This window comes from Gracilibacillus caseinilyticus, assembly GCF_022919115.1.
Taxonomy (GTDB): domain Bacteria; phylum Bacillota; class Bacilli; order Bacillales; family Amphibacillaceae; genus Gracilibacillus; species Gracilibacillus caseinilyticus.
Map to the genome: position 1 here is coordinate 4,092,820 of NZ_CP095072.1, position 230,686 is coordinate 4,323,505.

Sequence of the window (230,686 nt, forward strand, 5' to 3'; positions counted from 1 at the left end):
TACGCATGTATATTACGAGCATCCACTTGAAAATGCTCTCCTAATAAATATCGAAATCTCGCTGTATCCAAAATCGTTCCAGATCCGATGACACGTTCCTTCGGTAACCCTGATATTTCTCTGGTAATCTGAGTTAAAATATCAACAGGATTTGTGGCGATCACAAATATTCCTTTAAAGTTAGTATCCATAACGCTAGTAACGATGCCTTTAAATATTCGAGCATTCTTTTCAACTAGATCCAATCTCGTTTCCCCAGGTTTTTGATTTGCTCCAGCTGTAATCACCACTAGATCGGCGTTATGGCAATCCTGATAACTCCCAGCTTTTATACGCATAGGGTTTCCAAAAGGCATACCATGATTTAAATCACGTGCTTCCCCTTCTGCCTTCTTTTCATTAAGGTCAATCAAGACTAGTTCATTGACTACACCTTGGTTTAACAATGCATAGGCATAGCTGGTACCGACAAAGCCTGTTCCGATAATAACTACTTTTCTTAATTTTGTAGTTTGATACGTCATCACAACCATCCTTTCTCAAAGAACCTTCATGAACTACATACCCAATATGTAAATAGAAAAACAAGCGAGACAAAATGGGATATAGTTCTATTTATACTATACCCCATACGAAGCACTGATGATATGAATTTTTATAACAATTATGTGAATAATTGAGCAATTACACCTTCTACTCCTGAAACACCCGATATTGACAAGCCGTGAATGTAACTTCTTTGCACTGAAACTGCATCTGCACCAACATGCAAATATTGGTCTAACGCTTCCTTTGTGGTCACTTCTGTTTCGATAATAATACTAAGATTATCACCTACCACCGTTTTCACACGTTCTAATAAATCGATATTGTCATAACTGATATTAGTTAAGATAATACCTTCTACTTGCTGCTGTAACGCAATCCTTACATCATCAATGGACAAATCACCATAAATAAATACTGGCAGATTAGTAAATTGCTTAATATATGCTAAGTCATTCCAGGTAACATGGCGATTTTGATACTCATTCGCTACCTGTTCTGCTATCGATTGTTTATTACGATGATTTTTTTTCGCAAAAATAGGATCCACTACAAAATTGGTAGTACCTCTCGCCTCTGTATCAGCAGTCTGATGGATCACATCATTAGATAATGAAACAACAATAGCTTGATAGCCGGCTAACTCAGCACGTTGAATAAAGTGTTTTGTCAAGTCACGATCATGAAACAAATGTGCTTGAAACCATAATTCACATCCCGGCACTGCATCCGCGATATCTTCTATACTGTAGGAAGAGTGACTGCTGACAATAAAAGGAACACCTTGATTCTTCGCTGCTAGAGCTGTTGCCAGTTCTCCGTCCTCATGAAAGTAGGTTTGAGCACCTACAGATCCTAAAAGAAATGGCGATATATTGATATTTGCCTCTGTATGTCGATTTAGAATGAATGAAGTAGAATTAGCCTTCTGTGACGTAATTTCTTCTAAAAATAGTTTGGAAGATTGGGAAAGCTGTTGCTCCACCAATTTTTCCAATGCTGTAACTTTACTTTTTTTGATCGTTGCTTTTGTCATTTTTTATTCCTCCTAGTTGATTCAGGGAAACAAAAAGCCCCTCTTACATTAGAGGAGGGGCAGATGTATTATCTCCCTCTTATTATTCAAACAATGTGTTTGCAGGATTTAGCACCTTTTAAGTTGACAACTTAAGGTTGCTGGGTTTCATCGGGCCAGTCCCTCCACCTCTCTTCATAAGAGTATCTATATGATTTACTTTGTCACTTTAGTAGCTCTTTCTATTTCGAGCGCCTTTAATTTTCTTCTTAAAATTTTTCCACTAATTTTCGTTTTCGGTAATTCTTCCATTACCTCGATTTCTCTTGGTGCAGCATGAGCAGACAAATTGCGACGTACAAACAAGCGGATTTCTTCCAGTAATTCATCAGATGACTCGAATCCCGCTCTTAGAGAAATAAATGCTTTCACTAACTCTCCGCGCAATTCATCCGGTTTCCCGATGACACCTGCTTCTTCTACAGCAGGATGCTCAATTAATTTACTTTCTACTTCAAACGGACCAATCCGTTCTCCTGCTGAGTTGATCATATCATCGTTACGACCTTGGAAGAATACATAGCCTTCCTCATCCTGAATGGCTAAATCGCCTGATATATACCAGCCCTCATACTGAAAATACGACTGGAATTTATCCTGATTGCCCCAAATTTCCTTCATCAGACCTGGCCAAGGCGTACGTACTGCCAATTGACCTACTTCACCTTTCGGCAGTTCATTACCTTCTTCATCCAATATTCCAACTTCCACTCCTGGAAAAGGACGCCCCATTGATCCTGGTTTTATTTTTTCCGATGGAAGGTTTACAATTAAATGCCCTCCCGTTTCTGTCATCCACCAAGTATCATGGATTCTTACACGCAGGCTATTCCATGCCCACTGAATCACTTCAGGATTTAACGGTTCTCCTACACTTAACACATGTCTTATCGAAGATAGATCATATTGTTTATAGAGGTCTCCTTTGGACAGAAGCATACGAAATGCAGTTGGAGCACTGTACCAGATCGTTACCCCTAACTCTTCGATCAAAGTGTACCAATTTTCTGCACTAAATCGTCCCCCTTGAATCACAACCGTCGCACGATTTAACAATGGGGCAAAAAGACCGTACACACTGCCTGTTACCCAACCCGGGTGAGACGTACACCAATAAACGTCATCATCTTTAATATCCAATACCCACTTACCAGTTACAATTTGGTGCTGTACAGAACGATGTGCGTGCAGTACTCCTTTCGGTTTCCCCGTTGATCCACTCGTATAATGAATGATTAAACCGTCTTCCCAATCCACCCATTCTACATACTGATCACCTTGAACTTGCTCCAATGGCTCTATTTCAATATCTTCTACAAACAAAACCTTTTCTAATGATGGAATGTCTTCTCTTGGTACACGTTTGACTAATTCCTGATCAGTAATTAGCAGTGTCCCTTCACAATCATTAATACGATCTCGTACCGCCTCTTCCATAAAGGCTTCGAAAAGCGGACCAGCTATTGCACCAATTTTGATTGTTGCTAAAATAGCAAAATAACATGCTGGTGTCTTAGGAAGAAAAACAAAGACACGATCTCCTTTCGTCACACCATGTTCTAACAAAATTCTTGCATAATGATCAGTTTGATCCTTTACTTCCTGAAAGGTGAATGACTTCTTTACTGTATCATCCAAATAATGAATCGCTATCTTATCACCAAAACCTTCATCGACATGACGGTCAATTGCCTCATATGCTGCGTTAATTTTTCCTGTTTTTGCCGATGACAACAGATCTCTTGCATCCTGCCAATCGAAGTTACGGCGTATTTCTTGATAATCTGATAGGTTATAAGTCCCGTTTACTTTATCGATATGTGCTGTCGTTGTTTGAACCATGCGATAATCCCCCTGACAGATGGTTACTTTTTATTCAGATCTAAACATTGCAGAATTTCAGATTTAATATGTGCCATCTCTTCACTCCCACGATTTCTCGGGCGTGTCTGTTTTATTGAAATTTCTCTCTCTACCTCTCCTGGCTGCCCTCTCAAGATCACGACCCGATCACATAAATAAGTAGCTTCGTCGATATCATGTGTGACAAGCATAATAGTAGATTGATACTTCTCCCAGACATCTAGCAATAAGTCCTGCAACTGCATTTTTGTAAAAGCGTCTAATGCACTGAACGGTTCGTCTAATAACAGGACTTGTGGTGAGGTCACAAGAGCACGTGCAATCGCGACACGTTGCGCCATCCCACCAGAAAGTTCCCGAGGATACAGTTTTTCCTTTCCATCCAATCCGACACTTGTTAAATACTCTAACGCTCTCGCTTCTTTTTCATAAGGTTTGCCGGTAAGACCAAACGTTACATTATCCAGTACATTCAACCATGGTAAGAGACGCGGTTCTTGAAAAATAAATCCCGTCGTATCATGAATTTCTTTCGTCACGGTACCGTTAATTTCAATATCGCCTTCATAATCTGTATCAAGTCCAGAAATGGCTCTCAATAAGGTACTTTTCCCACATCCACTTGTTCCCAGCAATCCGACGATTTCTCCTGGCTGTACTTCGAGATTGACATTTTGTACGGCGGTCGTGCCATTGAAGGTACGACTAACATCATGTAAAGCTAAACTCATCGTGTCGGCCTCCTTTTATTTTTCCAGACGATCCTGCCAATGCAAGGAACGTATTTCTATTTGTTTCAGAGCCCAATCGGATAACTTTCCGATAATGGCAAAAAGAATGATGCTTGCTAGAATCGTTTCCGGCTGTGACATATTTTGGCCGAACACTAAAAGGAAACCGAGTCCTTGACTTGCTCCCATTAATTCTGCTGCAACTACAAACATCCAGCCAAGCCCAAGTCCGCTGCGCAATCCAACTAAGAAAGATGGTAACGAAGCAGGAAGTATGACTCGTTTAACCAGTTGAAATGTGTTTAATCCATACATTTTACCGACCTCGATCAATTTACGATCCACACCAGAAATTCCACTGACAATATTCAAATAGACAGGGAAAAATACCCCAACGGCTATCATCGTAATTTTAGAGGTTTCCCCTATACTTAGCCACAAGATAAATAGTGGTACCCATGCTAAAGATGGAATCGAACGAAACGCCTGAATCATCGGATCTAACAGCTGTTCTGCTGTTTTATAAAAACCAACTACAGACCCTAGAATGACAGCTGCAATGGTACCAACGATAAAACCGGCAAACACACGATAAGTAGTGATCCAAATATGTCCCCATAATGATCCATCTTCTGCCAGACTGATAATTTTGTCTACAATAGCTGTCGGTGCTGGCAACTGGTTAGAAGGGACAATACCAGCACGGCTCAACAGCTCCCAAACTACTATTAAAATGGCCGGGATAATGCTCCCTAACAGAATCGTTCTGAGTAGAGAATCATTTGATTTTTTAATTGCTTCACTTTTACTTCTTCCCTTTGGATGTACATATCCAGCCGTTGCTAATTGGTGTTGGTCTTTCGCCATGATTTTTGCCCCCTCCTATATCCCACCTGCCCTACTGCTCAATGACAGTTTCGGCATATTCCGGATTAATCAATTCATTTGTTAACGCTTCAACATCAGCGTCTTTATTAATAGCACCCGCCTGTTTCAGCACTTCACCTGCAGCTGTGATCGCATCAATATGCTGCTGTCCTGGGATCGGGTTAGAAAAATCCGTTCGCTCCACTAACTGCACTTTTGCCACATCCACACTAATATCTGCTTCTTCAGCAAGTAATTCAGCCGCTTCCTCTGGATTATCCAAAATCCATTGACGAGCTTTTTCATACAACTCAATTACTTGTTCCACATACTCCGGATGAGCTTCGGCAAATTCTTCTCGAACATTTAAGAATCCATAAGTATTTAAATTGATATCTCTAAAGAATAATTGCGCGCCAGATTCTAATTCGTGTTTTGCCATGTGGGGATCAAGGCCTGCCCAAGCATCCACATCACCGTTAACTAATGCATTTCCACCATCCGCATGCTGCAAGTTGACTAATTCAATATCATTAATGGACATGCCAACTGAATCTAAAGCTCTTACTAAGAATATATATGGATCAGTCCCAAGCGTTGCTGCTACTTTCTTGCCTTTCAAATCTTCAATCTTTTCAATTCCCGATCCTTCATTTGTCACTAATGCCGTCCATTCCGGCTGAGAGTACACATAGACATTTTCCAACGGTACACCATTTGATTCTGCTATAAGCGCTGCTGCTCCTGCTGTGGAACCAAAGTCAACGCTATCACTATTTAAAAATTCAATTGCTTTGTTACTCCCTTGACTTAGCGTCCAGGATACATCGATATCTTCCTCAGCAAATGCTTCTTCCGCCCAGCCAAATTTCTTTAACACCAAGCTGGTTGGTGAATAATAGGCATAATCCAATCTAATTTCAGATGGCTTTGTTTCAGCTTCACTGCTGGATGAACATCCAACAGCGAAGAGAACAATAATTCCAAAAACTGCAATGGCAAGAAAACTTCTCAAATCTATTAATGGTGCTTTACTCATGATACTGCCCCCTTATTTTCTTTTTAAATTTCACATGCGTATGTGGAAATGGTACCTCTTAATCGTTGTGCTTCTTTATACGTGCAGCGGTTATGGACGACTTGCAGACCACCTTCCAATGCTACTTGTTCTGCTTTCGGTGATACCACGCCTTCTTGCAGCCAGAATACTTTTGGATTCACTTCAATTGCTTCTTTGGCGATTTCGATTGCTGCATCAGGACTGCGGAACACTTGCACAATATCAATATCTACTGGAACACTCTTAAGATCAGGATAGGCTTGCTCACCTAGAATCTCTGTTTCTCTCGGGTTGACCGGTATGATCTTATAGCCAAGCCTTTGCATTTTTCTAGCGAGTCGATAGCTAGGTCGTGCTTCTTTTCCGCTTAATCCGACGATTGCTAATGTTTTTTGACGAGTCTGTTCTTCGCCATTTTCCTGATATCTTTCATATGGAGAGTTTAATGCCCATTTAATAACCCCTTCGTCATTAACAACAATTTGTTTTTCTCTTTCTGTTCCGATTCCTGTTGCTTTTACTAAGGCTTGATCTAAGTCATTTTGGATATCGCGTATCGACTCAATACCGACAGACAAACGCACTAATTCTTCCGATACACCTGTTTTATCTAGTTCCTCTTTCGTTAATTGCTGATGTGTAGTCGATGCTGGGTGAATAATTAAGGATTTTGCATCCCCAACGTTTGCTACATGTGACCAAAGTGCTACATTGTTGATCAGGCCACGGCCAGCGTCACGGCCACCTTTAATACCGAAGACGATAATCGAACCAAAGCCATTATTCAAAATACGTGTTGCCAGTTCATGGGATGGATGGTCTTCCAAGCCTGGATATCTCACCCATTCGACCGCCTCATGGTGGTGCAAGTATTCCGCTAACTCCTGGGCATTCCGGTTATGACGTTCCACTCTCAAGTGAAGTGTTTCAAGTCCTTGTAATAGCTGGAACGCATTGAATGGACTTAAAGCAGCACCAAAATCTCTTAGCAGTTGGACACGAACCTTAGTAATAAAGGCTAATGTACCAAAGTCAACCGCATAACGGATGCCATTGTAACTCGGATCTGGTTCTGTAAACGCTGGATATTTCTCTGAATTCCAGTTAAATCTTCCTCCATCGACAATCACACCACCGATAGATGTACCGTGCCCCCCAATCCATTTCGTCGCAGAGTGAACGACAATATCCGCTCCTAATGTAATCGGCTTACAACCAAATGGGGTTGCGAACGTGTTATCGATAATTAATGGGATGCCTGCGTCATGGGCAATTTCCGAAACTCTTTCTACATCCAACACCTGCAACCCTGGATTCCCAATAATTTCACCATAGACAGCTTTCGTATTCTCATTAATCGCTGCTTTAAAATTCTCAGGATCTGTTGGATCGACGAATTTTACGTTAATGCCGTACCGTGGCAATGTTATATTAAACAGATTATACGTACCACCATATAAGTTCACACCTGCTACAATCTCATCTCCTGCACTGGCAAGATTTAAAATCGACAGCGTGATGGCGGACATCCCTGATGAAGTGGCAACTGAGGCAACCCCATCTTCCAAGAGTGCCATTCTTTTTTCAAAAACGTCTACAGTTGGATTTCCGATTCGCGAATATATATTTCCCGGCTCATCTAGTGCAAATAACCGTTCCGCATGCTCCGTGTCATGGAATACGTAGGAAGTAGATTGATAGATTGGCACAGCACGTGAACCTGTTGTCGGATCTGGCGCCTGCCCACCGTGTAAATGAATTGTTTCTGGATCATACGTTGAATGTTTGTAATTTGTCATGTTTTATTTCCTCCCCAAGTTTTCAAAAAATTAGTGCTTTTCTAATAATTAAAAAGCCTTCTTCGTAAGAAGAAGGCTTTTACTCACATTGCAGTAGTCTTCCTCTTATCTGCCAGGATAGTTACCTGCAGGAATTAGCACCTTTTAAGCAGCTGCTTAATGGTTGCTGGGCATCTTCGGGCCAGTCCCTCCGCCTCTCTGGATAAGAGTTTACTATTTAGTTGTAACGATTTAAAAAGTCCCCCATACAAGATAGAGAGACTTAACTAATGGCTTCGCTCTCTTATCTCTCTAAGCTTGAACGCTTAGTGGAATAGGCACCTGTATCAGTCGATAATCACCTAATGGTTGCCGAGGCTTCAAAGGGCCATGTCCCTCCACCTCTCTGGATAAGAATCTATTCAATTCCGAGTTGTTTACTCATGTTTATCGTTTGTTAGATATACTTTAGCATGTTCTGAAAATAGTGTCAATAAATATTTTGAATGTTTTAAATTACCATAAAATGCCTTTATACCAAGGGATTGCACATCCTTGAGTCCGTTAAAATACGATGTAGCAGAAAAGGGTGAATACAATGGAGAACCATATAGATGTGCTCGCAGAAACACTGCCGCTTTTAGACATCATCACGATGCTGTTGATTGGAGACAATTTAATCACAGGATTGGTTTATGTATTACTGATCAAAAGTGTAACGGATGACGAATTACTAAAAGTGTCTTTTATATTATTGATTATTGTGTTTAATATAATGGAAGGCTAAGAGCTTTTGTCCCCAGGTAAGAAAGTATAAAAGTAAAGTCATAGAAGTAAACTTGCTAAACATGATTGATGGGTTCTTATAATATGGATTATGTCAAGTAGAATTGTCTGGACATTGTGTTAATTTTGATAGATTTCACCTGCTTAGCAAAGCTCCGGAAATATGCTCCGCGTCCTGTGGGGTCGGCCTCAACTTCCTCAGAAAGCAGAGACCGCTTTCCTGCGGGATTTTCGGACGCGACTGATCCCACGGGAGTCTCCGCATATTTCCTACGCTTAATGGAAGTTCTACAACGATTGGAACAGCTAAAAGCAACAGTTCTAAGCATAATGTATTTGAAAATAAAGCAGCTATTATAGATTGTCACATGAGGATATCAATCAATCTGTTTCCTCATGTCTCTGTTATAGATCTATACCCTAGCGCAGGCCAACCACGTAGACTCCTCATGCGTCAGCGCGAGCTGAAGATCCACTTTGTCTGTGCCTGTGTCTGCTAGTATCGCTTCGAAGTACGCTTCCTTGGCACAAGGCAGCAAAGAAGCATTTCAAGTAGTAGCCTAGCAGAAGCCGTGCTCCACAAGGACGCGAAGTGGTTGGTAGAAGGCATCATACCTCTAACTACATTTCAAAATGGATGCAACGCTACTTGACATAATCCATATTATAGGTAGTTGTATATTATTTATGTTAGTTAGGACCGGGTGGGCTTTCCCGGTTTTTCTTAGTTCATAATAGTTTATCTACGATCATTTGCTTCTGAATTAAAAAATCGTTCCTAAAGCGTGGAACGATTTTTACATGACTCATTATAGTTATAACTTAAAACTTATAGGTTAGTTACGTTGTATTAGATACTTCTTAAACAGATGTCTGGTAGAATTTAAATGAGGAATTAGCGCAAATGTCCCTGCAATCACCGCGATTGCTAACATCCAAGTAAAGGTGTTCGGCAATGGTAATACATTACATAACGACATGACCAGCACCGTTGCTAACGCTAATATTATCGACGTTAGGCGCAAAGTCTGACTAAGTAATTTTCTTTTTTTCCATGAACAATTCATTTGTAAACCTCCTGTTAATACAAAGTATATTTACCACTATTTTTGGATTGTTAAACATAAAATATATTTCTCAGGGTTAGTCTTGGATTCCAAAGCATTATATTGATATACTATTTTCGAGGTGATAGCAAATGAAGCTGAAATCAATTGCTAAAAAAGGCGCTAAAGCGTGGATGAATATGGACCCCGCAAAGAAAGATAAAATTAAACGCGAAGTTAGTAAAAAAGTTAAAAATAAATCTGCAAACAAGATGATTAAAAAGTTCTTTAAATAATTTGTAAACTTACAGGCAGACCCTCAAACACTAAGATCCAAATGTATCTTAGTGTTTTTATTTAAAATCCATAACTTAGTTACACCCTCTTTACTTGCTTACATTTCACTTTACCTTTCATAAATCATGCACATAAAGAAGAAGTAATCCAGCGCTGAATCTTACACAATATATAAAAAAATAAATACATAAGATGCCATAAAACAGGAAAAATTAAGCTGTACCTTAAGATACAAGTGACCTTGTATAATGGTTCCAAAACTAAACAGAGGAGTGAAAGATATGGAAAAGCTATCTGGAAAAATCGCCTTGATTACTGGTGGAGCTGGTGGTATCGGTAAAGTAACGGCAAAGAGATTCCTAAAAGAAGGAGCGAAGGTGATTTTAGTAGATTTATTCCAAGAAGCACTTGATGATGCTAAGGATGCATTAGATGCTCATGGAGAAGTAATGACAGTTCAAGCTGATGTTTCTAAAGAGGCAGATGTTGAAAACTATGTAAATAAAACGGTCGAGAAATTCGGGACAATAGACATATTCTTTAATAACGCAGGTATAGAAGGAAAAGTAGCACCAATTGTTGAACAAGATGTAGCTGATCTTGATAAAGTACTTAGTGTAAATGTGCGTGGTATCTTTTTGGGTTTAAAATACGTATTGCCTGTTTTGACGAAACAAGGTTATGGAAGTGTTATTAACACATCTTCAGTAGCAGGTTTAAGCGGAAGTCCCGGGGTAGCTCCTTATATCGCTTCTAAACATGCTGTCGTAGGGCTAACGAAAACAGCGGCGCTTGAGGCGGCAAGTGCCAATGTTCGAGTTAATTCTATTCACCCATCGCCAGTCAATACAAGAATGATGCGTTCTTTAGAAAAAGGAATGAATACAGATGAAGAATCTCTAGCACAAACTATTCCATTAGGACGTTACGGAGAATCTAGCGACATCTCCAATTTAGTTTTGTTTCTTGCTAGTGATGAAAGTGAATTTATTACTGGTGGACAATATCGTGTAGACGGTGGAATGGGTGCCTTATAATTTATAATTAAGTCAGGAACTAAAAGGTATCTTAACTACAATAATAGCCGAACTTAACACGATTTTTCATTTAACCTGCTTGTTAGTTCGGTTATTTATTTTATGCTACATCCAAAACTGCTGCGAAGTACCTCCTCGCACATTCTTGGAAATAGAAGCTGTCAGTTAGACATATCCCACTCCTTTTCAAGAAACGGATTAGGCTATAGAACATTTCAGTTGGACCACCCCACTTCTCTTCATACACTCAACAGTTAGAATGACAGGAAGTTTTTACTTCACTGTTTCCTTCAACTCCTAACTAGTTTAAAATTAATTATCGCTTGATCGTTCGTTTCTATACATACTTTTGCTATGTCTAATCCGTTAGTTCTGTCTTTCTATTCTTTGCCGCAAAGACATACTCCCTCAATTTCACTCGATTTATTACAAATGCTCGTTTATTCTCAGGATTTCAAATCACTTACTCCCGCATGCCGATCATATAATCATTAAGACAGGACTAATCGGTAATGCCTGGTTTGCTTTATACTACTATTTCCGAAAGATTTCGTATGGAAGATTGCAGTTATTTAATTAATCTCTTAAACCATTCTCATTGGTTACAAATGAGAGAAGACGTTCTATGATGATTCACATACATTCCAGATAGAATATTTCCAAGTGATAACTTTTTTTGATTATTTGAAGGATTTTGATTTCCTGTATAGAAATGATAGTTAGTGGATTATTTTTATTATAAAATGAAGCTAATTTGTTTGTTCACATCTAAATAAAAAGGATGGGAGTTTTATAAAAATGGACTTTATTATACCTGAAGAGAAAAAAACTAGAGTCATTATTAATACGGACGCCAAGAATGAAGTGGATGATCAGTTTGCAATTGTTCATGCAATTCTATCCTATTCATTTGAAATTCATGGAATCATTCCTGCACATTTCGGTAATCACAAATCAAATACAAGCTTACAAGACAGTTATGACGAAACAATGTTACTGCTAAACTTAATCGGATGTAACAATAAATTTCGTATCGAAACTGGCGCAGCACACGCAATGCCAGATGAAGAGACAGCTAAAGATTCACCTGGAGCGAGATTAATTATTGAAGAAGCACTAAAAAAGGATAATCGTCCTCTATATATAGCATTCTATGGACCACTTACGGATATGGCCTCTGCGTTACTAATAGAACCAAAGATTGCACAAAAGAATATAAAGGTGATCTGGATCGGTGGAGGAGATTGGCCATCTGGAGGTCGCGAATATAATGTATCAAACGATATTCATGCAGCAAATGTAGTACTCAAATCTAACCTTGAAGTATGGCAAATACCTAGAAATGTCTATCGCATGATGCCTGTTAGCTATGCAGAGCTGATGGACAAAGTATATCCAAATGGAGAAATTGGTAAGTATCTAGTAGAACAGGTTATAGATTTTAACAATGAAAGTGTATCAAGACCTTCAGAATACCGAATACTAGGTGATTCACCAGCTGTTGGTGTATTATTATTTGACGATTGCGGTAAATGGAAATGGGAGCCTGCTCCAGTTTTTGATCAAAATATGAATTATGTTCATTCCGGTAAATATCGTCCAATCAAAGTGTATGAAACGATTGATTCTCGATTTATCCTTGAAGATTTCTATGCAAAGTTAAAACTATTTTTCAAAAAAAGCACCGAGAATGATGAAAGCAAAACAAAAATAGAAAAAGCTTAATATAATGAATTAAGCTTTTTCCATTTACAGATAACGCGCCCGGAGGGATTCGAACCCCCGACACATGGTACCGGAAACCATTGCTCTATCCCCTGAGCTACGGGCGCATATTTATAATGTGCGCACCATTAAAAACGCGACAAGAATAATTATAACCAATTCTTCGTATAATTTCAATACATACCTCACAAGATAAATATTTATGGCGAAACGTTTAAAGCAGAAGGGTTAAGGGTAGGATGAAATTAGACAATCAAATCTTTTGACCTTTTTTGACCTTTCCGTTAAGATGAAATTAGTAAATGAAACTATGTGTATTGAAGGAGGAATTTTCAATGAATTTAATTCCAACAGTTATTGAACAAACAAACCGAGGCGAACGTGCATATGACATTTATTCTCGCCTATTAAAAGACAGAATTATTATGCTAGGAAGCGGCATTGATGACAATGTGTCTAACAGTATTGTAGCACAATTGTTATTCTTAACGGCAGAAGATCCTGATAAAGATATTTCTTTATACATTAACTCACCAGGTGGTTCCATTACAGCAGGTATGGCCATCTATGATACGATGCAATTCATCAAACCTAATGTTTCTACCATCTGTATCGGTATGGCGGCCTCTATGGGTGCTTTCCTACTTGCAGCAGGTGAGCCTGGTAAACGTTATGCACTGCCAAACAGTGAAGTAATGATTCACCAGCCACTAGGTGGTACACAAGGTCAAGCGTCTGATATTCAGATTCATGCAAATCGTATTATCGAGATGCGTAAAAAACTAAACCAAATCCTTGCGGAACGAACTGGTCAACCGCTAGAAGTAATCGAAAAAGATACAGATCGTGATAATTTCATGACGGCTGAACGTGCAAAAGAATATGGGTTAATCGATAAAGTAATGGAACACAAACCATCTGATTTAAATTAAGTTAGGTTAGAAAAAGTGGCGTAGTTTTTACTCGCCACTTTTTTTGTTTATACGTACGGAGCAGTATACAAAAACATGAATAATTTCATAATTACCACTAAAATGACCTCTAAGCCAGTTGACATAATTCGTATTACAGATAGTTGTATATATACTTACGTTAGTTAGGCCGGGCGGGTTTGCCCGGTCTTTTTCTTCTTAATTAATTCCTTCAGCAAATGTCGATAATTCCGCAAGTGCTTCTTCCTCATCACTTCCATCAGTAATAATTTTAATACTGCTGCCTTTTGATAACGCTAAACTCATTAAACCCATAATACTTTTTGCATTAATCTGCCTGTTTTCCTTCTCGATGAAAATTTCAGACGTGAAGCTGTTTGCTTTCTGAACAAATTGAGCTGCTGGTCTTGCTTGTAAACCCGGTTCTACACCAATAACAATTTCTTTCTCTAACATGATTTACCCCTCCCGAAAGTAAGCGTTATCATTTTATCTTATTATAAGATAACCCATATTATTCCTATTATGCAAGTATCAACATTTCCAAAAGGTAAACTTCTGCGCGATTTAAATCCCGCAGAAGTTAACTTCAACACAAATGCTACTGACTCGATACTTCCTCATTTCTTAACTGGTCAGCAAATTGATCGATTTTTTTCAAACGATGGTTAATACCCGACTTACTTATCTTCCCGCCAGACACCATTTCACCTAATTCTTTAAGTGACACATCCTGATGCTCCATCCGTAAACGGGCAATTTCTTGTAATTTGTCAGGCAATGCCTCTAACCCGACTGTCTTATCAATAAATCGGATATTCTCCATCTGTCGAAAAGCAGCACCAATTGTTTTATTCAAATTAGCCGTTTCACAATTGACCAGTCGATTTACAGAATTACGCATATCACGCACGATTCTCACATCTTCAAATTTAAACAAAGCTTGATGTGCACCCATGTAATTCAACAGCTCGGTAATTTTTTCGGCTTCTTTAATATACGTGATAAAACCTTTTTTCCGTTCTAAAATACGTGCATGTAAGTTATATTCATTCAATAAATCACATAATGATTGATTGTGCTCTTCATGAAAATTATATATTTCTAAATGATAGGAAGAAGTTTCTGGGTTATTCACAGAGCCGCCAGCTAAAAAGGCGCCACGTAAATACGATCGTCTGCAACATTGCTTCTCCGTATACTTCGAAGAAATAGTTCGAATAAATTGTAATGGCTCTACTAATATTTCGAGATCATGGAGCATCTCCTTGACTCCTTCATTCATTCGCACGATATAGACGTTGTTTTTCTTCAATTTCATTTTCTTACGCACAAGTAACTCTACTGGTATATCATAAATGGATTTAATCAGCGTGTAAATCCGGCGCGCAATGGCAGCATTCTCTGTTTGAACGTCTAATGAATAGGCATTTCTTGACAACGAAATGGCTCCGTTCATCCGTATCAGTGCTGCTAATTCCGCTTGTTGGCAGCAATCATCACTTTCTATCTTTGTTAATTCTTTTTTTATATCTGCTGCAAAAGACAACTTTCTCCCTCCCCTCTACCACACAGAAAACTCCACTTGCTTATGTTAAGGAACAAAGCACATTAGCTACTTTATCCGTGTCATGCCGCAAGGAATGATTTAATTCTTTGACAATATCCGCTTCGATAATCTCGAGCCCCATATCACGCAACCTGTCCAGGTCGTATTTAACCGGTTCTGCATTCTCTTCTGCATAAACCATTTGTACATCCTTCGCGATCGTCTGATTGTGCACAATAACCGCCTGAATACAGTCATCCCCTATATGTTCGGTAATTGCTTTAACATGGTCAGATGCCGTATAATGATTTGTTTCACCAGCCTGAGTCATCACATTACAGACGTACACCACTTTCGCCTTGGTCGCACGTAATGCTTCTCCAATCTGAGGTACGATTAAATTAGGCAGCGTACTAGTATATAAACTGCCAGGTGCTATCACGACTAAATCAGCGTCATGAATCGCGGTTACTGCTTCTGGTAAAGGCAACACAGGGTTTGGCTTTAAAAATACTCGTTTAATCCGTTTATTCGCTTTAGGAATATTCGATTCCCCTACTACTACTTCACCATCTTCATATTCCGCATGCAAGAACATATTCTGATTCGCAATCGGATAAATATTTCCTTTGACGTTTAATACTCTCGATATTTCTTTTATTCCGTTATAGAAATCGCCTGTCACAGAAGTCATAGCAGCTAATAGCAGATTACCCATCGAATGACCGGAAAGACCATTACCTTTCGTAAAACGATGCTGAAATAAATCCATTAACATTGGTTCAACATCAGATAGTGCTGCAATGACATTCCGGATATCTCCTGGGGCAGGCATTTCCATTTCTGTGCGTAGTCGCCCGGAACTGCCACCATCATCTGCAACAGTTACAATTGCCGACAACTCGATGGGTTGTTGTTTTAAACCACGTAAGATAACCGGCATTCCTGTACCGCCACCAATGACGACGATTTTTTTTGGAGTCTTTGATGTCATAATTAACCCTTTCGTTTCTCTATATCACGATGACTAACATGTGTGACATAATTTTTTTGGAAATACTTTGCTAAATGTTCCGCTATCGCTACCGACCGATGTTGACCACCAGTACAGCCAATCGCAATGACCAATTGTGTCTTACCCTCACGTTTATACTGAGGCAGCATAAATTCTAACAGGTCAATCATCTTTTCGATAAATTTCTGTGTATCCGACCATTTAAAAACATATGATGAAACTTCTGAACTTAGTCCTGTCAGCGGACGCATCTGTTCGACATAATGTGGATTAGGTAAGAAACGAACATCAAAGACAAGATCTGCGTCAATTGGCAAACCATATTTAAAACCGAAGGAAAGTGTGTGAACTGAGAAAATCTCCTGGTCTTTTTTACTATATCGCTGCACTATTTCTTCACGTAATTCCTTTGGTTTCAATTGAGAAGTATCGATAAAATGCTGTGCACGCCCTCTTAATTCATCCAGTATTTTTCTTTCCGCATGAATCCCTTCTAATGGTAATCCATCTTGTGCCAATGGATGTGAACGTCGCGTTTCTTTATATCGTGAAACTAAGACGTGATCACTGGCATCCAGGAAAAGGATATGTTCTTCCAGCCATTTTTCCTGACCCAGGGCATCCAGTGCTTCAAAAAGAGTATCAAAAAATTCTCTTCCTCGTAAATCCATGACAAGTGCTACCTTTTGAATCGTATTGGTGGCATCCTTCATTAATTCCAGAAATTTTGGCAAAAGGGCTGGCGGCAAGTTATCGACACAGTAATAGCCCAAATCTTCAAAGCTTTGAACAGCTACTGTCTTTCCTGCTCCTGACATACCTGTAATAATGACTAATTTAATTTCATCCGTTTGTCTCCCCATCAAACAACCCCCCTCGCTTTCGCTACTAGTATGTAACGACTCAACTATTATATTTACTATTATACACGGAGAAATTGCTGTCTACCACCAAAAAAAATTGGCATAGGTTGTGAAACCTATGCCGTCAAGTTCTATATTTATTAAAAAGGGGGTCAATTAGTTAATTACATTATATCTAATTAATGTTTCGTCCGTGTTACAACCGCGTTAATTTCTAATTACGTGTGTATTTCGAAAAGATTACAGGACTAGCTTGGTGCGTTGACCTTTTCCTCTAAGTTTTCAATATAAGACTGTGCGGCTTGCGCTGCAATGCTTCCGTCACCAGTAGCAGTTACGATTTGACGAAGTTCTTTCTCACGAATATCCCCAGCAGCAAATACACCTTGCACACTTGTTTCCATTTTTTCATTTGTTGGAATATATCCTTCTTCATTAGTAACGCCTAATGATTTGAATGGTTCACTTAATGGAACCATACCGATATAAATAAAGGTACCATCAATGTTATGGTCATACTCTTGGCCAGTTTCTTTATTGTATAATGTAACACTTCCAACTTTCCCGTCTTTTTCATTGATAGACTTGACGATCGTATCCCAGATGAAATCGATTTTGTCATTGTTAAAGGCACGATCCTGTAAAATCTTTTGGGCACGAAGCTCATTACGACGGTGTACAATGGTGACTTTGCTAGCAAATCTCGTTAGATAGACACCTTCTTCGACAGCAGAGTCACCGCCACCGACTACGACCAATTCTTTCTCTTTAAAGAAAGCACCGTCACAAACAGCGCAGTAAGAGACACCACGTCCACCGAGCTCTTCTTCGCCAGGTACGCCTAATTTTTTGTATTGTGCACCGGTAGTGATGATTAATGCTTTTGTTTTGTATTCTTTAGAGCCAGCATTAATTGTTTTATAATCGCCATGATCAATCACTTCTTTAATATCTCCATAAGCATATGCTGCTCCGAATTTTTTCGCGTGATCAAACATTTTATTTGATAAATCAGGTCCTAATATATGGTCATATCCTGGATAGTTTTCCACATCCTCGGTGTTGGCCATTTGTCCACCAGGAATACCTCTTTCCAGCATTAATGTATCTAAATTTGCACGTGATGTGTAGACAGCTGCCGTTAAACCAGCTGGCCCAGCACCTGCAATTATAACGTCATAAATCTTTTCTTCTGTCATGCCTGTCATCCTTTCTTCTCAATTGTTCTCTCTATTATGATATGGACGGTACAAAAGGTCTACTAATCTGCTCATTTATGCTATTTCCACGGAGGGGCCTGCTCGGCAAGAATCTGAAAATGTTTACAACCTTCGCGCCATAATTGTTCCGCTTCTTCTTTCATTCCTAAATAATACTGACAAGTACTATACCATCTATAGTAGGAAGGATGGCCTTTTAATTTCGATTTATGCAACATTTTAAATCGAGGAAGTGCTTTATCATATAATCCAATTTGAGTGAAGGTAACGGCAATTCGTAATTTTTGCTGTTCATGGATTGGATAAATATTCTCCAGCATATTCGTGTAATAGTTACTTTTTTCATTATTTTGTTCCAGTCCATAGAAAATGGCCAAGTTCATCAAACTAAACAATGCATCTGGATGATCTTGCAAATATTTCTCTTCCATTTCGATGGCTTCTTTCCGTTCTCCGATAAAAAACAGTGCATAATGATATTCATGTCTTGCTTGTGAAAACTCTGGAAACAAAGCGATCATTTCTTCTAAAACAGCAATCGCTTCTTCCCACTCTTCACGCTCGAGATGATAAAAGGCCGTTTCCTGGTACATGAGAAGATCGTCTTCTTCGTCCAATGTCCAATCATTATCGTCCTCTTCTTCATCATCGAAATCTAACATCTCCAATAATGTCGCAGCTTCTTCACGGAATTCACCGTCAGTTGCTTTTTCTAAATAAAGTTCTGCATATTTGATCGCATCTTGTAAAAGCCCTAAATGCGCGTAATTATTCGCAATTAAATAATAACAATCAATATATTCTTCACCTTGCTTGGCTAATACCCTTGTTAATAACTGGTTTGCCAGATGGTAGGAACCAATTTCCGTATAAACGATCGATGTCTGACATTGATATAACGGATTGTCCGGTTTTTCTTCCATTGCTTTTTGAAACCATTTTAAGGAGAGGTCAAATTTTTGCTTTTGGTATGCTTCAATACCTTTTGAGAAATAAAAATCCCCTTCTGGTATGAAAGGTATGATGTTCCCCTCTATTGAATGTGATTTTGACACGTGAAAGGTTCCCCTCCTAACTTTACCTGCAAAAAATTATAATGATACAGTAAATAAATGGGCTTCTGTTGTTTAAAGTGCAAACGTCCGTAATGTTACTTTCTCAAAAAGCTCGAGGTTTGCTATCGTATATTACGGACGATTAGCACTATGATAAAATTCGATGACTAATGCATTATAACATAATTTGCAAACAATGAAAGTACCTTTTTTTATGACAGATCTTTTGGTCAGGCTGCAATGGTGTAGTAAGATAAAAATAACGAGGAGGAGATAGTCATGAATATTGCCATAATCGGCGCTGGCGCATTGGGCAGTTATTTCGGTGTCCGCTGGCTACGGGCAGGTGCTAATGTCCAGTTTATCGTACGCGAAAAGAGAGCAAAGCAATTACACGAGCAGGGGCTTGCGTTACATAGTGTTAAAGGTGATGATCAGATCCAATCACCTTCTATTATTACCAATCCGAAAGATGCAGTCGAAGCCGATGTTATTGTGATTGCTGTTAAAGGATATCATCTCGATGCTGTGATCCACACATTGAAGGCCTTAGCAGGACCTAACACTTTCTTATTACCAATCATGAATGGTGTTGCACATTATCAGACATTAGCAGACCATTTCGGAGAAAATAAAGTACTAGGTGGTTTAGCTAACATCATAGCTACTCTGGACGAACATGGCCATGTGAAACATACAAGCGAGATTCACGAAGTCTGGTTCGGCGCCTTACATCATAGTCAACAACAGATCTGTGAACAACTGGCAGAACTTTCTCAGAAAGCAAATATGCGTGCAACATACAGCGAAAAAATTTCAACAGACATCTGGTATAAGTATATGTTTATTACTGCTTTTTCGGGAATTACCACCGTAAGCGAGTTGGAAATCGGACCAATTCTCAAGCATCAGGCAACGAGAGATGTACTGGACAAGCTGTTTCAAGAAATGCAACAAATTGCAAATGCTGAGAAGGTCGATTTAACAGAGCGAAGAATCGAGAAAGCCTGGTCAACCATTCAACAACTTCCTGAACATGCAACTTCGTCTATGCATCAGGATTATCGTAAAGGATTGCCGCTCGAGTTAGAACATTTACACGGTGCTGCGATCGCCATCGCGAAGAAACATCAACTGGAAGTACCTGTTATTCAAACTATTTATGGTATTATCAAAGCAAAAAGCTGATGATTTATTCATCAGCTTTTGCCATAAGAGGGTCATTTAATTCGCGCTCTTGCATTTGTTCTCTGTCATAAACTAAGCGCATTGGATTTCCTGCAACAAATGTGCCTGCTTCGACATCCTTATAGACAACCGTACCAGCAGCCACGACTGCCCCATCGCCAATTGTAACCCCTGGTAAGATCGTACAATTGGCACCAATCATGACCTCGTCACCTATCGTAACATCACCAATCCGGTATTCCTTAATTAGATACTCGTGCGCAAGAATCGTCGTATTATATCCGATTACCGAATTCGTACCAATTTTAATTTTTTCAGGAAAAAAGATATCCAGCATAACCATTAAGCCGAAAGCTGTCTGGTTGCCTACTTTCATATTTAGAAACGTACGGTATAAGCTGTTTTTCACTTGCAAGAGAGGTGTATACCTCGCAAGCTGTATGACAACAAAATTTCGAATCACCTTCCAAAATGGGACGGTCTGATAAACATGCCACAAACTATTTGGGCCATGAACACGATACCGTTCAGTCTTCCGCATGATTACTCCACTCCAACAATGTTCAGTAAATCGCTCATTTCTTCTAACATATAGTCTGGATCATGTGCTTCTAATATTTTTCTGCCTTTGATTGTCCAAGCTACTCCTGCCGTCTGTACTCCAGCATTGTGACCTGCTTCGATGTCATGATAATTATCGCCCACCATCATCGTTGTCATTGGATTTGCTTTCAGCTGGTCAATTGCCGTAAGGATTGGCTCTGGATGCGGCTTGGCATTCTCCACATCATCCAACCCAATTAATACTTCAAATAATTGATCCATTCCGGTCATCTTCAAGCCTAATTTCGCAGTGTCATTCAGCTTCGTAGTCACAATACCCAACTGAAACCCTGCTTCTTTCAGCTTTTGGATTGTTTCCACAACCGTCGGATAAGCTTCTACATATTTATCGTGGTTTGCTAAGTTATGCTCACGATAAGTCGCCATCAATTCTTCGACTTTGTCCGCATTTACTTTTTTCAAACTGTCCACCAACGGCGGACCGATAAAGTCAAGAATCTCTTCTCTTGTATACGGACGATCCCCGAATTTCTCAATCGTATGAGCGAAAGAAGCAATAATTAATTCATTCGTATTAATTAATGTTCCATCTAAATCAAATAAAATCGTTTCAATCTTCATTTTTTACCTCCAAGTGCTGTCAAAAAGAGCTGTGTAATTATTTCTTATGTTGTGTGATTTTTTTACCTTGATACGTTCGGTCTGCTAAACCTTTTTTACGACGATAGAACATAATAACCAGTGAACCAATTATTAATAGTACCGAAATAAATTGTGCAGTGCGCAATTCACCAACAATGTACAAGCTGTCTGTACGCATTCCTTCGATGAAATAACGGCCAATTGAATACCAGATCACGTAGGTTAAGAACATTTCTCCGCGACGTAACGGATATTTCCGTAAGATTAATAACAGGATAAATCCTGCAATGTTCCAGACGGATTCATATAAAAAAGTAGGATGATACATCGTACCTTCAATACACATCTGATTCATAATGAAATCTGGTAAGTATTGATGAAAATTCTGATATGTAGCCTCGGAAATTGGACCGCCATGTGCTTCCTGATTCATGAAATTTCCCCATCGGCCAATAGCCTGCCCAAGGATAATACTCGGTGCTGCAATATCTGCGATTTGCCAGAACGATAGGTTTTTAACTCGTGTAAAAATGATCGCAGTTAAGACGGAACCAATTAATGCACCGTGAATCGCAATTCCACCTTCCCAGACGGCAAAAACTTTCCACCATGCATCATTTACATAGCGATCCCATTCAAAAATAACATAATATGCCCGTGCACAAATAATGGCAATCGGGATTGCAAATACTACTAAATCAACAATATAGTCCTTTTTCACACCTAATCTATCTGCTTCCATCGTCGCAATCCACAAGCCTAGAAAGGCGCCGGATGCGATGATAACACCATACCAATAAATCGATAATGGCCCTAATTGTAAAAAGATAGGATCAAGCGCAGGAGCTTCACATGCCAAAATTAATCTCCTCCGTTCTTTGATTAATAATCCATATCAATATCTGTTTCAAATTCAGACTCTTCCTGTCCACCATTTTGGATCATTTTAGACAATCGTTGTGAGAATTCTTCTGCTGCATTAACACCCATTCGTTTCAAACGGAAATTCATCGCAGCCACTTCTATAATAACAGCAAGGTTACGACCAGGTCGAACAGGAAGTGTTGCTTTCGGAATTTTAACGTCGATGATTTTCATCGTCTCCTCTTCAAGCCCTAATCGATCATACTGTTTCTTTTGATCCCATGTTTCTAAATTAATGACTAATGAAATTTTCTTGTGAGAACGTACAGAACCCGCTCCAAACAGAGTCATCACGTTAATAATTCCTAATCCACGAATCTCGAGTAAATGTTCGATTAATGGAGGGGACGAACCAATTAAGCGGTCATAGTCCTCCTGACGAATTTCGACACTATCATCTGCTACCAGGCGGTGACCTCTTTTCACCAGTTCCAGTGCTGTTTCACTTTTACCGACACCTGATTGACCGGTGATTAATACACCTATCCCATAAATATCTACCAACACACCATGCACAGCAGTGAAAGGAGCAAATTTCGCTTCTAGGAAATTAGTAATTCTGCTAATAACACGTGTTGTTTTGTACGGTGAGCGCATTAATGGCACGCCGGAATCTTCACATGCCTCTACTAATTCCTCTGGCACTTCCATATCTCTCGTCACTACAATTCCTGGTGTAATGTCCGTACATAAACGGTAGGAACGATCTTTTTTCTCTTCCAAGGTTAATTCGGAAAAATATGATAGCTCTGTTTTACCCAAAAGCTGCAAACGATCTTTCGGATAGTATTTGAAATATCCAGTTAACTCTATACCCGGACGCGAGACTTCACTCATAAATATTTCTCTGTGAATTCCTTCTTTCCCTGCAATCAGCTCGATTTTAAAGCGGTCAAGCAAATCCTGCGTACGAACTTTAGCCATTTTTATAGCCCCCCTGTTTCTGAAAAAATCCCTTTTTTCCATTCTCCACTTTTGTATATCTTGCTGTAACTATTGTAGCACTTTTTGAAAAAGATAGTACAGATTAGAATGAAAAAATTAACCGGATTAGAAAAACGAAAAATCCTATTCTTACGGTTCTATCTAACTTAAATATGTGTACACAGGCACCTTAAAATACGGATTATATTTACTAAAGTAGAGGTTATTTTAAAATATTGTCAGTAGTATGATACCTTCTACGAACCACTTGTCTCTGCCTGCAAGTATTGTTTCAAAGCGTGCTTCCTCGGCACAAGCCAGACAGTTACACTTTACATAATTATTATAAGAGCTTCTTTTAATACGGATTATGTAAAGTAGCAGCTTAGTGTTTATCTTGAAATGATTCATGTGCTGGGATACCGCTCCGGCCAACCACTTCGCGCCCTGCGGGGCACGGCTGAAGCTAACTTTGTGAAGAAAGGCACTTCACAAAGTGGATCTTCAGCACCTGCACGTCCCGCGGGAGTCTACGTGGTTGGCCTACGCTAGGATGTTTGCTCTACACCAGACGTGACAGGAAGGATATAGAGCTATCCATTTTAATGACTTTTAATGCCTAGCACCAATGCTTTTAGCTATTTTCAAGCTTTGTAGCACTTCACCTAAGCGTAGGAAATATGCGGAGACTCCCGTGCCCACAGGACGCGGAGCATATTTCCGGAGCATTGCTACGCACATAAAATATATCAAAATGGACACATAATAATACAGCTCCACTTTACATAATCCGTATTATAGGAAGCTAATTTTATTTTTTTAAAGCTTGATTTACTTCTGTCATTCATCTTAATGACAATGATTATATATTTTCTATAAAAAAACCGCTATGGAATACACAGCGGTTTAATCTTTCACTATTTTGTTGATAAAGAAATTCATGATTGAAAATAAAATGGCTGCGATTAGGGCCATGGCGAAGCCATCAATCACGAAATTGTCACCTAGCAGTGCTTGAGTAAACCATAGCGTGATAGCGTTGATGACAAATAAGAACAATCCTAGTGTAACAATTGTTATTGGTAATGTTAATACGACGAGAATCGGTCTAACAATCGCATTTAAAACCGCCAGTATCACACTTGCCAATAAAGCTATGGCAAACCCGTCAATCGTAAAGCTATCAAAAAGATAATCAATTAACATCAGTGCCAGCGCGTTGAATACGAGTGATAATATCCAACGCATTATGGCTGCTCACTTTTTTTGGGAATAATCAGGGCAGCAGCTATATATAAAATCGTTAGCGGGATACCTGCTGTAAAGATTAATAATACGATATAAATTAAGCGTAATATCGTCGCATCTAAATTCGTTATTTCTGCAATACCACCGAGGACTCCGGCAAGCATACTATTTGATTCAGAACGATATAGTTTACGTGGTTCCATTTTCAGCCTCCTATCATGACTGTAATCTCCTAACTATATTTCCACAATCAAAGGAGATTAAACATCATGGCACTTGCTCAATATTTCCAAGTATAGAAAGATTCCATGCCTAACCATTGTTTGGCTGCAGCCATGATATCTTCTTCTTGATTTTTCACTGTTGCTAGCATACCATCTGCTTGTGATTTGTGTGCCTGAATCGTGTCAAATTTTTTCTCAAAAACATCCGATACATCATTCACCACATCAGGCTCCCCTAGCTCTATAGTATGCGTTCGGCTGATCGCTTGTGCCCATACGACAGGTCGTTCTTGTGCCGGGATCATTTCAACAGCTCGAATAGCGGCAGCACCAAACGCATCATGGTCTGGATGAACCGCGTGACCAGGATAATGGGTAATGACTAGCGATGGTTTAATTTCTTCTAAATATGTGTATAAATGTTGAGCTACTTCTTCTGTCGATTCAAACTCCAACGTTTTATCGCGATAGCCTAACATTTCAAGGTTTATATCTAACACTTTACAAGCTTTGATTAATTCTTCTTTACGGATTTCTGGTAATGTTTCCCGATTGGCAAAGGTAGGGTTTCCCATGTTTCGCCCCATTTCTCCTAGAGTGCCACAAAAGTACGTAACCGGAATTCCTTTTTGACGGAAGGTTGTAATCGTACCGGAAGCACCAAATGCCTCATCATCAGGATGTGGATATATGACAACTACGTGTTCTGACACAGTAATTCCTCCTTCTTAATAATGGAATGGTGTTTCACTGATCTGCAGTGACACCATCAATCTTCCTTCGCGATCATGACCCGCCATTAACAGCTGATTTTGGTCATTTATTTCGAATTGATTGACACCCTCTGCATAGATCCAGCCAATATCTAATTTCAGCCCAACACGATATGTAGCAACAGCTCCAACTACTTTCCCTCGCTGATACTTTACCTTCGCATTACGAATAAACGCTCCTACATTGTAGGCATCCTCGTTAAAGTGACTGGCATATGCACCATTTGTTGTTTCTAAATGGACATATACGTCTTTATTTGCACGATCATCAATATGTTTTTGCAACTGATTTATTTCAATTGGTTCCATAAGATATGGCAGCCTCCTCTTTCCTTGCATTCTTTACCCATTTTAGCATAGATAGATTATAAGTTCTTGTGAGAGGTACTGAGTGCTTCTTTATCATAGTTCATCTCAACAAGGTATTTTGTACCGCTTGGAATAAAAATGAGATGTTTAGTGGTTGTTCCTAACTAACGTAAGTACATACAACTTTCTTAAATGGATTATGTAAAGTAGTCATGTGCTCATTTTGAAAAATTTAGTGTGCTAGAATTTTCGGAGCTTTGCTAAGCATTTAAAACATATCAACGAGTGCCGAGCTTTTTTTATACCTCCTGTAGAGTAGAAAACAGGAATTGGATATTATCCTTTGTCCTCGGGTTTCAGGGTGTTCCACTTTGCTAAGCCTGATAAATTGCTCGCATTCTTGATTGAGTTACTTTGTCACGTGGCCTCAACCTTAGGATTCCTCCACCAGTTGCTCGGATTGGACTTTCACCAATTAGCAATTAACGGTTTGCTGGGCACGCAACAAAAGCTGCCCCTGAGGACAGCTTATTATTATTTTCCAATCATTGCTTCCATTCTTGCTTTATCTCTTTCAAGGACAGGTTTTAAATATCTTCCTGTATGAGATTCTTCGACTTCGGCGACTTCTTCCGGTGTGCCTGTAGCTACAATGGTACCGCCACCGTCACCACCCTCTGGACCGAGATCGATAATATAATCGGACGCTTTAATCACATCAAGATTATGTTCGATGATGATCACCGTATCACCATTATCGACAAGGCGCTCAATTACCGTCAACAAGCGAGAAATATCATCGATATGGAGACCGGTTGTTGGTTCATCCAGAATATAGAGTGATTTTCCGTTTGAACGGCGGTGTAATTCACTCGCCAATTTGACACGCTGTGCTTCCCCACCAGATAAGGTGGTCGCCGGCTGACCTAAACGCACATAGCCAAGCCCGACATCATAAATTGTTTCCAGCTTACGTTTTATTTTAGGAATGTTTTCGAAAAAGGACAGTGCCTCCTCAATCGTCATATCCAGGACATCCGCAATGTTTTTCCCTTTATATTTGACATCCAGTGTCTCACGATTATACCGTTTGCCTTCACAGACTTCACACGGTACATAGACGTCCGGCAGGAAATGCATTTCAATTTTAATAATACCATCGCCACGGCATGCCTCACAGCGTCCACCTTTTACATTGAAGCTGAAACGGCCTTTTTTATAGCCTCGGATTTTTGCCTCATTAGTTTGGGCAAATACATCTCGAATATCGTCAAAAGCTCCCGTATAAGTAGCCGGATTGGAACGTGGTGTTCTACCGATTGGTGACTGGTCAATGTCAATTACTTTTTCTAGATATTCGATTCCGTTAATTTTTTCATGCTTACCAGGTTTTTGCTTAGCACGATGTAAATGAACGGATAAGCTTTTGTGTAAAATTTCATTGATTAATGAACTCTTACCAGATCCGGATACGCCAGTGATTGCTGAGAAAATGCCAATAGGAATTTTTACATCAACGTTTTTTAAGTTATTCTCCTTGGCACCAATGATTTCCAAATAACGATTATCAGGCTTAGAGCGTTTAGCAGGTACAGGGATAAATTTCTCGCCAGATAAATACTGACCAGTTAAAGATCTCTTCTTTTTCATGACCTGTTTTGGTGTACCTTGAGCGACTACTTCCCCACCGTGTTCACCAGCTCCTGGGCCGATATCGATCAAATAGTCAGCGGCAAGCATTGTATCTTCATCATGCTCGACTACAATTAACGTATTTCCGAGATCACGCATTCGTTCTAACGTCTGTATCAAACGATCGTTATCGCGTTGGTGCAGACCGATCGATGGCTCATCCAATACATAAAGAACGCCTGTCAATGCCGAACCGATCTGAGTTGCCAGCCGAATTCGTTGCGCCTCGCCACCAGATAATGTCCCTGCCGCTCTTGATAACGTTAAGTAGTCCAACCCAACATTCTTAAGAAAAGTAAGGCGATCATCTAATTCATTGACAATCATTTTCGCAATCTGAATCTCTTTTTCGGACAAATCAAGTGAGGTGAAGAACTGAATGGCTTCGGTTACGGACAATTCCGTCACCTGACCAATATGTAAATCATTTACCTTGACCGCAAGTGCTTCTTCATTAAGACGATAGCCTTCACAGCTAGGACATGCTTTATTTGCCATATATTTTTCCATTTGTTCACGAATGAAATCAGAAGATGTCTCCCGATAGCGACGGGCAATATTGTTTAAAACACCTTCAAAATAAATTTCTGTCTCACGAGTCATGCCATAATCATTTTCATAGCGGAAGTAAATTTTTTCTTTTCCACTTCCATTTAAAATTTTATTCATATCGCGTTTTGCCAGCTTTTTCACCGGAACATCCATATCAATGCCATAATGAGCACAAACACTCTTGAGCATTTGCGGATAATATTGTGAGCTGGTTGGTTCCCAAGCAACAATTGCGCCTTGATTTAGTGTTAAATCCTTATTCGGGATTACCAGATCAACATCAACTTCCAGCTGTGAACCTAAACCATCACATGTTTTACAAGCGCCCCATGGACTGTTAAAGGAAAATAGGCGTGGTTCCAGTTCATCAATGGAAAATCCACAAATCGGACAAGCGTGGTTTTCACTAAAGAGCAACTCCTCTTCTCCAATGACATCGACAATCACCTTGCCATCGCCTAGCTTTAATGCTGTTTCGATTGAATCAGACAGTCGACCGGTGATACCTTCTTTCACCACTATCCTGTCAATGACTACTTCGATTGAATGATTTTTGTTCTTGTCGAGCTCAATGTCATCACTTATTTCTCGCATCTCACCGTCCACTCGCAGGCGAATGTACCCTTCTTTCTGGAGATCTTCCAAAACTTTAGCGTGGGTTCCTTTTCGTCCGGAAACAACTGGTGCGAGGATTTGTAATTTCGTCCGCTCCGGATAGGCGAGAATTCGATCCACCATTTGTTCTACGGTTTGTGACGTGATTTCCTCCCCATGAATCGGACAGATAGGATGCCCAATCCGAGCAAAAAGCAAACGCATATAATCGTAAATTTCCGTTACCGTTCCTACTGTAGAGCGCGGATTTCTGCTTGTCGTTTTCTGATCGATTGAAATGGCTGGTGATAACCCCTCAATAGAATCAACATCTGGTTTGTCCATTTGTCCTAAAAACTGACGAGCATAAGCGGAAAGTGACTCGACATATCGTCTTTGCCCTTCCGCATAGATCGTATCAAAAGCTAGCGATGACTTACCGGAACCAGATAAACCAGTTAACACTACCAGTCTATCTTTAGGTATATCAATCGAAATGTTTTTTAAATTATGAGCACGTGCTCCTTTTATTGAAATCGATTTTTTCGCCATTATATTCACCCTTCTGCTTTCAATTCTAATACTGCATCACGAAGCTCTGCCGCGCGCTCGAAGTCGAGATCACGTGCTGCCTGCTTCATTTCTTGTTCCATTTTTTCGATTAGTGATTGTCTTTCTTTCTTCGTCATTTTGCTGACTTCTTTTGCTTTTTCGTTATATTGCTCCTTGTCTTCAGCCGCAATCGTTGCGCGGATGACATCACGGACCCCTTTATTGATAGTTTGCGGCGTGATGCCGTGTTCTTCGTTATATGCTTGCTGCTTTTCACGACGTCGGTAGGTTTCTTCAATTGCGCGTTTCATGGAATCAGTTTCTTTATCTGCATACATGATTACTCTACCATTTTCATTACGCGCTGCCCTACCCATCGTTTGAATGAGAGAGCGTTCGGAGCGGAGGAAACCTTCTTTATCTGCATCTAAAATAGTCACAAGGGATACCTCTGGAATATCTAATCCTTCACGTAATAAGTTAATACCGACCAGCACATCATACTTACCGACACGCAAGTCACGAATCACTTCAATACGTTCCAGCGTTTTAATCTCAGAGTGTAAGTAAGCAACTTTTAATCCGACTTCTTTTAAATAATCGGTTAAATCTTCAGACATTTTTTTCGTCAAAGTCGTCACTAATACACGTTCATTTCTTTCAACACGTTTATTGATTTCTCCGATTAAATCATCTACCTGCCCATCGATTGGACGAATATCGACTTCCGGATCCAATAATCCAGTTGGACGAATAATTTGTTCTGTCATGACCGGTGTATGTTCGAGCTCATATGGACCTGGAGTGGCTGAGACATATATTAACTGATTGGCTTTTTGTTCAAATTCACCGAAGGTCAACGGACGGTTATCCATTGCAGATGGTAAACGAAAACCATGATCAACCAGCACTTTCTTCCGAGCCTGGTCTCCATTATACATACCACGAATTTGCGGTAACGTAACATGGGACTCATCGATGACGATTAACGAATCATCAGGAAAGTAGTCTATTAATGTATAAGGAGTAGAACCTGCTTCTCTTAAGGAAAGATGTCGTGAATAATTCTCAATGCCAGAACAAAAGCCCATCTCTTCCATCATCTCGAGGTCATAATTGGTGCGCTGTTCTAATCGCTGTGCTTCTAGCAATTTGTCCTCTTCACGAAATTTAGCAAGCTGCTCATTTAATTCCTGTTTAATATTTTCCATCGCGACTTTTAATTTTTCTTCTCGCGTGACGAAGTGAGAAGCTGGGAATATCGCTATATGTTCTCGATCGCCGAGTATTTCACCTGTCAAGGCATCGACTTCGCGAATTCGATCGATTTCATCACCAAAAAATTCAATGCGCACACAATGTTCTTCCCTTGATGCTGGGATTATTTCTACCGAATCTCCCCGAACACGAAAGGTACCGCGCTGAAAGTCAATATCATTACGAGCATACTGAATATCCACTAATGCTCTTAATAATTCATCCCGATCTTTTTCCATACCAACACGCAAGGATAAAACCTGACTGCTATATTCCTCTGGTGAACCCAAGCCGTAAATGCACGAAACACTGGCAACGACCAGGACATCATTTCGTTCAAACAAGGCAGAGGTTGCAGAGTGTCGAAGTTTATCAATTTCATCATTGACACTAGCGTCCTTTTCAATAAATGTATCTGTCGACGGCACATACGCTTCTGGCTGATAATAATCATAATAACTGACAAAATACTCTACTGCGTTCTTAGGAAAGAATTCTTTAAATTCACTGTACAACTGACCGGCAAGTGTTTTGTTATGGGCAATAACAAGCGTAGGCCGGTTAATTTCTTTCACGACATTACTAACCGTAAACGTCTTACCTGTACCTGTTGCACCAAGCAATGTCTGGTGACGTTTGTTCTTCTCGACACCTTCTACGAGTTCTTTAATGGCGCGGGGCTGATCCCCTTGCGGCTCATAAGGTGCCTGTAAATCAAATGTATGTTGATCCACCATATTACCTCCGTTCTCTTTATCTATCTATTAGTATACACGATCACTCACAAAAAAGCGAACAAATATTCGTTTGGGTTTTATTGGTTTCATTTTCATTATAACCAATGGTGTGGGGATGATAAAAAGATATGATATGAAATAACTAAAATAATCGAATTGTTCATTGCTTCGCGTAGTTGCAAAGCGAATTATCATTAGAACAGATATGAATCTCATGAAAACTGCTCTTCACTATCTAAATGAAGTATATAAGCTTCTGATAATACGGATTTAGTCAACTAGCATAGAGGTAATTTTGAAATATTTTTAGTGGTATGATACCGCTCCGGTCAACCACTTCGCGTCCTGCGGGAGTCTACGTGGTTGGCCTAGGCTAATGTATTCTACAACTGGTGCATGATATAGTATGTTGATTGGTATCCTCATGATCGTCCATACTGTCTAAAGGAATAATGCATAGCACTGCTGCTACTTCCTGTAACAATGTGTCTACAAGTATCGCTTCGAAGTGATCTTTCTCGGTCACAAGGCGGCAAAGAAGCAGACAAGTCGTAGCCTAGCTGAAGCCATTCCCCACAGGACGCGGAGCATTGCTTAGCATATACTAAATACAACATAAATATATCGCAAGTGTTTACCGTATTATGAAAAGCCTATTTTTCAAATATTTAAGTAAAAGCACCTGCATTATCCATGAAAAAGCCATAGCTATTGTTAGCTATGGCTTGTTTGGTCGTATTGGTTTACTTCAAATAAATCGATTAGTTCGATTTCCGGATGTTTGTCGACAAACCAGCGTAATGCGAAATCATTTTTGAATAAGACAAGAAAGTCCTCTTCGCGATCTTTCACCAACAAGTTCCGCTCATCAAATAATTTTGGATCGACTTGATCCTTCTTGAGCCAGCGCGGAATACGATCTCCAATTGATTCAAGCATGACTTCCACATTGTACTCGTTCTTCATACGATGCTGGAATACTTCATACTGGAGCTGACCTACGGCACCAATGATCATCGAATCGGTTGGATAGCCACGGAATAGCTGGATTGCACCTTCCTGCACAAGCTGTTCAATCCCTTTACGGAACTGCTTTGCTTTCATTACGTTTTTGGCAGTTACGCGCTGGAACATTTCTGGTGGGAACTGAGGTAACTCATCATATTGAAAAACATTTTTCCCTTCCAGTAAAGTATCCCCTATTCGATAGGAGCCTGGATCATAAACACCAATGATGTCACCAGCGTATGCTTCTTGTACTGTATCACGGGAAGAAGCGACGAATTGTTGCGTCTGCCCAAGTCGAATGCTCTTGCCAGTTCGAGCTAACGTCACGTTCATACCCCGCTCAAACTTACCGGAACATACTCGCAAAAATGCAATTCGGTCACGGTGCTGCGGATTCATGTTCGCCTGAATTTTGAAAATGAATCCGGAGAAATCGGGATAATCAGGGCTGATGACTTCCTCGGTCGTACGGCGTGGTCCTGGTGCAGGAGCTAACTCGATAAAAGTATCAAAAAAGGTCTGTACACCAAAGGGTGCCAAGGCACTACCAAAGAACACCGGCGTTTGTTCTCCTTCTAATACACGATCGATAGAGAACTGATCACCTGCTTCATCTAATAGTTCTAATTCATCGACAGTTTCCTGATAAGTAGGATGCTGGGCGATTTCGTCCTGATCCATTTCTGACATTGGAATATACGACTCTTCCTCATTACCATTAAATTTAATAAATTGGTCTTGGTAACGGTCCAGAATCCCTAAAAATCGTTTTCCCATACCAACCGGCCAGTTCATTGGATACGTTTCAATATTTAACACTTCTTCAATCTGGTCTAACAATTCCAGTGGTTCACGTCCCTCGCGGTCAAGCTTATTAATGAAAGTAAAAATCGGAATACCACGCATTTTACAAACTTTGAACAGCTTAATCGTTTGTGCTTCGATACCCTTTGTCGCATCAATAATCATGACAACACTGTCAACCGCTGTCAGCGTCCGGTACGTATCCTCACTGAAATCTTCGTGTCCAGGAGTATCAAGGATATTGACCTTGTGCCCTTTATATTCAAAATTCATCACACTGGATGTTACAGAAATCCCACGTTGCTTTTCAATTTCCATCCAGTCCGATGTTGCAAATTTTCCCGACTTTTTCCCTTTAACCGTACCTGCCGACCGAATCAAATTACCGAACAATAACAATTTTTCAGTCATCGTTGTTTTACCGGCATCCGGGTGTGAAATGATCGCAAATGTCTTTCTTTTTTTCACTTCTTCTTGTAATCCCATGTTTGTACCCTACTTTCTTATTTACCTAGCCTTAACTTCTCCTATTTTAACACTTCTCAAACAAGGTGAAAATAAAAATATCATCGGGATGGCATCCGTCTCAGAATCTGCTATAATATAATGATGGATTCTTTGTATAAGGATGGGATCAAGTTGCAGCAAATTCAAATGACGGAACAATCGATTCGTCAGCTAACTGGCGAACGCTTTTACAATAGAGGATATCAATACTACCAAAACGGCAAGGTATATGGCCTCTCCTATAATCCACAGACTAATTCTTGGCGTGGACTTGTTAAAGGGACCAAGATTTATACAATACGCATATATTTCACAGAAGATATGAAGATTGACACCACTTGTAATTGCCCAGCATTCGAAACGCATGATTCATGTAAACATGTGGCAGCTGTCTTGCTGGCCATTACGCAGGATGCTCAGTCGAACAAAAGACGCTATGCAGTTGATCGCCGTGCGCAAGAGGCACCTTCGCAGGATACCGATCTGTTTGCGAAGCAATTACTTCATACGTTCCGTAATAAACAGGATGACATAGAGACACCTTTACAGGTGAAAACAGAATTTGTTTTGTCACTGATAAAAACGAATAAAAATTCACAGTATGCATTGAGTATAGAAGTAAAAGTAGGAGATAAACGACCATATGTGGTTCGTGATATCCGCAATTTCTTAAAAGCAATGACTGGCGGGGAAACTTACCGAGTCAATCAAAGCTATACGTATTACCCCTATACTCATTACTTTAACTCCAAGGACCAAAAAATGACCGAAATGCTCTTAACCTGTTATGAGCAGGAGCGACTGTTTGGAAATAGTTATGTCATAAAACTGGAGAATCCTAGAAGTATCTATGTGCCACCCAGCCTGGTAGATTCACTGCTCGAATTGTTAGTGGATATCAATTACACATTCCGGTTAGATACAAATAAAGAATTTAGCGATATTAAAAAAGGAAATATTGAAGAACAACTAACGTTCCAATTAGATTACCAGGCAACAAACAGCTATACGCTGGAAATGAACGATTTGTCTGAGTTTTATTTTCTTAACAGTTATCGCTACTTAATTCGTGATAATTATTTTTACAAATTAACGTACAACCAAAAAGCAATATTGGAAAAGTTGTTCCGGATCATGCCTTTTCAGAACAAAAAAAAGCAGAACATCTCTGCTGACGAAATGAACGGTTTTGTCAAAAATGTTATGCCGCAATTCGAGCAGATTGGTTCATTACAAATGACAGAGCGGATGGAACAGCAAATCAATACGACACCTTTGCATCCCAAAGTTTATATTGATGAAATAGACGGTGCATTGAAAGCAGAGGTGGAATACCACTATGGCGAGGAACAGTTTACTCCTTTTTCTGAACAGTCTGTTGCTAAAACCATTGTAAAAAGGGAAACAGCAAAGGAACAGCAGATTATTCAGCAGCTGCGCGACGAAGCATTTATGGAGATGAACCATGCTTATTATTTATTTAATGACGATGCAATCTACTCGTTTCTGCATGAAGGTGTGCATGAATTAGAGCAAAGCGCCAATGTGTATCTCTCCTATGCTGTGAAACAAATGATCGATGGCGTAGATAAGATTACACTGCAATCACAGGTTGATTATCGACCGACTGAAGGGATGCTGGACATCGCTTTTGACATGGAGGGTATTTCAGATGAGCATGTCGCTAATATACTCCAGGCGTTAATCGAAAAAAAACGCTACTATCGTATACCGAATGGTGCCCTGATTCATTTGGAGCGTGACGATTTCAACTCGTTTCAACGATTACAACAATCCTTGCAATTGTCACAGAAACAAATGGAAAATGGCAGAGTATCGATTCCGGCAGCCCGCAGTTTTCAGGTAGAAGATGCCTTAAACAAGACAGATCATCGGTACAGTGCATCATTCCAGCAAATGTTGGAGCAACTGAAACATCCGGAAATGCTGGAATTCGAACTGCCTGCATCACTTCAAGCCGAAATGCGGGATTATCAGGTTACCGGTTTTCAATGGATGAAGGCACTCTCACACTATCACTTAGGTGGGATACTAGCTGATGACATGGGGCTTGGAAAGACATTGCAAACAATCAGTTATATGCTTTCTGAGGCAGAAAAACAACAAGGAAACTATCAAGCGTTAGTTATTGCACCTGCATCGCTTTTATATAACTGGAAAAAAGAAATTGAAAAATTTGCACCGACTTTATCAGCTGGTGTAATCATCGGCCCTAAACAAGAGCGTCGTCAGTTGCTGGAGCGTTTCCAGGATACCAATATTCTGATTACCTCATATCCTACGTTAAGAAAAGATCAGGACTTATATGAAGAGCATTTGTTTGACTGCATCGTATTGGATGAGTCACAGGCAATCAAAAATCATTTAACATTAACAGCTAAATCTGTCCGTTCTCTTCAGGCAAAACAATTTTTTGCCTTGAGCGGAACGCCAATTGAAAATGCTCTCGAAGAACTATGGTCGATTTTTTACACGATTTCCCCTGGTCTATTTGGTAGCAAAAAAGTGTTTAGTAATCTGGATACGAACTATATTTCGAAAATTACCAGACCGTTTATTTTGCGACGTGTGAAAAAGGATGTACTGGACGAATTACCGGATAAAATCGAATCGGTACAGTACTCAGAGCTGACGAAGGATCAAAAAGAAGTTTATCTTGGCTATTTACAGCGAATCCAAAACGAGTTGGATGAGACGATTGAAACGAAAGGATTTGACCGTGGTAAACTGCAAATTCTCGCAGGCTTAACACGCTTGCGCCAGATTTGTTGTCATCCGAGTTTGTTCTTGGAAAATTATCAAGGACAATCCGGTAAATTGGATCAGTTAATGGAACGAACTGCGGAGCTTGAAGCCAACGGAAAACGCACGTTGATCTTTTCGCAATTTTCCAGCATGCTGGAAATCATTCGCGATACACTACAAGCAAATGGCCACGACGTCTTTTATCTGGATGGGTCAACACCATCTGATCAGCGCATGAAGATGGTAGAAGCATTTAACGAAGGAGAAAAAAGCTTCTTCCTAATATCCCTAAAAGCTGGTGGAACAGGACTCAACTTAACCGGAGCCGATACCGTCATATTATATGATCTCTGGTGGAATCCTGCGGTCGAAGAACAAGCAGCAGGAAGAGCGCACCGTATCGGTCAGAAAAATGTTGTTCAAGTGATCCGTTTTATTACGGAAGGTACGATTGAAGAGAAAATTTATCACTTACAACAACAAAAACGCGAATTAGTCGATCAAATCATCCAGCCAGGTGAAACATTATTATCCAAATTATCGGAAGATGAAATTCGGGAACTATTACAATTCAACGAAAAACAAGAGAGCTGATGTGATGATCAGCTCTCTTGTTTTATAGTTTCTTGATACATATTCGTTTCCTTCACAAATAATATCCCTAGTTTGTGGTGCTCCCCTTCATATAAAGCCCGTTGCGCAAATCGAAGCTCCCCTTCTAAATCTTTAACACTAAGTTTGCAAAAGGCACGATTGTTGTTAACGGCCTGATAAAAATGGTCTTCATTACGAACCACTTGATCATTTACTTTCATAATTTCTTCCCCAGGCTGCAGCCCTAAATCAACTGCAGGACTGTCAGGTAATGTACCAAGTACAAATAGTCCTTTATCAGATGGCTGGAAATAAGGACGTTCTTGCTGTTCTTTCGCCCGATAAAGATACTGCACAATTTCTTTACCTATTAATGCTGCTGCTAAAGCAATCATCGTTAAAAACGGAACGAAATAGCTCCCTGCAGCCAGTAATAAAACCAGTGCTGCTAGTAATGTGATACGTGGAGCAATCCAATCTGTTGCTGTTCTTACCAAGCTGGTTTTGACGACATATTCAAAACCGAGCAGGTATGGTACCACAATCAGACCAAACGATTGCTGTCCTATCTCAAATACTGGCCACCAATCAACAAAAGATTCTAACGATCCGACTGGAAACAACGCAATAAACGGAATGATAGTCAGTTTCTTGATTCGGTGCTGTCCGATAAATTTACCTCTGCCACTTTTGCTTAATTCCGGGAACGTATCATCGGCGTTAATGCGCTTCACATACCAAGCTTCTGCAAAAAGTAAAATAGCAATGATAATCGGGATATAAAATAGATTAGTCGTATCTAATTGCTGTAACCATGCTTCCGGTACATAGTCCGAGCCATACCTGTTAAGAACGTACGTGATCATTGCTGTTATTGCCAGCCCGTGCGCCGCTGACAACACGCTAAAATGATTGGCTAATGATAACACTAGTAAAACTGCTCCTAACAGTAATACGAACGGCAGGGATACGATGAATCCCAGTGCAACTGATACGATGGATAACAGCAGTCCTATTATTACTGTGACCGACACACTCTGTCTCACTTCGTAAAAATAAGGATAAACCTTCGCACCATGATGCTGACGATCTTTTTTTATTCGCCAATAACCGCTGAGGAAGATTAATAGAAAAAAGAGATACATAAAAGGTTGCATAAACATACGAACAATAGCCAAGCCAAGTTCCATTATCCAATCCATCCCATCGGCCCCTTCCAAAATCCAAAACATTAATTATGTATAGTATCTCTATTATGCTCAAAAAAAGAAAATTTGGCTACCCATTTTTTTATTTTAAATATATTTTCCTATTTTTAGCGGGATTACTAGGAGAAAATTTGGTGCTAGAGGATTCTCTATCACTTACTTAACCCCAGCTATATTAGACGGTTAACAAGGCTTCTTATAATACGAATTATGCCAACTCCCAGCGGAGAGGTCATTTTGACATGTTGTTAGTAGTAGGATACCGCTCCGGTCAACCACTTCGCGTCCTGCGGGGCACGGCTGAAGCTAGGTACTTCACGAATTACTTCTTTGCTGCCTTGCACCGAGGAAGCTTACTTCTAAGCGATACTAGAAGAAACAGGTGCAGACTTTGTGGATCTTCAGCACCTGCCTGCCCCGCGGGAGTCTACGTGGTTGGCCTACGCTGATGTATAGCTCCACAATTTATGCGACAGCTAGGATATGGAATACTATCTGCGAGATTTACACCTTAATTTGATGAAATACAATGCCTAGCACGACTGCTTTTTGCTGTTACATACGTTGTAGACCTTCCCTTAAGCGTAGGAAATATGCGGAGAACCCCGTGGAATCAGCGCGAGCTTCAGCTAACTTTGGAAAGAAAAGTATTTTCTTTCCAAAGTTAGCTGAAGCCGTGCCCACAAGACGCAGAGCATATTTCCGGAGCTTTGCTAAGCAGATAAAACATATCAAAATGACCGCATTGTCATAACAGTTCCACTTTACATAATTTGTATTATAGGAAGGTTTTCTGTTACTTTATTTTTAGCTTAACCACTTTTCTGTGTTAGGAGTGATAAACTTGACTAATGCAAAAGCCCACATTTGTAGTAAATGTGGGCTTTTGCATTATTATTGGCTTACGATCTCTAGTGCTTTTTCGAGTTGTTTATCGTCTTGGCCATCGCGGATTTTTTCGACGATGGATGTTTGTAATACTTCTGCTGTTTTTTGATCGACTTCACCGGTAACATCTAAGTCCTGATCACTCTGGAATGCCTCGACTGCTGATTTGGTTGCTTCATTAAAGTAACCATCTGTTCTTTCCGGTTCATAGCCTAAGCCTTCCAACATAATTTGAACATTTTCAATTTGATCATCGCTCTGGTTGTAGCTTAGTGGCTCTTCCAGCTGCATCGGATTGGTGTAGTAATAATCAGGCATTTTTTGTTCTACCGTTGGTTCAATACCTTTTTCATGAATCCAATTACCATCAGGTGTTAACCATTTGAAACGGGTAATTTTAATCGTACTGCCATCCCCCATCGAAACGGTTTGCTGTACGGTCCCTTTACCAAATGACTTTTCACCAACTATATCATAGTCCATTGCTTCGTTTAGTGCACCAACCAGAATTTCAGATGCAGAAGCACTTCCACCATCAATTACTGAAACAATTGGATAGCCTTTAGCAGATTCCAATTCAGAGAAATACCTAGTCTTCTTACCAGACGGATCTTCGATTTGAAGATATGGTTTATCACTTGGGATAAAGTTTTTCAAAATCTCTTCAACTTCTGGCAATAAACCACCAGGGTTTCCGCGTAAATCAATAACTAGTCCATCCATGCCTTTATCTTCTAAATTCGTAAGTGCTTTTTTAAAATCAGTAGCCGTGTTCTCTGAAAAAGAAGTTAATTCAATTACACCGATCGTTTTTCCATTTACTTCTTTTGTTTCTGAATAAACAGTTTCCAATGGAATCGAATCTCTTGTAATTTCAATCTCTAATGGATCATCTACTCCAGGCCTGCTAACTTCAAGGACGACTTCCGATCCTTTTTCTCCTCTGATTTTGTTAACTGCTTCATAGAGATCAAGTCCTTCAACGCTCTCGCCATCAACAGATAGAATTTGATCATTTGGCTTCAACCCAGCTTTTTCTGCCGGAGAATCTTTAATCGGTGAAACAATCGTAACATTGCCGTCTACCATTGAAACCTCGGCACCAATTCCTTCAAAAGATGCTTCTATTTGTTCATTAAATTGTTCCATTGTTTCTTGATCCATGTACACACTGTATGGATCTTCCAGTGATTCCAGCATACCATTGATTGCACCTTCAACCAATTGCTGATCATCTACTTCTTCTACATAATTTTCTTGAATGATCGAAAAAGCATCCACTACTTTGGACATTTTACCCATGTTCTCTTCCAGACTTTGCTGCTGTTCAGAAAGCTGGGACAATAAATTTTGATCATCACTGCTTATCCCACTATCAGAGCTTGACCCACTTGCAAAAAACGCTAGTCCAGCATATGTACCAGCAGCGCCTAAAGCAATTGCTACAATTAAAATTAATACTAAAATTCTTTTGCTTATTTTCATATACCCACCCCATTGCCTTTCCAAGACTCTCTTTTTTCCACTACTACATACCTATGTCCCATTTTAATGTTCTACTACTATATTATGATGGTTTAAAAAAGACATCACAAGTATTTTGTGATGTCTTTTTTAATTTCGTTATTTAAGGTAAGTATGGCATCGGGTTTATCGCTCCGTGATAACTCCATCCACCTTTGTGTACTTCAAAGTGTAAATGGCTACCAAAGGAATGTCCGGTATCACCCATACCACCGATTGTTTGACCTTGCGTAACATTTTGTTCTAATGAAACGTTGGAACTGTTTAAGTGCGCATATACAGTCGTTAATTCCAGACTCGGATGATATATGTATACTACATTTCCGTAACTGGAGGAATAATTAGCCCGTGTTACCTTACCATCGGCAGCTGCTCTAATGGTCGTTCCTACACTGTTCGCGATATCTATACCGTAATGGAATCCACCACCATCAAAGTCACGGTAGCCATAATCTGAAGAGTGTCTTCCCTGTGCTGGCCAGACTAAACTGCCGTTTCCTCCTGCAGATAAAGAACCACCGCTACTGCTTCCGCCATTTGAAGGGGAATTATTTTCTTCTTCTTTCGATAATTGATCTAATTTTTCTTTAGCTTCTTTTTTCGCTTGTGCAATTACAGCTGCTTGATTATTAAGCGTTTCTTGCTGTTCAGCTAAACTCATTTTATGTTCATGCAGTTCTTGTTCTTCTGATTCCAAGTCCGCCATTAGCATCTCTTTATTATCTTTTTGATTGTTCAGTGTCGACTTAATTTCGTTTAATTCTTCTTGTTGTGCCACTAAATTCGATTTCGTATTTTCAAGTTGTGCTTTGCTGTCTTCTAACGCAACTTGTTTTTCTTCGACTTCTTTTTTGTTTTTCTCAACCGTTGCTTTATTTTCTTCTAATTTTTTCTTGTCCGCTTGTTGTTCTTCCATGATGTTTTTATCAGAATCCATGATTTTGTTAACAGCGGTAGCACGGTTAATGAAATCACCAAAGCTTTGTGCTCCTAAGATGACTTCCAAATAGCTGACGCTTCCTCCATTTTGCTGGATGGAGCGCAATCTGTTCTTTAATAATTTTTCTCTGGATGCAATCTTTTCTTCCAGTTCTTTAATCTCTTTTTTTAATGATTCAATCTCTTCTTTGAGAGAGGTAATTTCGTCTTCTGTTTTTTGAATTTCTGCTTCGGTTGTTTGTATTTCATTATTGGTCTGAGCAATTTCTTCTTGTTTTGCTGCCAATTTCGCCTGTGTATCCTCTAAGTCACTGTTCAGGCTGCTAATTTCACTTTGTGTTTCATGTTGTTGATCTTGATTTTCAGCGATTTTATCTTCCGTTTCGCTTACTTTGTTCTCCACCCCGTCAGACTTCTCTTCTAAATTACTTTCCTGGTCTTCTAAATCATTAATTTTTTCATCTAATTCATCAGCTGATTCGGCAAAGATAGTATTTGCCGGAATCAATGAAGCAATCAATAAGAAAATAAGTAGCAGATTAAATTTTTTCATCTTGTATCCCCTCTCTAGAACTTATCTCTTAGACTATTAAACTTTTAAGAATTTACGGACACTCATTAAGCTTCCCCATACCCCAATAGTTGCTCCGATACCAATAATGATTGCAGCAACTTGTAAAGCGAATGGGAAGAACGGTAATATTTTGACAAAATCAAATTGTTCAAATACAACGAGATTTTGAGTTAGGAAGTAGTATCCGACCATGATAACGGCAATTGGTACCAAGCTTCCAAATACACCAAGCATCAGCCCTTCGACAAAGAATGGCCAACGGATAAAATTGTTTGTCGCTCCTACAAGCTTCATGATTTCAATCTCGCGCCTGCGAGCCATTATCGTAATCTTAATCGTGTTAGAGATTAAGAAGATCGCAGTGAACACTAATGCCACAATTAAGCCTAGTCCTATGTTTCTAGCATACTTATTAAATGTAAATAAACTATCGACATAATCTTGTCCAAAATTCACTCGGTAAATATAGTCAAACTTTTCAATTTCATTGGCAATATGTTCTGTATCCTGAGGGTTGGTTGCTTTCACAATAAATGCGTCATTGAGCGGGTTATCTTGTTCATATAAGCTCCATGCTTGTCCTTGTTCCCCCATGCTGTCAATTAAATTCTGCAGTTCCTCTTCCTTTGTTACATATTCGACACTTGCGACACCACTAATATTGGATAGATCCTCATTCATGGCTTCAACTGTCGTTTCTTCCTCCGTTAATTCTACTAATGCTTTTATTTGTACGTCTTCTTCCAGTTCGCCTGCAATGTGATTCAAATTCAACATCAGTACAAGGAACACTCCGACCAGAATCAAAGTCGTTGTAACAGCACCGACGGAAGCAATTGTCATCCAGCCATTACGCCATGTATTCTTTGCACCTTCTTTGAAATGTCGATTCAACGTATTAAATTTCATAGCCATACTCTCCTCGATGCTCATCACGTACTATCGTACCATCTTCAACTGCGATAACACGTTTTTTGATGGTATTTACAATTTCTTTGCTATGTGTAGCCATTAAAATTGTTGTGCCACTTGCATTAATCTCTTCAAGTATTTGCATAATTTCCCAGGATGTTTCCGGATCCAAGTTCCCTGTTGGTTCGTCAGCTATTAAAATAGAAGGTCTGTTAACAATCGCACGTGCAATTGCCACCCGCTGCTGCTCTCCCCCGGACAACTCATCTGGTATAAAGCGTGCTTTATTTTTCAAACCTACCTGCTCCAGCACACTCATGACACGTTTGCGAATATTTTTTGGCGTTTCCTCGATTACTTCCATCGCGAACGCTATATTTTCGTAGACTGTTAATTTAGGCAGTAGACGGAAATCCTGATATACTACCCCGATATTCCGACGAAAATAGGGTACTTCTTTCCATTTTAGTTCGGTAATATTCTTATTATTAACTGTCACGGCACCATTCGTTGGTAGTTCTTCTCGTATTAATAATTTGGTAAATGTTGATTTACCTGCACCACTTGGCCCTACTATGTAAACAAACTCACCTTGACCGATCTTTACATCTATGCCATTAAGCGCGACAACACCATTCGGATAAGTCATATATACTTCTTGCATCTCTATCATAAAGTAATCACCTTTTTAATTTTTTGTAAGACAAATCTCCAGAAAAACAGAACCAAAATTCGACTCCGAATTTCATACATCTTACATTATAACATCAATTTCGATATTTTTTACCGATTTTTTTATTACAATTTCTTTTCAAAACATTAAATTATCATGAGGATTGAAATATTTTGTCATTATTTTTTGAATCCTTCGCCTAAAACCTCAGTAGCATTCATTACAATCACAAATGCATTGGGATCTATTGATTTCACTGCCTGTGTCGCTTTACTGAACTCATTTTGCTGGACTACACACATGATAACTTTGCGATCCTCATCCGTGAATCCTCCAGAACCATTAAAAATAGTAACACCTCGGTCAATATCATTCAACAAAATCCGACGAACTTCTTCAAATTGGTTCGTAATAATCATCACATTCTTTGAGGTATTTAGACCTACCTGCACGAAGTCAATTGTACGGCTCGTGATAAACAACCCGATAATTGCATAAAGCCCTTCTTCTAAGGAGAAGACAAACGAGGCTGTTAATACAATCATTCCATCGAAAAAGATCAGACATACCCCGAGGGGCATCGAGGTGTATGTATGTAGGAGCTGTGCAGCTAAATCCATACCACCAGTTGATGCTTTACCTCGAAATACGATCCCGATTCCAAGACCTACAATCATACCACCGAAGATTGCTCCTAAAAGGGGATCAGATGTCGCAGGTTCCATATCTTTTGTTAAATAGACATAGAAAGGTAAGATGATCGTCCCTACTAAAGATTTTGCTCCAAAATTTTTACCTAGTATCACAACACCCGCTATAAATAGCGGAATATTTAATGCCCATTGTACGATTGAGGGTTCCCAATCGAAGAGAGATTTCGTAATCGTGCTGACACCTGCAACTCCACCAGATGCGATATTGTTTGGTAATAAAAACAAATTAAATGCAATAGCGACAAGGAAAGCCCCTATTAACACATAAAGATAATCCAATGTTTGACGTAACCAAAACGGCATTGGTGTACGTTTATATTTTGCAATCATAGTTCTACTCCTTTTTCGTTGTTTTTCCGATTAGAAAAGCGTAAGCGCCCGTTTAGAAACGTAGCGACTGGACGGCATCAACTGAGATACAGGAATCACGGTGGGCAAGTGATGTCGATGATGACTTTCGCCCAAGGGCATAAGGTCGACTAGGCCCTCTGGTTATCACCAGCAAGTCTTCTTTATCGTAGGGCGATGCAGGAAGTCGCCTAGTTTTTGGGCGCCCGAGTGGACATGGCTGTTCATGTTAGAAAGCGGTACGAAACCTTAAAATTTTATACTTTCTTACCTGTAAATGAAAAACGAGCAAAAGGAGAGCATTTCCCCTTTTGCTCGTCGTTAATTCATTAAAGAACGCAAATAAGCATCAATGAAGTTATCTAATTCTCCATCCATCACTGCTTGGGTATTACCGGTTTCGTGGTCTGTTCGATGGTCTTTCACCATGGAATAAGGATGGAATACATATGACCGTATTTGACTGCCCCATCCTATTTCTTTTTGTTCTCCACGAATTTCTGCCATCTCCTGCTGCTGTTTCTCAATTTCTAATTGATATAGCTTTGCTTTCAACATTTTCATGGCTTGTTCTCTGTTTTTAATTTGGGATCGTTCAGATTGACAGGTAACGACTGTATTCGTTGGCTGGTGTGTAATCCGGACCGCTGAATCAGTCGTGTTGACATGCTGGCCACCAGCACCACTGGAACGATAGGTATCAATCTTCAAATCTTCCGTATTGATTTCAATATCAATATCGTCATCGACTTCTGGTGTCACATCACAGGATACGAAGGAAGTATGACGACGTCCTGATGAATCAAATGGTGAAATCCGGACAAGTCGATGGACTCCTTTTTCTGCCTTTAAGTATCCATAAGCATTATGCCCCTTAATTAACAGGGTAACACTTTTCACTCCCGCTTCATCACCCGGTAGGTAATCCAATGTGTCTACTTTGAAACCTTTTGAATCAGCCCATCGTGTGTACATTCGCAAGAGCATGCTAGCCCAGTCCTGTGATTCCGTACCACCAGCTCCTGGATGCAGTTCAAGAATCGCATTATTTTTATCATAAGGTTCACTAAGTAAAATAAATAACTCAAATTGATTTAACGATTCAGATAGAGCCTGCACTTCTGACTCCAGATCAGCACGAAGCTCTTCATCCTCTTCTTCTTTCACTAATTCATAGGACACTTCTGCATTCTCCAAGGCTTCCTGGTTTTTATCAAAGGCTTGAACGAGCTCCTTCTCACCATTGACCTCTGTTATTACTTTTTGCGCATTCTGCTGATCATCCCAGAATCCTGGCTCTGCCATGACCTCCTCTAATTCAGCAATTCGGGCTCTCTTTGTTTCTAAGTCAAAGAGACCCCCTGAAGTCCGCTAACCTGTTAGCCATTTTTTCTAATTCTTGCTTAATCTCTACTAATTCCATCCATTACACCTCATTTAAACTTAACTGCCATGACAATGTTTATATTTCTTGCCACTACCACATGGACAAGGGTCGTTACGTCCGACTGTCTCTGCTTTCACAAAAGGTCTTTTTACTTTTTTCTTCTCCTGATCATCGCCAGAGACCGCTTGTGTGTTCTTCACTACGGCTTCACGTTTAATATTCTCTTGCATTTGTGCTTTCATTACATATTTGGATACTTCTTCATTGATAGTCGAGATCATCTGTTCAAACATAGTGAAGCCTTCCATCTGGTATTCACGCAATGGATCGTTTTGACCGTAAGCACGCAAATGAATACCTTGACGAAGCTGATCCATCTGGTCAATATGATCCATCCATTTTGTATCCACCGTACGAAGAAGAATGACCTTTTCGAATTCACGCATTTTTTCCGGTGTGAATTCCTCTTCTTTTTGATCATATTTTTCTTTCACTTTTGTCATGATCAGTTCAATGACTTCTTCTTTTTCTTTGTCTTTCAGATCCTCTTCACTAATCCAATCAGATTCTAGTAATGTACCATGAATATATTCGGTTAATCCTGTCAGGTTCCAATTCTCTGGTACTTCGTCTGCCATATACGAATCGACTGCACCTTCAACCGTAGTCTGAATCATCTGTTCAATTATTTCACGAAGATTTTCAGAGTCGATGACATCGAAACGTTGTTTGTAAATAATTTCACGTTGCTGACGTAAAACATCATCATAAGACAGGATCGTTTTACGAGCATCAAAGTTATTACCTTCCACTCGTTTCTGTGCGGATTCTACTGCTCTTGAAACCATTTTACTTTCGATTGGCTGTGAGTCATCCATGCCAAGACGTTCCATCATATTTCTCATATTATCCGAACCAAAACGGCGCATCAGTTCATCTTCCATTGATAGATAAAACTGTGTCACACCTGGATCTCCCTGACGACCAGAACGACCACGTAACTGGTTATCAATACGACGGGATTCATGTCGTTCTGTACCGATAACAGCAAGGCCGCCTAATTCTTTAACACTGTCACCCAATTTAATATCGGTACCACGACCAGCCATGTTGGTCGCAATGGTAACGGCATGCTTTTGACCAGCATTTTCAATAATTTCGGCCTCACGGAAATGATTTTTCGCGTTGAGAACGTTATGCTTAACACCTGATTTTTTTAATAGTTTCGAAATCAGCTCTGATGTTTCTACCGCTACGGTCCCTACTAATACAGGCTGTCCCAGTTCATAGCGTTCTTTAATTTCTTCTACAACCGAACGGAATTTACCATCCATCGTTTTATAGATTAAATCTGCTTTATCGTCACGGACAATCGGTTTATTAGTTGGAATAGAGATAACATCCATCGCATAAATATTTCGGAATTCTTCTTCTTCCGTTTTAGCAGTACCAGTCATCCCCGCTAGTTTTTGATACATACGGAAGTAGTTTTGGAAAGTAATCGACGCAAGTGTCATACTTTCATTCTGGATTTGCAGGCCTTCTTTCGCTTCAATCGCCTGATGAAGTCCATCACTATAACGACGCCCCTTCATTAAACGACCTGTAAATTGGTCGACGATCACGACTTGATCCTCTTCCACTACATAGTCCGTATCTCGTTGCATTGCCACATGAGCTTTTAATGCCTGATTAATATGATGGGTTAACGTTACGTTATTTAAATCAAACAAGTTCTCTACTTTGAAGAAGCGCTCTGCTTTATTCATTCCTTCTTCTGTTAGTTGTACGCCTTTTGATTTTTCATCATACGTATAATCTGATTCATTTTGCAGTGTTCTAACAAAAGAGTTCGCTTGTTGGTATAAGCTTGCTGATTTCTGTGCAGTACCAGAAATAATTAACGGTGTACGCGCCTCATCAATTAAAATCGAGTCAACCTCATCAATGATGGCAAAGTGCAAGGGACGCTGTACCATTTGCTCTTTATACAGCACCATATTATCACGTAAATAATCAAAGCCGAATTCATTATTCGTACCATAAGTGATATCTGCGTCATATGCCTCACGTTTCTCTTCTTTTGGCATACCATTCTGATTCAATCCAACGGTTAAACCTAAAAACTGATACAATTCACCCATGTCACGTGCATCACGATCTGCCAAGTAATCGTTGACTGTAATAATATGGACGCCTTTACCTGTTAAAGCATTTAAGTAAGCTGGCATTGTCGAAGCCAGGGTTTTCCCTTCCCCTGTTTTCATTTCGGAAATGTTCCCCTTGTGCATGGCGATTGCTCCTAACAATTGCACATTAAAAGGACGCATGCCTAGTACACGTTTTGCTCCTTCACGAACAACAGCATACGCTTCTACTATTAAATCATCAAGGGTTTCACCATTTTGATATCTTTCTTTGAAGCTTTGCGTTTTATTTTTTAATTCATTATCAGATAATTGTTGTATCGATGGCTCCAACGCTTCTATTTCTTCCGCAATTTTTTCTAGTCCTTTTAGCTGACGCTGGTTACCATCACCAAATACTTTTTTAATTAATCCACGCATTATAGACGCTCCTCTTTATCCATACTCAAACCACTGTAACTAAAAAAAATATTTCCATTCCCTATCATAACACTTGCTTGCTAAAATTGACAACAATCCGCGTAACAAACGGATACAAGTATAAAAAGAGAGAGAAGCAGTTGATCGGGGGGAAAACTGCTTCTCAGATGAAAGGAAGAGAGAGTGACGGAATCACTCTTCAAAAAGGAGCTGCTTTAGTTATAGCACAGCTGTGGAATATAGGTAAAATAGGTCTTTAACGGTTTTCATATACTTCGAGGGTAATAAAAAACGATTTCTTCAAGTATAAAATCGATTTTTGTCAGACGTATACTTCATCAATTTATGAAATTAAACATTTTGTTGAAAATGAGTGTACGTAAGAAAAAACGGGAATCCTACCCAGTCCTAACTAACATAAATAATATACAACTACCTATAATATGGATTATGTCAACTAGCGTTGCCTCCATTTTGAAATGTAGTTAGAGGTATGATGTCGCTCCGGCCAACCACTTCGCGTCCTGTGGAGCATATTTCCGGAGCTTTGCTAAGCAAATACAAATTATCAAGATTACCTTATAGTAATACAGTTCCACTTGACATAATCCATACTATAAGAAACTCTTTTTCAGTATTGAACGTGATTCACTTCTTGGATTTAACTTAATAACAGTATTTATATCCTTTCATTTATCACAAAAAAGTGGTCCAATATTTTGGACCACTTTTGGTAAGTATAATTAACTTGGTTCGATCAGGCCATATCTGCCGTCACGACGTCTATAAACAACATTGGTAGTTCCTGTAATGGCGTTCTCGAATACGAAGAATGCATGTCCTAACATATCCATTTGGAGCACTGCTTCTTCGGAATCCATCGGTTTCAAATCAAAACGTTTTGTTCTGACAATTTCGATTTCATCGTCATCATAATGTTCTTCTTTTGCTTCAATCGCTTCTCTTTCCAATTCCGCGAATACGTGCTTTGGAGCACCTTGTTGACGGAATTTGCGATTGACTTTTGTTTTATGCTTACGTATTTGCCTTTCTAGTTTGTCAACTACAAGATCGATCGCAGCATATAAATCTAGATGATGCTCCTCTGCTCGCAATAACAGGTTCGTCATTGGAATGGTAACTTCAATTTGCTGCTCGTCATTATAGACACTTATATTTACATTCACATCAGAAGTGGGAGTAGTATCAAAATATCTTTCCAATTTGCCGATTTTTCGTTCGACATATTCCTTGATTGCACTCGTCACTTCTACATTTTCACCACGGATGTTGTATTTCATAAAAAGTGTCCTCCTTTCAAACTATAAAGCTCATATAAGCTATATATACATAATACCACACTATGTTAATTTTAAACGAATGATATGTGAACAAAATTCAAAATTTTTTTACAATAATTTAACTTTACACAAAAAAATAACCACAGTAATGGTGTGGTTATTTTACTCGAACGTGATTTAGGCATTCATACCTTGACCATGCTGACGAATGCGTTCCTGTTTAATGACTTCTTTCCACGTGTCACGAAAGTCTTCGATAATGGTATACGCCTGATCTAGTTGTTCCATGTCATTCTTTACATTTGCCTGTGTCAGGGCGTGATAAGCAAAGTCATATAAAGGTAACATCTGCTTCGAAATCAGTGACTCCTGATCTAAGGTTACCATGAGCTCCCGAATGATATTTTGTGCTTTTTTCACCATTTCATTTTTTGTTTCATACTGGTTCGCTTCCATTGCTTTTCTGGCCTGTTTCATAAATTTCAAACAGCCGTTATATAACATTAAGGTCAGTTCTCCTGGGGTCGCTGTATTTACCGAGTTGTTCTGATATGCCTGATATTGCTGATAAGCCATGTATAACGCTCCTCTATCCCTGTCACTAAATTTTTTCGTCGACGATAAATCCCATCAGTTCTGCCATTGATGCATAAACATCTAATAATTTCTTTGGCGGGATTTCTTTGACCACTTCTTTTGTTTCACGGTCTACAATCGTCACATAATACCGATCCAGCTTGTCATGTAACTCATATTTAATACTTGTATTGGATAGTTCCAAAAAAGAATTCAATCCATCCACCATGCTTTTCAGTTGTTCTGGATTCGGTTCAGTTGCTTCAGTAGTTGGTTGAATTGCTGCTTGTTCATGGTTATTGGATCGCGCTCTTGCGGATGTGGATGGCTCATGTATGCTATCTGTCTGCACAAGTGGAGATCCTGTCATCAAATTACCAATTTCCATGAATAGTTCATCTCCTTATTAAGTTGTTATGAATAATATCGGTTGTCTGAAAAAAAAGTTTAGAGGATTACTGATTTTACTTTTAAAACAGAAGATTTTTGCTCAGGGGTATTGCGATGGCCATTCATTTTTTGGCTAGAGTGAACATAATTTTTTTCATTAGATAAATATCTGGTAATCGATGGTGATTTATTCTGTTAAACTATTTATCTGATAAGCCTCGCGCAGCAAGTAAAAGGTTAATCCTCGTTAAGAAAGATAGTTTTTTTCTATTTATAATAAAAGGATCTGGCATTAATCCCAGATCCTTAAACATCAGCCTTTGATGTCGATGTTTTTTCCAAGATGCGGATGCATAGAGCTTTCAAGCATCTTGATCATACTATTCGATTGTGTTTCAGCTTGATCCATAGCCTTTCCCATCAAGGAAATACTAGCTTGTTGCTTAACATTCGCTTGGTTCATCGCAATTGACATTGCTGCTATATCCATATTAGAGCCCCCTTTCAACAGGTTGCCTATAAGCTGCCAGATTGTCAAAAAAAGCCATGAGATTTTAATTGATATTCAACTTACCAGCTTTTTGTTGCACAAAGTTATCCCTTTCTATTATTTAATATCGGGTAAGACAACGTATTCTTTAATGAACCTTTAGTATGAATTGACAACAAAAATGGGATGCACCTTCTGGTTACATCCCATTTTGCTGCATTTTTTCCCACAATTGCCACAACTGACGCTCATGCTGTTCATTTATTGAAAAGTTGCCATAGCGAATATCATCGTACCAGGATTCTAATACAGCAAGTGTTTGATGCTGCTCGTTTAACGCAATTACCTCATGCGCTGTCAGTGCAGCGTGCCACTTATCTTGTCTTCGAATATTGGCAGACGCTTTTTTATATAAGAAGCGGACCTTCTGTTCATTCGTCATGTTTTCAAATTTAGGCTTGCGATTCGTAATGTTTTGCCATGTCTCGTTTATTTTTTGCTGACTTTGCTTACGCCACTGCTGCCAATCAAACAGGCTTTCTTTTTCATCGTGAAAGTCTGTTGATGTTTCTTGGTACTGTCTTCTGCTGAACATTTGCTGCATCATCTTCCACAGTTGAACGACCGCTTTTATGAGCAATCTTCTTGTTTTGTTAAACAATAAGGCAATAAATAAAATGAGCAATACTGCCATCAGCGCATAGCTCACCAGGTGCATCATGCGATCCATCCATTCGGCAAATGCAGATGTTTCCTGCTGTTCTGCCCCTGGTAACGAAGGCGTCATATCTGCTGGTGGCTGTTCCTGTTTAATTTCTTCTTCATCATTGCCGAGTGAAACCAGCCAAATAATCGATTGAATCAGAGACCGAATCCCATTGAAAAGGGCGGACTGAATCATTCCAAAGTTCGTAATCAGAAATACAACGACGAGCGTGACGATTAAATAGCCTTTGTTCAGTCTGGAAATGTCTGCTGCTACTTTTTTCTTTTTACCTTTTTCCAAGGATTCTCTCTCAATGTGCTCCCGATTGGTTAAAAAGAGCATCAGTACAATCAACACTAATCCAAGGTAACTGATCATCCAATCGAAACCTGCTACCGAGTCGTTATACCGAAAATACAGATAAGCGACAAAATAAAGCGGTAGACAAATACTCCACAGCAGACGACTCGGAAATAGATCTTCCCAATCATTTTCCGCATGTTGAACACCTCGAAAGGAAACAAAGAAACCGAGTAATAGTCCCACTATCATCGCCCAAATTGTAAGGGCTATTACATACGTTATCCCCACTGTTAACAGAGTACTTAATCCAATCGCCAGCCAGCGGTTCGAAATGAAGCACCTGAATAAGTAGCCCAAACTAAACAGTAGTAATAAGCTTACGACCCAATAGTAGAGATAGGGACTGTCGAAAAGCCATACCCCGACCACAAGAAAAATCGGGAAAAAACCGATCCATTCGATCAGGCCGTGAAAGAGAACGGACGGAAATTGCTTTGTCTTAGCCGGCATAAGCGTCCCCCCTCTCTGCTGGTGCATTTCCCAATGTAACAACTTCTACAGCATTACCAAGGCTTTCTAGCTGGGCAATTTGGTTTTCCATTTTTTCTGTGACCACATAGGTGAAAATGATAATATCTGATTGCGTCACGCCTTGATCAATATCCTCCTGTAAAAAACCACGGAAATTGCGGCTTCTATCCATTTTCACCTTGGCAATTGCATCTAATATGTAGCCTGTTTGTTGCCCACTGCTAGAAGGGACAATCCGGACTGAAGGCTTGATCCGGTCGGTTGAATTGACGAAAGGTTCGACATAATAACCGTTACAGCCAAAGCCAGTCGAAATGCCTTGTTCGATCGCATAACTGGCTAATGAAGCCGCATATGCCAAACCTTTTTCAATGGTATCCGGCCGTTCAATGGGCATACGGATGTCTTCATGTATATCAAAATTGACATAGATTAATAAGTGGTGGTCTGCCGTAAAATCCTTTTTATTGATTTGGAGCTGCTGACTTCTCGCTGTTGCTTTCCAATTGATCGAATTCAGCGGGTCGCCCTGCTGATATTCACGAATTCCAGCTTGCAAAAAAGGATCCTCGACGATCCAGCGCTTGACGGTAATATCCCCTAACCAGCTATGGGATGGCAACGGAATATCATCAAGTGCTACGATTTGCGGATAGACCGTCACCGCCGTATGGGCATTAAAACTGTCAAATACCTCACCAAATCCGACCGCATCACCTGTCGTAACAGAGACCGTTTGCAATGGATAATAACCACGCTTCATCGCCGTTAACCGATGCTTTCTTGTAATCTTCTGGTACGGCAACAAACTAAATAGGGTACGGTGGAACATCTCCCCTTCCTGTTGTTTATTGTTTTGTTCAGATTGTGTGAGCAGATTGGGACTCATCTTTGACTCCAAGCGAATCCACGGTATCGGTAACAGCTTTTTGTTGGCAATTTCATCGACCATGTCAATCGTCTCCCCTTCGAAGACGGCATCCTGAATAAATTTGCGACGGTAGCTGATCCCCTTTAAGCCCCATCTGCGATATAACGTCCCCTGTAACAAAATAACTGCTAATAGTACGACGATCAGCCAGGCTATATTCATTTGGCAAATTCCTTCTCCGCCTCTGTCGGAACGGGAACTTGTTGTAAGATTTCTTCGAGCACGGCATCTGATTGCCCCTGTTTAACGCCGATTCGCTGCTTAAGCACAATACGATGACCGAGTACTGGTTTCGCCATTTTCTTAATATCGTCCGGTATCACGTAAGTTCGTCCTTGTAATAATGCATATACCTGGACTGCTTTTAACAAGGCCTGACTACCACGCGGGCTGACGCCAAGTGCAACGCCATCATGTTCCCGCGTTTTTTCAATGACATCGACTAGGTAATGTAACACATCCTTACTTATCTCAACTTCACTGAAAATATCCTGCATGGCTACTACTTCTTCCATCTCGATAATGGCTTGTAAATCTGCCAGCGGATTTTCTGACTTAAAGCGGGTAAGAATCTCCAGTCCTTCCTCACGCGACGGATACCCCATATGTATTTTTAACAAAAAGCGGTCCAATTGTGCCTCTGGAAGTGGAAATGTTCCCTGACTTTCAATCGGATTTTGTGTGGCAATAACTAAGAATGGACGCTCCAGCTGATGCGTTTCCCCGTCAATCGTCACTTGTCTTTCTTCCATACTTTCGAGCAAGCTTGACTGTGTACGCGGTGTCGCACGATTAATTTCATCCGCTAGTAGAATATTAGAAAAAATCGGTCCCGGACGGAATTCAAATTCACCTTTTTGCTGACTAAAAAAATGGATACCGGTAATATCAGTTGGCAATAAATCTGGTGTGAACTGAATCCGCTTGAATACGCCATTTAACGATTTCGCTAATGATTTTGCCATCAACGTCTTTCCCGTTCCAGGCACATCCTCCAATAAAATATGTCCAGAAGAAATCAATGCTACTAACAAAAGGTCAACGGTCTCGTCCTGGCCCACCACTACTTGTTTTACATTACTTTTTATTTTTTCGGTCATTCCTTGTATTTCTAACAATTCCACGCAAATCTCCTCCTCATTTGTTTCCGCTTACATACTTATATATACTTTATAACATTTCTTTATAGAATAGGCAAAAAATTACTTCTTAATTGTCTGAATAGTGGAACATTTGCTTTTTTTACAGATTTTTTCTCGTTTTTTCTAGTGTTATCGAATCAATTTTGGTAGTCTAAAGTTAGGTAAGATTGGGAAACTATCTACAATATATGATTTTATGATAGACAGGGGTTTTGAAAAGATGAAAAGGGTAGTCATCATCGGTGGAGGCTACGGAGGAATGAACGCCTTACACCAGTTAATGGATAATGGTATACCAAGTGATGTACACATTTCAGTGATTGACCGGAATCCGTATCATTCTTTAAAAACAGAATTTTACGCGATTGCAGCCGGTACTAAATCAGATAAGGAAGTTCGTATTGACTTTCCAGTCCATGAGCAAATCTCATACATATACGGTGAAATCGTGGAAATCGATACCGAAAATGAGCGGATTCGTCTGCAAAATAATGACAATATGGTCGAATACGATTATTTAGTGATCGGGTTAGGCTGTGAAGACAACTATCATGGGATTCAGGGAGCGATGGAATATACCGAAAGTGTACAAACCATTGAGAGAGCCCGAAAAGCAAGCATTAAAATCAATAATTTGCCAGCATACAGTCAAGTATCTGTTGTCGGCGCTGGTCTCAGTGGTATTGAAGTAGCTTCGGAAATTAGAGAAAGCAGACCTGATTTAAATATCCGTTTATTAGACCGTGGTGCCTCGGTTTTATCTGCTTTTGACGAAAAGGTACAATCGTATGTAGAAGACTGGTTTGTCAAAAATGATGTGCATATTCTGCACCACAGTAATGTGGAATTAGTAGCTGAAGGCCTCTTTTATAATAACGGAGAAGGTATTGAGAGTGATGTCATCATCTGGACAGCCGGTGTACGTCCTCATTACTTGGTTCGCAGTCTGCCGTTTGAAAAAGACCGGCACGAAAAAATTATAATTAATGAGTTTTATCAAGTACTTTCGAATCCGAATGTATATGTAGTCGGTGACTGTGCAGCATCTGAGTACTCGCCAAGTGCACAGCTTGCAGGGGTGCAAGGAGAACAAATCGGCGACATTTTAGCAGATGTATTGAATGGCAAGGCACCAAGCTCACCAAAAGACATTAAACTAAAAGGAAAACTTGGTTCGCTCGGTAAGTCGGATGGATTCGGTAGCATGTACAGCCAGCCTGTCACAGGCCTTCTGCCTCGCCTAGCAAAATCAGGAGTACTTTGGCTTAGCAAACGACATTAATCAAATGACATGCAGCCCTCTTTTCATAATGAAGAGGGCTTTTTGTATGTTTTTTCTAACAAATGCTATCAAAATGCTCTGAAACTTTTTGGAACAATTTGTGGAATGTTGTGGAAACCGCTTGTATGTTGTTGTAAAATGTTAGGTAAATTGAATTAGATCCATTACTCAGGTAACTACTACAGATCAAGTTATCGATGAGCGTAAGTCATATGTTTCTACCAAATTGGAATGTAACCGCCACTTATGCCCAACCAAGTTAGAAATGTATGAGTAAGTGTTTTTAATGACATCAGCAGTCATCTGCAACAAGCTATCTCTACTATGATTAAAAGGGGTGCCACATGTCCGTCACAAAATTACATGATCTCATTACAAATGAGAAATTTGAGCACTATTTTCAAGCACTATACGATCTTAAATCCTTGTCCCCGGTAGGATATGAAGCATTACTGCGTACACGTTTATTTAAAAATCCAGAAATTCTGTTCGAAAAAGCAAGTCAAACGCATCGCTTTTTTGAATTGGAGGTTCGTTCGATACGAAAAGCGCTGATTGCCTATGATTCGATTGTGACAGGGGCTTGGGATGAGAAAAGGTTGTTGATTAATGTTTACCCTGCCAATTTAGCCCAGCTAGATTTCCCAGAATTTCTAGATTGTGCAATACAGGATACCAAAATAAGGCCAAATCAGATTATTTTAGAGATTAACGAACCGGATATAATGCAGCAGATTGAAGATGTCCATGACAATGTGAAGGCACTAAAGAACAAGGGCTATTCCCTTGCAATTGATGATGTTGGTAAAGGAGTATCCTCTTTAAAAGCAATTGTCGAGCTAAAACCCGATTTTGTAAAAATGGATCGCTATTTCGCACAGCATTTAGCAAAGTCCAGCCGCAAGCAGGAAATGGTGCGCTCGATCGTAAACTATTGTTTACATACTGATACAAAGTTTGTGCTGGAAGGCATAGAAGTTCCGGAAGATTTGGCGATGGCAAAATCAATTGGCGTTTCCTACGTCCAGGGCTTCTTACTGGCACGGCCAGAGCCGTTAGAAGTGATTCAGCGCTATGAGGGTGTTTATCATGAGAATAGTGATATGGTAAACTGACAGCTATGAAAGAGGCTGGACATAAGATTAATGGTTAAACGAAAAGCCGAGCATAACACGACATCTTTCAAAGAAGATTCGTGTTATGCGCAGCTTTTTCTTATTTAGCACTCAGTATACTAACTGTCACATCAGTTGTATAGTAAACACCCTAGCACAGGCCAACCACATAGACTCAAGGCCACTGAAAAAGTCCATAAAAATTTGCAACAGGAAAATCGAATCCAAAAATTCATGCAAAATATCATATTAAAGTGGTGGATTGAAACCACTTTAAACATGTTTATAGCTATCTAAGTGGGAGAATTAATTTCCGTTATATGTTTTTCTGTGACCTCCGTAGACTCCCGTGGGATTGTGCGAAGTGGTTGGTCGAAGTGGCTATCATATCACTAGCAACATATCAAAATGATCTCAAAGTTTATTAATGTATATTCAGTTATTTCGCTTTCTAGTATACATGTTCCTGGTTATAACCCAATCTTTTGTTTATTATCAAACACCCCCTCCTCCCCACTCTTTTAGGCAAAAACATACCCTGCACACAAACAGATTCACACATATTTAACAAAAACCGCTTGCGTTCTTAATATAAATGTTGTATGTTCTTTATATAGAACATTTCATAAGAACGGAGTGAACGTTTTGCGTTTTGCCAAAGTTTGTCTGACTTTAGTAGTCCTTGCTCTTACATATATTATTTTCCACACGCCGGCTGTTCGTGCTGCTTCTACAAATGTATTAGTGGTGTACGCTGCAGAGAACGGTCAAATGGATCAATACCAGCAATTGTTAGAACTGCAACTGGCTCACTTCACTCGTGACACCGCGTTTATAGCCAGTTCAGAATTAACTTCTACTGATCTATCAAACAAAACCCACCTCGTATACTACGGTCACGTGTCAGAGAAAGTCGATCCTTCAACGATTAAGCTTATCGATGATTTTAGTGGACCTGTATTAGCAATTGGTCATAATGCGGAACAGCTTGCACCTTTTTCGTGGCTGGATAAAGAGTCATCCAGCCTCCTCTCTCTCCAGCAAGCTTCGATCACAAATAATAGAGATAAATCGATCGAGGATCAGGAAATTAGTCTTTTTCCTGTAACAACAAACACAGCCAGCGAAACTATCGTAGAAGTAACAGATCAGCAGCAATTCCCGCTTATTATTCAGCAGGATAAAACGATGTATGTTGCAACCAACCAGTTGTTCTCTCCTGTTTCTAATTTTTTTGCCGATGCCTTGCATGATTATTTTGATGTGGACCATCATGACGGAACACAGGTGATGCTGCGACTTGAAGATGTGAACCCTAAACTGGATGCCGATAAAGTCAGAGAAATTTTCACCTACTTAAACGAAAAGGATATCCCTTATCTCGTTTCGGTCACACCTGTCTATAAGAATCCTGAGAGCGAAGAAGAGATTCACCTATCGGAAAACGCTAAGTTAGTGGCTGTGCTTCAGGAGATGCAACAAAATGGTGCCAGTATTATCTTACACGGCTACACCGATCAATACGGGTTTGGAACAACAGGAGACGGTTTTGAATTTTGGGATAAGACAAATAATCATCCAGTCTATTTCCCTTCGGACAGCTATGAAACACTGCAATCCAAAGAGGATTTCACTACACCGGAAGCTTACCAGAACTATTTGACAGAAAGAAAAGCCTTTGAAGAAGCTTATATAAGAGAACATATTGAAAATGGTATTAACGAACTGGCAGCCAATAATCTATATCCTGTCGCCTTCGAGGCACCCCACTATGCGATGAGTCAAAATGGATACAACGTTGTCTCTGAATATTTCAATACTTATATCGGGCAAGTGCAATTATCTGATCAAGACTGGCGAATGATGACAGATGTACCTGCCGTCTCCGAACCTGATTTTTTATATGGCATGACATTACTACCGGAGACGATTCGTTATGTCCGTTATGATCAAACGGACTCGCTACAGGATATGGAAGCATTAATGAACGAGGTTTCAGTCGTTCGGGACGGTGTGATTAGTGGTTTTTACCATCCTTTTTTAGGAGTGAACGGTTTGAAAAAACTGGTCACAGCATTGGAGAGCAAATTTGGTCCAGACATAGGTTGGTTCGATTTGCGTGAGCATAATTTTTCTGTATCAATCGATGGTACAGCCATTATTTCCCGAGATCAGTACCATACTCTAATCGATAACGAAGAAACCAATCGCAAAAATTTTTTTAGTTTTACAAATGAATGGCGATGGCAGTCCACCTTATTACAAGCAGAATATTACTGGGCGATTGCTGGCCTGCTTATCATTACATTTCTCCTTTTTCTAGCATTCCGAAGAAGTAAGAGATACTTATAACCACTTGTTCTTTATTAAGAATAAATTACCTGAATCGAGGTGGCATTATGTGTTATAACAACATCATACGAATTGCTTTGTTATCAACCCTATTATTCATCCTGTTTTGTTCGGCTATTTACGCTGAAGAGTTGACCAATCACCACGTATTAGTAATCTATTCTTCAGATTCGGGAGAGATGGATGAACATATGCGTTTATTAGATTTAATGATTGGACATTTCACTGAAGATATCGTCTTTACATCCGTTACAGAAGTAGAAAAAGCAGATCTCACTGGCAAAACACATGTATTTTACTATGGACAAGTGCATGATCGATTACCAGCAAATATTGCACCACTTATCACAAGTTTCCAAGGTACAGTTGTTGCGCTAGGTCTGAATAGTGAGCAACTTGGCGAGCGATTTACCTTCTTTGAAGTAAATGGTACTGCCGAATATAACAAAATTGAATTAACCAGCAATGATGATCAATCGCTTTCGGTGTATCCTCGATCTGTGCTCGTTGCAAATCCAGCTAACGGTGTGGAGGTACTTGCAACCGTAACGAACAGTTCTACAGAGGAGTATCCCTTGTTTTTAAAAAATCAGGACAGTTATTATTTTCCCTCTACCGCCTTACACGATCCGCTTACCATTGCCTTTGGCGAGGTCCTACACGATGTTTTTCAAGAGGAACATGAAGCGGTGCATCCTGCCTATCTGCGTTTAGAGGATGTAAGCCCTGATTCTGATCCAGCGCAGCTTATGGCGATTGCAAAAGAATTAAAGGAGCGTGATATTCCTTATATGATCGCCTTAATTTCTGTTTTTACCGATCCGAAAAATAACAAAACATATCACCTGTACGATTTTCCTGAACTTGTGAAGGTACTGCAATACATGCAAACAAATGGTGCGAGTATTGTGATGCACGGTTATACGCACCAGTTTCAAGAAGAGGCAGTATCTGGTGAAGGCTTTGAGTTTTGGGATGTGAAAAATGATATGCCGGTATATCGTAAACCAGGTGAAGAGATTAAAAGGGAGAATGAGTTTCCATCTGCGGAAGCATATCAAGCTTACCTTACCAATTTTGAAAATAATTATATTCAGAATCGGATTAATCTCGGCGTACAGGAATTAGCAAACAACGGTCTCTACCCATTAGCATTCGAAGCACCTCACTACACGATATCGCAAAATGGCTACCGAAACGTTGCCGAGCATTTTTCGTATTATGCCGGGCAGGTGCAATTAAGTGATGAGGATTGGAAAATAATGAGTACCTCACCGTACGTGACTAATCCAAGCATTTTTTATGGGATGCAATTACTGACTGAGACACTTGGCTATGTTATACCAAATAGTGCCACTGCGATTGATAACATTATGATCGAAGCAGAGAAGCAGCAAATGGTACGTGACGGTGCAATCACTGCCTTTTATCACCCTTATTTAGGGGTTGAACAACTAAGGGTTTTACTGGATGAATTAACGAAAATTCCAAACTTGGAATGGATTGATTTAAAGCATTCAGATGCAAAGGTCGAAGCGAATAATGTCACAATTACAGCTGAGAACGGTGTGATTCAAAAAGAGATTGATTATGTAAAAATGTATCGCGAACATCCAGCATTGCTTACTGCCAAACTGAAAAACATGGTGCATGCTTCACTATGGGCGTTTGTCAGTATTGGTGTAAGTGCTATTCTGCTATTTTCGTTCTATATTTTCAGAGTAGTTCACCGGAGAAACAGTCTCAGAGGACGCCGGTACTTGCGTCGAGTTGCTTAATCTATTCGCCAGTAAGGAGGTTTTCCGATGACAAATGTTTTTATTTTAGTATTACTGTTAATCATTTGGAGTATGTTGTTTTACCATATTTTCTTAATGCAAGGCGGCTACTGGCTGTATTCCAGTTATCAGAAGAAAGCGGAAAAATGGCAGCGAAATATCCCCTACTATCCTACTGTCAGCGTGCTGATTCCAGCGCATAATGAAGAGGTGGTAATCGAAGAGACTTTGGAAGCAATGAGTAATTTAAGATACCCGATTGATAAGTTGCAAGTACTCGTTATTAATGATAATTCCAGTGACAGAACCGGAGAAATCTGTGAGGGCTATCATAAACGTTTTCCATACATTCAGGTCATCCATACGAAGCCACCCCTCGGAGGTAAAGGTAAATCGGCAGCACTTAATAATGGTTTGGAATATGCAACAGGTGAAATTATTTGCGTCTATGATGCCGATAATACTCCGGAACCAGACGCAATCTTTTGGCTCGTACTTGGCTTAATGAATGACCGGAAAGCTGGCGCTGTAGTTGGTAAATTCCGCGTATTAAACGCGTCCAAAAACTTATTAACTCGCTTGATCAATATTGAGACGTTAACCTTTCAATGGCTAGCTCAGGCTGGCAGATGGTTTTGGTTCAAGCTGGCAACCATACCTGGTACCAATTTTGCCATCCGCCGCTCGATCTTAGATGAACTCGGTGGTTGGGATGAAGGTGCACTATCAGAGGATACCGAGCTAAGCTTCCGCATTTACGATTTAGGCTATCATATTCGATTTTTTCCTAATGCGATCACGTGGGAGCAAGAACCGGAAACAATGAAAGTATGGTGGCGACAGCGGACTCGTTGGGCACGAGGGAATCTTTATGTGATTACGAAGTTTTTCTTGCACTTTTTTAAGATGAAGCATAAACGCATTGGGTTGGATTTACTGTACTTTATGTTTACCTATGTATTCTTCTTTGGTGTAACGATTATTTCACAGGGATTGTTTATTGCTAGCTTTTTTACCAACTTGGATATTAGCGTTGGCTTTGTATCACTGCCATTACTGATTGTTGGCTTCTTATTGTTCGTTATTGAGGAACTATTAGCCTTAAGCTTTGAAAAAGGACAACTCACAGCAAAAAATATCGCTACAGTATGTCTTATGTACTTCACCTACTCACAAATGTGGATCTTTCTCGTCATCTATGCAGCCTTCATCGAATTAAAACGCGTGATTCTGAAACAGGAAGTAACCTGGTATAAAACGAAACGATTTAATCAGAAAGACCAGCATGACCGACGTTCGGCCTAGTTATCGATGGGAGTAGATGGTTTTGCGGAAGTTAATAATCATAGCAGTAGTGATTGGAGTTGTGATCGGTATGATGATGTTTTTTCAAAAAAGTCCGATGCTGGCAACAGAAGCATTCATTCAACGATGGTTTACAAATGATAACGGAACACTTGCTACTTATATTTTGGATAACGAAGAAGCTGATGCAGATTATGTGCAAGGACGGGAAGCATTGTCCGAGAGCGTGGGGCTTTGTATGGTCTATGCGGTAGAAAAACAAGATGTTGAACTTTTTGAAGAAGCATACCAGATGTTTCAGGTTCATTTTTATCGGGAGGATGGATTCATTCCATGGAAGCTGACTGAAGCGGGTGTTGCGGAAGTGACAACAAATGCCCTTGTGGATGATTTGCGTATTCTTCATGCTTTATATCAGGCTGATGAGTTGTGGAATCGTGATGAATATAGGGAAACTGCTGATCAGATCGGTCGATTCTTGGCTGTACATAATATGTCCGGGAATTTGTTGACTGACTTTTATGATGTGAAATATCAGCAGGCTGCTGATGTGATCACCTTGTCATATATTGACCCACATGCATTGCGAGAAATGTTTGACAGAGGCATATTGAGTGAGCAAGCCTATTCAGCGATGATTCAGGTGTTATCTGAAGCTGAGATGCAAAATGGATTTTTAGCGAAGTATTATGATAACACGAATCAGGTTTACATTTATGAGAAGGAAGTACATATGGTGGATCAGGCACTGGCTGCTTATTATCGTGTGGTGAATGGTGATGATACTGGGAAGTTTTTGCGATTTGTTAGGGACGAGCTTATGAAGAATGGTGAGATTGCAGGTGTCTATGATTCGGCTACGCAAGAGGCTGTCGTTAAGTATGAATCGCCTGCTGTATATGGAATTTTGATTTGGTATTGTTTGGAGTTGGGTGAACAAGAATTAGCTGAAGAACTTTATGAGCGAATGGTGGAATTTCGGGATTTGGGAGTGTTTGGCAGGTATTTTGGTGGGTATTCGGTGGAGGATGGGAATACGCATTTATTTGATAATTTGGTGCCTTTAATTGGAGAGTTGCGCTTCAAACAGTAATATAATAGAAGAGGACTAAATAAAAAAGTGATACCTTCTCAATGTTGGTATCACTTTTGTTCATATTATTACCTATAAGAATAGACTTTCCATTACTTCTTCTTGTCTAAAAAAGTACCATCAAAATTGGCGATATTTTTATATGGATTTAAGTATTTCTGATTAGATGTCTTTTGTTTTTTTACTAGCTTCATATCCAATTTAACCTTATTAAACAACTCGTTCATACGCTTCTGAATTTGTTTATCTAAAAGCAACAATGATTGACCTAACTCTTTGTCTTCATTTGAAACAGGAGTATGTAACTTTTTCATTAGTACTTCCCGTTCATCCAACAATGATTGTACATTCGTTAAGACATCAGCTCTATTTGATTGGACAATCGATTGATTTAATAGTTGATCAATATCTTGCGTTATACGGTATAATTCTTTGACAATATTCATTAATATACACCTGTTTCGTTAGTAGCTACTATTCATTAACTAAATGCTTGCGTTAAGTAACTCGCTTGTGAATTCATTTGTGAAATCATTTTTTCCATTGCAGTAAATTGACTCCAGTATCGATCTTCAATATTTACGAGACGATCCTCAAAAGCTGAAATTCGATCTTCCATATCATCCATTTGGCGACCAAGTGTATAAGTTTCTAACGTAGCCCCTGTTTTACCTGCACGTTTTTCAATATTAGAAATCGTCGTTTCAATCGAATCTTCCAATCTGTTAATAATCCCTTTTCCTTCACCTTCCACATCATTCGAAAATAATTTATAGACTGATTCAGGGTCCTCTTGAAGAGCTTCCTTTAGCTTTTTTTCATTAATTTCTAATTTTCCATTTTTTGAGAAGTCAGAAGATGTATCAATCCCAATTGCTGTTAAATGATTATAGGATCCGTTTGTTTCGACGGTGCTATACATATCTCTTCTCATCGACCATAATCCATTTTCTAATAGAGAATCATTTTTCAATAAACCACTTTGAGATTTTTCTTGCCACAGTTCAATTTCGCTTTCAGACATTTCATCTTTTTGCTCATCTGTTAATGGATCATAATTACGGTAGCGATCTTCGTTTAGACGAGAATTCACTTTTTCAATAATTTCATTGTATTTGTCTACAAACCCTTTAATATTCTCATATGCTGCATCAACATCGTCCGTCACCGTTACTGTTACAGGATTCGTCGTAACATTGGTGAAATTAAACGTGACATCATTTAATTTATAAGAGTTTTGTTTCGATGTAAATTCTACACCATTGTATTTAAAGACTGCATCGGTTCCACCTGACTCTGTTCCAGTCATCTGCATTGTACTAGAAAAAAAGTCTCCGCTAATACCAATTTCATTTCCAGCAGTATTAAAATCACCTGTCTTCGTTCTTTCGATAACGATTTTATCACTTTGTGTATCATAAGTTGCTCGTAATTCATTTCCTGTTTCTGATCCTATCTTTTTTAACACACTATTTAACGAATCATCAGCGGTATAAGAAATAGTTTTGGTTACTTCTTCTCCAGCCTCGTTAAAATAGGAAACGTCAAAAGAACCATCTGCGGTTATATTATTACCAGCAAAGTCCTGTTCGCTTAATTTTCCATTTGGATCGATTTTTGTGCTGCCGGAAATCGAATTTGCACTCACGTTAATCGCTGAAGTTGCTAATTGATCTACTTGGATAGAGTACGAACTACTAGTCGCCCCGGCAGTCGCTGTTGCAGTAACTGCTGAAGAGTCTGTCGACGAAGTAGCTTTGGAACTGTACGTTTTTTGGAGCTTCATATTTAATAATTGATTATCTAATTCGGACAGCAGTGTATTCATTTCACGGTAGGCATCACGTTGCCATGTTTTCCATGTTAAATCCTGCGTCATATTATCTAATGGGATTCGTTCAGCTGCCATTAATTCTTTGACCATTGATTCGGTATCAATACCTGATGCAAAACCAGTTAGTCGATTAGAGGTATTTACACTATAAGCCATCAAGGTTCACTCCTTGTCATTTACCTGTTTCTTTTTATATCGGATGGTAATTGAAAATTATTAGATTTTCATATAATTTAGTCAATAGTTCATGACTAATCTAAACGTGCTTTCTAATTGAACAGTTTAAGCTGTATTCATTTCCATTTTATTGAAAACTTCTTTTATTTCCAACAAATAAATCAAATTTCCTTTGATAATTATCAGCAATTTCCGGCATTATATTTTTTCGTAGAAAGTCACTATAATTGTTTTGTATCGAAACTAGTAAATCCTCCATTAAATTAAAGTCAAAGAAGTTTTTTGATAGTTCTAGATTAAACAACTTATATAAACTCTCTATTTTATTTCTTGAGGCATTCTCAACAAATTGCCGATGAATCCATTTTCCATTATTCAGGTGAGTACTAACTATTTGTTGTTTTTCAAATTGTTTTTGATAATTTGAAGCATTTGTAAGAGTTTCAGTTAAAAGATTAGAAAATTGATTCAACAAAAGAATAATCTTAAGTTTTTTCTCTTTTGCTAGTTAGATTTATTCTATATATTTCCATTTTAACGGTGTACCTTTATAAATATTTTCACTTGCCTTTTTTCCTAAAACGTCCTTAAGATATTTAGGTTTTAAACCATAACCTGGTCGAATTGAACGAATGTTATTACTCGTAAAGTCTTCACCTTTTTTTATATCTTTGGTAACAAATAATGATCTGGAAAATTCCCTACTTTTCTTTTTGCTTTTAGTTAATTTATAATTAACATTTCCTAAAGACTTTTCTGCATCACGTACGTTACTGACCATCTTTCTAAATTGATTTTTATCTAAGGAAAAACTGGCATCCGGACCGCCAATTTCTTTACTTAAAATAAAGTGTTTCTCAATAACTCTAGCCCCTAATGCAACAGCAGTTATTGGTACAATATCATCAAGCGTGTGATCCGACAATCCTATCTCTACATTAAAAGTTTTTTTGAAATTCTTCATGGTTAATAAATTTGCTTCTTCAATTTTTGCAGGGTAAGAGGAAGTACATTTCAACAAAATAACATTATCATTTCCGGCTCTTTTACAGGCCGTAACTGCTTCATCTATTTCAGAAAAAGTAGCGATTCCTGTGGATATTATTACAGGTTTATTTTTGGAAGCTACATACTCAATTAATGGTATATCAATGATTTCAAACGATGCAATTTTATAAGCTGGTACATTTAAATCCTCAAGAAAATCTACAGCGGAAAGGTCAAATGGACTAGAGAAGCATATGAGACCTAGTTGTTTTGCATATTCCATTAATTCTTCATGCCATTCCCATGGTGTATATGCTTCCTTGTATAAATCATATAATGACCTGCCATCCCAAATAGTACCATTTTGTATTTGGAAGTATTCATTATCGCAATCAATGGTAATTGTGTCAGGTGTGTAGGTTTGTAACTTGATAGCATCTGCGCCTACTTCTTTTGCAGCTTTAATCGTATCTTTAGCAACCTGTATATCATGACCATGATTAGCTGATAACTCTGCTATGATAAAGACTTGTTTATCGATATCTATATCGCCTATTAACATATGATCATCACCTACCATTATAAATTTAGAATATATTTTAATACAGATTGTTCTTTATTCACAAAATTAAAACCAGCTCTTTCAAACACTTTTTTTGATGCCTCATTATCTTTCTTAATATATGCAACTATTTTTGTTACTGTCGGACATTCTTTTCTCATTTTTTTAATACTTTCAAATACAAAAGACAGACTTAAGCCTTTACCTCTGCAGTTATCAGTCAAACTTATACTAATCGTTGCAAAGTCTTTATCAATTTCAAATCGAATTTGTCCGAAAAACTCACTTTTATTATTTTCTATAATATAAAATAATAAATTCGTTTTAGTTAAAACTTTTTCATACCAATGAACATGCTCTTTCCAACTTATTTCTTGTTGATTTAATGAAAAGTATCTTACAATGGGATCGTTGGACAAATTATAAACATTAAAAATATCTAAATCTACGGCTTTTCGAATTTTGTATTGACTAATCATTTCATCATTTAATAGTAAATAATTAACTATATTTCTAACACTATTAAGATCTATTATATTAATTAACTTTTCATGTGAAATTTTTCTAACATCATACTTTAAATTTTCTTCAAAACTAATTAAAAGTTTATCTAACAGATTCTCTTCATCATGATTTAAATATTGGTTACATAATTTTAAATCTATTAAATTTTTAACAGAATTCTTTTGGTTTTCTGCGATTTGTACCGGTATAAAGGGGGTTCCTGTTGCAATTAATTCAAAAACAGTTTGCCCTGCTCCGGTAATAGCAAAATCAGCTGTTATCATTAAATTTTTCATCCTGTCCGCAGTAAGATTATTATAGATTTTTAAATTTGTGTATGGTTTATTTATCAAATGACTTTTTAAGTTCCCAACTACGTGAAATGTTATCGCTGAGTATCTATTACAAAGAAGATCAACAATATTTGATAGTAAACTTGAAAGATTAGAACCGCCTAATGTTATTAGTATGTTGGAAACATTTCTTCTTATTTCTTTTGGTTCATTATTGAGAAAACTTTCCCTTAAACAAATAACGTTAGGCCCAGAAATATAATGTGTATAACCTTTATCTTTAAATTCTTTTGATATTAATGAAGGTGTTATAACCATTCCTTCAGGGTAATTAATTCTATAATAGTCATCAATATACAGACATTTTTTTGCCAATTTTGAAATTACTATATACGTTTCTCTACTAGCTATATAGGAATCAATTATACAATAATCGTTAGGTTGTATAATATTGTTTAAATGCTCATGAGAATACCAATTGATTACGTTAAATTGAACATCTTTTAAAATTTCGTTATAATCGATGTCTCCTTCAATTATTAGCTGTACATCAATATTTCTTGCTGTTATTTCCCTATATAATGATAAGCATCTAATTATATGTCCTAAGCCGATCTTGCTACCAGCTTCTGTGAATATTAATACTCGCATAAAATAATAACCTCTTACTTTACTTTTTTTTGTTCAATATGCGCATTTATATTGAACAATTCTGGATTTCTATTAAATAATTGTACGATATCACCCATATAAAAATTATGCTCACCACTATACATTTCGTTGTATATTTTCTTTATTAATTGAAAATCTTCTTCAGTATCTAAAGTCCATCTATGCTGAGAAAGGTTTTCTTTGTTTGTATAGTAATAAATGTTGTTATTTTTTTCGTATATAAATGGTGTTACATGTTCTTTTTGATATGATAATTTTGCTTGATGAAATGCTTTTTTTAATACATCCATTGAAAAAATTTCTACGTCTAATCCTCTTGGAAAGGTTCTTTTCGACATTTCAGAACCTGCATTAGTTACTAACGAGTAATTATTCTTTATATAAAAATGAACCATCTTGTCAATAATTTCAGGATCTATTAAAGGGCAATCAGAAGTGATTCTAATAATAACATCCGCAGAATAAGCAACAGCCGTTTGATAGAATCTGTCTAGTACATTATCTTCAGATCCCCTGTAAACATTGAAGCCATGCTTATTAACCTCCGAAACAATTTGGTCATCAATTTTTTGTGTTGTTGTTGCCACAACGATACAGTCAATATTTTTTGATTGAGCAATTCGATTTAATACATGCGATAATATAGTTTTTTGCTTTATTTTTTTTAAAACCTTACCAGGTAGTCGTGACGAACCCATTCTAGCTTGAATTATTGCCACAATTTTCATTTATATCACCTTAACCTCTTATTGAAAATCGCAAAACTGTATCTTTAACTGTCTCTATTACATATTTTATATCAGCGTCTGTCATGCTCGGGAATAAAGGTAAACTAATTATTTCCTCATACAATGATTCAGCATTCGGACAAATACCTTTTTTATAATCCAACTCCTTATAATATGGTTGATAATATACAGGAATATAATGTACATTAACTCCAATACTTTTATTTCTTAGTTCCTCAAATATTGTTTTTCTATCAACTTTTAGTTTTTCTAATCGTAATCGAATGACATATAAATGCCAGCTGTTACTATTAAATTCTGGTCGGTAAGGTCGTTCAACTTCAGGTATGTTAGTGAAGCCTTGATTATATTTGTTGGCTATTTCTGTTCTCCTTTTTAAAAAGTAATCTGATTTATTTATTTGACTTATTCCTAACGCTGCTTGTAAGTCTGTCATTCGATAATTGTAACCTAAAAATTGCATTTCATAATACCACGGACCATGATCTTCGGATAATTTTGATCTGTCTCTTGTAATTCCATGTGATCTAAAAGCTAATAGTTTTTCATAATATTCTCTATTATTAGTAGTGATAATCCCACCTTCACCTGTTGTGATGTGTTTAACTGGATGAAAACTAAACATGGTCATATCACTTATACTTCCAATTTTTCTGTTTTTATATGTCGCCCCTAGTGCATGGGCGGCATCTTCAATAATGATTAAGTCATGATTTTTAGCAATTTTGACTATCTCATCTAAATCACATGGTTGTCCCGTAAAGTCTACTGGTATAATCGCTTTGGTATAATCCGAAATATTCTTCTTTATCTCTACAGGATCAATATTATTAGTACGTTTATCAATATCAGCAAAGATAGGCGTTGCTTTTTGGTATAATATACAATTACTGCTAGCCGCAAAAGTCATTGGAGAAGTAATTACTTCATCACCTTCGTTTATACCAGCAACGTAACATGCTCCATGTAATGCTGCTGTTCCGCTAGAGAATGCAACCGCATATTTTGCATCGACATATTTTGCAACAGAATCCTCAAATTTTTCAATAGATGGTCCAGTCGTAAGAAAATCACCTCTTAACACAGAAATTACTGCATTAATATCTTCTTTATCTATATATTGTCGACCATAAGGTATCATATCACTCATTTTGCACTAATTCTCCTTAATCTGCTATAAGAGTTCTTAAATCTTCAATACTTAACCAATGCTCATTTATATCACTACTATATCTAAATGTATCAGTCAATAAACTATAACTTTTATTGTTTGACTTATCCCACCAAGGAAATTCAGGCTGAATAATATAATAATTATCGCATTCAACAGTTCTTCTTGCATCATCCTCTGTGATCATTACTTCATGTAATTTTTCTCCTGGTCTTATACCAATATAATCTATTTCACAGGTTGGTCCAATAGCTTTTGCTAAGTCAGTAACTTTCATGCTAGGAATTTTAGGTACGAAGATTTCTCCTCCTTGTGATCTTCTAAAAGTATCGATAACAAACTGAACACCTTGGTCTAACGTAATCCAAAAACGAGTCATACGTTCATCAGTAATAGGTAATCGACCTGTCTTTTTCATTTTTTTAAAGAAAGGCACTACACTACCTCTACTTCCTACAACATTTCCATATCTAACAACAGAGAATTGAGTTTTTTTATCCCCAACATATGAATTACCGGCTACAAATAATTTATCTGATGCTAGCTTGGTTGCGCCATATAGATTTACAGGTGCAGCAGCTTTGTCTGTGCTTAGTGCTATTACTTTTTCTACACCTTTATCTATTGCCGCATCTATGATGTTCTGTGCGCCGTGAATATTTGTTTTAACTGCCTCAGAGGGATTATACTCACATGCTTCAACATGCTTCATTGCAGCTGCGTGCACTACATAATCAACACCTTCAAAAGCTCTGTACATTCTATCCTTATCTCGAACATCGCCAATAAAGAATCTTAACCGTTCATCACTAAATTCTTGTTTCATTTCGTACTGTTTTAATTCATCCCGACTAAAAACTATCACCTTTTTTACGTTCATTTCCAAGATTTTGTGTGTGAACTTTTTACCGAAAGAGCCTGTTCCACCGGTAATTAAAATTGTCTTATTATCAAAGTTGTCCATTTACTAACCCCTTTTCATTTCTATGTGATCAAATAATTCATCAATGTATGGTTCTATTTCTTTAAATACTTGATCTAATTCTTTTAAAAATAAGCCAAAAGCTGATAGAAAATTAGTTGTTTTTTTATTTATATTATTTTCAAATTTTATTGTTTTTGATTTAACCGCTAGCGTTTCAGATTGAACTCTTATCATTGGAGACAAAATTGTTAAATAGAATTTGTTATTTTTTATATTTTTAAATTTCTTATCAAATCTTGTGAAATTTTTTTCTGTGCTTTCTGTACTTCGTTGATTACCTTCTCTAATCTTTTGAACTACACTATTTATTTCCTTTAATAACTGTTCAAACTCTCTTTTTGATCTTTTTAAATGTTCTATATTTGAACATATTTTATCGATATTATAATTCGATTCAAATTTAAACCATTCTGCATTTACTTGTTTTTCTTTTACTAAATGATCTTTTATAACATTTTCTAATGGTAAAAAAGTAGTTCCTTCAATTTTAGCACCATTTATTGTTGTATTATAAACTTCAACATTTGGCGTATCTTTTATATATGATTCCAATTGTTGTCTCATTCGATTGTAACCATCATTTGTCAAAATATCATTATCATTCACGTCTTTTATCGTAAATAGCATTTCTTCACTTGTTATTTCTTTGTCATATTCTATTCCTTCTGCATATCTTACTCTATTTTGGAAAGATAAATTCTGACCTACAAGATATATAGTGTTAAACCCTAAAGCTGTTAACATTTGATAAGTTACTAAAGCGATAGAAGGAGCATCATAAATGAAATCTAAATGGCCATTTTCTTTGAAAAGCAAAGGTGCTAACGAATCTTGACTTGTAATCATATGAAGGAGTGGTCCTTCATAATTATCTAATGTTTCAAACCCCACCGTACTTCCAAAAATCATCGGGATTGTATTAATCTTTCTCTCTTTTACTTTTTCAATAACTTTGTAATTATGTGCTTGTGGATCATAAGTACAAATAGCATCAGGATAAATATTATTCTCTATTAATGTGTTAATGGCTGAACCGACTGAGAAAATATATGCTAATCCGTGTTTCTTGATATGCTTCAAATTCGCTAGTTCGTAATTTAAACTTGGGCCTGCAGCTACAATAATAGCAGACTTCCCATTAAAATGATTTTTATCTACATCTTTTAAGATATTAGGTGTGTCTATCATTTTAGGTGAATTTTTAATAGCATTGATCATCCACCTTTTTTGAAAGGAAACATTAGTGGCTAGACGACTTTTTTCACTTTTTAACGATTTGACCATTATCTCATAAAGGGCGTCTAGTTCTTCTTTATAATGCTTTTCATAAAAAGGTAATGTAAAAATTTGTATGTTATGATTATAGGTTGCTTGCAACTTATTTATTTTATTTTCAAGATTATCTTTGGTTATAAATGTGATTTTGGATCTACCAAATTTATCAACTAATGAAATGGTGTCTAGCATAGTAGAAAGTACATCCATTTCAGGTTCATAGATCGTAAATGATAGATTGGGATACATTTTAGTAAGTGCCTCAATATGGTATCCTAAGCCTAAACCAAATATAAGAATATGTTGTTTTTTTTCTTCCAATTCAAACCGTTCAACAATACGATTAGCTTCAGAGATCGGATCGTATTTGCTATGTATATAATTATAACGAGAACCTAATTTAATTTTTAAAGTAGGTAAACCTTTTTTTGTATTTTCAACTAGGACTTTGTCCGAATCGTTTATAGTGGCAATTACTTTATTCAACAATTGTCGTTGATTGATTCTTAAAAAGTTTTTGTTATCAATTAGCATTTGGACGACTTCCTTCTGAATCAATCGTATTTGTTATTAAATGTTTTAACCTCTCATACAAAGGTTTAATTTCAAAGTTAATAACATCTGCTATCAAAGTGTGATCTTGATTCTCTACACCTTCTGCCAGTTCATGCACTTGACCTTCAAGCTCATGGTAAACAGAAACATACACTTGCCAGTTAGTTGGTCTTTCCTTTAATGTATCGATATTTACTAGCATATCTGATAGCCATTGCAGGCCATCTGTGAATTGTTTGAAGTGATGCCAATCAGCTGCAGTCGGATTATTATAAAATTGATCAATCAGCTTTTCTAATTGAGGCAATGCATTACTAATATACTCTTCTGCTGTTATAAAAGTATCATTGATAAATTGTACTGTTGTTTTGGTAATGATTTGAATCGTGTCGATGCGATGAAAATATTTATCAATATAACTTTCCATATTATTGTAAACTTCTTGATTATCTATTATTAAATGACTCAAAATGTGTTCTTCACCTACATATTTATTTATATTCTCTATCACTTCTTCAGTGTTTTTTATGGCTTGACTATTGAACGAATTTTCATCATTATTTAATACAAATTTCATAAAAGTTCCTCCATCAATATAATTACTTATAAAAATTATATCGACATTTTCACAAAATTCTTAATCAACAAATTAAAAAAAGGTTCTGGAAATACCAGAACCTTTTAGGAAAATTAACCAAGTAATTGTAATACAGCTTGTGGTTGTTGATTTGCTTGTGCTAGCATTGATTGAGATGCTTGAGAAAGGATATTTGCCTTCGTCATCTCCATCATTTCTTTTGCCATATCTACGTCACGAATACGAGATTCAGCAGCAGATAGGTTTTCAGATGAGTTATCTAAGTTTGCAATCGTATGTTCTAAACGGTTTTGAACCGCACCAAGTGCAGAACGTTGTGAAGAAACAGATTCAATTGCAGTATTAATTGTAGTAATTGCATCATCGGCACCACTTTGTGTAGCAATAGAGATAGCTGTACCACCTGAACTAATTCCTAAACCAGAAGCAGTCATATCTGAGATTTCTAATTCAATACTTTGACCTGAGTTTGCACCAATATGGAAAGTTAGACCATTTCCAGAACCAGACAAACCGCCATCTATTAATTTTTTGGTATTAAATTCAGTATTATTAGCAATTCTATCTATTTCTTCTGTTAAAGCATCAATTTCATTTTGTAATTCTTCACGATCTTGAGTTGTATTTGTATCGTTGGAAGATTGAACCGCTAATTCACGCATACGTTGTAAAATGGAATGCGTTTCTTGTAATGCACCCTCAGCAGTTTGAATTAAAGAAACACCATCTTGAGCGTTACGACTAGCTTGATCTAATCCACGAATTTGACCACGCATTTTTTCAGAGATTGCTAGACCTGCTGCGTCATCTCCTGCACGGTTAATACGAAGACCTGAAGATAATTTCTCCATTGAAGATTGCATGTTGTTTTGGTTGATTCCTAATTGACGATGTGTATTCATCGCTGGAATATTGTGATTAATAATCATAAGTATGTTTCCTCCTTGAGTTATATATAATTCCCACATCCTTGTGGTTTTCGGCTAATGCAGTGAAAGCGGCCGCCAGTCACTGGAATTAGTTCCTACTTTATCTATCGGTATATGTTACTAGATGTTTAGTCTTTTTCATCATTTTTTTTAATTAAATCAAATAAATTTGTCGAAACATTAGCAGCCTTGTTGTTCTCTTGTTGAATCGCCTGAAAAATCTCTTTTCGATGTACTTCTACATCTCTTGGTGCATTGATACCAAGTTTAATTTGATCGCCTTCCACAGCAATAATCTTCACCTCTATATCATCACCAATTTGAATTGATTCGTTTATTTTCCGAGTTAGAATTAGCATATTACTCCTCCTCTACTTTCGAGGATAGAAAGATTTGCTCTCTTGTTGAGTATTTTGATTGTTTCGTAATATATTGCTTACCGAGCTTTTCTCGCTGATTTATAACAACAGGTGCATGTAAATTGGCAGTACTAGACGAAAGCGAATCTTTTACAGTCACAATCGTTATAACGAAAACGTCGTTCTGATCTTTTATTTCTAACTGTTCAAGCACTGTGTCATCTAACTTAAATTCATAATCTTTTATAAATAAAAATGGATTCACTACCACAAAAGCTGGATTCTCACCTTTGGACGATTGCAACACTTGAAATAATCCATTCTCTTCAAAACTTAATAACACAAATTCTTTTTCATCAACAAATCCAGGTAATCCATTTGGAAAATGAATGATTTCATTATCATTAATCTCTGTTTCACCAAAGTATTTCGTTGCGATTTTCATAATTTCCCCTTTCTATACTTCTAATTCGAAGTTATTGCCAATATAGTTTACATTGACAACATCGATATTAATAGAGTTTTCTTGTTCTAAGTAAATATCTATACCACCTTTTTGATAGAAAAATTGATTTTTAGTAGGTTCGACATTAATGATGGGCTTGTTCGTATTTGCTTCAATGTTTACTTCTGCAGGTTGATAGTCGAATTTCACTGCGTCACCTGAAGGTATCCAGCCCATAGTAAAATGTTTCCTCAGTCGTCCACCGTTTTCCTTGGCAACTTGAGCTAGTATATTTCCACCTTTCTCAATCTTCATTAGTCTGTCACCTTGACGTCGACGTTTCTTCGATCCTTCTATTGCCGTTTGCATTGCTTCGTTTGCTAACATTTTTATAGATTTTTTGGTAGGGATAATGCCAACATCAGCTAATGCTTTGGACTGATCAATTGTTAGTTTGCCTGGTTTAGTAGTAATGTTTAATTCGGCTTTTGGTTGGCTAATTTCTTGCTTGGCGGGTCCGGAATCAATTTGTAATTGTGCGTCCATTGTTTTTATCCCTATTATGGCTGATTGCTGCTGAATCCTGACTTGGGACAACCGCAATTTTATCACTCCCTCAAAAAAGGTATAAATACAACTTTTATCCTTGCTAATATGAATTAAGGTTAACGGAAGACATCTTACCGTAAGACCTATTAAAAAAGCCCCACCTCATAAAAGGCAAGGCTTCTCCTTAGCTTAAGAAATCAAGTAATGTTGGCTGGATCACGCGAGATCCAGCGCTTAATGCTGCACGATGAACAGCTTCCTGTGAAGTCAAATTCATAATAACCTGTTCCATATCCGCATCTTCATTCTCCGACATCATATCTTGTGCCGTCACCAATTGCGCAGAAACACGGTTTTCGATCAAATCAATTCGATTTTGACGAGCACCTAAATCGGCACGCGCATTTACATTATTATCGATATGACCATCAATTTCTGTGATAAACTGGCTAATGTCTTTCTCACTAGCATTTTCATCCTTTAACATGTCCGCAAAATCCGTTAAATCTTGGAACAAATCTTCCGTAAACACGCTATCAGGCTCTACATTCACTCTAATTTTAGTGCCACTAGACACTTCGATAGTTACATCATCATTGTTAATCGGATTAACAAAAGAACCATCTCCGTCTAATTGGTATGGTTCTTTACCACCATTACCTGTTGTTGCAGTACCACTGAAAATATATTTGTTGTTTACTTTTGTATTGGCAACTTCTAGCAAATGCTCTTTTAATTGCTCTACCTCTTCTGCGATATTTGCACGTTGACCTTCTTCATACGTACCATTAGAGGCTTGTACAGCTAATTCACGTAGTCGCTCCAATCCATTTTGAACTTCACTAAGTGCTGAATCAGAATTATCCATCCAGTTATGAACCTCACCGATATTACGCTCAAACTGCTCGATCTGGTTCACCTGCGTACGATAATCCATCCCCTTCATCGCGACAACGGGATCATCGGATGGGCGATTGATCTTTTTACCAGTAGATAATTGATCCATATATTTCCCTAAGCTTTGATAACTGCTGCTTAAGTTACGAAGCATATTGTTGGATAACATACTTTGAGTTACACGCATTTGTTACTTACCTCCCTACTAAGCCCATGTTGTTAATGATTTTGTCTAACATTTCATCGACTACTGTCATATTACGGGCTGCTGCATTATAGGCATGCTGGAATTGAATCATGTTGGTCATCTCTTCATCCAAGGATACTGAGCTGATCGATTGTCGTGATTCCTCTACTTGCTGACGCAGGATTTGGGAGTTGTTGTACATCCGGTTTGATTCTTCTGCAACAACACCCATTTCCCCGATGATTGATTCGAAATAGCTTTTTATTGTAGCTTTATCATCTAATTGATTAGCGTCACCTGCATCATACGATAGAAAGTTCTCTACTCGTTTCGTATAAACATCTGCTAATGCAGTTGCATTACCACCGTCACCCGACGCACCAGTTGAACTTGCTGCAATCAGATCGACATCATCCAAAATATCCTGTGAAACGGCAATCGTATCTGCTGTTGTTCCGGTGAAAAATTCGCCACCTTGCATCGCATTTCCATCTTGATCGGTTGCTAGTGTATAACCGGTTTGATGGACGGCATTAAACTCTGTTACGAAGTGCTCCACCATTTTATCTATGTCTGCTAACATCTCATTGATTTCTCCTGCTGCTGTGCCTGTATCAGTACCATCATAAGAAAATCCATCTAAGTAACCAGCTCCATCGATTAAGGCATTTAATTTACCTTGGACATCAAAATTGCCACCATAAATGAAGGCTTGATTGTCATAATCAGCTGCTAGTTGTGCGGTTTGTTCTTCTACGGTTAAATCAGAATTAGGGCTGTCAAAGAAGATTGCTTTTAAGTTGTTATCATCATCAAAATCAGAAAAGATATGATTAACGGACTGATCACTGCCTAAGTCCGCTCCTGCACTTCCATCCACTAATGTGATCGGTTCGCCGTCGTCATTTTCGACATCTTCATTGTCTGTCACTAATGTAATGGTCGCGATTCCTTGGGCAATAGGGCTTGGCTGACCAGAGCTTTTACGGTAATCAACTTTAATATCAACGTAGCTGGATAATTCATCAACTAAGCGATCGCGTTCGTCGTATAAATCATTCGGAACATAGCCATGGGGTTCCACATTACTAATTTGACCATTAAGTTCATTGATCTGGTCAATTAACGAGTTGATTTTGGAATTATTGACGCCAATTTCATTTTTTAAGTTAGCTCGCACATCCTCTAAGGAACTATCTACATAATTAAAAGCATCTGCTAAAGCATTTGCTCTTTCTTTCACTACTGAACGAGCACCTGAATCTTCCGGATTTACTGATAAATCTTGTAATGATTGCCAAAACTGATCATAAGCACTGGATAAGCCCTGGTCTGTCGGCTCATTTAAAATCGATTCTAATTTTGACATCGTGTCTGCTTTTGATTCATAGAATCCTACCTTGGAATTCTCCTGGCGATATTGCTTATCAATAAAACTGTCACGCACTCGTTCGATCGATCCTACTTCTACCCCACTACCGACTTGTCCAGGAATCTCTGGCCTGTTTCGGGATGCAGGTGGGAAAGGCGCTGTTTGTGACATATTCACTCGTTGACGCGTATAGCCTTCTGTATTAGCATTGGCAATATTATGACCAGTGGTATAAAGAGCGGACTGTTGTGTATTGAGCGCGCGCTTTGCTACTTCTAAGCCGCTAAAAGTTGATGACATGGGTTTACCTCCTGTTTAAGCTTTGGAATCAAATACAGAACGCTTCGATGTTTGCGCCTGAGCTTGCTTTGATTGACCATAATTAATATTCCGTATGGATGGCTGGATCATATCCAATGTTAATTGAACAAATTGCAGTGATTGTTTGGTCAACTGCTTGTTCAACTCTTCCTGGCGTCGCAATGCTACTAAACGCTCTGCCAACTGCAGTGTTACTTCTTGTAACTGCTCCTGATCCGCTCCGGTTGTATAATGTTCGATGATCGCTGTAACATGGACAGCTGCAGGCTCAAGCTGATGTGCTACTGCCCATTCGGCTACCGCATCGATGCGGCGTTTCTCGATCTGGTTAATCGCCTGGACATGCTTTTGTTCTGTCACTAGCAGCTTCTGCAACTCTTCCATTTTATTTGATTTTAACAGCTCTGTTTTATGCTCAGACAAATGCAAAAGGCTGTCATGTAATTCGATCAATTTATTTAAATGTTTGATGATGTGTTGAACGGACATCGATTGCCTGCTCCTTTATTGTGCAATTTATTAAGCTTTCCAGAAATTCAACAGTTTCTTCGCTGTTTCTTTTGGATTGGCCTGGTATTCGCCGTTATCTACTTGTTGTTTAATCTCATTAACATAGGATTGACGAGCATCTTTCTGTTGCATTTTCAACGCTTTATCCGAAATCTCCAGTTGATCGGGTTTGAAGGACGAAGCCTTATCCTCTGCCTTTTTTTGCAATTGCTGCTGTTTTTGGTATGGATTTACATTAGTATGATTCGGTCCGTTAATTTTCAAGACCTTCACCTCTTTCCTACTACGAACATGTTGATTTACTATTTATATCGGCATTATCTCTGAAAAGTTTAATATTCTTTTAGTATATCGGTTCCCTTGCCCAATGGAAATGGGACAAAAGTTACAGATGAATATACGATTTACTTTTTCTACTTTCTCGTGAAATAGGTTCTGGTTCGTTCTTCCCGAACACGTTTATTTACCTGTTCAATTTCCTGCTGGTGGCGTAATTCAGAAGTGATTTCATTACTGCAGTTCTCACAAATCTTCCCTTTCGTAATAGGATTCCCACAGCGTTCACATTTGTAAGTCAAATTAGGAAATTGTGATGAACGCAAGCGCTTATCTTTGACAAACTGCAAAATGACATCCTCTTCTACCCCTGTTGCCTCAACGATTTCCGGAATCGTCGCCTGTCTGTTCTCGCGTTTTTTTATAAAGTCATAGACGATTTGAAATTTTTTATCTTCTTCTTTTATACATTCTGCACAGATCGACCGTGAGGTTTTGACAAACACTTTATCACATCTGTCGCAGTTTGCTAAATCTGCCATGTTAGCCCTACTTTCTTATTTCGATTATCTCACCAATGTGAAACTGTATATAGCTTGACAGCCTGCTTGTTTCAACAAAGAAGCTGCATGATGAATGGTCATACCGGTTGTATATATATCATCGACAAGTAAGACCTCGGTCTGAAGCGATTGGCTTAAGAAAAATGGATTTTCCGTACTTAGTCGTTGCTGTCTCGATTTTTTCGATTGTTTTTCAATGTGCACTGGATGTCTTGCCAATGCTTCGACAATCGGCAGCTTCCAGTGGGATGCCACCTTTTCCGCAAGTTGCAAGGACTGATTGAAAGCACGTTCGTAGAGCCTTTGCTCTGATAAGGGAATGGGGATGATCGTTAACTTTTGCTTTGGGAAAAGGGGCTGTTTCAGATATGGGGTGAACAACTCGATTAATTGATAATCACCGCGGTATTTCCATTGAGTAATGATCTCTTGCATAAACGGTGTGTAACGAAAAAGCGCACGATTATATTGGAGCGTATCATGAAATTGCTTATTGTGCTCCCACTTCTGACAATCTGAACAAACAGCAGATTCCGGTAATTTTCGGCCACACTTCTTACAAATGGGACCTTGTATCCTTTCTAGCTTTTCTTGGCAAGCCGGACAAAGGGCACTGTTTTCTGGTGGCAGAAAAAGATTAGTCCACGTAATCGAATCAACGCTATCCTGCTGACAAATCAAACAGACATTCATAATATACTCCCCTTTTTATTCATCATTTTTATTTGATCAACCGCTGCTTCCATCGAATTTGTTTTGCCTTGATGAATGAACATCACCTCTCCTGTCGGGTCATCAGGGCTTCTGCCTGCCCTTCCTGCAATTTGGACCAATGCTGCTTCGTCAAAAACGTGATGTCCGGCATCGATAACCACTACATCAACAGATGGGAACGTAACCCCTCTTTCCAGAATCGTAGTTGTGACAAGAATATCGATTTCTTTCTTACGGAATTGTGCGATCTTTTCTTTTCGTTCGGGATCATCTGCATGAACGGATACTGCTTGAAAGAATGGGGCTACTGTTTTCATTCTTGCTATGGTAGGAACAAAAAGTAACAACTGCCTTCTGTCGGATCTGTTTTTGATGAATTTAGTGAGCGCGTGAGGTTGTTTTCCATTATCCAGTTTTTTTCGTAATTGCCATTCAATTTGTAATTGAGGAACTGGCAGGGGCTGACCGTGAAAGCGAATCGGAACAAACTGGACATCTAATTTTTTAGAAGAAATCGCCCGTTTTTGTTTTGATCTTGGTGTAGCAGTCAGGTATATTTTCGATGCTGCTTGTTTGCATGCTCTGTCTGCCAGGAAGGATAATGTCTGATCATGATGAAACGGAAAAGCATCGATTTCGTCAATAATCATAACATCGAATGCATCGTGGTAACGGATAAGCTGGTGTGTGGTGCTGATGATGAATTGCCCGACATCGGTTCTATCAGAACTGTCGGCGTATAGGGCTTCGATTTCTGTGTGAGGAAAAGCACTCTGCATTCGAGGGAAAAGTTCGCGGACGACATCTGCTCGAGGGGTGGCCAGGCAGATTCTTTTGTTAGTTTGGATCGCTTCTGTAATTGCTGGAAACAACATTTCTGTTTTTCCAGCACCACAGACCGCCCATACTAGCAGTTCTTTCTTAGCGTAGGCTATTGCCTCTTTAATGGCAGTAGCCGCTGTTTGCTGCTGTTCTGTTAATTCTCCTTGCCACCTGCACGGATCAGTTTGTAGGCGCCACCTGGGCTTGTCCCCATTCCAGCTTAATAATGGCTCACACGCTAGGACTCGAGCTGTCTGCAGACAACGGCGGCAATAAAGATGTTCCTGCTCACATCTTGCGCACGGAATCATTGCAAAAAGATGCTTGGATTTGTTGCCACAGCGACAGCATTGATAGTGAAAATATTTTTTTATAATCGATGGCTGTTTTTTTAAGTGATTCGTTCGCAGTAAGTATGAAATCGTTGGGGCGGAAAGAGGGATTTCCGAAGTTAAAGATAGTTTGCCAGCAAGAATATTAGCAAAATTCATAGCATACCTCCAATGAATAAAGAGGTGAGGATCTGTGCCTCACCTGTAGTTATGGTTTATACCAGCCAAGACCTAACGCACCTTCACCGAGATGGGTCCCGATAACCGGTCCGAAATAGCTCACGGAAATATCGACATTTGGATATTGTGCCACTAACTCATCTCGTAATTCTCGTGCTTCCTCCGGGCGGTTGGCATGTATCATCGTGGCACGAATCGGAACGCCGGTTGACGCATCTTCATCAAACAGTTGAAAAATTCGCTTTAACGCTTTTTTCTTTGTACGGATTCTTTCGAATGGAACAATTTTAGTATCTTCAAAATGAAGGATTGGCTTAACCTGCAACATACTGCCGATTAATGCCTGGGCACCATTCAATCGCCCGCCACGATGCAAGTGACTTAAATCATCGGCCATAAAGTAAGCGCGGAGGGAATCTTTCATTTCGTGAAGACGAGCTAAAATAGCTTTGGCATCTTGCCCAGCACTCGCCATTTCAGCAGCTTCCAATGCATAAAAGCCCTGGGCCATACAGCTTATTTCGGAGTCAAACGGATAGATCTCAATGCCATCCACCATATCCTGTGCTGTGATGACGGATTGATAGGTACCACTAATACCGCTGGATAAGGTAATAAAGATCGCCTGGTCATACTCTTTAGCAAGCTCTTCTAACTTTTCAGTTATGTAACCGATGGAAGGTTGAGAAGTCTTCGGCAATTGCTCTACTTCCTTTACTTTTTGGTAAAAGGACTCGGTTGAAATATCCATTTCCTCCTGATAGGATTCCTGACCGAAAATAACATTCAACGGCACCATATGTATATTTTTTTCAATTCTTTGCTGTTCAGGTATATATGTCGTACTGTCAGTTATGACCGCAACTTTCATAAAATATCGAACCTTTCTACTAAAATGGTTTACTCCCCTATATTCTACCTAATAATCTTGCAAATGCATAGTCAAAGTTTGAGAAGGTTACCAGAACTTTAAGCGAGCGTAATGGGCTGGTCATCATTACCTCCAACAATTGATTATGATTCTAATTCATCTGACAAACAAAAAATGGACTGCCTTAAAGCGTCAGTCCATTTCTTCTCTATAGAGTATTTATTTGTGTTAGGCATTCATTGTATCAATACGATGTTTTTACGTGGGTTTTCACTTGGAACTTCAACATTATACAGATGTAGCACCCTGTCCACCGTCTATCCGATAATAGGATCCTGAAATAAATGATGCTTTTTCTGATGATAAAAACACCATTAAATCAGCAATTTCTTCTGGAGTGGAATAACGATTCATCGGAACACTTGCTTCAAATTTTGTTCTGGCTTCTTCTTCGCTTCCAGGCATAGCATTCGATTCAATCGATCTCATCATTTGTGTATCCACTCCAGATGGGGCTATGGCATTAACGCGCACACCATATTCCGCCGCTTCTAGTGATGCTGTTTTATTTAATCCAATCAGAGCATGTTTAGATGCTACATATAACCCCATTCCTGGAGCACCTAATAATCCACCGTTTGAAGCAGTGTTGACTATAGCGCCATTTTTTTGCTTCTTCATCACTGGCAGTACATGTTTTAATCCAAGAAATGCACCTAATACATTAACGCCGATTACGGCCTGAAAGTTATCTACTGTTTGTTCATCTAAATTAGCGAATTTGCCATTGATTCCTGCATTATTAATAAATACATCAATAGCTCCCCATTTAGTTAGGGTGGTCTCTACATATGTTTTCACATCATCTTCTTTCGTTACATCCGCCGACAGTAATAAAATATCTTCTGCTTCTACATCTTTTGCTTTTTGTTGTATAGCATCTTTAGATAAATCGACAAGAGCTAGTTTTGCCCCTTCCTTGGCAAATGCTTTAGCAGCTGCAATACCTATTCCGCCTGCTGCTCCAGTTATTAAGACTACTTTTTCTTTTAAACTCAATGTATTTCACTCCTTAGTTCGTTAAATTAAATAATTAAATCGCAGTGAACCCTCCGATAGGAACAACTGCACCATTAATATAGGTTCTTCATCACCTAATAAAAATGCTGCATCTTCACCTGTATAAAGTTTTTCCTGCTAGTGAGATAATTATACCTTAGTAGTTATATGATTCTAGCAAAAATACATCCTTGATATGTCGTTAAGCCAAGTAAGCAAATTGAAAGGGCGGCATTTACCAACAATCTGTTAGTAATGCCGCCCTGACTTCTCAGTATTTATTGGCTATTCCTTAAAGGATTTCAACCCATCCTCGTTTGATGGCAATAACCACTGCTTGTGTACGATCTTTCACTTTCATTTTTTGCAAGATGCTGCTGACATGGTTTTTGACTGTCTTTTCGCTGATATACAGTGATTCAGAGATGCCTTTATTGCTTTTACCTTCTGCAAGTAGTTGCAAGACTTGGCACTCACGTCTGGTGAGTAAATGAAGTGGTTTGCGATGCTCTACTTCTTTTAGTTTCGATAACGTATTATCTGAATCGTAAAGCGCATCCTCTTCTGTCACTAAGCGACGATATTCTTTTACTAAATTATGTGTTACCTTCGGATGCAGGTATGAGCCGCCTTCTGATACAACAGAAATAGCGTCAATTAATGCATCTGAATCCATCTCTTTCAGTAAGTAACCTTGTGCACCAGATTTCAAGGCATGTGTTACATAGTTTTCATCATCATGAATCGATAAAATAATTACTTTCACACCAGGATATCGTTCTAATAAATCTGCCGTAGCTTCGACACCATTTACACCTGGCATGTTAATATCCATTAACACAACATCAGGCTTGTATTTTTTTACGAGCTCAACAGCCATTGCTCCGTCGTCACCCTCAGCTAGTACGTTAAAACCTGTTTCTAATTCTAATATTCGTTTGACACCTTCACGAAATAATTTGTGATCATCGATTAATACAATATTCGTTGTCATGAAAAATCCTCCTCTTGTTCCATATTCATTTTTTTATGTGATTATGACGTGTACGATGTTGATTCATTTTACGTATTGGTTGTGCAACTTAAACATTATACATGATTTGGCTCAAATTGCATGGGATATGCGTTATGCAATCGGAATTTCTATCCATACTTTCGTGCCGATCCCTTCTTTGCTAGTGATCTGAATATCACCATCCAGAATATCAACGCGTTCGTGCATTCCTATTATACCAAAAGATTTGTCCTTTTTATCGCCTTGCTCAAAACCCGATCCATTATCGGTGATCGTTGCCATTACTTTTTCGTCGGTTATCTCGACATACACATTGATGGAACTGGCATTGGCGTGTTTGATCGCATTTTGAATCGATTCCTGGATCAATCGGAACAAAGCGACTTCGTACTGATTGTCAAGTCTTTTATCTTGAGATTGGTAAGTAAATTTAATATTGGAATGCTGATCTTCCAAAGTAGTTATATATTTTTTGATAGTTGGAATTAAGCCTAAATCATCTAGCGCCATAGGTCGTAAGTCGTAAATAATTCTTCTTACTTCATAAAGAGACTCACGTATCATCATTCGGACGTTACGCATTTCCTTGACGGCACTGTCGATATCTCCTTTTTTATATGTACGATCAACAATTTCAGAACGCAGCATAATATTTGCAAGCATTTGTGCTGGTCCATCATGCATTTCCCTTGATAATCTTCGACGCTCTTCTTCCTGAGCTTCAATAATTTTTAACCCGAACTGCTGCTTCTCATGAGCATCATGAATTAAGTCTGATACTTGTTTGAAATCTTCATTTAAATAATTCAATACGATTGATATTTTTCCCACTAAACTTTCTGCACGCTCGACCATTTGTTCAATAGATTTCAAACGCAATTCAATTTCATCCCGCCGGTCGCGCAAGATTTTTTCTTTATCCCGTTTGACAAGTAATTCCGTTTGTAATCGATGTGCTGTTTCATATACTTCTCTAACTTTATCTTCGGCATACAATTGGAAATTTTCACTAACATCTGATAATTTTTTTCTTGCGACTCTTGCTTTGTACTCTAATTGATCACTTTCTGCAATAACGCTTGTGACTTGTTCCTTGAGCACCAACAGCTCTTTGTGCATGTTCTCGTATTCTTTGCGAGAATCCTCAGCAATTTCAAAAACTTCATCCTGACTGTTTTTTACTGTATCAATCATCTCTTCTATAATATAATCTAAGGTACGATCTTTGGCTTCCATATCAAAATCCTCACCATCTAGTATCAACTATACGATACGATTTAATTAGTACTTTTTTAGGGGGTTTTTTTTATATTCTTTATTCCCTATTACAATCATTTTACACCGGTTATGGATAATTACAAACGTTTTAGGAGGAATTATGTGATATGTTGAATCAATATTATACCGTTAAGCAAGAAGGAATGGATGAACAAGTCATCCAAAAATCGCGTTTCATTGGGTATGTAAAGCGTGTTAATTCAGAGGAAGAAGCCCAGCAATTCATTCAAGCGATGAAAAAAAAGCATGCCGATGCTACCCATAACTGCTCAGCCTATATGATTGGTGAGCACGATCAAATCCAAAAAGCTAACGATGACGGGGAACCGAGTGGTACAGCTGGCGTGCCCATCTTGGAAGTATTAAAAAAACGCGAATTAAAAGATACGGCCATTGTGATCACGAGATATTTTGGCGGCATCAAACTTGGTGCAGGAGGCTTAATTCGCGCATATGCAAGCACGACAACACTGGCAATCAACTCTACGGGAGTTGTCGAACGAAAAAGAATGAAGCAGTTTTTTGTCAAGGTTGACTACACCTTGCTTGGGAAACTGGAAAATGAATTACGTCAATCCGATTACCTGCTAGAAGAGATCCAATACTTGGATAACGTCACATTTCACGTTCGGGTATTAATCGGCGAGGAAGACTCATTTATAGCCTGGATAACTGATTTGACTAGTGGGAACGCTGAAGTAATCGAAGGCAATGACTCTTACATAGAAATCGACGTCGAAACTATGTGACTATTTCCCCGGAAATAAAATAGAGTGTGATTTTTACTCACACTCTAATTACTTTTTTTAAAAGGTAATAAATTGGCTTGTTTCATTTCTTTTGTTAATCGTTTTATAAAATCTTGTGAATTATTAATCTGTTGTGTTTCCGTCTGGTCTCTCATCTTTTCTAAAATCGAACGATAAATCTCCTGTTCAGTCAAACGATTCAACCCCTTTTCCCATCCTACCGTTAGTATATGATTGTTTGATTATTTTCGTAACTTGTTTCCTATTAAAATAGCTAAAATCCCTATTAATGCTCCTAGGCTATCAATCATAACATCCCCAGCGTAAGGTGTGCGTCCTGCTGTAAATACTTGATGCCACTCATCACTTATGGCATACAGAACTGTCAGCAAAAAAGATAGAACAGCTACTAACTTTTGCGATCGCAAAGGAAAACTCTTACGCATAGCTATATAAAAAGAACATGCTAGAGTTAAAAATACGAAAAAATGTGCTCCTTTACGCACGATAAATTCGACAACCCCTTCAACACCAAGTGCAGCGACACTCACTTCACTGTGATGAAAATCGAACACTACTGGCGACAAGACAGACTCCAAAAAAGATAAATCTACATATGTAGAAAGAAATGGCTTGATATCTTGTTGTGGATAAGGTTGATCAGATACTAAATAGATTACCCACATCAAAACGAAAGGAAACATCCAATATATTATTTTCTTCATTAAGCGCCAATACCTCTATATTTATTCGAAATGATTTCGAGTATTTATGTCCACTTCTTGTACTATTTTTACATTTTTTTGCTGTTCATGCAATACACTATTATCTATTATTACATATATATCCACTCTACGCTATTAGATTTATTCCATGGAACCAAATAAAAGTCAGTTACTTATTCCAAAGTGACTGACTTTTATTTGGTCCATTCATTTATTTAGTTTCCACTTATTAAAGTCGAGAAATTCTTTGAATTCTTGCTTTGATACACCAGATTTCATAGCTTCTTCTGCTAACTTTAACCACTCTTCATCAAGCTGTTGTTTTAGTTCCTGATCAGATTGTGACATTAATAATTCGTTGACGGTAACACCTAGAACTTTTCCTACCTTCTCCATAAATTGAATCGAAGGATTCGATTGAATGCCACGTTCAATGGAGCTTAAATATGACTTTGCTACACCAGCTTGCTCAGCTACCTCTGACAAAGACATACGTTTTTGTTTGCGCAGTTCTTTAATTTTTTCCCCAATCACAAATTGTCACCTACTTTCCCCTCTAGCGAAAATAATTTTATCATAAAAGAAAGTTTCGTTCTATATAAAGGTACGATTTTTTGTCGAAAATTACAAGAGTTTATGACTAATTTACAGGGGTTTTTTTGATATCTAGACAAAAGTCCTGTTATATACTTTCTTCTATTTGCCAAAATAGTTGAATGATACGGTGCTAAATCATTCTTTTATGTCGAAAAATATGACATTTTTTTACGAAGAATAACGTGCATTCTTTTCCTATTATTAGTATAATATGGGTAATACATATTCAAAAAGGTGGATCGTTATGAAGAAGCTTGCAATCCTTTTTATACTTGCCGGAATTGTCCTTCTCGGCGTCGGTGGCTACAAGTACTTTAAGATTCAGGCTGCTGAGAAACAAGCACTTACCGAAGCGAACGAGTTAATTGAACAATCATCTAAGTCAGAGAAAAAACAGGAACCCGAGACTTTTTTTCCTGAAATCGGTGACGCGGTTGGTATTTTGGAAATCCCATCTCTAGATGCTGAATTACCTATTGTAGAAGGAACGGACCCGGATGATTTGGAAAAAGGTGTCGGTCATTACCGTGGTTCGGCTTACCCAATGCAACAGGATCAGATCGTCTTGTCTGGACATCGCGATACAGTTTTTCGCAGCCTGGGCGAAGTGGATATCGGCGACACTTTTACGATCGTACTTCCTTATGGTGAATATGAGTACGAAATGGTCGACTCCAAAATCGTAGATGCGGATGATACAACGATTATCAAGTCGACCGCTCCTGAAGAAGAGTTAGTCATTACAACCTGCTATCCTTTTTCATATGTTGGCAACGCACCTGAGAGATACATTATTTATGCCAAACCAATTTACTAAGCGTATTGATTCTTACAATACGCTTTTTTACTTAATTAGGGGGAACATTACATGAGAAAATTAAGTATTTTGCTATTATTTATCGTGCTTGGACTTGTTGCTTGTTCCAATGAAGAACAAGTGAGACCAGAAGATCGTTTACAACAGTATGTTGATTATTGGAACGAGCAAGATTTCGAACAGATGTATGAGATGGTACAAGACGTGGAGAAGGATCAGTTTGTAGAACGATATCAAAAGCTGTATGGTGATATTGAACTGTCCAATCTGTCTGTGTCCTTTGAAGAACCAGAAGCAGCTGAAGATGAAGAAGAAGTGGATATAGACGAAATTGAATCAGCAACCTTTCCACTGAGTGTCAATATGGAAACGGTAGCAGGTCCAATCTCTTTTACCAAAGACATTGCAATGGTAAAGGTAACCGAAACAGTAGACGATAAAGAACAAATCGACTGGAAGGTTAATTGGAATCCTGGCTTTATCTTCCCGGAACTTGAGAATGGAAGTCAATTAGACATCAACACCACGCAACCGACCAGGGGGCAAATTTTTGACCGAAATAATAATGGATTAGCGGTAAATCAGGATGTATATGAATTTGCGGTTGTACCTGACCGCTTTGAAGATGAAGAAAGTGAAAAAAAAGCCATTGCGGAGGCATTAGATATTGAAATAGCTGCGATTGAAAAAGCATTAAGTGCGGACTGGGTACGCCAGGATGTACTGGTTCCGTTAAAAGTAGTTCCTAGTCTAGATAAAAATGGCTATCAGGAAGCCGTCGATTCGATCCCTGGACTAACATACAGCACCCAAACTGGTCGGACTTATCCATTAGGGGAAGCAGCCGCCCACCTTGTTGGTTATATCGCACCGATTACGGCAGAAAAACTAGAAGAAGCAGAACCTGGTGTTTATACAGAATCAAGTCTTGTCGGTAATCGTGGACTGGAAGAACTGTTTGAAGAAAGATTACGCGGGGAAGCTGGCGTTCAACTGACTGCTGTTAAGGAAGAACAGGAGCCGGTTATCATAGCCGAGAAAGCAGTCCAAAATGGTGAAGATATTACCTTAACCATTGATGGTACAGTTCAAACACAACTTTTTGATTCACTTGAAGGCGAAGCCGGTACTGCTGCCGCCGTCGATCCGACAACTGGTGAAACGCTGGCGTTAGTTAGCAGTCCATCATTCGATCCACATCCATTTTTATACGGACTTAGTAATGATCAATGGACGGAATGGAATGAAGACCCACAACAGCCACTGTTAAATCGTTTTGCTGCCACGTTCGCACCTGGATCGTCATTTAAACCAATTACAAGTGCTATTGGATTGGAAAATGGGTCCATTGATCCGAACGAAGGGCTATCCATTAATGGATTGACGTGGCAAAAAGAGGGCTGGGGAAACTACGAGGTCACGCGAGTCTCTGAATCTAGCGGTCCAGTTGATCTTAGAGATGCGTTGGTCCATTCCGATAATATTTACTTTGCGATGCAGGCCGTCAATATGGGAGAAGAAGCATTTCTAAATGGATTAAAGAATTTTGGCTTAGCAGACAAATTTCCGTTTACCTACCCGATTGAATCAGGCACTATCTCCTCTGATGGTACTTTAAGCGAAGAAGTATTGCTGGCAGATACAAGCTACGGGCAAGGACAGCTGGAACTCAGTGCTTTACAGTTAGCAACAAGTTACTCGGTTTTACTCAACCAGGGTAATTTGGTGCAGCCAATTCTTCTGAGTGATGAAGAAAAAGGGCAAAACTGGAAAGAAGGCATTCTGTCGGAGGATAATGCAGCAATTATTCGCGATGCCTTGCGAGCTGTTGTCACAGATGGCAGCGGGCAAACCGCAAACGTTGACAATGTGGCAGTCTCCGGAAAAACAGGAACAGCGGAACTAAAACAATCTCTCGATGAAGAGAACGGAGCTGAAAATGGATGGTTTGTCGGTTATCCGGAAGATGGCAGTGTGATCATATCGATGATGATCGAGAATATCGAGGGACGTGATCACGGAAGCGGTTATGTAGCCGAAAAAGTCGGAAAGGTCCTCTCCTCAATGAACTAATTGATACAAAGAGCCAGCTTGATATTGTCAGCTGGCTCTTTTTTGTAGTAGATTGATATAATGTAAAGCTGTTCCGCCATACAGCCTGGCCATATTATTCTAAGTACATAAAATACTATGTAAAGCGAAACTATTTGAACATGTGGTATGTTTTATATGCTTAGCAAAACTCCGGAATAATACTCCGCCGAAGGGAAGTTCTACAACGTATGGAAGAGCTACAAGCAGTAGTGCTAGGCATTATTTATCATCAAATTAAACAGATAGTCTTCCATATCCTACCTGTCACATTAATTGTGGAGCTATACAAGAGCGTAGGTCAACCACGTAGACTCCCACGGGATTGTGCAGGTGCTGAAGATCCACTTTGTGAAGCGTTCTTCTTCACAAAGTTAGCTTCAGCCGTGCCCCGCAGGATGCGAAGTGGTTGGCCGGAGCGGTGTCCCAGCACATGAATCATCTCAAAATAAACATTAAGCTGTAAGTTTACATAACCCATACTATAAGAACCTATACTTCCACCCCATAATCTGCTTTGCTGACAGTGATTCTATACTTTTTCAACGTAAAAAAGCACAGTCGAGATCTACTGTGCTATTGCTATTACTTCACCTGTTTTGCTGCTTTTATAAACAGCATCTAATACTTTCATTTGGTTTCGCATTTTATCAATACCATATTGTAACGGTTGTTCATGCAGAACAGCATTAGCGAAATCTTCGACCATTAATGAATACTGGTCACCTGACTCTGTATAAATCTCTACTTCATTGTCTGCTGTTTCCACCTGAACCTCTGCGATCATACCTTCATTTGTGTCTGGACGAAACGCAGAACTTACAGTGATCCGACCTGTTGCCCCGACGATTTCATAGCTCTGGGTAGAAATACAATCAAAGCTGGAATCAAACGACGTCACAATACCATTATCAAAATGGAGCACACCTGCCATTGTCGTATCAACTTCCAAATCCGGATGATAATTACCGCTGGCATAGACAGACAATGGTTCAATATTGAGAATATTACGTATCGCATGGATCGTATAACAACCTACATCAAACATGGCACCTCCACCTAACTCACTATTTAATCGAATGTTGGAGCGATCGTCTAAATAGAAAGAAAAGCTGGCACGCATCATTGCAATTTCGCCAATTACTCCTTTTTCCAGAAGCTGTTTCACTTTTTGGTGCTGTGGATGAAACTGATACATAAATGCTTCCATAAAAACAACACCATTTTCATCACAAGTCTGAATCATTTCTGCCAATTCTTCATTCGTAATGGCAACGGGTTTTTCACACAACACATGTTTTTTATATTGAGCTGCTTTGATTACCCATTCTTTGTGTAAACCGTTTGGTAGCGGGATATATACCGCATCTATTTCAGGATCTTGTAATAGTGCTTCATAACTGTCAAAAGTACGTGGTATATTTAGTTTATCTGCTACCTCTTTCGCTTTATCTTCATTTCGACTGGCAATCGCTACAACTTCTCCATTATTGGATCGTCTGATTGCTGGAATCACTTGCGTAACCCCTATGTTTGCGGTACTGAGAACTCCCCACCTTAATTTTGTCATGCTATCTCTCCTTGTTTATAAAGATTTCATTGCTCCGCCATCGACGACTAATGTTTGACCTGTGATATATGTATTTGCAGCGGAACCTAGAAACAATACTGCTTTAGCAAATTCAGCAGGTCGACCAATTCTACCAATCGGAATCATCTCACCTATCTTTTTCACCGAATCTTCTTCCTCTTGATCATATACCGCACGAATTCGGTCCGTATCCATCGTTCCTGGCCCGACAGAATTTATCAAAATATTGTCACCAGCCAACTCCTGTGACAAGCTTTTGGACAACCCAACTATTGCTGGACGAAACGTATTGGAAAGTAATAGGCCATCAAGTGCCTGTTTCATCGAGCTCGACGTGATGGTAACAATCCGTCCAAATTGCTGCTCTTTCATGTGCGGTGTTACAGCCCTTACTGTTCGGACGACGCTCATTAATAATGATTCAAAAGCCTGTTGCCAATCGGTGTCATCAAAATCAGCAAATTTTCCGGCTGGCGGACCGCCTGTATTATTAATTACGATATCAATGCATCCTATTTCCTGCACCATCTTTTCAATGTCTTTTCCGTTCGTGACATCACAGACGACTGTCTCAATATTGGGGTTATGTGTGACAGAAAAGATTTCCTTTGCGGTCTGCCGGAGTTGTTCAGCATTCCGACTGGCAATAAAAACGTGAGCACCCTCTTCAGCATAGGCAGTCGCACATGCTTTTCCTAAGCCTTTACTTGCTGCTAATACTAATACTTTCTTACCTCTCACTCTTAAATCCATCGGACACCTCCTATTCTCATTCTAAAAGCTGAAGCGGAAAATTAGCAAGCTTTTGCCTTTCTGTTTTTTGATAATTTAGAATAATTTCTTTTTTCGCTCTATAGAAAACCGGACTCAAACCGTCTGGTTCTAGCTAATTTAAGTATATTTAAAACTACCTATTTATACGATTATGTAAACTAGAACTGTATTACAATGTGATAAATTTGGTATATTTTAACTTTTAAGCAACTCTCCGGAAATACACTCCGCGTCCTGTGGGGCACGGCTTCAGCTAGGCTACTATTTGAACTGCTTCTTTGCTGCCTTGGCCGAGGAAGCCCGCTTTAAAGCAATACTTATAGACATAGGCACAGACTAAGTGGATCTTCATCCGTGCCCCGCAGGACGCGAGTGGTTGGCCGAAGCGGTTTCCCAGCACATGAATCCTTTCAAAATGACCACTAAGCTAGTTAACATAATCCGCATTATCAAAACCCTTACTTTAATTCGATCTTATGCAACAAAAAGCAGCTGCGAAGGCAACTGCTACATTTCATTTAATTTCGTTGTATACAGATCAAACTTTTCTTCATTTAGATCATCTAATGCATTGTCGATGAGTCGTAATAAATTACTGCGTTCCAGTTCCATAATCACATGATCAATATTATGTCCTTCTTCTTCCTGCTCCGATACAATCATGTATGGACTTAAAATAGTAGATAGATGCTGCTGAAAATCCTTTACCTTCATGAGGTCGGACAACGTCATCCGATTATATTTTTTTCCTTTTTGGAACACGAATACCGCCTCTTTATTTTCAATTTGTTGTGTGTCTCGATTGATTCGGATTTCTCGTGCTTCGAGTGGTACGAAATGATACACTTCATCATCCATTAATAATGAAAAATACTGATATGCCAACACCACCCGAATGTACTTGCCTTCTTCCTTCACATAATAAGGTTTCAATAATTTCACAGAAAGCAATGACAACACCTCCTCAAAATTCATTGGAACAAGATGAACAGTAAATTATATTTCTTATTTTACATCATATGCATTAAATAAGAAAGCGTTTACAACAAATTTTATATTTATATTTATTTAATTGCAAATATTCTGTTTTGAACAAGTCATGGAAAGTATACAAATTCTGATGTATACTATGCAATAGATTGTTTGAAGGAGCATCAGTTAGATGAAATTGTCAAAATTACGTTATCGATTATTCGGCAGACGAGTAATCAAAACAGCATTGGCTGTATTTTTAACCTCTCTGATCTGTGACTGGATGGGGTGGCCACCAGTATTTGCCGTTATCACGGCCATTGTGACGATCGAGCCAACTGTTGCAGACTCTATCAAAAAAGGAATTATTCGTTTTCCGGCATCAGCGATCGGCTCAGGATATGCTGTTCTTTTTATTTCTTTATTCGGCAATACTCCTATTACTTATACGTTAGCTGCACTATTTACTATCATTACCTGTTATCGTTTAGGTCTTCACGCCGGACTATTGGTCGCAACATTAACTTCCGTTGCGATGATCGAAGTTATCCATACCAATCTATTTGTGGCATTTGCAATCCGTCTCGGGACAACCACAATCGGTTTGTCTGTTTCAACCCTTGTCAACATGTTTATCTTGCCACCTAACTACACGAGAAAGATACTGACGAATATGCATGACCTTTTAAAACAGACCGGAGAAGAATTGGAAATCATTCTGAAACAATTACTCGGAAACGGCGAATTGACTAATCAGAAACAAGAAATTGATCAGCGATTCCAAACATTAAAAAATATGTTAGACCAAACCGAAAGATTATTGAATTTTCAATCAGCGGAATCAAGGTACCATCGACTGGATGACCGTACAAAGAGTGTGTTTGATTACGAACGAAAAAATTTAACCCGCTTACGTTTGATTCATTATCATATAGGAAACTTGATTAACACACCAATCCAGCATGTTTGTTGGAGCAAGCATGAGTGTGAGGACATTGTCCTGATGGTGGAAACATTAGCTGATTTCATGAAAAATCCCGATCATTACAAAGCAAGTGCCTACAAAAAGCAGGTTAAAACGCTAATGAATCAATTCTGGGAAAGTAAAAAGCCGAGCGAAGAAGATGATCCGACGTTATTTACACCTGAAGTCATTATTTTATATGAATTATTATCGATTTATAATATTGTAGAAAATATCATTCTTAGTGAGCGGGAAATTACAGAATCATAAAAAGAGCCTGAAGAAAAATTTTCGATACAATAACAGCCAAACAAAACACTAATTTTCATTAGTACATCATCGTGTTTTATTCGGCTGTTTCTCTTATTTCATGAAGTGATACGGCGAGTAACCTCTTGAAAAATCGTGAAAAGTGAAAGTATTATGATTAGGAAAAACACTAAATTTCGATTTGGTGTTTTTGATATTTTTAAAGTACTTAGATTATGCCCCCGGTCTTTTTCTATACGACTATGAAAGTTGAAACTGTTTCACTGCTTCATTCAGTTCTTCTGCCAATCGGGACAGATCTTTTGAATGAACCGAAACTGTTTCCATCGAACTGCTAGCTTGTTGGGCAGAAGCTGATGTTTGTTCGACACCTGCAGCAGATTCTTCTGATATTGATGCGATTTCTTCAATGGCTGCGTTAATTTGGTCACTTTTTTGCGTCATTTCAGTGAGATTCGCAGTAACCTCACGAATACTCTGAACCATTTCGTCGACTTTGCCATTGATCGCGTCAAAAGTATCCTCTGTTCTGTCAATTTGCTGTGTCCCCGTCTCTACTTCCTGGTAGCCAGATTCCAAAGAAGCTGTTACCGATGTTGATTCACTTTGGATGTCCGTTACAATTGTCGTTATATCAGTGACAGATTCTGCTACTTGCTCTGCTAATTTCCTTACTTCGTCAGCTACCACAGCAAAACCTTTACCGTGCTCTCCTGCTCGTGCTGATTCAATCGCTGCATTTAAAGCTAATAAATTGGTCTGTTCGGCTATGTCTCTAATCACTGCCACCAATTTGCTTATTTCCTTTGTTTGACTATCTAAACCTCTTACTTTGTTTACTGCATCCTTCACAATTGTATGGACACGCCCCATTTGTTCAACGGAATTCTTCATCATTGCTTGACCACTCCCCGTCAAATCAAGCACTTCTGCAGAGTGCGATTCAATGACACTTCCATTATGATTGGCAGCTGTTACTTTTTGTGTGAAATCATTCATACTAGCAGCCACTTTTCCCGCATGATCCGCTTGTGTCTCTACACCAGACGCTAATTCCTGCATCGTGGAGGCAATCTGCTCCGTACCTGATTTTACTTCAACAGCAGATTGCTGCAATGCTTTACTTTGTTGAGTTACCGTTTCCGAAACCTTATTTACTTTTACTAAGATAGAACGTAATCCTTTACTCATAGAAGCCATTGCATGTGACAGTTGACCTATTTCATCTTTGGATTGTGTCGATTCTAATATGACCCGTAAGTCACCTTCTGCAATTTGGTTACTTAGAGCTACTAATTTCCTTAAACGTTTTGTAACGTTTCGGTTGATAAGCATAATTAATACAATACTGACTACTAATGAAACGAGAGCCGATAGTATCAACGTAATCAATGCAGCCTCTTGGCTATTTTTTGCTATTGCTACATTAGCTTCTCTATCTTGATTGACTACTGCCGTTAATTCATCAAGAAGCTGAACGGCATTCCATTGAATTTCATTCGCCTCATCAGCAGCAAGTTGTGCTGTGTCTCCCTCACCTTGTCTCATATATCCGATTACTTCGTTAAATTTCCGATTTAATTTGTCATTTAAAGAAATGATTTCATTATACAGTGTCTCTTCCTTATCCGTTTTAAGCTGCTGCTTTACTTTCGTTTGTAATTGTTCAAACAGCTCCTGGCGTTCTAGATATTCATCTTCAATTTCCTGACTAGGATGATCCATGTATGAGAAAACTCGAATACTTTTCGCTCTAATTAGGGAACCCATTTCTGTAACCTCTAATGCCTTGTCTGTCCTGCTTTCCATGACATCTATTTCTTCACCAATCATAACTAACTTAAAACCTGATACAACTACTGCTCCGAGAAATAATAACAATACAATTCCTAAAATTAATCCATACTTTCCTCCAACACTGATGTTGTTCAATTTAAAACGTTTCCATCCTTTTTGACTTTTCCCCTTCTCTTTGGCCACTTCTATACCCCCCCATTTTATCTTTATGACTTTTTGTCAAGTTACTTGCATTTATATTAGCACTTTTATTTTAATTAATCTATATAAATTAGGTATTTATAATTATGTTTATGTAAAATTATTCATAAAAAAACATCCCTTTTATGTTAAAGGATGCTTTTTTATACTTATTTAAAGTTTAAACTGTTTCACGGCTTCATTTAATTCTTCTGCAAGTAATGATAGATCTTTCGAATTAATTGAAACTTCTTCCATTGCACTGCTGGCTTGCTGAGCAGCTGCTGATGTCTCCTCGACTCCAGCAGCTGATTCTTCCGAAATGGATGCTATTTCTTCTACTGCGATATTAATCTCTTCACTGCTTGAAGTCATTTCAGCAAGATTCGTTGTTACGGTACGAATGTTTTCGACCATTTCACTAACCGCTAAATTGATTTGTTCAAAGGTTGCTCCCGTTTGTTTAATCTGATCAGAACCTGTTGTTACCTCTCTATAGCCTTCTTCTAAAGCATTGGTAACACTGGACGATTCCGTTTGAATTGTGTTCACGATCGTCGTAATATCGGTAACCGAATGGGCAACCTGTTCGGCCAATTTCCGAACTTCATCTGCTACTACTGCAAAACCTTTTCCGTGCTCACCTGCTCTTGCAGATTCAATTGCTGCGTTTAGTGCTAATAAATTGGTTTGCTCTGCAATATCCTTGATTACAGCAACCAACTGAGAAATTTCTTTCGTTTGAACGTCGAGTCCTCTCACTTTTTCAACGGATGCTTGCACAATCGAATGGACTCGATCCATCTGTTGAACAGACAATTCCATCATATGCTGCCCGTCTGTCGTCATCGTGAGAACACCAGCAGAGGATGATTCGATATTCCTGCCATTTTCATTAGCACCCTGCACCTTTAAAGAAAAATCATTCATCTTGGCAGATACATTTCCCGCATGATTTGCCTGTGTTTCACTTCCTGAAGCCAATTCCTGCATCGTGGAAGCTATTTGTTCTGTCCCTGATTTGACTCCCCCAGCGGAATGAGATAAGACATCACTCTGTTGAGAAACGGTATCTGAAACGGTTACTACTTTCGAAACAATCTGTCGGAGGTTGTCTCCAAGCCTGTTCACACTTTGGGCAAGTTGACCAATTTCATCCTTGCCATCATAGGTAACTGTTGCTGCTCGTAAATCTCCCTCTGCAATTTGATTACTGAGGGAAATTACTTGTTGGATGCTTCGGGTGATATGACGATTCATAATGATAAACAAAACAACTCCAACAATAAATGCTACTGCAAATGATTTAATTAACGTAAACAACACTTCTTCTTTATCTTCGTTCACATTTTGAATAGCGGCTTCTTGCGTTTGATCGGCGATTTTCTTCAATTTAGCAATATTTTCTACTGTGATAGATTGATAATAGCCTGCCTGATCGGCATAAATACGAGCATTATTATCCGATCCTTCATTATGGTAGTCAACAATTTTATGGAAGTTTTCAGAGATCAGGTCATCCATTTCAGAAATGGTGTTGAAAAGTTCTAGTTCTTCAGCCGTGTCCATCGATGATATCAGTGATTCTCTTAACTCCAGTGTCTGTGCATCAACTTCTGCAAAAGCATCCACGATTGACTTGTCCGGCTGATACATATATTCGTAGATTTTTTCCCCTTTTTCCCTGATCAATGCATCTAATTCTGTCACAGTTGCGACACGGTCACCCTCATCTCTCATCACATCCATATTACTATTTAACGTTTGCAACAACATCGAGACATAGATAGTTGCTCCTAGAAAAAGTAGCAAGATGATCGTCTGAATCAGGCCATATTTCTTACCGATTTTCAGATTTTTCAATTGAAAACGGTGTGACTGTCTTTTTGTTTTAGTACTCACTTTCTTTTTCATCATTATCCCCCTAGATTACGATACGTCTTTATATATACAACTATATTATCACGTTCCCTTATGAATAGCATAGTAAAAAAGTCCTTTGTTTTTGATTATTTTCATGAAAGGATAAAATCGGATACAATAAGAGGTAGACAATTTTGTAAAGAAAGGATAATCACTATGTTATTCCAATCAATCTCAGAAAACGCAATGCTAGTACAGTTCCCATTTTATGCGGGTCTCGCAGAACGATTAAATATGTATAAACATCTATTGGAAGCTGAGCGTTCTTTAGCGGTAAACGAAGTTGTATTAGGGTATTCTACCATGACGATCTATTTCAATCCTTTCGTGACAGGTCACAATCAGATGAAAAAAAACGTTCAATCAGTGATAGAAAACGCCACCTCTTGTTCTCCAACAGAAGGAAAACACCATCATATACCAGTCTGTTATGACCGCTCATTGGCACCTGATTTGGATGACGTGTTAGCATACCATACCTTTTCATTGAAAGAATTAATTGCATTACATAGTGAACCTGAATATAAAGTAGCATTTTTAGGCTTTTCTCCTGGCTTTCCTTTCTTATCAGGGATGCAGGAGCAACTTGCAACACCTAGAAAAGAAAAGCCTAGGCTAAATGTCCCGGTAGGGTCAGTAGGAATTGCCGGTTTACAGACAGGAATATACCCAAGTTCATCACCTGGAGGGTGGCAAATTATCGGACGAACTCCGATAAACCTTTTGCCTTTACAAACGGAGAAACCAACGCTTTTTGAAGCAGGTGATCGGCTTTCGTTCTATCCCATCACTCCGACAGAGTTCGAACAAATCATGAAAAAGGAGCAGCGCCCATATGTCGATTGAAATCATTGAACAAGGTCTACATACAACGATTCAAGATCAAGGCAGGTTTGGATTCCAGTCTTATGGCATTCCTGTTAGTGGAGCAATGGACGATTTTGCAGCAAAAATGGCTAATCTTTTACTAAATAATGAAGCAAATTTAGCTGTTTTGGAAATGGGCTATGTCGGCCCAACACTGACATTTCACCAAAACGCAATTATTGCGGTAACAGGAGCTGACATGTCTGCAAACATAAATGATCAATCATTACCCATGTGCCAGCCCGTTTCCATTCAAGCTGGTGATACCCTTCAATTCCGAACGGTCAAAACAGGTGGATTCGCATATTTAGCAGTAAAAGAAGGATTTGATATTCCTGCAATATTAGGAAGCAGAAGCACCGTGGTACGAGCGAATATCGATGGTATATTGGGCAGAAAGCTTGCAGTAGGAGATGTGTTGCCTCTCTGCCAAGCACATCAATTACCATCGCCATTACATTGGGGACTTAGTTCAGCGTTGTTTGATTATATCAAACAACCTAATAAGGTGATCCGATATTTAGAAGGAGCACAATCCGACTGGTTCGAATCCGATCAGCTCGAAACAAGGGATTGGGCTTTGTCTACCCAGTCCAATCGAATGGGATATCGATTGGAAGGTACACCGCTTGAACAAATCCATGAGAAACAGTTGTTAACAGAGGCTACCGCATATGGTTCGATCCAAGTTCCACCGAATGGTTTACCTATTATTTTAATGGCAGATGGTCAGCCAACAGGAGGATATCCGAAAATTGGTCAGGTAGTAAAGGTGGATTTAGGAAAAGTCAGCCAGATCAGGCCTGGTCAACCTTTCACTTTTCAAAAAATCACATTAGATGATGCAATATCCCTTTTGGCTAAAAGAGAGGTTGATTTGAAACGTATCCAAACGTTTACAATGGAAAAATGGGGAGAGATTTATAGATGAAGAAACTGTTACTAAATTGTGATTTAGGGGAAAGCTTCGGTGCCTATCAATTAGGTAACGATAAGGCCATTATTCCACTTGTCGATGCTGTAAACATCGCTTGCGGCTTTCATGCCGGAGATCCTCATGTCATGGGAAAGACCGTCCGTTTAGCAAAAGAGCATCATGTTCAAATTGGCGCACATCCAGGTTTTCCAGATTTACAAGGGTTTGGTCGCAGAAAAATGCAAATCTCCCCGAAAAATGTATATGATCTGATTATTTATCAAGTCGGTGCGCTAAAAGGCTTTACAGAAGCTAATCATGTTCACCTGCAACATGTTAAGCCTCACGGAGCGCTCTATAATCAGGCATGTCAAGACAACGATTTAGCGATAGCCATTGCGCAAGCTGTATATGATTTGGACCCTTCCTTAACTCTAGTTGGTCTTTCCGGGAGCGCATTGATAAAAGCGGGGAGAGCGAAAGGATTAACCGTTGAAAATGAAGTATTCGCAGACCGCACCTATCAGGATGATGGCAGTTTAACACCTAGAACGTTACCAAATGCGGTGATAGATGACACTGACAAGATGTTAAAACAAATGGAGACGATCATCCATAATGGTACGATACGAACGATTTCCGGAATAGTGAGACATATAGAAGCTGATACGGTTTGTGTGCATGGAGACAGCGATGAAGCATTGCAATTAATTCAGGCGATCCGGAAACTAGTAGTCAAATGACACTTTACTTCAATTTTTAACACTTCCTATAAGATGGATTATGTAAAGTGGAACTGTGTCAAAGTGGTTATATTGATAGATTTCATCAGAGTAGCAAAGCTCCGGAATCCGGAATATACTCCGCGTCCTGTGGGGCACGGCTTCAGCTAAGCTACTACTTGAACTCCTTTCTTGCTGCCTTGTGCCGAGGAAGCCCGCTTCGAAGCGATACTTGTAGACACAGGCACAGACTAAGTGGATCATCAGCTCGCTCTGACGCATGCGGAGTCTCCTCATATTTCCTACGCTTAAGGGAAGTGCTACAACGTCTGAAACAGCTAATAGCAGTGGCACTAGGCATTATGTTAAAATTCAAATGCTGTTATTGATGTGCGCTCAATATACTAGCTCTTACAAAAGTTGTAGAATCCACATCATAGCGCAGGCCAACCACGTAGACTCCCGCGGGATTGTGCAGGACGCGAAGTGGTTGGCCAGAGCGGTATCCTAGCACATGAATCATTTTAAAATTACCATAATTCAGAAATTTACACAATACGTATTATAAGCACCATTTTTTTCAATCTCAGTCATCATTCTCTTCTAACCATTCTCTTCCGCAAATAAAAAAGCTTCTCGCGTTGAGAAGCTTTTAACGATAACGATATTTTAGTAAACATTGATCCAAGAAATCTTGTGGTAACTTCTTCACCGCTCGCTGCCATATGTTCATATGGATAAAGGCGAACAGACTGATTAATGCCACTAAAGCTACTGGAATATATAGGCTGACCGCTGCAAAAACCACCGCAATGGAACCAACCAAAAGAATATCAGGCAATATGGTAAAAGTTGCGATCCAAGCATGCTTCCACAATTTTAAACCTTTCAAGTGTGAAGTCACAACAAGTGGCATAATGGAAAGCAGTGTAAAGAGAAAAATACTTACCGCAAACAACCAGACTGCTTGCATGAAAAGTTGATGGGAACCTGTTAATGCAGGTAGTATGCTGGCATTCAGTGCAAGGATAAACGTTATTCCTCCTACATATAATCCCAAAAATAAAGTTCTTCGGAAATAATATTTAAACGAGTGAAAAAAAGTTTTCCAGATGCCAAGTTCGATCCCATTCTTAGACCATTCCAAGACCACCGCATACATGGCAATTGTTGCGGGAATAACTGTGATAATCCCTAAAGAGAAGAAAAACCAGAACAGTTGTAAGGTAATGAATGCCGCAATGACGTTTAGTACCCTAAAAAAGATTGGCTCTGATTGATTCATCTCATCACCTACTTTTTCATTATTATTTTAGAATTAGATGTTACCATTATTGCCTTTTTCTAAAATAATAAACCTGTCCATGCCATGAAAATTGTTACATTTCACTTGATCTTCGAATGATTAGTTCTGGATCCACATATACCGCTTTTTGCACAGTTCTTTCACTGATCAGATCATGCAAAATATTTGCAGCAAGCCGGCCGATTTTCACTTGATCCTGCTTGACTGTGGCCAGTGCTGGATCACTATACCGACATGCTTCAATATCATCACATCCAATTACTTTAATATCATTCGGAATGGAGAAACCTGCCTCCTTAATCGCTTTGATAACACCTAAAGCCATCATATCAGAGACCGCATAAACCGCATCAGGAATATGACCGGACTCGATGATTTCCTTCATCTTCTGGTAACCACTCTCTTCAAAATAATTACCATACTTAATCCACTCGTTACGGAGATCCATGCCATAATCCTTCATTGACTGTTCAAATGCTTCTTTACGTACGTTTGAAATCACAGAATCTTCTTGTCCGCCGATAAAGGCTACCTTACGAATACCATTCAAATAAAAATACTCTACTACTTGCCTGGATATCTTTTCATTATCTGCCATCACATAGCTTGATCTCTCTCCGGATAATTCCAAATCAACAGCAACAGTAGGAATATCACTCTGGTCTAATTGATAAATGGCTTCCTCGATATGTTCCCCTGCAATAATCAGACATCCATCCAACTGATAATGCTTCGCTCTAGCTACATAATCTTCTTTTCCAATGTTAAAAGACTGATTGGAAAAAACGAGAAGATCATAGCCAAGCTGCCCTACCGAATTTTTAAAGGCGTTAATGACCTGATTAAAAAAAGGATGGTTAAATTCTACATGTACTTCCCCTGCATAAATCAGACCAATCATATTCGATTTCTTTGTTGCTAGCGCTTTCGCTGAAAAGCTCGGTTGATAACCGGTATCTTCAATAACCCGCTTTACTTTTTGTATTGTATTTGGACTAATGCTACCTGTTTGATTGATAACTTTTGATACAGTCCCTGGTGAAACCCCTGCCATTTTTGCTATTTCTCTTATAGTTAATTTCATAGATACAATCCCTCTGTCATTTAATGTGCTAAATTTACCAATACTCTATTTTTAGCTTTTAACAGCTCCTTCTGTCAAGCTAGAAATAAATAATTTGTTTAGTAATAAGAAAATAATAATTAACGGTACTGTTGCCCAGAATGTTCCTGACATAATCATACCATTATCCCGTACGTAATTATCAATTAAACCTCTTAGAGCTACTTGAATGGTATATGAAGATTCTTCTCTCAACACGACTAACGGCCAGAGAAAATCATTCCAAATGTACATAAACCGGATGATCGCAAGTGTTGCAAATGCTGGAATGACAACAGGTACGGCAATATTCCAATACACTCGAAAATGAGAACAGCCATCAATCTTAGCGGCATCAACAAGCTCATCCGGTACATTACTGCTAATGTACTGACGCATCCAAAAAATGCCGAATGCATCAATTAATCCTGGAAAAATGATTGCTTTCATGTCATTTAGCCAATCTAATTTGGTGATGATAATATATTGCGGAATCAAACCTAGTTGCGGTGGTATCATCATCGTAACTAAAATGGCGAAGAATAAAAAGTTTCGGCCCTTGAATCGTAATTTTGCAAATGCGTAACCGGCAAGGGAACATAAAAACAAAACACCTATTGTCGTAATGGTAGATACAAGTAATGAATTCCACATCGCTCCAAAAAATTCAATCGTATTAATCACATTTTTAAAGTTAGTAACGAGCTCCGCACCAGGAATAAACGCGGGAGGTAAGCTGTTAATTGCGCTATTATGGTTGCTCGCCATTACAAACATCCAATAAAATGGAAAAATCGACAGAATCGCGGCAGCTGCTAAGATAAGATAAATAAACATTTTCGCAAATGAAAGTTTCAATTTTTTCTCCTCCTAACGCCCTATCCTGTTTGTAATGAAGACATTAATACTGGACAGCACTATGATAATGATAAATAGAATAATTGCCGTTGCCGATGCAGGACCAAAGGCAAGATTCGCAAAAGCCTCTCTGTATAAATACAACACCACCGTAATGCCTTCCTCACGGTAAGATCGTCCGATGTAAATTAATGGCTCCGTAAACAACTGCAAGGCACCTATCGTCGAAGTGAACACTGTCAGTATGATAATAGGTCGAAGCATTGGGATAGTAATGAATTGAATCTTCTGCCTGACCGATGCACCATCGATCACCGATGCTTCATACAATTCTTTCGGGATTCCTTGAAGACCTGCCAAATATATAATCGTGTTATAGCCAACCCAACGCCAAAATACCATAGTGGATATCGCTACTTTCACACCCCATTCTGAGGTTGACCAGCTCATCGGATCCATACCGAACCACCCTATGATGACGTTCATCAATCCAAATTCCTGACTGTTAAACATCACACCAAAAACAATAGCAACCGCTACAGTAGAGGTCACGTATGGCATAAAAATAGAAACTCGGAATAAGCCTTTCATCTTTATGATCGCGGAATTAAGTGCATATGCAAGCACGATCCCTACTATTATTTGTGGTAATGTTCCTAACACCCACATGATTAACGTATTACTAAGAGATTTCCAAAAAATCGGATCAGTCAAAATCCATTTAAAATTCTGTAAACCGACATACTCCATTTCACCGAGACCATTCCACTTATGAAAGCCTAGATAGAAACTGAAGAGAATCGGAAACAACCCAAATACAGCAAACAAAATAAAAAAAGGAGAAATATAAAGATAACCAGAGAATGCTTCTTTTCTTTCTTCATTCCAAAACTTTCGTCTTTTTTGCGTTTGTGACTTTATCTGCTCCAAGATTGTACGCTCCTCTCTCACTTAGAGATCTTATTCTTCATAAACAGAGCTGGATTCAAGTGGTTAGCTATCCTCCAGCTGCTGTTTTCATTCCTTATTGCCGCTCTAATTGTGATTCGATTCGTTCTATCGCCGCATCCCACTCTTTCTGCGGGTCAGCACCTTCAACTGCAACGTTCGTGAGAGCAGTAACAATCTCTGCATTGGCAATCGAGTAATTAACTCCCATGTATACAGGTTGCACAGATTCTGCCGCTTCTGCGAAAATTTTGGCTGTTTCTGCACCACTGAAATATTCATCAGTTGTCGCTAGAAATTCTTCATCTTCATATACTTCTGGAGCAGATGGGAATAGTCCATTGTTATGGAATGATTTCAGCTGAATCTCAGGTGAAACCAGCCATTCAATAAAATCGTATGCTTCCTGTGGATGCTCTGACTCAGCCGGAATAGTTAAGAATGAACCGCCCCAGTTACCCGCACCTTCCGGAATTGTTGTTAATGACCATTTCCCACTAGATTCCGGTGCATTCCCTTTGACGTTAGCAATCATCCAAGCTGGAGCACCGATTAAAGTCGCATAGCTTCCTTCTTCCATCGCACTGCCCCATTCAGGTGTCCAAAGAGCGTTTTGGCCAATGAGTCCTTCTTGTATCATTTTTGTGGTAAAGTCGTATGCTTCTTTTACTGTATCTTCCATAATTAATTCATCATCTTCGTTAAAGTATTGAGATTCCTGTTGATCACGAATGGCATTAAACATTAATTCAGGACTATCGCTAATTGGCTTGCCTGTTTTGTCTTTTATCGTTTTGGCTGCTTCATAATAGGCATCCCACGTATCGATCTCCGCTGCTAATTCTGCTGGATCTGTTGGTAATCCTGCTTCTTCCATTACATCTGTCCGGTAAAACATCGTTGTTGGTCCAATATCGGTAGGCAATCCTAATTGAAACGATCCATCGACACTTTCTGCTTGCTGCCATTTCCAATCTAAATATTTATCTTTGATTTCTTCAGCACCATATTCATATAAATTATAAAAACGATCACTTGCCTCCATGAACTTGGCTACATTACTGACCTCTACCATGGAAATATCGGGCGCACCACTACCTGCAGATATCGACGTGAACAAGTTATTGTGTACATCTTCCATTTCGCCTTCGTTAATATTGATTTTGATATTCGGATTTTCCTCCATGTATTCTTCTGCTAAAACATCGTAACCTGCACTTCCAAACACCCAAAAAGTCAATTCTACTTGATCTTCTCCACCACTGGCATCTTCTTCATTACTGGTATTCCCTTCATCAGAGGAAGTTTCTCCACTGGTGTCATCGTCACTACAAGCTACCAAAACCATAAATAATCCTAGTGTTAATAAAAGCATCCACCACTTTTTCATCCTACGAACCCCCATTTAAATTGTAATGTTCAGTTTTCACAACAATTCTGAAATGCTTTCTAAGATGAGTTAATACGTAGTAATACAAGGCTGGTTAAATTGATGAGTAGCACTATGAAGCAAAAGAGGAAACCGGTTTCTTATAAAATAAAGAATTACATCGCCTGCAGTTAGATGTAATCGCTTTCTAACATGATTATATGCTCACACTTACAAAAAATCAATACTTTTCGTCAATGATGATTAAATAAATTAACTTTACAAAGAAAACGATTTCTTTGTTTGCTCAATAAACTAAAATGTTTATCTCAAATGCGAAAGCCTTGAGGTAACTGGACATAAAATGATCGGCCGCAGCAGTATCCAATTACCTTATATCCTTTCCTTATGTTCAATCTTTCTCCTGCTTACAAAAAAAGAAACTGCATCACTGCAGCTTCTTTTTTTCCGTTCTATTTCAATTCGGGAATTACGCGTATTTCTTTCTTCATTTCTGACTGACAGATTGGACAAGATGGCTCTTCGTGAAAAGAATAATTTTCTCGCATCCATCCTTGGCAATCATCGCTGACACAAGACCAAACGTTTGTTTCAACATTTTTTACTGGTTCTTTTTCATTATTAAAGAAAGCCATGTGGCACTCCCTTTCGTGGGTTTACCTATATTATACGCTTTTCCAATCATAAATACAAAATTATCTTGAAATCGTTGTGAGAGTATACTTGTAACTGTACGTACGATTCGTAAATAAACGAAATTCCGGATGGACATGCTGCCCCCAGCTGTCATCTCCACCCACGCCTGTTTGCCAGCCGTTTACTCGAACAGATACTTTTTCCGATGACGGTAATTTGTAATGATGACTTGCTTCTTCCAATTCAAATGGTGTATACGGTATCGCATTCACCTCAATTACAGGATCACCACTAATCTTCAATCCTTTATTTTCCCCATTGACGATTTCACACCAGCGTACGCCACATATATTGCCGCTTTCCTGTGGTTTTAAATAAGGTTGCAGTTGATCAGCAATTTTCGATTCATGAATCGCCACTTTTCCACTATGCTGACGATCCCAATATGTTTCATGTGGTCCTTTTCCATACCATTTTATCGTGTCAAACGACTGATCCATTTCGAAGCGCAAACCAATCTCAGGAATATCAGATACCTGTTCCCCTGGCTGAAGCTGGTGATCGATTTCGACTTTACCAGACGGATCAATTCGGTATACAAGCTTAACATATGATACAGACGCAGTTGCTAAATAAAAGCTTGTTTCAACAACAACTCCTACACCATCTTCACTGATCGTCAAATCTGTCAACTGCCGCTCTAGACTCACCTGCTTCCATTCAGCACTTTTCTCATCAAATTTAGCTCCGCGATCATTATCTGTCATCGCACGCCAGTAATTTGGTGTGATCGGCTGCTTCAAATATTCTGTATTATCCACGTTATAGGAGTTGCATAAACCAGTCTCTTTATCAAAAGAAAGGGTAAATCCATCACCATTTATTACATAGTGACTAGCCGTTCCCTCTACCTCTAATGTACCTTCTTCACTCTCCACTGCTGACGTTACCGCAGGAACAAAAAATTGTCCGAAAGCTACTTCGTGATCCGGTTCAGCCCAGAATGGCAGTTCATGATACATAACTTGTAATGTAATGACTTGTTCTTTGTTTGTAGAAAAGTCATCAAATTGGTAAGGAATAGTAATCAATTGGGACTCACCCGCTGCAGCAGCCAAAGAAAGCATACCAGATTCTGTAACATCTCCGTTCTCTGCCACAGTCCAAACTAATTGATAAGCAGATAAAGATTGAAACAGATGCTTGTTAACCACTTTATATTGACCTTTTGCCAGATCTACTAATTCCAACCCAATGTTTTGATAACATGTTTTTGCTTCAATTAACTTTGGCGAAATCGTACCATCTGCAAAAATCAAACCATCTCCGGCAAAATTGCCATCATGTGGTGACTCTCCAAAGTCTCCTCCATACGCTAAAAATTCGGTACCATCATCTGTTGTCGTTCTGAGTGCCTGGTCCTTCCAATCCCAAATAAAACCGCCTTGTAAAGATGGATATTGATCAAACAACTCGGTATATTTATGAAGGTTCCCTGTCGAATTCCCCATTGAATGACTATACTCACAAAGAATATAAGGTTTCTTCTCACCTGGCTGTGTTGCATAGAATTCCAGCTCTTGCGGACTGCGATACATAGTCGATTCCATATCTGATGCTCGATCAGATGGACGATAATGGAATACACCTTCATAATGTACCAGTCGTGTCGGGTCTGTCTCTTTAAAATAATCGTACATTTTCAAGAAATTGTCACCACCAAACGACTCATTACCAAGTGACCAGATAATGATCGACGGATGATTTTTGTCCCTTTCATACATAGACTGACAACGATCCAGCACATTGGCTGTCCATTCTGCTTTACTGCCAGGTACCGTGTTTTCCAAAGCTTGTTGACCGTAAGACCATGTTCCGTGCGTTTCAAGGTTTGTTTCATCGATCACATATAGCCCGTATTGATCACACAGGTCATACCAGGTTGGATGATTCGGATAATGTGACGTACGAACAGCATTAATGTTGTATTGCTTCATTAAGACAATATCATCGATCATATCCTGCTTCGAGACAGCTCGGGCCCTGTCCGCAGTAAATTCATGTCTGTTGACACCTTTAAAGACAATCCGTTTACCGTTTATATGCATAATATTGTCGATCATTTCAAACTGACGAAAACCTACTTGTCTCGAAAATACCTCCAGCGTTTCTTGATTATCTCCGTAGATGGTAAATACTAACGTGTACAAATAAGGGTCTTCCGCACTCCACTGATGAGGGCTGTCAATTTGCGTTTTTGTCGTGATTGATGCTGTTTCCTTGTTCGTGATATCAAAATCAACCGTCTGCTTTGTGATCGTTTGCTGATCGGCATCCAACAGCTCCATCTCGATACGGCTCGAAGAAAAAAAAGACTCGAAATAATTGAGTAAAGACGCTTTTACTTCAAGCTCTGCATGGTGATAATGTTGATCGAATGTTGTACGAATACGGTGATCATACAGATGGATCGCAGGAAGAGCATACAAATACACATCACGGAAAATACCACTCACTCGCCAGAAATCTTGATCCTCTAACCAACTGGCATCTGCCCAACGGTACACTTCGACAGCTAAGGTATTCTCACCTGCTTGCAGATAAGGCGTAATATTAAATTCCGCAGGTGTAAACGTATCTTCACTATAACCTGCAAGCTCACCATTTACCCACACATAAAAAGCGGCCTCTACACCTGCAAAATGTAGAATTACCGGTTTTTCTGACCATTCCTCTGTAATCGAGAAGGTTCTGACATATTGTCCTACCGGATTGTAATTGGTAGGTGCAAAAGGTGCTTCAATATCATCATGTTCAATCCATGGATATCTTGTATTCACATATTGCGGATACTCATAACCTTGCAGTTGCCAGTGTCCTGGAACTTGTATCGAATCCCAATCAGACCGATCATAATCTTTATGATAAAAATCCTTAATTCGCAAATTAGGATTTTCAGAGAAATGGAACGACCATTCTCCATTCAAACTTTGGTAATCACCTGATTCTTCCACATTTCCGGCAAGAGCCGTTTCTTTCGAGGAAAATGGTATGGCTGACGCATGCTGAGGCATACGATTTAACTCAAAAATTTCAGGGTTGTTGTTCCATTCCGGATATCCATTTGCTGGTGGAGAATAAACGAATTTTGATTTGTTAAACATAGAATAAGCGCCTCCCGTTATTGAAATCGAATATATTTTTCACTAATATTGTTGTCATTTCTTATGTAGTATATTAAAATATTCAGTAAAACTAGTCAAGTTAAATTTTACTTGTTTTACTAAAAGGATGAATATAATGGCTACTATTAAAGATATTGCTAAAAAAGCAGGTGTGTCGATCGCTACTGTCTCAAGAGTATTAAACTATGATCCTACCTTGTCAGTAGGCGACGAAACAAAAAAACGAATATTCGAGATTGCTGAATCGATGTCCTATCAAAAAAGAGCAACCAGAAAAAAACTGACAAGAAGAATTGCATTTGTGCATTGGGTAACCGAATCAGAGGAATTAACAGATTTGTATTATATGGGGATCAGGTATGGTATCGAATCACAGGCAGATCAGGAGCATTTGAGCCTATTAAAATATACAACGCAAGAAATTGATGATATTCCCTCTACTATTGATGGTGTCATTGCAGTTGGACGTTTTAGCGAAAACGAAATTAATCGATTTAAAAAATTAACAACGAATGTCGTGTTAATCGATTCAGATACAGCTCACCAAGGCTGTGATGCTGTATTAATTGATTTTCAAAGTGTGATGAAACAGGCCATCGATCATTTGCTTGATCGCGGATGTGAACAAATTGGTTTTATTGGCGGGAATCCCCTCTACACAGGGATGAGCGATTTACGCGAGCATTTTTTCCGTACTTACTGTCTTGACATGGCCATTTTACATGAGGATCTCATTTTACTGGATAGCTTTAATGTGGAAAGTGGTTATCGCTTGATGAAGCAATTTTTAGAAGATAAAAACGTCAGTAATGTTGGCTTTGTAGCAGCAAATGATCCGTTAGCGATTGGAGCATTAAAGGCGTTGAATCAGGAGAATATTAAAATCCCTCAGCAGGTTCGTTTAGTAGGGATTAATGATATAAGTGTTTCGAAATATGTTTATCCTGCTCTAACTTCTGTCCGGATCGAAAAAGAGTTAATGGGAAAAACTGCCGTTCAGTTAATGTTGGAACGATTGCAGGAGGAACGGGAAATCTGCAAGAAGGTCTATCTAGATACATCGCTTGTACAACGAGAAACAACCTGATAATTGATCAGGTTGCTTTCTTATCGACAATATCTTTAAGGTTATGCAATGTCTGGGCATCCATCAAAAATTGCCTGTCGTCATCATCTTTGACAAATTCCATTAATACGTATCGGTTCATATTCGGATCCTGTTCGATTTTCTCTAAATAGAGCTCCCATTCATTCATTCCGCTTGCCAGCTGCATGCGATCGGTATAGGAGCGCCAATGGAAAATATGAACATTGCTTAGCCACTCTTTCAAATACTGAATGCTTGCCAACCGTTCTTCTACAGAAACATTGTTCGCTGGCTGCCAGTATAAGAATACATGCTGATGATTGATCGTTTCCATTAATTGTTTGGCACTTTCCTTCGTATCAGTTAACGTCCCCTCATGGTATTCAAGATGGATTGAAATATTTTCTTTTGCTGCGATATCAGCAATTCGTCTCGCATCTTCTGCCACTTTTTCCATATAGGCTTGGTCCGCATCGGCACTGCCTTGCATGCCCGCCCAAACGCGAATAGCAGGTGCTTCTAACCTTCTGGCTGTTTCTAGAATGGTTTCAAAATCAAACTCATTACCTGTATGATCTGCTAGTCGATAGTAGGAGCCATAAGAGCTTACTACTAAATCTCGTGACCTTGTGAGTTCTCCTACTTGTTTCGCCACTTCATATTCACCAGGTGGTACATGGACATCTCCACCCCATTCGATTGCATCCAGTTTCGCCTCCATCGCTAAATCAATAAGCTGTTCAGGATTCTTATCACGGAACGTTACAGAACATAATCCTAATTTCATTGTTCGTCTCCTTTCTCATATTATCTTCAAAAATCGCGTTCTTCGTTCATTCTCTATTAAGCAGAAACCCTTAGTGATCCATTATGGATTGGTAGTGTTCCCTGCTAAGTATTGCTAGTAAATGATTCTGCTACTACACCTATTTCCCCCAACTCCCATTTCACAAACCAACTATATACCAACCTTATCCTAACAAAATTAAAAAATGAACAGCTACCGATAATATGGATTATATCAAGTGTAACTGTATGACAATATAGTGATTTTGAGAGATTATATCTGCTTAGCAAAGCTCCGGAAATATGCTCCGCGTCCTGTGGGCACGGGAGTCTCCGCATATTTCCTACGCTTGAGTGAAGTACTACAACGAGTGGAACAGCTAAAAGCAGTGGTGCTAGGCATTATACGTCATCAGAATAAGGTATTAATCATGAAAATAGTGCTCCATATTCTACCTGCTGCAATAGTTATAGAACTATTCATGAGCGTAGGCCAACCATGTAGACTCCCGCGGGACCGTGCAGGTGCTGAAGATCCACTTTGTCTGCACCTGTAACGCTTCGAAATAGGCTTCCTCGGTGCAAGGCAACAGAGAAGTGATTCGAGTAGTAGCCTAGCTTCAGCCGTGCCCCGCAGGACGCGGAGTGATTGGCCGGAGCGGTCTGCCAGCACATGAACAATTTCAATATTATTACATAGTTAGTTGACAGAATCCATATTATTGAAACCTAAATTTTTATATTCTCACTCAATCTTAATTGCGATTTGTCATTTAGAAGATACCTATATGTATGCTTTCCTAACGTGCAAAAAAGAACCAACAAGCAGCTGGTGTGGGTACTTGTTGATTCTTTTCTTTAGGATTCTAGCAAGGTTTCGAGAATTTGTTTGGTGCGGTCTTTCTTTTCTGTGCTGGCAGGAATGATGAGGATGCGGTCCTGGAATGCCTCATTGTCATTAAATACGTCGAGTTGGTTCGTTCCGATTCCAAGTACTTCCCCTTTACCAAACTGATAAAATTCCACACCTTGTGCTTCTAATGCTTCCATATCGGCTACTTCTGCAAAGTTGACTAAGCCTTCCTGATCCGCCATTTCCTGGGCCATCGTTTCATCGGTTACCATGATATCCACCATGCCAGTTGCAATTCTCGCCATTAATTTCTGTACCTGCTCAGGTGACTGTTCTGATAACGAGCCGCCATTAGAGAGAATATTATCTGATACAATTTTAAAACTATCAAAATACTCCTCATTCAGATCCTGCGAGAATTGATCGGTTACATCGTAAGGAATCTGGCTAAGTACCATCAACTCATAAGTTTCTTCCTCTTCCTGAAAGATAGTAGTTAAAATCGACACAAGAAATGCTACACCAAGAACGATACCGAATATATGTAATTTATAGTACTCCCATATATAATCTACTGCTTCCTTAAAAGACATCGTTCGCAATGTTTCCCATAACTTTTTCATCGTGACGCCATCCCCCTGCTTTTGTTGCTTTCTCTATGTTGAGTATATCATACTTACACACAAATGAAATCGCAATCATTTCATTTTTACACTTTTTCCTTTATAGACTGATTCCGTCATCAGTCTAATTGATTTACTAGCCAATCATATGCCTTTCGACCACTAATTTCATGCGCGCCAGGAAAAATATCATAGGCGAAATTTTGCTGACGGTTATGATAACATTCCTCTATTTCAGTGATTGCTTCTTTGACAAATTGATTAGGAAAAATACGATCATGCTCACCAGACTCTATGAACAAACTCCTTGGTGAAATTAATGAAATCCATTCTGGTAGTTCTGCGTAATTCAAAATACCAGGAATATAATTATCAATACAATGATGCATTGCCATAATGCTTCCCTTAAACGTATTCGTAAAGCCCGTCAGCACAGTAGCTTTGATACGAGAATCCAGTGCAGCTGTGTAGGCTGATATTAAAGCACCACCAGAAAATCCCATGATTCCTTGTTTATCCCTATCTACGTCCTCTAACGTTTCGATATAATCCAGAATACGACGTGCTTCCCAAATCCGTAAACCAGCAATTGTTTTTCCTTCCATCAATAGATTCGTTGCCATCGCTTCACACGAATTCTGTTTACCTGCCTCAATATCTCTAGTCAGTCTGCGCTCACCAAAACCAATCACTTCAGGTGCGAAAACTTTAAAACCCCTTTTCACCAGTTCCACTGCGAATTGACTGTGGATCCCTGCCTTCTGCTGTGTTTCCCCATTTTCACTTACCCCGAGTGCCTCTTTCACTCCATTACCATGACCGTGAAGTGCTAATACTGCCGGATATGCTGCCTGCTTTTTCGAAGGGGTCAGCACATACACAGGAATGTCAATCATCTGAGTAATCGGCAGGGTAATCCTTTCCCGTATATAGCCATCAGTTTCCACTGTTTCTATTAACTCAGGTTGCATATCTACTTTCGTTTCATCCAAATAAGAAAAATCACCAAGCAATTCTAATAATCTACTTTTCAATGCCAGCTTTCTTTCCACTGGTCCTACTGCTTTCACTGAATCTTCTATCGCATTGGTGTAAAATTGATTAAACAATTGATCTAGTTGATTCATAAGTCCAACTCCCTCTATTTGTTTATTCATTTATGAAAACGTTTTAAATATACCCCTATTATATATGATTTATATTGCTAGCGAAAAGGAAAAATATCTACTTTTTACATAATTGCAATTACACCTTGAATTCTTTAGGAATTGGTGACTCAAATCGGAGTCTTTTTTTTGTAATTGGATGGATCAGCTGCAACACCTGCGCATGCAATCCCAACCTGCCAATCGTGTTTATATTTGCTCCGTATTTCTTATCTCCAACAATCGGATGACCGATATCGGACATATGAACCCGAATTTGATTTTTTCTGCCAGTTTGCAATTGAATGGAAACTAATGATTTTTCTTGTCCTGTTTTTAAGAGCTGATATGTGGTGATGGCCTCTTTTCCATCACCTGGTTTATGACTCGAATACATCTTAAACCCGCTCGATTCTTTTAACCACGACGTAATGGTGTCTTTTGGTGATTGGACTTTTCCCTCAACAAGTGCTACATAAGTACGTTCTACCACTAGTGATTTCCAATTATTTTGCAGTTGCTGTTTAACTTTTTCCGACTTGGCAAACACCATCACACCTGACGTATCACGGTCTAATCGATGGACAATAAATATGCGATTTTGCTTATCTTTGGTCTTTACATATTGTGTTAATTGTTTGTATGCGGTCATTTGCTTTTCTTTTTCTGTAGCAATCGATAACAAACCGGATGCCTTATCAATAACGATAAGTGATGCATCCTCATAAAGAAGCTTCATGTTGTCAAAGGACGTAGCTTTATGGACAGCATTCGATTGGATCGATACCGTCGCTCCTGGTTGTAGCAAGTAATTGTGCTGGGTAATACTTTGATCATTCACATATACCTGTCCTCTTTTTAATATCGATTTCACCGCATTTCTGCTTTTATTCTCCATATTCTCGATTAAAAACGGTAAAAGTTCTGTTTTTGATTCTATGTTAAATTGCTTCGTCATTGTTAATCCTCCATTCCCCTTTATTATATCCCTTTTCATACATAAATGGTAATACGGATCGAATAGTTTCTAACCAAATCATGCATGCTAAAGAAAAAGACTGTCATAAAGGAATGATTTCTTTGGAAGGTAGCTGGATCTCCCTTATTCCATTTTGTATCGTTATTATCACTGCTATTAAAACAAAACAGGTATTTCCAGGCTTGACGCTTGGTTTAATTGTTGGTTGTTACATTATCAATCCATCCATAGTTGGCGGGATGGAACAAGCTGCCCAATACATTGTCGAAAGTCTGACAGATATCAATAATTTGAAAATTATTATCTTTTTATATATGTTCTCCGGACTCGTCGGGATTATGAAAGCATCTGGTGGAATTAAAGGTTTTGTGAAAGCAGCCTCTACCAAAATTCATTCCAGAAAACAGGCACTGCTGTTAACATGGGCTTCTACACTTGGCACATTCAGTGCACCAAGCTTTCGTATCGTAACCGTTGCTCCGATTATGAAAGCATTATTACAAAAAATTAACATGACGCGCAAAGAACTAGCGTTTATGATTGAAACAAGTACACAACCCGTTATCGTGTTAATTCCCATCGCTACGGCATTTGTCGGATATATGGTATCAGTAATTGAGATGGGCTTACAAAATCAGGGGATTGAGGCTGACGCTTATTCATTATACATCCAGAGTATCCCTTTTAATTTCTTTGCAATTTCGATGATCATTATCGGTACACTGTTTGTCTGGTTCCGTCATCCGAAGAAGGTGGACAGTGAAGCCCGTAACCCGGAACAGATTAAGGAGTCTACTCAAGCAGATGAAGAAGAGGTGCCGAGTAAACCATGGAATTTGATTGTTCCGGTTGCCTTAGTTATTCTTCTGACACTAATACTAACTTGGTTGGACGGGGTAAAACAAGGTTATACATCCTTCCAGGCATTCATTGAAGCAGATGTCTTGCAGGCGATGGTTGTTGCCCTGTTCTTCACATTACTGATCACGATCTGCATGCTGATCGCGCAAAAGCAAAAGTTAAAAAAAATCATACATGAATTTATCGAGGCTGGGAATAACTTAATGTCGGTGATTTTATTATTGTCAGTCGTCTGGGCATTATCCTCTGTAACCGAGGAATTAGGATTTTCTACTTTTGTAACCAATAACGTGGACTGGGTACCGCAAATGCTGATTCCACCAGTAATGTTTCTAATCGGTTCGTTTGTTTCCTACTTTATCGGGTCTTCATGGGGAACATGGGGCATTCTGATGCCACTTGGCATATCACTTGCACAAGCAGCCGATGCTTCTTTACCATTAGTGATAGGGGCAGTTTTTGCCAGTGGATCGTTTGGCTCAATTGCTTCCCCATTGAGTGACAATAATAATACAATAGCTGGCTTGCTGAATATTAATGCAATGGATTATGCCCGCTATAAGCTACTTCCAGCACTGATTGCTCTTGGCATATCGACTATTTTATACAGTATTATGACATTTATCTTATAAGGAAAGTGGCGATTAGCATGTATTCGAATCATTTTATCGAAACCAATGACGGTATACAAATATTTTATCAGACATGGATTCCTGAACGAGTAAATGCAGTACTGATATTAGTCCATGGAGCTGGCGAGCATTCTGGTATGTATCAGGCGATCTTTGAACAATGTCTTGCTCAGGATATCGCTGTAGTTGCCCCTGACTTGCGAGGGTTTGGCCAATCAGAAGGAGCAAGAGGTCATATTAATACGTTTCATGACTATGTCGAAGACTTACATGCCGTTGTAGAGTTAATTGCCTCACAGTTTGAGGCACGTCCTATTTTTTTATTCGGTCACAGTCTTGGTGGGCTGATTGTCATTCGATACAGCCAGTTATATGGTTATCAAACCAATGGTGTCATCTTATCTTCTCCAGCCCTGGCATTACGTGTACCGATTCCATATATCGGCAGAAAAATATTGAAAATTTTCGCCAGCGTCACGCCATCATTAGCATTGAATCCGATGAAGTGGCAAAAAATCATTGAAAAAAATAAAAAACTGAAGCCCTATCTGCCGAAAGAAAAAAGTTTGCGAATTGATCCGCTGATGAATACCGAATACACACCGAGATGGCTATCCGAACTGGTACACAATGGCCTGCACGCGATCAGTGATGCTGGGTTGATCCGCTTTCCGGTATTATGTATTTATGATCAACATGATCCGATTGTCCATCCCAACGTTATTCAGCATTTTTTCAATTCCATTACGATTAAAGATAAGCAATTTGTTCGTTTTCACGAAGGCATCCATCACCCTTTCATTGTGCACACTCAGGAAGTTGCTGTAAGAAATGCGATGGAGTGGATTCATCATCGGTACTAACGTTGCTGTAAAAGTAGCAAAAAATGCATCGCAGATTCCGATATGAACCTTCCTATCCAGTGTTCGGACAGGAAAGTTCTTGAATTTAATGGCGACCCTTCAACCACGCCGTTACTGTTTGTTCCAATCAAAATCTATCGTATTAAGAAAAGCCTTCGCTAGCACGGTGTGGCCATTAGCATTTGGATGGACACGGTCCCATGCGAGAGTGGCTGGATATAAGTGCTCCAGGACTTGATTAAAAGCTGCTTGGGTATCGATAAACAATGTCTGGTGTTTTTCTGCAGTCTGTTTCACCACTTCTCCATAGCGATCCATAGTTGCCCGCATCTCATCTGCAGGATTTGGCTCGATATAGTAAGGTGTCATCAGTATGATCTGTTCTGCCGATTGTTTCGCTGTTGCTATAAGTTCATCTAACTTCTCTCGGTATTCTTCAATATAAACGTGCTGATGTTTAATAAATGGTGAGTCGAACTGACGCCACACGTCGTTAATACCAATCATAACCGATAACCAATCCGAATTTTGATCAAGTACATCCTCTTGCCAGCGTGCTTTTAAATCTCTTACCGTGTTACCTGACAATCCTTTATTCACAGTACGAATACCTAACTCCGGATACGTCGATTGTAAAAAGGAATCCACCAGTGACACATAGCCAGTACCTAATGCTTGAAAGAGTCCCTCACCGTGAGGCTTTGCCCGGTCACAATCTGTTACCGAATCTCCGATAAATAGCAATTTTTGATCTTTTTTCAGCTTCATCTTATCTTCCTCCATTTACAATAATACTTTTTTATTCGTCTTCGCACTTTCAATCGCGGCAAATACCATCCGCAAACTGTGGATATTATCATGGCAATCTGTTTCTGCTCTCCTATTCGATTCCAGTGCAGCAAACATTTCATCTAAGCAACCATGATGCTGTTCGTTACCGTGCCAGGCATTACTGACTTGTTGACGGTCCAGTTCTCGAAAAAAGGATGATGCGTTGGTATCCTGCACCGTTTCGATTTCAAGGTGTTCAAAACCATCCCATTTAGCTGTTCCTTTCGTACCAATCACTCGCCAATCACCGTTCCATGATGTACGTAGACCTTCGGCAGCCCAGGACCCTCTATAAGTAAATACAGCACCATTTTCCATTTCAAAAATACAGACAGCAGCAGCTTTACCTTCATACCATGATTCCCTTGGATTATAAGCATGACAATAAACGGATACAGCATTACTTTGCGAAAGGAACCTAGCCTGATCAAATGTATGTATCGCCATATCTACTAAAAGCGGGTGTTCCATTTGTTCTCGAAAACCACCGAAATGAGGCGCTAAATAAAAATCCACATTCAATGTATGGACATCCCCCAACTGCTGTTGATCAATCAGGCTTTGTAATGTTCGTATTTCATTTAAATAACGACGATTTTGCATGACACTGTACTGTTTTCCCGTCGCTCTGGTCAATTGTACGATCTCATCGGCATCTGTTATAGACTCTGCCATCGGTTTCTCACCGAATACATGACAACCTGACTGAAGCGCAGTCAATACCACTTGTTTATGAGCAGCCGGAATCGTAACATCAAAGACTAATGTCGCCTTGGTCTCTTGGATGGCTAACGCTAGATCCGTATAGACCGGCACCTCTAAGTTACGTTCTATTACTTTTTGTTCAGCTGCTTTTCGATCAAGATCAACGAGTGCTACAATTTCTGCATTTGTTCTTGCTTGTGCATCATCGAGCCATATGTTTGCCATGCCACCACAGCCTACTACTATAATTTTGTAATCAACAATAATAATCTCCTCCTTGGGATTTATGATAGCGGATTCACCATTGAATTTCCACCATTTAAAATGGGCAAAAATGGCTGCAACACAAAAGCTGCAGCCAGACAAACTATCCTTCTATCACTATTTTCGTTTCCCCAGGTTTTCCAGATACTTTTTTACTGCCAACTACCTCTACATGATAGGCTTGGTCAATCCCCGTTGTGATTATGTTTATTTCATTTCCACTACGAGTAGCAGATACAGAGCCAATTACTTCTCCCGTCGCATTCACTAACGTACGTTTTGCCGTTTGATTCTCTTCTAATTGATAAATCTTAAATGTAACCTTTTCCGTATAATCGTACACTGGTGTCGTATCACTTGTACCAACCGGAATAATCGTATTAGGTCGAACGAACAATGGCAGACTGAAGTAATCATATTTTTCTTTCAGCCATGTGCCTCCTTCGACAATTTCTCCTGTTAACAGATGTGTCCAGTTACCTTTTGGCAAATAGAAGGAGCCAATTCCATCTTCATTAAAAATAGGAGCGACTAAAATCGAATCACCGAGCATATATTGACGATCAAGTGTTTCGCATAAAGGATCTTGCGGATATTCTAACAGCATCGACCGCATAACCGGAATACCGGATTGGCTGTTTTCCACTGCCTGCCCATATAAATATGGCATAAGACTATTTTTTAACATGGTGAAATGACGAGCTACATCGACCGCTTCTTCATCAAATTGCCACGGAACACGATAGGACGAGCTTCCATGAAAACGGCTGTGACTGGAAAGGAGACCAAATGCTGTCCACCGCTTGAAAACATCCGGTGTGGCCGTATTTTCAAAACCGCCGATATCGTGACTCCAATAACCAAAGCCGGAAGTGGTTAACGATAAGCCTCCGCGAAGACTTTCCGCCATGGCATCATAAGTAGAATCACAATCACCACCCCAGTGAACTGGGAATTTCTGACCGCCAGCTGTTGCCGATCGGGCAAAAACAATTGCTTCCTCTTCTCCTTTTTCTTGCTTTAATAAATCGAAGACGACTTCGTTGTACAGATAGGCATAATAATTGTGCATTTTGTCAGGACTTGATCCGTCATGATAGACGACATCAGTTGGGATACGCTCTCCAAAATCTGTTTTGAACGAATCAACGCCCATATCCAACAGCGCTTTTAATTTATCCTGGAACCAGCGGCATGCATCTGGGTTCGTGAAATCCACTATTCCCATTCCTGCTTGCCATAGATCCCACTGCCATACGTCCCCATTAGGCTTTTTAAGCAGGTAGCCTTTTTCCATTCCTTCATCAAACAGGACAGATTTTTGTGCGATATACGGATTGATCCAAACACAAATCTTTAAACCTTTGTCCTTTAAACGACGAAGCATCCCTTCGGGGTCAGGGAAGTTTCGGCGATCCCAGATAAAGTTACTCCATTCGAATTCTTTCATCCAGAAGCAGTCGAAGTGGAAAACACTTAACGGAATACCTCGCTCTGCCATACCGTCTACAAAATGATTAACTGTTTCTTCATTATAATCGGTGGTAAACGATGTCGACAGCCACAATCCGAACGACCAAGCTGGTGGTAATGCGGGCTTTCCTGTCAGCTCTGTATAGCGGCTGACCACCTCTTTCGGTGATGGACCATTAATAAAGTAGTAGTCTAAGTATTCACCTTCCACACTGAATTGAGTACGGGAAACCATTTCAGAACCCAATTCATAACTCACTTCTTCCGGATGATTGACAAACACGCCGTAACCTTTACTGCTAAGGAAAAAAGGAATATTTTTATACGACTGTTCCGAGCTTGTTCCACCGTCCTTGTTCCAGATGTCAACCGATTGGCCATTTTTCACAAATGGTGTAAAACGTTCCCCGAGACCGTACAGGTGCTCACCAACGCCAAGGCGTAGCTGGCCACGCATATAGGTTGTTTGATCCGGTCCATCAATCCAAGCCAGACCTTTACCGTCGACATCCGTTAAGCGTCCATTACTATTTTCAAATGTCAGAGCAAAATTCTGCTTCGCGATCGTTAACGTTAATCCACCGCTTACAAATTGCACATAATCTTCGTGATCTGCCACATTTAATTTGTTTGCCTGATCTACCACATCGAAGTTGGGATATTGTGCTTTGCCACCTTTAAAATGCCATGTTTCCACACGAACGACATCTTCCATTGGTGCAGATATCTTAATGGTAAGTAATGGCCCATCCAATGTATCACCACGATGATTCAGATACTTACATGGCGCATATAAAGTCACAGAGCCGTATGCTTCTTTCACTTCATGAATTAATTTTGGAAAATGAATTTGATATCCTTCACGTACTAACCAATTACCATCTGTAAATTTCATTCGATTACCTCCTGTAAAACATCTCTATTTTTTTAAAAGCAGTGTATCTTTTGCATTTATTTCAGTGACTCCTTGATAGCTTTCGCCAGTCAGGATATCCGTCCATTCATCATCACCTGTATCAAATGTAGCCGTTTCATTATTATGGTTCATCACAAATATTAGCGGTTGTTCGTTTTTCTCACGAATTGCTACTTCTACTCCTGGCGCAGATGTCATGACACCTTTGATCCCTTTTTCAGCGGTGATGGTGTCGATAAAGTCTTGGACAAAGGATTGCTCTGGACTTGATGCAATGTAATAGGCATTTCCTGTACCATATTGATTCTTCGTTAAGACTGGCATGCCTTGATAAAAGTCAGAGCCATATGTAGCCAGCACCTCTGCCCCCTCAGCATGTATTAAATCAAACAGGATGTTACACTTGTATTCGCCAGATAAAGCACCAAACGAATCATTCATCACTATTTCATTAAAGTGTGACGGATCAAGCGCATCAATTTCCTCTGCCCAGATACCGACCAAGTCTCTAAGCTCACCAGGGTACCCTCCAAGTGTAACGAGATCGTTTTCATTTACAATACCACTAAAGAATGTTGTCACGAATGTGCCGCCATTTTTGGTAAATTGTTTAATCCGGTCAGCATGTCCTTCTTTAACCATATAGAGAACTGGTGCAATGATGATATCATATTTTTCTAAATCTTCATCTGCACCGATCATATCTACTGGAATATTACGCTGATAGAAGGCATCATAATATTTATGCACTTCCTTGACATAATCCAATGCAGCAGACGGACCACTGGAAAGGTCGATCGCCCAGCGATTCTCCCAGTCAAAGACAATTCCTACACGAGCTGGTACACGACTATCCAGCAATTGATCTTCTAGCTGGATCAATTCTTCACCTAATTGAGCTGATTCGCGGAAAACACGTGTATGTTCATGTCCAACATGTTCAATTACCGCCCCATGGAATTTTTCCGTAGCACCTCTTGAACGGCGAAGTTGGAAAAACATAATGGTATCAGCACCGTGTGCTACAGCCTGGTAGCTCCATTGTCGCATCACATTCGGACGCTTCAAGGCATTATACGGCTGCCAATTTTGCTGGCTTGGTGTTTGTTCCATTAGCATAAAAGGCTGTCCGCTTTTGAGACCACGCATTAAGTCGTGGGTCATAGCAGTCAAACTCATTGGTGTATCAAACGATGGATAGTTGTCCCACGAGACGACATCCAGCTCTTTTCCCCATTTAAAATAATCCAGCTCTGGGTATAGACCCATCAGGTTTGTTGTTATCGGCAGCGATGGTGTATGCTTTTTCAATGCATCTCGTTCCAATTTATATACATCTAGTAAACTATCAGACTGGAATCTGCGATAATCTAATGAAATGCCTTGGAAATTAGTATTTTGACCACCTTGCCATTCTTCACTTAGGCCGCTCGGCGCCACAATTTCATCCCACTCGTAGAAAGTATGTCCCCAAAAACGGGTATTCCAAGCTTCATTAACCGCTTCCAAATTTCCGTATCGCTCTTTTAGCCAGACACGAAATCCTTTTTGGCAATTATCGCAATAACAATACCCGCCATATTCATTCGAAACATGCCATATTAATACCGCTGGATGATCCTTATATCGTTCGGCTAATTTGTCAGCGATTCGCTCGGCATACTTTCTGTAGGTTGGACTGTTCGGACAGGAATTGTGTCTACCGCCAAACTGTCGCTTTCTGCCTTCAAAATCAACTCTGCGAACATCCGGATAACGCTTTGCCATCCATGCCGGATGAGCTCCGGTGCTCGTTGCCAAGCAAACATAAACACCATTGTCATATAAGCGATTAATTATTTTGTCTAATCCATCAAAATTATAGGTCGTCTCATCTGGTTGAATCAAAGCCCAAGAAAATACATTCACGGTTGCTACATCAATTCCAGCCAATTTAAACATTCTTATGTCTTCTTCGGCGGTGGCATCCTCCCATTGCTCTGGGTTATAATCTCCGCCATACCATATTTTCGGAAGTTTTTCATTAATCATTTTGTAGCCTCCTCCAACCATATTAAAATATTATAAAAGCAAGGATGAATAAGGATTGCGCATCTCGAATCCATCCAATACTTTATATACAAATACAATCCACTATTGCTTCACTGCTCCCGCAACACCTTCGATAAAGTATCGCTGCATTAATATAAACACTATCAACACTGGTAATAAAGAAATCGTTGCGCCTGCAGCCATCCCTGCCCAATCAGTTGAGTGCTGGCCGACGAAGTTCTGCATTCCAACTGCTAATGTTCTTAGTTCTGGCTTGGATATCGTTAACACGGTTGGTACTAAGAACGAACTCCAGGTCCAGATAAACTGCATGATGACAGTTGTTGCAATAATTGGTTTCGCTAATGGTAGCATAACACTAAAAAACGTTCTGACAAAGCCACAGCCATCCATAATTGCTGCTTCTTCCATTTCTTTCGGAAGCGTTGCGAAATAGGACGTAAATAAAAGCACAAATAATGTATGTGCCCCTGAGGACTCTGCTAAAATAATTCCAAATAATGAGTTTGTTAAGCCTAACTGATCGACTAATTCATATAAAGGAATGATTGTATAACCCTTCGGAATAAACATAATACCAACAACGATACCCAAAATAACTTTTTTACCTGGGAAGTCTACTCTTCCAAGTGCATATCCTGTTAACGCGCATAATAAAACGACAATCGCAACAGTGGCTACCGTCATAATGACTGTATTAACAAAATACCCACTAAAATTGGCATCCACCCATGCTCTCGTATAATTATCCCAATTAAACTCCTCTGGGATCGGATTACCCGAAACAATAAAGTCTGTATTTGATTTAAAGGAACCGAGAACCATCCAGATAAACGGAAAGATCCATATAAACCCAATTAATATTAAAATAAAATGGATGATGTATTTTACAATTTTACTAGTAATAATCATATTTTACTTCTCCTTTCCTTGTTAGTTTGCCTCTTTTTTCAATTTGCGTTGCGTATACATCGAGATTAGTCCGAATATTCCACTAATCAATAAGGTAAACATACCTAACATAACACCTGCAGCTGATGCATATCCCATTCTTGTCGTTGATCCAGTCAGACCACCGCCAAATGCATAGTTAAATACATAGAGATCTAATGTTTCTGTGGTATGGTATGGATTACCGTTGGTAAACGTTTTAACTAAATCAAAGGCATTCATACCGCTAACAACGGAGAGTAGTAAAATAACAACTAGTATTGGTTTCAATAATGGTAACGTTATATGAAACAATGTTTGCCAGAATCCCGCACCGTCTAATTGTGCCGATTCATACAGGTCAGTAGGAACTGATTGTAAACCGGACAACCAATAAATCATATTAATTCCTAGGTTTTTCCAGGTACCTACTAAAATCAGCATTAGCATCGCTAAGGTTGAGGAATTCAACCAAGATACTGGTTTATCAGCTATACCAATTGTTTGCAAAAATTGATTAACCGAACCATCTATCCCAAATATGTTTTTCATAATGACACCGATAATAGCAGTTGTAGCTACGACTGGAATAAAATAAATGGTTCGATAGAAAGCTTTACCTTTCATATTATTGGCATTCAAAATTATCGCCAGAATAAGTGAAGCACCTACACCTAAAGCTGTTGTCCCTACCATATAAATAATAGTGGTTACTAACGCCCCCCAGAACCTCGTTGTTTGAAACAATTCAACATAATTTTCAAACCCGATAAAGTTTGTTAAAGGGCTTGCGCCATCCCATGAATAAAATGAATACACATAACTCATAATAATCGGATATAAGGATAAGACGAGAAATACAATTGCCTGCGGTAATATGAAGATATATGCCCATATTTGTCTGTTTCGTTTCGTTTTAGATAAGTTGCCTGTTTTATCAGCCATTTTTATTCTCCCTTCTTAAAAAATAGGACGAGGTTTTCATTATGAAGCTCGTCCTATTAGGTTGTTAGAATGTCACAATCTATTCGGTTGTGTATGGCTCAAACGGCACCCAATCATCAAATACAAAATCAGATTGGTTTACATTTTCATATTTTTCGAGATTTTCATCAAATACATTTTGCGCTTCTTCCTGTGCTTTTTCCAGTTCCGCACTAGGATCGCTTACTTCTCCTTGCAGATAACCTGCCAGGATCGATCCTGTACTATAGGACAAACCACCTTGATAATCTTGAATAAACCCTATTGTATCGCTGTTTTTTTCATAAATGCTAGGTGTTGCAATACTATTTTCACCATTTATTTCGTTGATTTTGTTGTATTGTTCAAATGGAGGATCGCTTACTTCTAGATCCATTGGTGGTTCATGTGCACCAGATTCGACAATGACATCCTGATATCCATTTTCAATGAAATAGCTTAAGAAAGTCTGCACCTCTTCCCAATGCTCAGTATTATTCGATACCATTAAACCTTCTTTCGCAACCATGTCACTGTAATAGGCGCCACCATCTTTCGTCGGCATTGGTGCGACACCCCAATTCTCGAACCCTGGTCCTTCTTCGTCATTCATGATCACTGAACCTGCCCAGTTTCCATCAAAATAGAAGGCAGATTTACCTGCTGCAAAGTTAGCAATTGCTGTCGATTCGTTATACTCCACGCTTGATGGAGAAAGCACGTTCTCGTCCATTAACGTTTTTAAATATTCTATTGTTTCCACATTGCCATCATTCAAAAAATCAGGATTACCAGTTTTATAGTTTAGTTGACGAGCAACATCAATCGATGGATGAACATCCGGGGTTATATTGGTGGCCATCTGATTTATCGTCATATCGGATAACCAATTTGCTTCTGCCCCCATAATCAAGCCGTAAACGCCTCCGCCTGATTGATCATAGATGTCTTTACCTACTTCGAGCATCTCATCCCAAGTAGACGGAATTTGTTCTTCTGAAATACCATATTCTTTCAATACATCCTTGTTATAATACATCAAAATAGAACTTTTCCCAGAGTTAAGTGGAAGCTGGTAAATATCTTCACCAATCGTGGTAAAGTTCTCACTCCACACCCCTGGATAGAATTCCTCCTTCACTTCGGGTGTGACCACATCATTTAAATTGTGTAACAAGTCTTGGTCCACTAAGTTCTGTAGTGAAGTAACATTGGCTGTAACAAAAATATCCGGTAATTCATTATTTTTGATAGCTGTCTGATATTGTTGATTACCTGATGCACCTAACGTTTGCATATCAATTTGAATGTCAGGATGTTCTTCTTCAAATGTAGCGATAAAATCTTCAAACTGTGTCGTCAATTCGGGTAAACGATTCCAAAAAGTTAATGTCGTTTTGTCAGGATCATTGCTTTCTCCTGAACTGCATGCTGCAAGTAGACCTAATGTAACAAGTAGTAATACCATTATTTTAGATAAAGTTTTAAACATGGTTTTCATCCTCCCATTTTTAGTGAAAAATATATAACCAAATCAAAAAAACAGAATATTAGCTAGCAACTTCCAATATTCAAACAAGCAGTAAAAGGAAACCGGTTTCTTTTTACTCATTACTTTGTTCGTTCGTCGAACATACTGTTATACTATCATCTTATATCGTTAATTTCAAGCGTATACATATTATTCGCTCGAAAATATGTCGAAATTGAACAAAAGTTGTCAAAAGTCCTGGTATTCCACAAAAGTTTTGGCATTTTTTCACTAATGGAACGGAGGAATATATGTTATCCACGCCAGCATCTCTGCACCACCGGTAAAATCATTATAAATCCACACTGAAATCGCGAAACGTTTCCTTCTTTCGAATGGTGATTTCAGGAAACGTTTCTTATGATTTCAAGCATTTGTACAGCGCACCCAACATTCCTGCTTCATTATGATGTTTACAGGGAACTAATGCCGCTTCAATATCCGTCCAGGAAGGGATGGTCATCAACGTTTTCTCTAGTCGTTCATACAGATCTGGACGCTCACTGATCGCACCACCGATTAAGATTTTTTCCGGATTCAAAGTTGCAGCCAGGTTGAAAATCCCAAAGCTTACATATTGAAACCATTTTTGAAGCATGGCATTCACTTTAGGATCCTGTTTTGCTGATTGAAACACTTCATCGCCCTCTACATGCACATCATCTGATAATTGTTTGATCTGTTTGTATTGTTGAATAAATGAACTGGTCGAAGCAATTTCATGCATATTGTGATAACCATTCTCCATGCCATTAACAATCATCAAACCAAATTCGCCTGCCTTAAAGCCATATCCATTCACAAGCCCACCATTTACAAAGATACCACCACCAATACCTGTACCAATGGTAATACAGATAAAATGATCACTATTCACCGCATTACCTGCAATTTTTTCTGCCAATGTCGCACAGTTGGCATCATTTTCTATCACAATTGGGATATTCACGTTTTTCGATAGTAATTCCACAATATTTGTCCCATGTAACTGCTCAAATGCACCGGCATATTGGGCAAATCCAGTAGTTGGGTTAATAAACCCAGGAAAACTGATGCCAATTTTTGTAAGTTGATAACTTTGCGATAAAGTATGAACGGTGTTCGAGAAATCATCCACAAAAGCTGCCATATCCTGCCGATTCGTCGGATATTTATCTTGAAAAAGGAAGGTTCCTTCTCTGTCTAACACTCCATATTTGACATTCGTTCCACCTATGTCAAAACAAAGGTATAATTCATTCCTCACGTAATCACTTCCCACTGCCTTTATATCATAGAGGAAGCCTGAAACCACATTGTGGTACCAGGCTTCGATACACTGTTAGTTCGTACCCCAAAGCTCCATTGTATTTTTTGTTTTTTCCGTCATTGCTTCGTTTGCTTGCTCAATATTCATATCTTCTAATTCTTGAATCATCGCATCCCATGTTGCATCAAAGTCTGCCGGATCACCAAGAATTGCCTGTGTAATTCTTTGTTGTGTTAAATCGTCCGCTTTTTGCTGGATGATTTCTAGATCACTGCCTGATTCGATCGTAAAATTGTACGCGGCTCCGTGATTAGAAATTCCAAGTTCTTCTGTTGGCGGGAACCAATCCACCCAGTTTTCCATACCGTATTCTGCTAACACTTCGTTTTCGGTCTCTGTAAAATTATCGATAATTTGTTGCTCGGTATTCGGTGTAATTGATTGACCATTTGAATCAACCGCACCATTACCCCATTGAGGGAATGGATATACATAGAATCCTACACCAGTTTCTTTTCCGTAATCAGCATCGCTTTGCATACGTTCCAGATCATCTTCCTGCATGACACGTTTACCATCAACAATGTCATAATTTTCGCCTTCAACACCCCAGTTAACAAGAATTTGTGCTTCCTCAGAAGCCATCCAGTCTAAGAACTCGAATGCTTTTTCTTGATGTTCACTTGTAGATGAAATGGCTATACCCCATCCCCCAGAAAATCCATAATCTTTTAAGGCTTTTGAAGTCTGTTCTTCACTGATTGTTACTGGAAGTGGCGCATAGGTTCTCCATTCTTTACCATCTGCAATCAGCGCTTTATCTGCATCTGCAAAGTTCCAGTTTTGATCAGCGACAGATAATACACGACCAGAAGATATTTTCGAAATATACGTATCATACGTATGGGTAAATGATTCTGGATCTAAAAGTCCTTTATCATTCATACCATTCAACCATTTAAAATACTCTTTAAATTCAGGTAATAAGAACTTATAAGTAGTTTCACCTGTTTCATCATTTACAGCCCATTGACCATCGTCCTGAAGGCCTGCGGCAAATCCTGCTGGGTTCCCAACTGTGATCAACCAACGCCAGTCACTACCTAACAATGATAATGGAAGTGTTTTCTGACCATCAATTTCTGGATACTTTTCATAGTATTCTGTCAATGCCGCTTCTAACTCATCTAATGTAGTAATTTCAGGATAACCAAGTTCACGCAAAACATCCAGTTGAACCTGGAATGTACCACTTGTTTCCCAAAAAGCAGTTTCTACCCCATTAGTCCCTACAGTGTAGATACTAGGGTCATCCAAAGATCTGCGCAGTCGATCAATCTGATCACCATACATCGCTTTCAGATTGTCACCTTTTTCCTCAATTAGCTCATCTAATTTTATGACACCGCCAGCTTCAATCAGCTTTCCGATATCACCTTTCGCAAAAATTAAATCTGGATAGTCTCCACTGGCAATCATCAAAGGAATTGCTTCATCGTTTCCGCCAACCGGATAGTCCAACTCCAATTTCACACCCGTTTTCTCTGTAATCTTTTGGGCTACTGGATCATCAAAGGACTTCTCTACACCATCTGCACTGAAGAACGATAATGTTACCGGTTCTTCACTTCCACCATCACTTTCTTCGCCATTATCACTATCCGTGCTGCTTGTGTCCTGATCATCACTGCAAGCGGCCAAAAATAGTGCAGAAAGGATAAATACTACAGATAACCATAAGAAAGATAACTTTCTCGTCATGTCTTTCCCCTCCATTTTAATAAATATATATTAATTTTCATTAATACCTAGCTTTTTACAGCACCTATCGTTAAACCGGTTACAAAGTATTTCTGTAAGAATGGATATACGGCTAAAATAGGAACTGTGGCAATAATGGTAATTGCCATTTTAATTGATTGTGGACTTGTTTGACCCGCTATTACCTGGGCATTTTGATTATTGATATCACCACTCGATATATTGGCATTGTCAATGATCTTCATCAATTCAAATTGCAACGTAGTCAGCGCTTCATTACCTCTTGCATATAAATACGTATCAAACCAGCTGTTCCATTGCATAACTGCCAGGAACAGTGCGATAGTTGCAATAACCGGCAAGCACAACGGAATTATAATTCTCAGAAAAATAACAAAGTCATTCGCACCGTCCATTTTTGCAGATTCTTCTAATGCTGGAGGTAAATTATCCATAAAAGAGCGGATGATTATAACATTGAATGCTGACAATAACATTGGCCAAATATAAACACCAAATTCATTAATTAACCCTAATTTACGGATTAATAAATACTCAGGAATTAACCCACCACTGATGAACATTGTTAAGACCAACAAGAAACCAACTAAACCATTAAAGACAAAATCTCTTCTGCTTAACACATATGCTAGCATCGTACTCGCAATAATACCTGCTACTGTACCCACTACTGTTCTTAACACTGACATAGTAAATGCTTGCAGTAACCGGTCATTACTTCCGAAAATCTCTTGATAATTGGCTAACGTAAATTCTCTTGGCCAAATATGAATGCCACCTCTGGCAGTATCAACCGCATCATTAAATGAAATCGCTAAAATATTTAAAAACGGATACAATGTGACAACAACTACAATTAACATGAAGAAAGTTAAGATAATATCAAAAGGTGTCCATTTCTTTTTTTTCATCATTGGTTCTCTCCTCTCTTCTAGAACACTCTACCTTCACCAATTCGTTTTGCAATACCGTTACAAATCAGGATCAAAATCACACTGACAACGGACTTAAATATCCCGATCGCTGTACCAAATGAATAGCGGAACATCCCGATCCCGTAATCTAATGCGTATAAGTCAATGACTATCGATTTCTCATAAACGATATTATTACCGAGTAGCATCTGCTTCTCAAAACCAATATTAATTAAGTTACCAATGTTTAAAATGAGAAGTACAATAATGACAGATCGGATACTTGGCAACGTAATATGCCACATTTGACGAAGTCTGCTCGCGCCATCGACTTTTGCTGCTTCATATAGCTGTGGATCTACCCCGGCCATCGCGGCTAAATAAATAATTGCATTCCAACCGGTTTCCTTCCATACATCGGTAGCGGTTACAATTCCCCAGAACAACCCTGGTTCTGCCATGAAATTAATCGGATTATCAATAAGTCCAACTCCTTCTAAAAAGTTATTGATAAACCCATCTGTTGAAAGCATGGTAATCACGATGTTTGCTACAATTACCCAGGAAACAAAGTGGGGTAAATACGAGATCGTTTGTGTCCACTTCTTCAAAGCAACAAAACGCAATTCATTTAGAAACAAAGCAAAAGCAATTGCTGAAAGCGTTCCGAAGACGAGACCTAAAATTCCCATTCCTAACGTATTTTCCAACGCACGGTAGAACATCGGTTCATTAAATAAATCTTTAAAGTGTTTCAGCCCTACCCATTCCTGATCAAACAAGCCAAACTGTGGCTTATAATCTTGAAAAGCCATCATCCAGCCTGCCACTGGAATGTACTTAAAGATAATTAACCATGCAACAAAAGGTATCGACATACATAATAACGCCTTTTGCTTACTTAACCTTTTCCAAAATCCCCCATGAACAGGTGGCTTAGGTGCTTTCTTCTTATTTTTGGAGAAAAGCCCTGGTTTAACCTGCGTCTTTAAAGGCGAGTTTGATTCAGGTAGATTCTGTTGTGTATCTTGCACACTATCAACTTGGCCCATATTTCTCTCTCCTTACCTCTCAACCTTTGAAAGCGTTTTTTCTTTCTGTTTTTATTATATAAGAAAACGCTTTCCCTAAAAACATAAAAAAGGAGAGGTAAAATCATGTAAAAAGGAGAGGTCTTTGAATTTACCCATTTTACGAGCATACAAAAATTATTGTACCCTTTTATAGATGCCGCTTCAATACTAAAAAAATACCATACGTAACTCTGCCCAGTCCTTACTTAAGTATAAATTATAGCTACCTATAATACGGATTATGTAAACTAGCAGCTTAGTGGTCATTTTGATAGATTTCATGTGCTTAACTAAGCTCCGGAAATATGCTCCGCGTCCTGTGGGGCATATTTCCGGAGCTTAAGGAAGTGCTACAATGAATGAAACAGCTAAAAGCAGTGGTGCTAGGCATATTGTTATAAAGAATTCGAATACCATCATGGCAAATATAATTACTCTCAATGTGCTAGCTCTTGTATAAGTTGTAGCACCTTTACATTAGCGTAGGCCAACCACGTAGACTCCCGCGGGACGTGCAGGTGCTGAAGATCCACTTTGTGAAGCGCCTTTCTTCACAAAGTTAGCTTCAGCCGTTCCCCGCAGGACGCGGAGTGGTTGGCCGGAGCGATCTCCTAGCACATGAATCATTTCAAGATTACCACTAACTAAGTTTACATAATCCGTATTATAAGAACCCTTACTTCGTTTCTGCTATTGTATTTTTCCTATAAAAAAACAAAAGCCTGCTATCACAGCAGACTTCTGTCTCAAAACTATTTTATCGTGATAAGCAGTTTATTTATTTCTGTTCTCTTCCTTCTCCTGCAACTTCCGAAAAATCGTTGCGATAATCGGTCCTGAGATATTATGCCATACGCTAAAGATCGCACTTGGTACGGCTGACAATGGATTGAAATGTGCGGCAGCGAGTGAGGCTCCAAGCCCTGAGTTTTGCATACCTACTTCTATGGAGACTGCCTTTTGTTGTTTCGGTTCCATTCTCATTACTTTTCCAAGCCCATAACCCACTAAATAACCTAGTGTATTATGAAGAACAACTAGCAAGAAAATAAATAGTCCCGTTTCAGCAATTTGTTCTTGATTTACACTGACTACTGCTGCAACAATGGCTACTATCCCAATCACGGATACTAACGGAATAGCTTTTATCCCTGCTTCTACCTTTTCCTTTAATAATGCTTTTACAAGCAACCCTAGCAAGATCGGTACTAACACAATTTGTACGATCGATACAAATAAAGATCCTGCAGATACTTCTAACCACTGGCTGGCAAAAAGATAAATCAGTGCCGGTGTCAGAACAGGTGCCAGTATGGTAGATACCGCGGTAATCGAAACGGACAATGCTGTGTCGCCTTTTGATAAATAAGTCATGACATTCGAAGAAGTCCCGCCAGGACAACAACCAACTAAAATGACACCTACCGCTACTTCTGTTGAAACAGGAAATATCGATACAAGTGCGAATGCGAGTAGTGGCATTATTACAAATTGTCCAGCCACACCAATCGCTACCTCTTTCGGACGCTTAAACGCCTCTTTAAAATCATCCGCTGACAATGTTAACCCCATGCCAAACATAATGATACCTAACAATGGTGTGATAAATTCTGCCAGCCAGGTAAACCCTGAAGGTGCAAGAAAAGATAAAATGGCAAAAAGTACAACCCAAACAGCAAAAGTGTTTCCTGCAAAACTACTGATTTTTTGTAAAACTTTCATGGTACTCCCCCTCTAAGATGCGTATTCAAAGATTATATTATATTATCAGAATATTTTAAATGCTTTTAAGTGATTTTTTTCTCGAAGCTTAAACTTAAAATATAACGTAAAAATTCTTAATCAGCAAAATTTATCACAATTAAAGTCAAAAAAAAGATGGAAGGTAATTACAAAATCGCTTTCAGACTATTTAAACAATAATAAACATATTAAAGGTATAGAGGTTTATAGAAGTATTAACGTTACCCCATTTACAAAAAAATCCAGAAAACGATTTCAATTTCATGTGTAAATTGTATAATAATGGTGTAAGAGAAATATAATAGGAGGGGAGATGTTTATGTTAAGTAGAACGAAGATTACTGTGTCTTCAATTATTTTTGCAATGGTGGTAGCATTTTGCGCCTCGCCAGTGATGGCAATAGTGTTCACAGAATTTTTCTGCACCATAATCATACAACTTTTTAGCTAACCAACCAAGTCCTGCTGCAGCTAAAACTTTTGCAGCCCAAACAATTAAAACAGGTATAGCTTTCGTTCCTATTTCCCCTTGCTCATTTAAATCTGTAGCTTCCTTTGCAGATAAATTTTCTAAGTATGTATCAATCTGAGTTGCTTGTTTTTTTCTAAGCCTAAGGAAGTTGCTTTCTTTTCATCAAAAGTGTAGGATTCTGATATTTTATCAAATGTTGTAGATTCTTGGATGATGTTTGCTATTTCTTCTGGTGCTTTCTCATTGTTCGTTGGTGATATGAATAACGTTACCGAAAAAGTGTGTGATGTAATAGGTTAATATAAAGGAGGTGATCGCTATTTTTAAAAAATCTGACTTTTTATACCTCACCTTATCAATGATCTTAGCTCTTTTTGTCCAATGGGTAATAGAAATAACAGGCGTTTTAAATCTTGATATAGTGTACCTTGATTTTATAACATTTGTAGCTGTATTTTCTTTGGTATACGGTATGTTAGATTTTCCTAATCTCAAAAGACGCTTAGCCTCTAACACTTGTGAATAATAAAAAACCCTTCTAAAGATAATCCACTTTAGAAGGGTTTTATTTCATTTGCGTCTTTTTAAAACCACAGGCTCTGTCTGGGGTCTTACCAACAAAAAGCGGAAAACATACGCTAAGCAAAATTCGACACAAAGAATGCTGATATTTCCTACGTTAAGGAATACAAGAAAATTAGGTCTTCCGTAAATCTATACATTTACAAACGCTTGGGAAATCCACCTTGTTCCCCACTTAAAGGCGTTCGTAAATGGGTGTTTTATGGCTTATGAACGTTCATATGTCCACACAGGGATCAAGTCACAAGTCAGGAAAATGCGTATTTACAACGTTAAGATCATCTCGTTAAAACAATAAAGATCATTTACTAAGAGACTCGTATTATTAAAACAACACAGCATCTACTCCGACACTGTCAAGAAAATCATAGAAATTGCGGTCATTATCATATGCACCTGAATGAGTTTCAGCAGCTCTTTCTAAGTAATTTTCTACTGTTTCTTGCCCAAATTTCACGTTTAGAGCAAGACCCAAATATGCAGCTGCTGCAGAAATTTCAAATCCTTTCACATGTGCTACAATTTCTAAAGCTAAAGAATTAGTTGAAATAGGTAAAGGTTGACCTTGACGAGTTAGATAATTAACTTTAATGACATCTGCCATATCAACAGCTTCTGATAAATCATTGTCCAAGTAATTAAGAACAGTAAAGTAATACCTGGATTACTAGTTGACCAATACTCGACAGAAATAGTATCACCTTTGTAATAAGTTGAAACATAAGCCATAAGAAAACATCTCCTTTATTTTTAAAATTTGTTACACTATGATAAAGGAGAAAAAAATAAAAAATAACAACCATTAAATTAATTTTTTTTATTTAAAATTAATAGAAACGAAAACACAGTAATAAATATGTTATATATAACCATCATTAAGATTGTGATGTTCCAGCTATACTCATCACTATATGAATTATTAATTATATTAACATAAACACCTATATAAAAAATGACAGGCAATAAATAAAGTATGGATATGATTATATTTACTATTTTAATTTTAAATCCTTTTACTGCAATTATTATAAAAAGAAGTGATAATATTGAGGTACTATGTATATATAGCAAATCATTCGTTGAAACAGGAATACTTTGAGAAGAACCAGCTATAAACAAGTGAACAAACGCTAACACGCTGCAAATTATTCCTACTAATAAACTCAATGTAAAAAACACATATTTTATAGCTTCATTCACCGCAGTCCCTCCTAACATTGCAATAACCATAAAATAACATTTAGTAGTTATTTTAAAGTATAATGAATTCAATTACAATTGATAATTTCAAATTGAGCAATAAACGCGAGACTGATAAAAAAGAAACACAGCCACAATAGAGTATGTTTTGTAACCAGATCTTTCAACGTCCGGTAGAGAACATGTGGGGGCCTGTCTGCAAAAACAGCTTTAAAACGTTAAGGATATCCAAATATAAAAATCTCAAATTCTGTTAAGAATTTGAGATTTTTAGCACATTCATCATTTATTATTCATAGAAGGAACAAATAATGACCTTATACGCTTCGCCAATCTTTCTGTTTTAATATATCAATTAATCCTGGTAATTCTTCCATCTCCTCATCATAAACTTTTTTAATAATTTTATAATGAATCTCTTGCCTTACATCATTCCTATTTTGGAGCGACACTTGATACAGTGCTTTATTTATTAACGGTTCCAACATTTCAATTATTTCCTAACTAATTCTTTCCTTATTCATTTTTTGATTTGATTCCTCCTTTGATTTCTATTCCGAGTTGCCAAATAGCATCTTCTAATTTTTTTAACCTCATTTCAAATCGGTATAATAAATAAAGCGTGATGACAATGGGAAACCCTACATTTGATATAAGGTTTGTGATACTTGTATCATCCATCATCTAACACCATCCTCAATTTTTTTAATCCTTGCTTTTTGGACTTTGAAATCGCTTGCGGTGATACTTTCATTATGCTAGCAATTTCTAGATCCTTGTACCCTTCAAAGTAGTGATAATAAATAATTACCTGTTGTTTTTTCGTTAAATTATTCCAAGCTTTGTCAAATTCAATATCTATATTACATTCATTTTTTAAGTTTTGTGTTTTTTCTGCAATTGCAGTATCTTTTAATGTCATACTACTATCATTCTTTATGGGTGCATCTAATATAAGAGGGGATTTTTCATTAATGGATCGGATATTCTTGTCCAAACGTTGAACTTCAAAGAAAGTTATTTTCGAAAAATAAGCAATAGATTTTATTTTTAAGAAATATTTTTTAAAAGCCAGATTGATCTCATTCAAGTTATCCTCACAGGGGTTAATAAGGAAACCGTTTACTACGTTTTTGAATTCAGGATTATTTACAAAGTTTTTTACAATAGGGTTGGAACTCTCCAATATAGCTGTTGCATAATTCACCTTGGATCTCCTCCTATCACTGCGAATGTAAGTTCGGTGGGAGCTTAAAAAATTAAAGACTCTATTATAAAAAAGAATCTCAACAATAAATATACCGTTATTTGATAAACAATAAAGTCCAATATGTCAATAAGATCTACCTATTGGTAGATCTTATTTAATTATTAACCAAACAAAATACCATCTACATTAAGGTCGATTAACCAAGCATAAAAAGCTCTATCATTGCCATAAGCGCCTGAATGCGTTTCTTCCGCACGATCATTCAAACTTGATACATATCCCTCAAATTCACTTGGTACAGCCCAACTGTTACTTTCTAGAATATTAAAAATTTGATGACCTCTAACATGTGCGACAATTTCTAGTGCCAGTGAACGAGTTCCAATTGGCAATACTCGTCCCTTTCTCGCTTCATAGTTAGTTCTAATTACACTTGCCATATCTACGGCATTACCTACCCAATCATTAAGGTAGCTTTGAACAGTAGAGTCATTGTCTAATGTAATACCAGTACCACTGTTGTGCTTGCACCTGTTTTCTCCATTCTTCCCTGTATTTACTTTCAAAGGTTTTCCCGTTGTCGTTCACTCGTTAAGAAACAAACAGGAACTTACAAAATGTTGATTTATGGCTAACTATACGCTTTTTTATAGTTGGCCATCAATCTACAGTTTGTTGTTATCGATTGTTTTAGAGGGAAGCGAGATGCCATTAGCTCGTTAGTTAGCGATTTTAGCTAACTAACGAATGATGAGTAGACCTTTAGACAACCCCAAAGAATGACGTAATTATTTTTCATGTTCCTTATTATTACCCTTCCAACCAAAAACTTTCCACCTATTCAATGTATATCATAAATTAAAAAACAAAAGAGAACCGAGGGGTGAGTAAAACCTCGATTCTCTTCCGTAAGAGAGATATTGGATAATATCAGTAAACCTATACCCCTGTTGTTCCGTCATTAAACACAAAATTGTTAATTTACTTAATTATAGAAGGTTTATTGTTTTGCTTTCTCTTCTAGCTCCATTAATTTAGTATAGCCCCATCCAGTGAAAGCAGTTAAAATAATATCTATTAATCCTGTTACGAAGGAAAGATATCCAAAAAGATATAGGACGGTCAAACTAATTACTGTACCAAGTAGAAAAAACAAGAGAAACCTTACTAAGTTTTGGGTCATTGTAACACCTCCTATAAAAAAGAAAAAAGAGAATCAAAGGGAAAGGATGATAAGCCCCCTTGATTATCTTCCAGCGTATGATAAAAAAAGATGTCGATCACTAAATATATACCCACCTTATTTATTATAAACAATTATTGTGTTGCTACAAAGCTCTCAGTTGCATTTTGGTTTAATAAGATGGACAATCCTCAGTCTCAATGCAACACACAAGCTTATATAGACAATAAACTACTCCACATCATAAGCTCCTGCACGAATAAAATGCATTCTTTTTTGAAGATGTTTTTTCAAAGGGTGTAATTTACTATTGTTTATTAACTCTACTTCATCCATATGGAACACAAACGATTTCCCTAGTAAACGATCGAATACATGTATCAATCTTAATTGCATTCCTTCTTCAAAAAACGTTTGTATCTTAAATCGATCTTTTATTGCTTTCAATAAATTGGCACTCCTATTATTACATATAACTATTTGTATCCGTTGTAGTATATTGATTTACTAACTGTTTCTTCAGAAACGCTTCACATGTTTTAACATGCCAAAATTTCGTTCCACTTATAATAACATCAGGTTCAGGAGCAATACCACGCTTTACGTACATATTAAGTTTAGATCGGTTATTAAAACCAATATCCCTGCAACGCTGGATATTAACCTATGGGTGTACTCAATAATAGTTTCTAGCGTTGGATTATATGGAATGACCTTTCCAAAGCAAAGCGGCCATGTCGTTCCGCATCCTTGACCAGATCCTGTTTTGGTGACAACGGCACCTTGTAAAAGGACAAATAGCACAATAATTGTTGTTAACATTGAATAGGCTTTTAGTATTTTCATGTTTCACCTTGACTAGTGTCATGAACATTATCCAACCAATTAACAATTGAATCTATGATGATTGCTTGTTGTTCACTAACTGTGATCTGAGCTTCATTGTCACCGGACTGACTACCATATACACCAAAATAAGCATGGTTACCACCGGATATTTCAATGAATTTAGTTCTTTGTGGTAAATTCGTGCTGTTTTTTTTAATTTTTTCAGGTGTACTTAGGCCATCCTCAGATCCGCTTATCGATAAAACGGGTAAGTTAGATTCACTCAAAATATCATTATTTGGTGCATATGCACCAAGTAATATTAGCCCGTTTACTCTGTTTAAATATTGATCTGCATACATAGCTGCTGCTGCTCCTCCCATTGAATGACCAGCAATATACCATTCAATTCGATTATCATTCTCTATAACTTCATTTGCTTTTAAAACATCTAAAATTGGCAAATTTAATCTAACGGAGGGTATAGCTACTGTAATATTTTGCTTTGATAACTCTTGTGCTAAATAGGCATACGCTTCAGGTTCAACTTTTGCACCAGGATAGAGTATTAAACCTTTATCAGCATTTACCGCTGTATAGATATACCATCCATCCTCTGAATTCTTGACTTCCTCTATTTCGATTTGATGAGCATCTATCGCACTATATGTATTTTGAGTCCATATAAAAAATAAAGACAAGCTCAAGATTACTACTATACCTAAAGTGATAAACGAAATAAATAACGCTTTTTTGTTGAGAAATTTTTTCATCATTAAAACCGAATCATTCCAAATTTCAATTAAGCAGTGGAGTTTAGATATTCTACTGCTAATTTGAAATTAAAGAACGATTTTCCTTTCTTGATTTTTTTAGGAGTATCTCATTATATTTTCTATACTGTTACATATTTTCATTGCTCTTCCCTCAGTAAATCTACTTCATTAAGGAATAGGGTTCATCAATTATACTCCAATCTTCCTTTAGGTGGTCAACTATTAACTACACAGTAGCTACTGATGTCTAAGATATTTTAAATGAACATCAGGTTAAGAAACTGTTTAATACGGAGCATTTGATTATCCAATTACGCCGCACCTCATAAGGATAACAATCGCTAATATAAAAACAGAATTGTTTAATAGAGTTAAGCTTGCTCATCCTTTTTTGCAAGTACCATCGTCATTTCATGCACTATTGTAATAATCCCCCCATGCGCCCTTTACCTGAAGCAACATACTCTCTCTATAGTAGAACATAATAATTGTAAGTCCTGATCTGATGAATAAACATACAATAAACGCATTGTAGCGGCCAGTTATGGGTCTTTTAAAGAAACACATCATATGAAATTGACATTATTTATGTAACAAGACGCAATCTCCTCCGAAAATGCGCCTTGTTGTGTTTATAAGATCGATCTAGCCATTGATTATTATTGAGCTATCATTTCCTTACATTGTTTCATTAGTCGTTTTCTTTCTTCTAAAACGATAAAAAACGAGGTATAGCATTGGTACCATAATCAGCGTTAACACGGCTGAGAAGATAATACCAGATATGATGGTAACGGCAAGTGGTGTAAAGAGAGCATCGCCACTTACAGCAACTGGAATTAAAGCAACGATTGACGTAATGGCCGTTAGAAGGATCGGGCGTAGGCGTACGCGCCCGGATTCAATCACAGCTTCTTTCACATCCATGCCTTTTTTCAGTGCTTGTTCGATAAATTCAATTAACACAACCGAATTTCTCACTACAATTCCGGTGAGTGATACCATACCCATGACACCAAGGAAACTAATCGGTGTTTGCGTGACAAATAGTCCAAGGATTGCACCCGCGATCGCAAGATATACCGCGACAAGTACAAGGAAAGGTAACGAAAGAGAGTTAAATTGAAGTGCAATTAACAGATACACAAGAAAGAGCACTATGATGAAGAGCACCGTAATTTCGGCAAAGAAATCACTTTGAGCTTCATTTTCACCGCCAATTGTAATGCTGTAATCAGCGTCATCGAGCTGAGCACGCTTATCATCGACGATTTCGGTTACGTTTGCCTTATAGTTCTCCTCATTTTCTGGAAAGGCTCGAAGCGTAATCGAGCGTTCTCCATCAGTGTGAGAAATCCTTTGAATTTTTTCGTTTTCTTGTGTTGTGACAAGCTCATCCAAAGAGATAAGTTCGGGTGTTTCGCCTGTAGACTCGGCTGGGAGCTCGAGTTTAGAAAGATCAATTCTTTTTTGGCTTCCTTCAAGGACGATATTCATATCACGCTTTACAACGCCATTATCAAATGCTTTTAAAGGAATGCCTTCAGTCGCAAGTCGAATTTGCTCACTGACCTGATTGACGGTAATACCATTTTCTTCGAGTACATCACGCTTTGGTACATACTCGAGAGAAGGTTCAAATTGTCCTACGTTATCATCTACAAGATTTGTTTCAAGTCCTTTAATTTCCTTCGTCAATTCATCTCTAAGGTCAACTAATTGGTTGATTTCCGGGCCACTGATGGTAACCGTTACCGGGGCTCCCGCTGGAGGTCCTTGTTGAATTGTTTCCATGAAGATCTGAGCATCAGGGTATTTATTTCTGAGTTTATCTTCCCAATCATTAATCAGTCCTTGGGCTGTTTGACCTTCTCGATCGACTCTGGCTACAATTTGCCCAGTATTCTCTCCAGGGCTCGTTAATGAACTATTAAAGAGGCCAGGAGTACCAGTTCCTGAGAATACGCTAGTTTCGTAAACGCCGTCATCCGTCTTTAACCTTTCCTCAATCTCCTGAAGTGTCTCGTGCGTTTCTTCAATTGGAGTCCCGATTGGAAGAGTGATGTCTACCGTTACTTCTTCCTTATCAGCTGCTGGGAAGAACTCAAACGGTGTTAAAACAACTAATCCAAAAATAGCAGTGGTAAAGACAAGACCAAGAAAGGAGACTAAAACCGGTTTTTTAGAAAATTTGTTTAAGAGCTTGTCTGCATAAACATCAGCAAGCTTATTTAACGGTTTTCCAATAATTCCCGGTGCGTCAGATATAGGCTTCTTTGATCGACGGCTTAAGAAGTAACGCAAAATCGGCACAAATACTAATGCAACTAGTGTCGATGCGATAATCGTTGTAATTAGAACCGTTGGCAAGGCACGTATAAATGCTCCATTTCCACCAGAAAGGAAGAGAAGTGGCAGGAATGTAAACACAATGGCAAGAGAAGAGGTCACAATAGATACCCAGACTTCTTTGACACCATCTACAGTGCCCATTAATCCTTTATTACCTAGCTTATATCTTCGTTGGATATTGTCGTTAATAACGATTGAGTCATCCACGATAATTCCTAATGCAATGATTACACCAATAACGGAAATTTGGTTGAGATCAACACCAGTGAATGAAAGTGGTATTAATCCCATGAGCACAGCAATTGGAACGGCAAGTGCCACAACCAGTGCACCAGATCCAGTTAGCCCAAGAGATGTTGCCACAATAACTGCCAGAACAGATATGGCTAAAGATAGGAATAGGCTATCAAAAATATCTGTTACGACTGATGCTTGTGAGTAATAAGACTCCAGTTCAACGTTTGAAGGCAGACTTTCGGAAAGTTCATCCACTTTATCACCCACACGTTCATCAACGGTTGGGATATCTTCCCCTGCTTTTACGTATGCAGTGAAGGATACAGAAGGCTTTCCTTCAAATGTAATAATGTCTTCCAGCTCTTTCGGACTCACCTCAACATTAGCGATGTCTTTTAAGTAAACAATTTCCCCCGCGGGGTTTTTACCAACAAAAATTTCTTTCATCTGGTCGAGTGATTCATAATTTCTAACAGAAAGCTGGACAACTTCATTATCCATCTGCTGTTTCCCTAGAGGGGTTGGGTAATATTCATTATTAATGGCATTTTGAACGTCTGTCACGTTCAAGCCAGACTCTTTCAATTGATCTTGATTCAATTTTATTAAGATTTTTTCTTCAGGCAGTCCTTTAATGGTCACACCTGAAACGCCTGACAATTCCTCTACTTCATCTTTCCATCGGTTTAATTCCTCTTGAAGGGAAAGAAGGTTTTCGCGCCTATCGCTTGTGAGATGGTAGGAAACAATCGGCGTTTCTGCTGTTGATTCGTTAACATTGGGTTCCTGGGCCTCCTCTGGAAGCGAAGCAGAAGTATCAGAAACCACCTGGCGGACATCACCAAGTACTTCTTTCTTATTTTCTCCTTCTTCTACTTCCACAACAATGTTGGAAAAGCCAGCTGTAGAAGAAGATGTTACTTCAGCTATGCCATCGATTGAATTAAGCGATGACTCGATGGGATTTGTAATTGATTGTTCAACATTATCCACTGTCGCACCAGGATAAACAGTACTAATTGTCCCAATATTCACTGTCGTTTCTGGTAGTTCACGCTGTGGCAATTGTATGAATGTATATGCTCCAACACTTACAAACAATATAATCAATACTATAAAAAGCTTGGAACGTTGTAAGATCCATTTCAGCATTAGTAGCCTCCTCTGTTAGTTTTTTGACTAAACGGTCAACGAACTCTATTATATTTCAATAAACGTTTTTATATAAACATTTATATTATCGACTCAATAGTCATTTTCACTTATAAAAGCATAGATGTCAAGAAGTAATTGTGTTAGAATATTTTATTGGAAAGAGAAAAGCTACAAATGATATGATAAAGTGAATCACAAACGTCAAGCACACAGTTAGTGAGTTAGGTTACTTGCTACGACTGACACCTCGCTAATTAAGTAGTGTGTACTGGCGGAAGAAAACTTCGAGGTGAACGTAATGGATAAAAAAAAAGCAATACTTGAAGCTGCTGTTGAGTTGATTGCAGAAAAAGGATACACGCATACATCAATGCAGCAAATCGCTGATAGCGTTGGTATATCAAAAGGATCGCTTTACTCCTATTTCCCATCAAAAGAAGATTTGTTTGTATCCATATATGAGCATTATCAGCAACTTGTTTTTGAACGTGCTTTTGTGGTTGGATTAGACCGTAACCTGCCACCTTATGAACGTTTTGCTAAACAATTTCAAGTTCAATTTGAGGGGGTATTAGAATATAAATCGTACATGAGAATGCATATGCGTAGTGAATCCGCTCAAAATAGTGAAAAGCTAAAAGGATTAGGCCATCGTATGAGAGGACGATTATTTAGCTGGATGGAACAAAATTTAATTGATTTATATGGAGAAGATATTGGGCCATACAAATGGGATTTAATGTGGATGACACAGTCAATTTATACGTCATACACAGGTCTCATGACTTCTTCTGAGGCTGAGGATCAGATCTCCCCACAAGAGCTTGGTAAACACATCGTAAGGCAGGTTGACATCCTTGCGAATGATTTTCTATCAGGAAAAAGCACACCTCTTTTAGATGAAGAGATAATGCGTCCATTTTCCGTAGGGATGGATCGAGCGGGAGCCTTTACATCTTTCGAGAAAAGAGAAAAAGCCTGGGAAGCACTTTATAAAAGCATTCATGAGCTAAATAACTCACAATATTATATTGCCATAACAGATCGGATCTCAGAAGAATCGAGAAAATCAAAACCTGATGAGATTGTGATGAAAGGATTGTTTCATTTATTGAAAGAGGAAGAGATGCTAGAGGCAAAAGCACACATCTTAGAACAACAAATACTTCCAGAAACAAAACATTAAAAAAGTTTCTTTCCTTTAGTGTGTGCCCTAAATGCAAGATGCGTTGCAGTACCGGCACCGGACGTGGACTTCTTTTCCAACTACCGGCAAACTCAATGTATGCTCCTTTCTTTCAACCTAAATAAGTAGCGGTATGTCTTAATTACATTTCAGTTGCTCAACGGCGTAACGGAGTTTTTAAACTACCCATGATCAATTAACTGCTTTCGATGAACCCACTTTATCTAACTAACCTAAGACATAATATACTTTAAAATTTTACCAAAATACGCAGTGTACCATTGCAGGAATATTATAGTGCTAATTAAGAAACATCTGAATAGGGATTCTTATATCATTAGAGTTAACAAAACAGGAGGAGAGTTAATTGGATACATTTCTTTTCAGCTTTTTTACAGTTGCCTATATCGTTCTATTTGTATTAGGACTATTACTATTTAGAACCTACCACATACAGAGTATATTGTTACTCTTACCTGTAATGGTTGGGCTTATCTATGACAACGGAATTATTGCTATTGGGCGATACATAGGAGAAGGAACTTTATTAGAAGGATTAAACCTTGCTCGCTTTTGGATACATGCATTATTCACTCCCATGCTCGTACTATATGCTTGGAAAACACTTGAACAAGGAGAAGTCTTATGGGCTAAGCAATCTTTAGGGCGTATATCTGCCTTTTTATTAACCTTATCATTGGTGCTGATAGAACTTTTCACTGAAGTATTCGGACTTAATTTAGTGGCAAGTGTTGAATACGGTGTACTAAGTTATAGTTCAAACGAAATATCGAACGGACCTCCCATCATGGTATTAGGTGTATCACTCGTATTGTTTGTTGCTTCTATTATCATCTGGCGGAAACAAAAATGGCCGTGGTTTTTCGTGGGTTCCCTATTAATGATTATCGGAAGCGCTGTGGGGTTACCGATAGAAAGTGGAGCAGTTATAAACTTTTTCGAAGTAGCGTTAATCAGCTCCTTGCTTTGTACAGCCTACTTTCAAAATAAAAGGGGGACCAGAAAAACAGGATAATTGGCTTATTTTCAAGCCAGAAAGGGATCCGAAAACGGGGATCATTTTATATTCAGGAGCGAAGGTGGAGCCAGAAGCCTATAGTTATATCGGACATCAGCTTTCCGAACAGGGCTATCTCGTGGGAATTCCACAAATGCTCTTTAATTTCCCTATCCTTGACACGAATAAGGCAAATGAGATTATTGACAATTATTCATCTATTTCTCATTGGTTTATAGGGGGCGTTGGGAGGTGTTTCAGCAGCAAACTATGTCTACAATTACCACAAGAAGCTAGCGGCCTTATTTTGTTAGGGGCTTACCCGACAGAAGATACCGACTTTTCAAACACTCAACTCCCAAAACTTTCTATTTATGCTGAACATGACGACCTTACAACACTTCACGATATTAAAGATACACGGAACTTACTGTCAAAGTCCGTGGTTTTCTATCAAATCGACGGGGGAAATCATGCTCAATTTGGTATGTACGGACCTCGAAGAGAAGATCGATCAGCCAACATAACGGTAAAAGAACAGTAAGATGTAGTCGTGGCTTAAGTCAATAATTGGTTGGATAAACAGAAGATACAGTGAGATGGTAATACCCACTCCATTTTTTAAATAGATGTGTAAGTTATATCTTAGTTTTTCAAAAAACGTGTTTTGTAATAAAAGATGTCAAGTTTCAGTCATTATCTTGAAACTTGATACCTTCATCCATTCTCCCTAAATTATAAATAAAGAAAGGCGACTATTTCTATATCGCCCAGTTTGTTGAAGACATGAAATTTCTTAATTAAGTTATCGTTAGTTTTAATTTCAAGTTTCCCACTAACGCTTTTAGAGATAATAAGCACTATAAGTAAATACATAATTATCAAACTCACTTTATTAGATATATTCTCTAATTAACCTGTACTATCTATCGCAAATTTTATATAAAAAAGATAAAATCATACTCGATAACTAATGGACTTTAGGATTAAATTTAATAAGAGGATAATTGGAAAACCAATTTAGGTATATTGCTCAGATGCTCTTTAGATAGAAGCAATATGAACAGTTAATAACTTCATTTATATTCAACTGTTTAGCAATATTTTAAAGATTAATATTTTTTTGAATTACAAAATGAATGATGAATCAATAAAAATAATAAATTTTATAATCTAATTAAGAGAATTAAAATAAATTTAGCCTTTTATATTTGGCGAAATTCGCAATTCCACTAAAAACTACATTAGTAGCTTTCCTGTTTTGTTATATAGCAAATCTAGCGTATACTATTTAAAAATGAAATATAAATTATAAAGTTAGGAGAGATTTAACCAGATGTCAAAAACAAAGCGTCTCCACCGTTCTGAAGTACCTTTCGAACAAACATGGGACTTAACTGACTTATTTCCAAATCAAGAAGCTTGGGAAATGGAATTAAAAGCAATACAAATGGATATTGCTCATGTAACAGCTTTTAAAGGAAACTTAGTAACCAGCGCCAGCAACTTATTAGATGGATTAACAACATATGAAAACTATCTGAAACGTGTAGGCAAAGTAAGTACATATGCTGAATTACGCATTACTACAGATGGCAGTGATCCCGAAAATCAGCGTGATGCTGCCAAGGTGTCTTCAGCCATGGCAACTATCAATGCACAGCTTTCCTTTATACAATCTGAATTATTAACACTATATGAAGAGCAAGCCGCACAATTTTTACTGGAAGAGGAAGAGCTTGCTACCTATAAAAAATTACTTGACGATATATTAGAGCAAAAACCTTATACATTGGCACCAGATATCGAAGAAACCTTGGCTGCATTAGGAGAAGTTCATGATGCGCCGTTCATGATTTATGAGCGCAGTACTTCTTCTGATATGGCGTTTGCTTCAATAAAAGATGAAGATGGCAATGATTTGCCGATGTCTGCAGCACTATATGAGGACCTCTATGAACTTGAAGCGAACACAAGCATTCGGCGTAACGCCTACCAGTCTTTTATCCATACACTGAATCAGTATAAACATACGTATGCTGCCACTTACGCAACAGAAGTTACGAAACAAGTAACATTAGCACGACTTAAAAAATATGATTCTGTGACTGATATGCTGCTTTTTCCTCAGCAGGTGACAAAAGAAATGTATCATAACCAGCTTGATGTTAGTCAACAGGAGCTTGCACCACACATGCAGCGGTATGCGAAGCTATTGAAGGAGAAACTAGGCTTAGCTGATTTGCAATTTGCTGACTTGAAAGCACCACTGGATCCAGAGTTTAATCCTTCAACTACTTATGACGAAACCAAATCATTGATTCTCGATGCGTTGCAAGTCATGGGACCAGAATATAGCGATATTATACAAAAAGGTCTGCATGAACGCTGGATCGATTTAGCGGATAATATCGGTAAACAGTCTGGTGCTTTCTGCGCCACACCATATGGCGTTCATCCTTATATCCTGATAACGTGGACAGGAGCGATGCGAGGCGCTTTCGTTCTCGCCCATGAACTGGGACATGCCGGACATTTTTATTTAGCTGGCAAAAATCAATCCCTTGTGAATTCGGAACCTTCCACTTATTTTGTGGAGGCGCCGTCCACCATTAACGAATTATTGCTAGCCAACCACTTACAAAGCACGACAACTGATAAACGCATGAAGCGCTGGGTGGTCACCCAATTACTCGGAACCTATTACCATAACTTTGTAACACATCTTTTGGAGGGAGAATTTCAACGTCGGATCTACGAACTAGCAGAAGCTGGTACACCTTTAACCGCGGATGTCCTGAACGAACAGAAATTAGCTGTACTGAAAAATTTCTGGGGAGAAACCGTAAGTTTGGATGAAGGAGCAGGACTGACGTGGATGCGTCAACCCCACTATTATATGGGTTTATATCCATACACGTATTCCGCAGGCTTAACCGTAGCAACCGCTGTAGCTAAGCAAATTCAAACAGACGGAAAACCCGCAGCTGACAACTGGCTAGACGTATTGAAAGCAGGAGGAACACTAAAACCACTTGACCTTATTCACAAAGCAGGAGTGGATATGTCAAAACCAGACGCAATCAAGGAAACAATAGCATATATCGGTTCTCTTGTAGATGCGTTAGAAGAAAGTTATCAATAACAAGGCTAATATATAGGTTAAAGAAAAAACGAACGCTTCATCGAATGTTTTCTCATTACATTCGCCTCAGTTCGTTTTTTCTTTTACGATATTTATGATATACAGCGAAGTAACTGAATAATTAACGTGAACCTTCACACCAAATCGTCATTACTTCGCAGTTTTCTTCTAAAGCGTATTCACTCTTATGCCTCCAATAAATGGTTAGTGATTGCTTTTTTGATATGTTAAAGCACTTCTAATTTCCTAATAAGTCATACAAATTCTTCGCTAAAAGTACAAAGGTAATCGTTATAAATATAAATCAAATATAGCGGCTCCCCTTGCTTATCGCTAATCGCGCTCCTATAACAGAGCCTCCAATGCAAGCAATGGCCATCGGAAATCCATATAGATAGTTAACTTCACCCAAATAGATAAACATGGACAATGCGGCTATATTACTTCCAAAGTTTAGAAATTTTGCATTACCCGCTGCCTTGATAAAATCTGCACCTATGATTAAAAATGTAAAGATTAAAAAAGAGCCTGTTCCCGGACCGAGAAAGCCGTCGTAAAAACCTATTGCAAAAATCGCGATCACAAACAGTATGAAATTACGGGTCGTCAGTTTCTTTTGACTGTATATACTGCCCCAATCTTTTTTTATCAATGTATAAAATGCTACAAGAGCAAGCATAATCAGCATCAGTGGCTTCAATACTTCTGGATCCATTAAATGAACCGTCCATGCCCCAATGATGGATCCAATAAAAACTAGGGGAAACAACTTATAAATGGCAGATAATTCGAGTTTACCAGATTTCAAGAAAACAAAAGAGCTGGTAAAAGAACCCATTGTCCCTACTAATTTATTGGTAGCGACTGCTGCCGCCGGGTTCATGCCTGTTGATAATAACACAGGCAACGAAATCAGACCGCCTCCACCTGCAGCTGAATCAATAAATCCAGCTAAAAATCCGAAAGCGATCAATATAAGTAATAAAGTGAGATCAAGTTCTGACAATATACTATCTTCCTTCCAATACGCTTTTTATGTAAAATGCACCTGTCTATTATAACGATTTATCTTACATATTGAAACTTTCATTGCACGTGAGAGCAAAATGCAAGCCTGACTTAAACCAAGTTGATATGTAAAAACTACCTATAATACGGATTATGTAAAGTGGAACTGTGTTTAAATGTGGTCATTTTGATAAGTTTCGTGTGCTTAGCAAAGCTCCGGAAATATGCTCCGCGTCTTGTGGGGTCGGCGATCTGCTTCCTCGAAAAGAAACCCGCTTTCCTGCGGGATTTTAGGACACGACTGATCCCACGGGAGTCTCCGCATATTTCCTACGCTTAAGGGAAGTTCTACAACGATTGGAACAGCTAAAACCAGCAGTGCGATGCATAATGTGTTTGAGAATGAAGCAACTATTATGGATGTCACATGAGGAGATACCAATCAAACTGCTTCCTCATGTCTCTGTAGTAGATCCATACCCTAGCGCAGGCCAACCACGTAGACTCCTCATGCGTCAGCGCGAGCTGAAGATCCACTTGAAAAGAAAAGAATTTTCTTTCCAAAGTTAGCAGACCGCCGTGCCTCTCAGGACACGAAGTGGTTGGTATAAGGCATCATACCTCTAACTACATTTCAAAATGGATGCATGCTGACATAATCCGTATTATAAGAACATACACTTTTTTCTCAGTTTTAAATCAAGATTTTGAGATTCTATGAAATAATGATATATACAGCGCTACTTAAATGAAAAACGGAGCTAATCTTGTTGGTTAGCTCCGTTTTGATTATTATCCATATATTTCCTTTAATTGATCCAGCACTTTGGTTACTTTCTCTTTCTTGATACTGAATTCTGCTGGATTATCGTTCGTCTTCACCGCATAGGTTTCATCAGACAGCGGGATGAAAGACACTTGGTGGGTGATTTTGCTTTGTTGTGATTGTATCGTATATTCTATTGTTAGTTCTGCCTCTTCATTTGAAACATCTTCGACAGGCTCATCAAATCGCAGCCCTGCTAACGATTGATAGATTGCTCTGAAATCTTCGGTGTTTACTGTTTCTTCCTGATGATGAACGGTTGTCTTTATTTCACTATCATTTTCTTCATGATCAAAAGTAAAATTATAGGATTGAGCAGATGTTGTTATTTTCAGTTCGCTCAGTACCTCTAATGCAACGATGTCCACAAAGTGATCGATCATGTCAAATGCCTTGTAGCTGTACGGGTCCAGAACATCAGTAGGCACGGTATAAATAGTTTCTTCACCTTTCAATTTTACATAGTATTGATTTTCTGCTGCAGGGTTTCCAACCAATAATGTTTCGCTTTTTTCCTCTGCAGAAAAAGTAATGGTGAACGCTGCATTATCTAGTCCATGATCTTCATCAGCCGACGCTGTACCAGTCTGTTGAATCTGTTCCAAACCTAAAAGCATCTCTTCCATTTTTGAATATGCGACACTGTACACTCCTTGATAAGGCTTATGCATATACCAGCCACTAATATGTGCAAGTGATTCTTCTTCAGAAAAGACAGGTTCATTACTTAGCACGATCTCTTCTGTGCCATTATCAATCTTCAACTCTGTTAATGCGTCTGCACTTATGGACAATAATCCGGTCTGCAGTAAATCTTGATTTTTTAATGGGATTGTCTGGATAACACTGCTATCGACCAGGTAAATCTTGTCTTGTTCACTTTGTGCTACATAATAGCGATTACTTTCTTTGTCCAACTGCCCAATAGATATTTGCTGTTTCTCTCCACTTGCATCCGTAAAAGCAACAGTTACCCGCGGAAAACCTAAATTAACATTTCTTTTTTTTACGTCTGTTTCCTCGCCTTTCATGTCTTTCATTGCGGAAACGAAACTATTCATTTTTTCTGTATCGACCGGTTGTTCATTGTTAACTAGTTGCCAATCCTCGTTGTTCTTTTCCACTTCTACATTTTGATCGGCGAAGACCTTAATATGTTCGATTTGATCTGTATTCTCGAGTAATGATACTTCGTTCGTCGATGAATTTGCTTCTTCTGCTGGCTCATCCGATAAGACTCCTAATGCAATGATGATCCCGACCGCAATAATCAGAAATAATAGCCACCATGATTGTTTTTTCTTCATTTGTATCCCTCATTCCTTGCCAAGTTCTTCTTGCATCGAAACAAATGGCTTCTGCATGTTGTGCATAATAAAATAAACGACAATACTCATAATGAACCAGATCGCGAGACCTGAAACGAAATAGTAAATAATAGCCAGCGAGATAAGTGTAGAAACATGAAGCAGAGTTGTTTTGAAATATCGAAAAAATGAATAGATCGATACTAGCAATAAATTTTTCAACTTGACTTCAAATTTCGTTAGTACTGGAAATGCATATAGCATGATGAATAAACAGGCAATCAATAAAATCAAGAAAACTGGTGCAAGCACCGATACATATATATTGGCATAATGAATATCGACAATAAAAATTGTAATCAATGTCCAGATAAACAGCCAAAATTTGCTCGCAATTACGACGTTTTTTCGATAGTACAGCCAAAAGTCTTTCGTCGGATTAATATCCTTCTCACGGACAAATTTGCCCATAGTGGCATGTAATGCTGCCAAGGCCGGACCCGCTGGCAATAATGCAATATAAAACAGTAAGATATTTTCTATTTGGAGCTGAAAGAAAATAAACGCAAGTATAAACAAGCCATTCGCCAGCATAAAATGGAAATTAGTCACCATAAAATAATAAACGTAGAGTACACTTTTATATAAGGGTCTGTCTGTTAATCCTGTCATCTTTTATTCCCCTTTAATACTTTCTGTTGAACGCGATTGTTTTTGAAATTCTTTCGGACTGATACCAACATGGTATTTAAATTTCCGATAGAAATAATCCTGATTGGTATAACCGACTTTTTCCGATACTTGATACACCTTATCGCTGCCGTCTACTAATAACTCTTTCGCTTTCGTGATCCGTACTGCATCCAAGTATTGATGAAAATAACTCCCTGTTTCCGCTTTGAACTTTTTTCCTAAATAGCTCGGGTTATAATTAAATAGATCCGCCATTACTTTGACGTTTAATTCTTTCGCATAAAAATAATCGACATAATGCTTCATTTTATCAATGATCGTTTCATGGTCACTGACAAAACCATTGATTTGGTGAGCCAGATCCAACAGCTGCTTTTTTATTTCCTCTATGATGTCAGCTAGTGTATATGTGGAAGTAAAGCGATCCACCAGCTCCTCGTTCGTCCACACTGTCAATGAGTGATTAGACTTGCTTAACAGCTGGTAAATACTCTTCATCTTATCAATCAACTCCGCTATTATTCTGTCTTTTGCATATTTTTTCATTTGATAATAGTTTTGAAGCTGTGTTAGATGGCTATCTAATTTATCTACTTGATCAAATTCAACCATCAGACAAACTTGTTCCAACCATTTAGAGAATTCAAACGGGTCTCCTTCCTCTGCTTTCAAATCATTTTCTGTCAAAATGAGCAGGTCACCATAAGCAAAGGTGAATTGCTGTAGACAGTGCAAATCCTTCACAGCAGAGGGCAGACTGTCAATATCGTTTTTATCCTCTATTAATTGAAATTGAAGTAACCTGTCTTCTGTTAGTCCAGTTACATCGTGAATTAATTGCTTGACTTCGGCTAATGGCAGATTTCGAAACAGGAGGAATAACGTGTCATGCTTCCATAGATAATGATACACTCCCTCTATGCCATCGCGAAGCTTCGAAGCAATCTGTTCACTGGAAGTATCGCTAAGGGCTGTCATACTCGCTAAATAAAATGTATAACCACGAAAATGCTGGAGCCAGTCTTCATTTCTATTATTCTCAAACAAGAACTGCTTCCATTTGCTAGATTCGGAAATACTGCCAAAATGACGAAGCTGCTTCTCTAAAACTTTTTCTTGGTTTAGTTTAATTCGCATCCTCTCTAGTAATGGAATCAACTCTTCTTCATCAATCGGTTTCAATAAATAGGATTCCATTCCGAGTCTAATCGCCTGCTGTGCATAGGAAAAATTAGAATAGCCTGATAGTACAACGAACTTACAAGTAAATCCTTCTTCTTTAGCTTGCTGTACCATTTCAATCCCGCTAATTCCTGGCATACGAATATCGACAAAGACAACATCTGGTTTCCAGTCCCTGATTTTCTCTAAGCCTGTCCTGCCACTGTCAGCAGTATCTATCACTTGATACCCATAACTGTTCCAATCAATAATCGATGCTAATCCATCACGAATCAATGGCTCATCATCGACTAATAATACTTGCAGCATGTTATTCCCCCCTTTATGCTTGACCTTGTTTGATTTTAGGAATCTTGAGGGTCATTGTTGTGCCCAGACCAACAATACTGTCCATCTCCACACCGAACCGTTCCCCATAATATAGCTGCAGTCGCTGATGGACATTGTGTAAGCCGATGCTATTCCCATCAGAATGATATTCTTGATCATCAAGTCGCTCTCTTATAGCTAATAAAGTATCTCTCGTAATGCCGACGCCATTATCCTTTACTTCAATTTGAAGGTAATTATCCTCTTCTTCAATGGTTAGCCGAATAAAGCCACTCTCTTCTTTCGGTTCAAGCCCATGAATAATTGCATTTTCAACAATAGGCTGTATGAGTAACGGAAAAATATAATAATTCTTCACTGACTCCTCTATATCGAATTGATAATAAAATTTATCGCCAAATCTCATTTTCTGAATGTCTAAGTAATTATGAATCAGAGCTATTTCTTCGGTAATTGGGATTGGCCGGTCTGTTCGCTCCAATGCTGATCGCATCATTTTGCTTAACATCTTTACCAGTTTGGCTACCTCAGGATCTTTATTTAGTACCGCTTTCATTCTGATCATTTCTAACGTATTGTAAAGGAAATGTGGATTGATCTGACTTGCCAGCATTTTAAAGTCCATTTCCTTTTGTTTTCGTCGCCAAGTTTCTTCCTTTATTTTATGGATATATACTTCATCAATAATTTTTTGTACACTTTTAGAAGTCGTCATTAAGTCTCGATACACGTCACTTATTTCATCATGACCACGAACTTTGTCACTGATTTGAAAATTTCCTTTCGCTACTTGATACATTGTTTTTCTTAGTTGTTGAATACGGTTGTGAAAACTTCTAATAAAAATCCCGATTAACCCTAAAGAGATCGTCAGTGCTCCTACAATAACGAAGAAACCTTTGGCAAAAACGGTATTAGGCTCCTTCATTACATCATCTACTGGTATAACCGTCGAGACTTGAAATGTATTATCTAAAGATTTTTCTGGTTGAAAATGATGGACATTGACCTTAACATGTTCTCCTCGGAATTCAGTATCTATGACATAATTCCCAAACGGTCGTTGCTCCTCTTGGAAATATGTCGCCTCTTCTCCGATCTGTTTACTTGTCGTGTTGTATATAATCGTATCACGGTCCAGCGTAATTAATGCTTGATAGGGTTCTCCTTCTACAACAGATTTTAGCATATCTGGAGAAACATAAATCACTAACACACCAAGCAGATTATGACTTTGACCATAAACGGATCTTGTTAGCGCCAACATTTCCTTTCGCGTCCAATAATTTTCCATATACACCCATGATAAGCGACCCTCTTTCGCCATTGCTTCTTTATACCAGGCCTGATTTTTTACATTGCCATCTGCATAGATCATATGCGAATCAGTAATCATGTCTTTATTCATGAAAAACTGGATGGTCTCTACTTCATCATAATATTTCAGAAAATCATCAAATATTGGATATTGATTATAAGCATTATACATATCCAATGTCGACTCATAATCGTGTTCTAAGAGTTCTTTCAAATTTTGATTGATATAAACCATATCGGCAATATCTGTAACCCTGTTAAATATCGTTTGCAAACGCAATTCCAATTTATCGACATTCGCTTTTGCTTCATTTAATGAATTATTTAATACAATATCACGTGTGCTGTAATTTAGATAAGCCCCTACTAATAGTATAGGAATGGCTGTGACAATCAAGTAAATACCAAGCAATTTATGCTTTACTTTTAAATAATCAAATAATTCCATCCATTTTCGCTTAAAAAACACGGCAACTACCTCCTGTCACAGCATCGTTCTTGGCACTATTTTAAGTCGCTGCCATTTGTTTCAATAACTTCCTTATACCAATAATAGCTTTTTTTCGGGATTCGCTCCAGCTCTTGCTCATCTTTTTCGTCTCGGTCAATATAGACAAAACCGTATCTCTTCTGATAGCCGTTTAACCAGCTTAATAAATCCGTGAATGACCAGGCACAGTAACCGATCAGCTCTACTCCATCAGTAATGGCTTTCTGCAATTCTACAACATGATCTTTCAAGTATTGAATCCGGTAATCGTCATCGATTGTCTTATCTGCTTTTAACTCATCATAAGCCCCAAGACCATTTTCTGTTACCATCATTGGCAGATCATATCTATTTTGCAGCCTTCTCAATGCAATCCGGATACCAACTGGATCTATCTCCCATCCCCATTTCGTCGTTTCTAAATGTGGATTTGAAACACTGGTAAACATACTAGTCTCAGGTGTCTGTGCTTGTTCATCTTTCGGCTTCATTAAATAGGGATCGGTCGCCTGAAAATCTTTCTCCAGCTCTTGCTCATTTTCCTGAATCGGACATTCAATTTCATTTGCCCGTACAGTCCCGCCATGATAATAATTAACGCCAAGAAAATCTGGTCTTGCTGCTTGCAATAATACTTCATCACTTGCTTCGATCGTAGGTGCAATCCCTAATCGATCCAGTTGCTTAAATGTCACCTTGGGATACTTGCCATGAACATAGACATCCAGCCACCAATGGTTTTGAAATTCTTCTCCATTAAGAGCTGCCAATACATTGTCTGGTGCACAATCAAAGCTGTACATCGGGCCATATCCAAAACTAGGACCGATTTGACCATTTGGAACGAGTTCTCTGAAGCTTTGGATCGCCTTGGCGTTCGCCAAATTAATAATATGATTTGCTTCAAACATCCGTTTCACGTCTGACACATTAGGCGGATGCGCCTGCCAGCGATAGCCTAAAGCAGTAAAAACGTTCTGTTCGTTAAAGCTGACCCAATACTTTACTTTATCTTTAAATCTATCAAATAATATTCTGGCGTAATGGTCAAAATCATCAATTGCTTTGCGAGATTCCCAGCCATTATATTTATCTTGTAATGCCTGTGGAATATCCCAATGATACAATGTCAGCACCGGCTCAATCTGATGCGCTCGCAGTTCATCGATTAAATTTTCATAGAATTGCAGGCCAGCTTCATTGACTTCCCCCGCTCCTTCAGGAAGAATTCGACTCCATGCTACGGAAAAACGATATGCTTTCAAGCCCATTTCGGCCATTAACGCAACGTCTTCTTTGTAACGGTGATAGTGATCGACAGCAACATCTCCGTTTGTGCCTTCGAATGTTTTGCCGGGAATTTTGGTGAACTGATCCCAAATGGATGGGCCTTTTCCTTCGGCATCCCACCCTCCTTCAATTTGATAAGCAGCAGACGCTGCTCCCCAAAGAAAATTTCTCGGAAACGGATCTAATTGTCCATGATACATATGGTTACACTCCTTCAAAAATTATTTAGCTAGTTCTATATGCAATGATTGTTTTTGATTTCTAACTAATTGCAAGTGCTGCAAATGCTGTTCTGAGCCTTTGAATAATGGTAAATAAAGACTCAGCTCCTGATCTATTTGACTTTCGATTTCCAATTCCAATTTATTGGCTTCTAGGTCCCAGGTGAACTGATGAACCGTTACTTGATGCGGCAGCCGTACTCCTCGTATGGTTCCGCTTGGTATGGATGACGGTATTGCCCCTAACAAGGTTAATCTGTTATTACTATAATCTACGAGCATTTCGTGTACAACTTGCGGCATTGCACCATTGCCATCCACATTAAAAATATTCTGCTCATTATAATGTGACATCATTAATGAAGAGAAGAAGCAATTATTCGCAATTAACAAACGAAAAATATCATCAATCAGTGCCGGCATGTGAAACTGTGTTGCACAAAGAGCCGAGTGCATTCTGCCATGTGTCGATGACGTATCGCCATCTTCATTCAATAACCACGCTTCCAAACGTTTATCAAAGGCAATTCGCGATGCCTGCCACATGACAGGATCTGTTTCACTATTGAATTCTCTGCTTTGGAAGACCGGATATAAATGAGAGAAATGACGATGGTTATAGTTCTCCCCTTTATCCGGGGTTAACCATTCTTTCAGCGCTCCTTCTTCATTTATTTGATAGTTTGGTAACTTGTCGAACATCATTTGGAAGCTGTTTATTTTTTCATTTGAATACCCAAGAATTTGATATGCATCGATTAAGTTCGTCAGCACCTCTTTAGCAACAGCAATGTCTTGGGTCGCATTATCACCCGTACCATTCTCCGCGGAATAAGATGGTGTAAAACGGTAAGTACCATCCGCATCTTCCATAAGAAAATCTCGATAAAATTGAACGATTTCTTCAAGGAACGGAACCGACTCATGTTGTAAAAAGATCGTATCACCTGTAAAACGATAATATTGATAATACCAGTGAGCTAACCAGCCAGCGCCGCACGTCCACAGTACCAACGGCCAATCTTCGTTCCAGTGCATATGTTTGCCACTGTTACTAGAGTGAGCCGTTGCCAGAACACCACGCGCACCATAATATTTTTGGGCATTTTCGTGAAAGCCTGGTAGCAATTCTTTTATTAATCGGAAATAACCGTTAAGTCCTTCTGCTAAATCACTCGAAAGAGCGCCAGCAATGGAGAGCTGGACATTGGTATCAAAGGTGAAATCGCCACTCCATGCCGGCTCAAATGTTCCGGTCCATATTCCTTGCAAATTTGGCGTCAGTTCACCAGCACTGCAGATAAACATATAGCGGCCGGCATCATACATTTTTTCTAATAAAACAGGCGTCATCTGATCAGCTTGCTTTGCCTGATCAACTAAGGACCAAATCGGCTGCTTACGCTGATCATCTGTTGCAAGCTCTAACCGAACGCGATCAAACAAGTCACGATGAATCTTTTCATGTCTCTCGAACAGACGTTGATAGCTAAGCTGTTTTCCTGTTTTAGCCTTTATAATGCTTCGATCCGTAGCTTGCTGATAAGGTCTGATCTCCATTGTAATTAAAATCGGCTGGTCACTTTGCAAGTGAAAACCTGTTTCGTCGTCGAGAGGTTGCAGGTTACTTGCCTTCACATCAATCAGAACATCATAGCCACCATCACTATGCACATAATCAAAATGAGTATGCATGGTATGATGATGAATCATACTCGTTTGTTTCATTAATGGTTGCTGATAATCTTGTAAGCTGATCCTGTATTGACCTGGACTTAAGCAATGAATAATTTGATTGGTTTGCTGAGACACGAACGTTTTTCTAATAAAAGTTTGACCATTAACTTGATAAGATACCATTAATTCTCCTGTTTCATAATCGATACTACGCTGATAATCATAGTATGAATGATGATCAGTTTCCACATGTAAATGAAAGCCGGGATGAGATGGATCGCTCATTAACAGTCCCGGATATCCCTGCTCTTTTGCTTTTTGATAATAAAACGAAAGTGCTTTATCATAGCCTTCACGTTCTATGATCTGGCGAAACTCCGTTAAGTAAGCAGCCATTTCTGGTACGTCAAAACGATTCCCTTGTGGCAAATAAAGACGACAGTGATTGCCAATAATCGTATCTGAAACAGGATCCCCCATCACCATTACACCATGGGAGCCATTTCCACTCACTAATGCATCCTCCCATTTCATCGCCGGACTGTCCGTCCAGACACCTCTAGTAGGTACGTGTGTTGACACTTTTCTCATCCTTTCTGTAGTTGCACAGATTGTATAGATAATTGCTTATATTCCAAAATCAAATCAACCTTATCATCATGATGACTCTCAATATCTAGCAAAATATCTTCCCACTGACTTGAATGTACTTGCTTATAAGGCATATCCGTTTCATCATTAATATGAAATCGAATCGATCCCTTCCCTTTTAATCTGACTTTCAGTTGATTATTGTCAGCGACTTCTACATTTCTAAACAGTATTTTGCCACCATCTTCATCAGCTGTTACACAAGGTTGTTCTTTTTCTCCTTTTGTTAAGGTGATATTTTCATAATCATCATAATTCTCGGCCTGAGTCTCTGTTGCCAGTGTTCTACCGGTAATCTCTTCTCCTAATATCTCGATTGCTGTATAGGTATGAATAAGCTCTTCACTGGATTTCCCAATTGAAAACAGTACTTTCCCTTTTTCTAAAACAAATTGATTGATTCTGATATCAAATACCTGCAATTGATCCGCTCTGATGTTAAAGCGAAGAACACGCTCCTCACCTGGTTTTAGTGACACTTTCTCGAAAGCTGTTAATTGTTTGTTAGGTCTTTCATAGTAACTATCCGTAACGGTAGCATACAACTGGACAACCTCATCCCGAAGATAATCGCTTACATTTTTCACATTACAAGTAATGGTTACTTTTTCGTTATCGGAGATAGTCGTTTTATCCATCGAAAAGCTGTCATAACGAACCTCTCCGTAACTCAAACCATGACCGAATGAATATAAAATATTATCTTCTGCATATTGATACGTACGCTTACCTTTTCGAATATCATAATCGGTGATGGCTGGTAATTGCTCCGAATCCTTTGGCCATGTCATACTCAACCTTCCTGAAGGATTCGATTCTCCAAAAAGAATCGATGCAAGACTGGTTCCAAGCTCTTGTGAACCATGTGCACTGTACAATATCGCCGGTACATGATCCTGTGCCCAATTAATAGCGAAAGGATAACTGCTAATCACGACTACAATCATGTTCTGATTCACTTTGTATACTTCCTCTATCAAGCGCTGTTGATAGAGTGGCAGATTAATATGTTCACGATCTTCTGTTTCTTTTCCATTGACCATCGGATGATTGCCTACACAAACGATTGCTACGTCACTTTCTTTGGCAAGCTCAACCGCTGTTTGAATGCCATTATCTATGATTTCTTTTTCAAAGGTTGAACATGTATCATCTTTTACAACAACTCTTTCTTGTTCAATCGTTATCGGATGATCTTGCCAGTTCGACAGGCTATACTCCTTATCACTAGAGTTTTTGACACGTATTTTTTCTCGATTAAACCAATCAAATACTTCCTCTTTATCTGCTCGATACGTAGATTGTTTATCTGGTTGTGTCAAATAGCGATCAGTAGATAGACTTTTAAATACGTGCCAATCATTGCCCCAATCTTCATCCGTGACAACCGATCTGTTTTTATCATCAGAAATCGTCCAGTTGTTTGCTTGATCAAGGGACAAATATTGCTCGTTATCACTCGTTTTCCAGGCGATACGATCGAAGCCGTCATGGAAAACAATGTCAGCAGTCGTGAGGTTTTTTATTCCTTCTAAAGGTGTTATTTGATATGGTGAATAACCCGTATACCAGTCACGGAACACCTTATTCGAAGTAGGACCCAGAACTGCTAGTTTATTCATTTTTTCCCTGTTCAGCGGCAATAGGTTTTGCTCATTCTTCAACAAAACAATGGATTCATCTGTCACTTGTTTTGCCAGCTTTTGATGTTTTTCATGATTCAAAACAGTCTGCTCGATGTTGGCATAGGGATTTTTGGATGTATCCGCATCAAAATGACCTAAGCGAAAACGCACTTTCACGATACGACTTACTGCCCGGTCTATATCATCTTCGGATATTAAGTCACGATCACATGCATCCAGCGCGGCTTGTTCTACCAATTCTTTGTCGTCAACAAAACAGTCAATGCCTTTTTTTAATGCATCTGCCAGCGCTTCAGCAAACGTATCATAATACTGATATTCCTTTACATTAAGTGTTAAAGCACCACCATCACTAACAACAAATCCCTCCATTCCCCACTCGTCACGGACTATTTCTTCTATTTCTTGAATTTGCATACACGGAATGCCATTTACACCATTATAGGCAGTCATCATCGATAACGCTTTTGCTTCAGTAAAGGCAGGTTCAAACGCTTTCAAATAATACTCTTTTCGATTTCGAAGATCAATACTGTTGGAAGTATCTTCTCTACCTTTTTCATTATTATTACCGTAAAAATGCTTTGGAGCAGCTACTAATTTTACGTAAAATGGATCTTCTCCCTGCATTCCTTTAATTAAGGAAGCAGACAATTCTCCTGTTAAATGGGGATCTTCTCCGTATGCTTCTTCGGTTCTCCCCCATCTCGGATCTCTCTCCATATCAATCGTCGGTGCCCATAAGGTAAGTCCTGTTTTTTGATCTTTTAATTGATAAAACGCTCTCGCTTCATCACCAATTGCACTTCCAACCTGATGCATTAATAACTTGTTCCACGAATTGGATAGTCCAATCGGCTGCGGAAAAACAGTCGTTTTAATCCCTTGACGATCTACTACTCCGTGCGCCGCTTCTCCACCGATGAAATATTCTTTGATCCCAAGCCTCGGAATAGCACTCTGATGAGTACTTAACAGTGATATTTTTTCATCAAACGTTAACGCTTCCATTAATCCGGTTACGCGATTTTCTATAGAAAGCCCATGAGATTGGAATGCTTGATTTGTCATATAATCATACCTTTCATGATGAATTAAAAACCCCTTTAGGAAAACGGTTTCCTTTTCGACTAAAAAAATAAGATCGTTTACTGCCTGAATTAAGTACATTATAAATAACTTCGCTACAAAAAGCAATATCAAATGGTTTTATTGATGGAGGACAAATGTCTGCTTACCTGAGAAGTTGTCGCATTTTGTTTGCTTGTACAAAAGAATGATACAAATGTACAGTGTGTTCCTTGAGATTTGTCTTCTTTCCCGTTTATTGATACAAATCTTACTCGCTATCCTCTGGCTTTTGTTCCCTTTCTCGACTTTCGATACAAATCTCCCCTACCACCTTCTGACTTTTGTTTCCTTTCTCGACTTTCAGCACAGTCTATCGATCCCCCATAGTATGTTGTCTCTAATCACACCATTATGTGAAAAGTCACGCGCACAAAAAAACTGTTACCACATCCAATTGGTAACAGCTTGCGAAACTATTCGAAAAAGCGAAACTCACCGAAATGAAAATCGGAGCCTGGCAGGAATAAAAATGTGATATTCTGTAATCCCTTAACACGCTCCAGGTCAAAGATTTTTTCCTCATAGCCTTCTGTATAAGAAAACTCTATGATCTGATCACTTTCGCTTTGATCATCTTCAAAACGAAGATGGATTGTATTTTTTTCAATCGGTGAATGACCAGTAATAGCAATCTTACTAATTCCTTTTTCACCAAAGTCAAATCTCTCAAAAGTTAATGATACATTATTGCCTATATGTTCAACCGCTTCTGCCATTTTACGATATCGATCACCATAAATGTGATCTGCTTCCGCAGCTGGATTTGACTCAAATGCTCGATTCGTTTCCGCAAAAGAAAAACCTTTTATGTGCATTTTTTTATTCGTAACAAATGATAGTGAGCTAACACCTTTGATTTTTCTGGACAAATAATAAGTTTCAGCCTGATATACATTCCATTTGGAAGGCTTTTGATAGATAACATCAGCAAGTAATTCACTACCATCTTCCTCAGGAGTGCCCTCCCATATTTGCAATGGATATTCTTCAATGGATAATGCGAAAATCGGAATAGTAATCTTGTCCGATCCAGACGTACCAAAGTTAATATCACTAAATCTTATTACCGTGACCCCATCCCTGCTTGTGGCAACTCCTCGTTCGTTTCCGTTACCTACATCCCCCTCACTATAATCAAAGAGACCTGCTGAAATAAAGTCATATGGATCTTTATAAGCTGTGCCAATTCCTTCTGCATGAAATTCCAGTTCTGAAATCAGCTTTATTTTACTGGTGCCATTGGTACTGGTACAGCGGACACGGAATGTCCCGTCCCCTAATGCGGTAATCTTAGCGCTCTTACCAAAAGATTCGATCGTTGCTATATTAGAGGTGATCCCCGTATCTGTGACAACACTCCACTCCACATCCTGATAAGAGGCATTGGATGGCTGGATTGACGCACTTACGATCGACTCTTGTTGTTGATCATTCAAGTGTTGCCCCTCTTCACTTTGGATATTAATTTTTCGAACAGGGACTTCTTTTTCTTTTCCCATCACGATCGGTACATGTTTATTTTCCATCTGTGCTGAAATCCCTGTGACATCTTTATCTGTCGCAACAGATTGCATAACCAATTTCTTAGAAGCTATATTATCAGCTGTTACTTTCATTTCAATTTCGCCAGGCTGTAATGTTGCCGCGATAATCGCTAACAATTTTCCACTGAACAGTCTTCTGCTCGTACCTTTGTATTGATCATAATCAGTACTGTCTCCATTATCCAATCCGATTAACCTGCCAGCCCCTGATACTTGAACATGCACTCGATTCGAAGCATTCTCTACAGGATTACCTGCTTCATCTTCCATCATTATTTCTACAAAAATTAAATCCGTACCATTCGCTTCCATTCTCGACTTGTCTGGAAATAATCTTATCTTATTCGCTTCGCCAAAAGAATGCCTGCTTTCTGTTGCAATGATGCTGTCTTCTTCATCGTAAGCAAATGCAGTGATGGTGCCATTCGCATATGGCAGCTTCCACCACCCTGTCAACTGACTGCCATTCTGATAATTGGTATTAAATGTTCCAATCGTTTCACCATTAAATTGCAGCTCGACTTTGGGAGCATTCGAGCAGACCCGCACATCAATGATTTGCCCGTTATTAAAATCCCAATAAGGAAAAATATGAACCATTGGGGCTTCTTTATAACTGGTCCACGCTGCCTGATAAATATAATAGGAATCTTTCGGAAATGTAGCGGTATCAATTTGACCTAGATAGGCATTTTTTGTGTGGTAAGGCGTAGGCTCCCCCAAATAATCAAAACCACTCCAAATAAATTGGCCCAATGAAAAAGGACTGTCTCGTTCTGCAATAATACAAGCTTCCGTTGATTTAGCGCCCCAGCTCGTCGCACTGTTTCCTAATGCAGAACATTGTTCATCGTCATCAGTTAGAATGGATTTCTCAAAAGGAAAATGATAAATCCCTCTGCTTTGGACAATCGAAGCTGTCTCACTGCCATAAATGATCCAATCAGGATGTTCCTGATGATGTTGATGATAATACTTTTCTCCATAATTATAGCCAGCTACTTTGACCAAATCGGCACAGTTCTGGGCATTTTTCCACGGCATATAGTTTGAACCTATTGTCATAACGGCATTTTCTTTCGGATCAAATTCCATCACATAATCCATTAATTGCTCCGTTAAAAAGAGTCCTCTCTCATCCGCATGTGTGTCGTATATTTCATTTCCGATACTCCACATTAATAGACTTGGATGATTGCGATCTCTCTTGACCCAGCTTTTCACATCATGATAAGACCAATTCGGAAAAAATCTTGCATAATCATAAGGAGTTTTGGACCGTTCCCACATATCAAATGCCTCTGTTACAATGAGAAACCCCATTTCATCTGCCATTTCCATCAGCTCTTTAGCAGGCATATTATGGGCAGTGCGGATCGCATTTACCCCCATATCTTTTAAAATGTTCAGCCTCCTTTTAAGAGCATTTCGATTAAATGCCGCTCCCAATGCTCCTAAATCATGATGCTCATTTACGCCGTTCAGTTTTATATGTCTGTTATTGATATAAAAACCTTGCTCCGGATCAAAATAAACCTCTTTAAAACCAATTTGCTGCTTTTGTGTTTCGATAATCTCACCATTACTTATTTTTCTCATTTGTGTGGATAACTGATAAATACTTGGCGTGTCCACGTCCCATAAACCTGGCGAGGAAAGTTCAAACGATAACTGACTTAAACGATCACCAGGTAATACTTGTTCTGCAACAGCATGAATCACCCCATCATCTTTCATTAAGGTATGTGATATTTCTACCGGCTCATTTATTCGCAGTTCTGTATCGATCTCTACTTTCCAATCGTCTTCATTTTTGAATGTAGAAACATAGATACCATCCGTTTCTATATAATTGGAGCTTCTCTGCTTTAACCAGACATTCCGGTAAATCCCAGCCCCTGTATACCATCTGCTATTCGGGCTTTGGTATCTGACTTTAAGTAGTATTTGATTGTTGCCACTGATAAGATATTCGGTAATGTTGTGTTCAAATTTCGAATAACCGTACTTCCACCCCCCGACAAATTGATCATTTACATACAATACAGAATCCATATATACCCCTTCAAAGCACAACAGTACGTCGTTTTTATCCGATGAATAGTGAAAAGCTTTTTTGTACCAGCCGATACTGTTTTCATAAAGGTTTTTGGTATTATAGATTAACCAGTCATGTGGAACATCCACAGGTGAAAAACTAAGTAATGAAGCTGAATCAGTTTCCAACGAACTTTTGGCGAACTGCCAATTATCATTAAATAATTTGATTTGATTTAACATTGCTATCTCCTTCCATAGATATTGGTCGTTCCGTGAATTCCCCATCTTTTTCTGCTTTAACAAAACTAACAGCTACATCCTGGATGATTGGTTTCGTATTCAGTATCAATAACCAGGCAACTAAACTAGCAAAAAGCAAAATGATAAAATCCGTCGTCATAAACATCAACACAATCGTCAGAAAAAGAATCCCAGCATTTCCTGTAGACCTTTTGATCCAGGTAACTAAATAATAGATAGACAATCGATAACTATCTCTGATTCGGAATTGATAATGGGTGATTAGTAGTAATGCATACAAAGAAAAAATCACAAGCAAAAACAATCCAACAAGAAAAATTCCACTTAATATTTGATTGGTCGTAGTCGGATTTTGATTAAAGTATTGAATATCAATCAATAAAATAAAAAACACCGTAACAATAGGTAACCAAACCTTCAAACTGTCCATAAAGTTCTTTTTATAAGCGGTAAAGAAAATTTGAAATGGTGTCATTTCCCTGTTCGTTATCTGATTTAAACTGTAAAACAATGCTGCAAATGCCGGTCCTGCAGGAATAAAAGCAACAAAGTAAAGGATTGCATTAGAGATCGTAGGTACTAGAAAAATAAGGGAACCAAACATCAATATATTGGACAGTAAAAAAAATAGATTTAAACACATCAACCAGTACACATAGTTGGAAAAACGATAAAACCCACCTTGGTATAAATCCATTAAAAAAACTCCTTTCTTTGATGAAATCAGGCAAATGAAATACAACGCTTGTTTGCTTGATATGTTATCGATGTGCTTGAAATATGAGTTCTTAGTAATTCAGATATATATTTCATACCGCTTTCTTCACTTTCAAGATGCCCAATAATGATCGCTGCTTTATTTTCACCTATTGTTATAGCGTCACGAATATATTCTGGTGTCTCCCACTCGGGCCCTTCTCCATAAATCACCAGATCTGCCTGATCGACTTCACAAGCTGGAATCGTGTTGGCCGCATTTCCCCGAAATCCTACCATTAAAGCAATTCTTTCAACCGGTTTAGATAAATCACCAATGTACCTTACATAAGGCAGTACCAGTTTTTGTTTCAGTTCTTGTATAATATCAGACAAACTATGATCAGCTACTTTGAACAGTGAATACGTATCTCTGTGTATCTCCAAATTGTTCTGCCATCTTAATCTATCGATCAACCCTTGCATAATACCATCTGGCCGATACTGATGGATATGATCATGTAAACGAAAAATGGCAAGGTCATTTTCTACTATCAGTCTGTGTTTTCTCTGATAAATAATGTTATTCTCCCGATATAGATTGTTTTGATGACTGTAATAAATACCTTCATGACAAATAAGTAAGTCAGCGTTACTTTGGATTGCTTGTTGAATGACCTCTATCGTCGGCATAAACGTTACGACTATTTTACTTACATCCTGTTCCGGCTTGCCATATAATAAAGCATCACTTGAATTTTCAATTAGTGGAGCATACTGTTTTAGTATTTTTATTACCTCATCAACTGTAAGCATTAAGAACACCTCCTCTAAACACCTGAATAGCCATTTGTGAAAAACAGCATAACACGGGGAATAAGCCCCGTGTTACCTGTTGTTTTATTTGTTATTTTGGTACACACTGTTGGCATGGTCCAAGTAGCCTTGTAAGTTTTTCCCTTCTAATTCTTTTACATAGTTGTCCCACTCATCCATACTTCTATCACCAACAATAAATTTCAAAGTATTCTGTTCCACCGTGTCTTTTATCGGTGTACTCAATAAGGATGCCTGTTCTAATTGTGGTCCATCATAAGGGATAGCCGGGTCTGGTAATAAAAGCTCTTTTTCATGCATCGCATTTTGGAATTCAATTTCTTCTTCACTAAACATGGAATGAAGTAACTCTGTAGAACCACCATAAGAGAAGTTACCTCCAGAAAAACCATAATCAATCTGCAGATGGTTTTCGGCATCTGGATTCATGCCACGGAACGTAACATCATCAGCTAATTGCTGTTCATCATTTTCCTTCGTGTACGTTTCTCCCTCTACTCCCCACTTAGCAAATTCTAAACCTTCATCACTATAGAGGAGCCAATCAATGAATTGCAGCATCGCTTCAAAATTTGGGTCTTCAGCTGCCGCTTTTGAGAACATGATACCATTCTCCAATTTCGTTCCTTCCAATAATTGGCCAGCCGGTCCACCAGGTACTACAATTTTTTTTATTTCATAGTTACCTTCTCCCAGTGTCTCATTCATCGTCGTTCTGTATTGCGTTAACGTTTGACCGTTCGTATTAATAACAAATGACTCACCACTTGTAAATTTCTGAATCGCTTGATCGTCTTCCTGTGTAACACTTTCTGGATCTAATAAGCCTTTCTCTATCAACCCATTAAAATATTCAATCATAGAGCGATATTCATCTGATGTTGGGGCAAAAATGAACTCATCCGCTTCTTCATCATAATCCAGCATATTACCCAGACCCCACCCTGCTCTAGTACCAAATCCAGTTGCTGCAATATTCAAAGTACTGTTAAATTGAAAACGATCTGAGAATGGATATTTATCCGGATAAGCCTCTTTCATTTTGGAAAGCATTGTTTCTACTTCTTGCCATGTAGTAGGCTCTTCCAATCCTATTTCTTCTAAAATATCAGTTCTCACTGCCAGGCTGTAATCTGGCCATACTTCTTCATGAATACCTGGCAGTACATAGTACTTACCATCACGTTGTCGCAACCCATCCAAAAATGGTTCAATATTCCATTCTTTTACCTTTTGTTGATAATGCGGCATCATATCCACGTAATCACTAATCGGTATAATCGCACCTGACGCTACAAACTGTGTCTCTTCTCCTGGATAAGTTTTTGGAATAATGTAAGGTGCATCACCTGAGCTCAATAATAAGCTTCGTTTGTCGGTATAATCACTCATTGGTACCGATGTAATATCTAAAGACACATTCGTTTTTTCTTCTAATGCTTCAAAAAATAACCAATCCTCTTTTAATGGATAGTTCGGATGATCACTAAACAATGTTGAAAATGTGACTGGTTCCGTTGCTTTAAAACTGTCCCCCACTCCATAATCCTCCATGGAGGCTCCGGATCCAGGTTCTACGGACGTTTCATTCTCCGATGTTTCAGAATCATTACAGGCAACTAGTCCAGCTAAAAAAACAACTAATGAAAGCGTCGTCATCTTACTTAACAATTGTTTCATTTTACTTTCCCCCTTCTTATTATTACGATGAGCTTCATCCAATAAGACACGCTTGACCGTTTTAGCAACCACCCCCTCAAGTGGTTTTGCCTGATTATCCTTTCACTGAACCTAACATGACACCGGAAACAAAGTACTTTTGGATATACGGATAAACCATCAATATTGGTATAACAGTTAAAACCATCGTGACAGATTTTATATTCGCAGATATTTGTACTAAATTATCTGCGCTTGTCGCACCAGTTCCAACGGTTGCTTCTGCACCTTTAATCATATTTCTTAAATAAATAGATACCGGGAATAAGTCTTTTTCGGTAAAATAAATAAATGCTTGAAACCAAGAATTCCAGTGGGTTACGGCATAAAAGAGAAACATTGTCGCTATGATAGGTTTTGATAGCGGTAAGACAATTCTGAATAGTATCCCAAAAGTACTGGATCCATCCATAATAGCTGCTTCTTCCAATTCGTCTGGAATATTTTCGAAGAACGTTCGCATAATCAACATATTAAACACACTGATTGCATTTGGAAGCACGATCGCCCAAATACTGTTCCCTAATCCTAAAGAAGTGACAAGTACATAATTGGGGATCAGGCCACCATTAAAAAACATAGTAAAAACAAAAAATAATGTTAAAAATTTTCGTCCTTTTAATCTGGTTTTCGATAATGGATAGGCTATCATCGTGGACAAAATGAGTGAAATCAAAGTGCCGACAATGGTGTAAACTACTGTGTTTTTATAATTTAACCAGAACACTTCGTCAGACATAATTACTTTATATGTTTCGATATTAAATCCCTTCGGCCATAAACTAACTTCACCCGCATTAATATACGCTTCTGAACTGAATGATTGGGCAACTATATTGACAAACGGAAACAATGTTATAAATACAACCAGTAACAGAACAGCTACATTAAAAACTTTAAATATTTTATACTGCCAAGATTCTTTCATTGCAATACCTCCCCTACCATAAACTGTTATCTGTAATTCTCCGAGATAAGTAATTCGCGCCCAGGACTAATACCAAACCAATAATCGATTCAAATAAGCCAATTGCAGTACCATAACTGAAACTCCCTGACTCTAGGCCGACACGGTAAACATAGGTAGCTATAACATCTGCCGTTTCATAGGTTAATGGATTATATAAGAGTAATACCTTTTCAAAACCAATTTGCAGGAAGTTACCGATGTTCAAGATCAGTAAAACAACAATGGTCGGAAGTATTCCTGGAATCGTGATGTAGATTGTTTGTTTCCATCTGTTCGCCCCATCGATTCTAGCTGCTTCGTACAACTCTTGATTAATACCAGTCAAAGCAGCCAAGTACAAAATGGCTCCCCAACCTAACGTTTGCCATAAGTCAACGCTTACAAAAATCGTTCTGAACCATTCTGGCAACTGCATAAAACTAATTTTATCGAAACCAATGCCAGCTAACAGACTATTGACAGGACCATTCAATGCTAACAATTCAAACACCATACCAGCTACAACGACTACTGAGAAAAAATGCGGCAAGTAGGATGCGGTCTGCACAAAACGTTTAAACATCCGATTTTTGAGTTCATTTAACAATAGTGCAAAAATGATAGGTGCTGGAAATGTAATGACTAACAGTAAAAACGCCAAGATAAAAGTATTGGCAAATACATTGTAGAAGGTTGGATCATTTAAAAACATTTTAAAATATTGCAACCCAACCCACTGCTCACCAAAAATATTTCCCCCTGGGATGAATCTTCTAAAAGCAATAATGTTCCCGATCATAGGGACATATTTAAAAATAATTAAATAAATTACGGGTAAACCAATTAATGCATACAATTGCCAATCCTTCTTAATACTTCTCCACAGACTGTTTTTCAATTTTTGATTTTGTTTTAACTTACTAACACCTTCCATACCATACTCCTTTCTTAAGACAAGGTATTTAACACAAAAAAGAAAAGGCTTACATTATTGCTCTAAAAAATACTCTAGTCGTACTAGTATACAAGTTTGCGTAAAAATCTTTGTTTGTCAGATAAACTATGTTGCTACGGTTATTGTAAATCGGTATCCTTTCTTTGTCAACATGCTAGTATGGTAGTATTTGAAAATGATCAATTTAGCCTAACTATTATGGAAGTTTGCCTTCATACTTTTAATAGATGCGAGACTTTAGTACGATACAGTAGCTTTATACGTAAAAACAAAAAGAGAGGAAAATCAGAAGATTTTCATCCCTTTTTGTTACAAAATCCACAGATAAAATACTATCATATGTGAATGACAGGTAAATTCTTTTATTTACTTCACCGCCCCAAGCGTCATCCCTTTCACAAAATAACGCTGTAAAAACGGATAGATCATGATGATTGGTAAACTTGCCACGATCGTCATTGTAGCCTGGATTGACTTTGGTGTTACCATATTGGATTCTCCACCTGCAGAATTAGCAAAGGCTGATGCCATATCGCCACTCGACGTCGTGCTTGAATTTTGCAAGATTTTCATTAGCTCATATTGTAAAGTCGTCAGATGCTCTTGACTGGAATTATATAGAAAGACATCAAACCATTGATTCCATTGAAAGACAGCTACAAATAATGCAACTGTGGCTAATACTGGTAATGACAAAGGTAACACAATCTTGAAGAAAATCTTAAAATCACCAGCTCCGTCAATTTTTGCTGATTCAAAAATACTGTTTGGCAGCCCCTCTATAAAAGAGCGCATAATAATTAAGTTAAAAGCACTAATTAACGTTGGTAAAATGTATACCCAAAAAGAACCGATTAAGTGTAAATCTCTCATCAACAGAAAGGTTGGAATTAATCCACCATTAAAATACATTGTCATAATAAAAATGATCGTGACCGATTTTTTGAAAATGAAATGTGGCTGAGCTATCGCATAGGCCACCATTGCAGTACAGAATAGACCAACTCCAGCGCCGACAATCGTTCGTAAAACGGAAATGAAAATAGCCTGATAAATCGCTGCCTTTTCAAACACATGCTCATAATTATGCCAAGTGAATTCTCTCGGCCATAAATAAATTCCACCACGGACAGAATCGGTTGCATCATTTAATGAAATAGCAATTTGATTCAAAAAAGGATATAACATAAACACACATAAGATAATCATAAAAATAATATTTGATGTGTCAAAAATAAGATCTTCTTTCGTTCGCATATAGCTTGCTTTTTTGCGTTTTTTCAACATATTGTCTCCCTCCTAGTACAATCCGCCTTGACCCATTTTTTTTGAAAACGAATTGGCTGCGATTAAAAAGATAAAACTGATAACTGTTTTGAACATACCTGCAGCGGTTGCCAATGAAAAATTAAACATCGAAATACCATATTTAATAACAAAAACATCAATGTTTTCTGAGTATTCGACGTTTTGACCGTTTCCAAGTAAGTACTGCGGTTCAAAACCAGCTTCTAATATATAGCCAATGTTCATAATCAACAGCACGATAATAACGGATTTCATACCAGGAATCGTAATATAAAAAATTCGTTGAATGCGAGAAGCGCCGTCTATTTTAGCTGCCTCATATTGTTCCTGATCAATCATCGAAATCGCAGCAAGATAAATAATTGCATTCCAGCCGACATTTTTCCATGTTTCGGCAGCACCTAAAATACCCCAGAAATATTCTCCAATTCCTAACCAGAGAATCTCATCATCTATTAACCCTAATCCCATTAGAATTTCGTTAATAATGCCATCGATAGATAATACCGACGATACTAAAGCAGCAGCGACAACCCATGAAAGGAAATGCGGTAAATAACTGATTGTCTGGACCACTCGTTTAAACTTCATATTCGATAATTCATTAATTAATACTGCTAGCGTAATTGCCGTGACAAAACCTAAAACCAGATTGATCAAACTCTGTGCCAGTGTATTGCGCAACACACCGAGAAAGCGGTCATCTGTAAATAAAAAGGCAAAATGCTTAAACCCCACCCATTCCTGATCGGAAAAATTTAATGCCGGTTTGAAATCCTGAAAAGCCATCGTCCAGCCCCATACCGGTAAATATTTAAAAATGAACACCCAAATAATAAACGGAACCGTCATCCATAATAGAGCTTGTTGATCTTTACACTTTTTCAAAAAAGCTTTCATACCTTTATTTTTAATTGGTATCGATTTGGTTTTATTTTCTAACGTATTTGATTCCATCGCCATAGTACTCCCCCCAACTAATAGTTAAACCTGCTTTGCATTTTCGGACCATCTGGCAAAATTTTCGCCTTTTTTAAACTTTAGGAAGTATAAAATTTTATCAGAGTAGTAATTCGTCGTGGTAAAAATTTCCAGGAACAAGATAAGAAAACTATGGCTTTCACCAGTACTTGGCGATAAGCCAAGTTTCCTTTATTCTTAAAGATGGTCCGAACATACAACTCTTGATACAAAATGAGTCCTTATTATCTTCGAGCAAAGGGGAAGGCTGAATAACACAGCCTTCCTTGTTTTTTTTATTCCTTACTGCTTTCCATTAATTTTGCTTTATTTTGGACAAAATCGGTTATAACTTTTTCATATGCCTCTTTCGGCAGGCTTGAAAACTCATCTGTATACGCTCCCCATTGATTATCGAATTCGCCTGGGTCTGCGAAGATGATTTCAGGGAATTTTCGTTTCATTAAATCATCTAATTGTTGTTCATAAAGCTGTGCTTCCGAACCTGTTTCTATCGGTGCATCGTATGCTGGATACCAAGGACGTTCATCTGGTTCAGAGAATAATCCTGTGAACGTTTCGATCTCGTATGCTTCCAGAAATTCATTATCCCCTTCGTCATACATCATGCTGGCAACTTCCTCTTGTTTTGGAGGCTCAACAGCATTACCGTCTGCATATTCACCATTCATTCGTGGCCATCCCCATTCAAAGTAGGAGAAACCAAAATTGTCACGGAATTCTGTTTTGGAAGTTTCTTCAATTTGTTCTTCTGTACGGTAATAACGACCATCTTCGTCCACTTCGTATGTTTCACCTTCGATGCCCCATGTAATCAGCTTTTGTGTTTCTTCCTTCGCTATGTGATCGAGAAATTTCATAATACGAATCTGATCCTCTTTCGGAGTTCCAACCGTAATTCCAATACCAGGTGATGCTGTAAAACCGATTGGATCTAAGTACTGGTCTTTGACATCTTCATCGAACACAACCGGGAAGCCCATATAATCGTTATATGGATCTTCGTCTTCTTGTAACGTGTTTAACGCCTGCCCGACTTGCCAACGATAATCAAAGAATCCTACTACTCTTCCAGAAGTGATTTTTGCCAGATATTCATCATAATTTTGAGTAAATGATTCTTGGTCAAATAATCCTATATCATTCACTTCATTTAATTTTTGTAACCAGCGTTTCGTAATGTCTTTGTCATTGTAAACTTCCGCTTCTTGTGTTTCCATATCAATCAATGCGCCACCATCGTTTGGATAGCCTGCTAAATGCATTGGCTGGTTAGACAGAGCAAAAAAGCGCCAATCATGTGTTAAAGCAGTAAAGCCAATAGTATCGGCACCATCAATTTGTGGATTCGCTGCGGTATATTCCTCAATAATATCGAAATACTCATCTAATGTTTTTGGTTCAGGATAGCCTAATTCTTTCAATACATCCCGCTTGATCCACCATGCACCTTGATTAAGGTTGGCAGGTTTTTTGTACCCGTGTGCAGCACCAGAAGAAATAACATAAATATTGCCATCATCACGCTTCATCATTTCTAAATAGGGACCGTACATTTCTTTCAGGTTTGGTGCATATTCATCAATCAGATCATTTAGTGGAATAAACCCACCCGCATCAATAACAGCGTCTGTTGATTGCTCAGCATTTAGTAACGTCGGATACTCCCCACTGGCAATCATGGTTCCAATCTTCTGATTCACGTCTCCTACGATATGTTCAATGTCAAAATTAACTCCTGTTTCCTCTTCAAACATTTGCCCTAACGTTGTCTCTGATGTATTAATATCCTCACCGGGACCAGATGCATCAAAGAAGTGATAGGTAAAGGTTTCGCCACTATCCTCACCGGTTTCTGTGTTTTCGTTCTCTGCATTGTCCTCACTTGCTTCTTCACTATCTCCACTACACGCCGCTAAGACAAAGATCAGTGAAACCAACAGAAGTACTAACCAGACATTCTTTCTGTTCATCTTGCATTCCCCTCTCCTTAATAAACCTTGTTTGTAAGCACTTTCATTTTATCTGTTATGGAGCTGCATTGTTACCTACCAAACTTTAGAGGAAACTTTGAAAAATTAAGCTAGTTTAGAAAAAGAGTAACGATCTCGTCCATGTGCTGAAAAAATCCCCTACACCTTTTAGAAAAACCCGGCATTCCCCCATCTTTAGCGAGTGCCGAGTTTTTCTTATACTTAGTACATTATAAATTTTTACCACTTTCTTGAACTTCTTCATCCCTAAAATTTAATCCGCTCAGTGCTAACTAACGTAAGAATATATATGTACAACTACCTATATTACGGATTATGTTAACTAGCGTTGAATCCACATTGAAATGTAGTTAGAGGTATAATGCCACTCCGGTCAACCACTTCGCGTCCTGCGGAGTATATTTCCGGAGCTTTGCTAAGCAGATAAAACATTTCAAAATTATAACGTTATAATATAGTTTCACTTGACACCGTTTTTTTAAGAACCTACACTTTTCTTTTCACAATCTAAAGCTAAAATATTACACATACTTACCTCATAAGAAAAAACAGCTCTTTCTTTTCTTACTAGAAACGTTTGGAAGCACACTTCTGGAGTTTTTATACACAAGTACCATTTGTCACTCATACTTGTATTATCTAGCTTTTTTCTAGTGCTTTTCTACATTTTCGAGTACATCTAAAGGAATATAGCCCACTCAGTAGGCTACATCATCTGCTTTCATCGGTATTTTTAAAATGATCGTAGTTCCATGATCCTTTCTTGTCTTTATTTGTACATCAAAGCCCTCCTGATAATACATTTTCAATCGTTGAAAAACATTGGAAATACCGATCCGCTCCCCTGCAATTTCTTCCTCATGCAAAGATTGTATGATAGTTTGATATTTGTCTTTCGGAATACCTAATCCATTATCTCGTATTTCAACGATAATGTGATCGATAGCTTGTTCCACCACAATGTTAATTATTCCGCCTGCCTTCAATGGCTCTATCCCGTGGATGCTCGCGTTTTCGACAAAAGGAATAATCGACATATTCGGAATTAACACATGCTCGATCGCATCATCAAAATGAATATCGTATTGCATTTTGTCTCCAAATCGGTATTTTTGAATCTCCAAGAAAGCATGGATCAATTGCAGCTCTTCACGAACAGTGACAAAATCTCTGTCCCATGTAATCGAATTTCGCAGAAGCTGGGCCATATTATGTATAATCGTGGCTGTTTCCTTCTCATGTTTCAATAAACTTCTCATTCTGATTGTTTCTAATACGTTAAATAAAAAGTGTGGATTAATCTGACTTTGTAATGCTTTCAATTGCGTCTCTTTCTTTTGTAATTCCAAATCCTTCTTTTGGATACGCACAATATATACATCATTGATTAAGTCCTTAATCTTTTTTGTCATGCGATTGTACTCTCTTGTCAACACACCAATTTCATCGTTAAAGGTCTTCCCTGGGATTAGTTCGAATTGTTGATCCTTTACTTTTCTCATTTTTCTAACGATAGTATTCAGTCGAAAGTGAATATTCCCGGCAATGTAAATAATAAATAAAGTTGGTATCACAAAATTCCACAATGCTAAATATAAAATCGACGGGATCGAATTCCGTACTTCCGCTAACAGATTCTTTTCCGGTATAACTCCGACCATCTTCCAGTTAGACATATATTGCACATCATATTCCTCTTCAAATAAAATGGCATCTTTCGGAAGGTCTACAGCATCATATGCAGCATAAGAAGACCGCCACAGCATTGAATCATCAGTGGAGTATTCGATGTTGTTTTCCTCATTAACCAGGTATATTTTCCCTTCAAATGTTTCAGTGGCAAACAACTGTTCAATAAAACGTTCATTTAAGTTAATCATCACAATTTTCTCATTGTTGGAACGCCCTGTTGCGTCTAATGCTCTGACTACTACAAACTGGTCTAATTCTCCATCATTTGCAAGCTTCCTGGTGACTACGGGGTATTTAGATCTGAATTCGCTTGTTGATTGATACCAATGTGATGATTGTTGTTGTTGATCAATGGAAAAAATACCACCAGCTGTTATGACAGTTGGATTGTCCGTGTACAAATGAATCGATCGAATCGAAGAGTACACAGGTGTATATTTATTTATATCACGAAAATTGTTATTATAAGCTAAAATAAAATCAACAGGAGAATCATAGCTCGTGTCTAACAGCTTATTGACAAATGCATCTGCATATAAAACAGATGCTATCCCAACAGCGTCTTCTACCCCCTGTTTGAAATTGGTAGCCACCTGGCGCAAAGCCAGTTCATTATCATGAATCTTTTGGGTGCGGACATTTTCAGACGTTACATTATAAAATATGACATTTGTTAATATAATGGGTAGAAAGACAGAAAACATATAGATTAGCAGCAATTTATTCCGGATTCTTATGTCATTAAAATGGATTTTTTTCATTCTTTACCTGCTAACTTATTCGGTTTAATAATTTTTTTCGATATTGTGATGGTGTAGAATTCACAATTTTTTCAAACTGCGTAACGAAATAATCCGGGTTGGTAAATCCTACATTCTCTGCTACTTCATATACCTTCAAATCAGTTGTTCGAAGCAATTTCTTTGCCTCATCCATCCGCACTGTCAGAATATAATCTTTGAAATAAACACCATATGTTTTCTTAAATAATTGACCCATGTATACCGGATTCATATAAAATGTATTAGCAATTGATTTTAATGTTAATGGCTGATCATAATGCATATGAATATATTTTTTTATTTGATAGATAGTACCTTGCCCATTGTTCTGATACGCCTGATGTAAAATCGATGCAGCATCCATGATAAAGGCATACCATAACCTTGTTAATTGCGAAAGGCTTAAAGAATACTGATCCCACTCTAGCATCTCCTTCAAGTTCGAAATGTTCTGTTCATCCGCATCAGCTTCTTTAATTGATTTTAAGATCTTATGATTTAGTCGATTTACCATGGTACATAATGCGTCTCTAGCAAAATACAACTCTCTGCATGCATCGATCATTCTTCTCAATTGTTGATCGATACACTCTTTATTTTTTTCCTCGATAAATTCAATCATGTCATCATAATAGGCTTGGTCGAGATCAATAAAAAACACTTCTTTTTCTTTTGTCATCGATGTGGTTATAACTGATGCATCAAATAAGTATTTGTATTGCACATTATTTTTCGCTTTTTTATAAGAAGAGGGTAACTTTTCTACTTGATTAACGGTATCGCCACAGTAAATGTGCACATCCATTTCGAGTAATTGATACCAATCACTTAAGAAGTTGTTAAGATGCAGGTTATTTTCCGATAAAAATCTGTCATTGATCACTAGCCCAAGGCAGTTCATTTTTTCTTCAAACAGGATAAAATGCTGGTCCGCTTTCATCTTCTGCAAAGATTGTTCCATTGTTTTAAAACATTGATGATAATCAACATGCAAGCCATTTATTTCTACCTTCATGTAGGTATACGTATTCTCAGAGAAGAAAGGATGTTGGGATTGATGTTCACACCATTCCTGACCGCATAAAATCAGCTTCCTAACAAATGATACCGCTTCCAATTTTCCTTCTTTTTGTTTCCATAGATTTTCTTTTTTGATAGTAGATGCTATTCTTTCTAATGTCTGATGAAATTCATTTTGATCAATTGGCTTTACAATAAAGTCTTTCACACCGTATCGTAAAGCTCGCTGTGCATATTGAAAATCATTGTAACCACTGATCACGATAAAGTTTGGTGTATGCTCTATTGTTTCTCGGCAATGTTGAATTAAATCGAGACCGTCAATCACTGGCATTCGGATATCTGTTACAACAAGGTCTGGTTTGAGCTTCATAATATCAGCCAGTGCGTCTTCTCCATTATCAGACTCGCCACAAACAATAAAACCATATGACTCCCAATCAATTAACGTACGAATACCTTTGCGCACAAAAACATCATCATCTACCAAATAGACTTTATGCATGTTTTTTTGCTCCTTTCCTGTATTCTTTTTCAAATAGCATCTGCTGTTTCTTTTCGAATCCTTCAAATGCCATAATGGACAACCTGGTTATGATGTAGAAGGTAAGACTAATACCGATCACAGGCAGTAATCCTGGAATAAATCGCCATAAATACTGCAACAGAAATAATGCTGTAAACATAATAACCGTGATGAGAGGGCTGAATGTCCCCAAAATTAATGCATGTTTAAACGATTGCGGCAACGAAACTTGAAAATGAGCAAAAGTAGGAAATATATACATTAATGTGATGAGAAAGCATATGCCAAAAAGAATAAATGCTACTAAATACAAGGATTGTAAAGATGTTTGGTTATGCATAATCCATTGATAATCAATCACGAAAACATAACCAATTGCTAGTAAGAGATAACCGATCAGGTTGGCTTTTATGAAAATTTGTTTATAAGCCTTGAAAAATGTTTTGTGAAAAGTCATACTTTCCTGTTGCATGCACCACTCTCTCATCGTAATCACTAGTGCCATTGTCGCCGGAAAAACACCGAGCACTACCAAACCTGCTAATGATGACAACATCCATAATACATTCAAATACATTAGCCACATCAACCACTCTAAAAACCGATAAAACCGGTTTGAGTTTATTGATTTATCCATTGCACTACCCCCCATTGGAAACGCTTTAATTTTCAAAGAAAAATATATACTTTGTTCATCCGTTGAACATACTCATTATAGTATACTTTCATTATGAAGAAAAGATGTTTTTCTTATTTTATCATTTATGGATATTTATTCTATCGAAACATTGTTAATACCACAGTTACAATGAAGGAGGAAAAACGATGAAATTAAAATCTGCAAATCTATCAAGCCATCACGACAATCTATTAGGAGCTATGGTTATACTAAGTCTGAAGTTAACAAGAGAGTGCAAGATACATGGGATATGCTGTTTGATCCAGAGCATGATGATACACGCATCTATTATTCGGCAGGAGAAGACTTGGGATACATGTTAGATACAGGCAATGATGATGTACGGACAGAAGGTATGTCTTATGGCATGATGATGGCGGTCCAAATGGATCAAAAAGAAGTGTTTGACCGATTATGGAATTGGTCGATGACTTATATGTTTATGGAGAAAGGGGTAAATGCCGGATATTTCGCCTGGTCTTGTCAACCGGATGGGACGAAAAATGCTTTTGGTCCTGCACCAGTTGGAGAAGAATACTTTGCCCTTGCGTTATTTTTCGCTGCACATCGTTGGGGAGAGGGCACAGGAATCTACGAATATAGTAAACATGCGAAAGATTTACTTCATCGTTGTCTCCATAAAGAGGAAGAAGATAATGGCTATCCGATGTGGAATCCTGAAAATAAACTGATCAAATTCGTACCAAGTGTTGAATTTTCTGATCCATCTTATCATTTACCGCATTTTTATGAATTATTTGCGTTGTGGAGTTATGAAGAGGATCAAGCATTTTGGCGTCAGGCAGCCATTAACAGTCGGCAGTATATTGCAACATCTGCTCATCCTGTCACAGGCTTAGCTCCGGAATATGCTTTTTATGATGGGACACCAAACCATGTTCGAGGCTTTGGCCATTTTTATAGTGATTCCTACCGAGTCGCCTGTAATATTGGCTTAGATTATTTGTGGTTTCAGGATAATGCCTGCCCTGTCGTTGTTGCTGAAAAGATTCAGTCCTTCTTCGCTGATAAACTACCAGATGAATTTAGAAGATACGCGATTGATGGCACACCGTTAGAGGATAAGGCACTTCATCCGGTTGGTCTCGTTGCCTCGAATGCAATGGCTTCCTTAGCGACAAAAGGTGAAAACGCCAGAAATGCTGTTGATCTCTTCTGGAATACACCAGTAAGGACGGGGCAAAGAAGATATTATGATAATTGTTTATACTTTTTCAGTTTGTTAGCGCTTAGTGGAAATTTTAAAATTTGGTATCCAGCTGAATAGACCGAAGAATATTTGGCGTGAACAAACTATTAGGTAAGAAAAACCGGCCATATACCCACCCGGTCTTACTATCTTTTGTGTATATAGCTACCTATAATATGGATTATGTAAAGTAGAACTGTCTGAATCGTGATAATTTTGATAGTTTATATGTGCGTAGCAAAGCTCCGGAAATATGCTCCGCGTCCTGTGGGGCACGGCTTCAGCTAGGCTACTACTTGAACAACTTCTTTGCTGCCTTGTGCCGAGGAAGCCTGCTTCGAAGCAATACATACAGACACAGGCACAGACTAAGTGGATCTTCAGCTCGCGCTGACGCATGAGGAGTCTCCGCATATTTCCTACGCTTAAGTGAAGTGCTACAACGTATGGAACAGCTAAAAGCAGTCGTGCTAGGCATTGTATATCACTAAATGAAGCAGATAGTACTCCATATCCTATCTGTCGCATTATTTGTGGAGCTATACATGAGCGTAGGCCAACCACGTAGACTCCCGCGGGACATGCAGGTGCGGAAGATCCACTTTGTGAAGTGCCCTTGTTCACAAAGTTAGCTTCAGCCGTGCCCCGCAGGACGCGAAGTGGTTGGCCGAAGCGGTATCCTTGCACATTAAACTTCTCAATATGAATGCTTGGCTAGTAATGTCTAGTTTACATAATCCATATTATAAGTAAACATTTTTTTAATCTTGATCGACTTCTGTAGTACATCTTTATGACAGTGATTATATACTTTCTTGTCTTGTAAAAAAACCGAACGATAAATCCAATGTTCGACATTCGATTTCGTTCGGTTTTTCTTATGCGTAAATAAATGTATATACTTACAATCATAAAGGAGATTGCAGTGGTAGCCGTTTTATACGCTTAAGGAAACGCATCAATCATATCAATATGATATCCAAACGGATCACCTTATTTTCTAAACTCCATCAACCCATTATTTAATGACCTTGTTTGCTGGTAGACTTGTTTGTACAAGGCAAACAGTCTCTGGTATTTCTCCACATTTTCAGGGATTGGCTGATAGGTTTCAGCATCTTCCAATAGTGTATCAGCGCACTCCTTAAGTGACGAGAACCAGCCTGAGCCATAAGCTGCTAACATAGCTGCACCCATTCCAGGGCCTTGTTCACTTTTTTGTTTTACAATATTGGCATTAAAAATATCCGCTTGCATTTGCAGCCAATCGGTATTCTTAGCGCCACCACCGATCGAATAAATCGTATCAATCTGTTTTCCGTTCTCTCTGAATATAGCAATCGATTCATTTAAAGAAAACGTGATACCCTCCAATACTGAACGAGCAAAGTCCTTCAATGTATGTGAACTGTCCATGCCGATAAAGCTGCTGCGAATTTGAGAATCGGCATGTGGTGTTCTTTCCCCTGCAATATAAGGGGTGAACAGCAAACCATTAGCACCCGGTGGAACGTCTCCAACACCTGCTAGCAATTCATCAAACGATTGCTCCTCTGCAAATGTTTTCTTGAACCAGTTTAGACTGTGACCAGCTGCTAATGTAACACCCATGGCATAATAAGCATCTTGTTCCCCGTGGTTAAAATAGTGTACTTTTCCTTGGTAGTCTTTATCACCGGTAGGCTCATAAGACAGGACAACACCTGACGTCCCGATACTTGCAAATGTTTTTCCTTCTGACAGAATTCCAGAACCGATAGCACCACAGGCATTATCCGCTCCACCTGCAAATACATTGGTTTCTGATGAAAGTCCAGTTGCTTCTACTATTTCAGAAGTTATTTTTCCAACATTTTTATGCGAGTCTACCAATGGCGGACATAGCGAAACATCCAGCCCCAGATCATCGCAGATTTCTTTACTCCATGATTTGTTGGCAACATCCAGCAAGCTAGTGCCAGCAGCATCAGAATAATCCATGTGAATCGCCCCACTCAGACGATACCGAACATAATCCTTTGGAAGGACAAAGGTCGATGCTTTCGCAAATAAGTCAGGTTCATTTTCTTTTACCCACAATATTTTAGGTAAAGTAAATCCTTCTAATGCTAAATTTTTGGTAATCTCTATAAATTTATTTTTGCCGACTTTATCATAAATTTCCTGACATTGTTCGGTTGTTCTCGTATCATTCCAAAGAATTGCGTTTCGTACCACTTCTCGATTTTCATCTAATAAAACTAAACCGTGCATTTGCCCGGAAAAACTTAATCCTTCAATCTCTTCTGGATTTCCATCGAACTCCCCAATTAACTCCCGTAATCCGGCTACCGTTTGCTCCACCCAATCTTCCGGCTTTTGTTCGGAGTAGCCTGTTTTTTCCTGAATCAACGGATACTCTTTGGAAACCTCCTGAACTACTTCCCCCTGTTTGTTCACTAACAACAATTTGACAGCACTGGTACCTAAATCTACACCAATGACATAGCTCATCGTTAAACCCCTCTCTTTAGTAAAGACTTAGCCGCCATGCAGACAGCTAAGTCTTTTTTCTACTAATTATTGATTTGCATAAGCATTTAATAAGTATTGGTTAATCGTTGCTTTAATCAGCTCTTGACGGCCAGACTTATTTTTAATTTCTTTTAAGTTTAGTGCGTGTTCTTCTAGTGATTTAAAATCAGCTTTACCATCTACGATATCTTTACCAATTCCTTCTTTGAAACTTGCGTAGCGGTCATTAATAATATTTTCAAATACTTGATCTTCTACTAGCTGGCTTGCCACTTTGTAACCAACTGCGAAATGATCCATACCAGCAATATGTGCATGGAAAAGATCGTCTTGCTCAAATGAACCACGACGTACTTTCGCATCAAAGTTAAGACCGCCTGAACCAAGTCCGCCATTTTTAATAATTTCATACATAGCTAGTGTTGTAGAATAAATATCTGCTGGGAATTCATCCGTATCCCATCCTAATAACGGATCGCCCTGGTTGGCATCAACTGATCCTAATAAGCCATTTACACGTGCATAACGAAGCTCGTGTTCAAACGTATGACCAGCAAGTGTTGCGTGATTCGCTTCTATGTTTAATTTGAAATGATCTTGAAGACCATATTTTAGTAAAAACGCATGAGCAGATTGTGAATCGAAATCATATTGATGTGTTGTCGGCTCTTTTGGCTTTGGTTCAATTAAGAATTGTGCGTCAAAGCCGATTTCTTTAGCATAGTCTACTGCCATATGGAAGAAGCGGCCAAGATTATCCTGTTCCAAAGCTAAGTCGGTATTCAATAAGGTTTCGTATCCTTCTCGTCCGCCCCAGAACACATAGTTTTCTCCACCTAATTCTTTACCAATCTCTAATTGCTTTTTCACTTTTGCTGCCGCATAGGCAAACACATCAGCATTACTGGAAGATGCTGCACCATGGACAAAGCGTGGATTAGTAAAGTTATTGGCAGTGTTCCAAAGCAATTTGGTATCGCTATCTTTCATGTGATCTTTAATTAAAGCAACAATCGTATCAAGATTTTGATATGTTTCGCGTAGTGAATCGCCTTCAGGTGCTATGTCTACATCATGGAAACAGAAGTACTTCACACCAAGCTTTTCGAAAAATTCAAAAGCAGCTTCTACTCTCGCTTTGGCACGATCCATACCTGTGTATTTGTCCCAGTTACGTAATGCAGTACCCGTACCAAATGGGTCAGACAAATCTTCTGTGAACGTATGCCAGTATGCCACACCAAAGCGAAGAAATTCTTCCATCGACTGGCCGTTTATTTTTTCTTCCGGATTATAAAATTTAAATGCAAGTGGATTTTTTGATTTAGGTCCTTCATACTGAATCTTGTTAACGTTTTCAAACCATGTCATTTATTCATACCTCCATCGCCTTATTCGGCATAATTGATTTCGTAAATATTATAGCAACTCCCACAAAGTTTGTCTAGTGAATAAACAAAGATAATAGAATTATTTTATCTCATATGTTAAAATAGTTCTAATTTAATATGCAAAAAGAAATGAGTGTAGCACATGAGTCAAACATGGAATCAATATGTCGTCAAAAAAGAAAACAAAGCATTAGTATTAAAAACAATTTTAGAAAAAGCACCTATTTCGCGTGCAAGCATTGCCCAGGTTACCGGTTTAAATAAAGGAACCGTCTCCTCCCTGGTTAGTGAACTGATCAACGAAAAACTAATTCATGAATCTGGCACAGCAGCATCTAGCGGCGGAAGAAGACCGGTCATTCTCCTTCTTAATGAAAAAGCAGGATTTACAATTTCCGTCGACCTCGGCGTCCAGAACATCTTAGCTGTATTAACCGATTTGCGAGGCAATATTATTTTAGAAAAGATGACGCATTTTGAAGGTCACGACTTGGATCAAGTACTATCCTCTCTCTATCAATTAATTGATCAATTGATAGAGGAAGCACCACCATCAGAATATGGCATCGTAGGGATCGGGATTGGTGTTCCGGGTGTGGTCACAACCGAAGGAGAAATTCTGCTTGCTCCCAATTTAGAATGGAAAAAGGTCCCATTGAAACAATTACTCACAGAGCGTTATCAAATACCTGTCACGGTAGAAAATGAAGCAAATGCAGGAGCGTACGGAGAAAAAATGTATGGTGCTGGCGAAATGGCTAACGAATTGATTTATGTCAGTGTCAGCATAGGTATTGGTGTCGGTCTATTATTAAATGGAAATCTATACCGCGGATTACGTGGTTTCTCAGGAGAATTAGGTCACATGACGATCGAAAAAGATGGAAAAAACTGCCGATGCGGAAACCAAGGCTGTTGGGAATTATATGCCTCTGAAAATGCATTATTAGAAAAAGCAGCAAATGCTGGTTATCAGACGGGAACGTTAGAGGAGGTCGTAACTGCTGCAGATAATGGAGAAGCGAAAGCACTGGAAATACTTGATGATATTGGCGATTACATAGGTGTCGGTATTACGAATATTATCCATATTTTCAACCCAGAACAAGTGGTATTAGGAAATACGATACTTGCCGCCGATGAATATCTATTGCCAGCTATTGAGAAAAGAATTGAAAAAAATACGATCGGCTTTAACAAAGATGATGTACAAGTTAGTCCGGCAAAATTAAAGCAACATTCCACTGTGCTAGGTATAGCTGCCTTCAATATTGAAAAGTTCTTTCAAGAAACAGGGAATGAAATGATTGCGAATTAATCATCACCCCATGTCAGCGAATATCATATGCTGACATGGGGTGATGTCATGGATAAAGATTATCAAGCCTATTTGGAGAAGTTGTTAGAATGGGGCGAAAAAGTAAAACAAAAGCTGACCGAATCAGATTTGACGGAAGAAGAAATCAAACATGCCACAAAACAAGTTGAAATTTGGCAGGAAAACTTGTCCGAAATGTTGCTGACTACTCACGATGAGGATTTAGATCGATTAGAAGATGTCAGAATGCAAGCTGAGCAACTTGTTGAAAATTTCAGAAAGCCACAAGAAAGCAGTATTCCGTATGGCAAACACAAGCTGCCACCATTACCTTATGCCTATAACGCACTTGAGCCATACATTAGTGAACAAATCATGCGCCTTCATCATCAAAAACATCATCAAGCATATGTAGATGGTTTAAATAAAGCAGAAAAAGCATTATATATCGATAAGAAGGATTCCATCAAACATTGGTTACGGGAGCAGGCATTTCACGGTTCTGGTCATTACTTACACACTATCTTCTGGTACAATATGACACCGAAAAGCAAGAAAAAACCGGCAGGCGCAATTTTGAGACAGATCGAGAAAGACTTTGGTTCCTGGAGAGCATTTAAAGAAATGTTTACTAAAGTGGCTAACTCAGTGGAAGGTGATGGCTGGGCAGTGCTATTATGGTCGCCAAGAAGCGGAAAATTAGCTGTTCAATCGTTTGAAAAACATCAGCTATTCCAAGTACCAGACACTATCCCTCTATTAGTGTTAGATGTATGGGAACATGCCTATTATCTGCAACATTTCAATGATAAAGCAGCATACATCGATAACTGGTGGAATGTAGTGAACTGGGATAATGTTAACGAGCGCTTTAAAGAAGCAAGCAAAGTGAAATGGCAGTTGTTCTAAACCACTGTTAAATCTAGCCAGGAGATGCATTCGAACTACATCATTGCTAAAATTTGCTCATATATCAAATGAAAAGCCGAACGGTAGCATAAAATTGTCCTCAAACAAGATTCATGCTGCCCCTCGCCTTTTCTTTTATGCTGTATCTATAAACTTGAAGTAACTTTGTGCAATAGAGTAATAGAGCTGCCATTTTGAAAGATTTTAAGTGCTAAGTAAAGCTCCGGAAATATGCGTAGCTCTACAACAATTGGAACAGCTAAAAGCAGTGGCGCTAGGCATGATGCATCATATGAATGAGGTATAGACACTAAAGGATACCGCTCAAAATGCCACCTCTTGTAACAGTTGTAGATCCTAAACATTAGCGTAGACCAACTACGTAGACTCCCGCGGGACGTGCAGGATGCGAAGTGGTTAGCCGGAGCGATATCCCACCACCACAAAACATGTCAATAGGATTTCACGCCTGATCATCACATTTTATAGAACTAAATCTTCATTACTTATAGTTGTGTCCGATCATATTCTTTCCCATAATGCTTTCGTGCTGAGAATTCGTGTACGAGGCGAATGGATGGTTTGATTAGAAATTGTACACTAGCGATGACAAATAGTGTGACACCCCATGTTTTCAATGATTCAAAATAAAAAAAGATACTGCCGATCAGAAACCAGACCGCAATGGTAAAATCATTAATCGTATATAAAATATCATAGATATTTTTATAAAAGCGTTTATGCTGTTTCATGCGTTGATCTACATAATTCTTACGTGATGAGTCATGTTGATAGTGCCGAGATCTTTCTTCCATCTTTTCTCCTCCTTCATAACTCCTCATTTATTGGTTATAACCCAATTTCATGAAGATCAAACATACCTTTTTAAGGAAGAAGACGTATTCCCTGCTATTTTTCTTGCGTTTTTCACCTTATTTATAAATTGGTTTGCTTTTGAGGAAATATCTGTTAAGTATGCTTCCGACAGTTCGGTCGTTCCTTTCACTAATGTACTTCCGGCCCCTATTGCCACTGCTCCGGCTTTAATATATTCCCCTGCGTTCTGGAGATCGATCCCACCTGTTGGTATCACAGGAATATGAGGTAAAGGACCCTTTAAGTCTTTAAAAAAACGTGGTCCAAGTACACTGGCAGGAAATACCTTGATCATATCTGCACCATTCTCATATGCCGTTAAAATTTCCGTTGGTGTAAAAGCGCCTGCAACGGAAACAGCACCATATCGCTTGGTCATTTCGATCGTCTCTTTTCTTACCGTTGGGGAAAAAATAAAGGACGCTCCAGCCATAAGAGCTGCTCTTGCTGTTTCTGCATCCAATACAGTGCCCGCACCTACTATCACATCATCACCAAATTTATCCTTAACCTGTTCAATTAACGTTAAGACCTTCGGAGTTTCCACCGTTATTTCTAAAATGGTTACTCCTCCATCATACAATGCTTGTGCTACTGGAATAATTGTCTTAGGCGTCATATTCCGCATAACGGCAATAACCCCTGTATCGGTCATTCTTTGTAAACCATGCACATTGATCACCTACCTTTTGACATCCTGATTTGATTTCCTAGACATAAACTGCTCTAATTCCTCCCGATCTGGTAAACCTTGATAATCTCCTATCATTTGTGTCTGAATGGCACCAACTGCATTCGCCCGCTTCACCGCTTGATCAGTTGGTAAACCGTCAAGTAACCCTGATATAAATCCTGCCGCAAAGCCATCACCAGCCCCGACTGGGTCGATAACCTCCTTCACTTGATGAGGAGGTATGAATCCGCTCTTGTTTTTCGACTTATAATAAGCTCCTTTTTCACCTAATTTGATGACTACCTGGTCACATCCTGCTTCTAAGAATAGCTCTGCAGCTCTTTCCGGATTTTCTTCACCAAATAAGAAAATCGCTTCCTCCATGCCTGGTAACACGAAATCCGAATAACCAATCAATTCCTTTAAAACTGCTCGTGCTTTCTCATCTGGCCAAAGCTTCCGTCGTAAGTTAGGATCAAAGACAATATTAATGTTACATGTTGACGCCCGCTTCATCAGTGACACCATTGTTTCGTACGCCGTGTCACTTAAGGCTGGGGTTATCCCTGTTAAATGAAGGTATTTTGCCTCGTTCCAATATGTTTCATCTATATCATCCATTGTTATCTGACTGGCAGCTGAACCTTTTCGATAATATTGAACACGCACGTCTTTTGCATGGCGTATTTCTTTAAAATATAAACCGGTCGGATGTTCATCATCACGCTTTACTTGACTAACATCTACCCCTTCACCACGAATGCTGTTCAAAATAAAAGTTCCAAATTCATCATTACCGAGTCTGCTGATCCAACCGACATTATGACCTAATCGAGCTAATCCAATAGCTACATTGGACTCTGCCCCACCAACATCTTTTGAAAAAGTCTCTGCGTATCTCATCATCGGCGACGTAGCAGGTGTAAATAAAACCATTGATTCCCCAACCGTAATGACATCTTTCATCCTTACACCCCACTATAGGCCATAAAGCCGCCATCTACAAGAATACATGTGCCAGTCACAAAGCCACTAGCTTCCTCGTCTGTCAACCACAAAAGTGTACCTAATAGATCCTCTGGAGATCCGAGTCTTCCCATCGGCGTATGATCCAGGATTTTTTGCATCCTCGGAGTAGGTGAACCATCTTCATTCGTTAATAATGGCCTGTTTTGATCAGTTAAGAAAAAACCAGGGGCAATCGCATTCACTCGGACGTTTGCCTCTGCCATATGTACAGCAAGCCATTGGGTAAAGTTGTTGATCGCTGCTTTAGCTGCACTGTATGCCGGTACTTTTGTCATTGGACTTGGCGCACTCATGGAAGAAATATTAATAACTGTCGTACGTCGATCCACCATCCGTTCTGCAAAAATCTGTGTCGGGATCAAGGTGCCTATAAAATTCAGATTAAATACCGATGAAAAACCTTCTGTTGTCATATCAAAAAAACTGCGGATGGCTGGATCGATCTGATCCTCTTTGCTGAATCGCTCATTGGCCGTAGTGCCATCTGGATGATTGCCGCCTGCCCCATTAATAAGTACATCACAAGCACCAAATGTCTGAAACACTTGTTGTTCTGCTGCAATAACCGCATTACGATCCAGTACGTCACATGCAATTGCGATTGCCTCACCTTTTTCCAACTTTATTTCATTAACAACTTTTTCTGCTTTTGCTAAGGTACGATTCAGGATTGCCACTTTCATGCCTTGCCGGGCAAATTCTTTCGCCATTGCCCCGCATAAGACACCTCCTCCACCAGTAACAACCGCTACTTTATCCTTTAAATTGCTGTGTATCGGTAACATGAAGTTCATCCTTTCGTTTAATCGATTGATAAGCATCCCACAAGCCTGATAAATACATAATGCCGAGGGCTCGATCATATAAACCGTATCCTGGCCGGCATTGTTCATCCCAAATATGTCTACCGTGATCCGGTCTTACATAACCTTTATAGTGAATATTATTGTATGCCTTTACAATGTCGTCAATTGCAATGGAACCATCACGTGTCAAGTGAGAGGTTTCTATAAAATCACCATTATCAAACAAATTCACATTTCGAATGTGGGCAAAATGTATATGTCCTTCAAACTCATGAATCATGGAGACAATATCATTATCCACTCGAACACCAAGAGCGCCTGAACATAAAGTAATACCATTGCAATCACTAGGTACCAGGTTGATAATTTCTCTTAATCTCTCCTGTGTTGTCACAATGCGAGGTAAACCGAATATTTCCCATGGTGGATCATCAGGATGAATAGCTAATTTCATATCATACGCTTCACAAACTGGTATAACCCGCTGCAGAAAATATTTCAGATTATCCATTAAGTCTGTGGTACTAACTTGTTGATAGGCATGAAATAGTTCCTTTAATGTTTCTAATCGCTCCGGTTCCCATCCTGGCATTGTATAATCAGGATTAGATGCGATTTTCTCTACCAATTCCGTTGGGTCCATGTCATCGACTTTCACTTTTTCATAGAATAACGCTGTCGAATCATCTGGCAATTTTCCAAACAGATCGGTACGTACCCAATCGAAAACCGGCATAAAATTGTAGCAAATTACCTTGGCACCCACTGTGGCTAAATTTTTTATCGTTTCGATATAATTATGAATATAGTGATCCCGATCCGATGTACCGAGTTTAATAGATTCATGAATATTGACACTTTCTACGACATCGAGATGCAAGCCATATTTATTTGCTTGTTTTTTTATTTCTTGTATTCTTTCAAGTGGCCATATTTCCCCGGCCGGCACATTATGAAGCGCCCAAACAATTCCTTCTACACCGGGAATCTGTTTGATTTGCGAAAGACTGATACTATCATTTCCTTCACCAAACCAACGAAATACCATGCGCATGTGGATTCCTCCTCTTTAGCCAAGATCAATTTCGGCGTTTAATGTAGTGAAAATTTGTGCTAGCTCCAAATCACTGCATTAAACACACTACTTTTCTGCTAATCTATCTCTGCATTACGTCCTCGCAGTTTTACTCTGACAAAAATCGACTCTAGTAAATGGTCCGATTATATTGATCAGCAATGCCTGATTTTCGGTAAAAGTAGCTGTTAATTTGATCTCTCCATTCTTTAGCGTTCATCTTTTGTCTATAGAGTCGATCTTGCACATGTTTAAAACGGGCGTTGTCCATGACATGCTCTAAACTGTTCCAAATATCCATTAAGTCTTCTACTTGCTCATACCCTTTGAAATGAGTGTTGTAAATATGTTGAATAACGGTTTCTCCATTTTTCAACGTATACTTGTATGGTACATGGTGAAAAAATAAAAGCAGCTCATCCGGGCATTCGCTAAGAATATTATAGATGAATCGGTTCGGCTCTTCATACTGTGAGGTATATCCTGTCCCCGTTTCGATGGTACGATCTACACCGATTCCTTCACGATCTGCAAAATGATAGGTACCCCATCTGGAATATTCATAGCCATCAATATTAGGGCCATAATGGATTCCAGGGGTCACCATCCAGCCAACTCCGAGTGGCGCTGTATAATTTTCATATATTTTCCATGAAGATAACAGCATTTTTTCGATCTTTGCTAGGACTTCTTTTTGGTTACCGAATGTTTGGATGATCCATTCCTCCGCAATTTGCTGAGAAGATAATGACGGATCCCAGGTTAAACGGCCATATCCATACAAATTCGCTTGCGCAAGTGTATGTCCTGTCCAATTTTCATCATTTCCAATATTTGAAACAGCAGCAATACCACTGTGTTTATACACGTGTATGTTTCCTGCTACAATTTCTGAAATAGTGGATCCAGGCCCTTTTATATGTGTATCGAATGCTAACACCTGCTTCCACTGTGGTATTAAATAACAGAGGTCGATTTGCTGACCTGTATATTCCTGCGCTACCTGAAATTCGATTAATTGATTCGTCTGAGACATCGCACCTAATAATGGCGAAACTGGCTCACGAACCTGAAAATCCAACGGCCCGTTTTTAATTTGCAGAAGCACATTTTCATGGAAACGTCCATCCAATGGTTTAAAGTGGTCATATGCAGCCCTTGCACGATCGGTTGCACGATCCCGCCAATCCTGCAGGCAATTATAGACAAAACAGCGCCAAATGACTTTGCCATCGTAGGGTTCCAATACTTCTGCTAACATGTTGGCACCGTCTGCATGATCACGATTATACGTAAATGGTCCTGGCCGATGCTCGGAATCTGCTTTAACGATAAAGCCCCCAAAATCAGGAATGTAATCATATATTTCTGCGACCTTATCTTTCCACCACTGCTTCACCTCTCCATCTAACGGATCTGCTGTTGACAATCCATCAATCGTTATCGGACTGGCAAAATTAATGCTTAAATATAGCCTGATTGCATAAGAACTAAAAATGTCCGCTATTTCTTTTATTTCCGGCAGATATTTTTTGGTGATAAAATAGGTTTCCTCTTCCCATACATTCACATTATTAATACAGATCGAATTTATACCAATCGACGATAAATACCTTGCATAATCATGTATTCTGGCCTTATCCTTCACAATTTTTCCATTTTGATAAAAAATTGATTTTCCTGAATAACCTCTCTCCACACTTCCATCAAGATTATCCCACTGATTTATCATCCGGAACTGATTCTTCGGCTGATCTGCTATATGCAGTTGTGAAGGGTCTGCTTTCATTTGCATCAATCGAATAAAATGATGAATGCCATACATTACACCTGCATCAGTGTTTCCTACAAGATACGATTTTTGATTAATTGTTTGGACTATAAATCCTTCATCAGCTAAATCGGCTAACAAACAGCGTTGTCCCTCTTCCAGAAACCCAGCTAATTCTTTTTTGTTACCGATTACAAAATTAGCATCCTGGACATCCTCGGCCCAGTTTATCTCGTAATCTAACATTTCTTTAACGGCAATTTCCAATTCATTCTTAGCAGAAAGAATAATCGGATCGTCTTCTTTGATCACTACATGACGCAATACTCTCTGATATTGATCTTTCACCTTTTTTTCTGTAATAGGTTCATACTGTAACCACATTTTATAATTACTGCTATTCAACAGCTCTCACCCCTAAATAAAAAATTCTGGATTTTCCCGTTTCAGATCATTTTTCTCCACATTTACTAATTTAAGATGGTCCATTACCAATTTCTCTGCTAACAAGCCATCTTTAGCAGATATTGCTTCGAATATTTCTCGATGCTGACTGACAATAATTTTCCAATCGTGATTAACAGAAAGACGTAATAAACGTAGTCGGTCAAATTGAATATTCATTCGCTTCACCATTTCCCATGTACGGTCTTTCCCACAACCTGTATATAATAATTGATGAAATTCATCATCTAATTCAAAAAGCCGTTGGAACGACTCTTTTTCTAAAGAAAATTCTTGTAAAGTAAGATTAGTTTCTAATTGCAGCAGTGCTTCCTCATCCATCGATGCGGCTGCTTCCTTCACAATTGCCTTTTCAATATTCTCTCTGATGAATCTGCCTTCTTCCACTAACTTTAAATCAATTTTGGTTACGATCGTTCCTATTTGCGGATAAACCCCTAACAGTTCTTCTTGATTCAGTTTAAGAATTGCCTCTCTTACTGGTGTCCTGCTGACATTTAATTTGTCTGAAATCTCTTTTTCTGATAATTTTGTTCCTGGTGCAATCTCGCCATTCATAATTTGTGCTTTTATTGTGTTATACACGTAATCTCTTGACGATCCTCTCGCTCGTTGACCTAAATTCGCCATTTCTTCATCACCTTTATACTAGTATGGTAGTAACTAGTATACAATGAGTGGACTAAAAATACAACAATAACTGTTTTTTACTGATTATAATCCCACAAAACCTTCCATTCCGATTCTTCTTCTATCAAAATCACAGGCTGTTTGATTTCCAAATAGCCGTATTTGCTGTCGTACATACATGTAACATCAATCCGATATACGGTGTATTCCACAGTCGGATCCTCTGCAATTTCAAAATTTTTTATTTCAGTCGGATCTCCAAGGCTAAAATCAAATGAATCCACTCCGAAATGATTAAGAAATACATGCGCACGATCTTCCATATACGTTCCTTTATTAAATCTTTTTTTCATCGAGGAATGAAACAGTTCCCATGAATTTCCGAAATCACCATCTTGTTCATATTCATAAAACTGCTCCGCTACCTGTACTACCTGGCGTTCTTCCGAAAACAGATACATGATACCATATACAATTAATGCCAACACTATTATTAAAGCTCCAAGTCCGATAAAAAATAAAATTTTCCGTTGTTGACGGTCATAGAAATGCCGTTTTTTCATGTTGATCACCCACTGCTTTACGTATTTTAAAACGAGCTCTATACTAAAGCTTATTCAAGGAAAAAAAATTTATTATTTCTATAATTTGAATAAAATTAGTATAAAAGACCTATTGTAATCGCTTTCTGTATTTTATATAATGAAATCGGTTACAATAATAGTTGTTGTGTACATATACTGTTCATATCATTCCAGATGTGGATAGATGTACAGTATTTTGATTCAAAATAGATTGTCCCCCTTTGCACCCTGCGAATGTAGGGTGCCTTTTTTTGTCCTCTGAATAAATTCTGCTCTATACTAAGTATGGTGTGCTTCCTGAATTGATGGTAATTGAGGAAATGCAACAAAAGTGGCCTTCCGGTAAAGCTTGAAACCATGCTTATTTATGCTTATCAATAGCAAACCGTTCGTTCCATGCTTCAACTACATCAGCCCGTCACGATCCAATGGCATAAATGGCATAAAACAAAGTATTGGCGCCATACTTGTAAGAAAAACATTCTTGGAAAGATCGAAGTTTGTAAACCGGTATCACCTTGTATCAATCAAATGCAAAATAGCGTCTTAATCAATGTGGGATCTAAGTCAATCTTGTCCATTATAATCAACCACTTTAACCTGTAATAAAAAAAAACACCCTCATAATTGTCCAGACAAAAAGGTTCCGTCCATCTATGAAGATGAGGAACCTTTCATTTCACTAAAAGTTGATATTGTTTAATGAGCTTCTGCGTGTCTGATATATCTTTCTTCATTTTTTTGATGCATTTTATCTTTTAAGAATGGGATAACGTAGCGATCCAGACCGAAACGTCCTGCATTATATCCTGCCACTAGGATGAAGATCGTTAGTAAAATCATCTGGCCATTGGTGCTTACTGTACCACTGAATAAGAAGGCGAAGTTCATGATGATACCCATTAATGCTGCAAAGTTGGTGAACAAACCTAAGATTAACGCCAAACCTACTAAAAATTCACCCCACATTACCATGAAGCTGAAGACATTAGCACCTGGTAATGCCACGATTTCCAAAAAGGTCGCCCACCAGCCTTGGACTGCTGGATGATCACCTGTTGCCTGACCAATCGCCCCTTGAATAAAACCACTTGCATCAAATCCTCCACCGGTTATTTTTCCCCAACCGCCAGTTAACCATTGATAGCCTAAATATATTCGGATAAATGTTAACACACCAGCAACAACTTTATTACTTCTTAATAGATTGGTAAACATTTTAACCTCTCCTTTTTGTTCATTATTTCACATAAAATATTGTAGTTAATGACTGCCTGCAACAATATGCTTCCCGTTATTCCTTCTTTTTTCAACGATTTGATGTAAAAATGGAATAACATATCTATCTAATCCAAATCTGCCTGCATTATAACCAGCAACTAACAGTATAGCAGTTAATAAAATCATCTGGCCGTTAGTACTCACTGTTCCACTAAAGACAAAAGCGAAGTTCATGATAATTCCCATTAATGCTGCAAAATTAGTGAAGATACCCAGAATAAGTGCAATACCTACTAAGAATTCACCCCACATTACCATGAAGCTGAAGACATTGGCACCTGGTAGTGCAACACCTTCCAAAAAAGTTGCCCACCAGCCTTGAACACTTGGATGTTCACCCGTTGCACCTGCAATACCTCCTTGAATAAATCCTGATGCATCGAAGCCACCACCGGTAATCTTACCCCATCCTGCCGTCATCCAATGATAACCTAAATATACTCGAATAAATGCCAGTATCCCCGCAACAACACGATTTGTTCTTAGAAACTCGAAAAACATTGTTCCTCACTCCTTTTGTTCAATTTTTCACATATTTTTAATTGACTGTTTTCTTTATTACAATTACATCATATCATTTTTTTGTCATTCCGCAACAATATTGTTCAATGATTCACAAATCATACAAAAGATTATGTCAATTTTGTGACAGAAAAGTCTTTATCGGGTATGCTATGGGTATATGACTATATAAGTGAGGTGCCTAAATGAAATTTCGCAGACTCGGTAAAACAAATGTAAACGTATCCGTTGTTGGGATTGGTACATGGCAGTATGGGGGTGAATGGGGAAAAAAATTTACACAGCTCGAAGTAGACCAGATTCTTCAGCAGGCAAAAATAGAAGGAATTAACTTAATTGATACCGCAGAATGTTATGGAGACCACCTATCAGAACAGTTTATCGGTGACTTCCTTAGCAGGGATAATCGTGAAGACTGGGTTATCGCAACAAAATTCGGACACCATTTTCTCGGTAATTTTGAAAGGACTCGTCATTGGAGCGCTGACGAAGTCTTAACACAACTAGATGCCTCTTTGAAATCTTTAAAAACCGATTATATCGATGTTTATCAAGCTCACTCCTGCAGTAATGAAGAATTCCAGAACGATGATTTGTGGACAATGCTGGATAAACAAAAACAAGCAGGAAAAATAAGACATCTTGCTATTTCATTAAAAGACAATGACGATCCGTTTCAGACAGTGAAAGCAACTGAAGTTGGAGCGGAAGCTATTCAAGTAGTATATAACCGTCTTGATCGGGCTCCTGAAGAAGCGATTTATCCATCAGCGATCAAGCAAGATCTAGGAGTATTAGCAAGAGTTCCATTAGCAAGTGGCTACTTATCAGGAAAATATAAACCAGGTGTTACTTTTGAAAGTACTGATGTCCGATCAAAGCACGATCGAAATCAGACTGAACGCGTGTTAAATATGGTGGAAGAAATTGCGCGCCATGAAGTTCCTGAAGGTGTTAATATGGCAAGCTGGGCACTTGCATGGTGCTTAAAGCATGATGCTGTGACCACCGTCATTCCTGGCTGTAAAAGCCCAGAACAAGTCATAGCCAATGCCAGAGCTGCAGATTTAGATATGGTTGCAAATGATCATCCTCAGTCCAAGTGATCTAATCGAGACTTGAACATATCACAACTGTTTGTGCTAGAACATAAATAATCACGTTTTTAATCTCAATTGCCACTTTTTAAAATAATAAGGAGTGGAAGCTGCGAACTAATGAAAATTTGGTAAGTCTTCCTGAACTTCTAATCGTTGATGAGTACATAATGAGGAGTGGATAGGGACTTGTCCCGGTTGGAGAACTCTATCGACCAATGTGTGCTCAAAATGAAGTAGGATTGTCCGATTGAAGAGTTCTATCGGACAATCTGCGCTTGAAATGGAGTGAGATTGTCCGATTGGAGATCTTTTTCGACCAATTCGCACTTGATTTGATGTGGCATGTCCGATTAGAACACTCCTTCGACAAATTATGTCCGTGAATTTGGTGAAAGGTGGCCATTTTGGAATCTTCCGGTATCGTTTAGCAAATTGTTTGTTAGCTTTTAAAAATTGACGAGATAACTCGCAGTTTATTTATACAGCACAAGAGAAAAAAACAAACGTAGCACGAATCTTCTATATTAAAAGTTCATATTATCATTGGCTTTTACAATGACCAACATAATTTTCTGCCAGACTTTACAGGATTAATGACACCATTGCGAAAACTAGTATGATGCCGGCGAGTATGAAAGGAACTACAATTGGTCGTATTTCATCTTCTGTTGTTGCTTGTTGCCATTTTACTCTAATGTTCTTCCAATCTAAGATGACAGTAATGGTTATCACAACAAAAACCACATATGGGAATGTGGATGGAATATAATAAACAAATACGAAACCAATTAGGATAAGAACCGTCTGGATGAGACGATACCGTTTCTTATTCACACCTTACCTCCTCTCTCTGTATAATAAAAAAGCATAGAAAGTCTAGCTTTTTTATTTGTAGTTTCCGTAAACATCCTGGCGGACACTCTCATCTGTTGAATAAGAATTATTATTATAGCTATTCTCTTGTTCCATCTCTTCCTGATCAAGTTCCTCTTCTTCGGATGGCTCTTCCAACTCCAATTCTTCTTCTGATTCCTCTATACGGTCAGCATTCATTTCTGTAACAGAAATTTGTGAGGATGAGGAGATTAACTTCGTTTCATGAAGATGATAAGGGTACTCTTTAATTGCATTTTGATTGAACACGGTCTTACCTTGATAATAACTTAGAACAAACCAGCCAATACCAATCAGCATCGTGATACTAACTGCTATGGTTATGTATATCGCAAACGAATCATGAACTTTTCTCAGTATTCTCCCCTCCACAACACACGATATTTATACTACCAAATTACCATTGCTAACTAAAAATGTAAATAGTATAAGGTTATTTTCCTATCCTTTATCTTTTGTTCTGGTTATCTAGAATTAGCTATTGTGTTCTTTTCCGCCATAAGTTAATCATCAGCTTGTTCTAAGCAAACTATGATATTTTTGTCTCGGTCACATTTTAATCTGGCGTTATCTAACTTAAGTTCAGCAACTTGAATGGATGACCTTTTGGACCGATAGCTCTTCTCTGTGTATCCTTTGTTTCCATCTGGATGTGTAAATTAAAGATATACGCTTTCTCCTTCACAACTTAAACATCCTCATGTCTTCTTTATTAGCATCCTCGATAAGAATTTTATTATATCGTCTCCATATTATTGCATCATCAGATTGATAGATACCTCATCCCATTCATCAACGATCAGCCAATAGTACTATTGCCATTCGAACACATTTGATCCTTATGCGCGGAAAAACTGCTATTACGGACCAACAGTCGTCCATCTATACTGTCCGCAGCAAAGAGATGCTCCCGTTATATTCTTCTTTATACCACATTCGCCAATTGCCGTTCGGTAGCCGGTGTACAGCCGCATCAATCACAAAATTTGAGCTTAAGTGCAGTGTACTTTGATAGTTCCATTCTCATAAGTCCTTACTAGTATAATACAAAATAGACTGGTGGTGTCCCTCCCATTTGATTGGAATTCCGTCAATGTAACTGACATTCATATGATAAATACCTTCAGGGGCCCAAAAAGTGATTCGACCATTTTGCACATCTAATTCCGAAACTAGTACCTCGATATAATCAATCACAACCATCTGTCGAACTCACAATTCCTAAATCGGTACCATGGAACCCATGAGACGCCAACTCTTGGACTTGTTGTGCTTCTGTTTGTATATAGCATCCACCAGTTTTGTTCTAAGTGATTCCATATAATTGTCGGATCTGCAGCACAATCATAGATGGGATCACGAAAAAGTGGTGCTGGTACAACTTTTCTCTCATACTACTAACCTCCTTTACATATAGAAAAAGTGTATCTTATTAGCAAGATACACTCTTTCCATCCCATCCTCAACTTTATCTATACATGCTTCGCGAAACTTTGTTTGACCTCTTTCAGTACATCATCCCCATCACGGTCCCATAAAGATTGGTTAATAATCTCCACCTCAATTGGACCATGATAACCTGCTGCTTCTACTGCTTTTCGCATTTTATTAATCTCGATCACGCCATCACCCATCATAAAACGACCTTTGAACATATCATCCATTGGCACTTTCCAGTCTGATACGTGGAAGCCTAGAATTCTTCCTTTTGCTCTCTCAATTTCCGCATAAAGATTCGGGTCCCACCAGACATGATAGACGTCAACTACAACACCGACTTCATCTGTTGCATATTTTTCAGCAATGGTAGTTGCCTGATCCATCGTATTAATGACCGATCTGTCTGCTGCAAACATTGGATGAAGCGGTTCGATCGCTAGCTTTACACCGTGTTCTTTAGCAAAGGGAACAAGCTGATCAATTCCTTCTGCCACTTGTTCTCTCGCTGTTAGAATATCTTTATCAGCACTTGGTCCACACACTAATACTAATGTGTCCGTTCCCAGCTCTGCAGCTTCTTCCACGGCACGTTTATTGTCATCAATTCGTTCTGCACGTTCCTTAGCAGTAGCTGCTGGGAACATTCCGCCACGACAAATACTGGACACCTGCAAGCCAGCATCTTGTATCATTTTTTTCGAATTCTCTAAACCTATTTCTGCAATTTTATGACGCCACACCGAAATCCATGGCACTTCATTTCTGACACAGCCCTGCACCGCTTCTTCTAACGTCCACTGCTCAGTCGTTATTTGATTGAGACTAAGACGACTCATTAATGATTGATCTGTCATCGAGACCCCTCCTGTTTCACACCTGCTAGTTCAAGAGCAAGACGCATTCTTTCCGCTGCCAAAGCTGGGTCACGTAACAGTCCCGCTTCATCTGCCATTACAAACAGATCAGATAAATGCACGATGGAACGAGCACTTTCTTTTCCACCAATCATACGGAAGTGGTCCTGATGTCCATTTAGATAAGCCATAAAGACGACGCCTGTCTTATAGGAGAACGTCGGTGATTGGAAAATATGTCGGGATAATGGCACTGTTTTTTCCAATAACTGATCATATTTCTGAATGTCGCCAGCGTCTAATGCATGCAATGCTGCCGCAGCAGCTGGAGCAATTGCGTCAAAAATACCTAACAAGGCGTGACTGTATCCTTTTTCATCACCTTTAATCAATTCAGGATAATTAAAGTCATCACCTGTATACATTCGAACGCTATCAGGTAGTAATCTTCGCATTTGTATTTCTTTTTGATCATCTAATAGTGAAATCTTGATACCATCCACTTTTGATTCATTATCACGGATAATCTGTAAGCAGACCTCCATTGCCTCATCTAAATCTTCATGTCCCCAATAGCCTTTCAGTGCGGGATCAAACATATCACCTAGCCAATGCAAAATGACAGGCTGTGATACGTTTTGCAAGATTTTATTATAGACGCGTTGGTAATCCTCTGGTCCTTTTGCACAAGCAGCAAGTGCACGGCTCGCCATTAAAATAATTTTACCGCCTTCACCTTCCACAAATGATACCTGTTCTTCATACGCTCTCTCGACATCTTCTAAGGTGACAGATGGAGAAGGTTCTAAATGATCCGTTCCAACACCACTAGCAATATTGCCTCCTACAGCTTTCGCCTCTTTCGTAGAGCGGGAAATTAACTCTTTTGCTCCTTCCCAGCTCAGACCCATACCACGTTGCGCCGTATCCATTGCCTCTGCTACCGATAAACCAAGGGACCATAAATAGTGGCGGTATTCCATTGTTTTATCCCAATCAATTTGGGCATTTAACGTTGGATCTGCATCCGCCAATGGATCAGCTACCACATGGGCAGCTGAAAATGCGGTTCTCTTTTCAAACGGTTTATCCTTCGGTATGTCAAAAGGTGTATAAGCACTTGCTTCATACGTATATAAGTTTCGATCTTTGTTTGGCAAAATTAACTTCGTCATTGTTGTACCTCCTTACAATTTAATTTCCGGTACGTCTACCCAACGTCTTTCTTCCCATGATTTCAAACCAAGATCAGACAGCTGTGTTCCTTTCGCCCCTTCTAATAAATCCCAAGGGAAAGGTTCGCCTGCAAACACATGCTTCAAGAACATTTCCCACTGCACTTTAAAACCGTTATCGAAAACATCATTAGCCGGTACTTCCTGCCATTGATCCTGGAAGTCAAATGGATTATCAATATCTGGATTCCATGTTGGTTTCGGTGTGTTGACACGGTGCTGTACCTTACAATCACGCAGGCCTGCTACCGCACTTCCTTCTGTACCATCTACTTGAATCGTTAATAAGTCATCACGATTTACACGAACAGCCCATGAAGAGTTAGCTTGAACGATCACGCCATTATCCAATTCAAATGTACCATATGCTGCATCATCTGCAGTCGCGGTGTACGTTTCACCATTTTCATCGACACGTTTCGGGATGTGTGTTGCTCCTAAACAGGAAACAGATTTTACATTTCCAAACAGGTTATCGATCACATAGCGCCAGTGCGCGAACATATCCACAATGATACCGCCACCATCTTCTTTACGATAGTTCCAGGATGGACGCTGTGCTTCTTGCCAGTCCCCTTCAAATACCCAATAACCAAATTCCATTCGGACAGAAAGCATTTCTCCAAAGAATCCAGAATCAATTAAGCGTTTTAGTTTCAGAAGACCTGGTAAGAATAATTTATCCTGTACTACACCGTTTTTCACGCCAGCTTCTCTTGCTAATCTGGCTAATTCTACAGACCCTTCTAAATTAGTTGCAGTTGGCTTCTCACAATAAATATGTTTACCAGCAGCAATTGCTTGTTTAATAGATTCAGCTCTTCTTACAGTAGTTTGAGAATCAAAATAGATTTCGTTGTAATCGTCGGCTAATGCTGCTTCAAGATCAGTCGAATACCGTTCAATTCCATGCTCTTCTGCCAACGCTTTCAATTTCTTCTCATTTCGACCGACAAGAATCGGATCAGGCATCAATGTATCTTCATTTTTAAGCAGGACACCGCCTTGCTCTCTAATCGCTTTAATAGAACGAATCAAGTGCTGGTTCGTTCCCATTCTTCCGGTAACCCCATTCATAATAATTCCAATTTTATGTTGTGCCATTCCTTTTTGCCCCTTTCGATTGCTAAGTTACCCCTATCTTAGCGCAATAAAAAAAATTCGTCTTATTAATCTAAGAACGAATTTCTTAATTTCGGAAATGAATTATGTCGAAAAACAAAAATTAGTCATTTGTCTCTGGCAATTGTTCCATATGACGTTGTTTCGTCCGATATTTATGTGGCGAGATATCGGTACTGTTTTTGAACGTTCGATAAAAAGTAGAAATCGATTCAAAGCCTACCTCGAAACAGATCGAGGCGATGTCTTTATCGGTCTCCGCCAGCATTTTTTTGGCCAGACCGATCCGGACTTCCGTTAAATACTGTATAGGGGTGATTTGATAGGTTTCTTTGAAAATAGTATTCATATGTCTAGTACTCATGCCTAGTCTCGCTGCCAAATCTTCGGCATGAATCCAGTCAAAATAATGGCTGTCAATATATTCTTTCAGCCGTTCGGAACGTAATGTATTAGCATCTGCTGTTTCAGAATGGTGTTCACCGCGTGCAATCAGCAGCAGCAAATGAGAGAGAAATGTAAGCAACGCCGTTTCTTGATGCAAGCTCGAATTAGCCTGTTCATACAGCATCGTTCTTAATAATTGACGGATCTCACTACTGTTAAATGGGTTTAACCCGATAAATTTCGACTCATGCAACGTTTTTTTGAACAAGTCACGATTATTGCGATTGATAACACGCTCATCAAAAGCCAAAACAAGAACCGTTAATTTATGATCGGACATAATCGCGTGTGAGGTTAACGGCGTAATAAAACTTAAGTGATCTTGCTCGAATTGAAATTCCTTCCCGTCTAGTATGACTTTTCCCGTTCCTTCGAGCGCATAAATCAACTGGTACACCTGATGATGATGCTCTTCAATTCTGTCTCCACCTGTATGCTTACTCTCGTATAACTGTATTCCGTATGGTTCCATTCTGACATCTTTTAACATGTAACCGCTCCACTTTTTTATAGAATTTAATTTGCTTTTACTGCGAAAAAAAAGAAGTTGTGATATATTGCTATTATATTATAAAGTGTTGAATAGAAAAAGTGAGGAGAATCCAATGATGAATCAAAAAATTTCTGTCGTATTAGTTGGTATAGGGGGATATGGGAATGTATATTTACGCAACTTATTTAGCGGAGAATTTGAAAGCGCATTCGTTGCGGGTGTTGTCGATGTAAGTCCTGAGCGCTCCAATTACTATCAGGAAATTATCGATAAGAAAATACCAATCTATGATTCTTTGGAGCAATTCTATCAAGAGCATCAAGCAGACTTAGCTATCATTTCTACTCCAATCCATTTACATAAACAGCAAGCTTGTTTAGCAATGGAAAAAGGCAGCCATGTTCTTTGTGAAAAACCAGCAACCGCAAATCCAGCACATTTGCAAGAAATGATTGATACGAGAGACCGCACAGGCAAAAGAATGGCTATTGGCTTTAACTGGTCCTTCATTGAGTCCGTGCAAAATTTAAAACAAGCCATTTTGGACGGGGACTTCGGTAAACCGTTACGTATGAAAAGTTTAGTATTATGGCCAAGAAATGCGGATTATTTTAACCGATCAAGCTGGGCGGGCAAAAAGTACAGTCCAGATGGAGAGATGATTTTTGACAGTGTGGCTAATAATGCAACCGCCCATTTCCTTCATCACCTCCTCTACTTAGCAGGTGATACCATCGAGACAAGCGCAGAGATCGAGCAATTATCAGCAGAGTTATATCGTGCTAATCCGATCGAAACATTCGATACATGTGCAGTCCATCTTTATACGAAAAATAATGTGGAAATGATTTATTTAGCAACACATGCTGTCGAAGAAGAACATGAACCAAAATATCAAATGGAGTTTGAAAACGCGACGATTACGTATCATCCTGAAGAGAGTGACAACGAAATAATTGTAAAATGGCATGATGGCAGCGAAAAAATTTACCATGATGATCCTGAAAAGAAACATAATGCAAAACTGGGAGTTATGCTAGAAGCAATACAAAACGAGCAGCAAAGTATTTTATGTGGTCCAGAAGCAGCCCGCGCTCATGTTAACGCGATTTATGGCATGCATCAATCCGTGAAAGACATCCCTTCTTTCCCGAAAAATGTAATGGAGTATCACGAAGATCGCAAATTAACAACCGTCGAAAATTTAGATAGCATTCTAACCCAATGCTATAACCAATTCTGCTTACCAAATGACCTTGGCGTGGAATGGAGTCAGACAGGTGAGATTATCAAATTTTAACTTGATTAAAGCGATCCGGAAAAGGACTATTTTTCCGGATCTTTGTATAAGCACTCATTTTGATACTTTTGTCAAAGAGCATTACTCCATTAATTCTCAATATCACTTTACGAAATATAAAGAAAGACTAAGCATAAACCTGCCGTAACTAACTCAAGAAAATACAACTACCCATTATATGGATTATGTCAAGTGAAACTCTAAAGCGATGTGGTAATTTTGAAACAGAGAATGTGCTAGGATATCGCTTCGGCCAACCACTCCGCGTCCTGCGGGGCACGGCTGAAGCTAACTTTGTAAAGAAGACCGCTTTACAAAGTGGATCTTCAGCACCTGCTCAATCCCGCGGGAGTCTACGTGGTTGGCCTACGCTAGGATTGGCACTCTACAACGTTTGAAAGAGGTAGCATTTTGAGCACATCCATAATTGTATAAAAATATTAGCATTCGAATGAATAACATATGCTAGCACCACTGCTTTTGTGTTACATAAGTTGTAGCACTTCCTTAAGCGTAGGAAATATGCGGAGACTCCCGTGGAATCAGCACGAGCTGAAAATCCACTTTGTCTGTGCCTGTGTCTGCAAGTATCGCTTCGAAGTGAGCTTACTCTGCACAAGGCAGCAAAGAAGTTGTCCAATTAGTAGCCTAGCTGAAGCCATGCCCACAGGACGCGGAGCAATTTTTAGGAGCTTTGCTACGCATATATTAACTATCAAAATTACCACATCGCTTTAGAGTTTCACTTGACATAATCCATATTATAAGAACCTTCACTTTAATTTTTTCAAACTTAAGCGAAAATTTTGTAAATCCGCTTTAATAAGGTAATTATGTAGAGAAAAAGCCGGACTCGACACGTATGGTATCTATCATAACTTCGTGTCATGTCCAGCTTTTATTGTGACTTATTACATATCTTCTAACTCAAGCTTGGTTAAGCTCTTCCTAATTTTTTCTATAGAATAGCCCATATTCGCCTCTACTGCTGCAACATATGCACCTTCTACTAACGGTACATGGTTGGCGAGTTGGATATTTTCACGTTCGGAAAATTCAATAGCCATTTCTGCATTCATTTTTGCACTGCCTAAATCATAGAGAAGGATAACACCTTTCCCATGATCTGCATCTTCAATGGCCTTGCTGATCAACTCCATATTTGTGCCAATTTCTTCATCCTCTGTTCCAGCAGCAATAGCAATGGGAACATCTGAGATGACTTGACTGATCAAGTCGTAGACACCTTCACCTATCTTCTTACTATGAGAAATGATGACAAGTCCTACTTTATCCGCCATAGTTAGTCCTCCATTTCGATTACAGTTGCCAGTGCTTCAAAAATATAATAAGATGACATAGAACCGGGATCTACATGCCCACGTGAACGCTCATTCAGATAAGAAGCCCTGCCTTTTGTTGCTTTCAGTTCTCGTGTATCTTCAATCGTCGCCTGGCAGACCTCGAGCATTTCCTGCCAATCTTCTACTTTTTCAGTTCCTAGAAAATCAGCTACCTGATACCATACATCATATAATGTTTTTTCACCGAGTTCGGCATTACCACGCATTTTTATTCCTTCCAGTGCCTGGTCTATTGCAGATTTAAGATTTTGCTGATCAACCTCTTGTCCTTGTAATGCTGTCGCCATTTTCAAAAAAGCCGTTCCATAAAGAGGTCCGGAAGCACCGCCAATTTTAGCTGTTAGCGTCATCGCAGCAGATTTTAATACATCTGCCACTGATTCATATTCTGTACCATCAATTTTTGCCACCACTTCACCAAAGCCCCTTGCCATGTTAATACCATGATCTCCATCACCAATAGCCTGGTCTAAGGCTGTCAATTGTTCTTTGTTCGCTTCCATTCTTTTATGAATTTCTCTCATCCATTGTATCGTCTTTTCGACCGTCAAAATCATCAATTCATTCTCCTTCGTGAAACATCATTTTATTTAAAAGCCTGTGCATCTGTGGTTGCTGATAATGCAGATTTAATCTGATGGTCTAGTTTTAAAAGCGTAATAGAAAATCCAGCCATTTCTAAAGCTGTCATGTACTCACCGACCCAGTTTGCGTAAATCGTTATTCCCTTTTCCTTTAGTAAATTAGCAACCTGGCGATACACGATATAGAGCTCCATCTCGGGTGTAGCGCCCATTCCATTGATCATTACAGCAACTTCACTATTATCGTACTCATGATCTGCTAGAATTTTTCCCAAAAGTGTATCAGCAATACGATCGGCTGACTGGAGTGGCACGCGTTCTATACCCGGTTCGCCATGGATACCAATACCTATCTCCATTTCATCTTCTTCCAATGTAAAGCTTGGTTTCCCTGAGGCAGGTACGGTACAAGGAGATAACGCGACACCCATAGAGCGTACCTGTTTAATCACATTTTCTGCAGCTGCTTTCACTTCCTGTAATGGTGCTTTTGTTTCTGCGATTGCACCGGCTACTTTATGAACAAAAACAGTTCCGGCAATTCCTCGTCTACCAGAGGTAAACGTACTGTCCTCTACGGATACATCATCATTCACGATTACTTTTTCCACCGTAATTCCTTCTGCCTCTGCCAATTCTGCTGCCATGTCGAAGTTCATCACATCTCCTGTATAGTTTTTAATGATGAGCAAGACACCTTCACCACTATCAACAGCCTTGATTGCCTCTAATACTTGATCTGGCGTCGGCGATGTAAATACTTCTCCTGCAACGGCCGCATCCAGCATACCCTTACCTACATAACCTGCATGGGCTGGCTCATGTCCACTGCCACCCCCACTGACAATTCCAACTTTTCCGGTGACTGGTGCGTCGTTCCTTATCACAACGCTTGTATCCGGTAATCGTTTCAAGGAATCACTATGTGCTTTCACAAATCCATCAAGCATTTCTTCTACTACTGCATCGGTATGGTTTAACACTTTTTTCAAAACAGATCACCTCTTCACATCATATAGTTCTATCGTAAACAAAAACGAGCAAATATTCCAAATATATCATGTGCAATTCAATACGAAAGGAGAAAAATATGAATGATGACATCGCATAAGGAAATATACTTCAAGCTAAATTACCTAGTTAGCATCATACGTAAATTTTTTAAAAAAAGCCGTGAGACTAATGCCTCACGACGTTTTTGGATGCACGGCTTCATAGAGCAGTTGATCTAATTCCTTCGTATATTCTTCTGTCTGTATTGCTGTCCATGCTAGCTGCTGTTCCATTTCTTTTATTACAGCATCTTTTTCTTGTTTTACCCAATTAATATCGAAGAACAACGCACCTGTTCTGCGAATGAAAAAGTCTACCGGTTTACATGCTGCTTCGTGTTCTAAACTGTAGGAAAGCATAGCACTTGTCAACGGTGCCAGCTCAGCCTCATTTTTCGTTGCTTGCTGATAATAATCGAATACTGCCTCAACGTTAGATCCATAACGTTGAACAAGCATTTCCGCTTCTTCCGTCGTCATGCCAAGTTCTACACCTTTCGGAATTTGCTCTTCCTTAAATTGTTTGAATCCTTTAGAACCTCCAACATCTCCGCCAGAGATCGGCAATTTCTTCGTATCACTTGGATAAAATACTTTTCGTTCTGCTTCTACCATTTTATCATGGATAACATTGACAACATGTTCAGCCATTTTTCGATAGCCTGTCAACTTACCACCTGCAATTGAAATAAGCCCCGAATCTGATTCGAAAATCTCATCTTTACGTGAAATCTCAGACGGGTCCTTGCCCTCTTCATGAATCAATGGACGTAAACCAGACCAGCTTGATTCGACATCATCAGCCGTTATCTTCAAGTCAGGGAACATAAAGTCAATCGCATTTAACACATAATCACGATCTGCTTCCGTCATCGTAGGATGCGCAATATTACCCTCATAAACCGTATCTGTTGTACCAACATATGCTTTACCATCACGCGGAATAGCAAATACCATACGGCCATCTGGTGTATCGAAATAGATCGCTTGTTCTAAAGGAAAACGAGAATGATCGAATACAAGGTGAATCCCTTTTGTTAATTGCAATGTTTTGCCCTTCTTAGACTGATCTTTCTCACGAATCGTATCTACCCACGGCCCAGCGGCATTCACGATATATTTAGCATCGAGTTCATGTGTGTCACCTGACAATTGATCCGTTACTTCCACGCCAGTGAGCTTGCCGTGTTCATAAAGTAATTCGGTGACTTTGGCATAATTGATGGAGAGCGCACCTTTTTCCACCGCTTTTTTCATAACTTCCATTGTTAAACGAGCATCATCTGTGCGATACTCTACATAATATCCTGCACCTTTTAAACCATTTTCTTTCAAAAGCGGTTCACGTTTGATCGCTTCCTGGCTGTTTAACATTTTACGACGTTCTGATTTCTTTACGCCTGCGAGAAAGTCATAAACACGCAAGCCAATATTGGTGGAAAATGGACCAAATGTACCCTGATCATAAAACGGCAACATCATCCATTCTGGAACCGTAACATGTGGTCCATTTTCGTATACTATTTCACGTTCTTTCCCAACTTCTGCTACCATTTTCACTTCAAATTGTTTTAAATAACGTAATCCACCGTGTACTAACTTCGTGGATCGGCTCGAAGTACCTGCCGCAAAATCCTGCATTTCTACTACAGCCACTTTTAGACCACGCATAACTGCGTCCAATGCAATTCCTGCACCAGTGATACCTCCACCGATAACAACCATGTCCAACTGATCTTTTTTCATTTCCTGGAACATTTCTGTTCGTTGTTTACTCGAAAAGGTCATAGATTTCGCCCCCAAATGTTTATATATTTTATTTAAAAAGCCTTGTTGCTTCTACTGCTTTTTTCCAACCAGCATATAATTTTTCTCTATCTTCATTCTCCATATTTGGCTCGAAACGTTTATCAACGTCCCATTGCGTCTTAATTGCTTCCCTGTCATCCCAATATTCAACTGCAAGTCCTGCTAAATAGGCTGCACCTAGAGCAGTCGTTTCAATCACTTCTGGTCTTTCAACAGGAACATCCAATATGTCACTTTGAAATTGCATAAGGAAATCATTGGCAACTGCGCCACCATCCACACGTAACGATTTCACGTCTAGATCAGAATCATCGATCATGGCTCTGAGTACGTCCTTCGTCTGATAGGCAATTGATTCTAATGTCGCGCGGATGAAATGTTCTTTCTTCGTCCCACGTGTTAATCCAAATGCTGCTCCACGCGCATCACTGTCCCAGTACGGTGTTCCCAGTCCAACGAAGGCTGGTACCATATATACACCTTCTGCTGATTCCACTCGCGTTGCATATTTTTCGGAGTCTTTCGATGAATGAAACATTCTTAATCCATCACGCAACCATTGCACAGCAGATCCGGCAACAAAAATGCTACCTTCAAGAGCATATTCGACCTTACCATCTACTCCACATGCTAAAGTGGTTAATAATCCATTGTTAGAGCGAACCGGCTCTTCACCGGTATGCATCAGCATAAAACACCCAGTTCCATAAGTATTTTTTACCATACCTTTTTCAAAGATGGCCTGACCGAACAAGGCTGCCTGCTGATCACCAGCTGCGCCAGCTATCGGCACGTTTTGACCGAAGAAATGATAGTCTACTGTTTCTCCATATACTTCTGAAGAAGATTTCACTTCTGGAAGCATGCTCTTAGGTACACCGAGAATATCCAGTAATTCATCATCCCATTTAAGGTCGTATATGTTATACATTAACGTACGTGATGCATTGGAATAATCCGTTACATGCTCATTACCGCCCGTTAATTTATAAATTAACCAAGTGTCAATCGTTCCGAACAACAAGTCCCCATTGTCCGCTTTTTCTCTTGCTCCCTCTACGTTGTCTAGTATCCATTTCACCTTCGTTCCAGAAAAATAAGCATCTATTAATAATCCAGTTTTTTGACGAAAGGTATCCTGATAACCAGCCTCTCTGAGTTCACGACAAATACCTTCCGTTTGGCGAGATTGCCACACAACTGCTTTATAGATAGGCTTACCTGTATTCTTATCCCAGACGACCGTCGTTTCTCGTTGATTGGTAATACCAATTCCAGCGATTTGCGATGCTTCAATATCTGCCTTTCTCAACGCTTCAGAAATACATGCCAAAACAGAAGTCCAGATTTCATTGGCATCGTGCTCTACCCAGCCAGATTTCTGAAAAAATTGTTCGAATTCTCGTTGCCCTACCTCTACAATTTCTCCTTTTTGATTAAAAATAATCGCTCTCGAACTAGTTGTTCCCTGATCAATCGATAAAATATATTTCTCCATGTTATTTATCCTCCTCTAATCTAATGATTTATATAACTTGCTTCTTGAGATGATTTCTTAGTTGATGCAACATGTGCATGGTGTTTTTTTTGTTCATCGGCTAATGCTACTCCTAATAGTATTAGTACCACTAATGACATTATCCAAAACAACAGTGTAAAGTCACCTTCAAAAAAAGCTTTATAAAAAACTGCTCCATACACACCACCAATAATCGGTCCTACTACTGGAATCGAAGCATATTTCCAATTGGAATCACCTTTTCCGATAATCGGTAATAAAGCGTGGGCAATTCTTGGCCCCAAATCACGAGCCGGATTAATAGCATAGCCAGTCGGTCCACCTAACGATAAACCGATTGCAACAATAAGCAACCCGACGATTGCTGGATTTAATCCTTCCGTAAAATCGTTTGCACCAATGAACAGCAAGCCCATAACTAGGACAAATGTCCCGATCACTTCACTTACCAGGTTAGCCGGACCACTTTTTATCGCAGGATCCGTTGCAAAAACAGCTAATTTTCCTGCTGGATCATCCGTTGCTTTCCAATGTGGCAAGTATTGAAAGAAGACAATAGCCCCACCAATAATCGCACCGAGCATTTGGGCTAAAATATACATCGGCACTTTCTCCCAAGGAAATTCGCCGATACTGGCAAAACCTAATGTAACTGCTGGATTGATATGGGCACCGGATACGCTTCCAACTGCATAGACACCCATCGCTACACCAAGTCCCCATCCCAGTGTAACAACGATCCATCCTCCTCCTTCAGATTTCGATTTCTTCAATGTTACCCCGCCGACAACACCACAGCCTAGAATAACTAAGATCATGGTTCCAATTAATTCTGCAAGAAATTCAGACATTCTAACACCCCTTCACAGTATGTTAATAAACTATACCCATAATTTGTCGCATAGATGCGTAAAATGTCAAAAAACAGAAAAAATCCACACAGCTATCCACGTATCACTTTAATTATGATACGAAAATGTGCTGTGTGGACTCCTATTCTCCGACACGTTCTTTTAACTTGTGTCTACTAGAATATCGAATTTCCTGACATACGTCAAACATTTTTTCTTGCCCTTCCTTCACCATAAAGACCGACGAGATGTCGTGACAGCTATCGCTCCGCTAGCTAAGGCGCTTTCGATTTCATCTTCGGTTTTAATTAAACCTCCCGCTATAACCGGAATTCTTGTTTCCTCTGCAATTTCTTTGATTACTGATGGTATAATTCCTGGTAAAACTTCAATATAATCAGGGTTGGATTTTTGGATTAATGCAATATTTTTAGTGATAGCAGAGCTATCTATAGCAAACAAACGCTGAATAGCAACAATCCCGCTTTTCTTAGCCAATGTGATCACACTCGCCCTGGTAGAAACAATTCCATCCACTTTGATCTGGCGCACAAGAAATTCCATACCATATTGATCAACCTTTAATCCGTTGATCAAATCCGCGTGAACCAAAACCCTTTTTCCACTTTTTTTCGCATATTGAACCACTTGTGGTAATTGTGCAATTCTTGTTTCCAATAAGATAATTAAAGAATGCCCATCATTTTTTAATAATACTTCAAAATCTTTCATTTTTCGTACAGCTGGCAGAACACCTTGTAAATCCATGCTTTCCCCTCCTGTTCCTGAACATTTGCGAATATCTATTATTTAGCATAAACTTAATAGAGAACGGGACACAACTATTCTATTTTTTATAATTTGATTTTCAGATAATTAAGATAATAAAGAAAAATTATTACTCATTTTCTGAAAAACATGTTATGATAATAGATGTGTCTATTTTATGTCGTATTTTCATTTATTTTGTAGTGCAACTTATAAACCGTGCATTTCATATGCTCAAATCAAGTCCTCTAACCAATTCCAGCCAATTTATCTACTGAAGACAATTCAGGTGCACAACATTATGAACTTAATACTTTATTTGTAACATCATTGTTGAATGAAAACTTTGAAAGGAAGTGGGACACAATGGCAACAAGCTTTGAGGAGAAATCTAATATTTCATTAATGAAAGACGCCGACTACTTATCGAAAATTTTGGACGATGTATTATTACACGAAGGTGGAGAAAACCTGCTAAACACAGTAAAAGAAATTCGCGTACTCTCTACCGAATCAAGAGACAAGCAAGATACGACAATTCAAAACAAAATCAAAGAAAAAATCAGTAATTTAGAGCCAGAATTAAGAAAAATGGTTATTCGCGCATTTTCCATTCACCTACACTTGCTCAATATTGCTGAACAAAACTACAGATCAAGAAGAAGACGTGAATACCAGGCTCAAGATACCAATATCATTCAACCTGGTTCACTTGAAGCTGGAGTTAAAACATTAATCGATAACAACGTAACTCCTGAACAAATCACAGAACTATTAGAGAAATTATCTTTAGAACTTATTATGACTGCTCACCCGACAGAGGCTACCAGACGTACGATCCTTCAAATTCATAAACGAATTGCACGCCTCTTAACGCAGTGGGACTATTCTTATACACGATACGAAAAGAAAATGCTCCAGGAACGAATTGCGAATGAAATCACGTTCTTATGGCAAACACAAGAAATCCGACAAAAGAAACCATCTGTTATGAAAGAAGTTTCGAATGGTCTCTACTATTTTGACAGGGTTCTATTTGATGTTTTACCAAAAATTCATGATGACCTGGAGGACTTATTGTTTGAAAGATACAATCTTCGCTGGAAGATTCCTTCATTCCTTCGGTTCGGTTCATGGATTGGTGGAGACCGTGATGGTAACCCGAATGTAAAAGCAACTACTACCTATGAAACATTAAAAAAACATAGAGAATTGGTACTTAAGAAATATAAAGAAGCATTAGCGACATTAAAAGACCGACTCAGTCATTCTGATTCTAAAATTGAAGTCAGCAATGATCTTAGGGAATCCATCCTAAACGATCAACAAGCTTTACAGTTTAATGGCTGGCACAAAGAAGATGAAGTATACCGAGTAAAATTATCATTGATGCTGAGGAAATTGGAATATACGGAACAGGATCATGAACTAGGGTATGCAAAATCAGAAGATTTACTAGCAGATTTATATTTAATTCGTGAAAGCATGAAAGTTCACCACCCATCACATAACCCTGTAAAATTACTGCGCAAAGTGATTCGTCAAGTTGATTTATTTGGTTTCCACCTTGCTTCACTTGATATACGTAATCACAGTGGTGAGCATGAATCTGCGTTGACAGAAATTTATGAAAAAGTGGACATCATCAAGGATTATAAATCACTAAATGAAGACGAGAAAGTGAAAATTCTAACATCCACTTTAGAGAATCCTCGTCCGATGATCTCTATTTATGATGAATTTTCACCTGAAACCCTAGAAGTCATTGATACATTCCGTATGATTAAAAGAGCGCAGGATACATTCGGTCTTCGTGCCATTGAAGTGTATTTAATTAGTATGACAGACAACGTGAGTGATTTGTTAGAAGTATTAGTTCTTGCTAAAGAAGCAGGACTATACCGTGTTCATCCTGATGGAAAAGTTGTCAGCAGAATTCATGTTGCTCCACTTCTTGAAACAATTGATGATTTAAAAAACGGTCCAGACATGATAAAAAAATTATTTAACATTCCGCTTTACCGCAAGCATTTAGAAGCACGCGGTGATTTGCAGGAAGTAATGCTTGGTTATTCCGACAGTAGTAAAGACGGTGGAAACATTACTGCAAATTGGGAATTATTTCAGGCACAACAGGAAATACATGATATTGCTTCAAGCTATGGCGTGAAGCTGAAATACTTCCATGGACGTGGTGGATCACTTGGACGTGGTGGTGGACCACTTTACTCCAGCTTATTATCACAACCAGCCGTTACACTAGGTGATGGTGTAAAAATCACAGAACAAGGTGAAGTATTGTCTTCCCGCTATTTATTGGAGGATATCGCGTACCGTAGTCTTGAGCAGGCAACATCTACGTTGCTAACAGGTATTATGGGGCTTAACGATGACCATGAAAATATGGTACCGATCCAGGAAGAAGTGGAAGCAATGAGTACAATCTCTGAATACGCACTGAAAAAATATCAGTCCCTTGTATTCGAAGATCCAGGCTTTATTCAATACTTCAACGAGGCGACTCCTTTACACGAACTTGGTGATTTAAATATTGGTTCTCGTCCAATGAAACGTAAAGGTAGCAATCGTTTTGAAGACTTACGTGCAATCCCCTGGGTATTTGCTTGGACACAAAGCCGTCAGTTGCTACCAGCCTGGTATGCTGCGGGTACTGGCTTCAAGCAATATCTTGACCAGACTGGAAACTTAGAGTTACTGCAAAAAATGTACCAACAGTGGCCATTCTTCCATGCAACAATTAATAATCTGCAAATGGCCCTAACAAAAGCAGACATCAATACGGCTCAAGGCTACGCTGATATGATGGAAGATAAAGAAATCAGCTCCCGTATTTTTGGTGCAATCAAAGAAGAATACCAAGTCACAAAAGACATTGTCCTTAAAATTACCGGACAAGAAGAATTGTTGGATAATCGCACCAACATTAAGGACTCGGTGAGATTACGTAATCCACTAGTAGACCCGTTAAACTTATTACAAGTACAACTAGTTTCACAATTACGAGCTAAAGGCGAAGACGGCGAACATTATGATGAATTATTAATGGAAGCTCTACTCACCATTAACGGTGTAGCAGCAGGTCTTCGCAATACAGGCTGATCCAAACTATATATCAAACTGCCAGTGCCTTACGCAAGCACTGGCAGTTTTTTTATAAGCCAAAACAGTATTTAATTACGGATTCGTGCAAATTGCTCTTAGAAAAAAAGATAGGTTCTTTTAAACGGATTATGGCAACTAGCGGAGAGGTTATTTTGAAATGTTTTTAGTTGTATGATACCGCTCCGGCCAACTACTTCGCGTCCCACAGGACGTGGAGCAATTTTTAGGAGCTTTGCTACGCATAGAAAACCTATCAACATTACCACATTGGCATACAGTTCTTCTTTTGCTTAATACACTTAAGTTACGGAGTGTTTGTTCTCCCCTATCACTGTTCACACGCATATCATCATTTCACATATTCTAAATATTTTCGTTATTTCACTTTTAGTTTCACTCACATCGGGTAAATAATAATATATCGTGAATTTTTTTCAACAAATTTGTGTCTGATTTTTGAATTAAATGTTACAACTTTATGAACATCTGTGATATACTATTATTGTAAACACTTACAGTGCGTGTTCAAAAAGGAGGACAAAAAGCGCAAAGAAATTCAAGGCGGCATAGCTTCGAGTATCGGGATGTATTAGTACATGAGGCACAGAGAAGCAAGCCAACGCAGAAGTTCACAGCGTTTTTTCCCGGACTTTTTGAACATCCTCTTACAGATTTAAATTTTATTCATTGAGGTGATGATGATGGATATATTGTTAATATTTTTATTAGTATTTAGTTGTACACCGTTCATTTTGTGGGGAGATAATTGGAAAAAAACAGCCATCGGACAAATTCCATTGGTGGTTGGCGCATGGTTCACCTTCTATCAGCATATGACTGCAGGAATTGGAACTGGCGAAATGCTGCTGTGGGGTATATTCTTTGCTAATATCGTGTATGGCCATATTGCATTCACCATCGTATTGCTTGAAATGCGCAAAACTGTTAAACAAAAACAACTATTAAAAAAATCAATTGAGCTCTCCAAGTGATGTCAACGTACATCACTTTTTTTATGTTCGATATGTTAAGCGACTTCGAGTTGATTGTATGAAAGCGATATCTTCGGTATAATTTAAACAAATCGTTTTAAGATATGGAGGAACAACTATGCAAATTGTTGTAGCACCAGATTCATACAAAGGCAGTCTTTCTGCAACTGATGTTGCCGAGACGATGAAACAGGCCATCGAAGTGTTGGGTGATCACAACGTCATTACGAAACCAATGGCAGACGGTGGTGAAGGAACGATAGAAGCCATATTATCTGCCTCATCTGGAGATGAGATCCACTTACCCACGTTAGGTCCATTAGGTGAAACCATTCAGACAAGCTATGCCATTATTGATGATAAAACAGCGATAATTGAAACGGCTATGCATGCAGGGTTGTACCAAGTGACAGAAGAGAAAAGAAACCCCGATTTAACGACTACATACGGAATGGGGCAAGCCATACTGGATGCACTTGATAAAGGGTGCAACAAGATTATCGTTGGTTTAGGCGGAAGTGCAACCAATGATGGCGGCCTAGGTTTATTGCAGGCTCTTGGCTTAGAGGCATACGATGAGGATGGGGAAACCGTAGATATATTTGGAAAGGACCTATTACGTATCACGTCCGTTAATATGGAAAAACTAGATCCAAGGCTAGCCATGGTCGATTTACGAATTGCCTGTGACGTAGATAATCCATTGTGTGGTGAACTCGGGGCAAGCAGTGTCTATGGCCCGCAAAAAGGCGCCACACCTGATCAAGTACATCAATATGATCTAGCATTAGAGCAATTCGCAAAACTTTTAGAACATCAGTCAGGTACTAATTACCAAGATACTGCTGGTGCCGGAGCTGCCGGTGGTTTAGGCTTTGCATTTCTTACACTTGGTGGCACATTGCAATCAGGTGCTAAACTGATCGGAGAAGCGATTGCATTGCCTGAAGCTATTAAACAGGCTGATTTGGTTATCACTGGTGAAGGACAGAGTGACGAACAGACTCTCTATGGAAAAGCGCCTGGATATGTCGCGGATCTTGCCAATAATTATCAAATTCCAGCAGTCCTGCTGTCTGGCAGTATAGGTGGCGACACCACGAAATTACGCAAATATTTTGCCGGTTGTTTTTCAATCGTCAACCGTCCACTATCACTTGCAGAATGCATGACAAACACATCTTCCCTGTTATCAGAGCAAGTCAAACAAATTATCTCACTTATTCAAGCATTTAGATAAGATTGATAACTTGTGACACTTGCTGCTTTTTGCGATAATATGGAATAGAAACAACAACAATGAGGAGGTCTTTTGCTTGACTGATACATACCATAATAGCAAATTGAAAGTATTTGCATTGAGTTCAAACCTTCCACTTGCTGAAGAAATTGTCAAACATATCGGAATTGATTTAGGAAAATCATCTGTTAAAACGTTCAGTGATGGGGAAATTCAAATTAATATTGAAGAAAGCATCAGAGGCTGTGATGTATTTGTCATTCAGTCTACTTATGATCCAGTAGAGGATCATATTATGGAATTGCTGATCATGGTGGATGCATTGAAGAGAGCTTCTGCCCGATCAATAAATGTCGTCATGCCTTACTACGGGTATGCGCGTCAAGATCGTAAATCTCGTGCAAGAGAACCGATCACAGCCAAATTAATCGCAGATCTTATCCAAAAAGCTGGTGCACATCGGATGATTTCCATTGACCTGCACGCACCACAGGCGCAAGGGTTCTTTGATATACCAGTCGACCCAATCACCGCTGTTCCAATTATCGGCAGTTACTTAGATGCAAAGCAATTAGAACATATCGTTGTGGTAGCACCAGATCACAGCAGTGTGTCACGTGCAAGACATTTAGCGGATCAATTAAAAGCTCCAATCGCTATCGTCGATCGACGCGGTCCACGCGATAATGCATCTACGATTAGTATTGTGGGTGAAGTTGAAAATAAAACAGCGATCATTATCGATGATATTATTGATACCGGACATCGAATCTCCACGAGTGCAGAAGCGTTACAAAATCATGGCACTAAAGAAGTTTATGCTTGTACGACACACCCGGTTCTTTCAGGCTCTGCTGTAAATAAGATCCTCGACTCTGGTATTAAAGAATTGATCGTTACTAATACGATTCCACTAAAAGAAGAAAAACAAGTTAATAAAGTAACCCAATTGACCGTTGCACCAGTAGCGGCAGAAGCCATTATCCGTTTATATGAACAGCAATCCGTCAGTTCCTTATATAAGTAAAAATGGACGGCAGTACGATGTTAATCATCGTACTGCTTTTTTTGATTTAAAGTCGCTCTCCCCCTTCCCTTGTAAGATTTTCCTACAGATTTTTTTGGCACACCTTCTGGGCGAATACATATGATAGCCATATAAAGAGAGGAAGAGGGATCATGCGTATAAAAATATCATTAGCACAGTTGATCACCATCTCCTCCCCATTGTGTTTACTGTTGATATGGGAATTTTGTTCCCAATTTTCCATACTGGATCCACGATTCTTTCCACCACCAACATTAATACTGAAAACACTTATACAAATGGGAGAGTCTGGTGAACTTTTTCAGCACATTTTGATCAGTTTAAGACGAATTGTATTAGGGTTTTTACTCGGTGTTATACCAGCAATTTGCATAGGGTTATTAATGGGAATGTACCGTTATTTCCGCCAGTTCTTCTCACCTATCATTATGATTTTTATGCCAATTCCAACTATTGCAATGCTACCAATTATCTTAATTCTTTTTGGTATCGGTGAATTTTCCAAAATGATTACCATTGCTATTAGTGTCTTTTTCCCGGTAGCCATTAACACTGCAGCTGGTGTCGCTAATATAGATAAGATTTATCTAGATGTGGCAAAAAATTATCAAGCTAGCGCAAAGGACTTCTTTTTCAAAATCGCTCTGCCCGGTTCACTGCCAGTAATGTTAGAAGGAATTCAGATGGGGCAGGCAATTGCCTTACTAACCATCGTTGCAGCTGAAATGATTGGGGCAACTTCGGGGATTGGTTATTTGATCTGGATGAATTACAGAGCATTTTTATTACCAGAAATGTATGTCGGTTTAATTCTTATTTCGTTTTTTGGTTACTTTTTCTCCTTATTACTTAGAGGACTCGAACGGAAATTACTACCGTGGAAATAAAGCAGAAAAGAGGGATAAAGTTGTCAAAAATAATGATCGATGATTTGTCGAAGCAATTTATTAAACGGGATAAGTACATTCAGGCACTTGAACAGATCACCTTAACGATTAATCAAGGGGAATTCGTTTGTTTACTCGGACCGAGCGGCTGTGGAAAAACCACATTACTTAGAATATTAGCTGCCTTAGAAAAAACAACTAACGGATCGGTCCACATTCAACAAAGTGATAAAAAGAAGCCATTACAATCGATGGTATTCCAGGAGAATGGCATTATTCCTTGGCTTAGCGTCGAAGACAATGTAGCATTTGGACTAAAAATGAGGCATTTACCAAAGAACTACATTAAAGAACGTACCGAATATTATTTAGATAAGGTTGGATTAACACAGTTTAAGCACCTCTATCCTAAAGAATTATCTGGGGGCATGAAGCAGCGGGTCAGCATCGCCCGTGCCTTTGCGAACGATCCTGAAATTCTGTTAATGGATGAACCTTTCGCTGCTTTAGATGAACAAAACAAGTTTATACTGCAAGAAGAATTGCTGTCGATTTGGCAAGAAACGAAAAAAACAGTACTGTTTATCACCCACAGTATTGATGAAGCATTGTTGCTCAGTGACCGAATTTTGTTAATGAGTGCACAACCAGGAAGAATCATTCAAGACATCCACATTGATACTAAAAGGCCGCGATCTATCGAGCAAGTGCGATCCGATTCCACGATGACACAGACATTTTTAGATGTATGGGAGCATCTTCAAAGTGAAGTCAAAAAAGCCAGGCTAAAGTGATGAAGTGAGACTAATGGGGGTCTTGCGGACAATTAGCTCCGTGATAAATTAGATGGAGGAATAAAAATGAAAAAATGGATTTTCCCAATGATGGCTATTGTTATGTTTCTATTGCTTAGTTCGTGTCAATCGTCAGAAACAACGGAAAAGAAAAAAACGGACAATGATGATCCGTTAGCACCGTTAGAAGAGACGGCCAAAGTGGTAATTGCAGAAGATGGTTCTGCTTCTGGAGCTGGCTTTTATATTGCTAAGGATAAAGGCTATTTTGAAGAATATAATATCGAAGTAGAGTTCGCCACATTTGGAAACAGTGATGAAATGTTACCTGCTGTTGCTTCTGGTGAAGTGGATGTTGCTGGGGGTATCTCTACAGCTTCTTTCTTTAACTCGATTGCACAAGGTATTGACGTTCGTTTTATTGCAGATAAAGGCCATAATAATGAAGGAAGTTCGTATTTTACATTTGTAGTGCGTGAAGATTTAAAAGATGAGATTACCGAGTATGCCGATGTAGAAGGCAAAAAAATTGCAGTTTCCTCGGAGAATTCAGTTGATGACTATATTTATCATGAAATGTTGAAGCATGCTGGTATTTCAACTGATGATGTTGAATTTGTATTAATGAGTGATTTCGGTAATATGATGGCTGCGATGGGTAATAAGCAAGTTGATCTTGCTTTGCAAATTGAACCATTGATTACACAAGGAGCGAACCAAGGAATTCATCAACGGTTCTTAGATGCTACCGCTTATGCACCAGAAGCTCAAATTGCAATGGTTCTCGGATCTCCCAAGTTTTTAACAGACAGACGCGATGTTGCGCTTCGCTTTATGGCCGCCTATTTACGAGGAGTCCGTGATTATAACGACGTATTTATCAAAGGGGAAGATGATGGCGGTGAAGTGATTTCGATCATGGCCAACCACACTGCCTTAAAAGATGAAGAACTTTGGAGAGAAGTCGGTGTAACAGGATTAAATCCTAATGGTTATATTTTTGAAAACAACGTAGTCGATCAATATGAATTTTATAAAGAGAATGGTGCAATCCAAGGAGAATTAGATTTTGATAAAGTTATTGATATGTCACTCGTTGAAGAAGCACTTGATATTATCGGAAAATACGAAGAATAAGACTAAAGCCTCCTTACTTCACGCTTGTTGTGTAAAGTGAGGAGGCTTACATGTTGTTCAAACAGGAAAAAACGGACATGAACCCCGATCCGTCCTACTAATACAACTATCTATAATACGGATTATGTAAAGTGAACTGTATTATTATGTGTCCATTTTGATATATTTTATGTGGGTAGCAAAGCTCCGGAAATATGCTCCGCGTCCTGTGGGCACGACTTCAGCTAGGCTACTACTTGAACAACTTCTTTGCTGCCTTGTGCCGAGGAAGCTCACTTCGAAGCGATACTTGCAGACACAGGCACAGACAAAGTGGATCTTCAGCTCGCGCTGATTCCACGGGAGTCTCCGCATATTTCCTACGCTTAAGGGAAGTGCTACAACGTATGGAACAGAAAAAAGCAGTGGTGCTAAACATAATGTTATTATGAATGTGATTGTACCAAAGGCAATAATAATCCTCTCAATATGTTAACTCTTGCATAATTTGTAGAAACCATACATCAGCGTAGGCCAACCACGTAGACTCCCGCGGGACATGCAGGTGCTGAAGATCCACTTTGTGAAGTGCCTTTCTTCACAAAGTTAGCTTCAGCCGTGCCCCGCAGGACGCGAAGTGGTTGGCTGGAGCGGTATCCGAGTACATGAATCATTTCAAAATTACCATTTAGCTGCTAGTTGACATAATCCATATTATCAGAACCTACACTATTATTTCCTCAATCTTAAGCAAAAATTTTGGTGTTTCGGCTTGGCTTATGAAGTAATTGCTTTCTTAATCTTATAAAAAAATTTTAAGATCATCCCCAAAATGATAAGGACAAAAATTCCACCAAATAATACATATCCAATTATCTTAATCGGCATGGATAAAGCTCCCTTTCCGTTTGCAGGTATACCTTCATTTTGCATCGTTAAACGGCTTATTTTGCTGTTGATTATAATGACTTCGCATACTAGGCCACCTTTAGCTAATACTCAAAGTTTCAAACTTTCATCCTATCATCGTTTCTTTTGTTCTTAACCAGCTATAAGTTACCTCAATCCTAACATTCTGCTTCTTTTACATAAATAGCCTGCAAGAGTTCATCTTCCTGCAGGCACCCTATACTATTTACCAACTAAATCTGCTAATGCTATCGTTTTTTGATCGGTATATAATATATTATTTTCCAGCGATGGTGATGTTGACTGATCATGAGAAACAGGTGAACCATAGAAGGCATGGACCAACAAGTGTTTACCTGCTTCTATCGACGCTTCAACCGTTGGAAGCACGGTTCGTTTCTCCATTATATTTGTATTTGCATTGGGAAAAATACATTTCGCTTCTCCTTGTTTATCTAATGAAAGTGCAGACACTCTTCCATTTGCAGTTTCAGCGTTTCCATGCTCACATTTATTGTCAGCATCTTGATCAGATAAACCTAATGAAAATCCACCGTCAGCGATATCCAAAGGTCTTGCTGTATCGATTTGATGAATCCTTACATGCCATGGCAACCCAGGTATTAGCCATGTTTTGATCGTGACATTCTGCCAAGGTTTCCATTTAATATAGATATGATCCTGCTCGATCCGCTTCTCGATGATTTGTTGCTTAACACGATAGTGATTATCCTGTTCACTTACCGCCAGCATGCTATCAAAAGCACCTTGATCAAGACCGAAATTGGCTCGTGGTACACTGAAACCGAAGTAATTGGAATAAACAAACTTCTCATACTTTGCTGATGCATGGGTGTGAGCATTCGTATGCTGGTATCCAGTTGTAAATGCAGCAACATGGTCTGCATCAGCATCACGAACAAGCATCATACGAGGATTGGACTGCATAACTTTTTCTTCTGATAATGGTAATCTTTTTTCATCAGACTTCCAAAACGGATGATCATCCGCTAATGCTAAAATTAAAAATATTTTAAACCCCCAATACGGAGAACCTGGTGCATTATAATTTTCTGCCATATGCAAATTAGGATATTGATATCCTATGGACAATGTACCATTTGGCAAAAAGATGTCCTGCTTGCTCCAATGACGCAAATGATTGAAAATAATGCCTTTTACGACGCCAAGTGGTATGTTACTTAACCCCGCAAATACATACGCACTCCAAAAAGAGGCCTGTGCAAAACGATAAGATAAACTTCGTCCATAAGGAAGTGCGCGCCCATCATCAGAGAACCAATGAATGAAATCTTCTGCAAATCGTTCAGCTCGCTGTTTATATATTCGTGCGCGAGCAGGGTCATCCTTCTCCATAATTTTGGCATAGAACAATCCATAATAATGAATAGCAAAAGGTGTATAATAATCGACATGAGCGACTTCTCCATCCTGGTACCAGCCATCTCCAATATAGAAGTCATCGATTCTGTCCAAATGTTGATCAATGGTTTCTTGACTGTAATACGCTCCGACCTTTTTAAGGCCGATATTCACGATAACAGCAAAAAACAGCCAATTACAATCATGCGCTTTGTGCTTATTTACTTGACTCAACCATTGAACCAGATTTTCTTGCTGTGATGATGACAGTGGCTCCCACACATATTCCGGCGCCAGACATAACGCGTAGCCGAACGCTGCCATTTCAACGATTCGTTGATCATAATCTGCAATTTCTCCCCAATAGCCATCACTCTCAGGATCAGTACCATTGATTATTCCATCTAAATGCCTCGGCCACAAAGCTGCTTCACCTTTTACCATTAATAATGGAGCCGCTCCCCATAAAACGCGGGAAAAGCATTCCAAACCAGCTACATGTTCAGGGTATGCTGCTGCAGTCTGACCTACTTGAATCCTAGAATGAGATTTATCATAATAAGGGTCTAACGGCTGCCACATTGATTCTGCTAATCTGGCAATATCCTCTTTTGTTTTTAATGAATTATGATGCAAGCAATCCATACTCTCCCTCCTTAATTAATTCTGAACGTGATATCAGCCTGAATCATTGGCTGTAATAAATTACAATTAAATACTATATGTAAGAAATATTCCTTCTCTCCACTATGATTAATAAAATCTTTCCGTTCGATAGCAGGTTCCCATGATTCTCGATCATAAAGAATTTCCAAATTCACTTCTTCTCCCATTAATACAATCATGTCCTCCTTACATTTGTAAGGCAGATCTGCTACGACAAAAGATTCTACCAGAGAATCAGGTGCTTGATTAAACTGAAAAGTGTCCATAACCTGAAGTACTGGCTGATCAGTATGCATCCATTTCAATTCTCGCAACAGGCGTACATCGGCAGGGTAAGCTTGGCTCATATCCATAAGCAAACGATCAATATCATATTTTTGTTCTACCTCTACGAAATGGCCACGATACTCCTTCCCTGCCTGCTGACAAGTCCCGTCAATCACTGGAACCGAATGCCCTTCTGCACTGTTACAGATGAACTGATAACGATTGTGATTAAAGTAATCTTTGTTATATTGACCAGCACCTAAATCTCGTA

Annotated in this window: 194 protein-coding genes, 1 tRNA gene, 1 pseudogene and 3 riboswitches (2 of these 199 running past the window's edge); of the genes and pseudogenes, 39 read left to right on the top strand and 157 right to left on the bottom strand. The window is 38.7% G+C overall.

Annotation, left to right across the window (positions count from 1 at the left end; genetic code table 11):
* The 7 genes from MUN88_RS19735 to MUN88_RS19765 form a co-directional block, all read right to left on the bottom strand.
* A protein-coding gene (locus MUN88_RS19735) for an L-lactate dehydrogenase (protein WP_244718483.1) crosses the window boundary here: on the bottom strand, positions 1-524 show its 5' portion. The gene continues 442 nt to the left of window position 1, outside the view; only the first 524 of its 966 coding nucleotides appear in the window; the start codon lies at positions 522-524; its stop codon lies off the left edge, out of view.
* A 140-nt stretch (positions 525-664) separates the two neighbouring features.
* Positions 665-1,582 carry an alpha-hydroxy-acid oxidizing protein gene (locus MUN88_RS19740; protein ID WP_244718484.1) on the bottom strand — a complete coding sequence of 306 codons (918 nt, stop codon included), beginning with the start codon at positions 1,580-1,582 and terminating at the stop codon, positions 665-667.
* Between the two features lie 76 nt (positions 1,583-1,658).
* Positions 1,659-1,765: riboswitch (SAM riboswitch) on the bottom strand.
* 12 nt (positions 1,766-1,777) lie between these two features.
* A complete protein-coding gene (gene acsA, locus MUN88_RS19745; protein ID WP_244718485.1) occupies positions 1,778-3,463 on the bottom strand; it encodes an acetate--CoA ligase in 1,686 nt (561 codons plus the stop codon).
* 23 nt (positions 3,464-3,486) lie between these two features.
* Positions 3,487-4,215: an ABC transporter ATP-binding protein gene (locus MUN88_RS19750; RefSeq protein ID WP_244718486.1), complete on the bottom strand. Its 729-nt coding sequence runs from the start codon at positions 4,213-4,215 to the stop codon at positions 3,487-3,489.
* A 15-nt stretch (positions 4,216-4,230) separates the two neighbouring features.
* Complete coding sequence (locus tag MUN88_RS19755; protein WP_244718487.1) at positions 4,231-5,082, bottom strand: ABC transporter permease; 852 nt, start codon at positions 5,080-5,082, stop codon at positions 4,231-4,233.
* 31 nt (positions 5,083-5,113) lie between these two features.
* Positions 5,114-6,121 (bottom strand): aliphatic sulfonate ABC transporter substrate-binding protein, encoded by a 1,008-nt coding sequence (locus tag MUN88_RS19760; RefSeq protein ID WP_244718488.1) that lies wholly within the window; start codon positions 6,119-6,121, stop codon positions 5,114-5,116.
* Positions 6,122-6,144: 23 nt separating this feature from the next.
* Positions 6,145-7,941 carry a PLP-dependent aspartate aminotransferase family protein gene (locus MUN88_RS19765; protein ID WP_244718489.1) on the bottom strand — a complete coding sequence of 599 codons (1,797 nt, stop codon included), beginning with the start codon at positions 7,939-7,941 and terminating at the stop codon, positions 6,145-6,147.
* Between the two features lie 102 nt (positions 7,942-8,043).
* Positions 8,044-8,150: riboswitch (SAM riboswitch) on the bottom strand.
* Positions 8,151-8,221: 71 nt separating this feature from the next.
* Positions 8,222-8,337, bottom strand: a riboswitch (SAM riboswitch).
* A gap of 181 nt (positions 8,338-8,518) precedes the next feature.
* Here MUN88_RS19765 and MUN88_RS19770 point away from each other — a divergent pair.
* On the top strand, positions 8,519-8,707 hold the full coding sequence (locus tag MUN88_RS19770; RefSeq protein WP_244718490.1) for a hypothetical protein: 189 nt from the start codon (positions 8,519-8,521) through the stop codon (positions 8,705-8,707).
* 835 nt (positions 8,708-9,542) lie between these two features.
* Here the strand turns inward: MUN88_RS19770 and MUN88_RS19775 are convergent.
* Positions 9,543-9,773 carry a hypothetical protein gene (locus MUN88_RS19775; protein ID WP_244718491.1) on the bottom strand — a complete coding sequence of 77 codons (231 nt, stop codon included), beginning with the start codon at positions 9,771-9,773 and terminating at the stop codon, positions 9,543-9,545.
* A gap of 131 nt (positions 9,774-9,904) precedes the next feature.
* Here MUN88_RS19775 and MUN88_RS19780 point away from each other — a divergent pair, with 131 nt between their 5' ends.
* From MUN88_RS19780 to MUN88_RS19790, 3 genes are all read left to right on the top strand, one after another.
* The gene (locus MUN88_RS19780; protein ID WP_244718492.1) at positions 9,905-10,048 is read left to right on the top strand and encodes a hypothetical protein; all 144 of its coding nucleotides are present in this window, start codon (positions 9,905-9,907) and stop codon (positions 10,046-10,048) included.
* A 282-nt stretch (positions 10,049-10,330) separates the two neighbouring features.
* Positions 10,331-11,086: an SDR family NAD(P)-dependent oxidoreductase gene (locus MUN88_RS19785; RefSeq protein ID WP_244718494.1), complete on the top strand. Its 756-nt coding sequence runs from the start codon at positions 10,331-10,333 to the stop codon at positions 11,084-11,086.
* Between the two features lie 798 nt (positions 11,087-11,884).
* Complete coding sequence (locus tag MUN88_RS19790) at positions 11,885-12,811, top strand: nucleoside hydrolase (protein WP_244718496.1); 927 nt, start codon at positions 11,885-11,887, stop codon at positions 12,809-12,811.
* A 34-nt stretch (positions 12,812-12,845) separates the two neighbouring features.
* Here the strand turns inward: MUN88_RS19790 and MUN88_RS19795 are convergent.
* Positions 12,846-12,918: transfer RNA gene (locus MUN88_RS19795), tRNA-Arg, on the bottom strand.
* A 228-nt stretch (positions 12,919-13,146) separates the two neighbouring features.
* On the opposite strand from MUN88_RS19795, the gene clpP reads away from it, so the two are divergent.
* Positions 13,147-13,743, top strand: a complete 597-nt coding sequence (clpP, locus tag MUN88_RS19800) for an ATP-dependent Clp endopeptidase proteolytic subunit ClpP (RefSeq protein ID WP_244718497.1) — start codon at positions 13,147-13,149, stop codon at positions 13,741-13,743.
* Between the two features lie 198 nt (positions 13,744-13,941).
* On the opposite strand, the gene MUN88_RS19805 is transcribed toward clpP, so the two are convergent.
* The 6 genes from MUN88_RS19805 to MUN88_RS19830 all read right to left on the bottom strand — a co-directional run bounded on the left by MUN88_RS19805 (position 13,942) and on the right by MUN88_RS19830 (position 19,445).
* Entirely contained in the window at positions 13,942-14,199 is a 258-nt protein-coding gene (locus MUN88_RS19805) for an HPr family phosphocarrier protein (RefSeq protein WP_244718499.1), read from the bottom strand.
* A 145-nt stretch (positions 14,200-14,344) separates the two neighbouring features.
* On the bottom strand, positions 14,345-15,292 hold the full coding sequence (gene whiA, locus MUN88_RS19810; protein ID WP_244718500.1) for a DNA-binding protein WhiA: 948 nt from the start codon (positions 15,290-15,292) through the stop codon (positions 14,345-14,347).
* 40 nt (positions 15,293-15,332) lie between these two features.
* Entirely contained in the window at positions 15,333-16,286 is a 954-nt protein-coding gene (mgfK, locus tag MUN88_RS19815) for a gluconeogenesis morphogenetic factor MgfK (protein ID WP_244718502.1), read from the bottom strand.
* Between the two features lie 2 nt (positions 16,287-16,288).
* Positions 16,289-17,170, bottom strand: a complete 882-nt coding sequence (rapZ, locus tag MUN88_RS19820; RefSeq protein WP_244718504.1) for an RNase adapter RapZ — start codon at positions 17,168-17,170, stop codon at positions 16,289-16,291.
* Between the two features lie 248 nt (positions 17,171-17,418).
* On the bottom strand, positions 17,419-18,369 hold the full coding sequence (trxB, locus tag MUN88_RS19825) for a thioredoxin-disulfide reductase (protein WP_244718507.1): 951 nt from the start codon (positions 18,367-18,369) through the stop codon (positions 17,419-17,421).
* Between the two features lie 80 nt (positions 18,370-18,449).
* Positions 18,450-19,445 (bottom strand): tetratricopeptide repeat protein, encoded by a 996-nt coding sequence (locus tag MUN88_RS19830; protein ID WP_244718510.1) that lies wholly within the window; start codon positions 19,443-19,445, stop codon positions 18,450-18,452.
* A gap of 279 nt (positions 19,446-19,724) precedes the next feature.
* On the opposite strand from MUN88_RS19830, the gene MUN88_RS19835 reads away from it, so the two are divergent.
* Positions 19,725-20,633, top strand: coding sequence for a ketopantoate reductase family protein (locus tag MUN88_RS19835; RefSeq protein ID WP_244718513.1), 909 nt, complete (start codon positions 19,725-19,727; stop codon positions 20,631-20,633).
* 4 nt (positions 20,634-20,637) lie between these two features.
* Here MUN88_RS19835 and MUN88_RS19840 read toward each other — a convergent pair whose 3' ends face one another.
* From MUN88_RS19840 to MUN88_RS19890, 11 genes are all read right to left on the bottom strand, one after another.
* Positions 20,638-21,174 (bottom strand): acyltransferase, encoded by a 537-nt coding sequence (locus MUN88_RS19840; RefSeq protein WP_244718516.1) that lies wholly within the window; start codon positions 21,172-21,174, stop codon positions 20,638-20,640.
* A 2-nt stretch (positions 21,175-21,176) separates the two neighbouring features.
* Positions 21,177-21,818: a pyrophosphatase PpaX gene (gene ppaX, locus MUN88_RS19845; protein WP_244718518.1), complete on the bottom strand. Its 642-nt coding sequence runs from the start codon at positions 21,816-21,818 to the stop codon at positions 21,177-21,179.
* Between the two features lie 37 nt (positions 21,819-21,855).
* The gene (lgt, locus tag MUN88_RS19850; protein WP_244718520.1) at positions 21,856-22,698 is read right to left on the bottom strand and encodes a prolipoprotein diacylglyceryl transferase; all 843 of its coding nucleotides are present in this window, start codon (positions 22,696-22,698) and stop codon (positions 21,856-21,858) included.
* A 23-nt stretch (positions 22,699-22,721) separates the two neighbouring features.
* Complete coding sequence (gene hprK / locus MUN88_RS19855; protein ID WP_244718522.1) at positions 22,722-23,687, bottom strand: HPr(Ser) kinase/phosphatase; 966 nt, start codon at positions 23,685-23,687, stop codon at positions 22,722-22,724.
* Between the two features lie 906 nt (positions 23,688-24,593).
* Complete coding sequence (locus MUN88_RS19860; protein ID WP_244718524.1) at positions 24,594-24,935, bottom strand: phage holin family protein; 342 nt, start codon at positions 24,933-24,935, stop codon at positions 24,594-24,596.
* Positions 24,935-25,138: a PspC domain-containing protein gene (locus MUN88_RS19865; protein ID WP_244718526.1), complete on the bottom strand. Its 204-nt coding sequence runs from the start codon at positions 25,136-25,138 to the stop codon at positions 24,935-24,937. Before MUN88_RS19865 ends, MUN88_RS19860 begins: the two co-directional genes overlap by 1 nt.
* Before the next feature lie 77 nt (positions 25,139-25,215).
* Positions 25,216-25,872: a bacillithiol biosynthesis deacetylase BshB2 gene (gene bshB2, locus MUN88_RS19870; RefSeq protein ID WP_244718528.1), complete on the bottom strand. Its 657-nt coding sequence runs from the start codon at positions 25,870-25,872 to the stop codon at positions 25,216-25,218.
* A gap of 15 nt (positions 25,873-25,887) precedes the next feature.
* Positions 25,888-26,241 carry a YojF family protein gene (locus MUN88_RS19875; RefSeq protein ID WP_244718530.1) on the bottom strand — a complete coding sequence of 118 codons (354 nt, stop codon included), beginning with the start codon at positions 26,239-26,241 and terminating at the stop codon, positions 25,888-25,890.
* Between the two features lie 534 nt (positions 26,242-26,775).
* The gene (gene uvrA / locus MUN88_RS19880; RefSeq protein WP_244718532.1) at positions 26,776-29,631 is read right to left on the bottom strand and encodes an excinuclease ABC subunit UvrA; all 2,856 of its coding nucleotides are present in this window, start codon (positions 29,629-29,631) and stop codon (positions 26,776-26,778) included.
* A gap of 5 nt (positions 29,632-29,636) precedes the next feature.
* Positions 29,637-31,625, bottom strand: a complete 1,989-nt coding sequence (gene uvrB, locus MUN88_RS19885) for an excinuclease ABC subunit UvrB (protein ID WP_244718535.1) — start codon at positions 31,623-31,625, stop codon at positions 29,637-29,639.
* Positions 31,626-32,339: 714 nt separating this feature from the next.
* A complete protein-coding gene (locus MUN88_RS19890; RefSeq protein ID WP_244718537.1) occupies positions 32,340-33,923 on the bottom strand; it encodes a peptide chain release factor 3 in 1,584 nt (527 codons plus the stop codon).
* 153 nt (positions 33,924-34,076) lie between these two features.
* On the opposite strand from MUN88_RS19890, the gene MUN88_RS19895 reads away from it, so the two are divergent.
* Positions 34,077-37,304, top strand: coding sequence for a DEAD/DEAH box helicase (locus MUN88_RS19895; RefSeq protein WP_244718540.1), 3,228 nt, complete (start codon positions 34,077-34,079; stop codon positions 37,302-37,304).
* A gap of 8 nt (positions 37,305-37,312) precedes the next feature.
* Here MUN88_RS19895 and MUN88_RS19900 read toward each other — a convergent pair whose 3' ends face one another.
* The 15 genes from MUN88_RS19900 to MUN88_RS19970 all read right to left on the bottom strand — a co-directional run bounded on the left by MUN88_RS19900 (position 37,313) and on the right by MUN88_RS19970 (position 55,389).
* The gene (locus MUN88_RS19900) at positions 37,313-38,506 is read right to left on the bottom strand and encodes a PDZ domain-containing protein (RefSeq protein ID WP_244718543.1); all 1,194 of its coding nucleotides are present in this window, start codon (positions 38,504-38,506) and stop codon (positions 37,313-37,315) included.
* Positions 38,507-39,406: 900 nt separating this feature from the next.
* Positions 39,407-40,885: a S41 family peptidase gene (locus MUN88_RS19905; RefSeq protein ID WP_305852483.1), complete on the bottom strand. Its 1,479-nt coding sequence runs from the start codon at positions 40,883-40,885 to the stop codon at positions 39,407-39,409.
* A gap of 142 nt (positions 40,886-41,027) precedes the next feature.
* Positions 41,028-42,416: a murein hydrolase activator EnvC family protein gene (locus MUN88_RS19910; RefSeq protein WP_244718546.1), complete on the bottom strand. Its 1,389-nt coding sequence runs from the start codon at positions 42,414-42,416 to the stop codon at positions 41,028-41,030.
* A 36-nt stretch (positions 42,417-42,452) separates the two neighbouring features.
* On the bottom strand, positions 42,453-43,346 hold the full coding sequence (gene ftsX, locus MUN88_RS19915) for a permease-like cell division protein FtsX (protein WP_244718548.1): 894 nt from the start codon (positions 43,344-43,346) through the stop codon (positions 42,453-42,455).
* Positions 43,336-44,022: a cell division ATP-binding protein FtsE gene (gene ftsE / locus MUN88_RS19920; protein ID WP_244718551.1), complete on the bottom strand. Its 687-nt coding sequence runs from the start codon at positions 44,020-44,022 to the stop codon at positions 43,336-43,338. The genes ftsX and ftsE overlap by 11 nt, the downstream gene beginning before the upstream one ends.
* 179 nt (positions 44,023-44,201) lie before the next feature.
* Positions 44,202-45,065 carry a YitT family protein gene (locus MUN88_RS19925; protein ID WP_244718554.1) on the bottom strand — a complete coding sequence of 288 codons (864 nt, stop codon included), beginning with the start codon at positions 45,063-45,065 and terminating at the stop codon, positions 44,202-44,204.
* 339 nt (positions 45,066-45,404) lie between these two features.
* A protein-coding gene (gene prfB / locus MUN88_RS19930; protein ID WP_244718557.1) for a peptide chain release factor 2 occupies positions 45,405-46,506 on the bottom strand; the annotation gives its coding sequence in 2 pieces (ribosomal slippage) (positions 45,405-46,433 and positions 46,435-46,506; 1,101 coding nt in all).
* A gap of 20 nt (positions 46,507-46,526) precedes the next feature.
* Positions 46,527-49,037 (bottom strand): preprotein translocase subunit SecA, encoded by a 2,511-nt coding sequence (gene secA / locus MUN88_RS19935; RefSeq protein ID WP_244718560.1) that lies wholly within the window; start codon positions 49,035-49,037, stop codon positions 46,527-46,529.
* Between the two features lie 743 nt (positions 49,038-49,780).
* Positions 49,781-50,338, bottom strand: a complete 558-nt coding sequence (gene hpf, locus MUN88_RS19940) for a ribosome hibernation-promoting factor, HPF/YfiA family (RefSeq protein ID WP_244718563.1) — start codon at positions 50,336-50,338, stop codon at positions 49,781-49,783.
* A gap of 177 nt (positions 50,339-50,515) precedes the next feature.
* The gene (gene fliS / locus MUN88_RS19945) at positions 50,516-50,914 is read right to left on the bottom strand and encodes a flagellar export chaperone FliS (RefSeq protein ID WP_244718567.1); all 399 of its coding nucleotides are present in this window, start codon (positions 50,912-50,914) and stop codon (positions 50,516-50,518) included.
* A gap of 25 nt (positions 50,915-50,939) precedes the next feature.
* Positions 50,940-51,302 carry a flagellar protein FlaG gene (gene flaG, locus MUN88_RS19950; protein WP_244718570.1) on the bottom strand — a complete coding sequence of 121 codons (363 nt, stop codon included), beginning with the start codon at positions 51,300-51,302 and terminating at the stop codon, positions 50,940-50,942.
* Positions 51,303-51,617: 315 nt separating this feature from the next.
* Positions 51,618-51,794: a YjfB family protein gene (locus tag MUN88_RS19955; protein ID WP_244718573.1), complete on the bottom strand. Its 177-nt coding sequence runs from the start codon at positions 51,792-51,794 to the stop codon at positions 51,618-51,620.
* A gap of 199 nt (positions 51,795-51,993) precedes the next feature.
* The gene (locus MUN88_RS19960; RefSeq protein ID WP_244718576.1) at positions 51,994-53,313 is read right to left on the bottom strand and encodes a DUF4129 domain-containing protein; all 1,320 of its coding nucleotides are present in this window, start codon (positions 53,311-53,313) and stop codon (positions 51,994-51,996) included.
* Positions 53,303-54,427 (bottom strand): DUF58 domain-containing protein, encoded by a 1,125-nt coding sequence (locus MUN88_RS19965; RefSeq protein WP_244718578.1) that lies wholly within the window; start codon positions 54,425-54,427, stop codon positions 53,303-53,305. Before MUN88_RS19965 ends, MUN88_RS19960 begins: the two co-directional genes overlap by 11 nt.
* Positions 54,424-55,389 carry an AAA family ATPase gene (locus MUN88_RS19970; protein ID WP_244718581.1) on the bottom strand — a complete coding sequence of 322 codons (966 nt, stop codon included), beginning with the start codon at positions 55,387-55,389 and terminating at the stop codon, positions 54,424-54,426. The genes MUN88_RS19965 and MUN88_RS19970 overlap by 4 nt, the downstream gene beginning before the upstream one ends.
* A gap of 238 nt (positions 55,390-55,627) precedes the next feature.
* Here MUN88_RS19970 and MUN88_RS19975 point away from each other — a divergent pair, with 238 nt between their 5' ends.
* The 6 genes from MUN88_RS19975 (at position 55,628) to MUN88_RS20000 (ending at position 64,332) form a co-directional block, all read left to right on the top strand.
* Positions 55,628-56,689, top strand: a complete 1,062-nt coding sequence (locus tag MUN88_RS19975; protein ID WP_244718584.1) for an NAD(P)/FAD-dependent oxidoreductase — start codon at positions 55,628-55,630, stop codon at positions 56,687-56,689.
* Positions 56,690-57,033: 344 nt separating this feature from the next.
* Positions 57,034-57,804, top strand: coding sequence for an EAL domain-containing protein (locus MUN88_RS19980; RefSeq protein WP_244718586.1), 771 nt, complete (start codon positions 57,034-57,036; stop codon positions 57,802-57,804).
* Positions 57,805-58,449: 645 nt separating this feature from the next.
* Positions 58,450-60,156, top strand: a complete 1,707-nt coding sequence (locus MUN88_RS19985) for a DUF2334 domain-containing protein (RefSeq protein ID WP_244718589.1) — start codon at positions 58,450-58,452, stop codon at positions 60,154-60,156.
* Positions 60,157-60,203: 47 nt separating this feature from the next.
* A complete protein-coding gene (locus MUN88_RS19990) occupies positions 60,204-61,934 on the top strand; it encodes a DUF2334 domain-containing protein (RefSeq protein WP_244718592.1) in 1,731 nt (576 codons plus the stop codon).
* A 27-nt stretch (positions 61,935-61,961) separates the two neighbouring features.
* Positions 61,962-63,239 (top strand): glycosyltransferase family 2 protein, encoded by a 1,278-nt coding sequence (locus tag MUN88_RS19995; protein WP_244718595.1) that lies wholly within the window; start codon positions 61,962-61,964, stop codon positions 63,237-63,239.
* A gap of 22 nt (positions 63,240-63,261) precedes the next feature.
* Positions 63,262-64,332 (top strand): glycosyl hydrolase family 8, encoded by a 1,071-nt coding sequence (locus MUN88_RS20000; protein ID WP_244718598.1) that lies wholly within the window; start codon positions 63,262-63,264, stop codon positions 64,330-64,332.
* A 92-nt stretch (positions 64,333-64,424) separates the two neighbouring features.
* On the opposite strand, the gene fliT is transcribed toward MUN88_RS20000, so the two are convergent.
* The 25 genes from fliT to MUN88_RS20125 form a co-directional block, all read right to left on the bottom strand.
* The gene (fliT, locus tag MUN88_RS20005) at positions 64,425-64,778 is read right to left on the bottom strand and encodes a flagellar protein FliT (protein WP_244718601.1); all 354 of its coding nucleotides are present in this window, start codon (positions 64,776-64,778) and stop codon (positions 64,425-64,427) included.
* 35 nt (positions 64,779-64,813) lie between these two features.
* Positions 64,814-66,322: a flagellar hook-associated protein 2 gene (locus MUN88_RS20010; RefSeq protein ID WP_244718604.1), complete on the bottom strand. Its 1,509-nt coding sequence runs from the start codon at positions 66,320-66,322 to the stop codon at positions 64,814-64,816.
* A 148-nt stretch (positions 66,323-66,470) separates the two neighbouring features.
* The gene (locus MUN88_RS20015; RefSeq protein WP_244718607.1) at positions 66,471-66,818 is read right to left on the bottom strand and encodes a hypothetical protein; all 348 of its coding nucleotides are present in this window, start codon (positions 66,816-66,818) and stop codon (positions 66,471-66,473) included.
* 39 nt (positions 66,819-66,857) lie between these two features.
* Positions 66,858-67,892, bottom strand: a complete 1,035-nt coding sequence (pseI, locus tag MUN88_RS20020) for a pseudaminic acid synthase (RefSeq protein WP_244718610.1) — start codon at positions 67,890-67,892, stop codon at positions 66,858-66,860.
* A 17-nt stretch (positions 67,893-67,909) separates the two neighbouring features.
* Positions 67,910-69,340: a bifunctional UDP-2,4-diacetamido-2,4,6-trideoxy-beta-L-altropyranose hydrolase/GNAT family N-acetyltransferase gene (locus tag MUN88_RS20025; protein WP_244718612.1), complete on the bottom strand. Its 1,431-nt coding sequence runs from the start codon at positions 69,338-69,340 to the stop codon at positions 67,910-67,912.
* A 14-nt stretch (positions 69,341-69,354) separates the two neighbouring features.
* Positions 69,355-70,089: a cytidylyltransferase domain-containing protein gene (locus MUN88_RS20030; protein ID WP_244718614.1), complete on the bottom strand. Its 735-nt coding sequence runs from the start codon at positions 70,087-70,089 to the stop codon at positions 69,355-69,357.
* Positions 70,090-70,099: 10 nt separating this feature from the next.
* The gene (gene pseC, locus MUN88_RS20035) at positions 70,100-71,260 is read right to left on the bottom strand and encodes a UDP-4-amino-4,6-dideoxy-N-acetyl-beta-L-altrosamine transaminase (RefSeq protein WP_244718616.1); all 1,161 of its coding nucleotides are present in this window, start codon (positions 71,258-71,260) and stop codon (positions 70,100-70,102) included.
* Between the two features lie 16 nt (positions 71,261-71,276).
* On the bottom strand, positions 71,277-72,245 hold the full coding sequence (pseB, locus tag MUN88_RS20040) for a UDP-N-acetylglucosamine 4,6-dehydratase (inverting) (RefSeq protein WP_244718618.1): 969 nt from the start codon (positions 72,243-72,245) through the stop codon (positions 71,277-71,279).
* Positions 72,246-72,248: 3 nt separating this feature from the next.
* On the bottom strand, positions 72,249-74,075 hold the full coding sequence (locus MUN88_RS20045) for a motility associated factor glycosyltransferase family protein (RefSeq protein ID WP_244718620.1): 1,827 nt from the start codon (positions 74,073-74,075) through the stop codon (positions 72,249-72,251).
* Complete coding sequence (locus tag MUN88_RS20050) at positions 74,065-74,673, bottom strand: DUF8042 domain-containing protein (RefSeq protein ID WP_244718622.1); 609 nt, start codon at positions 74,671-74,673, stop codon at positions 74,065-74,067. Before MUN88_RS20050 ends, MUN88_RS20045 begins: the two co-directional genes overlap by 11 nt.
* Before the next feature lie 113 nt (positions 74,674-74,786).
* Positions 74,787-75,623: a flagellin Hag gene (hag, locus tag MUN88_RS20055; protein ID WP_244718624.1), complete on the bottom strand. Its 837-nt coding sequence runs from the start codon at positions 75,621-75,623 to the stop codon at positions 74,787-74,789.
* 128 nt (positions 75,624-75,751) lie between these two features.
* Positions 75,752-75,982 (bottom strand): carbon storage regulator CsrA, encoded by a 231-nt coding sequence (gene csrA / locus MUN88_RS20060; RefSeq protein WP_244718627.1) that lies wholly within the window; start codon positions 75,980-75,982, stop codon positions 75,752-75,754.
* Position 75,983: 1 nt separating this feature from the next.
* Positions 75,984-76,427 (bottom strand): flagellar assembly protein FliW, encoded by a 444-nt coding sequence (gene fliW, locus MUN88_RS20065; RefSeq protein ID WP_244718630.1) that lies wholly within the window; start codon positions 76,425-76,427, stop codon positions 75,984-75,986.
* Positions 76,428-76,439: 12 nt separating this feature from the next.
* Complete coding sequence (locus MUN88_RS20070) at positions 76,440-77,030, bottom strand: DUF6470 family protein (RefSeq protein ID WP_244718633.1); 591 nt, start codon at positions 77,028-77,030, stop codon at positions 76,440-76,442.
* A gap of 130 nt (positions 77,031-77,160) precedes the next feature.
* On the bottom strand, positions 77,161-78,060 hold the full coding sequence (gene flgL / locus MUN88_RS20075) for a flagellar hook-associated protein FlgL (protein WP_244718635.1): 900 nt from the start codon (positions 78,058-78,060) through the stop codon (positions 77,161-77,163).
* A 7-nt stretch (positions 78,061-78,067) separates the two neighbouring features.
* The gene (gene flgK / locus MUN88_RS20080; protein WP_244718638.1) at positions 78,068-79,732 is read right to left on the bottom strand and encodes a flagellar hook-associated protein FlgK; all 1,665 of its coding nucleotides are present in this window, start codon (positions 79,730-79,732) and stop codon (positions 78,068-78,070) included.
* A 15-nt stretch (positions 79,733-79,747) separates the two neighbouring features.
* Positions 79,748-80,242 carry a flagellar protein FlgN gene (locus MUN88_RS20085; RefSeq protein ID WP_244718640.1) on the bottom strand — a complete coding sequence of 165 codons (495 nt, stop codon included), beginning with the start codon at positions 80,240-80,242 and terminating at the stop codon, positions 79,748-79,750.
* A 30-nt stretch (positions 80,243-80,272) separates the two neighbouring features.
* Complete coding sequence (gene flgM, locus MUN88_RS20090; RefSeq protein WP_244718642.1) at positions 80,273-80,527, bottom strand: flagellar biosynthesis anti-sigma factor FlgM; 255 nt, start codon at positions 80,525-80,527, stop codon at positions 80,273-80,275.
* Between the two features lie 149 nt (positions 80,528-80,676).
* Entirely contained in the window at positions 80,677-81,081 is a 405-nt protein-coding gene (locus tag MUN88_RS20095) for a TIGR03826 family flagellar region protein (protein ID WP_244718644.1), read from the bottom strand.
* 24 nt (positions 81,082-81,105) lie between these two features.
* Positions 81,106-81,795, bottom strand: coding sequence for a ComF family protein (locus tag MUN88_RS20100; RefSeq protein WP_244718646.1), 690 nt, complete (start codon positions 81,793-81,795; stop codon positions 81,106-81,108).
* On the bottom strand, positions 81,792-83,129 hold the full coding sequence (locus MUN88_RS20105) for an ATP-dependent helicase ComFA (RefSeq protein ID WP_244718648.1): 1,338 nt from the start codon (positions 83,127-83,129) through the stop codon (positions 81,792-81,794). The genes MUN88_RS20100 and MUN88_RS20105 overlap by 4 nt, the downstream gene beginning before the upstream one ends.
* A gap of 49 nt (positions 83,130-83,178) precedes the next feature.
* A complete protein-coding gene (locus MUN88_RS20110; protein WP_244718650.1) occupies positions 83,179-84,021 on the bottom strand; it encodes a DegV family protein in 843 nt (280 codons plus the stop codon).
* A gap of 288 nt (positions 84,022-84,309) precedes the next feature.
* Complete coding sequence (locus MUN88_RS20115) at positions 84,310-85,080, bottom strand: SDR family NAD(P)-dependent oxidoreductase (protein WP_244718652.1); 771 nt, start codon at positions 85,078-85,080, stop codon at positions 84,310-84,312.
* A 292-nt stretch (positions 85,081-85,372) separates the two neighbouring features.
* Complete coding sequence (locus MUN88_RS20120) at positions 85,373-86,074, bottom strand: response regulator transcription factor (protein ID WP_244718654.1); 702 nt, start codon at positions 86,072-86,074, stop codon at positions 85,373-85,375.
* A 132-nt stretch (positions 86,075-86,206) separates the two neighbouring features.
* Positions 86,207-87,331 carry a sensor histidine kinase gene (locus tag MUN88_RS20125; RefSeq protein ID WP_244718655.1) on the bottom strand — a complete coding sequence of 375 codons (1,125 nt, stop codon included), beginning with the start codon at positions 87,329-87,331 and terminating at the stop codon, positions 86,207-86,209.
* Between the two features lie 149 nt (positions 87,332-87,480).
* Between MUN88_RS20125 and MUN88_RS20130 the strand changes: the two genes are divergently transcribed.
* On the top strand, positions 87,481-88,122 hold the full coding sequence (locus tag MUN88_RS20130) for a YigZ family protein (RefSeq protein ID WP_244718658.1): 642 nt from the start codon (positions 87,481-87,483) through the stop codon (positions 88,120-88,122).
* Positions 88,123-88,166: 44 nt separating this feature from the next.
* On the opposite strand, the gene MUN88_RS20135 is transcribed toward MUN88_RS20130, so the two are convergent.
* The 3 genes from MUN88_RS20135 to MUN88_RS20145 form a co-directional block, all read right to left on the bottom strand.
* Entirely contained in the window at positions 88,167-88,325 is a 159-nt protein-coding gene (locus tag MUN88_RS20135; protein ID WP_244718660.1) for a hypothetical protein, read from the bottom strand.
* Positions 88,326-88,364: 39 nt separating this feature from the next.
* On the bottom strand, positions 88,365-88,847 hold the full coding sequence (locus MUN88_RS20140; protein WP_244718663.1) for a VanZ family protein: 483 nt from the start codon (positions 88,845-88,847) through the stop codon (positions 88,365-88,367).
* Positions 88,848-89,054: 207 nt separating this feature from the next.
* Entirely contained in the window at positions 89,055-89,381 is a 327-nt protein-coding gene (locus tag MUN88_RS20145) for a helix-turn-helix domain-containing protein (protein WP_244718666.1), read from the bottom strand.
* 307 nt (positions 89,382-89,688) lie between these two features.
* On the opposite strand from MUN88_RS20145, the gene srtD reads away from it, so the two are divergent.
* Positions 89,689-90,261, top strand: a complete 573-nt coding sequence (gene srtD, locus MUN88_RS20150) for a class D sortase, LPxTATN-specific (RefSeq protein WP_244718669.1) — start codon at positions 89,689-89,691, stop codon at positions 90,259-90,261.
* Between the two features lie 51 nt (positions 90,262-90,312).
* Positions 90,313-92,334: a penicillin-binding transpeptidase domain-containing protein gene (locus tag MUN88_RS20155; RefSeq protein ID WP_244718672.1), complete on the top strand. Its 2,022-nt coding sequence runs from the start codon at positions 90,313-90,315 to the stop codon at positions 92,332-92,334.
* 586 nt (positions 92,335-92,920) lie between these two features.
* Here MUN88_RS20155 and MUN88_RS20160 read toward each other — a convergent pair.
* The 3 genes from MUN88_RS20160 to MUN88_RS20170 all read right to left on the bottom strand — a co-directional run bounded on the left by MUN88_RS20160 (position 92,921) and on the right by MUN88_RS20170 (position 95,659).
* Positions 92,921-93,922, bottom strand: coding sequence for a Gfo/Idh/MocA family protein (locus MUN88_RS20160; RefSeq protein ID WP_244718675.1), 1,002 nt, complete (start codon positions 93,920-93,922; stop codon positions 92,921-92,923).
* 15 nt (positions 93,923-93,937) lie between these two features.
* The gene (locus tag MUN88_RS20165; RefSeq protein WP_244718678.1) at positions 93,938-94,696 is read right to left on the bottom strand and encodes an SDR family oxidoreductase; all 759 of its coding nucleotides are present in this window, start codon (positions 94,694-94,696) and stop codon (positions 93,938-93,940) included.
* Positions 94,697-95,224: 528 nt separating this feature from the next.
* Positions 95,225-95,659 carry an IDEAL domain-containing protein gene (locus tag MUN88_RS20170; RefSeq protein ID WP_244724650.1) on the bottom strand — a complete coding sequence of 145 codons (435 nt, stop codon included), beginning with the start codon at positions 95,657-95,659 and terminating at the stop codon, positions 95,225-95,227.
* A gap of 220 nt (positions 95,660-95,879) precedes the next feature.
* Here MUN88_RS20170 and MUN88_RS20175 point away from each other — a divergent pair, with 220 nt between their 5' ends.
* On the top strand, positions 95,880-96,923 hold the full coding sequence (locus MUN88_RS20175; RefSeq protein ID WP_244718680.1) for an FUSC family protein: 1,044 nt from the start codon (positions 95,880-95,882) through the stop codon (positions 96,921-96,923).
* A gap of 240 nt (positions 96,924-97,163) precedes the next feature.
* On the opposite strand, the gene MUN88_RS20180 is transcribed toward MUN88_RS20175, so the two are convergent.
* On the bottom strand, positions 97,164-98,903 hold the full coding sequence (locus tag MUN88_RS20180; protein ID WP_244718684.1) for a methyl-accepting chemotaxis protein: 1,740 nt from the start codon (positions 98,901-98,903) through the stop codon (positions 97,164-97,166).
* 171 nt (positions 98,904-99,074) lie between these two features.
* Entirely contained in the window at positions 99,075-100,817 is a 1,743-nt protein-coding gene (locus tag MUN88_RS20185) for a methyl-accepting chemotaxis protein (RefSeq protein ID WP_244718687.1), read from the bottom strand.
* A gap of 162 nt (positions 100,818-100,979) precedes the next feature.
* Here MUN88_RS20185 and pxpB point away from each other — a divergent pair, with 162 nt between their 5' ends.
* The 3 genes from pxpB to MUN88_RS20200 are packed head-to-tail and all read left to right on the top strand — an operon-like array spanning position 100,980 to position 103,349.
* Positions 100,980-101,669, top strand: a complete 690-nt coding sequence (pxpB, locus tag MUN88_RS20190; RefSeq protein WP_244718690.1) for a 5-oxoprolinase subunit PxpB — start codon at positions 100,980-100,982, stop codon at positions 101,667-101,669.
* Positions 101,659-102,621: a 5-oxoprolinase subunit C family protein gene (locus MUN88_RS20195; RefSeq protein ID WP_244718692.1), complete on the top strand. Its 963-nt coding sequence runs from the start codon at positions 101,659-101,661 to the stop codon at positions 102,619-102,621. The genes pxpB and MUN88_RS20195 overlap by 11 nt, the downstream gene beginning before the upstream one ends.
* Entirely contained in the window at positions 102,618-103,349 is a 732-nt protein-coding gene (locus MUN88_RS20200; RefSeq protein WP_244718694.1) for a 5-oxoprolinase subunit PxpA, read from the top strand. Before MUN88_RS20195 ends, MUN88_RS20200 begins: the two co-directional genes overlap by 4 nt.
* 631 nt (positions 103,350-103,980) lie before the next feature.
* Here the strand turns inward: MUN88_RS20200 and MUN88_RS20205 are convergent.
* The 7 genes from MUN88_RS20205 to lacZ form a co-directional block, all read right to left on the bottom strand.
* Positions 103,981-104,613, bottom strand: coding sequence for a YesL family protein (locus MUN88_RS20205; protein WP_244718696.1), 633 nt, complete (start codon positions 104,611-104,613; stop codon positions 103,981-103,983).
* Between the two features lie 94 nt (positions 104,614-104,707).
* Positions 104,708-105,718, bottom strand: a complete 1,011-nt coding sequence (locus MUN88_RS20210; RefSeq protein ID WP_244718698.1) for a LacI family DNA-binding transcriptional regulator — start codon at positions 105,716-105,718, stop codon at positions 104,708-104,710.
* A gap of 51 nt (positions 105,719-105,769) precedes the next feature.
* Positions 105,770-106,573 (bottom strand): carbohydrate ABC transporter permease, encoded by an 804-nt coding sequence (locus tag MUN88_RS20215; RefSeq protein WP_244724653.1) that lies wholly within the window; start codon positions 106,571-106,573, stop codon positions 105,770-105,772.
* A 33-nt stretch (positions 106,574-106,606) separates the two neighbouring features.
* Positions 106,607-107,527 carry a carbohydrate ABC transporter permease gene (locus tag MUN88_RS20220; protein WP_369810008.1) on the bottom strand — a complete coding sequence of 307 codons (921 nt, stop codon included), beginning with the start codon at positions 107,525-107,527 and terminating at the stop codon, positions 106,607-106,609.
* Between the two features lie 91 nt (positions 107,528-107,618).
* A complete protein-coding gene (locus MUN88_RS20225) occupies positions 107,619-108,932 on the bottom strand; it encodes an extracellular solute-binding protein (protein WP_244718702.1) in 1,314 nt (437 codons plus the stop codon).
* A gap of 452 nt (positions 108,933-109,384) precedes the next feature.
* Complete coding sequence (locus MUN88_RS20230; protein ID WP_244718704.1) at positions 109,385-109,567, bottom strand: cold-shock protein; 183 nt, start codon at positions 109,565-109,567, stop codon at positions 109,385-109,387.
* Between the two features lie 60 nt (positions 109,568-109,627).
* On the bottom strand, positions 109,628-112,732 hold the full coding sequence (gene lacZ / locus MUN88_RS20235; RefSeq protein WP_244718707.1) for a beta-galactosidase, LacZ type: 3,105 nt from the start codon (positions 112,730-112,732) through the stop codon (positions 109,628-109,630).
* Between the two features lie 136 nt (positions 112,733-112,868).
* Between lacZ and MUN88_RS20240 the strand changes: the two genes are divergently transcribed.
* A complete protein-coding gene (locus MUN88_RS20240; RefSeq protein ID WP_244718710.1) occupies positions 112,869-113,840 on the top strand; it encodes a LacI family DNA-binding transcriptional regulator in 972 nt (323 codons plus the stop codon).
* Between the two features lie 7 nt (positions 113,841-113,847).
* Here the strand turns inward: MUN88_RS20240 and MUN88_RS20245 are convergent, their stop codons facing one another.
* The 4 genes from MUN88_RS20245 to MUN88_RS20260 form a co-directional block, all read right to left on the bottom strand.
* A complete protein-coding gene (locus MUN88_RS20245) occupies positions 113,848-114,627 on the bottom strand; it encodes a sugar phosphate isomerase/epimerase family protein (RefSeq protein ID WP_244718713.1) in 780 nt (259 codons plus the stop codon).
* Between the two features lie 857 nt (positions 114,628-115,484).
* Positions 115,485-116,102, bottom strand: a complete 618-nt coding sequence (locus MUN88_RS20250; protein ID WP_244718716.1) for a hypothetical protein — start codon at positions 116,100-116,102, stop codon at positions 115,485-115,487.
* Positions 116,103-116,221: 119 nt separating this feature from the next.
* The gene (locus MUN88_RS20255; RefSeq protein WP_244718719.1) at positions 116,222-117,229 is read right to left on the bottom strand and encodes a dienelactone hydrolase family protein; all 1,008 of its coding nucleotides are present in this window, start codon (positions 117,227-117,229) and stop codon (positions 116,222-116,224) included.
* A gap of 118 nt (positions 117,230-117,347) precedes the next feature.
* Complete coding sequence (locus tag MUN88_RS20260; protein ID WP_244718722.1) at positions 117,348-118,205, bottom strand: RluA family pseudouridine synthase; 858 nt, start codon at positions 118,203-118,205, stop codon at positions 117,348-117,350.
* A 122-nt stretch (positions 118,206-118,327) separates the two neighbouring features.
* Here MUN88_RS20260 and MUN88_RS20265 point away from each other — a divergent pair, with 122 nt between their 5' ends.
* Both MUN88_RS20265 and MUN88_RS20270 read left to right on the top strand, forming a co-directional pair.
* Complete coding sequence (locus MUN88_RS20265) at positions 118,328-119,719, top strand: Na+/H+ antiporter NhaC family protein (protein WP_244718725.1); 1,392 nt, start codon at positions 118,328-118,330, stop codon at positions 119,717-119,719.
* A 17-nt stretch (positions 119,720-119,736) separates the two neighbouring features.
* Positions 119,737-120,582 carry an alpha/beta hydrolase gene (locus MUN88_RS20270; protein ID WP_244718728.1) on the top strand — a complete coding sequence of 282 codons (846 nt, stop codon included), beginning with the start codon at positions 119,737-119,739 and terminating at the stop codon, positions 120,580-120,582.
* Positions 120,583-120,693: 111 nt separating this feature from the next.
* Here the strand turns inward: MUN88_RS20270 and MUN88_RS20275 are convergent, their stop codons facing one another.
* From MUN88_RS20275 to MUN88_RS20390, 24 genes are all read right to left on the bottom strand, one after another.
* Positions 120,694-121,350, bottom strand: coding sequence for an SGNH/GDSL hydrolase family protein (locus MUN88_RS20275; RefSeq protein WP_244718730.1), 657 nt, complete (start codon positions 121,348-121,350; stop codon positions 120,694-120,696).
* Between the two features lie 15 nt (positions 121,351-121,365).
* Positions 121,366-122,343, bottom strand: a complete 978-nt coding sequence (locus MUN88_RS20280) for a Gfo/Idh/MocA family protein (protein ID WP_244718732.1) — start codon at positions 122,341-122,343, stop codon at positions 121,366-121,368.
* A gap of 142 nt (positions 122,344-122,485) precedes the next feature.
* Positions 122,486-124,750 (bottom strand): alpha-xylosidase, encoded by a 2,265-nt coding sequence (gene yicI / locus MUN88_RS20285; protein WP_244718734.1) that lies wholly within the window; start codon positions 124,748-124,750, stop codon positions 122,486-122,488.
* 24 nt (positions 124,751-124,774) lie between these two features.
* Entirely contained in the window at positions 124,775-126,802 is a 2,028-nt protein-coding gene (locus MUN88_RS20290) for a beta-galactosidase (protein WP_244718736.1), read from the bottom strand.
* A 102-nt stretch (positions 126,803-126,904) separates the two neighbouring features.
* Positions 126,905-127,735 carry a carbohydrate ABC transporter permease gene (locus MUN88_RS20295; protein WP_244718738.1) on the bottom strand — a complete coding sequence of 277 codons (831 nt, stop codon included), beginning with the start codon at positions 127,733-127,735 and terminating at the stop codon, positions 126,905-126,907.
* Between the two features lie 21 nt (positions 127,736-127,756).
* Complete coding sequence (locus tag MUN88_RS20300; protein ID WP_244718740.1) at positions 127,757-128,698, bottom strand: carbohydrate ABC transporter permease; 942 nt, start codon at positions 128,696-128,698, stop codon at positions 127,757-127,759.
* Between the two features lie 79 nt (positions 128,699-128,777).
* Positions 128,778-130,208 (bottom strand): ABC transporter substrate-binding protein, encoded by a 1,431-nt coding sequence (locus MUN88_RS20305; RefSeq protein WP_244718742.1) that lies wholly within the window; start codon positions 130,206-130,208, stop codon positions 128,778-128,780.
* A 397-nt stretch (positions 130,209-130,605) separates the two neighbouring features.
* Positions 130,606-131,493, bottom strand: coding sequence for an ROK family protein (locus MUN88_RS20310; protein WP_244718745.1), 888 nt, complete (start codon positions 131,491-131,493; stop codon positions 130,606-130,608).
* A 75-nt stretch (positions 131,494-131,568) separates the two neighbouring features.
* On the bottom strand, positions 131,569-133,257 hold the full coding sequence (locus MUN88_RS20315; protein WP_244718748.1) for an ABC transporter substrate-binding protein: 1,689 nt from the start codon (positions 133,255-133,257) through the stop codon (positions 131,569-131,571).
* Between the two features lie 47 nt (positions 133,258-133,304).
* Complete coding sequence (locus tag MUN88_RS20320; protein WP_244724656.1) at positions 133,305-134,189, bottom strand: carbohydrate ABC transporter permease; 885 nt, start codon at positions 134,187-134,189, stop codon at positions 133,305-133,307.
* A gap of 20 nt (positions 134,190-134,209) precedes the next feature.
* On the bottom strand, positions 134,210-135,244 hold the full coding sequence (locus tag MUN88_RS20325) for an ABC transporter permease (RefSeq protein WP_369809905.1): 1,035 nt from the start codon (positions 135,242-135,244) through the stop codon (positions 134,210-134,212).
* Between the two features lie 795 nt (positions 135,245-136,039).
* Positions 136,040-136,987, bottom strand: a complete 948-nt coding sequence (locus MUN88_RS20330; protein ID WP_244718751.1) for a bile acid:sodium symporter family protein — start codon at positions 136,985-136,987, stop codon at positions 136,040-136,042.
* 1,400 nt (positions 136,988-138,387) lie between these two features.
* Entirely contained in the window at positions 138,388-138,666 is a 279-nt protein-coding gene (locus MUN88_RS20335; protein ID WP_244718753.1) for a hypothetical protein, read from the bottom strand.
* A complete protein-coding gene (locus MUN88_RS20340; protein WP_244718756.1) occupies positions 138,636-138,791 on the bottom strand; it encodes a hypothetical protein in 156 nt (51 codons plus the stop codon). Before MUN88_RS20340 ends, MUN88_RS20335 begins: the two co-directional genes overlap by 31 nt.
* 78 nt (positions 138,792-138,869) lie before the next feature.
* On the bottom strand, positions 138,870-139,262 hold the full coding sequence (locus MUN88_RS20345) for a hypothetical protein (RefSeq protein WP_244718758.1): 393 nt from the start codon (positions 139,260-139,262) through the stop codon (positions 138,870-138,872).
* A gap of 317 nt (positions 139,263-139,579) precedes the next feature.
* Positions 139,580-139,750 (bottom strand): hypothetical protein, encoded by a 171-nt coding sequence (locus tag MUN88_RS20350; protein WP_244718761.1) that lies wholly within the window; start codon positions 139,748-139,750, stop codon positions 139,580-139,582.
* 28 nt (positions 139,751-139,778) lie between these two features.
* Entirely contained in the window at positions 139,779-139,946 is a 168-nt protein-coding gene (locus MUN88_RS20355; protein ID WP_369809906.1) for a YvrJ family protein, read from the bottom strand.
* Positions 139,936-140,469 (bottom strand): RNA polymerase sigma factor, encoded by a 534-nt coding sequence (locus MUN88_RS20360; RefSeq protein ID WP_244718763.1) that lies wholly within the window; start codon positions 140,467-140,469, stop codon positions 139,936-139,938. Before MUN88_RS20360 ends, MUN88_RS20355 begins: the two co-directional genes overlap by 11 nt.
* A 164-nt stretch (positions 140,470-140,633) precedes the next feature.
* Positions 140,634-141,038, bottom strand: coding sequence for a hypothetical protein (locus MUN88_RS20365; RefSeq protein ID WP_244718765.1), 405 nt, complete (start codon positions 141,036-141,038; stop codon positions 140,634-140,636).
* A 434-nt stretch (positions 141,039-141,472) separates the two neighbouring features.
* Complete coding sequence (locus tag MUN88_RS20370; RefSeq protein WP_244718767.1) at positions 141,473-141,655, bottom strand: hypothetical protein; 183 nt, start codon at positions 141,653-141,655, stop codon at positions 141,473-141,475.
* A gap of 231 nt (positions 141,656-141,886) precedes the next feature.
* On the bottom strand, positions 141,887-142,102 hold the full coding sequence (locus MUN88_RS20375) for a hypothetical protein (RefSeq protein ID WP_244718769.1): 216 nt from the start codon (positions 142,100-142,102) through the stop codon (positions 141,887-141,889).
* 153 nt (positions 142,103-142,255) lie between these two features.
* A complete protein-coding gene (locus MUN88_RS20380; protein WP_369809907.1) occupies positions 142,256-142,501 on the bottom strand; it encodes a COX15/CtaA family protein in 246 nt (81 codons plus the stop codon).
* Positions 142,498-143,259 carry an alpha/beta fold hydrolase gene (locus MUN88_RS20385; protein ID WP_244718771.1) on the bottom strand — a complete coding sequence of 254 codons (762 nt, stop codon included), beginning with the start codon at positions 143,257-143,259 and terminating at the stop codon, positions 142,498-142,500. Before MUN88_RS20385 ends, MUN88_RS20380 begins: the two co-directional genes overlap by 4 nt.
* 678 nt (positions 143,260-143,937) lie before the next feature.
* On the bottom strand, positions 143,938-147,000 hold the full coding sequence (locus MUN88_RS20390; protein WP_244718773.1) for an efflux RND transporter permease subunit: 3,063 nt from the start codon (positions 146,998-147,000) through the stop codon (positions 143,938-143,940).
* A 301-nt stretch (positions 147,001-147,301) separates the two neighbouring features.
* Between MUN88_RS20390 and MUN88_RS20395 the strand changes: the two genes are divergently transcribed.
* The 4 genes from MUN88_RS20395 to pepF all read left to right on the top strand — a co-directional run bounded on the left by MUN88_RS20395 (position 147,302) and on the right by pepF (position 152,352).
* A complete protein-coding gene (locus MUN88_RS20395) occupies positions 147,302-148,189 on the top strand; it encodes a TetR/AcrR family transcriptional regulator (RefSeq protein ID WP_244718775.1) in 888 nt (295 codons plus the stop codon).
* Positions 148,190-148,556: 367 nt separating this feature from the next.
* The gene (locus tag MUN88_RS20400; protein ID WP_244718778.1) at positions 148,557-149,225 is read left to right on the top strand and encodes a hypothetical protein; all 669 of its coding nucleotides are present in this window, start codon (positions 148,557-148,559) and stop codon (positions 149,223-149,225) included.
* 64 nt (positions 149,226-149,289) lie between these two features.
* Positions 149,290-149,751, top strand: coding sequence for an alpha/beta hydrolase (locus MUN88_RS20405; protein ID WP_244718781.1), 462 nt, complete (start codon positions 149,290-149,292; stop codon positions 149,749-149,751).
* Positions 149,752-150,543: 792 nt separating this feature from the next.
* The gene (gene pepF / locus MUN88_RS20410; protein WP_244718783.1) at positions 150,544-152,352 is read left to right on the top strand and encodes an oligoendopeptidase F; all 1,809 of its coding nucleotides are present in this window, start codon (positions 150,544-150,546) and stop codon (positions 152,350-152,352) included.
* A 307-nt stretch (positions 152,353-152,659) separates the two neighbouring features.
* On the opposite strand, the pseudogene MUN88_RS20415 reads toward pepF, so the two are convergent.
* The 20 genes and pseudogenes from MUN88_RS20415 to MUN88_RS20510 all read right to left on the bottom strand — a co-directional run.
* Positions 152,660-153,358, bottom strand: a pseudogene (locus tag MUN88_RS20415) (TSUP family transporter); the annotation flags it as partial.
* Positions 153,359-154,152: 794 nt separating this feature from the next.
* Positions 154,153-155,493, bottom strand: a complete 1,341-nt coding sequence (locus tag MUN88_RS20420; protein ID WP_244718786.1) for a DUF4340 domain-containing protein — start codon at positions 155,491-155,493, stop codon at positions 154,153-154,155.
* A gap of 9 nt (positions 155,494-155,502) precedes the next feature.
* A complete protein-coding gene (locus MUN88_RS20425; protein WP_244718788.1) occupies positions 155,503-156,165 on the bottom strand; it encodes a DUF624 domain-containing protein in 663 nt (220 codons plus the stop codon).
* A 3-nt stretch (positions 156,166-156,168) separates the two neighbouring features.
* Positions 156,169-157,677, bottom strand: a complete 1,509-nt coding sequence (locus tag MUN88_RS20430) for a response regulator transcription factor (protein WP_244718790.1) — start codon at positions 157,675-157,677, stop codon at positions 156,169-156,171.
* A 13-nt stretch (positions 157,678-157,690) separates the two neighbouring features.
* A complete protein-coding gene (locus MUN88_RS20435; RefSeq protein ID WP_244718792.1) occupies positions 157,691-159,484 on the bottom strand; it encodes a cache domain-containing sensor histidine kinase in 1,794 nt (597 codons plus the stop codon).
* A 35-nt stretch (positions 159,485-159,519) separates the two neighbouring features.
* Complete coding sequence (locus MUN88_RS20440; RefSeq protein WP_244718794.1) at positions 159,520-160,995, bottom strand: glycoside hydrolase family 1 protein; 1,476 nt, start codon at positions 160,993-160,995, stop codon at positions 159,520-159,522.
* Positions 160,996-161,016: 21 nt separating this feature from the next.
* A complete protein-coding gene (locus MUN88_RS20445) occupies positions 161,017-163,284 on the bottom strand; it encodes a glycosyl hydrolase family 95 catalytic domain-containing protein (RefSeq protein WP_369809908.1) in 2,268 nt (755 codons plus the stop codon).
* Complete coding sequence (locus MUN88_RS20450) at positions 163,281-166,160, bottom strand: beta-glucosidase (protein WP_244718798.1); 2,880 nt, start codon at positions 166,158-166,160, stop codon at positions 163,281-163,283. The genes MUN88_RS20445 and MUN88_RS20450 overlap by 4 nt, the downstream gene beginning before the upstream one ends.
* 374 nt (positions 166,161-166,534) lie before the next feature.
* Entirely contained in the window at positions 166,535-169,945 is a 3,411-nt protein-coding gene (locus MUN88_RS20455) for a glycoside hydrolase family 2 TIM barrel-domain containing protein (protein WP_244718801.1), read from the bottom strand.
* Positions 169,920-170,663, bottom strand: coding sequence for a YesL family protein (locus tag MUN88_RS20460; RefSeq protein WP_244718803.1), 744 nt, complete (start codon positions 170,661-170,663; stop codon positions 169,920-169,922). The genes MUN88_RS20455 and MUN88_RS20460 overlap by 26 nt, the downstream gene beginning before the upstream one ends.
* 26 nt (positions 170,664-170,689) lie before the next feature.
* Positions 170,690-171,478, bottom strand: a complete 789-nt coding sequence (locus tag MUN88_RS20465) for a Nif3-like dinuclear metal center hexameric protein (protein WP_244718806.1) — start codon at positions 171,476-171,478, stop codon at positions 170,690-170,692.
* A gap of 84 nt (positions 171,479-171,562) precedes the next feature.
* Entirely contained in the window at positions 171,563-173,179 is a 1,617-nt protein-coding gene (locus MUN88_RS20470; protein ID WP_244718809.1) for an ABC transporter substrate-binding protein, read from the bottom strand.
* 94 nt (positions 173,180-173,273) lie between these two features.
* Positions 173,274-174,146 (bottom strand): carbohydrate ABC transporter permease, encoded by an 873-nt coding sequence (locus tag MUN88_RS20475; RefSeq protein ID WP_244718812.1) that lies wholly within the window; start codon positions 174,144-174,146, stop codon positions 173,274-173,276.
* A 13-nt stretch (positions 174,147-174,159) separates the two neighbouring features.
* Positions 174,160-175,101, bottom strand: a complete 942-nt coding sequence (locus tag MUN88_RS20480) for an ABC transporter permease (protein WP_244718815.1) — start codon at positions 175,099-175,101, stop codon at positions 174,160-174,162.
* Positions 175,102-175,488: 387 nt separating this feature from the next.
* Complete coding sequence (locus MUN88_RS20485) at positions 175,489-176,409, bottom strand: carbohydrate ABC transporter permease (protein WP_244718817.1); 921 nt, start codon at positions 176,407-176,409, stop codon at positions 175,489-175,491.
* Positions 176,410-176,421: 12 nt separating this feature from the next.
* Positions 176,422-177,387 (bottom strand): ABC transporter permease, encoded by a 966-nt coding sequence (locus MUN88_RS20490; protein ID WP_369810009.1) that lies wholly within the window; start codon positions 177,385-177,387, stop codon positions 176,422-176,424.
* A gap of 299 nt (positions 177,388-177,686) precedes the next feature.
* Complete coding sequence (locus MUN88_RS20495) at positions 177,687-179,384, bottom strand: ABC transporter substrate-binding protein (protein WP_244718819.1); 1,698 nt, start codon at positions 179,382-179,384, stop codon at positions 177,687-177,689.
* Between the two features lie 719 nt (positions 179,385-180,103).
* Positions 180,104-181,858, bottom strand: a complete 1,755-nt coding sequence (locus tag MUN88_RS20500; protein WP_244718821.1) for a sensor histidine kinase — start codon at positions 181,856-181,858, stop codon at positions 180,104-180,106.
* A 10-nt stretch (positions 181,859-181,868) separates the two neighbouring features.
* Positions 181,869-183,404: a response regulator gene (locus tag MUN88_RS20505; protein WP_244718823.1), complete on the bottom strand. Its 1,536-nt coding sequence runs from the start codon at positions 183,402-183,404 to the stop codon at positions 181,869-181,871.
* Entirely contained in the window at positions 183,397-184,062 is a 666-nt protein-coding gene (locus MUN88_RS20510) for a YesL family protein (RefSeq protein ID WP_244718825.1), read from the bottom strand. Before MUN88_RS20510 ends, MUN88_RS20505 begins: the two co-directional genes overlap by 8 nt.
* 274 nt (positions 184,063-184,336) lie before the next feature.
* Between MUN88_RS20510 and MUN88_RS20515 the strand changes: the two genes are divergently transcribed.
* Positions 184,337-185,392, top strand: coding sequence for a family 8 glycosyl hydrolase (locus MUN88_RS20515; RefSeq protein WP_369809909.1), 1,056 nt, complete (start codon positions 184,337-184,339; stop codon positions 185,390-185,392).
* Between the two features lie 915 nt (positions 185,393-186,307).
* Here the strand turns inward: MUN88_RS20515 and xylB are convergent.
* Positions 186,308-187,807 carry a xylulokinase gene (gene xylB, locus MUN88_RS20520; protein ID WP_244718827.1) on the bottom strand — a complete coding sequence of 500 codons (1,500 nt, stop codon included), beginning with the start codon at positions 187,805-187,807 and terminating at the stop codon, positions 186,308-186,310.
* 66 nt (positions 187,808-187,873) lie between these two features.
* Positions 187,874-189,199, bottom strand: coding sequence for a xylose isomerase (gene xylA, locus MUN88_RS20525; RefSeq protein WP_244718829.1), 1,326 nt, complete (start codon positions 189,197-189,199; stop codon positions 187,874-187,876).
* 162 nt (positions 189,200-189,361) lie between these two features.
* Here xylA and MUN88_RS20530 point away from each other — a divergent pair, with 162 nt between their 5' ends.
* Entirely contained in the window at positions 189,362-190,537 is a 1,176-nt protein-coding gene (locus tag MUN88_RS20530) for an ROK family transcriptional regulator (RefSeq protein ID WP_244718832.1), read from the top strand.
* 48 nt (positions 190,538-190,585) lie between these two features.
* Complete coding sequence (locus MUN88_RS20535; protein WP_244718834.1) at positions 190,586-191,446, top strand: superoxide dismutase; 861 nt, start codon at positions 190,586-190,588, stop codon at positions 191,444-191,446.
* A gap of 506 nt (positions 191,447-191,952) precedes the next feature.
* Here the strand turns inward: MUN88_RS20535 and MUN88_RS20540 are convergent.
* From MUN88_RS20540 to MUN88_RS20585, 10 genes are all read right to left on the bottom strand, one after another.
* Positions 191,953-192,261 (bottom strand): YrhK family protein, encoded by a 309-nt coding sequence (locus MUN88_RS20540; RefSeq protein ID WP_244718847.1) that lies wholly within the window; start codon positions 192,259-192,261, stop codon positions 191,953-191,955.
* Between the two features lie 56 nt (positions 192,262-192,317).
* Positions 192,318-192,977: a bifunctional 4-hydroxy-2-oxoglutarate aldolase/2-dehydro-3-deoxy-phosphogluconate aldolase gene (locus tag MUN88_RS20545; protein ID WP_369810010.1), complete on the bottom strand. Its 660-nt coding sequence runs from the start codon at positions 192,975-192,977 to the stop codon at positions 192,318-192,320.
* A gap of 27 nt (positions 192,978-193,004) precedes the next feature.
* Positions 193,005-193,961: a sugar kinase gene (locus MUN88_RS20550; protein WP_244718851.1), complete on the bottom strand. Its 957-nt coding sequence runs from the start codon at positions 193,959-193,961 to the stop codon at positions 193,005-193,007.
* Positions 193,962-193,963: 2 nt separating this feature from the next.
* The gene (locus MUN88_RS20555; RefSeq protein WP_244718853.1) at positions 193,964-194,809 is read right to left on the bottom strand and encodes an SDR family oxidoreductase; all 846 of its coding nucleotides are present in this window, start codon (positions 194,807-194,809) and stop codon (positions 193,964-193,966) included.
* The gene (uxuA, locus tag MUN88_RS20560) at positions 194,778-195,884 is read right to left on the bottom strand and encodes a mannonate dehydratase (protein ID WP_244718854.1); all 1,107 of its coding nucleotides are present in this window, start codon (positions 195,882-195,884) and stop codon (positions 194,778-194,780) included. The genes MUN88_RS20555 and uxuA overlap by 32 nt, the downstream gene beginning before the upstream one ends.
* A gap of 151 nt (positions 195,885-196,035) precedes the next feature.
* Positions 196,036-198,060, bottom strand: coding sequence for an alpha-glucuronidase family glycosyl hydrolase (locus MUN88_RS20565; RefSeq protein WP_244724668.1), 2,025 nt, complete (start codon positions 198,058-198,060; stop codon positions 196,036-196,038).
* Between the two features lie 33 nt (positions 198,061-198,093).
* A complete protein-coding gene (locus tag MUN88_RS20570) occupies positions 198,094-198,771 on the bottom strand; it encodes a GntR family transcriptional regulator (protein ID WP_244718855.1) in 678 nt (225 codons plus the stop codon).
* Positions 198,772-198,848: 77 nt separating this feature from the next.
* Positions 198,849-199,334 (bottom strand): hypothetical protein, encoded by a 486-nt coding sequence (locus MUN88_RS20575; protein ID WP_244718856.1) that lies wholly within the window; start codon positions 199,332-199,334, stop codon positions 198,849-198,851.
* A 720-nt stretch (positions 199,335-200,054) separates the two neighbouring features.
* Positions 200,055-200,573: a DoxX family protein gene (locus MUN88_RS20580; RefSeq protein WP_244718857.1), complete on the bottom strand. Its 519-nt coding sequence runs from the start codon at positions 200,571-200,573 to the stop codon at positions 200,055-200,057.
* A gap of 45 nt (positions 200,574-200,618) precedes the next feature.
* Complete coding sequence (locus MUN88_RS20585) at positions 200,619-201,137, bottom strand: DoxX family protein (RefSeq protein ID WP_244718858.1); 519 nt, start codon at positions 201,135-201,137, stop codon at positions 200,619-200,621.
* A gap of 206 nt (positions 201,138-201,343) precedes the next feature.
* Between MUN88_RS20585 and MUN88_RS20590 the strand changes: the two genes are divergently transcribed.
* Positions 201,344-202,264 (top strand): aldo/keto reductase, encoded by a 921-nt coding sequence (locus MUN88_RS20590; protein ID WP_244718859.1) that lies wholly within the window; start codon positions 201,344-201,346, stop codon positions 202,262-202,264.
* A 576-nt stretch (positions 202,265-202,840) separates the two neighbouring features.
* On the opposite strand, the gene MUN88_RS20595 is transcribed toward MUN88_RS20590, so the two are convergent.
* The 7 genes from MUN88_RS20595 to MUN88_RS20625 all read right to left on the bottom strand — a co-directional run bounded on the left by MUN88_RS20595 (position 202,841) and on the right by MUN88_RS20625 (position 208,740).
* Entirely contained in the window at positions 202,841-203,092 is a 252-nt protein-coding gene (locus tag MUN88_RS20595) for a hypothetical protein (protein WP_244718860.1), read from the bottom strand.
* A 51-nt stretch (positions 203,093-203,143) separates the two neighbouring features.
* On the bottom strand, positions 203,144-203,452 hold the full coding sequence (locus tag MUN88_RS20600; RefSeq protein ID WP_244718861.1) for a hypothetical protein: 309 nt from the start codon (positions 203,450-203,452) through the stop codon (positions 203,144-203,146).
* A 723-nt stretch (positions 203,453-204,175) separates the two neighbouring features.
* Positions 204,176-204,355: a hypothetical protein gene (locus MUN88_RS20605; protein WP_244718864.1), complete on the bottom strand. Its 180-nt coding sequence runs from the start codon at positions 204,353-204,355 to the stop codon at positions 204,176-204,178.
* A gap of 269 nt (positions 204,356-204,624) precedes the next feature.
* Positions 204,625-205,446, bottom strand: coding sequence for a sugar phosphate isomerase/epimerase family protein (locus MUN88_RS20610; protein ID WP_244718867.1), 822 nt, complete (start codon positions 205,444-205,446; stop codon positions 204,625-204,627).
* Positions 205,443-206,621, bottom strand: coding sequence for a dihydrodipicolinate synthase family protein (locus tag MUN88_RS20615; RefSeq protein WP_244718870.1), 1,179 nt, complete (start codon positions 206,619-206,621; stop codon positions 205,443-205,445). The genes MUN88_RS20610 and MUN88_RS20615 overlap by 4 nt, the downstream gene beginning before the upstream one ends.
* A gap of 12 nt (positions 206,622-206,633) precedes the next feature.
* Positions 206,634-207,785, bottom strand: coding sequence for a Gfo/Idh/MocA family protein (locus MUN88_RS20620; RefSeq protein WP_244718872.1), 1,152 nt, complete (start codon positions 207,783-207,785; stop codon positions 206,634-206,636).
* A gap of 121 nt (positions 207,786-207,906) precedes the next feature.
* Positions 207,907-208,740 carry an AraC family transcriptional regulator gene (locus MUN88_RS20625; protein ID WP_244718874.1) on the bottom strand — a complete coding sequence of 278 codons (834 nt, stop codon included), beginning with the start codon at positions 208,738-208,740 and terminating at the stop codon, positions 207,907-207,909.
* Between the two features lie 115 nt (positions 208,741-208,855).
* Between MUN88_RS20625 and MUN88_RS20630 the strand changes: the two genes are divergently transcribed.
* Positions 208,856-210,043 (top strand): Gfo/Idh/MocA family protein, encoded by a 1,188-nt coding sequence (locus MUN88_RS20630; RefSeq protein ID WP_244718876.1) that lies wholly within the window; start codon positions 208,856-208,858, stop codon positions 210,041-210,043.
* Positions 210,044-210,954: 911 nt separating this feature from the next.
* On the opposite strand, the gene dhaM is transcribed toward MUN88_RS20630, so the two are convergent.
* The 7 genes from dhaM to MUN88_RS20665 all read right to left on the bottom strand — a co-directional run bounded on the left by dhaM (position 210,955) and on the right by MUN88_RS20665 (position 217,990).
* Positions 210,955-211,344: a dihydroxyacetone kinase phosphoryl donor subunit DhaM gene (dhaM, locus tag MUN88_RS20635; protein ID WP_244718878.1), complete on the bottom strand. Its 390-nt coding sequence runs from the start codon at positions 211,342-211,344 to the stop codon at positions 210,955-210,957.
* 2 nt (positions 211,345-211,346) lie between these two features.
* Entirely contained in the window at positions 211,347-211,964 is a 618-nt protein-coding gene (dhaL, locus tag MUN88_RS20640) for a dihydroxyacetone kinase subunit DhaL (protein WP_305852484.1), read from the bottom strand.
* Positions 211,965-211,993: 29 nt separating this feature from the next.
* The gene (gene dhaK, locus MUN88_RS20645; protein WP_244718880.1) at positions 211,994-212,983 is read right to left on the bottom strand and encodes a dihydroxyacetone kinase subunit DhaK; all 990 of its coding nucleotides are present in this window, start codon (positions 212,981-212,983) and stop codon (positions 211,994-211,996) included.
* A 195-nt stretch (positions 212,984-213,178) separates the two neighbouring features.
* Complete coding sequence (locus tag MUN88_RS20650) at positions 213,179-214,831, bottom strand: glycerol-3-phosphate dehydrogenase/oxidase (protein WP_244718882.1); 1,653 nt, start codon at positions 214,829-214,831, stop codon at positions 213,179-213,181.
* Positions 214,832-214,859: 28 nt separating this feature from the next.
* Positions 214,860-216,350 carry a glycerol kinase GlpK gene (gene glpK, locus MUN88_RS20655; protein WP_244718884.1) on the bottom strand — a complete coding sequence of 497 codons (1,491 nt, stop codon included), beginning with the start codon at positions 216,348-216,350 and terminating at the stop codon, positions 214,860-214,862.
* 20 nt (positions 216,351-216,370) lie between these two features.
* Complete coding sequence (locus MUN88_RS20660; RefSeq protein ID WP_244718886.1) at positions 216,371-217,222, bottom strand: MIP/aquaporin family protein; 852 nt, start codon at positions 217,220-217,222, stop codon at positions 216,371-216,373.
* Positions 217,223-217,450: 228 nt separating this feature from the next.
* On the bottom strand, positions 217,451-217,990 hold the full coding sequence (locus MUN88_RS20665; protein WP_244718888.1) for a glycerol-3-phosphate responsive antiterminator: 540 nt from the start codon (positions 217,988-217,990) through the stop codon (positions 217,451-217,453).
* Between the two features lie 366 nt (positions 217,991-218,356).
* On the opposite strand from MUN88_RS20665, the gene ppc reads away from it, so the two are divergent.
* The 7 genes from ppc to MUN88_RS20700 all read left to right on the top strand — a co-directional run bounded on the left by ppc (position 218,357) and on the right by MUN88_RS20700 (position 227,211).
* The gene (gene ppc, locus MUN88_RS20670; RefSeq protein ID WP_244718891.1) at positions 218,357-221,110 is read left to right on the top strand and encodes a phosphoenolpyruvate carboxylase; all 2,754 of its coding nucleotides are present in this window, start codon (positions 218,357-218,359) and stop codon (positions 221,108-221,110) included.
* A gap of 704 nt (positions 221,111-221,814) precedes the next feature.
* Complete coding sequence (locus tag MUN88_RS20675) at positions 221,815-222,105, top strand: spore morphogenesis/germination protein YwcE (RefSeq protein ID WP_244724673.1); 291 nt, start codon at positions 221,815-221,817, stop codon at positions 222,103-222,105.
* Between the two features lie 118 nt (positions 222,106-222,223).
* Complete coding sequence (locus MUN88_RS20680; RefSeq protein ID WP_244718894.1) at positions 222,224-223,345, top strand: glycerate kinase; 1,122 nt, start codon at positions 222,224-222,226, stop codon at positions 223,343-223,345.
* 76 nt (positions 223,346-223,421) lie between these two features.
* Positions 223,422-224,372, top strand: coding sequence for a ribose-phosphate diphosphokinase (locus MUN88_RS20685; protein WP_244718897.1), 951 nt, complete (start codon positions 223,422-223,424; stop codon positions 224,370-224,372).
* Between the two features lie 152 nt (positions 224,373-224,524).
* Positions 224,525-225,280 (top strand): ABC transporter permease, encoded by a 756-nt coding sequence (locus MUN88_RS20690; protein ID WP_244718900.1) that lies wholly within the window; start codon positions 224,525-224,527, stop codon positions 225,278-225,280.
* A 20-nt stretch (positions 225,281-225,300) separates the two neighbouring features.
* On the top strand, positions 225,301-226,074 hold the full coding sequence (locus MUN88_RS20695; RefSeq protein WP_244718903.1) for an ABC transporter ATP-binding protein: 774 nt from the start codon (positions 225,301-225,303) through the stop codon (positions 226,072-226,074).
* Between the two features lie 66 nt (positions 226,075-226,140).
* On the top strand, positions 226,141-227,211 hold the full coding sequence (locus MUN88_RS20700; RefSeq protein WP_244718906.1) for an ABC transporter substrate-binding protein: 1,071 nt from the start codon (positions 226,141-226,143) through the stop codon (positions 227,209-227,211).
* A 1,110-nt stretch (positions 227,212-228,321) separates the two neighbouring features.
* On the opposite strand, the gene MUN88_RS20705 is transcribed toward MUN88_RS20700, so the two are convergent.
* Together MUN88_RS20705 and MUN88_RS20710 are read right to left on the bottom strand one after the other, a co-directional pair.
* The gene (locus MUN88_RS20705; protein ID WP_244718909.1) at positions 228,322-230,127 is read right to left on the bottom strand and encodes a DUF2264 domain-containing protein; all 1,806 of its coding nucleotides are present in this window, start codon (positions 230,125-230,127) and stop codon (positions 228,322-228,324) included.
* Between the two features lie 11 nt (positions 230,128-230,138).
* Positions 230,139-230,686, bottom strand: partial view of a heparinase II/III domain-containing protein gene (locus tag MUN88_RS20710; RefSeq protein WP_244718911.1) — the end only. 1,153 nt of this gene lie beyond the right edge of the window; 548 of the gene's 1,701 nt are visible here — the last part of the coding sequence; its start codon lies beyond the right edge, outside the window — the gene reads right to left on this strand; it ends in the stop codon at positions 230,139-230,141.

Bases quoted from the DNA above. Each gene is read 5' to 3' on its own strand.
- MUN88_RS19740 (WP_244718484.1), bottom strand. From the start codon at position 1,582: ATGACAAAAGCAACGATCAAAAAAAGTAAAGTTACAGCATTGGAAAAA.
- acsA (WP_244718485.1), bottom strand. From the start codon at position 3,463: ATGGTTCAAACAACGACAGCACATATCGATAAAGTAAACGGGACTTAT.
- MUN88_RS19750 (WP_244718486.1), bottom strand. From the start codon at position 4,215: ATGAGTTTAGCTTTACATGATGTTAGTCGTACCTTCAATGGCACGACC.
- MUN88_RS19755 (WP_244718487.1), bottom strand. From the start codon at position 5,082: ATGGCGAAAGACCAACACCAATTAGCAACGGCTGGATATGTACATCCA.
- MUN88_RS19760 (WP_244718488.1), bottom strand. From the start codon at position 6,121: ATGAGTAAAGCACCATTAATAGATTTGAGAAGTTTTCTTGCCATTGCA.
- MUN88_RS19765 (WP_244718489.1), bottom strand. From the start codon at position 7,941: ATGACAAATTACAAACATTCAACGTATGATCCAGAAACAATTCATTTA.
- MUN88_RS19770 (WP_244718490.1), top strand. From the start codon at position 8,519: ATGGAGAACCATATAGATGTGCTCGCAGAAACACTGCCGCTTTTAGAC.
- MUN88_RS19775 (WP_244718491.1), bottom strand. From the start codon at position 9,773: ATGAATTGTTCATGGAAAAAAAGAAAATTACTTAGTCAGACTTTGCGC.
- MUN88_RS19780 (WP_244718492.1), top strand. From the start codon at position 9,905: ATGAAGCTGAAATCAATTGCTAAAAAAGGCGCTAAAGCGTGGATGAAT.
- MUN88_RS19785 (WP_244718494.1), top strand. From the start codon at position 10,331: ATGGAAAAGCTATCTGGAAAAATCGCCTTGATTACTGGTGGAGCTGGT.
- MUN88_RS19790 (WP_244718496.1), top strand. From the start codon at position 11,885: ATGGACTTTATTATACCTGAAGAGAAAAAAACTAGAGTCATTATTAAT.
- clpP (WP_244718497.1), top strand. From the start codon at position 13,147: ATGAATTTAATTCCAACAGTTATTGAACAAACAAACCGAGGCGAACGT.
- MUN88_RS19805 (WP_244718499.1), bottom strand. From the start codon at position 14,199: ATGTTAGAGAAAGAAATTGTTATTGGTGTAGAACCGGGTTTACAAGCA.
- mgfK (WP_244718502.1), bottom strand. From the start codon at position 16,286: ATGACATCAAAGACTCCAAAAAAAATCGTCGTCATTGGTGGCGGTACA.
- rapZ (WP_244718504.1), bottom strand. From the start codon at position 17,170: ATGGGGAGACAAACGGATGAAATTAAATTAGTCATTATTACAGGTATG.
- trxB (WP_244718507.1), bottom strand. From the start codon at position 18,369: ATGACAGAAGAAAAGATTTATGACGTTATAATTGCAGGTGCTGGGCCA.
- MUN88_RS19835 (WP_244718513.1), top strand. From the start codon at position 19,725: ATGAATATTGCCATAATCGGCGCTGGCGCATTGGGCAGTTATTTCGGT.
- MUN88_RS19840 (WP_244718516.1), bottom strand. From the start codon at position 21,174: ATGCGGAAGACTGAACGGTATCGTGTTCATGGCCCAAATAGTTTGTGG.
- ppaX (WP_244718518.1), bottom strand. From the start codon at position 21,818: ATGAAGATTGAAACGATTTTATTTGATTTAGATGGAACATTAATTAAT.
- hprK (WP_244718522.1), bottom strand. From the start codon at position 23,687: ATGGCTAAAGTTCGTACGCAGGATTTGCTTGACCGCTTTAAAATCGAG.
- MUN88_RS19860 (WP_244718524.1), bottom strand. From the start codon at position 24,935: ATGCGTTGGATATTATCACTCGTATTCAACGCGCTGGCACTGATGTTA.
- MUN88_RS19865 (WP_244718526.1), bottom strand. From the start codon at position 25,138: ATGGAACCACGTAAACTATATCGTTCTGAATCAAATAGTATGCTTGCC.
- MUN88_RS19875 (WP_244718530.1), bottom strand. From the start codon at position 26,241: ATGGAACCAATTGAAATAAATCAGTTGCAAAAACATATTGATGATCGT.
- uvrA (WP_244718532.1), bottom strand. From the start codon at position 29,631: ATGGCGAAAAAATCGATTTCAATAAAAGGAGCACGTGCTCATAATTTA.
- uvrB (WP_244718535.1), bottom strand. From the start codon at position 31,625: ATGGTGGATCAACATACATTTGATTTACAGGCACCTTATGAGCCGCAA.
- MUN88_RS19890 (WP_244718537.1), bottom strand. From the start codon at position 33,923: ATGGGATTACAAGAAGAAGTGAAAAAAAGAAAGACATTTGCGATCATT.
- MUN88_RS19900 (WP_244718543.1), bottom strand. From the start codon at position 38,506: ATGGATTGGATAATGGAACTTGGCTTGGCTATTGTTCGTATGTTTATG.
- MUN88_RS19905 (WP_305852483.1), bottom strand. From the start codon at position 40,885: ATGAAAATAAGCAAAAGAATTTTAGTATTAATTTTAATTGTAGCAATT.
- MUN88_RS19910 (WP_244718546.1), bottom strand. From the start codon at position 42,416: ATGAAAAAATTTAATCTGCTACTTATTTTCTTATTGATTGCTTCATTG.
- ftsX (WP_244718548.1), bottom strand. From the start codon at position 43,346: ATGAAATTTAATACGTTGAATCGACATTTCAAAGAAGGTGCAAAGAAT.
- ftsE (WP_244718551.1), bottom strand. From the start codon at position 44,022: ATGATAGAGATGCAAGAAGTATATATGACTTATCCGAATGGTGTTGTC.
- MUN88_RS19925 (WP_244718554.1), bottom strand. From the start codon at position 45,065: ATGATTGCAAAATATAAACGTACACCAATGCCGTTTTGGTTACGTCAA.
- secA (WP_244718560.1), bottom strand. From the start codon at position 49,037: ATGCGTGGATTAATTAAAAAAGTATTTGGTGATGGTAACCAGCGTCAG.
- hpf (WP_244718563.1), bottom strand. From the start codon at position 50,338: ATGAAATACAACATCCGTGGTGAAAATGTAGAAGTGACGAGTGCAATC.
- fliS (WP_244718567.1), bottom strand. From the start codon at position 50,914: ATGGCTTATCAGCAATATCAGGCATATCAGAACAACTCGGTAAATACA.
- flaG (WP_244718570.1), bottom strand. From the start codon at position 51,302: ATGGAAATTGGTAATTTGATGACAGGATCTCCACTTGTGCAGACAGAT.
- MUN88_RS19955 (WP_244718573.1), bottom strand. From the start codon at position 51,794: ATGGATATAGCAGCAATGTCAATTGCGATGAACCAAGCGAATGTTAAG.
- MUN88_RS19960 (WP_244718576.1), bottom strand. From the start codon at position 53,313: ATGCCGGCTAAGACAAAGCAATTTCCGTCCGTTCTCTTTCACGGCCTG.
- MUN88_RS19965 (WP_244718578.1), bottom strand. From the start codon at position 54,427: ATGAATATAGCCTGGCTGATCGTCGTACTATTAGCAGTTATTTTGTTA.
- MUN88_RS19975 (WP_244718584.1), top strand. From the start codon at position 55,628: ATGAAAAGGGTAGTCATCATCGGTGGAGGCTACGGAGGAATGAACGCC.
- MUN88_RS19980 (WP_244718586.1), top strand. From the start codon at position 57,034: ATGTCCGTCACAAAATTACATGATCTCATTACAAATGAGAAATTTGAG.
- MUN88_RS19990 (WP_244718592.1), top strand. From the start codon at position 60,204: ATGTGTTATAACAACATCATACGAATTGCTTTGTTATCAACCCTATTA.
- MUN88_RS19995 (WP_244718595.1), top strand. From the start codon at position 61,962: ATGACAAATGTTTTTATTTTAGTATTACTGTTAATCATTTGGAGTATG.
- fliT (WP_244718601.1), bottom strand. From the start codon at position 64,778: ATGAATATTGTCAAAGAATTATACCGTATAACGCAAGATATTGATCAA.
- MUN88_RS20010 (WP_244718604.1), bottom strand. From the start codon at position 66,322: ATGGCTTATAGTGTAAATACCTCTAATCGACTAACTGGTTTTGCATCA.
- pseI (WP_244718610.1), bottom strand. From the start codon at position 67,892: ATGTTAATAGGCGATATAGATATCGATAAACAAGTCTTTATCATAGCA.
- MUN88_RS20025 (WP_244718612.1), bottom strand. From the start codon at position 69,340: ATGCGAGTATTAATATTCACAGAAGCTGGTAGCAAGATCGGCTTAGGA.
- MUN88_RS20030 (WP_244718614.1), bottom strand. From the start codon at position 70,089: ATGAAAATTGTGGCAATAATTCAAGCTAGAATGGGTTCGTCACGACTA.
- pseC (WP_244718616.1), bottom strand. From the start codon at position 71,260: ATGAGTGATATGATACCTTATGGTCGACAATATATAGATAAAGAAGAT.
- pseB (WP_244718618.1), bottom strand. From the start codon at position 72,245: ATGGACAACTTTGATAATAAGACAATTTTAATTACCGGTGGAACAGGC.
- MUN88_RS20045 (WP_244718620.1), bottom strand. From the start codon at position 74,075: ATGCTAATTGATAACAAAAACTTTTTAAGAATCAATCAACGACAATTG.
- MUN88_RS20050 (WP_244718622.1), bottom strand. From the start codon at position 74,673: ATGAAATTTGTATTAAATAATGATGAAAATTCGTTCAATAGTCAAGCC.
- hag (WP_244718624.1), bottom strand. From the start codon at position 75,623: ATGATTATTAATCACAATATTCCAGCGATGAATACACATCGTCAATTA.
- csrA (WP_244718627.1), bottom strand. From the start codon at position 75,982: ATGCTAATTCTAACTCGGAAAATAAACGAATCAATTCAAATTGGTGAT.
- fliW (WP_244718630.1), bottom strand. From the start codon at position 76,427: ATGAAAATCGCAACGAAATACTTTGGTGAAACAGAGATTAATGATAAT.
- flgL (WP_244718635.1), bottom strand. From the start codon at position 78,060: ATGCGTGTAACTCAAAGTATGTTATCCAACAATATGCTTCGTAACTTA.
- flgK (WP_244718638.1), bottom strand. From the start codon at position 79,732: ATGTCATCAACTTTTAGCGGCTTAGAAGTAGCAAAGCGCGCGCTCAAT.
- MUN88_RS20085 (WP_244718640.1), bottom strand. From the start codon at position 80,242: ATGTCCGTTCAACACATCATCAAACATTTAAATAAATTGATCGAATTA.
- MUN88_RS20095 (WP_244718644.1), bottom strand. From the start codon at position 81,081: ATGGCAGATTTAGCAAACTGCGACAGATGTGATAAAGTGTTTGTCAAA.
- MUN88_RS20100 (WP_244718646.1), bottom strand. From the start codon at position 81,795: ATGAATGTCTGTTTGATTTGTCAGCAGGATAGCGTTGATTCGATTACG.
- MUN88_RS20105 (WP_244718648.1), bottom strand. From the start codon at position 83,129: ATGAATTTTGCTAATATTCTTGCTGGCAAACTATCTTTAACTTCGGAA.
- MUN88_RS20110 (WP_244718650.1), bottom strand. From the start codon at position 84,021: ATGAAAGTTGCGGTCATAACTGACAGTACGACATATATACCTGAACAG.
- MUN88_RS20120 (WP_244718654.1), bottom strand. From the start codon at position 86,074: ATGACAACGAATATTGTATTAATCGATGATCACAAATTATTTCGTGAA.
- MUN88_RS20125 (WP_244718655.1), bottom strand. From the start codon at position 87,331: ATGGAAGCCAAAGATCGTACCTTAGATTATATTATAGAAGAGATGATT.
- MUN88_RS20130 (WP_244718658.1), top strand. From the start codon at position 87,481: ATGTTGAATCAATATTATACCGTTAAGCAAGAAGGAATGGATGAACAA.
- MUN88_RS20140 (WP_244718663.1), bottom strand. From the start codon at position 88,847: ATGAAGAAAATAATATATTGGATGTTTCCTTTCGTTTTGATGTGGGTA.
- srtD (WP_244718669.1), top strand. From the start codon at position 89,689: ATGAAGAAGCTTGCAATCCTTTTTATACTTGCCGGAATTGTCCTTCTC.
- MUN88_RS20155 (WP_244718672.1), top strand. From the start codon at position 90,313: ATGAGAAAATTAAGTATTTTGCTATTATTTATCGTGCTTGGACTTGTT.
- MUN88_RS20160 (WP_244718675.1), bottom strand. From the start codon at position 93,922: ATGACAAAATTAAGGTGGGGAGTTCTCAGTACCGCAAACATAGGGGTT.
- MUN88_RS20165 (WP_244718678.1), bottom strand. From the start codon at position 94,696: ATGGATTTAAGAGTGAGAGGTAAGAAAGTATTAGTATTAGCAGCAAGT.
- MUN88_RS20175 (WP_244718680.1), top strand. From the start codon at position 95,880: ATGAAATTGTCAAAATTACGTTATCGATTATTCGGCAGACGAGTAATC.
- MUN88_RS20185 (WP_244718687.1), bottom strand. From the start codon at position 100,817: ATGATGAAAAAGAAAGTGAGTACTAAAACAAAAAGACAGTCACACCGT.
- pxpB (WP_244718690.1), top strand. From the start codon at position 100,980: ATGTTATTCCAATCAATCTCAGAAAACGCAATGCTAGTACAGTTCCCA.
- MUN88_RS20195 (WP_244718692.1), top strand. From the start codon at position 101,659: ATGTCGATTGAAATCATTGAACAAGGTCTACATACAACGATTCAAGAT.
- MUN88_RS20200 (WP_244718694.1), top strand. From the start codon at position 102,618: ATGAAGAAACTGTTACTAAATTGTGATTTAGGGGAAAGCTTCGGTGCC.
- MUN88_RS20205 (WP_244718696.1), bottom strand. From the start codon at position 104,613: ATGAATCAATCAGAGCCAATCTTTTTTAGGGTACTAAACGTCATTGCG.
- MUN88_RS20210 (WP_244718698.1), bottom strand. From the start codon at position 105,718: ATGAAATTAACTATAAGAGAAATAGCAAAAATGGCAGGGGTTTCACCA.
- MUN88_RS20215 (WP_244724653.1), bottom strand. From the start codon at position 106,573: ATGTTTATTTATCTTATCTTAGCAGCTGCCGCGATTCTGTCGATTTTT.
- MUN88_RS20225 (WP_244718702.1), bottom strand. From the start codon at position 108,932: ATGAAAAAGTGGTGGATGCTTTTATTAACACTAGGATTATTTATGGTT.
- MUN88_RS20230 (WP_244718704.1), bottom strand. From the start codon at position 109,567: ATGGCTTTCTTTAATAATGAAAAAGAACCAGTAAAAAATGTTGAAACA.
- lacZ (WP_244718707.1), bottom strand. From the start codon at position 112,732: ATGTTTAACAAATCAAAATTCGTTTATTCTCCACCAGCAAATGGATAT.
- MUN88_RS20240 (WP_244718710.1), top strand. From the start codon at position 112,869: ATGGCTACTATTAAAGATATTGCTAAAAAAGCAGGTGTGTCGATCGCT.
- MUN88_RS20245 (WP_244718713.1), bottom strand. From the start codon at position 114,627: ATGAAATTAGGATTATGTTCTGTAACGTTCCGTGATAAGAATCCTGAA.
- MUN88_RS20250 (WP_244718716.1), bottom strand. From the start codon at position 116,102: ATGAAAAAGTTATGGGAAACATTGCGAACGATGTCTTTTAAGGAAGCA.
- MUN88_RS20255 (WP_244718719.1), bottom strand. From the start codon at position 117,229: ATGAATCAACTAGATCAATTGTTTAATCAATTTTACACCAATGCGATA.
- MUN88_RS20260 (WP_244718722.1), bottom strand. From the start codon at position 118,205: ATGACGAAGCAATTTAACATAGAATCAAAAACAGAACTTTTACCGTTT.
- MUN88_RS20270 (WP_244718728.1), top strand. From the start codon at position 119,737: ATGTATTCGAATCATTTTATCGAAACCAATGACGGTATACAAATATTT.
- MUN88_RS20275 (WP_244718730.1), bottom strand. From the start codon at position 121,350: ATGAAGCTGAAAAAAGATCAAAAATTGCTATTTATCGGAGATTCGGTA.
- MUN88_RS20280 (WP_244718732.1), bottom strand. From the start codon at position 122,343: ATGGCAAACATATGGCTCGATGATGCACAAGCAAGAACAAATGCAGAA.
- yicI (WP_244718734.1), bottom strand. From the start codon at position 124,750: ATGAAATTTACAGATGGTAATTGGTTAGTACGTGAAGGATATCAAATT.
- MUN88_RS20290 (WP_244718736.1), bottom strand. From the start codon at position 126,802: ATGATTAATGAAAAACTTCCGAAAATATGGTATGGCGGAGATTATAAC.
- MUN88_RS20295 (WP_244718738.1), bottom strand. From the start codon at position 127,735: ATGATTATTACTAGTAAAATTGTAAAATACATCATCCATTTTATTTTA.
- MUN88_RS20300 (WP_244718740.1), bottom strand. From the start codon at position 128,698: ATGGCTGATAAAACAGGCAACTTATCTAAAACGAAACGAAACAGACAA.
- MUN88_RS20305 (WP_244718742.1), bottom strand. From the start codon at position 130,208: ATGTTTAAAACTTTATCTAAAATAATGGTATTACTACTTGTTACATTA.
- MUN88_RS20315 (WP_244718748.1), bottom strand. From the start codon at position 133,257: ATGACGAGAAAGTTATCTTTCTTATGGTTATCTGTAGTATTTATCCTT.
- MUN88_RS20320 (WP_244724656.1), bottom strand. From the start codon at position 134,189: ATGAAAAAAAAGAAATGGACACCTTTTGATATTATCTTAACTTTCTTC.
- MUN88_RS20325 (WP_369809905.1), bottom strand. From the start codon at position 135,244: ATGGGCCAAGTTGATAGTGTGCAAGATACACAACAGAATCTACCTGAA.
- MUN88_RS20330 (WP_244718751.1), bottom strand. From the start codon at position 136,987: ATGAAAGTTTTACAAAAAATCAGTAGTTTTGCAGGAAACACTTTTGCT.
- MUN88_RS20335 (WP_244718753.1), bottom strand. From the start codon at position 138,666: ATGGCAGATGTCATTAAAGTTAATTATCTAACTCGTCAAGGTCAACCT.
- MUN88_RS20340 (WP_244718756.1), bottom strand. From the start codon at position 138,791: ATGGCTTATGTTTCAACTTATTACAAAGGTGATACTATTTCTGTCGAG.
- MUN88_RS20350 (WP_244718761.1), bottom strand. From the start codon at position 139,750: ATGTTGGAACCGTTAATAAATAAAGCACTGTATCAAGTGTCGCTCCAA.
- MUN88_RS20355 (WP_369809906.1), bottom strand. From the start codon at position 139,946: ATGATGGATGATACAAGTATCACAAACCTTATATCAAATGTAGGGTTT.
- MUN88_RS20370 (WP_244718767.1), bottom strand. From the start codon at position 141,655: ATGACCCAAAACTTAGTAAGGTTTCTCTTGTTTTTTCTACTTGGTACA.
- MUN88_RS20380 (WP_369809907.1), bottom strand. From the start codon at position 142,501: ATGAAAATACTAAAAGCCTATTCAATGTTAACAACAATTATTGTGCTA.
- MUN88_RS20385 (WP_244718771.1), bottom strand. From the start codon at position 143,259: ATGATGAAAAAATTTCTCAACAAAAAAGCGTTATTTATTTCGTTTATC.
- MUN88_RS20390 (WP_244718773.1), bottom strand. From the start codon at position 147,000: ATGCTGAAATGGATCTTACAACGTTCCAAGCTTTTTATAGTATTGATT.
- MUN88_RS20395 (WP_244718775.1), top strand. From the start codon at position 147,302: ATGGATAAAAAAAAAGCAATACTTGAAGCTGCTGTTGAGTTGATTGCA.
- pepF (WP_244718783.1), top strand. From the start codon at position 150,544: ATGTCAAAAACAAAGCGTCTCCACCGTTCTGAAGTACCTTTCGAACAA.
- MUN88_RS20420 (WP_244718786.1), bottom strand. From the start codon at position 155,493: ATGAAGAAAAAACAATCATGGTGGCTATTATTTCTGATTATTGCGGTC.
- MUN88_RS20425 (WP_244718788.1), bottom strand. From the start codon at position 156,165: ATGACAGGATTAACAGACAGACCCTTATATAAAAGTGTACTCTACGTT.
- MUN88_RS20430 (WP_244718790.1), bottom strand. From the start codon at position 157,677: ATGCTGCAAGTATTATTAGTCGATGATGAGCCATTGATTCGTGATGGA.
- MUN88_RS20440 (WP_244718794.1), bottom strand. From the start codon at position 160,995: ATGTATCATGGACAATTAGATCCGTTTCCGAGAAATTTTCTTTGGGGA.
- MUN88_RS20445 (WP_369809908.1), bottom strand. From the start codon at position 163,284: ATGAGAAAAGTGTCAACACACGTACCTACTAGAGGTGTCTGGACGGAC.
- MUN88_RS20450 (WP_244718798.1), bottom strand. From the start codon at position 166,160: ATGTACTTAATTCAGGCAGTAAACGATCTTATTTTTTTAGTCGAAAAG.
- MUN88_RS20455 (WP_244718801.1), bottom strand. From the start codon at position 169,945: ATGTTAAATCAAATCAAATTATTTAATGATAATTGGCAGTTCGCCAAA.
- MUN88_RS20460 (WP_244718803.1), bottom strand. From the start codon at position 170,663: ATGGATTTATACCAAGGTGGGTTTTATCGTTTTTCCAACTATGTGTAC.
- MUN88_RS20465 (WP_244718806.1), bottom strand. From the start codon at position 171,478: ATGCTTACAGTTGATGAGGTAATAAAAATACTAAAACAGTATGCTCCA.
- MUN88_RS20470 (WP_244718809.1), bottom strand. From the start codon at position 173,179: ATGAAACAATTGTTAAGTAAGATGACGACGCTTTCATTAGTTGTTTTT.
- MUN88_RS20475 (WP_244718812.1), bottom strand. From the start codon at position 174,146: ATGAAAGAATCTTGGCAGTATAAAATATTTAAAGTTTTTAATGTAGCT.
- MUN88_RS20480 (WP_244718815.1), bottom strand. From the start codon at position 175,101: ATGGAAGGTGTTAGTAAGTTAAAACAAAATCAAAAATTGAAAAACAGT.
- MUN88_RS20485 (WP_244718817.1), bottom strand. From the start codon at position 176,409: ATGTTGAAAAAACGCAAAAAAGCAAGCTATATGCGAACGAAAGAAGAT.
- MUN88_RS20490 (WP_369810009.1), bottom strand. From the start codon at position 177,387: ATGGAATCAAATACGTTAGAAAATAAAACCAAATCGATACCAATTAAA.
- MUN88_RS20495 (WP_244718819.1), bottom strand. From the start codon at position 179,384: ATGAACAGAAAGAATGTCTGGTTAGTACTTCTGTTGGTTTCACTGATC.
- MUN88_RS20500 (WP_244718821.1), bottom strand. From the start codon at position 181,858: ATGAAAAAAATCCATTTTAATGACATAAGAATCCGGAATAAATTGCTG.
- MUN88_RS20505 (WP_244718823.1), bottom strand. From the start codon at position 183,404: ATGCATAAAGTCTATTTGGTAGATGATGATGTTTTTGTGCGCAAAGGT.
- MUN88_RS20510 (WP_244718825.1), bottom strand. From the start codon at position 184,062: ATGGATAAATCAATAAACTCAAACCGGTTTTATCGGTTTTTAGAGTGG.
- xylB (WP_244718827.1), bottom strand. From the start codon at position 187,807: ATGAGCTATGTCATTGGTGTAGATTTAGGTACCAGTGCTGTCAAATTG.
- xylA (WP_244718829.1), bottom strand. From the start codon at position 189,199: ATGACATGGTTTGAAAACGTTAACAAGATTCAGTATGAAGGACCTAAA.
- MUN88_RS20530 (WP_244718832.1), top strand. From the start codon at position 189,362: ATGAGTCAAACATGGAATCAATATGTCGTCAAAAAAGAAAACAAAGCA.
- MUN88_RS20535 (WP_244718834.1), top strand. From the start codon at position 190,586: ATGGATAAAGATTATCAAGCCTATTTGGAGAAGTTGTTAGAATGGGGC.
- MUN88_RS20540 (WP_244718847.1), bottom strand. From the start codon at position 192,261: ATGGAAGAAAGATCTCGGCACTATCAACATGACTCATCACGTAAGAAT.
- MUN88_RS20545 (WP_369810010.1), bottom strand. From the start codon at position 192,977: ATGACCGATACAGGGGTTATTGCCGTTATGCGGAATATGACGCCTAAG.
- MUN88_RS20550 (WP_244718851.1), bottom strand. From the start codon at position 193,961: ATGAAAGATGTCATTACGGTTGGGGAATCAATGGTTTTATTTACACCT.
- MUN88_RS20555 (WP_244718853.1), bottom strand. From the start codon at position 194,809: ATGTTACCGATACACAGCAATTTAAAGGATAAAGTAGCGGTTGTTACT.
- uxuA (WP_244718854.1), bottom strand. From the start codon at position 195,884: ATGCGCATGGTATTTCGTTGGTTTGGTGAAGGAAATGATAGTATCAGT.
- MUN88_RS20565 (WP_244724668.1), bottom strand. From the start codon at position 198,060: ATGTGGTTACAGTATGAACCTATTACAGAAAAAAAGGTGAAAGATCAA.
- MUN88_RS20570 (WP_244718855.1), bottom strand. From the start codon at position 198,771: ATGGCGAATTTAGGTCAACGAGCGAGAGGATCGTCAAGAGATTACGTG.
- MUN88_RS20575 (WP_244718856.1), bottom strand. From the start codon at position 199,334: ATGAAAAAACGGCATTTCTATGACCGTCAACAACGGAAAATTTTATTT.
- MUN88_RS20580 (WP_244718857.1), bottom strand. From the start codon at position 200,573: ATGTTTACCAATCTATTAAGAAGTAATAAAGTTGTTGCTGGTGTGTTA.
- MUN88_RS20585 (WP_244718858.1), bottom strand. From the start codon at position 201,137: ATGTTTTTCGAGTTTCTAAGAACAAATCGTGTTGTTGCGGGGATACTG.
- MUN88_RS20590 (WP_244718859.1), top strand. From the start codon at position 201,344: ATGAAATTTCGCAGACTCGGTAAAACAAATGTAAACGTATCCGTTGTT.
- MUN88_RS20600 (WP_244718861.1), bottom strand. From the start codon at position 203,452: ATGCTGATTGGTATTGGCTGGTTTGTTCTAAGTTATTATCAAGGTAAG.
- MUN88_RS20605 (WP_244718864.1), bottom strand. From the start codon at position 204,355: ATGGTTGTGATTGATTATATCGAGGTACTAGTTTCGGAATTAGATGTG.
- MUN88_RS20610 (WP_244718867.1), bottom strand. From the start codon at position 205,446: ATGACAGATCAATCATTAATGAGTCGTCTTAGTCTCAATCAAATAACG.
- MUN88_RS20615 (WP_244718870.1), bottom strand. From the start codon at position 206,621: ATGACGAAGTTAATTTTGCCAAACAAAGATCGAAACTTATATACGTAT.
- MUN88_RS20620 (WP_244718872.1), bottom strand. From the start codon at position 207,785: ATGGCACAACATAAAATTGGAATTATTATGAATGGGGTTACCGGAAGA.
- MUN88_RS20625 (WP_244718874.1), bottom strand. From the start codon at position 208,740: ATGTTAAAAGATGTCAGAATGGAACCATACGGAATACAGTTATACGAG.
- MUN88_RS20630 (WP_244718876.1), top strand. From the start codon at position 208,856: ATGATGAATCAAAAAATTTCTGTCGTATTAGTTGGTATAGGGGGATAT.
- dhaM (WP_244718878.1), bottom strand. From the start codon at position 211,344: ATGGCGGATAAAGTAGGACTTGTCATCATTTCTCATAGTAAGAAGATA.
- dhaL (WP_305852484.1), bottom strand. From the start codon at position 211,964: ATGATTTTGACGGTCGAAAAGACGATACAATGGATGAGAGAAATTCAT.
- MUN88_RS20650 (WP_244718882.1), bottom strand. From the start codon at position 214,831: ATGACCTTTTCGAGTAAACAACGAACAGAAATGTTCCAGGAAATGAAA.
- glpK (WP_244718884.1), bottom strand. From the start codon at position 216,350: ATGGAGAAATATATTTTATCGATTGATCAGGGAACAACTAGTTCGAGA.
- MUN88_RS20660 (WP_244718886.1), bottom strand. From the start codon at position 217,222: ATGTCTGAATTTCTTGCAGAATTAATTGGAACCATGATCTTAGTTATT.
- MUN88_RS20665 (WP_244718888.1), bottom strand. From the start codon at position 217,990: ATGGATTTACAAGGTGTTCTGCCAGCTGTACGAAAAATGAAAGATTTT.
- ppc (WP_244718891.1), top strand. From the start codon at position 218,357: ATGGCAACAAGCTTTGAGGAGAAATCTAATATTTCATTAATGAAAGAC.
- MUN88_RS20675 (WP_244724673.1), top strand. From the start codon at position 221,815: ATGGATATATTGTTAATATTTTTATTAGTATTTAGTTGTACACCGTTC.
- MUN88_RS20680 (WP_244718894.1), top strand. From the start codon at position 222,224: ATGCAAATTGTTGTAGCACCAGATTCATACAAAGGCAGTCTTTCTGCA.
- MUN88_RS20690 (WP_244718900.1), top strand. From the start codon at position 224,525: ATGCGTATAAAAATATCATTAGCACAGTTGATCACCATCTCCTCCCCA.
- MUN88_RS20700 (WP_244718906.1), top strand. From the start codon at position 226,141: ATGAAAAAATGGATTTTCCCAATGATGGCTATTGTTATGTTTCTATTG.
- MUN88_RS20705 (WP_244718909.1), bottom strand. From the start codon at position 230,127: ATGGATTGCTTGCATCATAATTCATTAAAAACAAAAGAGGATATTGCC.